The sequence below is a fragment of the Spirosoma terrae genome (genome assembly GCF_010435915.1).
Lineage (GTDB): Bacteria > Bacteroidota > Bacteroidia > Cytophagales > Spirosomataceae > Spirosoma > Spirosoma terrae.
In genome coordinates this window covers 57,672-228,595 of sequence record NZ_JAAFZH010000012.1, presented here as the reverse complement: position 1 = coordinate 228,595, position 170,924 = coordinate 57,672, and the positions used below count along the sequence as shown (strand labels likewise).

The 170,924-nt window shown below is 48.1% G+C and carries 121 protein-coding genes and 1 pseudogene (1 of these 122 only partly in view); 71 read left to right on the top strand and 51 right to left on the bottom strand.

Features of this window, described 5'->3' with window-relative positions; all coding sequences use genetic code 11:
• The first annotated feature begins 209 nt into the window (after positions 1-209).
• The 3 genes from GK108_RS22745 to GK108_RS22735 all read left to right on the top strand — a co-directional run bounded on the left by GK108_RS22745 (position 210) and on the right by GK108_RS22735 (position 6,718).
• On the top strand, positions 210-3,356 hold the full coding sequence (locus GK108_RS22745) for a SusC/RagA family TonB-linked outer membrane protein (RefSeq protein WP_163953455.1): 3,147 nt from the start codon (positions 210-212) through the stop codon (positions 3,354-3,356).
• A gap of 12 nt (positions 3,357-3,368) precedes the next feature.
• On the top strand, positions 3,369-4,976 hold the full coding sequence (locus tag GK108_RS22740; RefSeq protein WP_246225088.1) for a RagB/SusD family nutrient uptake outer membrane protein: 1,608 nt from the start codon (positions 3,369-3,371) through the stop codon (positions 4,974-4,976).
• Between the two features lie 122 nt (positions 4,977-5,098).
• Entirely contained in the window at positions 5,099-6,718 is a 1,620-nt protein-coding gene (locus GK108_RS22735) for a S8 family serine peptidase (RefSeq protein ID WP_246225087.1), read from the top strand.
• A gap of 108 nt (positions 6,719-6,826) precedes the next feature.
• Here GK108_RS22735 and GK108_RS22730 read toward each other — a convergent pair whose 3' ends face one another.
• Positions 6,827-7,540 (bottom strand): SDR family oxidoreductase, encoded by a 714-nt coding sequence (locus tag GK108_RS22730; RefSeq protein WP_163953451.1) that lies wholly within the window; start codon positions 7,538-7,540, stop codon positions 6,827-6,829.
• A 225-nt stretch (positions 7,541-7,765) separates the two neighbouring features.
• Between GK108_RS22730 and GK108_RS22725 the strand changes: the two genes are divergently transcribed.
• The gene (locus tag GK108_RS22725; protein ID WP_163953449.1) at positions 7,766-8,668 is read left to right on the top strand and encodes a porin family protein; all 903 of its coding nucleotides are present in this window, start codon (positions 7,766-7,768) and stop codon (positions 8,666-8,668) included.
• A gap of 70 nt (positions 8,669-8,738) precedes the next feature.
• Here the strand turns inward: GK108_RS22725 and GK108_RS22720 are convergent, their stop codons facing one another.
• The 10 genes from GK108_RS22720 to GK108_RS22675 all read right to left on the bottom strand — a co-directional run bounded on the left by GK108_RS22720 (position 8,739) and on the right by GK108_RS22675 (position 20,815).
• Positions 8,739-9,587, bottom strand: a complete 849-nt coding sequence (locus GK108_RS22720) for an SDR family NAD(P)-dependent oxidoreductase (RefSeq protein ID WP_163953447.1) — start codon at positions 9,585-9,587, stop codon at positions 8,739-8,741.
• A gap of 68 nt (positions 9,588-9,655) precedes the next feature.
• A complete protein-coding gene (locus tag GK108_RS22715; RefSeq protein ID WP_163953445.1) occupies positions 9,656-10,378 on the bottom strand; it encodes a head GIN domain-containing protein in 723 nt (240 codons plus the stop codon).
• A gap of 252 nt (positions 10,379-10,630) precedes the next feature.
• A complete protein-coding gene (locus GK108_RS22710) occupies positions 10,631-12,115 on the bottom strand; it encodes a RagB/SusD family nutrient uptake outer membrane protein (protein WP_163953443.1) in 1,485 nt (494 codons plus the stop codon).
• Between the two features lie 20 nt (positions 12,116-12,135).
• Positions 12,136-15,321, bottom strand: a complete 3,186-nt coding sequence (locus tag GK108_RS22705) for a SusC/RagA family TonB-linked outer membrane protein (protein WP_163953441.1) — start codon at positions 15,319-15,321, stop codon at positions 12,136-12,138.
• A gap of 469 nt (positions 15,322-15,790) precedes the next feature.
• Positions 15,791-16,594, bottom strand: coding sequence for a mycofactocin-coupled SDR family oxidoreductase (locus tag GK108_RS22700; RefSeq protein WP_163953439.1), 804 nt, complete (start codon positions 16,592-16,594; stop codon positions 15,791-15,793).
• A 3-nt stretch (positions 16,595-16,597) separates the two neighbouring features.
• On the bottom strand, positions 16,598-17,146 hold the full coding sequence (locus tag GK108_RS22695) for a carboxymuconolactone decarboxylase family protein (protein WP_163953437.1): 549 nt from the start codon (positions 17,144-17,146) through the stop codon (positions 16,598-16,600).
• A gap of 22 nt (positions 17,147-17,168) precedes the next feature.
• Positions 17,169-18,329 carry a methionine aminotransferase gene (locus tag GK108_RS22690; protein ID WP_163953435.1) on the bottom strand — a complete coding sequence of 387 codons (1,161 nt, stop codon included), beginning with the start codon at positions 18,327-18,329 and terminating at the stop codon, positions 17,169-17,171.
• A gap of 12 nt (positions 18,330-18,341) precedes the next feature.
• Positions 18,342-18,617 carry a hypothetical protein gene (locus GK108_RS22685; protein ID WP_163953433.1) on the bottom strand — a complete coding sequence of 92 codons (276 nt, stop codon included), beginning with the start codon at positions 18,615-18,617 and terminating at the stop codon, positions 18,342-18,344.
• A 17-nt stretch (positions 18,618-18,634) separates the two neighbouring features.
• Positions 18,635-19,558, bottom strand: coding sequence for a DUF1684 domain-containing protein (locus GK108_RS22680; RefSeq protein WP_163953431.1), 924 nt, complete (start codon positions 19,556-19,558; stop codon positions 18,635-18,637).
• Between the two features lie 42 nt (positions 19,559-19,600).
• Entirely contained in the window at positions 19,601-20,815 is a 1,215-nt protein-coding gene (locus GK108_RS22675) for a sterol desaturase family protein (protein ID WP_163953429.1), read from the bottom strand.
• A gap of 452 nt (positions 20,816-21,267) precedes the next feature.
• Here GK108_RS22675 and GK108_RS22670 point away from each other — a divergent pair, with 452 nt between their 5' ends.
• The 4 genes from GK108_RS22670 to GK108_RS22655 all read left to right on the top strand — a co-directional run bounded on the left by GK108_RS22670 (position 21,268) and on the right by GK108_RS22655 (position 25,398).
• Positions 21,268-21,951 (top strand): response regulator transcription factor, encoded by a 684-nt coding sequence (locus tag GK108_RS22670; RefSeq protein WP_163953427.1) that lies wholly within the window; start codon positions 21,268-21,270, stop codon positions 21,949-21,951.
• Between the two features lie 2 nt (positions 21,952-21,953).
• Complete coding sequence (locus GK108_RS22665) at positions 21,954-23,321, top strand: HAMP domain-containing sensor histidine kinase (protein WP_163953425.1); 1,368 nt, start codon at positions 21,954-21,956, stop codon at positions 23,319-23,321.
• 127 nt (positions 23,322-23,448) lie between these two features.
• Complete coding sequence (locus GK108_RS22660; protein WP_163953422.1) at positions 23,449-23,742, top strand: hypothetical protein; 294 nt, start codon at positions 23,449-23,451, stop codon at positions 23,740-23,742.
• A gap of 36 nt (positions 23,743-23,778) precedes the next feature.
• On the top strand, positions 23,779-25,398 hold the full coding sequence (locus GK108_RS22655) for a SulP family inorganic anion transporter (protein WP_163953420.1): 1,620 nt from the start codon (positions 23,779-23,781) through the stop codon (positions 25,396-25,398).
• A gap of 189 nt (positions 25,399-25,587) precedes the next feature.
• Here GK108_RS22655 and GK108_RS22650 read toward each other — a convergent pair whose 3' ends face one another.
• The 13 genes from GK108_RS22650 to GK108_RS22590 form a co-directional block, all read right to left on the bottom strand.
• Positions 25,588-28,008: a TonB-dependent receptor domain-containing protein gene (locus GK108_RS22650; RefSeq protein WP_163953417.1), complete on the bottom strand. Its 2,421-nt coding sequence runs from the start codon at positions 28,006-28,008 to the stop codon at positions 25,588-25,590.
• Entirely contained in the window at positions 27,986-29,335 is a 1,350-nt protein-coding gene (locus GK108_RS22645) for an HTTM domain-containing protein (RefSeq protein WP_163953415.1), read from the bottom strand. Before GK108_RS22645 ends, GK108_RS22650 begins: the two co-directional genes overlap by 23 nt.
• A 93-nt stretch (positions 29,336-29,428) precedes the next feature.
• The gene (locus tag GK108_RS22640; RefSeq protein WP_163953413.1) at positions 29,429-30,583 is read right to left on the bottom strand and encodes an imelysin family protein; all 1,155 of its coding nucleotides are present in this window, start codon (positions 30,581-30,583) and stop codon (positions 29,429-29,431) included.
• 72 nt (positions 30,584-30,655) lie between these two features.
• Positions 30,656-31,846 (bottom strand): DUF4856 domain-containing protein, encoded by a 1,191-nt coding sequence (locus GK108_RS22635; protein ID WP_246225084.1) that lies wholly within the window; start codon positions 31,844-31,846, stop codon positions 30,656-30,658.
• Positions 31,847-32,068: 222 nt separating this feature from the next.
• Positions 32,069-34,030, bottom strand: coding sequence for a KUP/HAK/KT family potassium transporter (locus GK108_RS22630; RefSeq protein ID WP_163953411.1), 1,962 nt, complete (start codon positions 34,028-34,030; stop codon positions 32,069-32,071).
• Between the two features lie 13 nt (positions 34,031-34,043).
• On the bottom strand, positions 34,044-35,813 hold the full coding sequence (locus GK108_RS22625) for a sensor histidine kinase (RefSeq protein WP_163953409.1): 1,770 nt from the start codon (positions 35,811-35,813) through the stop codon (positions 34,044-34,046).
• Positions 35,810-36,937: a sensor protein KdpD gene (locus tag GK108_RS22620; protein WP_163953408.1), complete on the bottom strand. Its 1,128-nt coding sequence runs from the start codon at positions 36,935-36,937 to the stop codon at positions 35,810-35,812. The genes GK108_RS22625 and GK108_RS22620 overlap by 4 nt, the downstream gene beginning before the upstream one ends.
• Before the next feature lie 112 nt (positions 36,938-37,049).
• Positions 37,050-38,186, bottom strand: coding sequence for a porin (locus GK108_RS22615; RefSeq protein ID WP_163953406.1), 1,137 nt, complete (start codon positions 38,184-38,186; stop codon positions 37,050-37,052).
• Between the two features lie 81 nt (positions 38,187-38,267).
• Complete coding sequence (locus GK108_RS22610; RefSeq protein WP_163953404.1) at positions 38,268-38,831, bottom strand: K(+)-transporting ATPase subunit C; 564 nt, start codon at positions 38,829-38,831, stop codon at positions 38,268-38,270.
• Between the two features lie 62 nt (positions 38,832-38,893).
• Positions 38,894-40,978: a potassium-transporting ATPase subunit KdpB gene (gene kdpB / locus GK108_RS22605; RefSeq protein ID WP_163953402.1), complete on the bottom strand. Its 2,085-nt coding sequence runs from the start codon at positions 40,976-40,978 to the stop codon at positions 38,894-38,896.
• A 141-nt stretch (positions 40,979-41,119) separates the two neighbouring features.
• Positions 41,120-42,823, bottom strand: coding sequence for a potassium-transporting ATPase subunit KdpA (kdpA, locus tag GK108_RS22600; RefSeq protein ID WP_163953400.1), 1,704 nt, complete (start codon positions 42,821-42,823; stop codon positions 41,120-41,122).
• 41 nt (positions 42,824-42,864) lie between these two features.
• Positions 42,865-42,945 carry a potassium-transporting ATPase subunit F gene (locus tag GK108_RS31420; protein WP_163953472.1) on the bottom strand — a complete coding sequence of 27 codons (81 nt, stop codon included), beginning with the start codon at positions 42,943-42,945 and terminating at the stop codon, positions 42,865-42,867.
• A gap of 407 nt (positions 42,946-43,352) precedes the next feature.
• Positions 43,353-44,696: a sigma-54-dependent transcriptional regulator gene (locus GK108_RS22590; protein ID WP_163953398.1), complete on the bottom strand. Its 1,344-nt coding sequence runs from the start codon at positions 44,694-44,696 to the stop codon at positions 43,353-43,355.
• 198 nt (positions 44,697-44,894) lie between these two features.
• On the opposite strand from GK108_RS22590, the gene GK108_RS22585 reads away from it, so the two are divergent.
• Both GK108_RS22585 and GK108_RS22580 read left to right on the top strand, forming a co-directional pair.
• Positions 44,895-45,383, top strand: a complete 489-nt coding sequence (locus GK108_RS22585) for a TlpA disulfide reductase family protein (RefSeq protein WP_163953396.1) — start codon at positions 44,895-44,897, stop codon at positions 45,381-45,383.
• Between the two features lie 5 nt (positions 45,384-45,388).
• Positions 45,389-46,009 (top strand): thioredoxin family protein, encoded by a 621-nt coding sequence (locus GK108_RS22580; RefSeq protein ID WP_170305415.1) that lies wholly within the window; start codon positions 45,389-45,391, stop codon positions 46,007-46,009.
• Here the strand turns inward: GK108_RS22580 and GK108_RS22575 are convergent.
• Together GK108_RS22575 and GK108_RS22570 are read right to left on the bottom strand one after the other, a co-directional pair.
• Positions 46,006-46,800, bottom strand: coding sequence for a hypothetical protein (locus tag GK108_RS22575; protein ID WP_163953394.1), 795 nt, complete (start codon positions 46,798-46,800; stop codon positions 46,006-46,008). The two genes, GK108_RS22580 and GK108_RS22575, sit on opposite strands and share 4 nt — an antisense overlap.
• A gap of 10 nt (positions 46,801-46,810) precedes the next feature.
• On the bottom strand, positions 46,811-48,478 hold the full coding sequence (locus tag GK108_RS22570) for a M28 family metallopeptidase (RefSeq protein ID WP_163953392.1): 1,668 nt from the start codon (positions 48,476-48,478) through the stop codon (positions 46,811-46,813).
• 207 nt (positions 48,479-48,685) lie between these two features.
• On the opposite strand from GK108_RS22570, the gene rihA reads away from it, so the two are divergent.
• Positions 48,686-49,624 (top strand): pyrimidine-specific ribonucleoside hydrolase RihA, encoded by a 939-nt coding sequence (gene rihA, locus GK108_RS22565; protein WP_163953390.1) that lies wholly within the window; start codon positions 48,686-48,688, stop codon positions 49,622-49,624.
• 58 nt (positions 49,625-49,682) lie between these two features.
• Here rihA and GK108_RS22560 read toward each other — a convergent pair whose 3' ends face one another.
• Complete coding sequence (locus GK108_RS22560; protein WP_163953388.1) at positions 49,683-50,264, bottom strand: hypothetical protein; 582 nt, start codon at positions 50,262-50,264, stop codon at positions 49,683-49,685.
• 255 nt (positions 50,265-50,519) lie between these two features.
• Between GK108_RS22560 and GK108_RS22555 the strand changes: the two genes are divergently transcribed.
• The 5 genes from GK108_RS22555 (at position 50,520) to GK108_RS22535 (ending at position 55,153) form a co-directional block, all read left to right on the top strand.
• Positions 50,520-51,788, top strand: a complete 1,269-nt coding sequence (locus tag GK108_RS22555) for an alpha/beta hydrolase family protein (protein WP_163953386.1) — start codon at positions 50,520-50,522, stop codon at positions 51,786-51,788.
• A 19-nt stretch (positions 51,789-51,807) separates the two neighbouring features.
• Complete coding sequence (locus tag GK108_RS22550; RefSeq protein WP_163953385.1) at positions 51,808-52,383, top strand: NUDIX hydrolase; 576 nt, start codon at positions 51,808-51,810, stop codon at positions 52,381-52,383.
• A gap of 186 nt (positions 52,384-52,569) precedes the next feature.
• Positions 52,570-53,754: a pyridoxal phosphate-dependent aminotransferase gene (locus GK108_RS22545; protein ID WP_163953383.1), complete on the top strand. Its 1,185-nt coding sequence runs from the start codon at positions 52,570-52,572 to the stop codon at positions 53,752-53,754.
• 62 nt (positions 53,755-53,816) lie between these two features.
• Positions 53,817-54,209: a GxxExxY protein gene (locus tag GK108_RS22540; RefSeq protein ID WP_163953381.1), complete on the top strand. Its 393-nt coding sequence runs from the start codon at positions 53,817-53,819 to the stop codon at positions 54,207-54,209.
• Positions 54,210-54,295: 86 nt separating this feature from the next.
• Positions 54,296-55,153, top strand: a complete 858-nt coding sequence (locus GK108_RS22535; RefSeq protein WP_163953379.1) for a prephenate dehydrogenase — start codon at positions 54,296-54,298, stop codon at positions 55,151-55,153.
• Here the strand turns inward: GK108_RS22535 and GK108_RS22530 are convergent.
• A complete protein-coding gene (locus GK108_RS22530; RefSeq protein ID WP_163953377.1) occupies positions 55,116-56,327 on the bottom strand; it encodes an FAD-dependent monooxygenase in 1,212 nt (403 codons plus the stop codon). The genes GK108_RS22535 and GK108_RS22530 overlap by 38 nt on opposite strands.
• A gap of 68 nt (positions 56,328-56,395) precedes the next feature.
• Here GK108_RS22530 and GK108_RS22525 point away from each other — a divergent pair, with 68 nt between their 5' ends.
• Both GK108_RS22525 and GK108_RS22520 read left to right on the top strand, forming a co-directional pair.
• Complete coding sequence (locus tag GK108_RS22525) at positions 56,396-57,022, top strand: TetR/AcrR family transcriptional regulator (RefSeq protein WP_163953375.1); 627 nt, start codon at positions 56,396-56,398, stop codon at positions 57,020-57,022.
• A 93-nt stretch (positions 57,023-57,115) separates the two neighbouring features.
• On the top strand, positions 57,116-57,976 hold the full coding sequence (locus GK108_RS22520; RefSeq protein ID WP_163953373.1) for an aldo/keto reductase: 861 nt from the start codon (positions 57,116-57,118) through the stop codon (positions 57,974-57,976).
• A 145-nt stretch (positions 57,977-58,121) separates the two neighbouring features.
• On the opposite strand, the gene GK108_RS22515 is transcribed toward GK108_RS22520, so the two are convergent.
• The 5 genes from GK108_RS22515 to GK108_RS22495 all read right to left on the bottom strand — a co-directional run bounded on the left by GK108_RS22515 (position 58,122) and on the right by GK108_RS22495 (position 62,175).
• A complete protein-coding gene (locus GK108_RS22515; RefSeq protein WP_163953370.1) occupies positions 58,122-58,577 on the bottom strand; it encodes a ferritin-like domain-containing protein in 456 nt (151 codons plus the stop codon).
• Positions 58,578-58,716: 139 nt separating this feature from the next.
• Positions 58,717-59,118 (bottom strand): hypothetical protein, encoded by a 402-nt coding sequence (locus GK108_RS22510; RefSeq protein ID WP_163953368.1) that lies wholly within the window; start codon positions 59,116-59,118, stop codon positions 58,717-58,719.
• A 4-nt stretch (positions 59,119-59,122) separates the two neighbouring features.
• Positions 59,123-59,944: an endonuclease/exonuclease/phosphatase family protein gene (locus GK108_RS22505; RefSeq protein WP_163953366.1), complete on the bottom strand. Its 822-nt coding sequence runs from the start codon at positions 59,942-59,944 to the stop codon at positions 59,123-59,125.
• Positions 59,945-59,995: 51 nt separating this feature from the next.
• Positions 59,996-61,303: a UDP-N-acetylglucosamine 1-carboxyvinyltransferase gene (gene murA, locus GK108_RS22500; RefSeq protein WP_163953364.1), complete on the bottom strand. Its 1,308-nt coding sequence runs from the start codon at positions 61,301-61,303 to the stop codon at positions 59,996-59,998.
• Positions 61,304-61,407: 104 nt separating this feature from the next.
• Positions 61,408-62,175: a DUF4290 domain-containing protein gene (locus GK108_RS22495; RefSeq protein ID WP_262887450.1), complete on the bottom strand. Its 768-nt coding sequence runs from the start codon at positions 62,173-62,175 to the stop codon at positions 61,408-61,410.
• Positions 62,176-62,295: 120 nt separating this feature from the next.
• Here GK108_RS22495 and GK108_RS22490 point away from each other — a divergent pair, with 120 nt between their 5' ends.
• From GK108_RS22490 to GK108_RS22475, 4 genes are all read left to right on the top strand, one after another.
• Positions 62,296-63,669 (top strand): MATE family efflux transporter, encoded by a 1,374-nt coding sequence (locus tag GK108_RS22490; RefSeq protein WP_163953362.1) that lies wholly within the window; start codon positions 62,296-62,298, stop codon positions 63,667-63,669.
• Positions 63,670-64,058: 389 nt separating this feature from the next.
• Complete coding sequence (locus tag GK108_RS22485; RefSeq protein WP_163953360.1) at positions 64,059-67,259, top strand: SusC/RagA family TonB-linked outer membrane protein; 3,201 nt, start codon at positions 64,059-64,061, stop codon at positions 67,257-67,259.
• Between the two features lie 8 nt (positions 67,260-67,267).
• Positions 67,268-68,650: a RagB/SusD family nutrient uptake outer membrane protein gene (locus GK108_RS22480; RefSeq protein WP_163953357.1), complete on the top strand. Its 1,383-nt coding sequence runs from the start codon at positions 67,268-67,270 to the stop codon at positions 68,648-68,650.
• Positions 68,651-68,926: 276 nt separating this feature from the next.
• Positions 68,927-69,229, top strand: coding sequence for a hypothetical protein (locus GK108_RS22475; RefSeq protein ID WP_163953355.1), 303 nt, complete (start codon positions 68,927-68,929; stop codon positions 69,227-69,229).
• Positions 69,230-69,250: 21 nt separating this feature from the next.
• Here GK108_RS22475 and GK108_RS22470 read toward each other — a convergent pair whose 3' ends face one another.
• Both GK108_RS22470 and GK108_RS22465 read right to left on the bottom strand, forming a co-directional pair.
• On the bottom strand, positions 69,251-70,648 hold the full coding sequence (locus GK108_RS22470) for a sensor histidine kinase (RefSeq protein ID WP_163953353.1): 1,398 nt from the start codon (positions 70,646-70,648) through the stop codon (positions 69,251-69,253).
• Positions 70,649-70,651: 3 nt separating this feature from the next.
• Positions 70,652-71,626, bottom strand: a complete 975-nt coding sequence (locus tag GK108_RS22465; protein WP_246225082.1) for an acyl-ACP desaturase — start codon at positions 71,624-71,626, stop codon at positions 70,652-70,654.
• 170 nt (positions 71,627-71,796) lie between these two features.
• Here GK108_RS22465 and GK108_RS22460 point away from each other — a divergent pair, with 170 nt between their 5' ends.
• Both GK108_RS22460 and GK108_RS22455 read left to right on the top strand, forming a co-directional pair.
• On the top strand, positions 71,797-72,552 hold the full coding sequence (locus tag GK108_RS22460) for a lysophospholipid acyltransferase family protein (RefSeq protein WP_163953351.1): 756 nt from the start codon (positions 71,797-71,799) through the stop codon (positions 72,550-72,552).
• A gap of 247 nt (positions 72,553-72,799) precedes the next feature.
• Positions 72,800-73,219: a hypothetical protein gene (locus tag GK108_RS22455; protein ID WP_163953349.1), complete on the top strand. Its 420-nt coding sequence runs from the start codon at positions 72,800-72,802 to the stop codon at positions 73,217-73,219.
• A gap of 19 nt (positions 73,220-73,238) precedes the next feature.
• Here GK108_RS22455 and GK108_RS22450 read toward each other — a convergent pair whose 3' ends face one another.
• On the bottom strand, positions 73,239-74,615 hold the full coding sequence (locus tag GK108_RS22450) for a sigma-54-dependent transcriptional regulator (RefSeq protein WP_163953347.1): 1,377 nt from the start codon (positions 74,613-74,615) through the stop codon (positions 73,239-73,241).
• 168 nt (positions 74,616-74,783) lie between these two features.
• Here GK108_RS22450 and GK108_RS22445 point away from each other — a divergent pair, with 168 nt between their 5' ends.
• The 4 genes from GK108_RS22445 to GK108_RS22430 all read left to right on the top strand — a co-directional run bounded on the left by GK108_RS22445 (position 74,784) and on the right by GK108_RS22430 (position 81,069).
• Complete coding sequence (locus GK108_RS22445) at positions 74,784-76,460, top strand: ArnT family glycosyltransferase (protein WP_163953343.1); 1,677 nt, start codon at positions 74,784-74,786, stop codon at positions 76,458-76,460.
• A 176-nt stretch (positions 76,461-76,636) separates the two neighbouring features.
• Positions 76,637-77,884 carry an efflux RND transporter periplasmic adaptor subunit gene (locus GK108_RS22440; protein ID WP_163953341.1) on the top strand — a complete coding sequence of 416 codons (1,248 nt, stop codon included), beginning with the start codon at positions 76,637-76,639 and terminating at the stop codon, positions 77,882-77,884.
• A gap of 87 nt (positions 77,885-77,971) precedes the next feature.
• On the top strand, positions 77,972-78,649 hold the full coding sequence (locus GK108_RS22435; protein WP_163953339.1) for an ABC transporter ATP-binding protein: 678 nt from the start codon (positions 77,972-77,974) through the stop codon (positions 78,647-78,649).
• Positions 78,650-78,702: 53 nt separating this feature from the next.
• On the top strand, positions 78,703-81,069 hold the full coding sequence (locus GK108_RS22430; RefSeq protein WP_163953336.1) for an ABC transporter permease: 2,367 nt from the start codon (positions 78,703-78,705) through the stop codon (positions 81,067-81,069).
• A gap of 36 nt (positions 81,070-81,105) precedes the next feature.
• On the opposite strand, the gene GK108_RS22425 is transcribed toward GK108_RS22430, so the two are convergent.
• A complete protein-coding gene (locus GK108_RS22425) occupies positions 81,106-81,555 on the bottom strand; it encodes a hypothetical protein (protein WP_163953334.1) in 450 nt (149 codons plus the stop codon).
• 41 nt (positions 81,556-81,596) lie between these two features.
• Between GK108_RS22425 and GK108_RS22420 the strand changes: the two genes are divergently transcribed.
• The 9 genes from GK108_RS22420 to GK108_RS22380 all read left to right on the top strand — a co-directional run bounded on the left by GK108_RS22420 (position 81,597) and on the right by GK108_RS22380 (position 102,144).
• Positions 81,597-84,014, top strand: a complete 2,418-nt coding sequence (locus GK108_RS22420; protein ID WP_163953332.1) for an ABC transporter permease — start codon at positions 81,597-81,599, stop codon at positions 84,012-84,014.
• A 48-nt stretch (positions 84,015-84,062) separates the two neighbouring features.
• The gene (locus tag GK108_RS22415; protein WP_163953330.1) at positions 84,063-86,483 is read left to right on the top strand and encodes an ABC transporter permease; all 2,421 of its coding nucleotides are present in this window, start codon (positions 84,063-84,065) and stop codon (positions 86,481-86,483) included.
• Between the two features lie 18 nt (positions 86,484-86,501).
• Complete coding sequence (locus tag GK108_RS22410) at positions 86,502-88,880, top strand: ABC transporter permease (RefSeq protein WP_163953327.1); 2,379 nt, start codon at positions 86,502-86,504, stop codon at positions 88,878-88,880.
• Between the two features lie 96 nt (positions 88,881-88,976).
• Positions 88,977-91,370: an ABC transporter permease gene (locus GK108_RS22405; RefSeq protein WP_163953325.1), complete on the top strand. Its 2,394-nt coding sequence runs from the start codon at positions 88,977-88,979 to the stop codon at positions 91,368-91,370.
• A 65-nt stretch (positions 91,371-91,435) separates the two neighbouring features.
• Positions 91,436-93,886, top strand: coding sequence for an ABC transporter permease (locus GK108_RS22400; protein ID WP_163953323.1), 2,451 nt, complete (start codon positions 91,436-91,438; stop codon positions 93,884-93,886).
• 194 nt (positions 93,887-94,080) lie between these two features.
• Entirely contained in the window at positions 94,081-94,677 is a 597-nt protein-coding gene (locus GK108_RS22395; protein WP_163953321.1) for a hypothetical protein, read from the top strand.
• 150 nt (positions 94,678-94,827) lie between these two features.
• Positions 94,828-97,227: an ABC transporter permease gene (locus tag GK108_RS22390; protein ID WP_163953319.1), complete on the top strand. Its 2,400-nt coding sequence runs from the start codon at positions 94,828-94,830 to the stop codon at positions 97,225-97,227.
• A 70-nt stretch (positions 97,228-97,297) separates the two neighbouring features.
• Positions 97,298-99,667 carry an ABC transporter permease gene (locus GK108_RS22385; RefSeq protein ID WP_163953317.1) on the top strand — a complete coding sequence of 790 codons (2,370 nt, stop codon included), beginning with the start codon at positions 97,298-97,300 and terminating at the stop codon, positions 99,665-99,667.
• A 59-nt stretch (positions 99,668-99,726) separates the two neighbouring features.
• Positions 99,727-102,144 carry an ABC transporter permease gene (locus GK108_RS22380; RefSeq protein ID WP_163953315.1) on the top strand — a complete coding sequence of 806 codons (2,418 nt, stop codon included), beginning with the start codon at positions 99,727-99,729 and terminating at the stop codon, positions 102,142-102,144.
• Between the two features lie 40 nt (positions 102,145-102,184).
• Here GK108_RS22380 and GK108_RS22375 read toward each other — a convergent pair whose 3' ends face one another.
• Together GK108_RS22375 and GK108_RS22370 are read right to left on the bottom strand one after the other, a co-directional pair.
• Complete coding sequence (locus GK108_RS22375; RefSeq protein WP_163953313.1) at positions 102,185-103,336, bottom strand: glycoside hydrolase family 43 protein; 1,152 nt, start codon at positions 103,334-103,336, stop codon at positions 102,185-102,187.
• Between the two features lie 128 nt (positions 103,337-103,464).
• A complete protein-coding gene (locus tag GK108_RS22370) occupies positions 103,465-105,309 on the bottom strand; it encodes a glycoside hydrolase family 2 protein (protein WP_163953311.1) in 1,845 nt (614 codons plus the stop codon).
• A gap of 174 nt (positions 105,310-105,483) precedes the next feature.
• On the opposite strand from GK108_RS22370, the gene GK108_RS22365 reads away from it, so the two are divergent.
• The 22 genes from GK108_RS22365 to GK108_RS22260 all read left to right on the top strand — a co-directional run bounded on the left by GK108_RS22365 (position 105,484) and on the right by GK108_RS22260 (position 144,833).
• Complete coding sequence (locus GK108_RS22365; protein WP_163953309.1) at positions 105,484-106,392, top strand: hypothetical protein; 909 nt, start codon at positions 105,484-105,486, stop codon at positions 106,390-106,392.
• A gap of 229 nt (positions 106,393-106,621) precedes the next feature.
• Positions 106,622-109,048: an ABC transporter permease gene (locus GK108_RS22360; RefSeq protein ID WP_163953308.1), complete on the top strand. Its 2,427-nt coding sequence runs from the start codon at positions 106,622-106,624 to the stop codon at positions 109,046-109,048.
• A gap of 74 nt (positions 109,049-109,122) precedes the next feature.
• Positions 109,123-111,522 carry an ABC transporter permease gene (locus tag GK108_RS22355; RefSeq protein ID WP_163953307.1) on the top strand — a complete coding sequence of 800 codons (2,400 nt, stop codon included), beginning with the start codon at positions 109,123-109,125 and terminating at the stop codon, positions 111,520-111,522.
• Between the two features lie 316 nt (positions 111,523-111,838).
• Positions 111,839-112,243 carry a hypothetical protein gene (locus tag GK108_RS22350; RefSeq protein WP_163953306.1) on the top strand — a complete coding sequence of 135 codons (405 nt, stop codon included), beginning with the start codon at positions 111,839-111,841 and terminating at the stop codon, positions 112,241-112,243.
• Positions 112,244-112,257: 14 nt separating this feature from the next.
• Complete coding sequence (locus GK108_RS22345; RefSeq protein WP_163953305.1) at positions 112,258-112,755, top strand: hypothetical protein; 498 nt, start codon at positions 112,258-112,260, stop codon at positions 112,753-112,755.
• 140 nt (positions 112,756-112,895) lie between these two features.
• On the top strand, positions 112,896-113,810 hold the full coding sequence (locus GK108_RS22340) for a winged helix-turn-helix domain-containing protein (protein ID WP_163953304.1): 915 nt from the start codon (positions 112,896-112,898) through the stop codon (positions 113,808-113,810).
• A 136-nt stretch (positions 113,811-113,946) separates the two neighbouring features.
• Complete coding sequence (locus tag GK108_RS22335; protein ID WP_163953303.1) at positions 113,947-114,285, top strand: PadR family transcriptional regulator; 339 nt, start codon at positions 113,947-113,949, stop codon at positions 114,283-114,285.
• A 77-nt stretch (positions 114,286-114,362) separates the two neighbouring features.
• A complete protein-coding gene (locus GK108_RS22330) occupies positions 114,363-117,005 on the top strand; it encodes an ABC transporter permease (protein WP_170305414.1) in 2,643 nt (880 codons plus the stop codon).
• Between the two features lie 72 nt (positions 117,006-117,077).
• The gene (locus GK108_RS22325; RefSeq protein WP_246225080.1) at positions 117,078-119,699 is read left to right on the top strand and encodes an FtsX-like permease family protein; all 2,622 of its coding nucleotides are present in this window, start codon (positions 117,078-117,080) and stop codon (positions 119,697-119,699) included.
• Between the two features lie 72 nt (positions 119,700-119,771).
• On the top strand, positions 119,772-122,369 hold the full coding sequence (locus tag GK108_RS22320; RefSeq protein WP_246225078.1) for an ABC transporter permease: 2,598 nt from the start codon (positions 119,772-119,774) through the stop codon (positions 122,367-122,369).
• Positions 122,370-122,400: 31 nt separating this feature from the next.
• Positions 122,401-122,703: a DUF1330 domain-containing protein gene (locus GK108_RS22315; protein WP_163953302.1), complete on the top strand. Its 303-nt coding sequence runs from the start codon at positions 122,401-122,403 to the stop codon at positions 122,701-122,703.
• 97 nt (positions 122,704-122,800) lie between these two features.
• The gene (locus tag GK108_RS22310) at positions 122,801-123,979 is read left to right on the top strand and encodes a helix-turn-helix domain-containing protein (RefSeq protein ID WP_163953301.1); all 1,179 of its coding nucleotides are present in this window, start codon (positions 122,801-122,803) and stop codon (positions 123,977-123,979) included.
• 70 nt (positions 123,980-124,049) lie between these two features.
• The gene (locus GK108_RS22305) at positions 124,050-124,859 is read left to right on the top strand and encodes a C10 family peptidase (protein WP_163953299.1); all 810 of its coding nucleotides are present in this window, start codon (positions 124,050-124,052) and stop codon (positions 124,857-124,859) included.
• Between the two features lie 176 nt (positions 124,860-125,035).
• Positions 125,036-125,377, top strand: coding sequence for a PadR family transcriptional regulator (locus tag GK108_RS22300; RefSeq protein WP_163953297.1), 342 nt, complete (start codon positions 125,036-125,038; stop codon positions 125,375-125,377).
• 78 nt (positions 125,378-125,455) lie between these two features.
• On the top strand, positions 125,456-128,068 hold the full coding sequence (locus GK108_RS22295; protein ID WP_163953295.1) for an ABC transporter permease: 2,613 nt from the start codon (positions 125,456-125,458) through the stop codon (positions 128,066-128,068).
• Between the two features lie 90 nt (positions 128,069-128,158).
• The gene (locus tag GK108_RS22290; RefSeq protein WP_163953293.1) at positions 128,159-130,807 is read left to right on the top strand and encodes an ABC transporter permease; all 2,649 of its coding nucleotides are present in this window, start codon (positions 128,159-128,161) and stop codon (positions 130,805-130,807) included.
• Positions 130,808-130,862: 55 nt separating this feature from the next.
• Positions 130,863-133,490, top strand: coding sequence for a permease prefix domain 2-containing transporter (locus GK108_RS22285; RefSeq protein ID WP_212592857.1), 2,628 nt, complete (start codon positions 130,863-130,865; stop codon positions 133,488-133,490).
• 228 nt (positions 133,491-133,718) lie between these two features.
• Positions 133,719-134,054: a PadR family transcriptional regulator gene (locus GK108_RS22280; RefSeq protein ID WP_163953291.1), complete on the top strand. Its 336-nt coding sequence runs from the start codon at positions 133,719-133,721 to the stop codon at positions 134,052-134,054.
• Positions 134,055-134,079: 25 nt separating this feature from the next.
• A complete protein-coding gene (locus GK108_RS22275; RefSeq protein ID WP_163953289.1) occupies positions 134,080-136,695 on the top strand; it encodes an ABC transporter permease in 2,616 nt (871 codons plus the stop codon).
• 83 nt (positions 136,696-136,778) lie between these two features.
• Entirely contained in the window at positions 136,779-139,382 is a 2,604-nt protein-coding gene (locus GK108_RS22270) for an ABC transporter permease (protein WP_246225076.1), read from the top strand.
• Positions 139,383-139,479: 97 nt separating this feature from the next.
• A complete protein-coding gene (locus tag GK108_RS22265; RefSeq protein WP_163953287.1) occupies positions 139,480-142,140 on the top strand; it encodes an ABC transporter permease in 2,661 nt (886 codons plus the stop codon).
• Positions 142,141-142,223: 83 nt separating this feature from the next.
• Entirely contained in the window at positions 142,224-144,833 is a 2,610-nt protein-coding gene (locus tag GK108_RS22260) for an ABC transporter permease (RefSeq protein WP_170305413.1), read from the top strand.
• Positions 144,834-144,915: 82 nt separating this feature from the next.
• Here the strand turns inward: GK108_RS22260 and GK108_RS22255 are convergent, their stop codons facing one another.
• On the bottom strand, positions 144,916-145,857 hold the full coding sequence (locus GK108_RS22255; RefSeq protein WP_163953285.1) for an NAD(P)-dependent alcohol dehydrogenase: 942 nt from the start codon (positions 145,855-145,857) through the stop codon (positions 144,916-144,918).
• A 268-nt stretch (positions 145,858-146,125) separates the two neighbouring features.
• On the opposite strand from GK108_RS22255, the gene GK108_RS22250 reads away from it, so the two are divergent.
• Positions 146,126-146,623, top strand: coding sequence for a cupin domain-containing protein (locus tag GK108_RS22250; RefSeq protein ID WP_163953282.1), 498 nt, complete (start codon positions 146,126-146,128; stop codon positions 146,621-146,623).
• Positions 146,624-146,629: 6 nt separating this feature from the next.
• On the opposite strand, the gene GK108_RS22245 is transcribed toward GK108_RS22250, so the two are convergent.
• A complete protein-coding gene (locus tag GK108_RS22245; RefSeq protein ID WP_163953280.1) occupies positions 146,630-147,610 on the bottom strand; it encodes a helix-turn-helix transcriptional regulator in 981 nt (326 codons plus the stop codon).
• Positions 147,611-147,746: 136 nt separating this feature from the next.
• Here GK108_RS22245 and GK108_RS22240 point away from each other — a divergent pair, with 136 nt between their 5' ends.
• On the top strand, positions 147,747-148,142 hold the full coding sequence (locus GK108_RS22240; protein WP_163953278.1) for a hypothetical protein: 396 nt from the start codon (positions 147,747-147,749) through the stop codon (positions 148,140-148,142).
• A 20-nt stretch (positions 148,143-148,162) separates the two neighbouring features.
• On the opposite strand, the gene GK108_RS22235 is transcribed toward GK108_RS22240, so the two are convergent.
• Positions 148,163-149,389 carry an ABC transporter permease gene (locus tag GK108_RS22235; protein ID WP_163953276.1) on the bottom strand — a complete coding sequence of 409 codons (1,227 nt, stop codon included), beginning with the start codon at positions 149,387-149,389 and terminating at the stop codon, positions 148,163-148,165.
• Positions 149,390-149,586: 197 nt separating this feature from the next.
• Between GK108_RS22235 and GK108_RS22230 the strand changes: the two genes are divergently transcribed.
• On the top strand, positions 149,587-151,941 hold the full coding sequence (locus tag GK108_RS22230; protein WP_163953274.1) for an ABC transporter permease: 2,355 nt from the start codon (positions 149,587-149,589) through the stop codon (positions 151,939-151,941).
• Between the two features lie 98 nt (positions 151,942-152,039).
• On the opposite strand, the gene GK108_RS22225 is transcribed toward GK108_RS22230, so the two are convergent.
• Positions 152,040-152,558, bottom strand: coding sequence for a dihydrofolate reductase family protein (locus tag GK108_RS22225; RefSeq protein WP_163953272.1), 519 nt, complete (start codon positions 152,556-152,558; stop codon positions 152,040-152,042).
• 92 nt (positions 152,559-152,650) lie between these two features.
• The gene (locus tag GK108_RS22220; protein ID WP_163953270.1) at positions 152,651-154,033 is read right to left on the bottom strand and encodes an MFS transporter; all 1,383 of its coding nucleotides are present in this window, start codon (positions 154,031-154,033) and stop codon (positions 152,651-152,653) included.
• Positions 154,034-154,167: 134 nt separating this feature from the next.
• Here GK108_RS22220 and GK108_RS22215 point away from each other — a divergent pair, with 134 nt between their 5' ends.
• Positions 154,168-154,659 carry an Lrp/AsnC family transcriptional regulator gene (locus GK108_RS22215; RefSeq protein WP_163953268.1) on the top strand — a complete coding sequence of 164 codons (492 nt, stop codon included), beginning with the start codon at positions 154,168-154,170 and terminating at the stop codon, positions 154,657-154,659.
• A gap of 114 nt (positions 154,660-154,773) precedes the next feature.
• Here GK108_RS22215 and GK108_RS22210 read toward each other — a convergent pair whose 3' ends face one another.
• Positions 154,774-154,998 carry a hypothetical protein gene (locus tag GK108_RS22210; protein ID WP_163953266.1) on the bottom strand — a complete coding sequence of 75 codons (225 nt, stop codon included), beginning with the start codon at positions 154,996-154,998 and terminating at the stop codon, positions 154,774-154,776.
• A gap of 230 nt (positions 154,999-155,228) precedes the next feature.
• Here GK108_RS22210 and GK108_RS22205 point away from each other — a divergent pair, with 230 nt between their 5' ends.
• On the top strand, positions 155,229-155,441 hold the full coding sequence (locus GK108_RS22205; protein WP_163953264.1) for a hypothetical protein: 213 nt from the start codon (positions 155,229-155,231) through the stop codon (positions 155,439-155,441).
• A 100-nt stretch (positions 155,442-155,541) separates the two neighbouring features.
• Here GK108_RS22205 and GK108_RS22200 read toward each other — a convergent pair whose 3' ends face one another.
• Together GK108_RS22200 and GK108_RS22195 are read right to left on the bottom strand one after the other, a co-directional pair.
• A complete protein-coding gene (locus tag GK108_RS22200; RefSeq protein WP_163953262.1) occupies positions 155,542-156,978 on the bottom strand; it encodes a SusD/RagB family nutrient-binding outer membrane lipoprotein in 1,437 nt (478 codons plus the stop codon).
• A 22-nt stretch (positions 156,979-157,000) separates the two neighbouring features.
• Positions 157,001-160,246, bottom strand: coding sequence for a SusC/RagA family TonB-linked outer membrane protein (locus GK108_RS22195; protein ID WP_163953260.1), 3,246 nt, complete (start codon positions 160,244-160,246; stop codon positions 157,001-157,003).
• 770 nt (positions 160,247-161,016) lie between these two features.
• Here GK108_RS22195 and GK108_RS22190 point away from each other — a divergent pair.
• The 3 genes from GK108_RS22190 to GK108_RS22180 all read left to right on the top strand — a co-directional run bounded on the left by GK108_RS22190 (position 161,017) and on the right by GK108_RS22180 (position 166,143).
• Positions 161,017-162,063, top strand: coding sequence for a DUF4097 family beta strand repeat-containing protein (locus GK108_RS22190; RefSeq protein WP_163953258.1), 1,047 nt, complete (start codon positions 161,017-161,019; stop codon positions 162,061-162,063).
• Positions 162,064-162,678: 615 nt separating this feature from the next.
• A complete protein-coding gene (locus GK108_RS22185; protein WP_163953256.1) occupies positions 162,679-163,158 on the top strand; it encodes a DUF1648 domain-containing protein in 480 nt (159 codons plus the stop codon).
• A gap of 24 nt (positions 163,159-163,182) precedes the next feature.
• Complete coding sequence (locus tag GK108_RS22180; protein ID WP_163953254.1) at positions 163,183-166,143, top strand: FAD-binding and (Fe-S)-binding domain-containing protein; 2,961 nt, start codon at positions 163,183-163,185, stop codon at positions 166,141-166,143.
• Positions 166,144-166,252: 109 nt separating this feature from the next.
• Here the strand turns inward: GK108_RS22180 and GK108_RS22175 are convergent, their stop codons facing one another.
• On the bottom strand, positions 166,253-166,420 hold the full coding sequence (locus tag GK108_RS22175) for a hypothetical protein (protein ID WP_163953251.1): 168 nt from the start codon (positions 166,418-166,420) through the stop codon (positions 166,253-166,255).
• 69 nt (positions 166,421-166,489) lie between these two features.
• Between GK108_RS22175 and GK108_RS22170 the strand changes: the two genes are divergently transcribed.
• Positions 166,490-166,864 (top strand): nuclear transport factor 2 family protein, encoded by a 375-nt coding sequence (locus GK108_RS22170; RefSeq protein ID WP_163953249.1) that lies wholly within the window; start codon positions 166,490-166,492, stop codon positions 166,862-166,864.
• A 47-nt stretch (positions 166,865-166,911) separates the two neighbouring features.
• Here the strand turns inward: GK108_RS22170 and GK108_RS22165 are convergent.
• The 3 genes and pseudogenes from GK108_RS22165 to GK108_RS22155 all read right to left on the bottom strand — a co-directional run bounded on the left by GK108_RS22165 (position 166,912) and on the right by GK108_RS22155 (position 168,558).
• A pseudogene (locus GK108_RS22165) lies at positions 166,912-167,775 on the bottom strand (manganese catalase family protein).
• 14 nt (positions 167,776-167,789) lie between these two features.
• Positions 167,790-168,110 (bottom strand): hypothetical protein, encoded by a 321-nt coding sequence (locus tag GK108_RS22160; RefSeq protein ID WP_163953238.1) that lies wholly within the window; start codon positions 168,108-168,110, stop codon positions 167,790-167,792.
• Between the two features lie 91 nt (positions 168,111-168,201).
• Positions 168,202-168,558, bottom strand: a complete 357-nt coding sequence (locus tag GK108_RS22155; RefSeq protein WP_163953237.1) for an SPW repeat protein — start codon at positions 168,556-168,558, stop codon at positions 168,202-168,204.
• A gap of 228 nt (positions 168,559-168,786) precedes the next feature.
• On the opposite strand from GK108_RS22155, the gene GK108_RS22150 reads away from it, so the two are divergent.
• The 3 genes from GK108_RS22150 to GK108_RS22140 form a co-directional block, all read left to right on the top strand.
• Positions 168,787-169,110, top strand: coding sequence for a hypothetical protein (locus GK108_RS22150; RefSeq protein ID WP_163953235.1), 324 nt, complete (start codon positions 168,787-168,789; stop codon positions 169,108-169,110).
• Between the two features lie 200 nt (positions 169,111-169,310).
• Positions 169,311-170,384, top strand: coding sequence for a hypothetical protein (locus tag GK108_RS22145; RefSeq protein ID WP_163953233.1), 1,074 nt, complete (start codon positions 169,311-169,313; stop codon positions 170,382-170,384).
• Positions 170,385-170,477: 93 nt separating this feature from the next.
• A protein-coding gene (locus GK108_RS22140; protein WP_163953231.1) for a 3-keto-disaccharide hydrolase crosses the window boundary here: on the top strand, positions 170,478-170,924 show its 5' portion. Its footprint extends 240 nt past the window's final position; 447 of the gene's 687 nt are visible here — the first part of the coding sequence; the start codon lies at positions 170,478-170,480; its stop codon lies off the right edge, out of view.

Sequence of the window (170,924 nt, the reverse complement as noted above, 5' to 3'; positions counted from 1 at the left end):
AAGATGAAATCGCCACTGGCAGTTCTGAATTTTTAAACATACAAAATCGCGCCAGACGCTCTACTGGAGGTCCTTTTTAGCAAAACTTTGTTCTTAAAAAAGACCATATAGGAAAAAATCCTTTATCTATAAGCTGAAATATCTTATCAATATAGTAGATTTGCGGTCCCATTTTTAAATTTTAATATTTTTTTAACAACTACTGATTTATGCACAAAATTTTATTGGGAAGCTGGCTACTTTCGTTGCTCTTCTGTTTGCCTGTATTGGCGCAGGATGTAACGATAAGTGGACGCGTCACTTCATCAGATGATGGTTCTCCTTTACCAGGAGTAACCGTGCAGGTAAAAGGTTCTCAACGTGGAACGACTACAGACGCTCAGGGTAATTACAACCTTAGCACTTCAGCCAACAATACGTTAGTTTTCAGCTACATCGGTTATACGTCGCAGGAAGTCGCTATCGGCAGACGTACTACTATTGATGTGGTCTTATCGGGCGATCAGCAACAGTTAAGCGAAGTTGTGGTTATTGGATACGGTACCCAGCAGCGTCAGCGCGTAACGTCATCCATCTCAACTATCAACGGAAATGCGCTGGCGAACCTGGCAACTCCGAGCTTTGACCAGCAATTGGCTGGCCGGGCTGCCGGTGTACAGGTTACGGTTCCGTCGGGTATTCTGGGCCAAGCCCCGGTAATACGTATTCGGGGTACAAACTCGATTTCTTCTGGTTCCAATCCGCTGATCGTTGTTGATGGTGTACCTGTTATTACGGGTAACCAAAGTGGTGTTACACCAACGAACCCACTGGGGGATATCAACCCACAGGATATTGAATCGTATGAAGTACTGAAAGATGGTGCTGCTACGGCGATCTATGGTTCTCGGGCTGCCAATGGTGTTATTCTGATTACCACCAAGAAGGGTAAGAAAAACTCGGGTGTTAAAGTAAACCTTGATATTCAGGGCGGTAGTTCAACCGTTGTGAAGCGGTTTGATCTGCTGGATGCACAGCAGTTCGTTGCTATTTCAAACGAGAAAAGCGCTAATGCTGGTGGACAGCCTATTGCTTTCATGGATGCCAACAACACGAACACCGATTGGCAGAATGAAATTCTTCGCAGAGGTTCATCACAAAACTACAACCTGAGCGTAACGGGTGGTGGCGAAAAAACATCGTACTACTATTCGTTAGGTTTCAACAAGCAGGTTGGCGCTATCAAGCCAAACGATCAGACTCGTTTCTCATTCCTGACCAATATTGATCATAACATCAATAAATTCATTACGGTAGGGATGAAAGTGCAGGTTGCCCGGACATCTAACAACGGTCTGAACACTGGATCGAGTGCCTTGTCTGGTAACTTAACCGCAGCCGCTCGTTTATTCCCGAACGTACCTGTTTTCGATGCTACGCACCCAACGGGTTACAACATCTCGCCTGATAACTCTATTTTAGGTCGGGGTGCCAATACACGGAACATTGATAACAACTATACAAACATCGCATTCGTTATTGCCAACAACACATTCAACGCAACAACAACGCGTGTTTTACCAACGGGTTATCTGTCAGTTAATCTTCTGGATGGGTTGAGTATCCGTACACAGCTTGGCGCTGACTATACCGGTGTTCGTAGTTTCCAGAAATGGGATCCTCGTCATGGCGATGGCCGTGGCAGCAATGGTTTGGTTAGCCAGGTATCTCGGGAAGTACTACGCTGGAACTGGCAGAACGTACTGAATTTTGATCGGGATTTTGGTGGACATAACATCAACCTGACATTGGGTACCGAATACCAGAAAACAACGACCTCGTCATTTACAGCAGGTGGTCAGGGCTTCTCAGATTTATTTTTCCAGCAGAATGGTCTGATTTCGGGATCGTACGCTACACAGACATCAAGTGGTACGTTCGTTCCGAATGGATTTGACTCCTACTTTGGTCGTATTCAGTACGGATTCCGTGATAAGTATCTGGCTTCGTTCAGTGCTCGTAACGATGGTCTGTCATCATTACCAGTAGCAAACCGTCGGGGTACCTTCCTGGGTGGATCGGTTGGTTACCGCTTATCACAGGAGGATTTTTACAAAAACTCAAGTGTAGGCCGGGTTATGAATGATATCAAAATTCGCGCCAGCTACGCCGAAGTAGGTAACACCGATATCGGTAGCTTCCCATACGTTGGTACGTTCGGATCGGCTCAGTATGCGTCGCAAAATGGTATTGGTTTCAGCCAGGCGGGCAACCCGACTCTACGTTGGGAACGTAGTAAGAAAGAAGACTATGGTGTTGATCTGGGCTTCCTGAATAACCGGATTACCGCTAGCTTCGACTACTTCCGTAACAACATCGATGGTCTGATTCTGGCGGCTCCAACCCCAAGCTCAGTAGGTATTCCAAATAACTCGATCAATCGGAACGTAGGGTCGATGATCAACCAGGGCTTCGAAGCCGCTGTTAGTTTTGAGGCTATCAACCGCAATAGTTTCCGTTGGAACATAAGTGCTAATTTCACGGCCCTGAACAACCGGATTACCTCGTTGAATAAAAACAACGAAGGTGTCGATCAGGACATTGTCTTCACGTATAACATCAACCGGGTTGGCGAATCAGTGGGTGCATTGTATGGCTATCGGTATGCCGGTGTAAACTCTGCCAATGGTAACCCGATGTACTATAAAGGTGATGGACGTATTGTTCAGCGTGACATTGCGTCAACCGGTTACTCGTTCTATGATCCAACCAACCCAACTAGCCTGACAAACACAAACGGTGCGGCCCTTAGTGCCACTGCCGACCGGGTAATTTTAGGGAATACCAACCCTAAATATTTCGGTGGCTTAACCAATTCGTTTAGCTACAAAGGACTGGATCTGGAAGTATTCGTTCGTTTCCAGGGCGGTAACAAAATCCTGAACGTAACTCGTCAGGAAACGTTGTTGAACCAGGACTTCAATAACAACAGCCGCGAAATCCTGAGCCGTTGGCAAAAAGAAGGTGACGTGACTGACGTTCCAAAGCTTGTTCTGTCGAAGAGTGGTATCACCAACCAAACAGGTAATGCTATCAGCCGTTTCGTTGAGAACGGAGACTTTATCCGTATTCAGAATATCATTCTGGGCTATACGATTCCTAAGTCGGTACTACCCAAAGGAGCTTTTGCCGTCAGTTCAGTGCGCCTTTTTGCGCAGGTTCAAAATGCCTTTACGTTCACCAAATACAAAGGACTTGATCCTGAGTTGAGCGCTAACGTAAACGGTGATTTTGATAACAATAGCCAAACCGGTATTGACTACAACACAAACGCCCAAATGCGCTTAATGACCTTTGGCGTCAACATTGGTTTTTAAACGAACGATCTCATGAATTTCAAAAAAACATATATCCTTACTGCACTTAGCGGGACGCTTTTGCTGACCTCCTGCGAAGTGAACAACCTGGACCCGCAGACGGCTCTCTCCGAGACTACGGCGTTCCAAACTCCCGAACGTATTGCGCTGGCGGTAGCTGGTGTATACGATGGTGGCCAGTCTGGTTTTTACGCCGGTAATGCTGTACGGGGTTATACGTTTGGTGCTGCTCATATTGAGCAGGGTGATATGCGGGGCGAAGACATGGCGCTGGCTGCTACGTTCTATGGTATTACGTACCAGAACAACTATGACCCAACGCAGCCTAACAACGTATATTACTGGCAGAATGCGTATGCCATGATCAACCGGGCCAATATTGTGATTGCCGGCTTGAAAACGGTTCAGCCTTCAACTGCGTTGACTCAGGCCCAGATTGATGTATACGAAGCGGAATGTCGCCTGCTACGTGCCATGGCTCATCACTATCTACTGGTGAACTTCTCGCGTCCTTACAGTGATAACCCAACGGCTGCTGCCGGTGGTGTTCCTTACCGGACAACAGCTGTTACGGGTGGTGCATCGGTTGATGAAGCGCTAAAGCAAGGACGTAATACCGTTGCTGAATGCTACGACAAGATCATTGAAGATCTCAACTACGCAGAGGAAAAACTTCCTGACACACGGACTGGTAACCTCAAAATTACTCGTGCGACGAAAGGAGCTGCTATTGCTCTGAAAACGCGGGTTCGGTTGCATCAGAACAACTGGGCTGAAGTGATTAAAGAAGCTAATAAACTAGTTTCAACGGCCGCTCCGTTTACCAGTCCAGTTGGTGCTTATGCACTGACTGCTTCGCCACTGGGCGCATTTGGCTCGGCGAATAAAAGCAACAGCGAATCTATTTTCTCAATGGAAAATAACGACGTTGATAATGCCGGAACCAACGGTGCTATGGCAGCTATGTATTCAGCGGTAAGTACAAATGGTCGGGGTATTGTATTGATTAGCCCTATTCTCTGGAATCAGCCATTTTTCCCGGCAGGTGATTTGCGTAAAGCAGCCTCGGCTATTGCGCAGGATACGCCTGGATCAGCCGGTAAAGGCGGAAACTTTACACGGAAGTACCCTGACGTAACGACTCGTTCGGAAAATGCACCGATTATTCGTTATGCCGAAGTCTTGTTGAACCTGGCTGAAGCAATTGCTCGTACCAGCACAGGTGTTGATACCCGTGCATTAGCGCTGTTGAGTGCTGTTCGGAACCGCGCAGTACAAACGCCTGCTGACCAGTATACGGCAGCCAGCTTTGCTACGAACAAGGATTTAGTACGGGCTATCATCAATGAGCGTCGCCCTGAATTCCTGGCCGAAGGTTTGCGTTGGCACGACATTCACCGTCTGGCTCAGGATGCTGATTTCAAGCAGGCTGATGGTATTCCATCGAAAGCGGCTATTGCCATCTCGAATTTTGCTCCGTTGTATACCAACAACTCAACAACAACATTTACAAGAGAGCCAGCTGTTCCATACAGCGATTTCCGCTTCTTGTGGCCGATTCCGGCGGAGGAGTTGATTAACAACCCAACGCTGGCAAAACAACAAAACCCAGGCTATTAATTCGTAGCTTGACCGATTAAGAAAGGCTTCCTGAATTTCAGGAAGCCTTTTTGTTTAGTATATACTAGATCATGACTAAATCCGTATTGTAGAGAAATACGTTACGTTTGATGAATAGATCGATGCTTATATATTATGCCTGCTGGTGCTTATTATTGTTCTTACCCACCGCTGGACAGACTCAAAATCGTCGTCAACCGCCCGCCAATTGGCAGTATCTTGACCCCGTTACCGACTCCGTAGCGGGTATTAATTTACAGCGGGCGTACGATCTTTTAAAAAATCGGAAGTCGGTTCCGGTAATTGTGGGGATACTTGATTCGGGCGTCGATGTTAATCATGAAGATTTGCGGGACGTAATCTGGGAAAACCCGAACGAAATATCGGATAATAATACCGACGATGATAAAAACGGCTATACCGACGATCGAAACGGCTGGAATTTTATGGGCGCTAAAGATGGTACTACGTATGAATACGATCAGCCAGAAATTACGCAGACATATGTTTTGCTGAAAGATAAATACGATAAAGCCGACCGGACGAAGCTATCTCCAGCCGAACAGAGGCAGTACGATACGTATCAGGCTGCCAAGCCTGTTTTTCTGCAACGCTATGAGTCCGTCCGGCAAAAACGTATTGCTTTGGCCGATACGGCTAAATTCTGGCAGGCAGCAACACAACTAGGAGCGTTATTGTCGGATACTCTACTGTCGCAGCAAAAAATACGTAGTGTGGATGTGAAGGGCGATTCATTACTTCTGGCTGTTCGAAACTTGCTGGCTAGTACGTATAACCCGGCTTATGGTTCTTTCCGCAAATATGTCCAGATAGTGCATCAGAATTGGGCATTGTTTCGGAAAATAACTGCCAGCGATGCTGATATTGCCTACAATCCTGATTACAATCCCCGGCAAGAAGTTGGTGATGATCCCGCTAATCTTTCGGAACGATACTATGGTAGCCCGACTCTGAAAATCGGCCAGTCGCAGCAGTTGGCGGTTCATGGGACGCATGTGGCCGGTATTGTTGCGGCTAAACGTGGTAATGGCCTGGGTGTTGATGGAATTGCCGATAATGCTCGCATCATGATGATTGCTGTAGTACCCGCTAATGGCGACGAACGCGATAAGGACGTAGCAAATGGCATTCGATACGCTGTCGAGAATGGAGCAAAAGTGATCAATATGAGTTTTGGGAAGCGTCTATCGCCCTTTAAAGAGCAGGTCGACGCGGCTATTCGTTTTGCCGAAGAACATGATGTGCTCATTGTTCACGCTGCCGGAAATAATGGCGAAAATATTGATTCAATTCCGGCCTTCCCATCGGCAAAATATGAAAACGGTCAACTGGCTAAGAACGTACTGGTTGTGGGCAATAATACCTGGCAGCTGAACACGGGGTTGGTGGCTCGCTCGTCGAGCTACGGTTTGGCAATGGTTGATATTTTTGCGCCGGGTACCGATATCGTATCGACCGTACCGAATAATCAGTACGCATCTTTTTCTGGAACCAGTATGGCGGCTCCGCACGTAGCCGGGGTTGCTGCTTTGCTACGTTCCTACTTCCCTAAGCTAACAGCTGTTCAGGTAAAAGACATTCTGCTTAAAAGTAGCTATAAGCCGAGCTTTTCGGTCCAAAAACCGGGCCGGTCAAGCCAGTCTGTTGCTTTCAACGCATTGAGTCGGTCGGGTGGCCTGCTTAATGCTTATGAAGCTGTTAAGATGGCACTCACTTTCTGAACCGGGATTACACGGATTTAGGGATTAAGCTGATTTTGCTTCTTCGAAGCGTCTGATTCAATCAATAAAATCAGCTTAATCCCTAAATCCGTGTAATCCCGGTTTGGGTTACCACACTAGTTCACGTTTGTCGTGCCAGAACTTACCGGTTTCTGTTATGTCGGCTTCGGTTGCCAGCCAAACAATGGTTTCGGCTCCTTTCTCGACGGAGCGAGAGGCATGAGGGCCACCCATGTCGGTTCGTAGCCAACCCGGATCAACGCAGTTTACCGCTATATGCTGGTTTCTTAGTGCACCAGCAAATTGCCGGGTTACGGCATTTAGCGCCGTTTTAGAAATACTGTATGCCGGTGCGTACGTTTCCATGTCGTTCAGAGCACCAGCTCCGCTTGATACGTTGATGATACGTCCACCATTCGGGCTTTTTTGAAGGAACTTCAGGAAATCCTGAGTGACCATAATGGGCCCTCTGACGTTCGATTTAAAGGTTCGGTCAAGTAATTCGGGATTCAGGTTTATAATGTCTTCGCCATGATCTTCCAGAATACCAGCATTGTTGATCAATACGTCCAGATGATCGGCTTTCTGGGAAAAAGTACCGCAGGCATTTTTGATGCTGACGGGGTCCGTTACATCAAGGTGGATGAAAGTTGCTTCATAACCTTCCTGACACAGCTCTTCAGCCGCTTCACGTCCCTTAGCCATGTCTCGGGCACCCATAAAAACAGCAAAGCCACGTTGAGCTAACTGCCAGGCAATTTCTTTACCAAGTCCTTTGTTGGCCCCCGTAATCAGGGCTGTATGCTGATGATCAGTTTTCATAGTTGGCTGGCAAATGGATGGAAAAATTTAGTCGTCTGGGTAGTGAAATGGATCATATTGATTCACCGGGCTTCCATTTGCTCTCTTTTCTTACAATGGTAAATGCGAAAATGTTTGCAGAAAAAGGAACCGTATGCTCAACCGGCCTACCGTTCCCTAATAGTTGTTTCCGGATTTAGTACCTTTCCGACTAATCTTGTGAATTATAAAATGATTGACCACCGAATGAAACCATTGTGCATCCTAGTAAGCCTTTGTTTGTTGGTGCCGGTCCTGACGCAGGCTCAAACAGGCTCATCAGCGACTGCTCCCAAATCGACGACAACCAGCCAACCTGCCGTTAGACCACCCGCTACTCGGCCAGCTGCTTCGGATGCATCAACATCGCCAAACCGTCGGCAGGAATTATACGATCAATATCACGGAATTACGAAGAAGCCAGCACCTGCTACGTCGCCAACACCAGCAACCACTACGTCCAGACCGGCTCGGGAAAGCGCTCCCAAGGAAGAAGCCGTTCCGGCTACGTCGTCGGCTCCTGCTCCGGTGGTTGCCAGGGAAGAGAAAAGTACGGAGTCATTCAATCAGAACTCGGGCGTTCGAATAGGAGTGCGCGGGGGCGTTACGTATCCTGTGTTTCTGGAGACAACAGCTGTTGATCCTTCTTTAGGTTTTGTTGGTGGGGTGGTGTTCCAGTTTGGACGCGGAAAGTTGTCATTCCAACCCGAAATTAATTATAGCCGTACCTCGCAAACTATACCTGCTACAACTTTTTCGCCGAAGCAGGACTATTCGACCGATCAGATCGTCGTACCACTGTTTCTTAAGATAGCATCTGGGACGTTCGACGGGCACCGCTTTTTTGTTAACATAGGGCCATATGGCTCTTATATCACTAGTGTGGGCATAAACGGTATCAAGCGTGACATAAGTGGGAGCACCGGACGATTCTTCTATGGCGGAGCTGCCGGAGTCGGAGCAATGATAAAGCTTGGGCCGGGCCATGCTACCATTGAAGCCCGAGGTTTGTATGAGTTGGGGAATGATGCTACAGGCTTCTACACGGATTCAAAGACAATTTTGGCGGAAGGGACTATTGGGTACGTGTTCCCGTTAGGTGGCCGTTAAGCAACGTTTTTTAATTTCTCATAGAGTGGGTTTTGGAATGGCGGTGGCTTTTAGTCACCGCCATTTTTGTTTATACATAGGGCAAGGTTTTTTCCCATAGCCACTCTGCATGTTCATCAGTCACGTCCCGATTGGAAGGGGATTTGGGCCGGCTGTCGGCGAAATAACCACCATTGTTACGTTCTCCGATCGACTTTAACGGAGCCGAAGCCAGAAAAACGGATGTTTGCGCACCTTGTTCTGAAGTACGCATAAACGGGCGGGCCAACTGAAGTATTTTTCCGGCAAAGCCCATCGTGTCGCTACCAAAATTAGTACGTACTGCTCCTGGATGAGCTGAGTAAACGGTAATGCCCGTTCCCGCTAACTCTTTAGCAGCTGCTTTGGCGAATAACAAATTGGCTAGTTTACCATCGCCATAGGCCGACCAGGTGCTTATATCGCTGATTTGTTTGAAGAAACGAGCTTTTTTGCCAAAGGCATGAGCCACCGATGAGAGACTGATGATCCGTACATCACCCGTTTCGGCGGCCGTCTGTTTCAGTAAGTCCAGCAGATAATACGTCAGTATAAAATGACCAATATGGTTGGCATAAAACGATTTTTCAATGCCATCTGCCGTGAACTCGATGGTGGCGGGTGTGTAGCCCGCATTATTAATCAAGACATCAAGCCGTTTATATGTAGATTTTACCTTGTCGGCTGCGATACGTATCGACTCTTTATTGGCCAAATCGACCATCAGTAAATCAACGCGGACAGCTGGATTGGCTTTCCGTACTTCAGCCTGCGCTTCAAGTCCCTTCTTTTCGTTACGGCAAAGCAGAATTAAGTCGAACGACCGTTGCGCTAAGGCCTTGGCGGTTGCCAGGCCAATTCCTGCGTTAGCGCCTGTAATCAGTGCTGTTTTTAGTCCCATAAAATCATTCCGGTTTCCATTGTGAGTTAAACCAGATAGAGATTTAAGCCGGAATGAATGGGTATTGTTTAACGCTGTTTGCGGATTTTCGACATCCCCGATGTTTCTTGTTGAGTAACCGTTGGATTACCCGAGTACGTTAGAGAACTAACGCCATCGGCAGAAGCCGCTAATGTTTTTGTTACGTGGATGGTAGCCTGGCTTGCTCCGTCTAGTTTAATGTCGGCAACATCGAGGGTTAATTTGTTGGCGTCTAGCTTTCCGGCTCCTGACAGACGAATAGTAGCATCGGTAGCTGTACCCTGCAAACTGGCTTTTGACCCTTCTTTAACGGTCAGCTTAAGTGTTTTTGCCGAGATCGGGGCTGTTAATGTGCTGCCGGTTTCTACACTAGCTATCAGATTCGTTGCCTTGATTGATACGTCGGATTGAACAGAGCAGCCAGTACTAACCATGACCTGATCCAGGTTTGGTACGTGAATCGTAACGGTTACACCTTTTGTGTTTTTAAAGCGCACATTATCATTCAGCATCACGGTCAGTTCGCCATTTTTTACCTGCGTTATGACGTGTTCCAGCACATTGCTTTCGCCTTCCAGCTCGGCTTCTGCTACGTTTCCTGGCGTGATCCGAACCCGCATGCCAATGCGTACCGCTAGTTTATGGAAGCTACTGATTCGTCGCTGTTGTTTTACAATGGTTCCGTTGCCAACAACACCGTCCTGAGCATGGGCTGTGCGACTGAGAAATGTTGTAACGGTCAGCGCAAAACAAATTAGTAATGTTTTCATAAGTCGTACTGTGTGTTTAAGGGATCACTAAAGATAAATCCTCAATCTCTAACTATTGTACGGGTTTCGTTGGAAATACATCACTTTCTTACACGGCTATTTGCGGCCTTTTGCAGAGGAAAGGTCAGATTGTGCAATCCTAAATTACCCTGAGCTCTTTCCCTGCCAGTTCGGTCTTCTCTGTATGGCCATGCATAAACAAACAGCCACCTTACGTAAGGTGGCTGTTTGTTTATGCAGAACCGAAGTTGACTAATTGTCCGTCATGAGCCTATTCAGCGCTAACTCCTGCGCTGCAATTGGCCAGATATACCCATTATCCGAAGGCGTTTTAGCCTGAGCTGTTCCTTTAGCCGGAATGGTTTGTAACAGGCGCATCAAGTCATTATTACGTAGCCCTTCGCCCATGAATTCAATGCGCCGTTCCAGCAGGATGGCGTTAATCAAATCCGTAGGCGTAGCGAAGTTAGCAGCCGTATAGGTTGTTGCTGCATCCGAACGATTCCGAACGGCATTCAACAGGGCTACAGACTGAGCGTCGACCGTATTACCACTGCGAACTTTAGCTTCTGCCAGGTTCAACAATACCTCAGAATAGCGAATAACAGGGACATAATCAGTATACGGGCTAATGGTTTTATACTTGTTAAGCCAGTTCTTTACCGTTGTTGTACCCGATTGCTTCAGGAATGAGCGACGCTTATCGGTTGCTGTCCAGCTTGGGTTCGAAACAATACCATTCGGATTCAGTGAATATTCACCATTGCCAACACCGCCATTGGCAGATGTTGGTGAATAGTAATAACCTAACTGATTCTGGGTGCCAGGAAAATCACCGGATGTGGTCGTCATTGGCATCGAGAAGATAGACTCCGACGTTGTATAGGTCGTAAACACAGTCGTGATATCGGGCTGGAGCGCATGAGCTACGCCCGAAGCTGATGTAAACGGAGCAGCAGCACTAACAATTTTATTTGCTTCTGTAACTACAGCGGCATAATTCTGCATGCTCAGATAAACGCGGGTTTTTAGCGCGATTGCCGTATTCTTATGAGCTCTTGTAACCCGATCAGCTGCTGCTGTATAGGTTGAGGGGAGTCCTGCTTCGGCTTCGTTCAGATCTTTAAGGACCTGCGCGTATACTTCTGCTACAGTGCTTCTGGCCAGATTCGATTGACCGGCTCCTTTTATACCCGTTAGACGTAGTGGAAGGCCGGGTTTGTTCCCGTTTCCATCTGGGTAGGGGCGGGCATAGTACTGAAGCAGGCTGTAGTAAAGTAAGCCACGAATCAATTTGGCTTCAGCAATGTACTGATTGCCCAAATCCGCGCCTACTACAGCTGTGCCACCAGCAGCCATACCATCCAGGAAGATGTTACACTTGTTGATTGCCAGATAAGCGGAATTCCATAGAGTAGAAACGGCTGTGGCACTGTTAGTAGGGTTAAGAGCCCACACGTCAGAACCAGTAACCAGGTTGCTCGTTTCATTAATGAAATCTTCGCCCCGGATATCGCCGTATATTACGTAACGACCGCCATATACGTTACCATCTTTCAGACCTCCAGTGCCGCCATACAAGGAAAGTAATTGGGTCTGTATGCGAGATACTGTGCTGAATGCCGAAACATCGGCTACTGAGTCCTGGGGAATCGGAGAAAGTAGATCCCGGTTACAGCCGCTGAATCCCCAGCTAATTAGGCATAATGCTGCCGAATATATAATTTTCTTTTTCATGAAATCTTTGCCGTAATGAATTAGAAACCAGCGCGTAAGCCAACCGTGATCGTGCGAGCATTACCAATCGTATTTCTGTCGACGCCCTGAGACGACGTACTATTGTTGCTATTCGCTCCGTTCGACGATACTTCTGGATCTGGACCTGGATATTTCGTCACGAGGCCAAGGTTCTGGCCGCTTACATAAACCCGCAAATTGCTGATTCTTGCTTTCGATGTTAGCGATGCAGGCAGTGTATAGCCTAACGAAACACTTCTCAGACGTAGGAAATCACCTCTAAACACATTGATGTCCAGCGGCATTGACGAACCATTTGATACGTTGTCGCCATAAACAGGCTTCGCATACTTCTTGCCGGTATCGCCTTCTTTCGCCCAGGCATCCGTTAACACATCTCTGTGGTTATTCCACCAACGCTGATCGTGCAGACCTGCATTCGTTCCATAGTATACATAGAAGCCTAGTTGGTAGGTCATCAGCACACTCAGATCGAAGTTTTTGTATTTGAATGTATTGTCCCAGCCACCATATTGCTTGGGAAGTACATTGGCATACATAACACCATCAGCCGCCTGCGTAATGCTGGTACCGCCGGTTGGGCTAACGTATCTCGTGGTGCCGTCTGGCGTTGTCGAATAGTTAAACTGTCCGGTAGGAGCGTAGTACTGATAGTATACGTTCTGGCCAGCCGAGTTCACGAAAATCCGTTTTCCCGTTGCTGGATCAACACCATTGGTGCGGACAACAAACAATTGACCTAACGAATACCCTGGAGCGGTTTGGTTAACGGTCTCAAGGCCGGTCGATCCACCAATGGTGGTTTGAAGAACGTTCAAACCAGGAGCCAGTGAGGTGACTTCGTTTTTATTGAAGGTGATGTTGAAGTTCGAATTCCACTGGAAGTTTCTGCCGTTGATTACGCGGGCATTCACCGAAAACTCTAACCCTTTGTTATACATCGTACCGATGTTTTGAGGTGGGTTTGTTGGAAGTCCAGCCGAAGGAGCCTGTGCTACGTATAGAATCAGATTGTTGATATCATTTTTGTAGTAGGCAACTTCTCCCGTAATCCGGTCATTAAATAAACCAAAGTTGAAACCAACATCTGTTTTCGTACTGGTTTCCCATGTCAGATTTGGATTACCGGCGTTCGAGAAATAAAGAGTAGAAGCACCACCGTATAAGCCAGAAGCATAGGTAGAGTAAGGCGTATAGTCGCCAATACCGCCAATATTACCCACTTTACCATAGCTACCCCGGATTTTGAAGCTGCTGAACACATTGTCCAGACGAGCCGCTTTCCAGAAGCCTTCCTGGGTAATTTCCCAACCTGCCGATGCGCCCCAGAATGTACCTTTTTTCTGCCCTAATGCGGAGTATTCATCCTGACGAATATTGGCGCTTAAGAAATATCTTTCTTTGAAGTTATAGTTTAAGCGGCCAAAACCTGATAGCAGGTAGTTCTCACCATAACTCATGCCAGTAGGGTTATTCGTCACCCAACCTGCCTGGATCTGGGTGTAAGCAGCATCCGACAATCCCTGACGGTTGATACCAAAAGCGCGCGATGTACGACGCTGTTGCTCCTGACCAACCAGCAAGCTTAGATTGTGGCTACCAGCAAAGGTCTTATCAAACTGGGCGGTGTTTGTCCATACCCATGTTTTGTAGTTACCATTAATAGCGCTGCCATACCCATTGTAGCTGAAGCCATCTCCCCCTTTGGGCGACCAGAAAATATCGTTGTTAACAAACAGATAATCGATACCGTAGCTACTTCTTAGGGTAATCCAGTCCAGTGGCTTGAACTGGAGGTATGCATTCGACTGGATGTGATTGCTTTCCGAGTTAGAGCGGTTATTCTCGAGGCTCACAACAGGGTTGTAGTACGATAGCGTACTGATGCCACTGATGTTGTTGGCCGAACCGATAGCTGGACCATTGGTATTGTATGAACCATCGTTGTTGTATGGAGCCAGAATTGGAGGCAGAACAACCGCCAGACGGCCTAATCCACCCGTATTGAATGCTTCGCCATACAAGGAGCCTGATGAGGTAGCTGCAAGGTTTTGCTCGTTCGAGTACGAAATTTTACCACCAATCGTAAATAGCTTGCTGAGTTTGCTATCTACGTTAAACAACGTATTGATACGTTGGAAGTCATTCTTTTTCAGAATACCTTCCTGGTTCGAATAGCCCAGTGAGAAATAGTAGTTGGTCTTTTCTGAGCCGCCAGACAGATTGATGTTATGGTTATGCGATACGCCCTGTCTGTAAACCTGATCGTACCACCGAGTGTCGATTGGTTTGCCGTTGGCATCATTCGTCTGCGTGTACTTGATCGCGCTGGCAGTAGGGTTATTAGCTACGGCCTGGGATTTAAAGCTTATATATTCCTGGGCATTTAACATTTCTGGCAAACGGTAGGCATTTGAAAAACCAACCCAGCCATCGTAATTCACTTTAAGAGCACCTGCTTTACCACGCTTCGTCGTGATGAATACAACGCCATTGGCAGCCCGAGAACCATAGATCGCCGTAGCAGCAGCATCTTTAGCTACGTCCATGCTCTCGATATCATTTGGGTTGATACTGGCCAGTGGGTTAGCTGGAGCACTTGTCGAAGAATAATCCCCCGTGAATGTAGGAACGCCATCAACAACGATTAAAGGCTGTGAGCTTAATGAGATCGAGTTTGTACCCCGGATCCGGAAAACAGGAGGGTTGTTCAATACACCGTTCGGAACCGTAATCTGAACCCCGGCTGTACGTCCGGCCAGACCGGCTTCAAAGCTCTGGATTGGCATGTTAGCGATAGCCGATCCTTTTACAGAACCAATACTACCTGTTGCATCCCGTTTGGTTTGGGTACCATAACCAATAACAACGATTTCATTTAGTTGTTGAGAGTCGCCAGCTAGTGCTACGTTCAGCGTAGAACGATTGTTGACTGCGACTTCCTGCGTTGTGTAGCCGATGAAGCTAAAGACTAACTGAGCATTGGACGGAGCTGAGATCCGATAATTACCCTGGGCATCCGTATTTGTACCCCGATTGCCTCCTTTTACCTGAATGGTCACTCCTGGAAGAGGAGAACCATCGTCTGATGAAGTTACGCGACCACTTACTGTTACATCCTGAGCCAGCGCAGGCAAACAGAATAGCAGTGAAAGCAGCCAGCTTCCTAATAAAATTTTGCGCATAAAACAGTAGTTGTTAGAAAAAAATAAAATTTCCGTAAACGGGTTACAAAGTTAGTACATGGAATTCTATATAATCAATTGTTGCCAAAGGATTTTTTGTGATATTCTTATGAGGGATAATAAATGAACATCCTGTCAGGGAAATTAAGTATATAATTTAGTGTTTATATACAATAACTACATTTTATGACTGCTCCGCTGCTGTTAGTAAATGATGGTCTGGTACTTCGCTGTTATACAGTCATATACAGTATATATAACTCTGAGTGACATATAAGTATCTAAATTTATAAATATGTGTACCTAAATAACAGGGTAGTTTTACTAATACCGCTACTAGTTTTAGATTAGACTGACGCTATCCATTCGTATCCTTAAAATTGTAATATTGTAAGATATTCTAGCTAGAGGGAGAGAAGAAAGTTGTGAGTTCAAATAGCTTTTAAAAAAATGCTATAGAATGGAGGATTTACCTTGTTAACAAACCGGCATCTACTACAAACTGCGATCCTGTTACGTAGCGTGCTTTGTCGGATGCCAGATAGAGAACCATATTTGATACGTCTTCAGGCTCAACCCACGGCACGGAAAGAAGATTGCCGGCCGATCGCTCGGCGATTTCCTGGGTAGTAGTTCCTTCCAGCGCTGCTAAACCGTCGTTCATGGGTGTGTTGACACCCGTAGGATGAATAGAATTAACCCGAATATTGTGTGGTGCCAGCTCAATCGCCCACGATTTTGTCAGCCCGACAAGCCCCCATTTTGAAGCCGCGTAGTGACTTAACCGGTTCATACCCCTTAGTCCGGCAATCGATGAGTTGTTGATAATAACCCCCGATTTCTGCTGGATCATAATCGGAATAATATGCTTAGCCACTAACCAGGCCCCCTTTAAATTAATATCGAGCATGGCATCCCATTCTTCTTCGGGAAGTTCGTGGGCGAGACCATAGGCACAAATTCCGGCGTTATTGAAGAGAATATCAATCCGGCCGAAAGTCGTAATGGCTAACTGAACCGCCTGTTTGATATCGTCGTTCACGCGTACGTCTCCCTGAACGGTAAGGCATCCCACGCCGAGTGATTCGATCTCCCGTTGAAGGGAAGTTAAATCGCTTTCTGAACCAAGGCTATATCCAGGGTACGACAAAGGCCTGGCTATATCGAAAGCAACTATAGCAGCACCTTCTTTGGCGAGTGCTACGGCTACAGCCCGACCCTGACCATGAGCCGCTCCGGTAATAAACGCTACGTTGTTCGTAAAATCAGGCATAAGTTACGGCTGGTTGGGCTGGGTTAATGGAAGATAGGGGTATAGGTAGTCGTCAATCGTTACGTTCAATACGTTATTGAATACATTGGTAGCGATCATCTGACCGGCAAAAGCCACTAAAATGACCACCTGCTGGTCGGTGTACTGCTCCGCAATCGGCTCATAGAGCGCATCAGGAATCTCTCCCTTGTTTTGGGCAATAGCGCTGCCGAAATTAATAACCGCCTGCTCATGATTCGTCAACTGGATATCCTCTGGTTTCTCACCATTGTCAATAATTATTCGCCGGAAGAACGTAGTGCAGAGCGGGCAATTGGAACCTTCTGAAATGGCGTGAGCAAACAGGTACGCCAGCCTGTCGCCAAGAATTTTTTTTACTTCTTCATACAATGGATACCATTGCATATAGACCTGAAACGCCAGCAGCGAACGTCCTAGCGTTGCTTTCATATTCGTAATACGACTGCCGGCATAATCAGCAACGTGTTCATCAAAAGCTGCCTGTACGTCAGGCGTTGTCTCATCGGCTGGTAGGGGAGTAATACGGGGCATGCGTCGAGATTTTAAAAGTTACTTACAGTTTACTCAATCGTTCGGCAGCATCCAATAAAATAGCGTCGTCTTTGGCAAAGCAAAAACGCAGCATTTGATAATCATTTTTCTGACGATAGAACACCGATACCGGAATAGAAGCTACGCCAATTTCTTTTGTTAACCGGACGGCCAGCTCATAATCAGGCTCATCGGTGATGGAAGCGTATGACACAGTCTGGAAGAAGCTGCCTTCCGCTGGTTTAATCGTAAAACGCGATTGCCGAAGCCCTTCCAGAAACAGATCCCGTTTGCGCTGGTAAAAGTTAGGCAATTGTTGGTAGTGTTCGGGATTTTTTAAATAGTCAGCCAGTGCGTGCTGGATAGGCGTTACGGTGCTGAAGGTCAGGTATTGATGTACTTTCCTGAACTCAGTGGTCAGTTCTTTTGGCGCAAAGCAGTACCCAACTTTCCAGCCCGTGATGTGAAACGTTTTCCCAAATGAACCGACAACAAATGTTCGCTCCTGAAGAACCGGGTGAGTCATAAGCGACAGATGAGTATGCTGGTCAAACACAATATGTTCGTAGACCTCATCGCTGACAATCCAGATGTCGCGATCGTGAACCAGATTGGCCAGTTGCTGAAGATCGTCGGCCGTCCAGACCCGTCCGGTTGGATTATGGGGCGTATTGACCAGGATAAGACGAGTCTTGTCGGTTATTTTCTGACGTACCGTTTCCCAGTCAACCGTATAATCGGGAGGAGTTAACGTAACGTATACCGGGATACCACCGTTTAATTCTATCGCTGGAACATAGCTGTCGTAAGCGGGTTCAAAAACAATGACTTCATCCCCTGGACGTACCACTGCCGTAATGGCAGCAAATAGCGCTTCGGTGGCGCCAGACGTAACAGTAATTTCCGTTTCCGGGTCGTACGTAACGCCGTAGAGGTCAGCGGTTTTTTGGGCAAGAATTTCACGTAGTGCCGGAACGCCGGTCATGGGTGCGTATTGATTGAATCCGTTTCGCAGATAGCGCTCTACCAGCGAAACGAGTTCGGGCGAACAGTCAAAACCAGGAAATCCCTGCGATAAATTAATGGCATTATGTTCGGCCGCCAGTTTTGACATGACGGTGAAAATAGTTGTCCCAACGTGCGGAAGCTTCGATTGAAGCCCGGCTTTTGTACTTGTGTTCATGAATACGATTTATCAGGGCAATAGCTCGTGTAATGACAGTTGAACGAAATACAAATAGGGGTCCAGATCGTTCGGTTGGTTCAGTACACGCAATAACGTAACAGTATAGGTACGCTGGCAAATCCAGATTTCTACAAAAAAGGTATTCACCGCGTAGAGATGGAGCCAGAAGCCAGGTATTTGTCGCGTTACCAGTAGGTGTCCCTGCTGCCAGACGGCATCCAACTGATCCTGATACGTTAGGTTATGAAAACGAGTTTCCGGATTGGGGTTCTGGTCGCTACGCATAGTTGTTAAATCGTGTATCAATGATCGCCGTATCGTTTTTCGCCCGCGTTGACAGTCAGTGTCAGCTTGTTTTGCTTGGGTGGCAGTGGGCACGTAGCGTAGGGTGTAAAGGCGCATGGAGGATTGATGGCCTGGTTAAAATCAAGAACCGTAGTGCCGTCGGGGCCTGGTTTGTCGGCATACAAAAATCGGCCTGACCCATAGGTTTCATGCGTATTGGTCGCGTCGCCAAACAGGATAAAGAGCTTCTGACCTTCGCCAACGGCGTCTAGCCGATACGTTTGACCGTTTCGTTCAAAAACGAGTGTACCAGCCAGAGGTTGTTGCGAGGTGAGGCCAAGCACATCGAGAATGGGGATAGTTTTGGGCGTTGCAGGCTTTTCAACGCGAGCTTTGACCTGCCAGCTTTGATCGACAGGGAAACGCTCTACGCCCTGAAACTCCTGTAAGTATGGACTGTTCAGGTCGCGCAACCGAATGCCGTATTTATCCCCGCGTTTAATAATAAACCAACGTAATGAGCCGTGAGCTAACGTTACCGGCTTTTCGTCTGGTTTGAAAATAACGGTTGATTCAGTTACTGGAGTGTTGTTGGCCGATACGGTTGCTCCTTTAGCAGGGACAAAGCGCACAATGCCTTTTTCGAGATAAAGCTTTCCCAAATCGGCCGGAGCATCGGCCACGGGAAAAGCAATGTCGAAGTCTGTGCCACGGCCAAGTGAGTTTTTTCCCTCCGACAGCCAGAACAAACCCGCCAGATTGAGCCAGCCGTTCTCGCTTTTCAGGGACGTAATACGCTCCTGATGCCACTCATTTATTTTTTGGCGATAGGCCGGATCATCGGCAACCCGAAAGCCGCTTAGAGCGATGGCCAGACCCAAGCCGATAGCTGAGCCCCAGCGCGCGTAAAGGAGGGTAGAGGAGAGTGATTTTCGTTTCATAGTTTTTCAAGTTGTAGTTTATGGTTGACGAATTGGTTCAGCTTAATGGGCAATGCCATATACCAGTCGGAAGTAGCGTTTCTGTATGAGCGAGAAGTAAGCCCAGACAGATAAACCGCCTATGTAGGCCAGAATAATCAGCATTGGATCGCCCAGAAGGATGTACAGACCAAGCCAGAGCACAGCTAGTCGGGCTATTTCTGGATACAATACCCACTGTCGTTGCTCGAGCAAAGCACCGCAGTTGATCAGAGTCAGCAGAATGAATAGGGCTATACTGATTTTCAGGGGCCAGGACACATAGTCTTCAAAAAGCAGATAGCTGAATAAAATTAGCAAAATACCCGTGAGTTGACCGACGACGTACCCTTTAAATCGTCGGCTAGAGGCACGCACCGAGGAACGTAGCAGCAACTTGGCCTCTAAACCGTTACGGATCGTTGGATCAACAGCGTCGGGTTTATCGAACAGGAGTTTGATTTTGGCCTGTATCCCTGGTGTTCGGTGAACCTGAGTTAGCAGCTCAAGCAGAAAGTGGAACTGTTGCCAGAGAAAACTATGGCTGTCGAGCTGTTTGGTTAAGCCATAAACAGGCTCCTCTTTTTCTTCGATAAACGTACCAAACAATTTATCCCAGAAGATAAATACGTCACCGTAGTTTTTGTCCAGATAGTCGGGATTACTGGCGTGGTGAACACGGTGATGGGAGGGCGTAACAAATACGTATTCAAGCCAGCCGAGTTTTCCAACGGTACGTGTATGAATGAAAAAGGGATACAGACCGTGTACCAGCAGCATAGTTGTAATCATTTCAGCGGGAAAGCCAATAATAGGTAGCACCGACCAGAAACCAGTACGGACGATGGCCTGAAAAACCGTGATCCGGGCCGAAACCGTATAATTGAAATCTTCACTCTGATGGTGTACGACGTGAACCGCCCAGAATACATTGATTTCATGAGCCAGCCTATGATACCAGTACCAGACAAAGTCGGTTGCCAGAAGAAGGCATATCCAGGTCCAGGCGTTCGATTTAATGTCAAAAATGGCGTAGTGTCGGTGCAGATAATCGTAAACGAAATAAAATACCCCGACCGTAAAACTGTCAATTAGCCGTTCGGCAATCCCGACGTTGAGATTCGCAACAGAGTTGTTAAATGAAAAATACGTTTTCTTCTGCCATCTTGAAACAATGTATTCCAGTCCAATAAAAAACAGGAAGAAAGGAACCGCAAAGGCAAGCCAATTAATGTGCATATAGATCAATTACTGGTTGATTTTAGTAAGGTAAAAACAGGAGAAAGGGCTATGGATCTCCTGACGTATTGGTATGGCTCAGTCGCCATTTTATATACTTTTAATGATTATTGTCTATAGGATAAGTATTCTTTTCGGTTAAATAAAAAGAGATTTTTCGCAAACTTATTGGTTTTTAGTCGTGAAGCAATTTACGATGCTTATTTTTTTAGAATTACGACTCGACTGATTACCGATAATGGCCAACTGAACCGCAATTGAGTTAGGGTGTATAGCTGCAAAAGAAAACCGGACAACTAAGGCGGATTGGGCAGCGGAAGCCGTTAATAACTTATTCTGGTGGTGGGGAACTAGGGCGGCTTATTCAGACTGTTATAGTAAACAACCAAGGTTAGCTGCTTTAATCGGACAGCTTGGCCTTATAGCGAGACTTCTATTCGATACTAGATACTATGCGGGTTTTAATCGTTGAGGATGAATGGGAGGTGGCGTCGCTTATAAAAACGGGGTTAGAGGATTACGGATTCGTTGCCAATACGGCTGGTGACGCTATGGAAGCTCAGCACAAGCTGGCCGAAAATGAGTATGATATCGTAGTTCTCGACGTAAATCTGCCTATCATTAACGGATTTGATTTATGTCGGATGATTCGTAACCGCTACGAGAATCTGCCAATCCTAATGCTGACCGCGTTAGGTAGTACGGATAATAAGCTAAGTGGCTTTGATGCCGGCGCCGACGACTATCTGGTGAAACCCTTTGAATTCAGGGAGTTAGTAGCGCGTTTGCGAGCCTTAACCCGACGTAACGCCAACCAGACAGCAGAGCCGCAGATTCTTAAAATTGCCGATCTGGAATTGAATCAACAGAGCAAAACAGTACGCCGGGGGAATCATAAGATATTGTTGACAGCCAGAGAGTTAGCGCTGCTGGAGTTTTTTCTTAAAAATCAGAATCGCGCCCTGACCCGTAATGAAATTACTGAACACGTCTGGGATCTGAATTTCGACACGGGCACCAACGTAGTGGACGTATATGTCAATTATCTGCGCAAAAAAATAGATAAGGATTTCCCGCTGAAACTGATTCATACCATTAGCGGCATAGGGTACATTATGCAAGCCACTGACGATTAGCCATGAAAATCCGTGCCCGCCTTTCATTGACCTTTGTTGGGGTTGTTGCAGGCATTCTGGTTCTATTTTCCTGTATTGTTTACGCTACTTCCGAATATTACCGGCAACGCGATTTTTATCTGCGATTGAGCGATAAGGCCCGAACAACAGCCCGCCTGCTGCTCGACGAAGACGAAATTACGACCCGTCAGTTGCGGATTATCGAACAAAACAACCTCACGGCTCTCCCCGAAGAGCAGATCAATGTGTATGATCAGGATAACCAAATGGTCTACGCAACACGGGATAGCGCGATCATAAAACCCGAGGCTCTCAATCAGATTCGTAAAAAGAAAGAGGTCTTCTTTCGACAGAAACGAAAAGAAATCGTCGGGTTTATTCATCGGCATAACAATCGGGAATATATTCTGGTAGCCTCAGCTTACGACCAGTACGGTCTGGAGGAGATGCAGCACCTCGGGACGATCATGGTTATTGGCCTGATCTGTAGTCTGGCCTTGATGGGTGCCGTTGGCTGGGCCTACGCTGGCCGATCGTTACGTCCTATTTCTGACGTGATCCGGCAGGTTGATCGTATAACCGCTTCCAACCTGAATCAGCGCGTTACGGCTGGGAACGACAGCGACGAAATTGCCAAACTGGCCCATACCTTCAACCTGATGCTCGACCGGGTCCAGGAAGGGTTCGAGATGCAGCGCAATTTTGTGTCGAATGCCTCGCATGAACTCCGTACTCCGCTCACCATTATTACCGGTCAAATAGAAATAACATTGCTGAAGCGACGTACGGTTGAGGAACACGAAGCGAAGTGGAAATCGGTACTCGAAGTGATCCAGCGGATGAACAAGCTGACCAATAATTTACTGGAGCTGACGTTGGTAAGTCTTGAGTCTACGCCGTTGAAATTCAGTGAAGTATCCATTGATGAAGTTATTTATCAGGCTTCGCAGATGCTCATGAACCGGCAGTCGGACTACTCGGTGGTTTTCTCCTTTGATGGAAAGGTGGAGCAAGTTCAGCCCTCACTGACTATTGAAGGGAATAAATCATTGCTCTATTCTGCGTTCTTCAACCTGATGGAGAATGGCTGTAAGTTTTCCGACAATAAACGAGTAGAGGTTACGCTCAGCGCTAACGAGCGCTGGGTAGCTGTTGAAATTAAAGACGAAGGCGTTGGTATTCTGGAATCAGATATCAAAAGCATTTACGAACCATTCTTCCGGGCCGAAAATGTCAAGCGCATACATGGGCACGGCGTTGGCCTGCCCTTAACGTATCGGATTATTCAGTTACACCACGGCCATATCAACGTAGCGTCGCAGATTAACAAAGGCACTACCTTCAGCGTACGGTTACCCAAGCGTTTCTAATCGATTTCTAATCGACTTCTAATTGGTTTCTCATTACCTTCTAACAGATCACTAATTCTTGTGGTTATTCTGGATTTTAACTTTGTTGGGTAAGAAACTCTATCCACTGATAGAATCAGTTTGAGTCATGTACAACAATGGTAGAAGAACCGGAAAATTAGTCAATTGGCTCACCGTATGGGGACTCATTGTTAGCTGTATTGCCTTTAACCGATATGTTGATTATCAACAGCAACGACAGCAGGGAAAATGGTACCGCGCTCAATACAAGGCCGAAAGCCGCCGTGTGGATTCATTACTGATTGAAAAAAGACGCTTAGAGGAGCGCCTGCGCAAGCTGGAAAACTCTGAAAATCCAGACGTATCAACCGTTCAAAACACTGATGTACGGCCAGAGACGATTGCTTCGAACGAATTGTAGAAGGAAACTTGAGCAGTTAAAACTCAACGACACGTAATGACAAATACACAAAAGAAGGTTTTTTTTGGCCTGGACCTGAGTAATATACAAGGCGACATTCGGGGCGGGGCTATCTCGTTTCTGGTTGCAGTGCCTTTGTGCTTAGGCATAGCACTGGCTTCGGGCGCTCCACTGTTTGCGGGCATTATTGCCGGAATCGTGGGCGGTCTGGTTGTGGGGGCCTTTAGCCGATCGTCCCTGAGTATTTCAGGGCCAGAGGCTGGGTTAATTATCGTAACCTTGGGCGCTATTCAGGCGCTTGGATCGTTTCCGGCCTTTTTGCTGGCTACCTGTATCGCTGGACTTCTCCAGATTGGGCTGGGTTTTGCCAAAGCGGGTATGGTCAGTAATTTCTTTCCGTCTTCGGTGATAAAGGGAATGCTGGCTGGTATTGGCATTATTTTAATCATCAAGCAGTTGCCGCATTTGGTTGGGTATGACGCTGATGCCGCCGAAGGATTGGCTCTTTTCCAGCCCGGCGGGTTTAACATCATCGAACAGCTGCACATGGCCATCAGCCAGTTTAGTGGAGTTGCCATTTTGATCTCGATCTTGTCCTTGGCCGTGTTTTATATCTGGGAGCGCCCAACGCTACGTCAGCACCCCATTATCAAGAACGTACCAGCTGCGTTGGTGGTAGTTGTGCTGGGGATTTGTATCAATGAACTCGTGCGTAGTAGCTTTCCAGCATGGGCGTTACGTGGCAACCATCTGGTGCAGTTGCCCGTTCCGGAAAGTGCGGCCGCCTTTCTCAACCTATTTACATTTCCCGATTTCTCGCAGTGGAACAACCCACTGGTCTATACATCCGCTGTAGCGATTGCCCTGGTGGCTAGTCTGGAAGCTCTTCTGGCTATCGAGGCTTCTGATGAGCTGGATCCGTTGAAACGGAAAACACCAACCAACCATGAGCTTAAAGCGCAGGGAATTGGCAATCTGGTTAGTGGTATGATAGGCGGTATTCCGCTGACATCAGTTATTGTGCGGAGTTCGGTCAGTATTAATGCTGGCGCACGGACCAAACTAGCGGCTCTGGTCCACGGTACGTTGCTATTGGTATGTGTTGTTACGTTGCCGACATTATTGAATAAAATGCCCTGGGCTAGCCTGGCTTCGATTCTGTTGGTAACGGGCTACAAGCTGTCGCGTATTGACATTATCAAAGGCGTTTTTGCGGAGGGAATCGAGAAATTCATTCCATTTTTGGTGACGGTTATAGCTATTTTGCTGACCGATCTGCTGACCGGAATTGCAATCGGCATGGTAGCAGGTATATTCTTCATCCTGCGTGCTCACTACCTGAATGCCCACCGCGTTCGTACGAACTGGGACAGTGACAGCGATAGAACGCACATCTACGTAAAGCTCGGCGACCACGTATCGTTCCTGAGCAAGGCTCGTCTGATGAAACTGTTGAAAAATGTGCCCGACAATTCGATTCTGGAGATCGACGCTACGTCGTCTTCGTTTATTGATTCAGACGTCATTCAGGCCATTCGGAATTTTGGGATGGCGGCCAACCAACGTAACATTCAGCTTGTGTTTTTAGAAAATCGGGATGAAGATTTCCAGATCAGGTACTCACGTTCTGAGGTCGAATTGGAAGTTTTCGACTAGCTGTAGAGAAGCAGGTAATTGGGTAAACTAGTGATAAGTAGACGATGCGTGCCGTTCTGTTATCATTAACTTTACCCAATTACCTGCTGACTCTCTTTGCTCCCGACATCATATTCTCTCTTGCCAAAAGCTCGATTCGCAACCTCCCGGAATGTCTTCTGGGAGGTTTGCTTTTGGGGTACTGAACAACTACAGTTTTACCTGGATCGTTACGTAGACGCTACGTCCATCGGAGGGTAAAATACCGGGGCCGGGGTAGCCGGTAGCCCGTCGGGTAAAATAGGCGCGGTTGGCCAGATTATTCAGGCTGGTCTCAATCCGAAACTTACTGAACTGATAGGATAAACTGGCATCCATGATCGCGTAAGCCGGAATAAGACCGATAACGGCCGAAACCCCGCCATTGCGGGCATTCGTTGCGTCGGAAAACTGGTCAGACAGATAGGTATATTGAAAAGAAGCTTTCAGATTTTTATAGCCTAATCGAAGCCCGCTTTTCAGGTTCACATCCGGCACAAACTCGACCTGGTTGCCCGCTACGCCTACAATTTCGCTGGCTCTGTATTCCGAATGAATCAATGCTACGTTCGCAAAAACAACCCCGCTCAGGTGCTGATTGGCAGGATTGGCCAGTCGGAGGAAATCGGCTTCGGCGTAGGATTCAATCCCCATGATAATTGCCTGACCAATATTGCCCCGACGACGAAGAACCCGATCCTGTTCATCGTAGAACTGAACTTCGCCAATACGGTTGTTATAGTTGAGATAAAAGGCGCTGACATCGAAATTATACAGCGTGGTTTGTGTGCTACGTATCCCCACATCAAGCGAGTAGCCTTTTTCGTCCTGCAAATTAGGATCGATGACCGACGAGGGATTCGCAATACGCATATCGCTAAAGGTGATTGAGCGATAGTTTTGGGACAGGTTTCCGTAGATATCCAGCGAGCGGGTTGGTTTATAACTGACGCCAATCCCTCCCAGTAAAAACTGTCGTCCGTTGGTTCGATATTCATTGGTGCGGGTCGAATTGATGATATTACCCGCCAGATCCCGCGTAACAGTCCCGTAAAAGCCGTCGGCAGTAGTATGAATGTATTCGAACCGGATACCCGGCGTGATCGATAGCTTATCGCCCAGGTAAAGAATATTTTCTGCAAAAAGGGCTACGTTTCGGTTGGGAAACTGGTAGTCTGATAAAATGGCCTGCTGGTTATCAACGAAGGTAAAATTGGCATCGCGTCCCGTACTGCCCAGCCCCTGAATATTATGATTATACCCATGATAATAGCGGCTACCAGCCAGGAGCACTCCCTGCTTTTTACCGACGTAATACCGTTTCAGATACCGCACTTCGGCACCCCAGTTCTGAAAATCGCCTTTAATCAGATCGCGCTCGCTGTTGTCGTCGACGCTCGCGACCCGGTTAGGCCGAAATCCTAATGAATAGCGATAGGCATATAGACCAAAAAGCCGGACATTTACTTCATTGTTGGCGTTCAGCTTATGATCAAGGTGAAGGGCGGGCATTGTCCAGTTGACCTTAAACCAGTTTCGTTCCCGATTACTCTGGCGAGGATTCGCCCGAAACATATCGTCTGTCAACCCACCCGGCTGTTGCGCCAGATAGCTCATCTGAGTCATATCGAACCCCAGCGTTGTTTTTTCCGAGAAACGGTAGTCTACATCGGCATAAGCCGTGTAGTTGGTAAAGTGAGAATTGGGCCGCCAGCCGTTGCCCTGCTTATACTGGAAGAATGAGTAATAACTTAATTTTCCAACGGTTCCACTGATGCTGGTGAACGTATTGTAGAAGCCAAAGGAACCGGCAGTCTGCCGAACGACCAGCTCAAAGGGCCGATTCTGCGCCGGCTTTTTCATGACGAAATTGAGCAGTCCGCCAAACTGAGTGCCATATTGGAGGGAAGCCGCCCCGCGCACAATCTGAATGCGGCCAACGGCTTCGGTAGGTGGGGTGTAATAGCTTTCGGGATAGCCCAGCGCATCGGCGCTGATGTCGTATCCATTCTGACGAACATTGAAATTAGAGCTACGATTTGGGTCAAGTCCGCGACCGCCCACGCTGAGCTGAAGCCCGGCCCCTTCGTTTTCCCAAATATTTAGTCCAGCCACGCGTGCATAAATCTGGCGGGCATTATTGGTCGATAAGTTGGCTACCAGTTGGTCGGGAATGATCACTTCAGATTTTTTGCCTTCATATATTCCCATGCTTTCAACCCCCCGCATCCGGGTGAAGCCAAAATCAGACTGTTTATCCGTAACAGTCACTTCGTTCAGCGTTTCGTCCCGATTGCTGATCCAGATGGTTAATTGCTGATTGTGATCGGAAACAGTTGTCGTTTGTCGGGCTGCTCTAAAGTCGGTACAACTGGTGTGGATCGTATAGTCGCCAGCCGACAAATTGGCAAACAGGAATCGGCCAGCCTGATCGGTTGTGGTGGTACGTTTGCCGTCATTTAAATAAACCGTACAGCCGCCGACTGCAGTGCTATCGTGTCGGCTTTTTATCGTTCCGGAAAGCTGATACTGAGCCAGAACGCTTGTGCTGATGCCCAGGAAGAAAAAACTAAAAACCGTAAATTTTATCATCGAGAGAAGTAATCCATGATTTGGGTGCGAACGTGTCCTGTTCGCGGGCCAGATCAATTGTAGAATCAACGAGCGGTTTTCCCAATCGACCGTTGAGCGCTACGTAGGAGTCGACGTAAACGTGTGGGTCATGAAAACCATGTTGAGCATAATAATCCCGAAGCATGTGGGCGTATTGCAGCAGCATATCGGGTTGTGTCGACATCATTTTCTCCTGCAGGGGAGTCAGAAATTCCGTGTTGTTGACAATCGTTCGATTGCCCCGGTCGTCGCTAACTGTAAATTGCGCGTAGCCCGCTTTTTCCATCAGCATGACCCGCCACGAAAACCGATACCCCTGCTCTGTCCAGAACAACTCGCCCGGATAAAGCAGATAGCGGAATGGAAACAGGAACTGAATCACAAAGAAAATGGCCAGCAGGCTACGTATCGTCTGACCCGCAATGGGCTGATACGTAAACGAACGGTGTGGGCGCAAAAAATGAGCAGGCATCTGTAGCCATGACCCGATCCGACGAAGCACGGTTATGTGAAAATCGTCTGAAAAGAAAATCAGTGCCGTTACGATCATAATATAAGGGAACATGCCAATGGGAAAGAGCAGGGCTGTTAACCCATGAAAGCCAACCACAGCGGCATAGGCCCAGGGGCGCGTTCGCCGGTTCCACAGCAGAAACGGAATGCTCAGATCATATAGGCAGCCAAACCAGCTAAATGCATAAGGTATCCAACTGTAGTTGAAGAGAAAACCGAGGATTGGTAGATCGTTATGAGCCGGAAGCCAGATACGTAACGGTTGTGCATGTAGCAGCCAGTCGCTGTTTAGTTTGGCCAAACCTGCATAGACGTACAGAATGGATACAAACAGCCTGAGTGAGTCGACACACCAGGCCGGAACCTGGTCAGAAAGCAACGTCCGATTTCGGTAGGCATCGACGGAGAAGTAAGCATGGGCTGGCAGCACAATGAGCAGTAGGCAAATCATACTGGTGAAGTAGTAATGATTTAGATACGTGCTCTTGTCAATCAGTTCGATATACGTAAAGCTGAGAAATAAACTGGTTATCGCGAGTCGATAGAATAAGCCAACGGCTACCAGTAGCGCCGATAGGCCACAAATGGCAAATACTACGTACGTATTGTGTCCAAGTGGTTTGACAAACTCAAAGCCATAGAACGGGAAGAAAAAACGCGGGTTGATATATAGCTCACTAATCCAGCCTTTGCTCCAGAAACGAACAATGCTTCCGAATAACATCAGGCCAAATGCTATTCGGAAGAGAGCCAAAGGTGCCGCTGAAGTGGTTCGGTGGAAGTAAGGCTTCATATAGCGTTTTCAGGTTTTCAGCTGGGAAGTTTTTAATAGTCAGGTTGCATAGCCAACTACGGAAAACTTGCCAACTGAAAACGCTAAAGGGATTTAATCACCATCGTTGTCGGTATACGTAATGGTAATACTCATGGCCGTGGTCATATCGACTTTAAGCATCCGAACCGCTTTCTGCATTTCGTTATATACCTGAACTACAGCCGTGTTATTGGTTTTGATGTCGTCGTAGAGAACGGGTTTCAGTGCATTAAGCTGATTGGCCGACGTAGTAAATTGCTGATTGATAATGTCGGACAGCGACGAACCTGTGCGGCTGTCTTTGGCGCCAAGACTATTCAGGTACGTTTTCAGACCGGGCCCTTCCTGACCAGTTTTAACACTTTTACCATTGAAGAAATCAACCACAGCCTGATGCGCCACCTTAGCCAAGGTCAGCGACAGGTCCTTTTTGTAAAGCGATTCGATGGTTTCGGGGTTAGCCGTTCCATTGGTCATAGCGCCCGATGGAATGCCAATTTTGCCCGAACGGATATAACGTTCATAATGCAATACGTAGCCATTTACCAGTTTGGAGGTCGAACAACCTGCGTCCAGACTCGTGCAATTGATGAATGTATCCCGATAGCCACCCGTCCATTCACCGTAAACTGCCGTGAAGATGGTGTTCATCTGCCCCGTGAGCCGTTTCAGATAGGCAATCCGTTTGGCAGCATCCGTTGCGGTCGTGTAGCGAGCCAGAATAGCATCGTCGGTTGTACCAAGGCCATTGAGCAGGTAATCGAGAGCCGGAAACCCCTGGCGTGAATACGATAAAGGCGTTTCAAAAGTACCTGAACCGGCAGCGATGTAATCTTCGATTCCCGTTACGTTGGTCGGGTAAATATTGAAAAAGTTACGGATGGTATGTTTTTCGCCCGGCCCCACATCGAACAGCTCCACTTTTTGCCACTCGGTGTAGGCGTCGATCCAGGCTTGCCGAAAGTCTGCCAGGGTCGTTTTATCGGGTTTAGCCGTAAATGCATCGGCTTTCGTCAGCATAGCATCCAGTTTACCCTTGAAATTGGCATAACTGGGAAGAATAATGTTATCGGCTATATTGGTTAGCATAGCCTTACGATCAGCACCAGCCTGATCGGTGGGTGGGGTTGGTGTGGGCGAATCAGTATCACCAGACGTCGAACAGGCCCAGATAGCCAACACGATAGCGCCGATAGTACCAATTTTTCGCCAGCTAAATTGTCTCATAGTCTAAAAACAGAAGTAGAGCGATACGTTACGTACCGCTCTGTAATACTTACTTTCGAAGCTGTTTGATAGCTAGCCAGCAATCTTAAATTGAGTTCTGATTGCGGTAGCGGCTGCGTCGATTTTGGCGTTGGTTAGCCCCCAGAAACCATTGGATGCTCCAATCAGATTAACGAGAACACCATCGGAGAAAGTAGCATCTCCGCCGTTGAGTTTAGCATAACGAAGGCTATAAATGAAGCCCAAACCTTCGCCCATAGCGTGGGCTGCGGCTGCTACGTTGGTTCCGGCTGTTTTCCATTTGCCCAGATAGCCCAGCGCGGCATTGGCAACTGCCTTTTCCATTGCCGACCGCAGGAAAGTGGCCTGCGCTTTTAACGTAGTGGCATCGTTGTTGACAATAGCGGCCCGACCCGTCAGAAGGGCTTTATGTATTTTTGGAAAATCGTCTTTGTTGTATTCCCACAAATAAGAACCGATAAAACTTTCGCCCGACGACGTAGCGGTTGCTTTAGAGCCATAAATCGTGTTGGCCGTCAGAATGCCGTAAATTTCGTCCCAGTTCTGTTCTAACTGCGTATATTTTTTGCCCGCAACCACTGTCTTATTATCCAAAGCCAGATTCTTGTCGCTTAGCAATATATTACCGATGTAATCAAGCTGGAAAGCTCCGATCAGCCCTTTCTGAATGATCTGAGCCTGCTCGATCCCTTTCTCGTCAACCAGATACGTACCCAGTTTACCGGCTTTCCCTTCCGATGCTGTGGCCGATACCGATTTGCTGGCATTGGCAATGGCGGTGAATCCAGCTTCAATGGTTTGCCTTTCTTTTTCTGCATCGGCGCTAGAGAGCGACGAAGCCGTAACGCTACGTAGTTGAACGCCCGAGGTGTTCAGAGAAGCAAGCGTACCCGAGAAAGGGCTACTGGTATTAGCAAACATGTTTTTCAGGACGTTGGCGTCCAGCGTAGCACCGGTTCCAACGGCGGTTCCGTTGTAGGTATTGATGGCCCGGAACATGAGCAGGCGATTGCTGCCGTTTGTTAAATCGACGGTTTTAGCTCCCGCATCATCAACAAAGAAGTTAGCGTAGGTAGTAGTGTCGGTTAGTTTCGCGTAATCGATGGATTTACGGAGCTGGGGAGCAACTGTGTCAGGATTATCTGCCGTGTCACAGGAGGTTAGTCCAAGCGCGAGTAATACAACCGGCGCGAAACGGAAAATAGACGTAGCGTTAAACATTTTTGGTAGCGAGCGTTTCAACTTTAGAGCGTGAAATTCTCGCCAAAGTTATGTGTTATTTAGACTAAGTATAATCAAATGCGGAGTGAATTTTTTCTGTTTTGTTTAACTGGTTGATAGTGAATGAGTTTTGTTTTTGGTGTCAAGCAATTATGGGTGTGTTTTGTCATTCCTCCTGGGCCGATGGTGTAGCAGGAGGGATGACAAAGCACGCTAGGAAAACAAAAGTTTAGACAGGCTCGGTTAGCCGTTTTCTCGAATTAGCCTGATGTTTTTTGGATGAGAGAATAGGAGTGGGACGTATTCAAGTGTTACGTTGTTGGCGTCCAGTCCGTAAGCAGCATCTTCGTGTAAGGCTGTTTTTCGGATGAGGAAATAGCTTTTCATGATGATCTGTTGCATGAGTGGCAACTCATTTTCGGCAGATATGAAATTCTGAAATACGACGAATTTGAAGTCGCCCATAATGTTTTTCTGGTTGAGCGATTGATAGCGGCTGGTAATTTCTACTTCGTTCCGTTTCACCATATCCTCGACAACCAGACGGAAGAACAGATTCAGCCGGGGTTCGATGCGGAAACCCAGGTAGAACGTAATGAAGTACACGTCCTGAGTGGCCAGCGTCTCGACTTTGTATCGCATTGTAAATGGTTCATCTTCAACATGAACGTGCAGAAGCCAGTATACATCGGCCCGTTTTGGGGAGCGGTATAGAATAGACTCAATTGTTTCGGCTTCGATTTTGGCTGACGTTTCGGAGCCCGTCAGGTAAACAAGGTGAGTGGCGTATTTGGGAACAGTTGGGTCGTTACTCAGTTCCTTGAGCGTTTCGATAAAAGGTGGAAGCGGTTCGAACTTTACAAAGCTTCGTTTAAGCTGCTTGCCTTTATGCCAGAGCGTCATGACGGTAATCAGAATCATACCCAACAGGATTGAAATCCAGCCACCCTCTTCGAATTTGACGAGATTCGCAATCAGAAACGACGTTTCGATAGACAGAAATAGGGTCATAATGGCGAGTCGCAGCAGGGAATTGACACGCTTTATCCGTAAGTAGGCGTTCATCAGTACGGTCGACATCAGCATCGTTAACGTAACGGCCAGCCCGAAAGCAGCTTCCATGTTTTTGGATTCGCGGAAGTGCAGGACAACGCCAATACAGCCAGCCATCAGCAGCCAGTTGATTTGTGGAATGTATAATTGGCCCCGAAAATCAGTGGGGTAAATAACCCGTTGGCGGGGCCAGAAATGCAGTCGGATGGCTTCGCCAATGAGCGTAAACGAGCCGCTGATGAGCGCCTGGCTGGCAATGATGGTGGCTAACGTAGCAATACCGATGGCGAAAACAAGCAGGGAAGGAGGTACGATCTCATAAAAAGAGCTGGTAGGCCCAAGCTGTTTGCCCAGGTGTTGCATGAGCCAGGCCGATTGACCAGCGTAAGAGAGCAGCAACATGGTTTTTACGAAAACCCAGCTGACACGAATATTGCCTCGTCCGCAGTGTCCCATATCGGAATATAAGGCTTCGGCCCCGGTTGTACACAGAAACACCCCACCCAGCAGCCAGAAACCACCCGGATAGTCACGTAACAACGTAACAACATGCCACGGATTGAGCGCCCGCAGAACGCCTGGATGCTGTACCAACGATAGTAATCCCATAATACCGATAAAGGAAAACCAGACGAGCATAATTGGGCCAAAAAGACGCCCAAGCCATTGAGTGCCAAACTGCTGGGTAATAAACAGTAACACAATAATGACTAGTACGATGGGTACGGTGTCGAGTTTGGGGTAATAAATGAGCAGGCCTTCAATGGCTGACGAAACCGAAATAGGTGGCGTAATAATGCCATCAGCCAGTAGAAAACTACCGCCGATAATGGCCGGATAAAGCATCCATTTGCCGGTGTATCGCCGGATCAGCGTGTAAAGTGAAAAAATACCTCCTTCGCCGTTGTTATCAGCATTGAGGGTGATGATGACGTATTTGAGCGTAGTCTGGAACGTGAGCGTCCAGAAGACGGCCGAGAAGGCCCCCAAAACCAGATTTTCGGTCAGAATGCGGTCACCAAAAATGGCTTTATAGGTGTAGAGTGGCGATGTGCCAATGTCGCCAAAAACAATACCGATGGAAATCAGTAAGCCCTGAATCGAGACTTTGTTAAGATGCGAATGCGTTGATGTGCTGGTAGATAAGTTCATGCCGCAAAGTAATTTACGTACGTGGCAATCGGAAATAGAAGGCCGTACCGTTCGTTAAATTGCTTTTGAGGCCAATGTCGCCCCCCATCGATTCAATGAATTCCTTCGAAATAGCTAATCCCAGCCCTGTACCGCTCGATTGGCCATTGTTGCCTGGTGCGCGGAAATAGCGTTCGAAAATACGGTCGCGGTGCTCCGGTCGAATGCCTGCTCCGTAGTCACGAACTTCAAACTCAACCAGATTCCCTAAGGGACGTACTACTACGTCGATTTTGTTGTCTTCGGGACTATGACGAACGGCATTCGACAGAAAGTTGACCAGGACCCACGAGGCTTTGTCGGGGTCAGCTTTTACCGTCGGCAGATCGAGGGGAGCCTCTACCTGAAACTGAATATGTTTTTGATTGGCTGGTACTTGAAGTGCCTGCGTGGCGTAGCGGACAATATCGGCGGGCGCTACGTTCTCAATTTTCAGCTGAATCTGTCCTGACTCCACCTGCGCCATATTGACCAGCTCACCCGTAATGCTGAGCAACCGCTCGGCATCGTCGCGAACGTGGCCAATCAGTTGTTTTTGCTCATCGTTCAGTTGCCCAATTCGATGATCGTCCAGCAATTTTAAACTCAGCTTAATACTACTGATTGGCGTTTTTAGCTCGTGCGAAACGGTGGCTATAAAGTTGGTTTTAGCCTGATCCAGTTCTTTGAACGACGTAATGTTCTCCAGCACAATTACCCAGCCAGCCGGGCGTGCTTCGCCATCGCCGGTGGGAGCTACCGTAACGGCATGAATCTGCTTGTTGAAAAAACTTTCTTTGCCTTTGCCGTCGTGCCCATAGCTGAGCGCTTCAGGATCGTAGATTTTCAGCAGACCATTCCCGTCGGAACGAGCGGGCGCTTCGTCGGTCATGAGGTCCTGAATTAACGTGCGCATCAAATCGTTAACCGACGCTACGTCGGGGGCGTACCGGCCAACGAGTTTGGCTTCCTCAATGCCCAGTAACCGGCAGACGACCGGGTTGGCAAACAGGATGCGTTTTTTTTCATCCAGCCCGAGAATACCGTCGTTCATAAGCTGGATTAACGTATCGATACGTTTCTTTTCAAACAGCAGTTTGGCCAGATTAGAGTGTTCATACTCATCTAATTTCTGGGCCATGGAGTTGAACGAACGGGCTAGTTCTCCAAATTCATCGCTGGATCGGAAGTGCAGTCGTTCCTCAAAATTTCGGCTGGTTATTTCGCGGATACCGCGCGTCAGTTCCCGAATCGGTCGGGCAATGTAGCTGGGGAAATTGACCATAAAGGAGAATGCCACCAGAAAACAAAACGTACCCACAACGGCCAGTAGCAGCAGGGCATCGGTGGCGGTTTGTTCGGCTGTTTCGTTCTTTCGGAATATAGCCTGCCGGTTGATGTCGTCCAGTTGCAGGAGCGCGGTCTGAATTCGTCTAACCGCCATTGTATCGCGGGGCGCGATCTTGATCCGATTCAAATCCCGACGTAGTGCTACGGTGGCTTCGCGTTCACCTTCTTCCGTTACGTTGGCTTCCTGCTTTTGTAGCGTTTCGTCAAAACGACGTAACGCATCGGAGTCCGTTGATCGGTCGAGCAATGCTTTTTGCATTTCGCTGACATACTGAAGCGAGATGTAATTATCTTTCAGGATAGCGTGTGAGTCGTTGGCCAGCTCATTCAGGTAATAGGCACCCAGGCCGCCTAAGCCAAGAATAATGACGAACATGAAGGCCAGACCAAGCGATATTTTTGCTTTAATCGTCATGAGAGAATAATCAGGTCGGTGTCGGAATCGGATAACTTATTCAGGAGCTGGTTAAAGGCATTTGTCTGTAAAATGACCTGAATTAAGGTAATATGAGGTTTGCCAATACAAACCGTCGTAATTTTTCGCTGCTCGACTGTTTCGGCAATGGCATTCACAATGTACTGACTCTTGACCTGAATCACCTCCGCGCCGAGTTCAGTAGCCAGTTTCAGGTTATTGATCAGGTGCCGCTGTACGTCCAGTTTGATCCGATTGGGGTCTTCAGCGGGCGTTTGTACGTATAATACAAACCAGCGCGATTGGTAATAGCTGGCCAGCCGGGCGGTTTTCCGGATAACACGACGGGCTACTTCGTGATTACTGCTGATGGCGGCCAGAAACCGCTCGGGTTTGAGTTGCGTAGTAGGGGCTACCTGCGTTTCGATCTTGCGTTCAACCGCGGTAGCTACTTCCTTGAGTGCCAGTTCGCGAAGTTGCAGAATCCTGTCGGCCTGAAAAAAGTTACTCAGAGCCGATTCCACTTTGGCCCGGTCGTAGATTTTGCCGTCTTTGAGCCGGGCAATCAGTTCGTCGGCGGTGAGGTCGATGTTGACTACTTCGTCGGCCATTTGGAGTACCCGATCTGGAACGCGCTCCGTTACGTCGATACCCGTTATCTGCCGAACGGGCTGATACAGGCTCTCTATGTGCTGAATATTAACGGCACTGATGACGTTGATACCCGCATCCAGAATTTCCAGTACGTCCTGCCAGCGTTTCTCATTCTTCGAGCTGGGTATATTTGTATGGGCTAGTTCATCGACCACCACTAGTTCGGGATGCAGATTGATGACGGTTTGCAGGTCCATCTCGTCCAGTTCACGACCTTTGTAGAAAAGCCGACGCCGGGGAATAATCGGTAGCCCGTCGACCAGCGCCTGGGTTTCGGCGCGGTTGTGCGTTTCCACAAAGCCGATTCGTACGTCGATACCGCCACGTAGCAGCGCGTGAGCTTCCTGCAACATGCGATACGTTTTCCCAACTCCGGCACTCATACCAATATAAATCTTGAATTTCCCCCGCCTTGACTGGCGAAGGAGATTCAGAAAATGCTCGGCGTTCTGGTCGCGGTTATCTAGCATAGAGAAGGGTATAGTTTTCAGTTTATAGTTTTTGAGTTTTCAGTGGCTGACGCGTCAGTAATCCTCTTGCGTCAGCCACTGAAAACTCAAAAACTATAAACTGAAAACTCATTTAAAATGAAACGGCCAAGCTCGTTGTCAGGGACGTATTTGTTTTACGGAACCCACTGGTTGATTCAAAAATAGCGTCCTTGCTATCATACACTTTGCCTTCGATGCGGAATACCGCCGTGGGTAAAATGAAGTAATCGACGTTGAGCGAATAACCCAAGGTTTGAAATCCATTCTGAGTACCAGTCGCAATAATGACTCCGTTTTTATCATCGTAATATTCAACCCGGCCAGCGAGCTTGAGGGCATCGCTGATCGAATAGCGTACAATCGCTACGGGGGCATACCAAACGTAACTGCCGCTGCCTACCCGACGTCCATCAACGCCTATCGGTTTGCGGTCTGAGCCAATATCGAAACTAAGAATAGCGCTGACTTTGCCGTTCGGATTCAAAATGGCGTAGAAGTTATTGTAGAAACGCGTTTGTTTTAACGAATCGGGCCGGTCGCTGCCCAGAAACGTACTCCAGTTGAGCGTTACGTTTGCACTTGGTTTAAACTGAATCTGCGTGCTGATGGCCGGACCGGTATAGCCCGGTAGCTTAGCGATACGTTGCCAGCCATTGACCACTGAGCCAAGCAGCGTCCACTTTCCATTAGGAGTATTATAGGTCAGTTTTGCCCCGGCCAGATAATAGGGTGAATTTTCGGCAACCAGACTTCGGGTCAGTGTCCAACAGTCTTTTGAGATAGCGCTTTCGGAGCCGATATGCGATCCAAAAATGCCCGCGTCGAGCCACAGATCGCGTTTTTTGCTGAGTTTTACGCCTGCGTTCGCTTCAAAAACGTTACGTAGTAACGGTTGCTCCGCTGCATAGTTGTATTGGGCGTAGGTACCAACCTGGAGAGCCAGGTTTGCCCGGACCCGTTCGCTGGCATAGGTGCCTTTCAGATAAGCCAGATTAACGTTGATTTCGCGGTTACGCTTGTGATTATACAAAAAGCCTGGGCGTTCCTGACTGGTTTTGGGAGCCGTGAAATCGTGGGTGTAGTAGGCTTCTACGTAACCGCTAAACGACAGACTTGGGCTTACCGAAGAGGCCTTGCTGGTGGTCGAATCGGTGGCGATTTGGGCCAACGAAGGCGTAATCGCTGCAAGCCAGACCGTTGCCAACAGGGCGTAAAAAGAATGTTTCATGGTGTTTTGTTGTACTCAGATACTAGTGGCTGACGGAGTTGATCTACAGGAACTTCGTCAGCCATATACTACTAATCAAATTTATTTCAGGGCGTCCAGCGCTACGTTCAGTTTCAGTACGTTCACGGTCGACGGACCAAACAGACCGACCAGCGGACCCTGGGTATGCTCATCGACCAGTTGATTCAGTCGGTCGGCGCTGATGCTACGAATTTTAGCAATCCGGGCCACCTGGATTTTGGCGGCTGCGGGCGACAAGTCGGGGTCCAGGCCAGACCCCGAAGCCGTGACCAGCTCTACGGGTATCTCTTCTTTTTTTACACCTGGATTATGCACCAGAAACGTATCGATCCGTGCCTGAACCGCTTTCAGGTAATCGGGGTTCGACGGGCCTTTGTTCGATCCGCCCGAACCCGCTGCATTGTATTCTACGGCTGATGGCCGGCTGTTGAAATAGCGATCTTCCGTAAATTTCTGGCCAACCAGTGCGTAGCCAACGAGTTTACCATTAATGCTAACAGTTTCGCCTTTGCCGCTACCCGGTGCGAGACGGCCAACACCAGCAATGACGAGTGGATAAATGACAGAGAGAACGACCAGCAGAACAAGGGTTAGCCGAATAGCTGGTCCAATATGATTTTTCATGATTTGTTCGATGTTTACTCCCCCTCTCCTTGTGAAGGAGAGGGGCTGGGGGTGAGGTTCTTTTACACAAATAGTCCGACAACCATGTCGATTAGCTTGATGCCAATGAAAGGGGCAACAATACCGCCCAGACCGTAGATGAACAGATTCCGACGGAGCAGGGCGGAGGCTCCAATTGGTTTGTATTCCACACCACGTAGCGCCAGCGGAATCAGCAACGGAATAATGATTGCGTTGAAAATAACGGCCGATAATATGGCCGATTCGGAGCTATGAAGCCCCATAACATTCAGCGATTGCAAAGCCGGAATCGATACCACGAACAGTGCCGGAACGATGGCGAAGTACTTTGCGACGTCGTTGGCTATGGAGAACGTTGTCAACGTACCGCGTGTGATCAGCAACTGCTTCCCGATTTCGACGACTTCAATCAGCTTGGTTGGGTCATTGTCGAGATCGACCATATTGCCCGCTTCTTTGGCCGCCTGCGTGCCAGAGTTCATGGCTACGCCAACGTCGGCCTGCGCCAGAGCGGGCGCATCGTTAGTACCGTCTCCCATCATGGCTACGAGTTTACCGCCGGTTTGCTCATGCCGGATGTAATTCATTTTGTCTTCCGGTTTGGCTTCGGCAATATAGTCGTCGACGCCCGCTTTTTCGGCGATGAATTTAGCCGTCAGCGGGTTGTCGCCCGTAACCATCACCGTTTTTACGCCCATCTTCCGAAGTCGGTCGAAACGTTCTGAGATGCCGGGTTTTATAATGTCCTGCAGTTCAATTACGCCTTTTACCTGCTCATTTTCTGACACCACAAGCGGAGTGCCGCCGTTAGCCGCAATTTTTTGAGCCTGTTCTGCCGTGGCGGTGGGGAAGGTGTTTCCGGCTCGCTTAACCATCGTGCGAATCGAGTCCGTAGCGCCTTTGCGAATACGCGTCACAGAGCCATTGTCACCACTCGGGATGTCGATCCCCGACGAACGGGTTTCTGCCGTAAACTTGATCAACGTAGCACCACTGGTCGATAAACGATTCGTTACGGTAGCGCCCCAGTTTCCGCTACGGGCCAATTCAACAATCGATTTGCCTTCCGGCGTTTCGTCGGCCAGCGAACTCAGCGCCGAGGCACGTACCATGTCTTCTTCCGATATGCCCGGTGCCGGATAAAAGTTGGTGGCTTTCCGGTTGCCGATCGTAATAGTTCCGGTTTTGTCGAGTAGTAACGTATCAATGTCACCGGCTGTTTCTACGGCTCGGCCTGACTTGGCGATTACATTGGCCCGTAAGGCACGGTCCATCCCGGCAATACCGATGGCCGACAGCAGGCCGCCAATCGTTGTTGGAATCAGACAAACGAACAGCGAAATCAGGGCGGCAATGGTAATGGGCGTATTGGCGTAATCGGCAAAGGGTTTTAGCGCTACGCAGACAATGACGAAAATCAGCGTAAAACCAGCCAGCAAAATCGTCAGCGCAATTTCGTTCGGTGTTTTCTGGCGGCTGGCTCCTTCTACGAGCGCGATCATTTTGTCGAGAAACGATTCGCCGGGCTGGGTCGTAACCTGTACTTTGATTCGGTCCGATAAGACTTTCGTGCCGCCCGTTACGGACGATTTATCCCCGCCTGCTTCCCGAATAACCGGAGCTGATTCGCCCGTGATAGCCGATTCATCAATGGTCGCTAAGCCTTCAATAATTTCGCCGTCGGCGGGAATTATATCACCCGGTTCGCAGATGAACACATCGCCTTTAACAAGCTGAGCAGAAGAGATGGTCTGTAGTTCGTCGGTATACATATTTCCAACGGGACGTATCACTTTGGCCGGGGTTTCCTGCCGCGTTTTCCGGAGCGATTCGGCCTGCGCCTTACCGCGTGCTTCGGCAATGGCCTCCGCGAAGTTGGCGAACAGGATCGTCAATAATAAAATCGCCGTGATCGCTACGTTGTAAGCCAGCGACCCCTGCGACGTATCGCCGGTGCTAGCGATATAAGCCGTAACCAACACCATAACGATGGTGCCGATTTCGACGGTAAACATGACCGGATTCTTAATCAGAATCGACGGACTTAGTTTGACAAACGACTCCCGGATGGCTGTTCTGACGAGCTCGCCCTGGAACAGTGACGGGGATGAATGTTGCTTTGCCATTTTTGTTATATTTGAAAAAAGTTTAGAACCGGGATTGATCTGATTTTGGGATGAAACAGATTTTGTGTGTTGATCAATTGCTTCTTTGAAGCGAGAAGCAAAATCAGATTAATCCTAAAATCAGATCAATCCCGGTTCTGATCATTTCAGACTAAAATACTCGGCCAGGGGACCCAGAGCCAAAGCCGGGAAGAACGATAAGGCCGTGATGATAAGAATGACGGCGAAGGTCATCAGACCGAACGTAGCGGTATCGACTGGTAACGTACCGGATGATTCAGGAACGTACTTCTTCTGACTCAATAGACCCGCAATAGCAACCGGCCCGATAATCGGAATAAATCGACCCAGAATCAGCACAATACCCGTCGCGTAGTTCCAGAAAAAGTTGTTGTCGCCCAATCCTTCAAAGCCGGAACCGTTGTTGGCATTGGCTGACGTGAATTCATACAGCATTTCTGAGAAACCGTGATTTTCGGGATTGTTTAACCAGGCTGATGGCTTCACTAACCAGTTGGCATCACCATAGTTGACGAATACCCAGGCTGCCAGTGCTACGCCCCCTTTTACGAGCAATGTACTCAGCAGCGCCACAATCGATGCAATCTTGATTTCCCGTGCCTCGACTTTCCGACCGAACAATTCCGGTGTACGACCAACCATAAGCCCCGAAATGAAAACGGCGATGATCAGGTAATAGTAATAGTTCAGAAAGCCGACGCCACACCCGCCGTAGAAGGCATTGGTCATCATCCCCAGCAGTTCCATCGTACCCGACAGGGCCATCGACGAATCGTGCATGGAGTTGACAGATCCCGTTGAAATGATGGTGGTCATGATACTCCAGTAGCCCGATGCCAATGGACCGAAACGGACTTCCTTGCCCTCCATCGCACCCGTTGACTGACTGACACCCAACTGTGCAATGGCTGGGTTGCCGTGTATTTCAGTGATCAGTGTTGGGATAAGCAAGCAGAGCATGCCCACCGTCATAACCCCGTAAATAACCCACGTAAACCGACGGCGATTGATGAGATAACCCAGCGCAAAGAGCATGGCGATCGGGATCAATACCTGAGCGATCATTTCAACCATATTGGTGAAATAGTTTGGATTTTCGAGCGGATGGGCCGAGTTGGCGCCGAACCAGCCACCGCCGTTTGTACCAACGTGTTTGATCGCAATCATGCCAGCGGCTGGTCCGCGCGAAACGCCAACCGTATCGCCCTGTACCGTAACAATACGATCCTTGCCATCGAAGCTGGCCGGGGTTCCGTTGAAGACCAGCAGAAGGGCAACCACGAAAGAGATCGGCAGCAGAATTCGGGTGATGGCTTTAACGAAGAATACGTAGAAGTTACCGACGGTGGTTACCACGTTTGGTAAAAACGACCGGACAATCAGCAGCAAAGATGCGATACCCGTTGCGGCCGAGACGAACATGAGAAAGTTCATGACGAACAGTTGCGTCAGGTACGTAACGCCCGACTCCCCCGAATAATGCTGCAAATCGCAGTTCACCATAAAGCTAATGGCCGTGTTGAATGCCAGAGCGGGCGTCATGGATGGGTTGCCATCGGGGTTGAGGGGCAGGATGCCCTGTAGCATCAGGAGCGTGAACGCAATGATTAACCAGACGGCATTGATGGTCAGGAGGGCAACCAGATTTTCTTTCCAGCTCATTTCGCGGGTTGGATCGATACTTCCTATTCGATAAATAAACCGTTCGAACGGTCCGTTCGCTGATTCTGGTTGGAAGACGTTGGCGATGTATTTGCCCAGCGGAATGGCCAGTAGAACGGTTAGCCCGTACATGGCCAGAACGCCTAATAATTCAGTTGACATGGTAAATATGTGTTACTCCCACGCTGGGAGAGACGTTGCGGTTAAAATTTTTCGGGTTTTATCAGTACGTACAGCATGTACGCGAAAACCATAAGCGAGACAATAAATAAGCCGGTTAGCATAGATGAAAGAGTGAGCAGACGAGTGAATGAGATGGATATGCAACGCATTTCACTCGTTCGATCCTTAAATGTGTTCAAACCACTCGATGGACTTGTAAAAGAAAAGGAAGCAGAGTAGGGCCGTTACGATTAGGAGGACGGTTTCCATAAGAGCATTTTCTGTTTGGTTCGAACAGACTATGCCAAAAAGCATTCCATACTGAATAATGGAATTTTGCTTTTGGGGTAATGTATTGATAGTGAATTGTTTGTAATTGTGTGAGAAGCTAGGGCGATAGGTGAGTTCTATCGAAACCTTCTCATTTTGACAAGGTCGATTCTCATTTTGGGAAGCTAAAAACTGACTGGTTGGAGAGAGTAAGAAGAAACCAGCCCTGGTTGGAGACTCTTAAGGGCTTAATCGCGTATTAGCCCAGTCGATATTCGTCTAGTTTCCGGTACAACGTACTGAGCCCAATTCCCAGCAGACGAGCGGCTTCGGTTTTGTTACCCTCCGTGTGCCGTAATACTTGTTCGATGTGGTTCTTTTCGATCGTTGCCAGGTCATAGGCGAACGTAGTAGGAGAAGTAGCGCCAGCCGGAGACTGGACGTCCAGAGGCAGATAGTCAGGCAGTAAGGTTTGGCCGTCGCTGAGGATCACAGCCCGCTCGATTACGTTTTTCAGTTCGCGGATGTTGCCTTTCCAGCTATAGCGGGTCAGTGCATCAACAAAAGCCGGACTCATCGTCATATTCCGTTTACCGACTTTAGCGGCTTCCTGCAAGGTCAGGGCCTGAGCCAGTGCCGGAATATCGTCGCGCCGGTCGCGGAGAGCAGGGAGTTCGATGGAAAAAACCGATAGTCGATAATACAGATCAGATCGGAACAAACCCGCTTCGGCATCGTGTTTCAGATCGCGATTGGTGGCCGCTACCACGCGAACATCTGTTTTAGTGGGGCGGGTGTCGCCTACGCGCATAAATTCGTGTGTTTCGAGAACACGTAGCAGCTTAGCCTGCAGATCGAGCGCCATTTCTCCAATTTCATCCAGAAAAATAGTGCCTTTGTTCGCTTCTTCAAACAAGCCTTTCTTGTCGCGCGTGGCCCCGGTGAATGCGCCCGCCCGATGTCCGAAAAGTTCACTTTCCAGAATTTCCTTGCCCAATGCGCTACAGTTTACGGCCACAAACGAACCTGTCCGGCGCGGACTCGCCTGATGAATGGCCTGCGCAAAAACTTCTTTACCCGTACCGGTTTCGCCGGTTAGCAGCACCGTAGTATCGGTTACGGCTACCCGACGCGCCAGATCGATGGCTTGCTGAATCGCTTTCGACTGACCAATTATTTTCTCGAAACCATATTTCTGCTGAACCTGCTCTTCGAGTCGCTTAATTCGAAATTGTAGTTCTGCTTTTTCAATAGCCCGACTGACCAACGGAATAATTTTGTCGTTGTCATCGCCTTTGGTAATGTAGTCGAATGCTCCGTTTTTGATCGCTTTTACGCCGTCGGCAATGGTCCCATACGCTGTCAGAACGATCACCTCCGTGGCTGGTTGAAGCTTTTTGACCTGAGCCGTCAGGTCGATACCGTTGCCATCCGGAAGCTTTACGTCGCTGATTACCAACTGCACTTCGGTACGCTCCAGCGTACGTAGGCCGCTGCGGGCATCGTCGGCTTCCAGAACCTGATAGTCTTCCAGAGTTAGAATACGAGCAAGAAGTTGGCGGAGTTTAGGCTCATCATCAATGAGCAGAATAGTGCCAGGCATAGTTATTGAGTGATATTCCGGCGTATGAGAAAGCTATGAATCGGTTCGATTCATGTGGCAAAGATGAGGACGCAATTGATTTATTGAGCCGGTCTAATCAACAAAATATTACAGAATTTTATGATAGAGCAACTCATCAATACTGTATGATCTTTCGTTACGTTCTGCTTTTGATTAGTTATTTTGCTGATTATGAGTATGAAATCAATTTGTGGGCTATTTTTGATAACGTTCTTTCTGAGTGTTACGTCTGCCAGAAGTCAGTCTGTTAAGGTGATTAAATTTGATCAACTGAACCAACTGATTCATAAACCCAACGATACGTTATACGTAGTGAATTTCTGGGCAACGTGGTGTGCGCCCTGCGTGAAGGAGTTGCCGGAGTTTGAACGGGCCCGACAAGCGTATGCCAGCCAGAAAGTAAGCGTATTGCTGGTCAGTATGGACGATAAGGCCGATCTGGCTAAGAAAGTGAATCCGTTTGTACGCAACCGAAAAATACAGTCGAGCGTTGTTTTGCTCGACGAACCCGATCTGAACGCGTGGGTCGATCAAGTAGCACCCGAATGGTCGGGAGCATTGCCCATGACCCTGATCCTCAATAAGCAACGTAACGTCCGGCAATACATCGGCCGACCCGTGAAAGAAGGAGAACTTGCCACGATAATCAATCAACATAAACCATAATCATCATGAAAAAGACTGCTTTTTTACCAATGGTCGCCCTGCTGCTGGCAGTAGCGCTGATGAGTTACCGAAACGCGTCGGATGGCTATAAAGTAGGGGATACGGTTCAGGATTTTAAGCTGAAAAACGTTGATGGGAAAACGGTTTCGCTGGCTGATAAAAAAGACGTCAAAGGCTATATCATTGCTTTCACCTGCAATACGTGCCCAGTGGCTAAAGCTTATGAAAGCCGAATTGTAGCCCTGAATGAGCAGTTTGCCCCCAAAGGATATCCTGTCCTGGCGATTCAATCGAACGATGCTCAGCTTTCGCCCGGCGATTCATATAGTGCGATGCAGGAGCGGGCCAAAAGTAAAAGCTATTCGTTCCCGTATCTATACGATGAAAGTCAGACTGTTGCAAAAAGTTTCGGCGCTACGAACACGCCCCATATGTTTGTGGTCAAAAAGGAGGGTAATCAATACCGGGTGGCTTACATCGGCGCTATCGACAACAACCAGCGCGATGCGGCCGCTGCCGATAAGAAATACGTAGCGGAGGCTGTTAATGAACTATTAGCGGGTAAAACCGTCACAACGCCGTCGGCACGGGCGATTGGCTGTGGCATTAAGTGGAGAGATGCTTAATGAGTTGAAGGCGACCGACCTAGTAGCGTCAATTTTAATGAGTCCAAAAGCGTTTCGTCCCGCGTGACGAGCAATCCTACTTCAGAGGACGGTAAGCCGAAATGGTTTTCGAGTGCTTTCTGTAAGGCGTATTGTTCCGAGAGTCGTAATGCGTTTGCGCCACTGCTCCGTAGCTGAACCAGAACGCTAAGTATGCCATCGGATTCGCTGAATTTATCGGTCAACTCCGCGAACAATTTTTTTATTCGATCATCGCCCACAGCTTCATAGTCTGCAAAGGTTATTCGACCAATACCTTGCAGCATATGAAGCTGTGGTGCATCAATCACACACGACCACACTTGCCGATACATATCGATAAGCACACGTAACGTAGCGGTCAGTGGGTCATTGATGTTGCTACGTTGCCTTTTCTCTTCGACCAGCAACACGCCATTTCTGCCCTGAGCGAGCGCTTGATAATGCAGTACGTTATCCATCTGCCCAAACGGCATCAGTATTGCGTAGGGGAGGTGGGCGTTACGTAGTACTGATGCCGTTTCGCTGATAACGTCCCATTCCGACTGTTGTTCGGGATTTGCGACAAGAAAAACGGGTGTTTCCGCTTTGAGAATAGGGTTGAGTAACGTAACAAAATCAGCGCTCATTACCGAGGGGAGCGTTAGTAACTGCACCGAGTCCGTTGGGCTGAAACTAGCCAAGACGGTTTGCCCCAGATCGCCAATACCAATAAGGACAACAGACGCTATTTCTGTTGTTGCAAAACGGAATGAATTATCGTGCTCGAACAAAGCTATTTTCTTATTTTACCACGTCCTGGTTGCCAAACTTCGTTCCGAAGAAATCGCCTTTGTTCCAGGTTGGTCGGCTATCGGCCTGAGCAGCCAGATAACCGATCAGGAATTGTAGCTGAACGTGTTTGGCGGCTGCTTTGAAATCGAAAGGCTGATTCATATCGTCCTGCGGAGTGTGGTAAATCGTCGCCCGCCAGTCGAGGTTCAACTTGGTGCCATCCAGATTGGGATTACCCGTTTCAGAGCCACTTTTTATGAACAGAGCCGGAATGCCCTGACGGACAAAACTAAAGTGGTCGCTACGCATAAAAACGGTTTGCTCTGGAATGGGGTCGGGGCTGATTTTTATGCCTAAGAATTCAGCGGCCTGCTCGGTTTCGCGGCCCAGACTCGAATGTTCGGCGCCGTAGGGAACAATGTCGAGCAGTGGGTGGAAGAAGAACGGCATATCGAGCGCAATGTTGGCTACAATTTTATTCTTGGCCACGGTCGGGTTACTGGCAAAATAATCGGAGCCGAGCAGGCCCATTTCTTCGCCCGTAACGCCAACAAAAATAATCGAACGTCGGGGCGCTTTGGGGAGCGACGCAAATAGGCGGGCCATCTCCAGATTGATCGCCACACCAGATGCATTGTCGTGGGCACCGTTGTAGATCGAATCACCCTTGACCGGACGACCAACGCCCAGGTGGTCGATATGCGCTGCGCAAACAATATATTCGTCTTTCAGAGCCGGATCAGAACCGGGCAAAACGCCCACTACGTTGTAACCCGCCACATCTTCCACTACGTCGGTCCGGGCTTTTATACGTGCCGATATATTCAGGGGAAAGGCTTGCGACCGATTCTTTTGCACATTAGTGATAACATCCCTAAACGGAACGGGTGATTTGGTAAAGAGCAGACGAGCTGTTGAATCGCTCAGTGAAGCCGCACCCTGAATGGCTGGAACCGTACGTTGTGGTTTTCCTGATTTATCGACCCAACGGTAAATGCCTTGCCGGGCGCGGGGTGCCGCCGTTTCAATACGATTCCGTAAATCACTGGGAAGACTAAAGGCCAGTGTGCCTATGGCTCCGTGAGCCGCTGCATTCTCGGCTTTCGACGATGAATAGAAAGCACGCTGATTGGACGGGAACGAGTTGGGGGCTCCGTTGACATAGGCTACAATTTTTCCTTTCACATCAATATTCGTGTAGTCATCGTAGCCAAGTTCTGGTGCTGTTACGCCATAACCGACAAAAACGACGGGGGCCGTTACGTTGCTGGTGGCATGGTCGGGAGTTGGACTAAGGATAAACTGTTTACCATACGTTAGCGGTTGCTCTTTCCCGTCGATCAGGAATGTCATGGTGCTAGCCTCTTCCCGAACCTGCCATCGACGTAGTGGTACGTCCTGACGATACGTACTGTTCTCGCCAGCGGGTTGATAACCAATAGCTTTTAACTGATTGGTTACGTAGTCAGCACCCATGTCGAAACCTTTCGTTCCGGGTTTACGGCCCCTCAGCGAATCGTTCGACAGGATTCGCATGTGATTACGGATCGCTTCTGGACGTACCGTTTTAAGAACGGTTTGGGCATCAGTCGGTATTTCTTTTGATTGGGCAACCGCCAGATTAGCGGACGCAATACCGGCTAATAAGGTAAAGGAAAGAGCTGTAGAGAAGTGCATTTGAGTAATAGGGAAACAGAACCAATTGACTAAGATAGCCGAAGGTTTTGGTAGTTCAAATTTTAGATAGCTGTAGAAATACGATGCCCTAATTCTATATTGGCGACTTGACGTAGCAAGATTCAGCGCACGTTGTATATTAGTCCCTTGAAATTGGTAGACTAATCTGTTGGTTTGCTGAATAGAACCGAACTAAATCGTCGGAGAATGAAGAAGTTACCCGTAATTATTGATTGCGATCCAGGGCATGACGATGCTGTGATGCTGATGCTTGCCGTGGGAAGCGGTCTGTTTGATATTAAAGCCATCACTACGTCGGCAGGTAATCAGACTCAGGAAAAAACGCTGAAAAATGCGCTTAAAATTCTGTCGTTACTGAAAGCCGATATCCCTGTTTATAAAGGCTGCGAAAAGCCACTCTTTCGTCAACTGATTATTGCCGATTACGTACATGGGGAAGAAGGTATGGATGGTCCCATCTTGCCCGAACCCGACAAACAGCCAGAACAGCTTCCGGCTATACAGGCAATCGCCAAAATTCTGACTGAAAGCGACGAAAAGGTGACGTTGGTACCAACAGGGCCACTAACCAATATTGCTACGTTTCTGCTGGCGTATCCGCATCTCAAACATAAAATTGAGCGTATCTCGCTCATGGGCGGTGGCGCTTTTCGGGGAAATATTACGCCAAATGCGGAATTTAATATCTACGTCGATCCAGAAGCGGCTTCGATTGTTTTCAACGCCGGGGTACCGATCACCATGTGTGGGCTGGATGTGACGCATAAAGCGTTGGTGTTTCAGGAGGATATTGAGCGGTTCCGGTCGGCTGGAAACCGGACGGGTACGGTCATTGCTGAGTTGATGGACTTCTTTTCTATTTTTTATCGAAAAGAACGTTCTGAGCTGGAAGGGGGAGCGGCACTGCACGATCCCTGTGCGATTGCCTGGCTGATTGATCCATCCATGTTTCAGTCGAAACCCTGTTACGTCGACGTAGAGACTTCGGGCAAGCTAACGACCGGAACAACTGTTGTGGACTTTTTCGATGTGCTGAAAAAAACACCGAATACGGAGTTTGTGTACGACATCGATCGGGAGAAGTACATAAACCTGATTTATGACTCCATTCGTGGGTTGCCTTAGGGTTTTATCAACTTTGTCAAAGTTTTGAACTTTGACAAAGTTGATAATCTCAGAATAATTAAAACCACGGTCGTTTGACCTTAAACGATTTCTTCAGACCGCTAATCATCAGGAAGGCTCCCACAATACCGAAAATAATGGCCAGAATCGTGATGTGCAGAATAGCAAACAGCACGGCTACCAACAGAATAATAATCGATGCTTTGAGCTTCCAGCTGATACGTTGCCACCAGTTCAGTTCTTCCCGTAGTGGCAAGCCTAAACCTTGACGAATGCGGTTGCCAAGCCGAAGCTGACTTTTGGGTTTTGGCTTCGGTCTGGGTTGTAATACGTCGGATTTCTCCAGTAATGATTGTATGCGATGCATACGCTGCTGAACGCGTGCATTGGCTGTCTGAACCGGTATGTTTTCGCGGCTGGCGACAGGTGTATGAATCGGCTCTGGGCTGGTGGCATCCGGCAATGTAGCGTCGTCGGTGATTGTATCGGCTGTTGCTACGTCAGGACGGGTAGTAGGTTGCTCAATAGGTAATCGGGAAGCTGCCTGACGAGGTGTTCGTTGGAAGTAAGCAACTGGTCGATGGCAGGCTGAAAAGAGAAGACATAACGCAGCTACAAAAACGACAGCGATATTTTTCATTCGGTTGTGTTGGACGTTCAGAAATAGCAAGTGCAAAACTTCCCCTTACAACGAACGAGAAAGGCTGGTTAATATGATTCTGGACAAAAAGCCTGGAAAATAACCATCAATTTGCTTGTAATTTCTTGATGGTGAGATTGTTGTTATTCGTCAGGGGAGAGCGGATTTTGGGCCGAAGGATGGCTAGGAGAACTGCTAGTCAGTAAGAGAAAGCATCGTTCTGACTTTGGATAAAGAACCTTTTGCTGCTAATCTATGAATCGGTTTTTGCTTTGGTTGTCGCTGAATGTTATTGCCGTTGCTACGGCTCACGGTCAAACCGCAGAGCCCGTTTTTAATTACGATGAATCCAAAGTAGGTACGTTCACGTTGCCTGATCTGCTGGTCAGTCGTAGCGGCAAGAAGGTAACCGACGTAGCAGGCTGGGAGCGCCGTCGGAAAGAGCTAATCCAGCTATTTGCTGAGAATGTGTATGGTCAGACGCCCCAAAAAGCGGTTAAGCTGCGTTACCAGACCGTAAAAACCGACGAATCGGCACTAAATGGTCTGGCTATTCGAAAGCAGATATCCATTTACTTTGTCGATTATCCGCAACTCCCACCTATTGACGTACTGTTATACGTACCAAAAGCATCGAAGAAGCCAGCGCCCGTATTTTTGGGATTAAACTTTTGCGGCAATCACTGCGTAACGGCCGAAACCGACATTGCGTTATCAACGCGTTGGATGAGCAATGGGCCGGATGGCACTACGGTGAATAACCGGGCAACGGAAAAAGCGCGGGCTATGCAGGAAAGACGCTGGCCGATCGAAACCATTTTGAAACGTGGCTATGCGTTGGCAACGGCTTACTACGGCGACATTGAACCCGACCATCCGCATGGTTGGCGTACGGGAATACGTTCGGTTTTGGGCGATACGCTACGTGCCGATAATTGGGGCGCGGTGGGAGCCTGGGCCTGGGGCATGAGCCGAATCGCTGATTTCCTGGCCACCGAACCCTCGGTCGATGCCAGTCGTATCATTGGCATCGGTCATTCGCGAATTGGTAAAGCGGCTCTGTGGGCTGGAGCGCAGGATAAACGATTTACGGCTGTAGTTGCTAACGAAGCTGGAGAAAGTGGTTCTGCTTTGTCCCGGCGGTGGTATGGCGAAACCGTAGAACGTATCAATACATCGTTCCCGCACTGGTTTTGTGGACGTTATAAAACATACAATAAGCGGGTTGCCGATTTACCGGTCGATCAGCACGAGCTGCTGGCGCTGATTGCGCCCCGGCCGCTATACGTAGCCAGTGCTGAAGAAGACCGCTGGTCAGATCCCAAAGGCGAGTTTTTGAGCGCTGTTGAGACGGAGCCGGTTTATCGGTTATACGGAAAAGTGGCCTTGGGTACGACTCAGTATCCTGCCGTTAATGAGTCAGTCGGTAAGACCGTTCGTTATCATGTTCGTACGGGCAAGCATGACGTAACTGACTTCGATTGGGAACAATACTTGCGCTTCGCCGATGAATTAGTTCGTTAGCCGGTCATACCTTTGTGGTATGCCTTTCGATAATGATCCCCGGCCGTGGACGGTCGATAATTCTGAATATATTCATCAGTTACCGTGGTTTACGGTACGTCGGGATGCCATCCGGATGCAGAATGGTGCTACTATCCCTAATTATTTCATTTTTGAATATCCCGACTGGGTTAATGTAGTAGCCGTCACAACCGATGGGCAACTGGTCCTGATTCGTCAGTATCGACATGGTATTGGTGGCGTTCATTATGAGTTATGCGCTGGCGTAGTCGACCCCGGTGAAGCCCCGATGGTGGCCGCTCAGCGTGAGTTGCTGGAAGAAACCGGTTTCGGAGGAGGACACTGGCAGCCGCTGATGAGCCTTTCGGCCAATCCGGGCACCCACGCAAACCTTACCCATTCCTTTCTGGCTACGGGCGTTGAACTGAAGCAGGCCCAGCACCTGGAATCCACGGAAGAAATTACGGTCCACATCGTCTCGCGGGAACGTGCCATCGAGATCGTCAACAACGGTGAAATGATGCAGTCGCTCCATTTGGCCCCTTTGTTGAAATATCTGTTCGAAATGTCCGGCGGCCCGGCGGGATTGATCTGATTCTGGGATGAAACAGAGTTTGTTCTCGCTTCTTCGAAGTGCATTATGAGTTAAGACTGATCTGTTTAATCCAAAAATCAGATCAATCCCGGTTCTGGATAGTATCTTTGCAGCCCAATTGGAAGGATTGACACGATTTGCTAACAAAATCGTATCAATCCTTCTATCAGTGTAATCCCGGTTCAGATGATTATCCCTCTTGCTCACCGCGCCGATCAAACGGAAGAGTACTATTTTTCGGTGAAGTTAGCCGAAGTTCGTCGCCTGCAGGCGGCTGGTCATGATGTTATTAATTTGGGAATTGGCAATCCTGATATGATGCCTTCTGCCAATACGATTGATGCGCTAATACGCTCTGCACAACAGTCCACGTCGCATGGTTATCAATCGTATAAAGGTACGCCTGCGCTTCGACAGGGCATTGCTGCCTTTTATGCCCACACGTATGGCGTTTCGCTGGATGCTGAAACCGAAATCTTGCCGCTGATTGGCTCGAAAGAAGGTATTACGCATATTTCGCTGACCTTCCTCAACGAAGGCGATGGCGTACTGGTACCGGAGCTGGGCTATCCTGCCTATCGGGCCGTTAGTCAGATGGTGGGGGCCAACGTTACGGAGTATCCACTGCTGGAACAGGGGGGGTGGCAACCGGACTGGGAAGCGATGGCCGATCTGGTGACTGATACCACAAAGATTATGTGGATGAACTATCCGCATATGCCAACGGGAGCACCGGCCACGCGCGATTTATTTGAACGCGCTGTTCGCTTTGCCCACGATCATCGGATTTTATTATGCCACGATAATCCATACAGTCTGATTCTCAACAAGAAGAAGCCGATCAGCCTGTTGTCGGTCGATGGGGCGAAGGACGTAGCAGTTGAGTTGAACTCGCTCAGCAAATCGCACAATATGGCGGGCTGGCGTATTGGCTGGATGGCGGGTGCCAAGGCTTATGTGGATGCCGTACTGACCATCAAGAGTAATGTCGACTCTGGTCAGTTTAAACCCTTGATGGACGCTGCTGCCGAAGCGCTCACTAACTCCGACGAATGGCATCGGGAACGTAACGCCGTCTATCAGGGCCGTCTGGACGCCGTGCATACGCTGTTGAATACGTTGGGCTGTACCTACAATACCGATCAGGAAGGACTGTTTATTTGGGCTAAACTGCCTGATTCTGTGGAGTCTGCTGAGAAGCTGGTCGACGATCTCTTGTACAATAGGCACGTGTTTATTGCACCAGGTTTCATCTTTGGCCCAAAAGGAAATCGCTACATCCGAATATCCCTCTGCATGCCGGAGGAGCGTATCAACCAGGCAACTCGTCGTCTGAACCAGGATTTATTTGATTCACCTGACCAACTTTGATTTAATAATGGTTTATTATTGATTGCAGCACTTTGGGGTAATTGGTAGACAAACGGCTGTATATGATTAAAAGTGAATACAAATACTCTGAACTAACTAGTAAAGTAATTGGCTGTGCTTTCGAAGTTCATAGAATATTGGGAAATGGATTCCAGGAAGTAATATATCAACGAGCGCTGGCAATAGAGCTTGAAGAATGCGGTATTGGGTTTGCTCGCGAATTTGAGATGCCAATTTTCTTTAAAGGTCGGCATATTGGATCTCGTAGGGTTGACTTCTTAATTGAAGAACTGGTCTCTGTTGAATTAAAAGCAATTGTTTCTCTTACTGATGAGCACTTGGCTCAGGGGATAAATTATTTGGAAGCTTATAACCTTGAAGTAGGTATGCTCATCAACTTTGGTAGCTCGAGTCTTCAGTTTAAACGACTAATGAATAAAAAATATAAGGCTTAACTTGGGGAGTACTTCGGGTAAAAGCACTTATTTGTTCCACTGGCTAATCAAAGTCAGTCAAATAAATCACAAAAATCCCGGTTCTGATGACCGTTTCAATCATAGGAATAGGCCTGTTAGGTGGATCATTCGCTCTGGCTATTCGTGAAAAATACGCCAAAATGTATTTTATCGGCGTGGATACGTCGACAGTAAATGGACAGCTGGCTCTGGCAAAAGGCATTGTTGATGAAGTGTTGCCCTTGGCCGAAGCCGTATCGCAAAGTACATTGGTTGTCATGGCCACGCCGGTCAATACTATCATCGATCTGCTGCCAACCGTACTCGACCTGTTACCAGCAGGGGCGACCGTAGTCGATTTAGGCTCAACAAAAGGGTTGATTTGTGGCATCGCCGACGCGCATGCCAAACGAGCGCAGTTTGTAGCCGCACACCCAATGGCCGGAACCGAAAACTCGGGTCCCGGCGCTGCGTTTAAAGAGTTGCTGCCCGGCAAAAACCTCATTATCTGCGATCGCGAAAAAAGCGACTCCGATAGTGTAGTCCTTGTCGAAAGTCTCTTTCGCGACATAGGCATGAAACTGTTCTACATGACGCCTAAAGAGCACGATCTGCATCTGGCATACGTATCGCATTTGAGTCATATCAGCGCCTTTGCTCTTGGTTTGACCGTGCTGGAAAAAGAAAAAGACGAACAGGCGATCTTCGATATGGCTAGTACGGGCTTTAGTTCAACGGTGCGTCTGGCTAAAAGCTCCCCGCAAATGTGGGCACCTATTTTTGATCAGAATCGGGTTAACGTATCCGATGCATTAGCGGCTTACATCGAATTTCTACAGCAGTTTAAGCAGATTATCGACGAACAGGACGTAGCCAGTTCACTGGATTTCATGCAGCGGGCCAACGTTATTCGGCGGGTGTTGGAAGGGATTGAGAAACGCTAGGAAATCGTTTCCGGACGTAATCCATGCTGTAAATACCATCAAATTGCCAGGCTGCAGCTGCCGGAGGCATTGCTCTCATAGCCGCAAAGGCAAGTGGCTTGAGCCATCCCGGCAAATTGACGGCTTGGCCAATTTGTCGGGAAAGCTTCACCACACGATCCGCTTTAGCTTTCCGAATGGATTCGTACTGCTTGAATGCTTCCTCGACAGATCTTTCATTAGCCAGGCAGTTAGCCACTACCCACGCATCCTCAATGGCCTGACATGCGCCCTGGCCAATGTTGGGCGTAGTGGCATGGGCAGCGTCGCCCAGCAACGTAGACCGACCACGGGTCCATGTGTGTAAAGTTGGTAGATCATAAAGATCGGCACGGTGTAGGCGAGATTTATCAGTCGCCTGAATTATATCCCTGGCTAATGGAGAAAAATGTTCGCCAATACGTAACAGCGCTGCCATCGTTTGATCGGGCGTATCGCGTTCGTTGGCTGAAGCTGCTACCGTAATGTACAAATAAAGCTGATCGAGTCCGCAGGGAACAACACCGATCCGCATGCCTGGATCGCTCCCCCAGTATTCGACTGCCGTTGTCTGGTCAGAAGCCGGTAGAACGTAGTTTACGATGGTACGCCAGCAGGTTTGCCCGGAATAACGTAACGTCTGATCGCCAATTAATTGTTGCCGTACTGTCGAACGAAGGCCGTCGGCTCCGATTAAAAACGAACCGTCTACGGACGTACCGTCCAAAAAATCGGCTCGTACTTGTTGACCATCATGGGTTACGTTCGCCAGTTGCTTCCCTGTTTTAAGTTGGCCAGGTTGAAGATTGTCCAGCAGTAATTTCTGGAGTTTTCCACGGTTTACCACCACAACTCCATACCCATATTTTCTGACCATAGCGTGCGTATTTAGCGTATCGACTTTCTGAAAAACCCGGCCGTTGGCTTCAGCCATAATGCCTCCAGAAAGGGGCCAGCTAATCGGTTCAAGCGCCTGCAGCAATCCTAGCTGGTCGAGTACAAAAAGTGCATTCGGCGACAGCACTAACCCAGCCCCAACTTCCTGAAGAACAGCAGCTCGTTCAAAAACAGTTGATTGAATTCCTCGTTGATTTAAGGCAATGGCTGTCAGTAAGCCACCAATGCCGCCACCGATAATGATTCCTGATTGTTTCATGATAATTCATTAGTTTTAGAACAAATGTACTAGTTAGATTTTAATTAGAACACTTGTTCTATTTTACGGTGGATACAAAAACTAAAATTGTGCAAACGGCGCTGGCCTTGTTCAACGAACAGGGAGTTGACGTTATTACGGTGCGCCATATAGCCAAGGAAATGGGTATTAGTCATGGCAATTTGTGTTATCATTTTCCTAATACCGATACCATCATTAGGCAGTTGTATGATCAGTTGGTCGAGCAGCTTACCAGTCAGATAGGCGGGGTAATAACTGGGCCGCTTTCGCTGAATCGGTTGGCTGAATTGGTCGGAGAAGTGATGCAGATGCTGTATGACTACCGGTTTCTGATGCTCGATTTTGCCGGAATCATGCGTCGTATCCCCGATTTACGCGATAAGCATAGAGCATTGGTGAGTAGCAGGAAACTGGCTTTTCAGCATATTCTTACCCAATTGCGCGCGTTGGGTAAGCTACGGGAGGAGTTATATGATGGACATGACGACGATTTGCTGGAGCAGTTTTTCATTGTGGGAGACTTTTGGTTATCGAGTGCTACCATTTTATACGAGGGTGCGGAAGAAAACAAGATTAAGCATTATCAGCAAGTCTTCCTTTCGTTGATTGTCCCTTGCCTGACTAATAAGGGCCTTACTGAATGGAAAGATATTGACAGGAAGAAAACTTTGTAGATCGATTATACAAAAAACGTTTCTGTTGGTTTATGAATAGAAAGCTGGGACTACATAAAGAGTCCTGTCTTATAGAAACAACCAGAAATGAATATGCAGGCAACAGAAACACCAGCCGCACAGGCTGGTACGATTACAATTGGCGATCTTACCGTCAACAGAATGGCTTACGGTGCTATGCGGATTACAGGCGATGGTATTTGGGGCCCTCCCAAAGATCATGACGAAGCTATCCGGGTTTTGAAACGCACGCTGGATCTTGGTATTAATTTCATTGATACGGCCGATAGCTATGGACCACACGTTTCGGAGGAGCTGATTGCTGAAGCTCTTTATCCGTATCCCGAAGGTCTAGTCATTGCTACGAAAGGTGGTTTACTACGTACTGGTCCCAACCAATGGCCGGTCGATGGTAGCCGCAAACACCTCGAAGAAGCGCTGAATGGCAGCCTGAAACGCCTTAAAGTAGAGCAGATCGACCTTTATCAGTTACACCGATTTGATGCTAAAGTCCCTTCCGAAGAGTTTCTCGGCTTTTTACAGGAAGCGCAGCAGCAGGGCAAAATCAAGCACATCGGTTTATCGGAAGTGAGTATCGAGCAGATAGAGGAGGCAAAAACGTATTTTGACGTAGTGTCGGTACAGAATATGTACAACTTCGGTATCCAGAAGTGGAACGACGTATTGGCATACTGTGAGCAGAACGGTATTGCCTTTATTCCCTGGTATCCGCTTAATGCAGGAGACGTATCGGCTCAACAGGCTATTCATAAAGTAGCCCAACGCCATGGGGTATCGGATTATCAGATTGCGCTGGCCTGGTTGTTAGCTGCTTCACCAGTTATGTTGCCAATTGCCGGTACGTCGTCCGTTAAACACCTGGAAGAAAACGTTCAGGCGGCTACGATCAAACTAACCGACGAAGACTTCGCCGATATGCCTTTGCCTGAATAAGGTTTATGGAAAATGGTTTATAGTTTATGGTGTCTACCAATAGAGCCAACCAAAAACTATAAACCATAAACCAAAAACAGCCTCGGCTGATTGTATAACCTTCTAGAAGGTTATACAATCAGCCGAGGCTGTTTTAAAGCGAATCTTAAGCTGCCTGATGCAGTCCTTTGATCTTATCATGAGCGCCTTTTAATTCGCTCAATTGTTTTTGCAGATCTTCTTTGATGTAAGCCGGAATGTGGTCTTTAGCAATCGCATCTTCATATGCTTCAACGGCTGCGTTTTCGCCAAATTCTACAGAACTTAAAATGGCTGCCCGATCTTTACCCGTGATGGCTGATTTAATATCGATCCAGGCACGGTGTAATTTACTCGACAGATCGGTTGAATCAATATCCGCTACGCCCGTACCATCAATACGAACAATGTGATCGGCTAGTTGACTACGGAATTGTTCGCTCTGAATGACCATGTGACGGAAAAGCTCGTTAAGCTGAGCATCTTCACTATCCTTGATGGCATCTTCATAACCGTGGATACGGTCGTTATTAATTTTAACAAGATCATTCAGATCGTCGACGATTTCCTGATTGGTGATCATAACAGTTGATTTTGATAGTTAATGAATTACAAGTCAATAACCTCCTGTTTAGGGAAATGTTTCTGATTTTAATGGGGATATAATAAAAAAAGAGACCTAACCTGGTCTCTTTTTCGTGATAATAGTTATGCTTCGTTTTCTATTCAGCAAGGCTTTGAGAAAGAAGCGATGAAATGATACGTATCGTTTCGCCATTATTGAAAACTTCTTTAAGAATCCTGATGAACTCTTCTTCATTTTGGGCAGTTTGCTCTATTTCTACTATTGGCCAATGAGATGTTGGGGATTCCCATTCCACGGCCACTGGGTAATAGATAACCCCGTGAGTCACGGTAAAAATTTGATAACGGTAATTGTCCATGGCCGGAGCAACGATATAGAAGCGGTGGATAATTTTTCCATCCGACTGGCTTGTTTCAATTTCCGCTGAAAGCACATTGTTTGTTTTTTCCATCAAATAGCCTGCCTGCTCTTTTAGGATGGCTTTTGGGCTCTTTGTTTTTTCAATGGCAAAGTCAGGCCAAAGGTTTTGCATTTCCATATGCTTAAAATGTCAGCGTAAAAAATAACGGCAAATGGTCGGAGTAAGTTGCTATGTTGGGCAAGCTGCGGGCTGTCACCAGTGAAGTTACACCATCTGTCTGGATAATCTCTAAACTGCCTTTAACAAAATTATCGATCATCACCGGACGTAGCAAAACCTGATCGAACACATTCCACTCGTAACAGACGTGTTCGGCGTGTTTGTAGTAGTACGTTCCCGAAACGTCTTTGTTCAAGTCGCCAAACAAACTCCACGTTGGATTATAAAAGTAAGGGTAGTCTTGCTTCTGAACCGTTCGCAATTTTCCTCCTGCAACTTCACTGGACATAGTACCGTGAAACCCGTTGGCTTTTATCATTCCCGTTTCAAAGGGATTCATATTGAAATCGCCCACTACTACGTGTCGATCAATGTTCAGGCGGGTTTCTACTCGCCGGAGCTGTTCGGCTACCAAAGTTGCGGCTTCATTTTGGCTTTCCGGGCTAAAACTACGTTTGTCAACAAGGTGGAGCGCTGTTAACAGAAAGTCTTCTCCAGTAGGTAAGCGCACGCGTCGAGTGGTCAGTCGATGATCTTCTTCAGTGGGTACAATGAAATCGTAGTGGAACTTTGTAATGATTGTAATCTTTCTGCACTGTGATAACGGATGATTTAGAAAATAGTATGGTCCATCCGTATTCAATGCTTGAATCAGCTGAACTGGACTGGCTGGATTTTCGGCTAATACCAGGATGTCAACATGTTTATGTTTAACAAGATTGGTAATTTGATGTGTCAGATTTTTTCGCTGAACGTTCCAGAACAATACATTAAGTGTGGACATAAATAAAAAAGCGCGGACATAACCCCGCGCCTTTAAACTGTTTTAATTTTATTACAACCGGATGATTTCTGCGCCGATGGCGTTCAAACGGGTATCGATGTGCTGATAGCCCCGGTCGATCTGTTCGATGTTATCGATGATACTCGTTCCTTTGGCTGATAAAGCGGCAATCAGTAGAGCCACACCTGCCCGAATGTCGGGCGACGACATCCGAATGCCTTTTAGCGGCAACTGACGGTTCAGACCAACGACCGTAGCACGGTGTGGGTCGCAAAGAATAATCTGAGCGCCCATGTCGATCAGTTTGTCAACGAAGAACAAACGGCTTTCAAACATCTTTTGATGAATCAACAGCGTGCCCTGCGCTTGTACGGCCGTAACGAGCACGATACTCAGCAAGTCAGGTGTGAAGCCAGGCCAGGGTGCATCCGAAACGGTCATCATCCCGCCATCCAGAAACGACTCAATCTGGTATCGGTCCTGAGCTGGGATAAAAATATCATCGCCTTTATATTCGATCTGAATACCCAACCGACGGAACTGATCAGGAATGATTCCCAGCTCTGGAATTCGGCAGTTTTTGATCGTGATTTCTGATTGCGTCATAGCGGCCAGACCGATGAACGATCCGATCTCGATCATGTCGGGTAGCATCGTATGGTCTGTGCCGTGTAATTCAGATACACCTTCGATCGTCAGCAGATTCGACCCAACGCCCGAAATTTTGGCGCCCATCGAATTGAGCATCTTACTCAATTGCTGCAAGTAAGGTTCGCAGGCGGCATTATAAATGGTGGTAATACCTTCGGCCATAACGGCAGCCATCAATACGTTCGCCGTACCGGTTACCGACGCTTCATCGAGCAGCATATAGGTACCGCGCAGATTGCTGGCATCGACCTGATAATAACCGCCATCGTTGGCGTCGTAATTGAACTGAGCGCCTAGCTTCTCAAAACCCAGGAAATGAGTATCGAGTCGGCGACGACCAATTTTATCGCCACCTGGACGAGGAATGCGGCCTTTTTTGAAGCGGGCCAGCATGGGGCCAAGCAGCATCACAGAGCCACGCAGGGCGGCTGCTTTCCGCTTATACGTATCGCTTTCGAGGTAATCCAGATTAACGTCGGATGCCACGAAGCGGTATGAGTTTTCACCGATTTTCGTTACCCAGACACCCAGATCGCCCAACAGATCGATCAGCTGATTCACATCGCGGATGTTAGGAATATTATGAATCGTGACGGGTTCTTTCGTCAGTAAAACGGCACAGAGAATTTGCAATGCTTCATTCTTTGCGCCCTGCGGAATTAATTCACCTTTGAGCTTGCGCCCACCTGTAATTTGAAAAGAAGCCATGAATGTGATATACAGTTTCCTTGTTTACAGCGTTCGGCGGCTAAGACAACCAATGTATTGAATGGTGATAAAGCGTCTTATCGCTGAAGCCGTAACGTAATGAGTTAGCGTCTACGGCGGTCGTTATTACGGTTGTTATTTGGCCGTCCGCCCTGATTATTGTCGTTACGGAAGTTCCGCTGGTTTCCGTCGTTCCGGTTATTGTTCTGACGGCCCTGTGGACCGTTGTTGCGGAAATTCCGTTGGTTGCCACCGTTCTGCCGCCCCTGTTGGTTATTTCGGTTACCGTAATTGTTACCACCGCCAATTCGCTGGGGTTGAGTTTGATCGCCGGTACGTTCGCGGGGGGTCGATTCAACCAGCCCTTGTTCACGAATTAGTTGAATATCGTCGGCCAGTTTGCCGTTCGATAGTTCCAGCAGGCTCTGGTAGATGGTTTCGTCTTCAACAGACTCTTTGTTCCAGGTCTGGTAGAACGTGCGCATCAGCCGGGTCAGATAGGAAACAAAAGCTCGTTTCTCGTCTGGATCTTCAATGGCAATGGCTTTTGCTACCAACAAATCCACGTTCCGACCGAAGTGTTTAAACTTAAGGTGGTGGGTGTTATAAGGCACATGTTGTGGCTTTTTGCCCAGAGCTTCCTCCGATGGTGGCGGATAAGGGCTATCCACGTCTAAGGTAAAGTCCGACATGATATAGAGGTCGTCCCACAGTTTATTGTAGTAGTCCTGACCATCTTTCATGTTGGGGTGTATTTGTCGCATCAATTCAACCAGGATATGAGCGTAACGAGTACGTTTTTCCCGGTCTTCGATGTTGACCATATTGTCAACCAACTTTTGGATACTGCTGCCGTATTCTTTCAAGGGCATTGCCGAATTCGTGATAAAGAGAACAAAAGTAACAACATTCGAACCAAAATCCGCAACTTGTTTGTCTGCGGGAACAGAAGGGCTTACTTCTTTGTCCTTTTAGCAGCAATTCTATTTTTTATGTTACAGTTTCTACGTACGTATCGCCCTGAGTTTATTGATACCTTTCGGTTGAGTGTACCTATTGTTATTGCTCAACTGGGCGTGGTCTTAATGGGGGTTACCGATAATCTGTTCGTTGGCAGACTGTTAGGGGCTGTACCGCTGGGGGCGGCTGGCCTGGCAAATTCCTTATCATTTTTGATGTCGAGCATTGGGGTTGGCGGGCTAACCGTAGTGGCTGCACTTGTTGCAAAATCAAATAGCCAGAGTGACGTAGCAGCTGTTAACCGGCTCTTTCGGGGTGGTCTGCGTGTGGCCGGACTATTTAGTCTGGTCTTTGGTGGGTTGTCGGTGCTGTTAGCCTTCAATTTTGGCTTATTTGGCCAAACGGCTGAAGTGACGGCACTGGCCCGCGACTTTATGCTGATTCTTAGTGCGTCGTTAGTACCCTTATTGGTGTTTGTGGCTGCCCGGCAATTAGCGGATGGGTTACGTTTTCCCCGAGTCGCGATGGCGATTACGCTGTCGGCGCTGATTTTGAACGCCCTATTTAACTATCTGCTCATCAAAGGTGTAGGGCCATTTCCTGAGTTGGGGTTGATGGGGTCCGCAACGGCTACGTTGCTTTCCCGATTGTTTATGGCTGTTGCCATGCTAGCCTACATTTATCGGTCATCCCGCTTCAAAATCTATTTCAATAGTGCGTTTGCCTCGCTCTCAGTGGCTGATGAAGTGAAAACGATTCTTAAACTGGCAGTTCCGGGCGGGTTGACGTTTTTCTTCGAAGTGGCTACGTTTTCGCTGGCGGTAGTAATTGTTGGCTGGCTGGGAGAAGACAGGCTGGCTGCCCATCAGATTGCTATCAATCTGGCATCTGTTACGTATATGATGGCTACTGGGATTTCGTCGGCGGCTGCCATTCGGGTTGGTGGTGCGGTTGGGCGGGCCAGCCGGGAAGGGGTATTTCGGGCTGGTGTTTCGGCCTTTTTATTAGCTATCAGCTTTATGAGTCTGGCTGCTATTCTATTTTTATCGGCCAACGAATGGCTTGTATCGTTGTACATACGCGACAATCCGGCGGTGATGCAAATAGCGGCTTCGTTGGTTATTGTAGGCGGTTTTTTTCAACTCTCTGATGGCGTACAGGTAGTGGCCTTAGGGAGTCTTCGTGGATTATCGGACGTGAATATTCCAACTATTATTACCCTGTTTGCCTACTGGGTTGTAGCCTTACCCTTAAGCTACGTATTGGCATTCACGTTCCGGTTAGATGCCATTGGTGTCTGGATAGGATTATTGTCTGGTTTGAGTCTGGCCGCTGTTTTTCTGACCATACGTTTCTTCCGGCGGGTAAATCGGATCGATTTGATCAATCGTAGCATCATTCAGTAGAATCCGGGCAGATAGCATGTATGCTCGGATGAGGTACGCTATGTAAGCTCATTACGTACAGCCATTCTGGTTGTAGATCTTACGTTAATCAAATGTGTTGAGTACAATTAACAACAGGCAATACTATATCGTATAAATAGGTTTTTGGGAGTATAAATAATTGACATTCAGTTCTCTGTGTTACAGTTTGTGCCGATTTTTTGAAATTATAGAAAGAATATATTGGATAATAAAATCATTTTATTGAGTGTATTTCGCAATCTATTTAGAAAAAAATTAGAAGTCGTATCATTGTGCCTCTCCTGAATTGATTGAGTTGTCTTTGGGATAGTAATGCCAGAGATATAGCCAATCACTAGTTTATCTATTTACCTTCAAACTTAGTTTGTATGCCTATTTATCTACTCAACCATGTCCGAAATAATCGTCGGCTTTGGCTGCTATTGAGTCTGTTTTGGCTGGCCATTTCGGTTAGTTATGCTCAGACAACCATTACCGGGACGGTGACGGACGCCGGTACCGGCGAAGCACTGGCCGGAACGACGATTCAGGTTAAAGGAACGAATGTGGGGGCCACCAGCGATGCCGCCGGGAAGTATCAGATTTCGTTACCAGCCACTGGCAAAGTGCTGGTTTTTTCATTCATTGGGTACCAGCCGATTGAAATTGAGGTCGGTAACCGAACCGTTGTCGATGCCAAATTGACAAACGCCGATAATGCGCTTGGTGAGGTTGTTGTGGTCGGGTATGGCGTACAAAATCGGCGCGACATTACTACGTCAATCGGCTCGGTAAAAGCTCGTGATCTGGCTAACCAGCCGGTGGCCAGTTTTGATCAGGCATTAGCGGCCAAAATTGCGGGGGTTCAGGTAACGCAAACGTCGGGAGCACCCGGAGCTGGCCTTTCGGTACGGGTGCGGGGAACGGGGTCGATTAGTGCGGGTAACGATCCTCTTTACGTAATTGATGGTATTCCGCTGTCGCGTGATACAAAATATGCTACGGGTAGCACAAATACGCAGTTTCCTGATAACCCGATCAACGTATTGAGTACTATCAATACCGATGATATTGAAAGTATTGAAGTACTGAAAGATGCTTCAGCTGCGGCTATTTACGGATCTAGGGGGTCGAATGGCGTGGTGCTGCTGACTACCAAGCGTGGAAAGGAAGGAAAAACGACGATCAGCTACGATACGTTCGTTGGCGCTCAGACTGTTTCCAAGAAGATTGATATGGTCAACGCGTATGAATATGCGCAACTGAGCTACGAAGCCAAAAACAACGCTTATCTCGATAGAAACCCCAATGGTAAGCCAACCGATTCAAACGACATTCGAAACCGGGGCGTTGGCGCGCCGAGTACATTGATTCAACCTGAAATAGTCCCGTATTTGTCGGGGCAGCCCGGCCTGACCGATACCGATTGGCAGGATGCTATTTTTCGGACGGCTCCTATTCAGAATCATACGTTGTCTATCTCGGGAGGAAAAGATAACGTGAGGTTTTACGTATCGGGTAACTATCTGGATCAGCGCGGTGTGGTCATCAATTCGGGTTTTAAACGCTACAGCGCCCGAGCTAATGTCGATGTTAAATCGGGACGGCTGACTGTTGGCATGAATCTTAATCCGACGTATTCCTATCACGATCTTATTAAAGCAGAAGGGCCGTATCTGGGCGAAGGCGTTGTGGGTTTAGCCCTTCAAATGCCGCCTATTTTTCCGGTTTACAATACCGACGGCTCGTATAACTGGCAGGGAAACGCCTGGGGATACGGCGCTACGTCGATTTTGAACCCAGTGGCGATTGCTGACCAGGTGAGTGATAAATTAAGCCAGTTACGCTTGTTAGGGAATGCATTTGCGCAATACGAAATCATCAAAGGATTATCGTACCGGTTGAGCGTTGGAACGGACATCAATACATTTCAGCGCGATTATTTTCGGCCGTCAACGCTCGAAATTCGGGATCGTAAGGGCGCATCTGTGCCAACTGGTTTCTCGCGGGCACAGAACTTCGTAAACTGGCTGGTCGAAAATACGTTGAACTACAATCGCTCCTTTGGTGTGCATAACGTATCGGCCCTGGCCGGATTTACGTCGCAGAAGGATCGTCGGGTAGCCAATGAACTCACCGCAACCAACTTCCCGAACGATCTGGTGTATACACTCAATGCCGGACAAGTATCGTCGGGTGGGTCGGACATTCAGGAATGGTCATTGTTGTCGTATTTGGGTCGGGCGCAGTACGATTACAACGGAAAATATCTGGTATCAGCCGCCATTCGGGCCGATGGATCTTCCCGATTTGGTCGCGATAATCGCTGGGGTTATTTCCCATCTGTATCGGCTGGCTGGAACGTATCGCAGGAGTCGTTTATGAAATCGGCTACGTGGTTGAGCGATCTGAAAATCCGGGCCAGCTATGGTCTAACCGGTAACTTCCAGATTCCGAACTATGGATCAGTCAGTTTGTTGAATTACCAGAATTATATTCTCGGTCCAGAAACCATTGTAACGGGCCTGGCACCGGGCAATTCAGCTAACGACAAACTGAAATGGGAGAAAACGGCCATGCTCGATGTGGGCTTTGACGCTAGTTTCCTCAGTAACAAACTGAGTCTTACATTCGATTATTACAATGCCAATACGTCTGATCTGCTGCTGAATGTACCGGTGCCGCGTACATCGGGTTTCAGTACGGAACTACAGAATATTGGTAAAGTGAATAACAAAGGGTTTGAGTTCACGCTGGGTACTCACCAGACTTTCGGGCGATTGCGGTGGGATGCCAGTGCCAACATTGCTACGAACCGTAATAAAGTGGTGGCACTCGGGCCATCCGGCGATCCGATCATTGTGGCCGGGGGCGTAGCAGGGGCGCAATTCATTACACAGATTGGTCGTCCGATTGGCGAATACTACACCATGATCAACGACGGCGTTTTCAAGAATCAGGCCGAGATTGACGCGTATCCACACGTATCGACAACCCGTCCCGGCGATTTCAAATTCCGGGATACGAACGGCGACGGCAAAATAGATTTTAGCAGTGACCGGACCGTTACGGGGAGTTATTTCCCGAAATATACATTCGGGTTCAATACGAATCTGGCGTATCGGGGCTTCGATCTGGGGGTCGCTTTGCAGGGAGTTCAGGGCCACAAAATCATGAATCTGATCCGGCGCTATATCTACAATATGGAAGGCAACGGCAACTTGTTTAAAGGAGCGCTGAATCGCTGGCAGTCGGCCGAAAATCCGGGCAACGGACTGGTTAACCGGGCTAACCGCCTGGCTTCCGGTTCCAACGGCGAAATATCGACCTGGCACATCGAAGAGGGGTCGTACGTGCGGATACGTACCATTACGCTGGGCTATACGCTGCCTACTACGGTACTGCAACGCCTGCGGCTTACTCGGGCCCGCATTTACGTAACGGCGCAGAATCCATTCACATTCACCAAATATCTTGGCTTCAATCCAGAGGTAAACAGCCGTCCTGACAGCGCCTTATCGTCGGGAGAGGATTACGGTACGTATCCGCTTCCTCGTACAACGTCGGTTGGTCTTAACCTTTCATTTTAAACACAGCCATGAAAAAGATAGCCTTATTTTTTGTCTTGCTAAGTGGCCTGTCGGCCTGCCAGAAAGGGTTTCTGGATCTTAAACCGTTATCGCAGCCAAACGTCGATAACTTCTATAAAACAGCCAATGACTTCGGAAATGCTGTCAATGGCGCTTATGACGCGCTGCAAAGCGCCAATCAGTATGGTGGTGATTATAACACATTGATCGAAGCCCGTGGCGACAACGTACTGGATAACGATCCTTCGTCGGGGTCGGGGCTACGTTACAACATCGACCGGTTTATTGAGCCAACAACAAATACGTTGCTGCGTGATACGTGGGGGAGCTTATATACGGGGATTAACCGTTGTAATCTGATTCTGGATAAGATCGACGCGGTTACGATGGATGCTACGTTAAAAGCGCGCTACAAGGGAGAGGCTCAGTTTATCCGGGCTTTATCGTACTTCAATCTGGTTCGGTTGTGGGGTAAAGTACCGCTTGTGCTTACGGCCGGTAGTACGTCCGAAGCCCGTTCCTACACACGTAACGAAATAACTGACATTTATGCGGCTATCGAAAAAGATCTGACAGCGGCAGCGGCTGGTTTGCCCGTAAGCTATACGGGTAACGATGTGGGCCGTGCTACATCGGGAGCTGCGAAGGGTTTGCTGGGTAAGGTTTACGTAACGGAGAAAAAGTATGATCTGGCCGTTGCCATTTTACGCGATCTGGCCAACGGTACTACGTATCAGCTATTGCCGAATATTGCCGACGTATTTGCCGTGACCAACAAGAATAACGCTGAGTTATTATTTGCGGTGAAGTTCAAGAAAGGCGGATCGCTGGGCGAAGGGCACGGATCCTGGTTTGGAACAAGCATCGGCGATAATATTGAACCGTCGTTACGGGCGGCTTATCCGGCTGGTGATAAACGACTGCCGCTAACGGTTCAGGTGCCGGTGCCGAGTAGTATCAACGTAGTGCCCCGAAAATATTACGATGAGTTATCTGCTACCAACGATGTAGGTAACGATTTTCCCGTATTGCGCTTTGCCGACGTAATACTGCTCTACGCGGAGGCATTGAACGAAGTGGGCTATCAGGCCGATGGCGAGGCATTCAAAGCGCTGAATCGAATTCGGACTCGGGCTGGCGTTGCTACGTATACGGCAACTCAACTCGCTACAAAAGAAGCATTTCGGACGGCTGTTATTGCTGAGCGCCGGCTTGAGTTGGCGCTTGAAAGCGATCGCTGGTTTGATCTGATTCGTACCGGTACAGCCGTTGATGCCATTAAAGTAACGGGTATCACAATGCCAGCCTATCGGACGGTTTATCCAATACCGCAGTCAGAAATTGACGTATATAACAACCGCACTTCGTTCCCCCAGAATGACGGGTATTAAGTGAAGCGTTAGTCCAGCGCCCAAAATCCCTATCAGATCGTTTATTGCGCTGGTAGGGATTTTATGTTTGATTCGTATAAAGAACTCTTCGGATCGCTTTCCTAAATCCCCTCACCAATGAAATACTGCATTTCCTTTCTTCAAATCACCTGTTTTTGCTTACTGATCATAACTAGTTTTGCTCAGGACACAATGAATGAAAACCTACTGCATCTTAATGAAATAAGTCACCTGCAGGTATTGGTTGATCAAAGGCCGTTAGCTGATTGATCAGGAGTGAAGAAGACTATTAAAATCAGAGACTTTGATCTCGCCTTTGATACTACATCGGCTACCATCAACAAGGAATATAAGTCAAATCTGATGATTAGTCACGCAAAAATTTCTCTGATCCATAACGATAAGATTGTCGGCTTTACCATATGGCGGGAGGGAAGTGCTGACCCTTTCAGCGTTTTCTATGGCATGGCTCAGCTTGGGGACCGGTATGAAGTAAGCTTTTCATGCATGGCTCAACGTAAGACAGGGGAGAAAGTCGCGCTGAGTAAAGCGCTTATCTATAACTTTCCAATTCTTTAACAGGCTATTTATTTGGCCCAGCTAGAAAACCAGATTAAACGTACTGCCTTCGCCGGGAGTAGACGTAGCGGTTAGCTGACCACCGTGAAGCTGCATAATCTGCCGGGACAGGCTCAGACCAATACCAGAACCTGTTTTCTTGGTTGTGTAGAACGGGATAAAAATCTGTTCCAGGGCTTCAGGTTCAATGCCTGGCCCGTTGTCAGATACGCTGATGATAACCCGTGGCCCATCGGTTATAGCCTCCAGATGAATAGTAGGATCTGGTGTATTGTCCAGACTTTCAACGGCATTTTTCAATAGGTTGATGAGTACCATTTCTATCTGGTCGGCATCAGCGCGAACCGCCAGATTAGGTGAGCCTGTTTTTGTGGTGATCTCAACAGCGTGTTTTTGATTGTTCGCCTGGGTAAGCTGAACCACATGACGGAGTAGCTGATCGATCGATACGTCCGCAAAAATAGGTTGCGGAATAGTGGTGAAATGGCGATAGGCATCCACAAATCGCATAACACCAGCGCCCCGCTGCTCAATAGTCATAAGCGCATCCCGCAGGTCGGTTACCGATGAGGCAAAGAAAGACGGCAGCGACGTAATCAATTTTTGTTCGTTGGTTTCGCCCGATTCTAAAGCCATACTTTCTTCTGCAATAGGAACCAGATCGGTTTCAACGATATCACGCATCGTGCCAGCCAGCGACACAATCGGCGTGATGGAGTTCATGATTTCATGACGTAGCACTTTGGTCAGATTCTGCCAGGCATCGAGTTCACGCTGTTGTAACTCAGTACGTATATTTTGCAGAGATGCTACCGTAACCAGCCGTCCACGTAACCGAACGGCGGTACACCGTACGGATAGTTCGCCATCCGTCCCGGTTTGGTACGAAACAGGCGTTGGTGAGTTGGCGGCCGATTTAAGCGCATCGACCAGGTCGGGGTGAGTGGCGTTTAAATCGTTTAACGTACGCAGTCGGTACGTACCCAGTAAACGTAGTGCCGACTGATTGACTAGTTCTACCTGACCGGCGGCATCAAACGTCAATAAACCAACACTAACGTGCTGAACGATGGTATTAACGTAGTGAAGATTGGCTTCTTTTTCCGCACGGGCCTGCCGGAAAGCATCCAGCACTTCGTTAAATTGATCATTTAGCTCATGGAACGAAGTGCCCAGATTACTATCGGCCCGGAACGCTACCGCAAAGTCGGAATAACGGACTGATTCCAGAAAGCGCGTCAGCTTCCGATTGAGGCTCGTGACAAATCGGTATAAATTGACTGAAATGAAAAGATGGGCAATAATCATCGGGAAGAGCAGTATGCCATTACTGCCCTCCAGATAAAAGTAAGTCAGGGCAATGGTTAACGCCACCAATGCCGCAATACGCCACCCAATACCTATGGCGAAACGATCCATACGTTATGCGATCCAGCTGAATGGATATTCGAGAGTTGGCACTTTGGTCCGCTCAGCAATTCGACGTAGCCGGGCGGGCAGGGCCATCAGATAATCACGGGCACGTTGGGCCGCATCGTCGAGGTCGCTGATTGAGGCAATGTTCCAGTCTGCCAGCAAATCATCGAGAATGTCGATATAATCGGTAGTTGTATAGACGCCAAGCCGTTGAGCCGCATCAGAAAAATGGCTGAACGTTTGGCCAATTTTAACACCCGTTTCGCGCAGGAAATGGGCGGGCATAACGATCTTCTTCCGCATCATATCCTCAAACGCCAGCATCATTTCGGAAGGGTCAACTTCAAAAATCTGCTTAACAAATGCTTTGTAGGCTTTGGCATGACGCATTTCATCGGAAGCGATCACTCCGCAGATCTTAGATAGCTGAGGACAACCAGCCTGTTTGGCTAACGTAGCCGTCCGGCGGTGCGATACGTTGGTAGCCAGTTCCTGAAACGAGGTATAAACAAAGTTTCGGTAAGGATCGCGACCCGTACCAATATCGAAGCCATCGGCAATCAGGTATTGGGTTGATACCTCCATAGCCCGCATATTAACGCGGCCAGATAGATAGAGGAATTTATTAAGAAGGTCACCATGTCGGTTTTCTTCGGCTGTCCAGCTACGTATCCAGCGCGTCCAGTTCTGGGGGTTGCTCTGGTCGACGCCTTCCATATCCATCAGCCATGATTCATAGGTTGGCAATGCTTCTTCCGTGATGGTATCGCCAACCAGTACAGCCACATAATCATAGGTCAGTTCACGAACACTTTCGCGAAGAAGTTTAACCTCCTCCAGAAAGTTGTCCTGCGCTGAGTCTGGCAAAAAGTCGGCTGGCTGCCAGTTCGTTTCAATGGGTTTCAGATAGTCCCCGAGTAAGGCGTCTATTTTTCCGCCAACAAAACGCATTACATCTACACGAGAGGCTGAGAGAATCATGGGTAATCAACAAAGAATTTGGATAATCAATTCAATAAGCTTGCAAGGTACAGCTAAAACAAACGACACATTTGATTTACTCTACCTTTTCTGCCAAAGAAAAAAGCAAATGGATTGCTATTTTTGGACTAAAATAAGGTTATAGGCTTTTTGTTGGCCAAAATGGCTCTATGAAAAAAATAGTTGATTATCTATTAAGCTGCGTTTATCTACTCTTTTTCGGCTTAACGCTGGTTGTTTTTCACGTTCTTCAAGTCGTTGCGTTTAATGGGTTTGGCAAGCAGGCGCATAAAGTGGTGGTCGACTGGATGAATGCCTTTATCTCGTATGGCTGGTACCTGACGGGGAGCAGCATTCGCTTTCGCCAGCAGACAAACCTGCCAACGGACCGCCCGATTATTTTCATAGCGAATCACCAGAGCATGTTCGACATCTCACCCATGATTTGGTTCCTTCGTAAACATACGCCCATTTTTGTGTCTAAAATTGAACTGGCGAAGGGTATTCCGGGCGTATCGTATAATCTCCGTAAAAGCGGAGCGGCTCTGATTGATCGGAAAGATCCCAAGCAGGCTATTGTTGAAATTGCTCGTTTAGGCAAGCTTATTCAGGAAACGAACCGGTCAGCGGTTATTTTTCCGGAAGGAACCCGATCGTCGTCAGGTACAATGCGCCCATTTGTAACGGGTGGTGTGGCTACGTTGCTGAAACGAGCGCCCAAAGCTCTGGTAGTGCCAGTTGCTATTCGTGGGACGGGCCCTTTTAATCCCAAAGGTATATTTCCACTAACTTCCTTTTCTCGAATGTCGTGGGACGTACTGCCCGCTATTGAGCCGGCAGGCCAAACGCCCGATGAGGTTGTACGGCAAGCGCAGGAAGCCATTGCTCAGGAACTTGGCCAGTCACAAGGTGTGGTAAGCAAATAAGCCTGTCAAACGGATCTGGATGTTTTTGTTTGTCGTTTGTTGGATGGAAATAGTATATTTATCGGTAAATGCCACCCTTGTATGACACCTGATAGACGGCCTTGATCAAATAGAACCTATTCTAGCCGATGTTGCTCAGAAAACGGATCGACTCATTGAATCCAATGGACAGATACTGGAAATAGCTCTTCGCGCCGATTCTAATGCAAAGCTTGCTGCAAAAGGTGTCGCTGATTTGACAATTGAAATGCGACAACGCTTTGAGCGGGTCGATCAACGGTTTGATGAACAGAAAGCAGACATAGATCAACGGTTCCAACAGGTTGATCAACGGTTCATTGAGCAAAAAGCTGACATCGACCAGCGATTTCAGCAAGTTAACCGGCGGTTTGATGAACAAAAAGCGGACATCAACCAACGCTTTGAGCGGGTTGACCAACGGTTTGCTGAGCAGAAAGCTGATATTGATCGACGGTTTGCTGAGCAAAAAGTAGATATTGATCAACGGTTTGCTCAGGTTGACCAACGGTTTGACCAACAACAAAATCAATTAGATGATCTGCGGCAGGAAATGCAAAAAGGATTTCAGGACGTAAATCAGAAATTCGGTCAGTTTGAACAGACACAGCAGACCATCCTGACGATTCTTTTAGAACGCTTGAAATAACTTTCTGCCTAACAGACTGTTATAGTCCGAATTTCTCTAGTCTGCGATAAAGTGCCTGTCTTGATACCCCCAGCTCGCGTGCTACGTCCGTAATACTACCCCTGTGTTTTTGCATCGCCTGTTGTATTAGGTGACGTTCCATATCTTCCAGTTGCATCGTTTCACTGACTGGCGATGACGTAGCAGAGGAGTCTTTACGGAAAACAAAATTGTCGGGTTCGAGCATGTTGCTTTGCGTTAACTCCGGACGTGCCAGAATCACTGCTCTTTCAACAGCATGTTGTAGTTCACGAACATTGCCCGGCCAGCGATATTGCTTCATTTCTGCCAGTAAGGCTGGACTTACGCCTAATACAGACCGATTGTATTGCTTGGCATATTTTTTTAGAAAATGTTCCGCTAAAGGACCAATATCGGCTGGGCGCTCGCGCAGCGGAGGAAGATTAAGTTCAATCGTGTTGATCCGGTATAGTAAGTCTTGCCGGAACTGCCGCTCTGCTACTCGCTGGTTAAGATCAGCGTTCGTGGCGCATACCAGGCGGACATCAATGGAGCGTGCTTTGTTTGAGCCGACGCGGGTTACCTGACGTTGCTGTAGCACCGTAAGAAGCCGCGCCTGCTGCGAAGCACTAAGGTTTCCAATCTCATCCAGAAAGATGGTACCACCATTGGCTTCTTCAAATCGTCCGGCACGATCGTCACGAGCATCCGTAAAGGCTCCCTTTACGTGTCCAAAAAGCTCGCTTTCGAACAAACTTTCTGTCAGTGCACCAACGTCGACGCTAACGAACGGCTTGTCGCGCCGGTCCGAATTTTCGTGGATGGCCCGTGCTATCAGATCCTTGCCAGTTCCGTTTTCGCCCAGAATCAGTACGTTGGCATCGGTTGGCGCAACTTGCTCAACGGTTTCCAGAATAGGGCGCATAGCCGAACCGATAATGCTCGTTTGCTTGCCGTTGGTTTTACCCGACTGTTTTTCTTTAGGCGTGGCTTCGTTTGACTCTTTCGCTTCTTTTTTCCCTTCAACTGCGCCCCGGATTGTTTCCAGAAATTTGTCGTTCTGCCACGGTTTCAGCACAAAATCGACGGCTCCGGCTTTCATTGCCCGGACGGCCATTTCTACGTCGCCATACGCGGTAAATAAAATGACGCGGGCCGTTGGGTCAATGTCCAGAATACGATCCAGCCAGGCAAAACCTTCGCGGCCACTGCTAACATCGCGCTGGAAATTCATGTCCAGCACGATAGCGTCGTACCGATTATTATTCAGAAGAAAAGGCAGCTTTTCAGGGTTTTTCTCAATGTCCACCGCACCAAAATGGCGTTTTAGTAAGAGCCGGGCAGCCAGCAATACGTCGGGGTCATCATCGACAAGGAGTAATTTTGCGTCTTGCATAGACCAAAGATAAAGAGTCGAGCGAATTGTTGCACGTAGATGCCAATTCAACCACGAATTAAGCTTTTCTTATGTACTTTCGCCGTTAAAAGTCGTTAAGCGGTCATTGCTCATGATTTATGGTTATTTATTGGCATGTGATCGTTGAGCGATGTTGACTGCCATCCAATGACTGATGTTTCTTCGCCAATTGATACTCGCTGGTTTTATGCGCTCGTTATAGCCGGAATCTGCTTAAATGCCACTGGTTTATTCACGCCTATTCTCGAACCTGACGGCGCTCTGTATGCCTGTATCGCGAAAACAATGGCGCAAACAGGCGATTTCGTTAATCTGTACGCCGTTGGACGCGACTGGCTCGATAAACCGCATTTTCCATTTTGGGTAACGGCGGTTAGTTATCTTATTTTTGGTGTCAATACGTTCGCCTATAAATTTCCGGCACTCCTGTTTTTTCTGGGTGGTGTTATCTATACGTATCATTTTGTTCGGTTATCGTATTCCTGGCTTACTGCGCAGGTTGCATCACTCATTTTATTGACGGCTTTTCACGGTGTTCTTTCCAATAGCGATGTACGGGCGGAGCCTTATCTGACGCTATTGGTCATTGGCCCCGTGTATCACTTCTATCGGGTGTTCCTGGGCGCGCGATTTTATCATATAGTACTCGGCGCTTTCCTGACGGGATGTGCGCTGATGACGAAGGGCTTGTTTGTGTTGGTGCCGATTGGCGCTGGATTGGTGCTGCACTGGATGTTGACAAACAACTGGCGAGAATTACTAAAGCTCCGTTGGTATGTAGCCGTAGTGCTATCGTTTGTCTTTACGATGCCCGAGATCTATTGTTTGTATAAACAGTTTGACCTTCATCCCGAAAAAGTGGTTTTTGACAATACCAACGTATCGGGCATTCGTTTTTTCTTTTGGGATAGTCAGTTCGGGCGCTTTTTTAACACAGGACCTATTAAAGGAGCTGGAGACAAGTTTTTCTTCGTTCATACGTTGCTTTGGGCTTTTTTACCCTGGTCCTTACCGCTCTACATTGGCGTGGGTAACGTAGTGCGTTCCATCGTAAAGCGAATAGAGGTTCCGGAATATATTTCGCTGGGATCAGGACTTGCTACGTTCCTGATGTTTTCATTGTCGGGCTTTCAACTTCCTCACTACCTCAATATCGTTTTTCCGTTTTACGCGGTAATTGCCGCTCAATTTTTAGTGCGTCTGAAGCCTACAGCTCTTCGCCGATGGACTATTGCCCAGACCGTAATTGGTGTGTTGCTGGTCGTGTTGATTGTTGGTGTTCTGGTTGTGGTTCAGCCCGCCCGACAGGGTATTGCCCTCAGTTTGAGTATGCTCATTGCGGTTGCTACGTTTGTGTTTTTTAGAAACACTACGTTGCTTTCGTTGGTGGGACGAATGGTAGGCGCCATGCTGCTGCTGGCGTGTATGTTGAACCTGTTTCTCTATCCAACCTTCATGAACTATGAAGCAGGTCTGGCGGCTGCCCGCTACGTGAATGAACAGCCCCAGCGAGCTAAACGTATAACGGCACTGTATGGTCCCAGCACATTCGGTGAAAGCTCGTGGTCTTATGAGTTTTACGTAGATGGTCCAACTCAGTACGTGCGTGACGATTCTGTATTGCAGCAGCTGGCTGGGCAACGTAGCGTGCAGGTATTTACGACGAATATCTACGCTGATTCGTTGCAAAGTCGGGGTTTCGATGTGAGTCCAGTGGCTGTTTTTCCCTATTTTCACATAAGCCAGTTAACGGGCGATTTTCTAAATTATAAGACTCGCACGAGTACATTAAAACCCTACGTATTGGTGGACGTACGTAAATGAAGAAAGTGATTTTGAAACCGGACAGCGATTTGTCCGAAACCGGACAGCAATAGTCTATATTCTTTTCGTAGGCGTCTGAAAATCAATTTGTTTCTTAGTTGGCACGACTATTGGCTCGATAAAAACGAAGCACGGGCTCAGTTTCTTTTTTCGTAGTGTGCTAACAAATTAATAAAATGGATCGCGTCTTACCTAAACGTTTCTGGACTACTCAACGCATGGCTCTCTTTGGCGGAGGTGCGTTACTGGTAGGTTTATTGGCTTACACATTTGTTTTTGCTGATCGTCGGTCAAAACTGAATGTTGAAAAAGATAAAATAACGGTCTCTAACGTAACTACGGGGCCATTTGAAGATTTCATTGTCGTTACGGGGGTCGTTCAACCCTTGAAGACCATTCGCCTGGATGCTATCGAAGGCGGTTATGTGACTCAGAAGCTCGTTGAGGGCGGTAATATGGTGAATAAAGGGGAAGTATTACTGAAACTTGAAAACCAGAGCTTAAAACTCAGCTTCCTGCAGTCGGAAACGGAAGCGAACCGACTCGTGAATGATCTGCAGAACACTCGGCAACGTATACAGATTGAACGGTTTACCTTGCGTAAAACCCTGACCGATGTAGATGCTCAGATTGCCCAGGCAAAAGATACCTACGAGCGTCAGGAGAAGCTGTACAAAGATAAAGTGGTGTCGGAAGAAGACTACCTGAAAGCGAAGCGTGCCTATGAGCGGTTGACCAGCCAGCGTGTTATTGAGGTCGAAACGCAGAAGTATCAGGAAGAAAATGCGAAGATGCAGATCAAACAATTAGAGCAAACGCTGCAACGTACGCAGAAAAACGTGGCTCTTTGGCAGCAGACACTCGACAATCTGGTTGTGAAAGCGCCGGTGTCAGGGCAGTTGTCAAGTATCGACGTAGAGGTAGGTTCTAATATTAACCGTGGTCAGAATATTGGTCAAATTGACGACCTGAACGGATTCAGAATGCGCGTCGGTATCGATGAACACTATATCAGTCGGGTATTTTCGGGGTTGAAAGGCAGTTTTGAGTTCAACGGAAAAAACTACGATCTCGAAATTAGCCGGGTTTATCCTGAAGTAAAGAGTGGCCGGTTTGAAGTGGATATGATTTTCCCAAAAGGAGCTCCTGAAGGTATTAAGCGGGGCCAGTCATCGCCAATTCAGTTAGAACTTGGTAAAGCGGCTAAAGCTACGTTGTTGCCTGTAGGAGGTTTCTTCTCCGATACGGGTGGTAACTGGGTGTATGTGCTTGATAAATCGGGTAAGCGTGCTGCTAAACGTCAGATAACGCTAGGTCGGAAAAACCCAGAATACTATGAGGTATTAAGTGGTCTAGAGCCCGGCGACCAAGTTATTACGAGTTCTTACGAAAATTTTGGCGATAACGAAGTACTTGAATTCTAATTTTTTCGACAGGGTTTACAGGATTAACATGATTTTTACTAGTCTGTTTCATCCTGTAAATCTTGTTAATCCTGTCAAGAAAAAAACATGATCCAAACAGTTAACCTTCAGAAACTCTTCTCGACCGAAGAAGTAGAAACCACCGCCCTCAATGGCATCAACATGGAAGTACGAGATGGTGAATTTGTCGCTATCATGGGTCCTTCCGGTTGCGGTAAATCAACCTTGTTAAATATTCTTGGCCTGCTGGATAATCCCAGCGAAGGCGAATACAATTTCTACGGCACCGCTGTTGCGAGAATGACCGAGCGGCAACGGGCTCAGCTTCGTAAAGGCTCAATTGGCTTCGTGTTCCAGAGTTTTAACCTGATCGACGAGCTGACAGTGTATGAAAACGTAGAGCTGCCATTGCTATACCTGAAAACACCAGCAGACGAGCGTAAAAAGCGCGTTGAAGAAACGCTGGAGCGAATGAGCATTATGCACCGCCGGAACCACTTTCCTCAGCAGTTATCGGGCGGTCAGCAACAACGTACTGCCATCGCACGGGCAGTTGTTGCGAAACCCAAACTGATCCTGGCCGATGAGCCGACCGGTAACCTCGATTCGAAAAACGGGGAAGAAGTGATGAAGCTATTAGGTGAGTTGAATGATGAAGGAACTACCATCATCATGGTAACTCACTCCCCTTACGATGCCGGTTTTGCGCATCGTATCGTCAACTTGTTTGACGGGAAGGTGGTAACCGAGAACTTCCACGTATAGTCTAAACCGCACCGGGCCACCGGTGCGGTTTGGCTTTTAACCTTAACCTCTATATGATCCGCAACTATCTCAAAATCGCCGTCAGGAGCTTGTTAAAACACAAGCTTTATTCGTCTATCAACGTTTTTGGACTGGCGTTGGGCATGGCCTGTAGCCTGCTGATCGGGCTTTGGGTACGCGATGAACTGAGCTATGATCGGTTTTGGCCTGATGCGGAACGTATTTGCTACGTACGGGTCAACTTTACAAACCCCAATGATCCTTCGGCCGATATTGGCACCAATTTCGTGACACCCGGCCCACTGCAGGAAGCTATTGCTAAAGATATTCCCGAAGTAGCAGCTACGCTTAAATTAGACTATGGCCCGGAGTACCTGATAAAAGTGGGTGATAAAACCGCCAAAGAACAAGGCCATTTTGCTACCGATGATTTCTTTGGCGTATTTAATTTACCCGTCATTGCAGGCAATCCGGCAGCTGCCCTGAAACAGCCGAACCAGATTGTTATTACCCGAAAGGTTGCTGAGAAGTTCTTTCCGAATGGGGAGGCTCTGGGGCAAAAACTTCAACTGAATAACGATAAGTACTACGTAGTGGGAGCTGTTGTTGAGGACGTTCCTCATAATTCCACGCTGCAATTTGGCTGGCTTGTTAACTGGAACGTGCAGGCTCAGGATTGGATGAAGACCTGGGGGAACAGCTCGTTCAGGACGTATGTTCGGTTGAAGCCGAATACGACGCTGGCGCAGGCTGAAGCCGCTATGAGTAGCATCTATCCGCGCCACGCGGGTAAAAATTTCGAGACAGGTCGGCCTACACTTCAATCAATCACCGATCTACATCTGTATTCGGAGTATAAGAATGGAAAGAGCGTGGGGGGACGTATTGAATACGTTCGCGTTTTCGGGCTGGTGGCGTTGTTTATCCTGCTGATCGCCTGTGTCAATTTTATGAATCTGGCAACAGCCCGGTCAGCAACCCGAGCTAAAGAAGTGGGGGTTCGAAAAGTAGTTGGCGCATTACGGTCGTCATTAGCCGGGCAGTTTCTGAGCGAATCCATGTTGACGAGTTTGCTGGCAATTACGTTGTCGCTGGGCCTGGTGTGGCTTGCCTTACCATCATTCAATGCGGTATCGGGCACAACATTAACGCTCGACCTGACCGATCCGATTCTCTGGCTTATTGTACTGGGGCTAGCGATCATTACGGGAGTACTGTCTGGAAGTTATCCGGCGTTCTTTCTGTCTTCTTTACAACCCATTAAAATCCTAAAAGGTCGCTTTCAGGTAGGGGCGGGGCCTGCGCTGTTTCGCCGGGTTCTGGTTGTTTTCCAGTTTTCGTTGTCTGTTTTTCTGATTGTCGGGATGCTGGCGGTTGGGAAACAAATGGATTACCTACGTAGCAAACATCTCGGTCTCGACCGCGAAAACGTACTCTACTGGCCCATAGAGGGGTTTTCTGATACGAAGCAATACGAAGCTTTCCAGCGTGAAGTTGTCCGTTTGCCGTCTGTTGGCTCGGCCACTACTGCTGGATCATTACCAATTGATGTTCGGGGTTCATCGGGCGATTTACGGTGGCCGGGAAAAGATCCGCGTCAGGACCATCAGGTGTTTGCCATGTTTGTGGGCAGTGATTTTGCCCGGACCATGAATATCAAGATGGTCGATGGCCGTGATTTTCAGACCAGCAGCCCCGCTGATTCGTCGAATTACGTCATTAATGAAGCAACGGCCCGGATGATGAATATGAATAATCCGGTCGGTAAAGAAGTCCAGTTCTGGATGGGAAAAGGCCGGATTGTTGGAGTTATGAAAGACTTCCATATGCAGTCGCTTCATGAAACCATCAAACCGCTTATCCTTTGTTTCAACTATTTGAATACAAGTTATTTGCTGGTGAAGACCCGGCCCGGACAAACGCAGCAGGCGATTGCCGATCTGGAAAAACTATCTAAAGCCTACAATCCAAACTATCCGTTCAACTTTCATTTCCTGGACGAAGAATACGAGAAGCTATACCGTGCTGAACAGCAGGTTGATACGTTGATAAACTACTTTGGGGTGCTGGCTATTCTGATTTCGTGTCTGGGACTGTTTGGCCTGGCTGCTTTTACCGCCGAACAACGTAACAAAGAGATCGGCGTTCGGAAAGTGCTGGGAGCTTCGGTGGGCAGCATTGTTACGTTGCTGTCAAAAGATTTTCTGAAACTAGTGTTAATCGCGTTGGTATTGGCCGCTCCCTTAGCGTGGTGGACCTTAACTAAGTGGCTTGATTCGTTTGCCTATAAAACGGACCTAAGCTGGTGGATCTTTGGAATGGCGGGTGGATTGGCCTTATTGATTGCGTTTTTGACCGTCAGCTATCAGAGTATTAAAGCTGCTTTGACGAATCCGGTAACGAGTTTGCGAAGCGAGTAACCGGGATTTGTCGGATTTTGGGATGATCCAGATACACTACAGTAGGAACTGATTCAAATCAAGATTGAGAATTTCGGAGAACGATGATTCGGTAGTCAGTCCGCCATCGCCAAAACGATAGCGGAGCCATTGCTGGGTTTTGTAGTTGTAAACAAAACCCTCGCGGATGCCGTAAACATCTTCGTCAATGAGCCGGATTACCTTGGCAAGATCATGTCTAAGGCCTTGGTTCTGACAAACTTCGATTATAAGCTTTGTTTCTTCGTTCGAATGGTCATAGAGAATAACATCGGGCACCGGGCTGGCATAGCCCTCGGCGATCATTGTTTCGGGTAAGGGTTCGTACGGAATTTGTCCTGAACGGAAAAAAGGGTATAAACCCGCTGTCAACCGAGCAATAACACTTTGATGAATTATAGGAGCATTCACCCCCATTTCATCCTCTAAAACGAGGCTTTTGAGTGAAACTGGATTAATGTAATGCATGCTCTATGTAACGAGTTTTACCAAAAATACTATAAACGAGGATGTTTCGCAATTACCTGAAAGTCGCTTTTCGCACACTCTGGAAAAATCGGACGCATACGTTAATCAACGTTATTGGCTTGTCGGTGGCGTTTGGTACGTGCATTTTGTTATTTCTGACGGCTTCCTTTGAGTTGTCGTACGATACGTTTCATACGGACGCTGATCGGATTTTTCGTTTGTATTTTCTGTCGTCTAATCGAGATGGATCGCCCGACAAAGGAGCAACCATGCCGTATCCTATTTCGCCAATCCTTAAGGCCGAGTTTCCTGAAATCGAAGGCGTAACGCGTTGGTTCGACCGGAGTGCGAGCATTCGACGGAATAATCAGACCTACACAAAAGATGTGCGAATGGCTGATGCCGATTTTTTGCAGATGTTCACATTTCCCATGACAAAAGGGAATGCGAAAACAGCCATGAAAAGCCTGAGCGATATTGTGATCAGCGAACGTACGGCCAAGGATATTTTTGGGGATGAGGATCCGGTTGGTAAACCGCTGGAGTTGCGGATGAATGGCAACTGGCAAACCTTTAACGTAACCGGAGTCGTAAGCGAATCCCCTAAAAACTCGTCGTTTACCTACGATGCGCTGGTACGTAGCGATAACGCGGGCGATTACCAGGAATTTAAAGATCGCTGGGATCATGGCAATCATGATGTCTATGTAAAACTGAAACCTGGTGTTGATCCGCAGGCATTACAGCGACGGACCCAGGCGATGATGGACAAGTATTTTGCCTCCGATATTCAGGAAAGACAAAAACAGGGCTATCCAAAAAATGAACTGGGCTTTCAGCGGAGTGTATTGTTTCAGCCTTTATTGACTGTTCATTTCGATACCGAAACAACGCATGGGATGGGGATTAGCCAGACCTACGTCTTTACGTTGTTACTCGTTGGTCTTTTTATTCTGGCCATTGCCTGTATCAATTTCATCAACCTGACTATTGCCCAGTCGCTGTCTCGGGCGCGTGAAGTTGGCGTTCGGAAGTCACTGGGGGCGCAACGTGGTCAACTATTTGGCCAGATCTGGGGCGAAACACTGCTTTTATGCTTCGGATCGCTGGCAATAGGGCTCGGTATCGCCTACGCTATACTGCCTATATTCAATAAGATGTTTAAAAGTCAGTTAACGCTGGATGACTTTCTGACGCCAACTGTGTTACTGGCTACGGGTTTGGGCTTTTTGCTAATCTCTCTGATTGCTGGGGGCTACCCGTCCTGGTTTGTGACCCGATTCAATGCCGTTGAGGTATTGAAAGGGAAGGTGAAAGTCAGTCGGCCCGGCTTGCTGCGTAATTCGCTGATTATAACTCAGTTTACGATTGCCTGTCTGCTGATTGTGTGTACACTCATTGTTCGCCAGCAAATTTCGTATCTGCAACAGAAACCAATGGGGCTCGATAAAGACCAGGTAGTGAGTATTCCGGTAGGAGGGGAATTGAATAGTACGGACGTGCTGAAAGCTATGCGGGATCGCTTGTCGAATCAACCCAATATCGTAGCCGTATCAGGAACAGGCGTGAACATTGGATATGGTCTGGATGGGGGTTCATCGCGGATGATGTACGGGTTTCAGTATGGCAAGCGTGATATTACCTGCGACTGGCTTCGGGTGGATACGGATTACCTGAAAACATTGGGCGTCAAGCTGCTGCAAGGACGTGATTTTAGCGCTACGTACAGCACTGATTCAAGCAATGCTATTCTCATTACGCAGAGTATGGCCAAGCAATTGGGCGAGACTAATCCTGTCGGTAAATTTATCAAACCCGACAATAAGCAGTTTCAGATCGTTGGTGTTGTTTCCGATTTCAATTTGTACTCGTTGCACCAGGAAGCTAAACCGATTGTGATGCACATGCAGGCGAATTCGCCGGTCCAATACATTTTGGTACGTGTCAATCCGCACAACTTAACGGGAGCCATGGAGACCATCAAAACGGTCTGGAAATCAATTGCGCCTAAACAGGAGTTTAGCGGCTCATTCCTTGACGAGAATACCGAACGTTGGTATAAGCGAGAGCAACGGCTGGCCACTATTTTCTCGTCGGCTGCCGGAATTGCCATCGTTTTGTCGTGTATGGGTTTGTTTGCGATTGCTCTGCTGACCATTCAGCAACGGACCAAAGAAATTGGGGTTCGCAAAGTACTGGGCGCTTCCGTTGTCAGTATTGTTGGATTGCTCTCCAAAGATTTCCTTAAACTGGTGATTGCGGCCATTGTTATTGCCAGTCCTATTGCCTGGTATGCAATGGACAAGTGGTTACAGGATTTTGCCTACAAAATTGATATTGAATGGTGGGTATTCGCTTTGGCGGGCGTAGTAGCCATCGTCATTGCCTTGCTAACGGTGAGTTTCCAAAGCGTGAAAGCGGCTCTGATGAATCCCGTCAAATCGTTACGTTCTGAATAAAACCATCCCGTAGAGACGCAATACGTTGCGTCTCTACATCATATAACCATGCTCAAAAACTATCTCAAAATCGCCTGGCGAAATCTGGCTAAATACCCAACCACAACGGGTATCAATCTGATTGGCTTAACACTTGGGCTGACTACGTGTCTGCTCATTTTGTTGTTTGTACGGTACGAGAGTGGGTTTGATCGTTTCCATCCACTGGGGGAACGGGTATATCGAATTAACGAAGTCGTTAAAACCGGGGATGATCTTGAGAAATCCGGTATTGTTCCCTATCCGCTGGGTGATGCCATACGTAGTGATTTTTCAGACTGGCCAGTAGTTGCCAGTATTCATGCCGAAGAAAATACGTCTGTAGTGATTTCGCCGGAGAAAATTCTGTCGGAATATCGGGTGCTTTTTGCTGAGCCGCAACTGTTTGATCTGTTTGCCCTGACTATGAAGGTCGGCGACCCTAAAACCATTCTCTCGCAGCCCAATCAGGTGATTTTGACGGAGAGTGCGGCCCGTACGTATTTCGGAAATGCGTCGCCCATTGGGAAGACCTTCCGGCTGGGCGAAACCGTTAGGCTACGTGTGGCGGGAGTCATGCAGGATATGTCAGCGCAGACGCATCTGAAATCGAGCATGATTGTCTCCTACAAAACGCTGAAATCGTATCTTTCCTGGGATATTACGCAGTGGGGACTACGTTCGTCGGGGAGTGTTTACGTGCTTTTGCCCGAAGGTCGGCAACCCGATCAGTATGCCAGCCGATTAACTAAAGCGTCGAAGAAGTATTTTGCCGATGAAAATCGATCCGGTAGCGAACGCCATCTGGCTTTACAATCTATTGAGGATATTCATCTGAATCCAGAATTTGAAGGGAGTCCGTTCGTTCCGGCTATTGAGCCTACCTATCTATGGGTTTTTGGAATTATTGGCCTGTTTGTCTTATTGATTGCCTGCATCAATTTTGTGAATATGGCTACGGCAAGAGCTACCACACGGGCCAAAGAAGTGGGTGTTCGAAAAGCGATTGGCGCTACCTTTAACCAGTTGATTGGGCAGTTTTTGGGCGAAGCAGTATGGCTGTCGCTTCTATCGGCAACTATGGCCGTAGCGATTGCCTATCTGGTGTTGCCGACGCTCAATGGCTTCCTGCAGAAACAAATTACGTTCGATGCGCCGATTGTTGTTGGCTTTATGCTGGTGCTAGCCTTGCTGACCGCTCTGTCGGCCGGTACGTATCCCGCCTTTTTTATGGCGAAGTTAAAGCCTGTCAAAGTGCTGAAATCAAGAGCTGATATTGGGCGGGGGAGTCAGGGCTGGATTCGTCAGGGATTGGTAATTTTTCAATTTTCTGTATCGATCATCCTGGCGGTTGCGGTGCTGGTGATTTACCAGCAAATGAAACTGTTTCGGGAAAAAGATCTTGGTTTTAGCCGCGATGCCGTTCTGACGGTAGCTATTCCTGATCCGGAGAAAATTAGCGACGCGCTTCGTCAGTCGCTGCACGAGATTCCGGGAATTGAGCATATTTCGTTTGGTATTGGTGCCCCTACGTCGCGAAACAACTTCAACACGGGTGTACATCCTGACCCAGCGAATCCAGCTAAGCGGATAAATGTCAATATTAAGACCGTTGATGCCAATTACCTCCAGACTTATGATTTGAAATTGGCAGCAGGCCGTTTCCTGACGGATGCTGATACGTTAGCAATCACGAAAAAAATACCGTTCGAACAACGGCGCTACGTATTCGTGGTCAATGAAGCATTAACCAAAGCGCTGGGGTATACGAAGCCAGAACAGGCGTTGGGTCGCAAAGTACGTATTGGACTCAACGACATCACGGCCGAAATTGTAGGGGTTGTTCGCGACTTTCACGCGAGTTCGCTTCGGGAGGCTATCAATCCCGTTATCATGCTCAACTTCGCCCACTATTATTATTCTGCCGGATTGAAATTACAGACCAAAAATTATCCGGCAACCATGGCCGCTGTGGAGCGTATCTGGAAGCAGTATTTCCCCAATTCGCTGTATGAGGCCGAATTTCTAGACCAGAGCCTTCAGAAGCAGTATGAAGAAGAAGCAAGGCAATTTATGCTGCTACGCATTTTTGCCGGTCTGGCACTGGTTATCTGCTGTTTGGGGCTTTGGGGACTAGCCACCTTTACCATCGAACGACGGACCAAAGAAATTGGGGTTCGCAAAGTGCTGGGCGCGTCGACGGCCAGTGTCGTTACGTTGTTGTCGAAGGATTTTCTAAAGCTAGTATTGATTGCTCTATGTATTGCCAGTCCCATTGCCTGGTATGCAATGGACCAATGGTTGGCCGATTTCGCCTATAAAATTGCCATCGAATGGTGGGTTTTTGCCGTAGCAGGCTTATCGGCTGTGACGATTGCTTTGGCAACGGTGAGCTTCCAAAGTGTGAAGGCAGCGCTGATGAATCCGGTCAAATCATTACGTAGCGAATAAACCAATTCCTCTCTTCCCATGCTTAAAAACTATTTCAAAACAGCCTGGCGCGGTTTGCTTAACAGCAAAGTGTATTCCATTATCAATATTGGTGGATTGTCTATTGCCTTAGGAATCGGTATTCTTTTGCTTTGGTGGGTAAAAGGAGAACTTAGCTACGATCAATTTCATGCAAAAGCCGATCAGATTTACCGGGTCAATGGTGGGTTAGGTGGTGAGGATGGCCAACAGTTTGGCTCCTATACGGTGGCACCTGTGGCAACGGTTGCCAAGCGCCAGATTCCGGGTGTTCTGGAAGGAGTTCGTGTGGCCCCCAGCAATGAAATGTCGCCCTTCAAGGTAAATGGCAAGTCGTTGGTTGAGGAAAAAGCTGCCTTTGTTGACCCGGCCTTCTTTACCCTGTTCGATTTTGACTGGGTAAAAGGAAATCCTAAACAGCCATTTAAGGATAATCAATCGGTTGTATTGACGGAGTCTGCCGCCTTGAAATACTTTGGTTCTGCTGATCCGATTGGGAAACAACTCTACTCGGTGCCGAACAAACAGAGCTTTGTTGTGAGCGGATTGATTCGTGATTTTCCCGACAACTCGAGCTTAAACTACAATCTTCTATTCCCCATTAACATACTAGCCAATCAATATAAAGGGAATCCCGGCGATTTCTGGAAATCGATGGATTCGGATTGGGGTAACTGGTATACGCAAACCTTCATACAGGTTCATCCTCAGGCAAATCTGGCTGCTATTGCTAAGAAACTGGGTGATGTTCATCATGCCAGCAATAAATACGATCAGGTGTCAATATATCGCTTACAGTCGCTGAACGATATTCATCTTTATCAGCCTGGCGGTGCGCCCGGAGCTATGCAGGAGGTAAGAATGATGGGTATTGTAGCCCTGATTTTACTGGCTATCGGTTGTATTAACTACGTGAATCTGGCTACGGCGCGGGCATCGCAGCGAGCTAAAGAGGTGAGTGTTCGGAAAGTAGTAGGAGCGGGGCGCCGACATCTGGTTGGACAGTTTTTAGCGGAATCGGCCTTGATCTTTGTGATTGCGCTGCTGGTGGCCATTGTGCTGATTAAAACGCTGGAATCGACGTATCAGGAGCTGACGGGTAAAACCCAGCCATTTTCGCTGGCCGATCCGCAGGTTTGGCTGGTTTTGATTGGGGCTCTGACCTTTACATTGGCCATAGCAGGGATTTATCCGGCTTTGGTTTTATCGTCCTTTGAGCCACTGAAAGTGCTACGTGGTAAAATGGCTACGGGTGGTAGAAAAATAACCTTCCGGCAAACGTTGGTTGTTACGCAGTTTGCGTTCTCAACGGCCTTAATTGTCGGTACGTTGGTTATTGGCAACCAGTTACGGTTTCTGCGGGAACGCAACTTAGGCTATGATCGGGAAAATACGATTGGCTTCTGGATGACAGAAGAAATGGCCAAACATTACGATGCGGTAAAAACTGAACTGATGCGTCAGCCAGGCGTAACAGCCGTTACGTCCTCCAATGGGAATCTATTGAATATTAATAATTCTACGGGAGATACGGACTGGGATGGCAAAAAGCCGAACAGTATGTTCATTGTTCGGCCCATGCGGGTTGAAAAGGATTTTATTAAAACCTTTAAGCTGAAAATGGCTAGTGGTGAATCGTTCACTGGCTCAAAAGCCGATTCGGCTCATTTTATCCTGAACGAAACTGCCGTCAAAAATGCAGGAATCAACGATCCGATTGGTAAACGGTTTAAGCTTTGGCAGACAGAAGGGACGATCATTGGCGTGCTGAAAGATTTTCATATGGCATCCATGCGCGCCAAAGTAGAACCCGCTGTTTTCTTCTATCGGGAGAATAATACATTCGGGCGGATCTATATCAAAACCGTGGGTCGGGATATTCCGCAGGTTATTACCGCTGCTGAGCAACTCTGGAAAAAATACAGCCCCGATTACCCGTTCGAGTACAAGTTTATGGACGACCAGTTCAACGATATGTATAAGTCGGAGCAGCGAACCGGGCGTTTATTTAACTTCTTTGCCAGTATTGCTATTCTGGTCTCCTGTCTGGGATTGTTTGGTCTGGCAACGTTTACGGCCCAGCAACGGACCAAAGAAATTGGCATTCGGAAAGCATTGGGCGCTTCCATTACGGGGATTATTGGCCTGCTATCCCGCGATTTCCTAAAGCTGGTAGTTATAGGCATAGTAATCGCGTCGCCCATTGCCTGGTGGACAATGGACAAATGGCTGGCTGAGTTTGCCTATAAAATAGATATTGCCTGGTGGGTGTTCGTTGCGGCTGGCCTGCTGGCCATACTCATTGCGCTACTGACGGTGAGCTTCCAAAGTGTGAAGGCAGCGCTGATGAATCCCGTCAAGTCGTTACGTTCTGAATAGTTTGACAGGTAGTGATTGCTGGTATATACTGGCTTTTCTGGGAGCGCCATTACCCCGGTAATCACTACGATTTGTGCCTTCTTTATCGTAAAAATCATGCTCAAAAACTATCTCAAAGTGGCCTTCCGTTCGTTGGTCAAGAATAAGGTATATACGTTGACCAATATTGTGGGACTATCCATTGGATTAGCCGCCTGTGGATTGATTGCGCTGTATATTGTTGAGGAGTGGCGAGTTGATCGGTTTCATGAGAAAGGCGATCGTATTTTTCGGGTAGTGACTAATGTAGTGGAAAAAGGACAGTCTGTTGTTGCTTCCACAACGGTTGGCCGTCCCGTTGACCAGGCTATTAAGCAGGACATCCCCGAAGTAGAAGCAGTTGTGTCAGTGCGGGGAACGAGCCTGCCCATAAAACACAAAAACCGCTATTTTTTCGACAAGGAGCTATTCGTTGGGGAAGAGTTTCTGACTACGTTTTCATTCCCTCTGCTGGAAGGCAATCCTAAAACAGCCCTCCGTGATCCCTATACACTGGTTCTGACAGAATCAACGGCTCGCAACTATTTCGGCACTACGTCTGTGCTGGGTAAAACGTTGATGTTGAGCGATACGCTATCGTTTACAGTGACGGGGGTTATGGCAGATCTGAAGCCATCGCACATGAAATTTCAGGTTCTTCTATCCATGCCTACGTTCTTTGCTATGGAAGGCAGGGAAAATGAGGCATGGTTTACCTGGGATGAATATTGTTACGTAGTACTACCCGAGAAGGCGAATCGCGCTCTGGTTGAATCGAAAATTGCTGCGCTGCCAATGCGATACAACGGGCAGGAATACCGAAATAATGGAATGCACGTAATTCACTCGCTGGAGGCACTACCCTCGATTTATCTGCATTCCAGTAGTCTGCCGGGCAGTTTGTCCGGTAGTGCTAAACAACTCTATTTGCTGGGGGCTATTGGGCTATTTCTGCTCGTATTAGCCTGTATCAATTTTATTAATTTAAGTACTGCTCACCAGGGAGAACGAGCCAAAGAAGTCGGTATTCGTAAAGCGATTGGAGCTGCCTATTCGTCGCTGGTTGGTCAATTCATTGGCGAGTCGTTGCTATTGGCTTATCTGGCTGGGTTTGGGGCATTATTGCTGATGGTTCTTGCCTTGCCATCACTTAATGAATTAACAGGAAAGACTATTTCATATTCTGTTTTGACGCAACCCCTGAGCCTGGGCATTGGATTTGCGTTCTTGTTGCTGACCGGACTATTGGCTGGTTGGTATCCTGCTCTGCTGCTGGCACGATTCCGCCCTGTTGACACCATGAAAGGGCAGGCTGTTACGACAAAAGGGGCCTGGCTACGTCGTGGGTTGGTTGTGTTTCAGTTTTGTATTTCGCTGGTGCTAATTAGTAGCACTATAGTTGTGGTGCGGCAGTTGCGTTTTATGCAGAGCCAGAAGCTGGGTTTTGACAAAGAACGCGTATTGACGGTCGAACTGAAGAAATTACCTCGTATGCAGTTCATCGAAAACTATGAGGCTATTAAGCGTCAGGTGGCCGCATTGCCTAATGTGCAGACCGTAACGGGTGTTAATGCGTTGCCGGGCCGAAATGGGTGGAGTGGACAGGTCGTTTATCCGGAAGGCCGTCCGCGTGAGCAAACGCTGTCGCTGGAGGTTATTCCGGTCGATCATGATTACGCCAAAACGTTAGGCTTAACCATACGGAACGGTCGTGATTTCTCCCGGCAATTTACTACCGATGCCGGTCATGCTGTGCTGATCAACGAAGCGGCCTGCAAAGCCATTGGCTGGACGCCCGACCAAGCCATTGGGAAAAGTATTGAAACCGCTGGCCTGGAAAAGGGCCAGATTGTAGGTGTTATTCAGGATTTTCACCAGCATGGTTTGCAGACGAAAATAAAACCAATTCTAGCTTTTATTACGCCTGCTTATACCTACAGTTACTTAGCGCTTCGCCTGGGGGCGGGCGATCTGCGAGCATCGGTTTCAGAGGTAGAACGTTTCTGGAATAGTCGTTTCCCTAGTTATGACTTTGAGTACTTTTTCCTTGATGACGATTTTAACCGCCAGTATCAGTCCGAGAAACGATTGTCTACGCTGGCGGCTGTGTTTTCGGGTTTAGCCATTTTTATTGCCTGCCTGGGTCTATTTGCGCTTACTACGTTTACGGCTGAACGACGTACGAAAGAAATCGGCGTCAGGAAAGTGTTAGGGGCGTCGATCATCAGTATCGTCGGATTGCTATCAAAAGACTTTCTGAAGCTGGTCCTGATAGCGATCATCATTGCATCGCCACTGGGGTGGTGGGCCATGAATCAGTGGCTGGCCGATTTTGCCTATAAAGTCGAGTTATCCTGGTGGGTATTTGCGTTGGCAGGCGCTTCAGCCATTCTGATCGCCTTACTGACGGTGAGTTTCCAAAGCATGAAGGCGGCTCTGATGAATCCCGTCAAATCGTTACGTTCTGAATAAAGCTATCACGTTGAAGTGCAATACGTTGCGTCTCATCTGGTTTACGTCTCTACTCAATAAAACGTATGCTCAAAAACTATCTTAAAATCGCCTGGCGAAGCCTGCTCAGACAGAAAACCTTCGCGTTTATCAACATCATTGGTCTAACGGTTGGGTTAACGTGTTGCTTTCTTATTCTGCTGTTTGTCCGACACGAGCTAAGTTATGATACCGGCCAGTTGAAAGCCGACCGGATTTACCGATTGACGTATCTGCCTAAATTTGCAGGTCTCAAAACGCCATTGGCGCTGACGCCACCACCGGCATCGCCTTTGCTACCTTCGGCTTTTTCAGAAATCGAGAAGTCGGCAAGAATATACCAGAGCAATGCAACGGTAGAAGTAAAAAAAGAAGGCCAGTCGCAACCCGTTAAATATGATGAGGAGCGTTTCTTTTTTGCGGATTCAACCCTGCTCGATATTTTCTCGTTTCGCTTTAAAGAAGGGAATCCGCGTACTGCACTGAAGGATAAGTTTACGGTTATTATTACCGACGAAACAGCAGCTAAATATTTTGGCAATCAGTCGCCAATCGGCAAAACGATGCTGTATGAGGGGAAACATCCATTGACCGTTACGGGCGTGGTTGAAAAATTTCCCGACAACTCACATATTCATATCGACCTGCTGGCAAACTACGAGACCATGTTTGCAACAGAAAGTGAATATGCCCGTCAAAACCTGCCTCAAAACTGGATTATTACGCATTCCTCTACCTACGTACTGCTACGTCCGGGTCGTTCGCCCGAAACGGTCAATGCCCGGTTTCCGCAGTTCTTGTTGACCCATGCCAACAAGCAGTTTGCCAAAGATATTGAGTACAAGTTGCAGCCGCTACGTGATATTCACCTCAATCCGACTGTTGATAGTAATCTGGAGCCACCGGGCAGTATGACGTATATCTACGTCTTTATCGGCATTGCTGTGATGACGTTGCTGATTGCCTGTATCAATTTCGTAAACTTATCAACGGCCCGGTCGCTGAAGCGGGCCAAGGAAGTGGGTATTCGGAAAGTGCTGGGTAGCGAGAAGGGCCAACTGGTTGCTCAGTTTCTGGGTGAGTCCTTGTTGCTGACTGTCATTTCGCTCGTGTTTTCGATTGTTCTGATTTGGGTGTTGCTGCCTGTTCTCAATAATCTGACAGGTAAACAGCTGACCATGACGTATTTCCTGTCTGACGGTTGGTTGCTGCTGCTGTTTGTCGGGTTAACGATAGCAACAGGATTACTGTCAGGTAGTTATCCTGCTTTTTTTGTATCTCGGTTTCAGCCGATTGCTACGTTGAAGGGAAGTTTTATGAGCGGTAAGGCAAAAGGAGGAGCTGTGCGGCAATTGCTGCTGGGGATTCAGTTTGTGGTTTCTATCGCGTTGATTATTGGTGCGTTGGTTGCTTTTCGACAGCTACAGTTTCTGATGAACCAGCCAATGGGTTTTCAGAAAGATTTGATTATAACGGCAGGTACACGTAACGACAAGATCTCCAACGTATTCACCATACCGACCGATAGTACGTATCAGCGCCTGAAAACATTCCGGGATGTTATTCTTCAGAAACCAAACGTAAAGGACGTAACGCTGTCGAATCGACGGTTAGGGTTTGGGGCTGTGCAACGTAACGTAATACCGGAAGGGCACACGCAGGAGGAAACGCTATTTATTGGCGCCATCGGTGTCGATTTCAATTTTATCAAGACCTATGGATTGGCGTTTGTGGCCGGTCGTGATTTTTCAGAAACGTACCAGACCGATAAAACGGCGGCTTTTATCATTAATGAAACGGGCGTTAAACAATTGGGCTGGAAGTCGCCTGACCAGGCTCTTGGGAAAACGGTTAACCTTGAAGGGAAGCAAGGGAAGATCATCGGTGTGCTGAAAGATTTTCATAATCGCTCGCTTCAGGCGCCCATTGAAGGTTTGTTGATGACTATCGATCAGCCGATGCTGAATCTGTTTTCGATCAAAATTGCGAATGAGAATAAGTCCGAAACGATTAAAGCGATTCAGCAGGAGTGGGATAACTACTTCCCGGAAAAAGGATTTGCGTTCGAGTTTCTGGATCAGAGTATTGCCCAATTGTATGAACGCGAACAACGCTTGAGTAGTCTCATTGGTTATTTTGCGGGGCTGGCCGTATTGATTTCCTGCCTGGGACTGTATGGGCTGGTTTCACTCGTTACGCAGCAGAAAACGAAAGAAATTGGCATTCGGAAGGTGCTGGGCGCTTCGGTTTCCAGTATCGTACAGCTTCTGTCTAAAGACTTTGTAATACTAGTCGGTATAGCGCTCATCATTGCGTCGCCGTTGGCCTGGTATGCGATGGATACATGGCTGACCGAATTTGCCTATCGCGTGTCGATAGCCTGGTGGGTATTTGCCCTGGCTGGCGTGTTGGTTGTTGCCGTAACCTTACTGACCGTCAGTTTTCAAAGTATTAAAGCCGCCCTGGCGAATCCGGTAAAAAGTTTACGTAGTGAGTAACCTGAACCGCCAGGCCGCCCGGCGGTTCGGACTGTCCACTGCCGTACGGAATCTGTCCGAAATCGGACAGATTGTAATCTTGTTTCCGTATAATCGTCTGTAAGTCAGTGGGAGATGAGCTTGGCATGATACTGGTAGTGAACACTTTAGATTAGTATGCCCTGTTCTGATTAAGACACAACCACTGCCGCTATATGAAAACGCTACTTTCTCTTTTGTTCATCGCAATCGGCTTCAGCGCAGTGGCGCAACGGTCGTCGTTTAGTAAAGAAGTAACAACTGATGGTCAGCAGCTTCGGATTCGTGTGGATGCCGAGCGCAATGGTCAGTCGGTTCATTACAACCGTACCTTCGACGTATCGGAGCTGGACTCCAGGGCTGTAAAAGCGCTTGAAAGCCAGGTTCTTGATTCGCTGGATCAGGCTTTTGATGGACGATATGCCGGTGTATTCAATGACCGGAAAACCGACAGCCGTTCCAGACGGAAACAATCATCAACCGAATCGTCAATGGTGGCCAGTGTTCAGGTAGACGGTAATAGCATGCGCTATGAATCGACTGAATCAAAAAGCGCCAGAGAGTTGTCAATGAGCGATGTAGCACCATCGTCCGTTATTCATCGGGAAGACAAAGAAAATGGCCGTCTTTGGATGCAGTATACATTCCAGAAAGACGGAGATGAACTCGTGTTCGAACGTACGGCCAACGTTCTGGGCAAAAGTGAAAGCGAGAAAAAAGCCATTATCCGAGAAACGGAACGTAGCCTGGGTATCAAATCGGTTGCCCAATAATCGTTGGTATGGTTCAAAAGAGCACAGGGAAGCCAGCAACCTTAATTGTGTTCTTCTACATAAATAACCCGAATGGCAGGAAATGGCAGCGTGTTTGTGCCACTTCCTGCCATTCAGATTTTCAGGACAACCTCTATGATCGAATAGCCCATGCTCAAAAACTATCTCAAAATCGCCTGGCGCGGACTTCTCAAAAACCGCCTTTTTACCTTTCTGAATTTAGTTGGATTGGCCACCGGGCTGGCTGTAGCGTTGTTGCTCACGCTCTACGTCCAAGACGAGTTTCAGTTTGATCGCTACCATAGCAAAGCCGACCGGATTTATCGGGTTATAGTGCATGCTACGTTCGATGGAAAAACTATGGTCTGGGGAAATGCGCCCAACGCGGTAGGGCCTGCTATGAAATCGGAGGTGCCCAGTGTTGAGCAGCAAGTTCGTTTGCTACGTCATAATTTTGGCGAGACGGCCTTTGTTAATTCGACAGATAAAAAGTTTGCCGAAAAAAACGTTTACTGGGCCGATGGCAGCCTGTTCGATCTGTTCGATATTCCACTGATACACGGAAATCCTAAAACGGCACTCGATGGTCCGCATAAAGTAGTGTTAAGTCAGGCAACGGCTAATCGGTATTTTGGCGACGAAAATCCAGTTGGGAAAGTGCTGTATGTAGATAGTAAAGATACACTGCACGTAACGGGTGTTTACCAGACTTTTCCGGGTACGTCAACGCTGGACGCGGATTTGATCGGGTCGTTTAGTAGTGTACGCTGGGCGCAGCACGCCAGTTGGGGCAATGCCAGCTTTGAAACATTTCTGTTGCTGAATCCTAAAGCCACTATGACTCAGGTAGAACAGCAGATGGGTGTTGTGCTGACTAAACACGTACCGAAGCAGGATCAGTGGTTTACGCTATCCTTACAGCCGCTTACGGATATTCACCTTCATTCGGCAGAAATTATGAAATCGGATACGCGGGTTGGCGATATCCGACAGGTGAAAATCCTGTTGATTCTGGCCATTGTGGTGCTGCTGATTGCCTGCATTAATTACATGAACCTGGCTACCGCAAAAGCCCAGATTCGTTTTCGTGAGGTAGGCGTGATAAAAACGGTTGGCGCTTCCATGAAACACCTGGTTACCCGATTCTATCTGGAAACAGGGTTGATGGTATGTATTGCACTGCTGTTGGGAGTTGGTATTGTTGTGCTGGCGCTACCCTTTTTTAATCAGTTGACGGGCAAGCAGCTTCCGTTTACATCGCTCCTGATGCCCGAGATAGTAGGAAGTTTATTGCTGATCGGTTTGCTGATTACGCTTATTGCTGGCTCTTACCCGGCCTTTTATCTGTCGTCTTTTTCGCCGAAATACCTGCTCAGCACTACGTTCCGCAACCAGTCGGGCGCAGGTTTATTCCGGCGGTCGCTGGTGGTGGTTCAGTTTACGGCTTCCGTCATCTTGATGGTCTGTACGTTTATTTTTTATCAGCAACTCCGTTATATCCAGAACCAGAAACTGGGGTACGAGCCAACGCAGGTCGTGGCCATTACAACGGCGGCAGCGAAAGATAAATCCCAGCTCGACGCGTTGATGAACGATTTCCGAAGCCTAAGTACTGTCGTCGATGTTTGCCGGGCTCAAACCTTCCCGGGGGCGGCTGGCAGTGGTCGCAGCCTGACCAAACCCAATGCATCGGGCAACGCTACCGATCAGGGAATGGCTGTTCAGACCAATCGGGTTGGCAATGAGTTTATGAATGTGCTCGGATTAAAACTGCTGGCCGGACGTACATTACCCGCCGTAAAAGACCCGAAGGACACGACCATACAGGTTGTATTGAACAAAACGGCCGTTACGTATCTGGGCTTCACTCCCGAAAAAGCTATTGGGCAAAAAGTTCGTAATCTGTTCGATGGTGACCGGACCGAGATCGTTGGTGTTGTTGATGACTTTCATTTTGAGTCCTTGCATACACCCATTGGGGCCTATGCCTTTCATAACGCCGACACAGAAGGGCGTCCTTATCTGTTAGTTAAAACGAGAACCGGCCAATTAGCTGAAACCATGCGTCAGCTGGAACAGGTTTTCCGCAAAGACCTGCCTGATTCGGCTTTTGAATTTACCTTTCTGGACGATTTTCTGAATTCACTCTATCGTACCGAGCAACGTACGGCACAGGTTGTGATGATCTTCTCGGCCCTGGCTATTCTGATTGCGTGCCTGGGTCTATTCGGTTTGGCAGCTTTCACGGCCGAGCAACGGACGAAAGAAATTGGCGTTCGCAAAGTGCTGGGCGCTTCGGTGGGTAGTATCGTTACGTTGCTTTCCACAGATTTTATGAAACTGGTTGTTGTAGCCATACTGATTGCATCGCCCATTGCCTGGTACGCTATGAATCAATGGCTGAGTGACTTTGCCTATAAAATTACGATCGACTGGTGGGTATTCCTCCTGGCGGGTTTGCTGGCAGTGGGGGTAGCCTTACTGACTGTCAGCTTCCAGAGTATCAAAGCCGCGCTAACCAATCCCGTGAAGTCATTACGTTCTGAGTAAATGGTGAAGGGTTTAGGGCAGGCTACAGCCTTCATAGCCCTAGGCTCTTCGCCCTAGACCCTTACCGTTTATGTTCAAGAACTATCTGAAAGTTGCCTGGCGGAATCTGATTCGCAACAAAACCTTTTCGACGATTAATGTCCTGGGTCTGGCGCTAGGAATGGCATCGAGCCTGCTTATTGTGTTGTGGGTACAGGACGAATTAAGTATTGGGAAGCAGTATGCCAATGCGGATTTGCTGTATCGGGTCATGGAAAATGAAATTGCCGATGGACGAACCGTAACCGACGAAGATACGCCGGGTATTCTGGCTGACGAACTCAAACGACAATTTCCCGAAATACGCTATGCCGCCGGTTTTTCGTCTGAGGAAGACCACGTATTGAGCGTAGAAGAGAAGGTATCGCGGCAAACCGGATGCTTTGTTGGGGCCGACTGGTTTAAGATGTACAGTATTCCCCTGTTATCGGGAACGGCCGAAACGGCGCTCAACGCACCGAATCACGTAGCGATTTCGCGTAAAGTTGCCCAAACATTTTTCGACAGCCCGCAGGCTGCATTGGGAAAATCTATTCGGTTTAATAACAGGACGGATTATCAGGTTGCCGCCGTTTTTGAGGATTTGCCTTATAACTCAACCGACCAGTATGACTTTCTGCTAAACTGGAATACGTATTTGAAACGGGAGCCCTGGCTCAATGTATGGGAAAACGGTGGGCCGGGAACTCGTCTGCAACTGCGGCCGGAAGCTGATCCTGAGAAGGTCAATGCAAAGCTCAGAACATTTCTGAAAGGGCGGAATAAAGACATCAATGCTACGTTCAATATTGAGCTGTTTTTGCAGCCAGAGAAGGATGCTTATTTGTACTCGAACTTTAAAAATGGTTATCGCGATGGTGGTCGTATCGAGTATGTGCGGCTCTTTATTATCGTAGCCGTTTTTCTGTTGCTGATAGCGGGCATAAACTTCATGAACTTAGCCACCGCCCGTTCTATCAAACGGGCGCAGGAAGTAGGCGTTCGAAAAGCAGTTGGGGCCAAGCGTCTTTCGTTAATCTGGCAGTTTATGGGCGAAGCCTTTTTGATGGCATTGCTGGCACTGATTATTGCCGTAATACTGGTTGATTTAGCCTTGCCTGTATTTAACCAATTGACAGATAAACAGCTTAGGCTTCCTACGAACCAACCTGTTTTTTGGGGCTTTCTGTTGGGCCTATTGGTCATAACGGGATGTGTGTCGGGAAGTTATCCGGCGCTATTTATGTCGTCGCTTAGTCCGGTTCGGGTGCTGAAAGGTTCGTTACGTATCAGTGCCGGAACACAGCTATTCCGACGCGGTCTGGTGGTTTTCCAGTTTGTATTATCGATTCTGATGATTGTGGGTACCGTTGTTGTGTACCGGCAATTGCAGTATATCCAGACAAAAAACCTTGGTTTTGATCGCGAGAACCTCATCGATGTTCCTGGTGAAGGAGACATTGGTCGGAAGTATTTGTCATTCAAGCAAGAGTTGTTGCAGCAACCTGGCGTTGAGTCGGTGACGCATATACAAACGAATCCACTACGTAATGGCAATACGAGTGATGGAGTAGAATGGCCAGGCAAAAACCCTACTCTGTCTATTCAATTTAATAACACCGCTGTTGGCTACGATTTCGTGAAAACCATGAAACTTACGTTGGTTGGCGGACGCGATTTCTCTCCAGACTTTAGGACTGATTCGACAAACTATCTCATTAACGAGGCAACCGCCCAACGACTTGGCTATAAAGATCCGGTTGGTCAGCCACTTACTTTCTGGAAACGACCAGGTAAGATAGTGGGCGTACTAAAAGATTTTCATTTCAATTCGCTTCATGTGCCTATTCGGCCACTTATTGTTCGTCTGAGCGAAGAACAGGCGTATGGGCATATCCTGATTAAGACACAGCCCGGCCAGACGAAACAGGCGCTTGCTAGTATTGAAGCCGTTTGCCGAAGAATGAATCCAACGTTCCCATTTAGGTACTCCTTCGTAGATGCCAATTTTCAGAAAGCGTACAAAAGCGAAACGGTTGTCAGTACGTTAACTACGCTTTTTGCTGGTATGGCGATTTTTATTGCTTGCCTGGGCCTGTTTGGTTTAGCTGCTTTTACGGCCGAGCAACGGACGAAAGAAATTGGCGTTCGCAAAGTGCTGGGCGCGTCGGTGGGTAGCATTGTTACGTTGCTTTCCAAAGATTTTATGAAATTAGTGGGGGTGGCTATTGTCATTGCTTCGCCATTAGCCTGGTACGCCATGAGTAAATGGCTGGACGGTTTCGCCTATAAAATCGAGCTATCGTGGTGGATGTTCGGGCTAGCCGGATTGATGGCGGTGGGTATTGCGCTACTAACCATTAGTTTCCAGAGTGTCAAAGCCGCGCTGATGAACCCGGTAAAATCATTACGTTCTGAGTAAATCAGGTATACAGAGCCGGAATGGCTGGGAGTGCTGTTGCGGCTTTATCAATAACCTTTATGCTTAAAAACTACGTCAAAATCGCTATTCGGAACTTGTGGAAACACAAGACATTTGCTGGTATCAATATTCTGGGATTAGCTCTTGGACTTGCTATGTGTTGGTTGCTGGTTCAATACGTTCGGTTCGAACAGAGCTACGATCAGTTTATGGGCGACAAACCGATTTATCGGGTTGAGACTATGTTTTCGAAGGGAGGGAAGCAAAAAGAGCATTGGGCGACGACTTCCAATGGGTATGCGCCTGCTATGAAGGCTAATTTTCCCGAAATAGAAAATTATACACGTATTTTCTGGCGAGGTTCGGAGCGGGTTGTTCGCTACGAAAATCAGAAATTTCGGGAACCGCACGTTTGCCTGGTCGATTCCAATTTCTTTACCTTTTTTGATTACCCTGTTTTGCTTGGCGACCGTCGGACGTTTCTGAATGAACCCAATACGGTTGTTCTGTCCGAATCGGCGGCACGTAAATATTTCGGGTCGCAAAATCCGGTCGGGAAAACGCTTGAGATCAGTACGCTCGCTAAAACATTGAATTGCCAGGTGACGGGTGTTTTTGCTGACTTGCCCGCTAATTCAACCATGCAGTTTTCGATGCTGATTTCGGGTAAAACGGCTACGTCGAAGTTCTGGAATTTCTGGTATCAGCACGCCAATTATACGTTCGTACAGCTCAAGCCGAATGCTGACCCTGGTCGCGTTGAAGCCAAATTCCCGGCACTTGCTGAGCAGTATAAAACGGAGGAGGCTATGAAAGATGATACGTGGGGTATAAAGTTAGTTTTGCTTCGGGATATTCATCTTAACCCGGCCACGCCCAATGAAATCGAAATCAAAGGCAACCGCAAAGCCGTTCAGTTTTTGTCCATCATTGCGTTTGTTATCCTGTTGATCAGTTGGGTGAATTACAGCAATCTGACAACTGCACGGGCCATGTATCGAGCTAAAGAAGCGGGTGTTCGGCGGATGGTGGGTTCGTCGAAGCGCCTGCTGTTGCTTCAGTTTGTTGTCGAATCAACGCTGGTACATGCGCTTGCTCTACTGGTTGCGTCAGGATTTGTCTTAGTTGCTACGTTGCTCTTGCCCGATTCCCTTCACTTAAACTCTGTAAGTCTCATCTGGATAGAGCCGTTGACTTTTGTGGGATTCCTGGCTTTATGGCTTTTAGGGATTGTTCTGACAGGTGTTTATCCGGCTACGGTGCTCTTGCGGGCGTCACCAGCATCGGTGCTAAAAGGAAAGTTTCAGCTTTCAGTAACTGAACGTCCGTTACGTCAGTCGCTGGTGGTGGTTCAGTTTACTATCTCGGTTATTCTGCTGATTAGTACGCTAGTTGTTTATAGGCAGACGGCTTATATGACCAGCCAGAAGGCGGGGGTTCTGACTGATCAGGTTGTTGTGTTAAAAGCGCCGGTAAACACCGCTGATTACGGCCCTAAAACGGAACAGTTAAAACGCCAGTTGGCCTCCCTGGCGGGTGTGCTGGCTGTAACGAGTTCTGGAGCCGTTCCGGGTAAAGAGGTTGGTCAATTTTTAGCCAATCGGCGTTTTGAAGCGCGTGCTGCCGATAATCGGCTCTATGAAATGCTACAGGTCGATCACGAATTCATTCAGACGTACGGCTTGCAACTGGTGGCCGGACGCGGTTTTGATCGGAATCGACCAGCCGACTCAACGGCCTTGGTAATTAATGAGTCGGCAGTAAAACAATTGGGTTTTACGTCCAGCGAACAGGCGTTAGGGCAACGTATCGCTCTGGAGGTTACGCCCGGCCATCCTAACGAAATTATTGGCGTTATTCGTGATTATCACCAGCGCTCGCTCCATCATCCGTTTACACCGGTTATGCTCTTTATGGACCCGGCTTACAAGTGGATTCCAACCGACTTTTTTTCGGTCAAAATACATACGGCCGATCCACAGCCGTTGCTTAAAAATGTGGAAACGATCTGGAATCAGCTTTTTCCGGAATCGTCGCTGGACTACTTCTTTCTGGATGAATTCTATAACCAACAGTACCAGCAGGATCGCCAGTACGGTATTCTGTTTAGTATTTTTTCGTCGCTGGCTATTTTCATTGCGTGTCTGGGGTTATTCGGGCTGGCTACGTTCAGTGCCCAGCAACGGACGAAAGAAATTGGCGTGCGGAAAGTGGTCGGGGCATCGGTTTTCAGTATTGTTGCCCTGTTATCGAAAGACTTTTTAAAATTGGTGTTCATTGCCATTGTGGTGGCATCGCCCCTGGCCTGGTACGTAATGACTCAATGGCTCAATGATTTCGCCTATAAGATCGACCTGTCGTGGTGGATTTTCGCGCTGGCGGGTTTGCTGGCGATTGCGATTGCGCTGATAACCGTCAGTTTCCAGAGTGTGAAAGCCGCCCTGATGAATCCGGTCAAATCGCTACGTTCAGACTAGCTAAACCGTTGGGCTTCGCTGCAATCTCGATTAAAATAAATTAGCGTCTTACGCCTGATGGAGTCTGTTGGGGTAACGTGGTAGGGCCATGCACCTTAATGACACCGTTGTCAACCTGCATCCGATCCAGAAAAACCACGCGTTGATCGCCGGTTTTAGCCGTTCTGGCATGGTAGACGCAGAACATCTCTTTGCCATCCGGCGAGTAAGCAATGCTATTGTGGCCCGTGCCCGTGACAATGCCGCCCGAACCTGTGTTCTTCTGAACAATCGGGTTGTTTGACGCTTTTTGATACGGTCCCAAAGGCGAGCGGGAGGTGGCGTACCCGATAGCATAATGCTGACCCCCAAAATAATTGGCCGAATACATCATGTAGTACGTGTCTCCTTTCCTGAACGTGACAGAGCCTTCGGTCCAGCGTCGGTTGACTTCTTTAGCCGTAACGGATCGACTTTCCCATTCCGATTGCTTATCGCCCAGCTTTACCGGGGGACGTAGTAAAAGAACCGGCTCCCCAACGACGCCCGAAAAATCAGCTTTAAGCTCGACACCGTATACCCAGCTTTCTTCGATCTCGTTGAACCACCCTTGCCGACGCGCTAAGTCAGCCACTTCACTGTCGACAGGATGTTTATAGCAGCAGCGGGAATAATATAAATATGCTTTGCCATCGGAATCAAACAATACGTTAGCATCAATGACGGGATAGCCCGGATCAAATAGGGGTTGGTTGCCCAGGTCCACAAAGGGTCCAGTTGGCTTATCCGCTACCGCCACCCCAATGCGGAAATTTTCCTCCTCGTGCTGGGGGTTAACTTGCCATTGGGCACTATAAAACAAGTAGAACTTACCTTTCACTTCATAGACTTCCGGCGCCCAGTAAGCCCCGCCCCACTTTGCTTTAGGATCACTCCAGCCATTGGGATTGTTATGAAAATAGACCTGTCCTTCCCGCTTCCAATTCACCATATCGGGGGATGAGTAAGCCACAAAACCCTTATCGGCCCCTGCGCCAGTCCCATACATATAGTACGTACCGTGGGTATACAATACATACGGATCTCCAAATTCGACAGGTAAAGGATTGGCGAACGTGAGGTTAGCTTTAGGTGAAGCTGGCGTTGTTTGTGCTGGCGAAATACGGATTATCAATAGGGATAAAAAGAGAAAAAGAAGCCGTTTTTGAGTCATGATAAAATCGATTCTGTCTTGCGTCTGTAAGCCAATTGTCAGGAGGGGCTGGACAAAAAAAGACACTTTTGAGCGTAGACTACTATAATAGACGATAAATGATGAGGCTGCTGACCTCGCGGACTCGCTCACTCCTTAGTGGAAGTTCCTTTCGGTCGGGCTACATCTTGTCCCGCCTGTAAAACTGCCTGATTAACCGCGCGAACTCGATCTGTGTCCATCTTTTCAACTTCCCGGTCGTACGTTAGCAGGCCGTTCACTTCGTGCTCGACATCGGTGGTTTGGGTGTATATTGCTACGCTTAGCCCTCTATACCGCATTAATTGCTCAACCTGATCCAGCAGGAAGACGTAGCGGTCAGTTAGGGCCGCTTTTGTCGGCTCGTAAGCGTAAGCATTATTTTCGACTGGCCACATATGCCCCCGCACAAACAAACCCACGCCCCCGAACTCACCCAATGAAGCCGCTCGCTTTTCGTCGGGTTCCGAGGCTTTGTTGGGTCCTACGTAAATATGCGTATCAACAAAATCACCGTTTTTAGGGTCGCCGTACGCTTTTTGATAGGGCGGATTATTGTTAAAACCCGAATTGCCATTGACCAGTCGGGACGGATCATATTGCTTGACCCAGTCCGTTATAGCCACTACGTCGAAGGCGCCCCAGTTTTCATTGAAAGGCACCCAGGCAATAATAGATGGTGAATTGTAATACGTATCCATGATGGCTTTCAACTCTTGGCGAAACTGGGTCCGGGTGGTTAGTGTATCTTCGTTGGGATACCAGATGGCAGGCATATCCTGCCACACCAGCAGTCCTAGCTTATCGGCCCAGTAATAGAAGCGCTGAGGCTCGGTTTTCATGTGTTTCCGAATGAGGTTATACCCGGCTTTTTTGGTATACTCCATATCAAATTTGAGGGCCTCTTCGGTTGGGGCGGTCAAAATACCATCTGGCCAGTATCCCTGGTCGAGCAGACCTAGCTGCATAACGAACTGCCCGTTCAGTAAAGGGCGGACTACACCATTGACCTTTCCGAGACTAACATCGCGCAGGCCAGCGTAGCTCATTACCTCATCCGATCCATGCCCCTTAGCTCCCTTTAGACTAACCTTTACGTCATACAGAAATGGGGAATCCGGTGACCACGGTTTGGGGTTGGCAATGGGTAGGTAGAGAGCCGTTCCGGCCATTCCCTCGGCCCGAGCTACTTCCGTTTTTCCATCCAATACAACTGCCGTAATAGGAGCCGACACAGTAGCTTTAACTTCCAGCTTCAGGCGTTTACCCGCCAGGTCGGGAAGCAGACGCAGGCTTTGGATATAGTCGGTATTGACTGGTTCGAGCCAGACGGTTTGCCAGATACCGGAGCTAAAGGTATAATCACCCCGGGGACCATTTTTTCCGGAAGGTGTGCGCCCATCATTGGCATCGTAAGCGGCCACGACTAAACTATTGGCCCCTTTTGTTAGAAAGGCGGTGATGTCGAATGAAAAAGGATCATAGCCGCCAGCATGGCTACCCACTTTCTGACCATTGACAAAAACAGTAGCCTGATGATCGACAGCCTCAAAGTGGAGCAGGATCTGCTTGCCAGTCCAGTCAGCGGGCAGCGTAAAGCTACGCTGGTACCACATGTTGATCTCCTGCTTTCTCTTGATACCCGACAGCACTGATTCTGGACAATAGGGTACTCGTATTTTTTCAGTAGTTGTAGGGAAATCGATCGCGCGGGTGGGGTTGCTGGCCGAAGCAACCGATTGGCCGCCCTGATAGTTCCAGATGCCGTTCAGGCAAAGCCACTGACTACGCTGTAACTGCGGACGGGGGTATTCACTGAGTGGCATTGAGGCCGCCAACGCAGCTTTTGTCCAACGGGTTGGTAGGTCGGCTACCTGTGCCTGGATAGTCTGGGTAGTAAATAAGAAACTGATTAGGAGAAGAAACCGGTAAAGGGAATGGCTATCTTTACACATAGAGGGGTTGATACAAGGGTACATCTAAATTGGTGTTATTCTAATCTACGTACAGTTTCGAATATCGGCTAATTTTTACAAAACGAGCGGTGTAGGCTTACATTTCCAAATGTAAAAATTAGCCGATATTCGAAATTGCACATAATTTAAATATAGAAATCTAATGCAAATCCTATGTCACAAATTGACATCAATCTAGTAGAAGATTATGAGACTGCCACTGACACCATGCAATCGCTCCTTGTTGGCAGATACTACCCTATTACTCTAAATGGATTTAAACTACCCCAGGAGCTAATTCAGAGCTTATCCGGTTCAGCAAAAGGTCTATTTGAAAGAATCGGCAACCATCAACTAGTTGCAAGGCGATGCCTAACAGAGATCAAATTCCCTTCAAAAATCAACCCCAAAATACAATGGATGCTTCACTGGGAATTAGACTCCTATTCAGTTTTAGTACGATCAGCATTCGAATGTCTATTAACACTGGAGCACATTTATCTAAACAGTCCATCAGTTGACGAACTATTGCTAAGATATAATCTATGGATATTTAGCCAAACAAGAGCTTATTGCAAAGCAATAGCGAAAGTCGATCCAAGCTTAGTTACAAGTGCAGAAAACGAAGTCAGTAAAATGCTAAAGGCAACCCAAAGTTTACCGATTTACTTAACATTAGATACGAAAAGCCAAGCAATTATTGATGGCATGAAGGATTACAAAAAGAAAGCTTTTTGGATGTATTACATTGACAATAACTCTCTCGAACTTGTGGATGGATCATGGAAAGGGATTTCAAAGAGATTATCTCCTTCCTTAGAAAACGTATATGGCCTTTTGTCTGAAATGGCCCATCCAACTTTGATGAGCACCTATATTATAAATGGAGATAAACGCCCAAAGCTACACTTCCAACCAAACATTCATATTGCACTTGGCCTTTTGGTTTGTAGCTTATCTATCAGGGCCGCTTGCTTATGCTACACAGACGTAGCTGCCAAATTCAAAGAATTACCAGCCCAAAACCAAGAGTTAATCAATAAGCAGTTAAAGCATTGGCTTGGAGACGGCTCGGAATTATAACTCATCCGAACCTTATCAAAACAAAAAAGTGCTTTTGACCCCTTTTATTTAATTAAAGGGAATTTTTAACTAAAGAAAGCCTGGTCTTATTGTCCGCAACGTTGTCCAGTTTCGGACAGTGAAATTATAGTTGTTGTTGTAATTGGTTGGCTGTTAGTGGTTTGTATTTGCGGTACGAGATTTGGTGTATGCATTACATACTGTAATACTCAGAAACAGAACCTGGCCTATGCTAACCAATTATCTTAAAATCGCCTGGCGTACGCTTCTGAAGCAACGAGGCTTCACCTTTATCAATATTTTCGGGCTGGCAGTTGGGTTGGCCTGCTGTATGCTCATTATGCTTTACGTACTGGATGAGCTCAGCTACGACCGCTATAACGAGAAAGCAGATCGAATCTATCGCGTAAACTCAGAAATCCTGTTTGGGGGCAATAACATGCACTTCGCCGTTTCTCCCGATCCGATGGGGCCTACGCTCAAAAAAGACTATCCGCAGGTGGAGCAATTTGTGCGGTTGCATCAGCGTGGTACGTGGCTGGTACGGAAAGCAGGCGAATCGACAAACTTACGGGAGAGTGACATTACGTTCGCTGATTCTACGTTATTCGATGTCTTTACGTTACCCCTGATTTCGGGCGATCCGAAAACGGCACTACGTGAGCCTAATACGGTGGTGATTAGTGAGTCGGCCGCAAAACGGCACTTTGGCGATCAGAACCCGATGGGTCAGTCGTTACTATTCGATAATAACCGAACGTTTAAAGTGTCGGGTGTGATGCGCGATATGCCGAAGAATGCTCATTTTCAGAGTAACTTCTTCCTAACAATGCTCAATGATGATTACCCCTGGGGACAGTGGCTAAGCAATAACCATCATACCTATATTCTGCTGAAGCCAGGTACCAATCCAGAAACGTTTGCTAAAAACCTTGATGCTGTTGTCAGGAAATACGTTGGTCCGCAGGCCATGCAGATGCTGAATTTGAGCATGGATGATTTTCGCAAAGCTGGAAATCACATCTATTACTGGTTAATTCCCCTCACTAAAATCCATCTGCATTCGCGTCAGCAGATTGAACTGGCTCCCAACGGTGATATTCAATACGTCTATATTTTTTCGGCGGTGGCTTTGTTCATTTTGCTGATCGCCTGTATCAACTTCATGAACCTGGCTACGGCTCGCTCGGCCAACCGGGCCAAAGAAGTGGGCGTTCGGAAAGTGATGGGCTCAGAGCGGCAGCAACTCATTGGTCAATTCATGACCGAGTCGATTCTGACCACTACGCTGGCGATGCTGCTGGCTGTATTTATGGTTGGACTGACATTGCCTGCGTTCAATGCTATTGCGGCCAAAGGGTTAGCTATCAATCAGTTATTCTCACCTTACTACCTGCCTGTTCTTATCGTGTTGCCGGTTATCGTAGGCTTACTGGCAGGGAGTTATCCAGCGCTGTTTTTGTCGTCTTTTCAGCCCATTAAAGTGCTGAAAGGTAAAATCAATGTCAGTTTTCGGAGCGCCGGATTACGTAGTGGATTGGTGGTGTTTCAGTTTATGATGTCGGTTATTCTGATTGTGGGGACTATTATCGTTTATCGGCAAATCACCTTTATTCAGACGAAGAATGTTGGTTTCAATCGGGATCATGTGCTGACGGTAAACGATGTGTATGCGATCGGAAAACAGGCGGAAACGTTTCGTCAGGAGGTGCTCCGTTTGCCGGGTGTGGTAACGGGCAGTGTGTCGGGCTATCTGCCGACACCGTCGAGCCGTGGCGATAATACGTTTTTCGCGGAAGGACAGATAGATATGAACAAAGGGGTGAGCATGCAGAACTGGCCGGTAGATTATAACTACATCAAAACCATGGGCATGCAACTGGTTCAGGGACGCGATTTTTCGAAAGAGTTTGGCGCTGACTCGTCAGGGATTATTATCAACGAATCGGCCCTGAAAATTCTGGGACTGAAAGACCCGATCGGAAAACGAATCTGGACCTTCGATGATCCGCAGCTCAAAAACCGAAAAATGTATACTATTATTGGGATCGTCAAAAACTTCCATTTTGAGTCGCTACGGCAAAATATCGGCGGTTTATCAATGGTTCTTAGCCCCAATTCTGGAGCCGCTTCGTTTCGGATTAGTAGCAATGACCTCCCGGCTTTGATTAAACAGATCGAAGCAAAATGGAAGCAGGTAGCACCGGGCCAACCTTTCAGCTATCAGTTTATGGATCAAAGCTTCGACGAAATGTACCGGGCCGAACAACGCGTCGGAACCATTGCGTTGACGTTTGCCGTACTGGCCGTACTCATTGCCTGTTTGGGGCTGTTCGGGCTGGCGGCCTTCATGGCTGAGCAGCGGACCAAGGAAATTGGGGTCCGGAAGGTGCTGGGCGCGTCGGTGGGTAGTATCGTTACGTTGCTTTCCAAAGATTTTCTGAAGCTGGTAGCGATTTCTATTTTGATTGCGTCGCCCATTGCCTGGTATGCCATGAATCAATGGTTAAATGACTTTGCCTACAAGATCGATATTGAATGGTGGATGTTTGCGGTGGCCGGGCTGGTCGCCGTTGGCATTGCCCTGCTGACGGTGAGTTTCCAGAGTGTGAAAGCCGCCCTGACGAATCCGGTCAAATCACTACGTAGTGAATAAGAAGCTTAACGTTTTTTAACGGACTGAATACCAGCTTTGCGCGTACATTGCACTCGTTGTCATGTACGCGCTTTATGTTTCAGAATTACGTCAAAATTGCATTTCGGAATCTTCGTTCGCAACGTAGCTATACACTTCTTAATGTTGTTGGGCTTACGGTAGGTATGGCCGGTGGACTGCTGATTTTTCTATTCGTTCGTTATCATCTGAGTACCGACCGCCACCACGCTAAATTTGACCGAATTGCCCGTATTGTACTGGATTTACATCTGGACGATGGGTCGATAGAATACTACCCGGAAGCGCCATTGCCGATGGCGAAAACGCTACGTATGGCGTATCCGCAGGTAGAGCAGGCGGCTTTTCTAAAAATGAACCGCGATCTGACCGTGCAGGTGAACCGTCCCGGTCAGGCCGAGCCCCGCCGTTTTCTGGAACATAAGAGTACGGCTATAGTCGAACCGGAACTGTTCGATATTCTGGATTATCGTTGGCTTCAGGGTGACCCAAAAACGGCTCTTCGCCTACCAAACAGTGTTGTTCTGACCGAATCGTGGGCGAAAAAATACTTTGGCAATCGTAAGGCCATTGGCCAAACGCTGACGCTTAATCATCTGACAACGGTGAACGTTACCGGCGTTTTGGCCGATCCGCCCAAAACGACCGATGTCGATATCAATCTGTTTATTTCTCTGTCGACGCTTAAGCAGTTTGATCCGACTTATGATCAAACGAGCTGGTATTGGATCAATAGCACCGACCGGATTTACGTAACGCTCAGGAAGGCGCAGGCCGCTCAAAGTCTGGATGCAGCGATGCCCGCTTTGCAAAAGAAACAGTTTGGGACTATGGCAAACGTGTATCAGTTTCATGTTCAGCAACTTGCTGACGTTCATTTCGATACAAAACGGATGCCTGCTGGTGCCATTCGACCCGCTTTGCTTTGGTCGCTGGGATTGGTCGGGCTGTTTCTGGTACTAATGGCCTGCATCAATTTTGTCAATCTGGCTACGGCGCAGGTGCTACGTCGGAGTAAAGAAGTGGGAATCCGCAAAACGCTGGGCAGTACGCGTTTCCAACTGATCGGGCAGTTTTTACTGGAAACGTTCCTGATCGTATATATGGCTGTTGTATTGGCTGTTTTGCTGACCCTGTTGCTGCTGCCTTTGTTTAACAAGTGGCTTGGTACGTATCTGTCCTTATCGCTCGATGCGCAGACAATTGGGTTTATTGCTCTACTGGTCAGTAGTGTGATTTTGCTGGCGGGCGGGTATCCGTCGGTCGTTCTGTCGGGGTTCAGTCCCTGGGCTGCGTTAAAAGGGAAGCTGGCGGCTGGAGCGGGTGGACGCTATTCACTACGTCAGGGATTGATTGTGTTGCAGTTTGTTGTGTGTCAGGTGCTCATTGTGGGCGCTTTGGTAGTAGCCAGGCAGATGCAGTATATCCAACAGGCCGGTTTAGGATTCAGAACTGATAACGTGGTAATCGTTAATTTGCCGGATAACCAGAAGTCATTGCGGGAAACGTTAAAGAATGAGCTGAAACAATATGCGGATATAAAAGCGGTTAGCGCTAGTTATCGGCCACCATCGGCTCAAATTCTAAACGGAGGTTCGTTTAAAATAGAAGGACAGGCCGATTGGGAAAAGTATCCGATTCGGGAACGTATTGCCGACAGCGACTACCTGGAAACGTACGGATTGACGCTCCTGGCAGGACGTAACATAGTGCCGAGCGATACGATTCGGGAGTATTTGATTAATGAAGCCTTTCTGAAAAAACTCAACATTCGCGATCCGCAACGAGCCATAGGTGTTAAAATCCAGTATCATCTTTCGCCGGTTCCGCTGCCCATTGTTGGCGTGGTGAAGGACTTTCATATGCGATCGTTCCACGATAAAATAGAACCCGGTTTTATTGCCAGCCATTCTCCTTTCTTCAAGCAGGTCGGCATTCGGGTGTCGAGCCAGAACCCGGCAGAGACCATACAGCATATTCGGGCCGTATGGGGAAAATTGTATCCGAATGACGTGTTCGAATACAGCTATCTGGATGATCAGCTGGCGACGTTTTACGAGACAGAAACCCTGGTTTTTCGATTGGTTAATGTCTTTACGGGCATCGCCATCCTTATTTGTTGTCTGGGGTTGTATGGTTTGGTGTCATTTATTGTAACGCAACGAACTAAGGAGATTGGGGTGCGGAAAGTGTTAGGTGCTTCCGTTGCCAGCATCGTTACGTTGCTTTCCAAAGATTTTATGAAACTGGTTCTGATTGCTATTCTGCTGGCGAGCCCTCTTGCCTGGTGGACCATGAATCAGTGGCTGAACGACTTCGCCTATAAAATTCAAATCGACTGGTGGGTGTTTGTTCTGGCCGGTGTTCTGGCCGTTTGCGTTGCTTTACTGACGGTAAGTTTTCAGAGTATTAAAGCCGCGTTGGTGAATCCTGTGAAATCGCTACGTAGTGAATAAATGTATTGAGTGATTAGGTTGTCGCAGACAGCATCCTGCTGTCTAAGCCGTAGGCTAAGTTGTAACTACCTAATTAACCACTGACGTGGCTTCGACAGCAGGATCACTCTGGTCAAATAAACATTAAGACCCACAGAGGCACGGAGGAATTAAAACAGCTAGCTATTGTATGCGCTCTGTGCCTTTGTAGATGTAAAACCCTCATTTACCCTCTTTTTACATTTCCTTTACATTGTTTTACAGGCCGTTTTCAATTGCCGGAAAACGGCCTGATACATTTGGTTCGGTTATTCACTTAACGAACAGAACACGAACCATGAAAAAACAACTGTTACTCGCTGCTGTCGGCCTGCTATTTTCGGGCATTTGCTTTGGACAGCATTCATTTAACAACTGCTCGGCGGCTTTTCTGAACAACAAAATGGTGGTTGATACGTATGCCAACACAGGTAAGTGCAGACTGACCAGCGCGGCTTCTGGTGAGCTGACGGTCCAGACGGTTAACCTGTCGAAAACCGAAAGTAAGGGCGTTTGTAAATTGCCATTCAGTGTGGCGATTCGCGATAGGGAGACGAAAACACTGCTGCTGGTAACGAAACAGAAAGTAAAGCAGATCGACGTTCAGAAGGTGCTGAAAAAATGTAAGAAAGGTGATCGTATCGTTGTCATGACACACGATGCTCAGTATGCGCTGCCACATAATGAAATTGAGGTTCTATAAACCATTCGCTCTCCATGAAAACGAAACAGATTTCGAGTTTTGGCGTGGTGCTGATGGCCGTGATAATGGCCACGATTGGAGCGCTCTCGCAAACCAGCTTTGCTAGTCACCAACTGGACAATTTTTCGCCCATTGACCATCCTGCGTTTTCCAGTAATCCATTGCTGCTAAATAACCGTCCGCTGGATTATAGCTTGTTCTCTATTACCAGCAAAGGCGTATTGTCTGTTGTGGCCGGACAGCCGGGGAGTGCCGAAGCGGTTAAAATCCCGTTTCGGGCTTATTTAAAACGAAATGGGATGATTCTGATGAACGGTGCTATCGATAGCGGCAAATCCGTTCACGAACTCGATATAAGCCGAATACTAGCGAATGCGGAAGTTGGTGATTTTTTGGTTATTGAGCCCGTCCGCCAGGAGGATTGGGTGGCCCGACGGAGTATTCGATTGATGAATTCGGCTTTCTACTTCAACCTGTTTTCGTTTCTGAAAAAGGATAAAGAAGGTTGTTAATGGCGCTACGTTTCCGAACGTAGTACGTTGATTTCTCTTTGCTTTCGTATATCTTCCTGAAAGGTTTCGGACTTTCAGGAAGGTTTCGATTTGTTCAGAGCCTAACTTAATGCTAAGACAGTCACCCGTCTGTAATGATCATGCGCAAAATAGCCGTTTTACTCGCTCTACTGTCTGTTGGGTTGTTGTTCTGGCAGTTTGTTAGCCTGACGTCTGCCGAAAAACCGACTGACGAGCTGCGTTTTGCCCAGAAGGTAAATCTGGCGTTACGTCGGACAGCACATTATCTGCTGGCAGAACAGGGCGATACTACGTCCCGGATTTTGCCAGTACGTCAACTGAATGCCACTACGTTTCTGGTTCGTCTGGAAAAACCATTTGACTATGGTGCTTTACCGGCCGTGTTACACCAATCGATGGCGGTTCATGACATCGGGCAAAATTACGACGTAGCTGTACTCAACTGCGCCGATGGGGAGTTGATACTAGGCTATAATTTCCGCGATTTTCTTGATAACAAAGAAGCCCCGTGCGCTGGACGACAGCAGGGTAAGGGTTGTTACAATCTGCAGGTATCGTTCAATAGTCCTGCTCAGGCTGGTTTACCCGTCAGGAATTGGCTGGGCTGGTTGGTCGGGTTTTTACTGTTAGGCGGCTCTTACGTTGTCTGGAACAAAGGCAGTATGCCGGAAATAACTCAATCGGGGCTGGAGCCAGAATCTAGTAAACAAAGCGATCAAATTGATCTCGGGCAATTGTCGTTCAGTATGGCAAACCAGTCCGTTCGGGTGGCGGGCGTAACGCACTCGCTAACGTATCGGGAGGCTAAGCTGCTCAATCTCTTTGTTCGCCATCCCAATCAACTCCTCGAACGCGACTTTATCCTGAAATCGGTCTGGGAGGATGAAGGAATCATTGTAGGACGTAGCGTCGACGTGTTCGTGTCGCGGTTACGGAAATTGCTGCAACCCGATGCTGGTATTCGGCTAGTTGCCGTTCATGGGGTTGGCTATCGCCTGGAAATACGACAGAAAGACGATTCTGCTACGTCCTGAACCGGACGCGCGGCTGTCCGATAATGGACAGGATAGGATTGTTAATCCAATAGAAAAAGGGCATTACGTATACGTAACGCCCTTTTTCTATTCTGGCAAAGCATTTGATCAGCAAAAGTAGAACTAACACAAACCCATGAAGCGAACCTATCTTGGCGAGTTCGAAGAAATTGTTCTGCTCACCGTAGCAGTGATGGAAGGGAGCGCTTATGGCGTGGCCATTACGCACGAAATCATCGAGCAGACAGGGCGGTCGGTACGTCTCAATCAGATTCACTCGGCCCTGGAGCGTCTGGAAGATAAAGGGATGGTCAAATCGGAAATGGGCGAACCTACGGCCGAGCGTGGTGGTCGTCGAAAACGCTTGTTTACCGTAACGGCCTATGGTCGGAGAACATTGCAGGAGATCCAGGAGGTACGGGTCAGTTTCTGGAGCCGTCTGCTGAATCCACTAAAATTAACTACCAGCTTATAGGGCGTTTAGGAGTAAGGGGGCAGGGTTCATTCGTGAACTCATAGTTCTCAATCCTCCAGGCCACCATCATCCCTGCTATGCAACATCTGGAACCGCCCAAACTGGCTGATAAACTGCTCCGTTTTTTCCTGTCGGCAAACCGGCTGGAAGAAGTTCAGGGTGACCTGCACGAAGAGTATCGCTGGCAGATTCGTCGGGTGGGCGAACAACAGGCCCGCTGGCGCTACTGGCGGGATGTACTAGGCTTTCTGAAACCCCGATTTACCCCAAAAAACGATCCTAAACAGTATCCCAAACCATCACCTACAGCCATGTTACGTAACTATCTCAAAGTCGCTTTCCGGAATCTGGTCAGACATAAAGGGTACTCCTCCATAAATATTGGCGGACTGGCGGTTGGTATGGCCGTTGCGATGCTGATTGGCTTGTGGATTTACGATGAGTTGTCGTATAATACGTATCACCAGCATTACGACCGTATTGCTCAGGTCATGCAGCACCAAACCTCGAATGGCCATGTGGGCACGCAACAGGCCATTCCGGCTCCGTTGGAAACCGAATTGCGGAAAAAGTACGGCACTAACTTCAAACGACTGGCGATGGCTACCTGGCAGAGCGACCGTATTCTGTCGTTCGGCGATAAGAAGGTAATGCGGTCAGGTAACTACATGGGAGCCGATATGCCCGAAATCCTGTCGCTAACTATGCTGAAAGGCAGTCGCGATGGACTGAAAGAAACCAATACTGTTTTATTGTCGGCCTCAACGGCAAAGTCGCTTTTCGGTACGGCTGATCCTATGGGAAAAACCATCAATATCGACGGTAAGGCGGATGTCCGCGTAACAGGCGTTTACGAAGACCTGCCGTTCAACACGGAGTTTCGCGATCTTACCTTTATTGCCCCCTGGGAGTTGTTTGTGTCCACGCAGCCCTGGGTGAAACGATCACGCGACGAGAATCAGTGGGGGAATAATTCGTTCCAGCTATTTGTCCAGATTGCCGACAACGTAGACATGGAAACGGTGAGCTCCCGAATCAAAGATTCTAAGTGGAACAACGTAGATGCGGAGGATAAGAAATATAAAGCGGAGATGTTTCTGCAACCGATGAGCGACTGGCGGTTGTATTCCAGTTGGGAAGAAGGCGCCAAAACGGGCGGTTATATTCAGTACGTTCGGCTATTTGCCATTGTGGGTGTGTTTGTGTTGCTGCTGGCCTGTATCAATTTCATGAATTTAAGCACGGCCCGCTCCGAAAAACGCGCCAAAGAGGTAGGTATTCGAAAGGCAGTTGGGTCAATACGTTCTCAGATCGTTAACCAGTTTTTTAGTGAATCGTTTCTGGTCGTATTCTTCGCGTTTGTTGGCGCTATCCTGCTGATTCTGGTGCTTTTGCCCTGGTTTAATGACGTGGCTGATAAACGTATTACGTTCCCCTGGACCAAAGCGCCATTCTGGCTGACCAGCCTTTGTTTTATTCTGATCACGGGCTTGCTGGCAGGGAGTTATCCGGCTCTTTACCTCTCTTCCTTCCAGCCGGTTAAGGTCTTGAAAGGTACGTTTAAGGTGGGTAGTTGGGCGGCAGTACCGCGTAAGGTGCTGGTGGTTGTTCAGTTTACGGTTTCCATTACGCTAATTATTGGTACGGTTATCGTTTACCGACAAATTCAGCATACTAAAAACAGACCGTTGGGCTATGATGGCAATGGGGTCGTGATGATGCAAATGTTATCGCCTGCTTTCTACGGTAAGTATGAGGTATTGAAAACGGAGCTTACCAATGCGGGGGTTATTCAGGAAATGGCCGAGTCGTCGAGTCCAATGACGGGTGTCTGGTCCAACAACAGCGGGTTTAGCTGGCAAGGTAAAGATCCATCGCTCGATGCTGATTTCTCGACGATCTGGGTGACCCACGATTTCGGTAAAACGGTTGGCTGGCAGTTCAAAGAAGGCCGCGATTTTTCGAGGAAGTTTTCAACGGATTCGTCGGGATTGATCATTAACGAAGCTGCTGTTAAGTTTATGGGTATTAAAAATCCACTGGGTACGGTTATTCAGTGGGGAGCTAAAGAAGATCCAAGAACCGAATATTTTACGATTATTGGCGTCATCAAAGACGTATTGGCCGAATCGCCCTACGAGCCAGTGAAGCAGGCTTTCTACTTCCTGGATTATGAGAATGTCAACTGGATTATGCTCAAGCTTAATCCGAATCGAAGTGTCAGTGAGTCAATGGCTGTTGTCGAAGCTACCTTCAAAAAGCACATTCCGTCGGCTCCGTTCGATTACAAATTTGCGGATGAAGAGTTCGGTAAAAAATTCGCGTCGGAAGAACGTATCGGCAAACTGGCGGGTGGCTTTGCTGTACTGGCCATCCTGATTTCGTGCCTGGGTCTGTTTGGGCTGGCTTCGTTCACGGCTGAGCAACGTACCAAAGAAATTGGCGTCCGGAAGGTGCTGGGCGCGTCGGTCCTGAATCTGTGGGGATTACTGTCGAAAGATTTTGTGGTGCTGGTTATTATTTCCTGCCTGATTGCGTCGCCGATTGCCTACTACTATCTGAGTGACTGGCTGGCCGATTACGAGTATCGCACTGACCTGTCGTGGTGGATTTTTGTGGCCTCCGGCCTGGGCGCTATGCTGATTACACTGCTCACGGTGAGTTACCAAAGTGTCAAAGCCGCGTTGATGAACCCAATAAAATCGCTACGTAGTGAATGATGAATTATGAGTTCTCTTTCGATCTATCATTCCTCCCTCATCATTCTTCATTCATAATTCATCATTCCTCCCATGTCTCCACCTCGCCTGGCTGATCGATTGCTGTGCTTCTTCTTGTCGGATGACCGGCTGGAAGAAGTACAGGGCGACTTGCACGAAGAATTTCGCTGGCAGGTACGCCGGGTGGGGGAGCGACGGGCCCGCTGGCGGTACTGGTGGGACGTACTGGGTTTTTCGACATCATGTATAGGCAAGCGAAGAGCGAGTAACCACTCAACTAATCTTTTATTCAGTTCGACTATGTTGCAAAATTATGCCAAAATCGCCTGGCGAAATCTGGTAAAGAACCAGACATACGCTCTGATCAATATAACGGGGCTGGGGCTGGGTATCGGCGCTGCGCTCCTCATTTTTGCGTTGGTTCGGTATCATTACGCCATTGATAAACACCATCAGAAGTATGGCCACATTTATCGCGTACTGACCCAGTTTATTACTCCCGAAGGTACGTTCGACATTGCTGGCGTTCCTTATGATATGGGCAAAGCCCTCCGAAACGATTATCCGGCAATTGAAAATGTGGCCATGATTGAGCATTACTGGGACCCCCTGGTATCCGTTCCTGTGGCGAATGGTCCTGATCGGAAATTCAAGGAAGCTCACAAGATTGGCGCTTTCGTGCAGCCCGCTTATTTCCGGATCTTCGATTACAACTGGATTGCAGGTGGCCCGACCGACCTGGCCCAGCCGAATACGGTGGTGATCAGCGCCGAAAATGCCATAAAATACTTCGGAACAACGCAGGTGATCGGTAAGCTAATCAAGCTCAATGCCGTTATGAATACCCGGATTGTCGGGGTTTTTGAAAACTACCGCGACAATACTGATTTCGCCTACCCGATCATGGCTTCCTGGGCCAGTCTGCGGGAGTTTTACGGCGGCCCGCTGACGGAAGGCTTTGATAATATTAATGGAGGAACACAATGTTTCGTAAGTCTGAATGATCGCTTCACCCAGGCGGACTGGGACCGGCAGTTGGTGGCATTCGTTAAAAAGTACAAGCCAAAAGGCGTTAAAGATACCCGGTTCCCGATGCAACCGTTGCGCGATATTCACTTCTCGATAAATACGGGCGGAGTCAGTCAGGGACTGATCTGGTCGTTGTTTGCGATTGGGGTTTTTCTGATCATCACGGCTAGTATCAACTTCGTTAACCTGGCCACGGCGCAGGCCCTCAACCGATCTCGGGAGGTAGGCGTTCGAAAAGTGATGGGCAGCACACGGGCGCAATTGTTCTGGCAGTTCATGGGCGAAACGGCGTTGCTGACGCTGGCGGCCACAGGGCTGGCAATCGTCTTTTTTCAGATCGGTCAACAACTGGCGCAGGAATATCTACACGGTGTTTTCCGATTTACCTTCTACTACGATCCGTCTGTACTGGGCTGGTTATTGATACTTATCATTGTTGTAATTGGCTTGTCTGGGCTTTATCCGGCCCTGGTACTGGCTGGGTTCAAGCCGGTGCTGGCGCTGGCGGGACGGATCACTACTCGGCAGGTTGGTGGTTTTTCGGTACGGCGTAGTCTGGTTATTACTCAGTTTGCCATTTCCCAGATGCTGATTGTGGGCCTGGTTGTCATTGCCAGTCAGTTGGAATATATCCAGACTAAAGATCTTGGGTTTCGTCAGGATGCTATTCTGACCATCAATTTGCCTAATTCTCCGCAGCAGGATATTGTCAGAATGAACACGTTCCGCAACCTCGCCATGGCAATTCCAGAAGTGAAAAAGTTGAGTTACTCTGTGGGTGGCCCGCCCCAGTCGGGTTGGATTAGCCAAACGATGATCAAATTTGATACCCGGCCTGAGCCCGAAAAATTCACGACTCAGCAACGGTTTATCGATGCCGAGTATATAAACCTCTACGGACTAAAACTGGTGGCCGGACGAAATCTTCATCCCGCCGATACCTCCCGCGAAGTACTAGTCAACGAAGCGTTTGTTAAGGCGTTGGGAATTCGGAATCCGAAGGAGGTGCTGGGTAAATTCGTGCATAACGGGCGTGGACTCGAAATTGTTGGGGTTCTGAAAAATTTCAATCAGACCAACCTGAGAAATAAGATAGAGCCTCTCTATCTGACAACCCGGGCTACCAGATATCATGTCGCTAACCTGCAACTACATAACGGCAATTTCAAGCGGGTTATCGACCGACTGGAAAAGGAGTACAACCAACTTTATCCGGACAGTTATTTCAGCGCTCAGTTTGTTGATGAGCAGTTGCAGGAAAATTACGTTCAGGAGCAGACGATGGGCAGACTGGTTAATTTTTTCGCGGGCATTGCGGTAGCGATTGGCGGGCTAGGTCTGTACGGATTAGTACTGTTTATGGCGGCCCAGAAAACGAAAGAAATCGGTGTTCGGAAAGTGCTGGGGGCTAGTGTCGGCAACATTTTGTGGCTGTTTGGACGGGAGTTTTTCCAACTGATCGTTATTGCGTTTCTGGTTGCAACACCAGTGGCATGGTGGGTCATGAATCATTGGTTGAAGGATTTTGTGTACCGCATCGACATTGGTCCCGGCATTTTTGGAATGGCTCTGTTGGTAACAGTCCTGATAGCCTCAGTAACAGTGAGCTTTCAAAGTATCAAAGCGGCTCTAACAAATCCCGTCAAATCGCTACGTAGCGAATGATAAAGTAGGAATGATGAATTCTCTTTCGATCTATCATTCCTACTTTATCATTCATAATTCATCATTCCTCCCATGTCTCCACCTCGCCTGGCTGATCGATTGCTGTGCTTCTTCCTGTCGGATGACCGGCTGGAAGAAGTACAGGGCGACTTGCACGAAGAATTTCGCTGGCAGGTACGCCGGGTGGGGGAGCGACGGGCCCGCTGGCGATACTGGTGGGACGTACTGGGCTTTCTGACATCCCGATTTGCTCACAAACGACAACCTGATACGTATCAAACTTACTTAATGAGTCCAACTATGTTACGGAACTATTTTAGAACCGCCTGGCGAAATCTGGTGAAAAACCGATTCTATTCGCTGATCAATATTACGGGCCTTACCGCCGGATTAGCCGTTGGTATGCTGATTCTGCTCTGGGTACAGGACGAACTTAGCTTCGACCAGTTCCATCGTCAATCGGCTGCTATCAATCGGCTCGAAAACTGGGCTGGTACGGGTGGAAGCCGTCAAATCTGGACATCGACCGTAGCGCCCATTGCCGAAATGGGTAAAAAAGAGTTGCCCGAAATTAAAGAGGCTACTCGTTTGTCGTATAACTACAGGTTTACGCTATTCAAATACAAGGATAAAACGTTCAACGAAGAGAATACGATTTTTGCCGACCCGACGCTGTTTACCATGTTCGACTTCCCGCTGATTCAGGGAAATCCTACCAATCCGTTCCCCGACAATCAGTCGGTCGTGCTGACCGAAACCACCGCGAAACGGTATTTTGGCGACGAAAATCCAATCGGGAAAACACTGATGGGCACTGATAATACCTTGTTTAAGGTTAGCGGGGTGATACGGGATTTTCCGAAGAATTCGAGCATCAGACGCGATATGATTCTACCCATGTCGCTGCTATTTGATCAGATGTATAAGGGCCAAACCGACGGACTTAACCAACACAACGATTTTCATACCTTCGACTACGATACCTATGTTGTGCTGCAACCCGGCGCATCAATCGCTACGTTGTCCGATAAATTACGTACCATCCACCTACGTAACAAACCCGAAGATACCGACGTAGCGTATTTGCTGCAGCCACTGCCCCAGATGCACCTTTACAAGGCCGATGGCTCGGAAGGTGGTATCGAAACGGTACGTATGTTTTCCATTATTGCGCTGCTGATTCTGGTCATCGCCTGTATCAACTACGTCAATCTGTCTACGGCCCGCGCCATGCTACGTTCCAAGGAAGTCAGTATGCGTAAAATTGTAGGCGCTGCCAAGAGTCAGTTATTTATGCAGTTTCTGATTGAGACCGCTTTGCTGTTTTCGCTGGCTGCTCTGCTGGCGTTTGGTCTGATGTATGCGTTACTACCGGCCTATAATCAGTTATCGGGCAAAGAGCTGGTTCTGGATTTTTCGGACTATCGGCTTTGGCGGCTCATTGGCCTGACTATTGCCGGTACGCTGGCTGCGTCGAGTATTTATCCGGCTTTATTTCTCTCGTCGTTCGAACCCTTGAAAGCGCTGAAAGGCAAGGTGTCGGCCCGGTTGAGTGAAGCCCTGTTTCGTAAAGTACTCGTCGTTGCGCAGTTTGCCGTATCGGTTATTCTGATCGCCAGTACGTTCATTATCAGCAACCAACTGCATTATATTCAATCGAAAGAATTAGGGTACGACAAAACGCACGTCTTTGGGTTCTTTATGCGCGACAACATGAGTCAGCACTATGAGGCCGTAAAGGCTAGTTTATTGAATCAGCCCGGTGTGGCGGACGTTACGCGGGCCAGTAGCAATATCGTTCAGATTGGGGCGCAGACCGGCGATAACGAATGGGACGGGAAGCAAAAGGGAGAAACCATGTTTGTTAGGCCGGTTGCGATCGACAAAGATTTTATCCCGTTCTTCAAAATGCAACTGGTGGAGGGAGCCAATTTTGCCGGAACCCCATCCGATTCATTGCATTTTATTCTCAACGAAACCGCCATTAAACGGGCACGTATCAAGGACCCAATTGGTAAGCCGTTCCGCTTGTGGAAAGATAAAGGTACCATCGTGGGTGTTGTGAAAGACTTCCATTTTGAATCGATGCGTAAGAAAATCGAGCCGGCCGTTTTCTACTACCGACCATCGCAAATGATGGCTATGTACGTAAAAACAACGGGTCAGAACGCACCACAGGCAGTGGCTAAAACCGAACGTTTCTACAAGCAGTACAATCCGGATTATACGTTCGATTATGCCTTTCTGGACGATTCGTTTAATCGGCTCTATCGATCGGAGCAACAAACTGGACTCCTGTTCAACGTATTTGCGGGGATTGCTATTTTGATTTCGTGTCTGGGCCTGTTTGGTCTGGCTACGTATACGGCGCAGGTCCGGACGCGTGAGATTGGCGTTCGGAAAGTATTAGGCGCCAGCGTAACGGGAATTATTGAGCTGTTAGCGAAGGATTTCATTAAACTGGTCATTATCGCTATCGTTATTGCTACACCCATTGCCTGGTATGCCATGAGCCGGTGGTTACAGGATTTCGCGTATCGTATCGACGTGCAGTGGTGGGTGTTTGTGCTGGCGGGTCTACTGGCTTTAGTTATTGCTTTGCTGACGGTGAGTTTCCAGAGTATCAAGGCTGCGTTGATGAATCCGGTCAAATCGCTACGTAGTGAATAGTTATCGTTGATGGCTCCTACTCCCAAAAATTATGCTCTACTACACACAAATCCTGTTTGTCAAAGAAGGTCAGGAAACTACATTTCACGACTTTGAAGATCATGTACTGCCATTGCTCCAGCGGCATAATGGTGAACTGATTTACCGCGTCCGACCAACCACGAACTCGGTACTGGTTACGACGGTCGGGCAGCCCTACGAAATTCATATTGTTACGTTCCCGGAGCGGAAGGATTTTGAGCATTATCGCGATGATCCGCAACGGATGCAGTACATGCATTTGAAAGATTCGTCGGTGGAGCGGGTCATCCTGATCGAAGGCAAAGCTCTTTAGTTAAGCCTTTCGCAAAAAAGCTAGTAATGGTAAGCTTGCTGGCGGCATCGCTACGTTCGAAAACCCACTAGTTTACGTAACTTGGTAAAAAAACGGTTTGGACGCCAGTTTTCATCTTTTCGATAGTATTGTCATTCTGGGTATTATGCAGGGCCTGCTCTACACGGCCCTGCTGCTCATAAAGTATGGACAATACCCCAGTAAGCGATTGTTGGCGCTGACGCTGTTTGTTTTTTGCATTCTGAGTGCTAAAATTCTGCTGCATACGCTGGGATTGTGGCAGAAGCCCGCTATTCGGTATTTTCCGCTGGCGTTTGACCTGACGCTACAGCCGTTGTTGTATTTGTACGCGGTGTCGCTGACGCAAAAGCAATTTCAGTTTAAACGCATCTACTTCCTTCATTTTGTACCGACGCTGGTGTTTCTGGTCCATGCCATCGTTGTGTATATACAAACACAGTCGACCGATAATCTGGCTCTGAAAGATCAGATTGCTGAGGGGCTGGCTTTTAATACAGTGAAGCAGGTAGAAGATTTCCTGTCGGTGGTGATGGGTGGCGTATATGGGTTTATGAGCTTACACCGGCTCAACATCTATCGGAAGTGGCTATTTGCTACGATTTCGAGCACCAGTTATCCAACCTATACCTGGCTACGTAACGTATTGATTGTGACAGGAGGTGTGTGGGTTCTACTAACCTTGAATATTCTGCTGGACGTTAGTTTTTCATATTCATTTCCCTACTTTCTGCACTGGCAGTTTTTCTATCTCTATCTGGTCGTGAGCGTCTACTATCTGGCGATTATGGGCTATCAGCAACCGCCATTTGAGGTTGCCTTTGATGTGTCTACAGTCGATACGGCGTTGAAGCAGAAACCAGTTGGACTGACGCAGGAGCAGATGGAGGATGTCAGGAACAAGCTGGACATCGCGCTGGAGCAGGAACGTGTTTTTTTAGATCCCGATTTACATCTCAATGCCCTTGCCGAACGATTACAACTATCTCCCGGATTGGTGTCGGCAGTGATCAACAGTGAATATAGTATGAGCTTTCGGAGTTTGATCAACGAACGACGAGTGGAAGAAGTGAAGCTGCGTTTAGTCAATCCAGATTATAGTCATCTGTCGATTCTGGGGATTGCACTGGAATCGGGGTTCAATTCGGAGGCTAGCTTTTACCGGGTCTTTAAATCGAGTACGGGCGTGTCGCCGAAGCAGTATAGCGCTCAAAAAGCGCTCAAAACCGTTAATGAAAGCTCTCAAAAGCCAATTTGAGAGGATTGAGAGCGAGGATAGCCTCAGTTTTGCGTCGATAAGTTGATTCGTTAACGCAAAACAACAGACCATGAAACGGCTCCTGATCTCGCAGCTATTTATTAGTTTACTCTGGACGAGCACCTACGCTCAGCTTCAGCAACCTACCTCAAACGAGTCTCCCTTTCTGCTCAAAACCAGCTGGGGGCAAGGGGGTAGTTACGCCAGATACGCGCCCGATAAGCATGTGCTGGGTTGCTGGAGTACTGCCCTGGCTCAGATATTCTATTATCATCAGCTTCAGCCTACGGGTATTGTCGATTATACGTGTTCAACAGGATACGTTATTCGGGATACGTTGTCAAAGCACCCGGTCAAATGGAATGAGTTTGCTTTACGTATTGATCCCAGTTCAACGGCTGCGGCTAACGATAACGTAGCCCGCTTTTCGTATATGACGGCGGAAGCAATTCGGAAAGATTTTGGGACGGGACATTACCTGGAGATGGTGAACCCGGTTCCTCAGATTGAAACCCATTTCCCGTGCGACGCTGAATTTTACGTATCGTTTACCGAGCCAATTCCAATTCCTAAACCGCAGTTGGATGCTATCGCCAGAAAAGAAAACATTCAGAACGTAGTGAAACCAGCCGAAATAATGGCGTTGATACGTCGCGAAATCGATGCGAAACGACCAGTCTATTTTCACTTCGGTAATTTCACTACGTATGGTCATTCGACGGTCATTGATGGGTATCGGAAAGAAAATGATACGTTCTGGGTACATCTTAATTACGGATCGGGTGGGGAGCGTACGGGCTGGTTTGATCTATTCAAGCCGATCGATGTAGAGGACGATATAAAACTTCGGGCATTCATCACGATTAAGCCCAACCTATAGCTGATTTGCCAGGCATAGCCGCTGCTTTTTCCTGTCCACAAGCGTACGTAAAACTGTCCGTTTGTGGACATACGTATAATCGAACAATTGCCAATAATGCCGTTCTGGGAGCGTGTGTGCCTGTTTCAAACTCTGGCAGGACATTTGTTATACATTTACATAACTAATCGATAGCCATGAAAGGAACCTATTTAGGTGAATTTGAAGAAGTGGTGCTACTGGCTGTAGCGATCCGGGCCGGTGATGCGTATGGCGCTGCCGTTGTGAATGAAATTGAGCAGCAAATGGGCCGATCCGTTAATCTTGGGGCTGTGCATTCGGCACTGAACCGGCTTCAGGAGAAGGGACTGGTGAGTTCAGAAATGGGCGGGATGACTGCCGAGCGTGGAGGCCGCCGAAAACGGCTTTATTCGGTTACCGCGTATGGTCGACGGGCGCTGGAAGAGATTCGGCAGCTACGGAATCAGATGTGGGATGCTATTCCCGGAACAGCGTGGGGTCAATTGAATATGCAGTGAGCTGGTAACGAATTGATTACCTATAGACATGAGTAGCATTACTTCCCGTTTTTCATTCGCCATTATCCAGTATCGCCGATGAATCCTCGACCCATCGAACCGCCCCGCTGGGCTACGCATCTGCTTCATCTGTTTCTGCCCGATCATCGGGCCGAAGAACTGGAAGGTGATTTGAATGAACTGTTTCAACAGCGCATCCACGAAGTGGGGGTAGCCCAGGCCCGCTGGCGCTACGTTCGCGATGTAGCCAGCCTGCTACGTCCTTCTCTCATCAAGCGCGAACAATACGATTATCATAGACCAACAAATACGACCATGCTACGTAATTATTTTAAAGTCGCGTTTCGGAATCTGACTAAATACAAAGGCTACTCGGCCATCAACATTGCCGGTTTGGCCACTGGTATGGCTGTGGCGTTACTCATTGGCCTGTGGGTCTGGAATGAGTTTGCCTATAATAAAGGGTACGCTAATTACGACCGTATCGCGCTGGTGATGCAGAACCAAACCTTCGACGATGGCGTGAAAACCTGGACGGGGCAGGCTATGCAGTTAGGCCCTGAACTGAAGAGCAGCTACGGAAGTCATTTCAAATACGTCGCTACGGCCGAATATCCTGGAAATCACTTATTAATGCTAGGTACCAAAAAGATTACCAGCATTGGCAACTTCATGGAGCCCGACATTACCGAGATGCTGGCGCTAAAAATGCTCAAAGGGACGCGGTCGGGTCTTACCGATCCATCGTCCATTCTACTCTCCGAAACGACGGCGAAATCGCTGTTTGGTGATACTGATCCGCTAAACAAAACTATTACCCTTGATAAGAAATGGGCGGTTAAAGTGACCGGCGTTTACGCGGATTTACCCGCCAACTCCACATTTCAGGAGTTGACGTTTATTGCTCCGTTTGCCCTGAAAAAGAAAGACTTACCCGAATGGCTCGGCTGGGGGAATAGCTGGTTTCAGACATTTGTGCAGATTGCCGACAACACCACTATGGAAACCGTATCGGTAGCCATTAAAGATGCCAAACTAAACAAGGTAAAAAACAGTGACGATGCCCGGTTTAAACCCGTCGTGTTTTTGCTGCCGATGAGTCGATGGCATTTGTATTCGGAATTTAAAGAGGGCATAAACGTAGGTGGACAAATCCAATACGTTCGGTTGTTCAGCCTTATTGGCTTTTTCGTACTGCTGCTGGCCTGCATCAACTTTATGAATCTGAGTACCGCCCGCAGTGAAAAACGAGCCAGAGAAGTGGGCGTTCGTAAAGCAATCGGCTCGGTTCGTCAGCAGATTATGCTGCAATTTTTCAGCGAATCGCTGCTGATTGTCTGCATTTCGTTTGTGCTCGCCCTGCTGTTCGTTGTGCTTTGTCTGCCCGCTTTCAATGCTGTTGCCAACCGCCACATTGCTATGCCCTGGAGCAACCCGCTATTCTGGATTGTTGCGATTGGTTTCAGCCTGTTTACCAGTTTTATAGCTGGCAGTTACCCCGCCATTTATCTCTCTTCGTTTCAACCGGTTAAGGTATTGAAAGGTACCTTCCGGGTTGGTCGGTTTGCCGCGTTGCCCCGAAAAGTGCTGGTGGTTATTCAGTTTACGGTTTCCATTACGTTGATCATCGGTACGTTGATTGTTTTTCAACAGATTGAGTTTGCCAAAAATCGTCCCGTTGGCTACAGCCGGGCGAATCTGGTTTCGATTCCGATACGATCTGACGCGTTAATCACCCGATTTGCTACGTTTCGGGATGAGCTGCTGAATACGGGAGTCATTGAGGAGGTAGCCGCTACTGATTCGCCCGTTACCAATACCGGCGTAACGAACAGCGGTTTTGACTGGCGGGGGAAAATACCAAATTCGGCCGATGAGTTTGTGACGCTACGGGTCACGCATGAATTCGGGAAAATGGTTAACTGGCAGATCAAGGAAGGGCGTGATTTTTCGAAAGAATTCACTACTGATTCTACTGGATTTGTACTGAACGAAGCGGCTGTTGCCTACATGGGGCTCAAAAAGCCAATTGGTGAAATCGTTAAATGGGGTGACCAATCCTTTAAAGTCATTGGCGTGGTCAAAAACCTGATTACGCAATCGCCTTACGACCCTGTCAGACAAACCATCTTTGTCATCAATTACAAAAGGCTCAACTTAATTACGTTTAAAATCAACCCGACAAAGAGTGCTTCGGAAGCCCTGGCTAAGGTTGAAACGATTTACAAACGATACGATCCCGACAATTCGTTCGACTACAAATTTGTTGATCAGGAATACGCGAAAAAATTCGGTGAAGAAGAACGTATCGGGAAGCTAGCCAGTTTCTTCGCCATCCTCGCCATTTTCATTTCCTGTCTGGGTTTGTTCGGGCTGGCGTCGTTCGTGATGGAGCAACGGACCAAAGAAATCGGTATTCGGAAAGTGATGGGCGCGTCGGTTTCCAATTTGTGGCAACTGCTCTCCAAAGATTTCGTGTTACTGGTCATCATTTCGCTGTTCATCGCGATTCCGGCAACCTGGTACTACATGCAGAATTGGGTTCAGCAATACACCTATCATACCGAAATCTCCTGGTGGATTTTTGCCTTATCTGGCTTTGGTGCTCTGCTTATTACGTTACTAACGGTCAGTTTCCAGAGCGTGAAGGCCGCGTTGATGAACCCGATCAAATCACTACGTAGCGAATGATCAATGATGAATCAGGAATGATCAATGAGCCAGTCATTCCTGATTTATTCGCCTTTATTCAGCACTCATCATTCCTAATTCATTATTCCTATGTCTCCTCCTCGCTGGCCTGGTTATCTGTTACGTTGGTTCTGTGCCCCGCATCGGGTAGAAGAAATGGAGGGTGACCTCGATGAGTTGTTTCAGCAACGCATCCGCGAGGTGGGCTTACGGAAGGCTCGCCGACGCTACGTGCGCGATGTAGCGAGTTTGCTACGTCCCTCCCTGATGAAGCGTGAACAATACGATTATCATAGACCAACAAATACGACCATGCTACGTAACTATCTCAAAATTGCATTTCGAAACCTCATCACGAATCGAGTGTATTCTTTTATTAACATCGGCGGACTTGCTGTTGGGATGGCCGTTGCGATGCTCACTGGCCTCTGGCTTTACGATGAACTGTCGTACAACCGGTATTTTCAGCGCTATGACCGTATTGCGCAGGTCATGCAGAATCAGATCCAGAATGGAGAAATCAAGTCGTCGCGGTCGCTGCCATTTCCACTCATTCATGAGCTAAAAACGAGTTATAAGAGCCACTTTAAGCACATCGTAACATCAACGTATCCAGAAGACTACATTCTGACTTCAGGCGAAAAAAAGCTCTCAAAGACAGGGCAGTTTATTGATGCCGAAGCCCCCGAAATGTTCACGTTGCAGATGATCAAAGGCTCCTGGGCTAGTTTGCAGGATCATCAGTCGATTCTTTTGTCGGCCACGACAGCCAATGCTTTATTCGGTGATGCTGATCCAATCGGCAGACGGGTGAAGCTCAACACGAATATGGATGTAAAAGTCACCGGTGTTTATAACGATTTTCCGCTAAACACGGAGTTTCACAATACGCAGTTTTTGGCCTCCTGGGATTATTTCGTAGCCACAAACGCCTACATGCGTGAAAAAAAATGGGATAACCATGCGGTGTCAATCTATGCTGAACGTCAACCCAATATCTCCTTCGAACAGGCTACTGCCAGCATCCAGAATGCCGAATTAAATGTGATTAGACACCTGGAAAGTATGAAGGGCGAAGCCGCCACCAATCCGCAAATCTGGCTAAATCCCATGCACAACTGGCATCTGTATTCCGATTTCAAGAATGGTGTTGCGAGTAACGATTCTGTTCAATACGTCTGGCTGGTGGGGCTGATCGGATTTTTTGTGCTCTTGCTTGCCTGCATCAATTTCATGAATTTGAGTACGGCGTGTAGTGAGAAACGCGCCAAAGAAGTTGGTATTCGAAAAGCAATCGGCTCGTTACGTAGTCAGTTGATCGGCCAGTTTTTGAGCGAATCCTTGCTAGTTGTAGTGATAGCATTCTCATTGGCCGTTTTGATCGTGACGGTTTCATTATCATGGTTCAATGAATTGGCTGCCAAACAGATGAGTATGCTGTGGACGAACTGGTTTTTCTGGCTGTTCAGTCTGGGGTTTATCATGCTAACAAGCTTATTATCAGGAAGTTACCCCGCCTTCTACTTAACATCCTTCCAGCCAGTCAAGGTATTAAAAGGGGCTGGTCTGGCCCGTATTCAACTCGGGCGACTGGCTTCTCTGCCCCGAAAAGTACTGGTTGTTACGCAGTTTACGGTGTCAATTACGCTGATTATCTGCACCATCGTTGTTTATAGGCAGATACAGTTCGCGAAAAACCGGCCGGTAGGTTACTCGCGGGAAGGCTTATTGATGGTGCCTATGCAATCCAGTGATTTTTACGGAAAAACGGATTTGCTTCGGCGCGAACTAACAAACACGGGAGCCGTAACCGACGTAGCAGAATCTCAAAGCCCTATTACGGGTGTCTGGTCGTCTAATGATGGGTTTCGCTGGAAAGGCATGGCGATGGCATCAACCGACAAATTTGCTACGTTGGATATTTCGCCCGAGTACGCCAAAACTATTGGTTGGCAGTTTGTTGCTGGTCGTAATTTTTCGAAGGAATTTGCGTCCGACTCCAGCGGATTTGTCATCAATGAAACGGCGGCTAAGCTAATGGGACTAGCTCATCCCGTAGGCGAAACCATCCACTGGAAGAGTCAATGGATGACAAATAATGTGGAGAAGCCGTACAGGATTCTGGGCGTAGTAAAGGATATGGTAATGGAGTCGCCATTTAAGTCTGTAAAACCGACCGTCTTTTTGCTGGCAGGAAACCCCAACTGGATCAACATCCGACTCAACCCGGCCGTCAATACGCGCGCGGCTTTACCTCAGATTGAGGCCGTCTTTAAAAAACTCATTCCAACTGCGCCATTCGAATACAAATTTGCGGATGATGAGTATGCGACCAAGTTCCGTTCTGAGGAACGTATTGGCAAGCTGGCGTCATTTTTTGCCGTGCTCGCTGTTTTTATCAGTTGTCTGGGACTGTTTGGTTTAGCGTCATTCGTGGCTGAGCAACGTACTAAAGAAATTGGCATTCGGAAAGTACTGGGGGCATCCGTAGCGAAACTGTGGGCTATGCTTTCAACAGATTTTATTGTTCTGGTTCTGATTGCTTTTGGTATTGCTATGCCCACTACGTATTATTTTCTGGATGGTTGGCTCAAAAATTACCAGTATCGAACAGAGTTGTCTTGGTGGATTTTTGCCGCTTCGGGTTTGGGTGCCTTGATCGTAACCCTACTAACGGTCAGCTACCAAAGCATCAAAGCTGCCTTAGTGAATCCGATAAAATCACTACGTAGTGAATGATGAATTAAGAACTAGACGGGAATTCAGCACTTATCATTCTTAATTCATCATTCGTATGTCTCCTCCTCGCTGGGCCACGCGCCTGTTACACTGGTTTTGCGCTCCTCATCTGGTGGAGGAAATGGAGGGCGACCTCGATGAATTGTTTCAGCAACGCATCCGCGAGGTAGGCTTACGACAGGCTCGCCGACGCTACGTGCGCGATGTGCTGAGTCTGGCTAGGCCATTTGTTCTGAAACGACAACCGAAACCTCAGTACACGGCGGCCCGGCGTTTTAGTGATCAGTCAACGAACCTTCTTCTAAACCCAACGATGCTACGTAATTATGCCTCTATTGCCTTCCGCCAGCTTTGGAAGAATCAGTTATTTAGTGCCCTGAATATCGTTGGGCTTACCGTTGGCCTGGCCGTCAGTACGTTCATTGCGCTCTACGTATGGCATGAGTTTCATTATGATCGGTTCGAACCCTTTGCCGACCGAACGTATCGCATCATGTCGGTGGCGAAATACGGAGAGCAGGAAATAATGCTTTTTGGTTTACATGAATCGTTCGGGGAAGCTGTAAAAAAACAGATTCCAGACGTAGAAGCTGTAGCCCGAATTTCGGATGGCAGCGCTATTCTGGAATCGGATCAGAACCATCGCTTCAACGAGGAGCACATCGGTTTTGCCGATGCGTCGGCTTTGCCGCTATTGGGGTTACGAGTGCTCCAGGGCGATCCGAAAACGGCGCTCAGCGAGCCAGGGCGTATCGTGCTAACCCGTCAGCTGGCTGAGAAATATTTTGGAACGCAGCAGGCGGTTGGCAAAACACTGGTGTATGAAAAACATTTCCCGCTGACGGTTTCGGCCGTTCTCGACGATCTGCCAACCAATTCGATTATTCAGTTCAACGGGCTTGTATCGCTCCGTTCGATGCCTACGCTTGGGACTCAGCAGCAGTTTACTTATAAGGCTGCTGGTTTTCTGAGTACGTTTCTCGTGCTACGTCCGGGAGCCAACGTAGCGTTGGTCGAAAAGAAGCTGGAACAGGTGAAAGCAGGTATTCAGTTTGTCGATATGTCGGCAAAATACTTTCTGGAAGCGCTCCCAAGCCTGCATCTCGATAGCCGAAGCGTATCGAAAGATGGATGGCAATCCTTGTATATTCTGTTAACGGTTGCGCTGGTCATTCTGGTGCTGGCCGTTATCAACTACGTTAGTTTAACCACGGCGCGAGCCACCAAGCGGGCGCGGGAGGTAGGCATTCGGAAGGCAATCGGTGGGCAACGTAGCGAACTGATCGGGCAGTTTTTTATGGAGTCATTTTTAAGCACGACGCTGGCCTTTTTGCTGTCGCTTTTGCTGCTACAACTATTTTTTCCCTGGGCCAATCAGGCACTCGACCTGAACATCGATAACCGGGTGCTAGGGCAGGGGCCGTACTGGGGCCTGATGATTGCGCTATGGCTAGGATGTTCGTTGCTCTCTGGTATTTATCCGGCACTGATGTTATCCGGCTTCCGACCGGCAACGGTGCTGAAAGGTGCCACTGGCTGGCGTAAAAGCGGTGTAAACGTGCGGAGCGTGTTTACAACGGTTCAGTTTACGGCTTCAATCGGACTACTGATCTGTAGTGTGGTGCTTTACACGCAAATGCAGTTTCTGCGAACAAAGAATCTGGGTATTAACCAGTCGCAGGTGCTCGGTCTGTTTGTAGATTCCGAAATGGCTCCGCACTACGCCGGACTACGTAACGACATCCGGCAATGGGCTGGGCCTGCCAACGTAGCATTTTCGAACGTAGCTATCTTCACTGACCGCGTACCAATGATGTTTGTACAGGCTGAGAAGAATAAGAAGCAGCTGATGGTCAATACCCTGAGCGTGGATAAATCGTTTTTCGATATGATGGGGGTTCGGTGGCGACATCTACCTCAGACCTGGGATATGGGACCGTTGCAAAAAGAGTTAATAGTTTATAATCAGACGCTTATCAGCGAAGCGGGTATAAAAGGGAATCCGTTACAACAACCGGCCCCCTTGAAAGATCAACCGACCGACGGCGTAGTAGCCGACTTTCATATACGGAGTCTGCACGGAACTGTGTCGCCAATGAAGTTAACGGTGGTGAGCGATACAAATCGTTCGGTGTTGAAGCAGGGCGGCTATTTGCTGATTCGGCTAACTCCGCAAACGGACGTATCGATAGCGCTCGAAAAACTCAAGGAAATCTACAATCGGAACCAGCCGACCGCGCCCTTCAATTACTATTTTCTGGACGATGCCTATAACCAGCTCTACGCCAAAGAAACCCGCCTGATGCGCTTGTTCAACGGGTTTACGGCGCTCACCCTGCTGGTGGCCTGTCTGGGCTTGCTGGGGTTGGTGACTTTTTCTATCGAGACCAGAACCAAGGAAATTGGCGTTCGGAAAGTGCTGGGCGCGTCGGTATCGGGTATCGTGATGCTATTGTCCAAAGACTTTTTGAAACTGATCGGAATTTCTTTACTCCTGGCCTCGCCTATTGCCTGGTGGGCTATGAACCAATGGTTACAGGATTTTGCCTACAAAATTGACATCGCCTGGTGGATGTTTGCGCTGGCGGGTCTACTGGTAGCGGGTATCGCCCTGCTCACGGTGAGTTTGCAGAGCATTAAAGCGGCCCTGACCAATCCAGTAAAATCACTACGTAATGAATAAATTGGCGTAGGACGTAATACGAAAATGGCCGGACGAGAGGCCAATGCAACGTAGCCGTCTTCTCGTCCGACAGCGTACAGAATTTGTCCATTTCTGGACAGATTGGTCGTGTACGAAAAAACAAAAAGAGCTTTTTCTGCGCAGAAAAAGCTCTTTTTGTTTTTGGCCGGGTATTTGACATACAGAAATAGATATAATAGAAATTGGTTCAAATTCAGCGTTCAGTCTATGCGACGTAGTGATTTAGGGGAATTTGAAGAAGTTGTTTTGCTGGCGGTGGCGGCTTTATCGCCGAAGGCGTACTCGGTGATGATTGCCGAAGAACTCGAACGCGAAACGGGAAACTCAGTCAGTACGGGGGCGGTGCATGCAGCCTTGCAACGGCTCGAACAAAAAGGCTATCTGACGTCGCAGCTTGGCGAAGCCACCGCTGAGCGGGGAGGACGCCGAAAGCGGCTCTTTACGGTGACGGCATTGGGTGGCCGTGTACTGAGTGATGTGCGTGCGGTTCGAAACCGACTCTGGGACCGAATCATCCCCAATATCCGTCTGGAATGGAGTTAAGAAATGGCATGGATTGCACAATACCATGAAAACACCCCCACGACTTGCCGACCGGCTGCTCCGGCTGTTCTGCGCCCCTCATCTGCGGGAGGAGGTGCTGGGCGATTTGCACGAACGATACGTGCTGCGAGTGGAGCGGCTGGGTAAGACCCGCGCCCGACGACGCTACTGGCGCGACGTGCTGGCTTATGTACGCCCTGAGTTTATCAAACGAAAGCCCGATCAATTTCCGACTCCAACCAACACGACTATGATCCGTAATTATGTTAAAGTTGCCTTCCGTAATCTGGTCAAAAACAAAGCGTATTCAGCTATCAACATTGGCGGGCTGTCGGTGGGGATGGCCGTTGCGATGCTCATTGGCCTCTGGATCAACGATGAATTGTCGGCCAATAAGCACCACAAACACTACGAAACTCTCTACCAGGTAAAGATGAGTCAAACTTTCGACGGCCACCGGGGTACGCAGGATGCGATACCGTTTCCGCTGGGTGAGGAGTTGAAAACCAAATACCAGGATTTTAAGGCGGTGGCCATGTATGATCGGGGAGAAGGCCAGCATTCGTTGGTTGTCAGCAATCAGAAATTCCTTAAACACGGGGTTTTTATTGGTGAAGACGCCGTTGATATGTTTTCGCTGACTGTCTTAGATGGCGACAAAGCTCCCCTGAAGGAACCCTACTCAATTGTTCTTTCCGACGAAACCGCTCATACTCTGTTTGGTAGCCAGAATCCCATTGGCAAGGTCGTAAAACTGGACAATTCGGTCGACTTGAAGGTAACGGCTGTCGTTGCTAAACAACCCACAAATGCTACGTTGCAGTTTGATTATCTGCTTCCCTGGCAGTTGCAGGAAAAGATCTATAACTGGATTGGGAAATACCACAAAACAAATTGGGGAAATAACTCCTGGGGCGTTTTTGTACAGCTCAAAGACGGCATCGATCCGGCACAAACCAACGCAAAAATAAAAGATGTGGTATTGGCCCATTTGTCGAATGACCCCAACGTAAGAAAGCTTGTAAAACCGGCGTTGTTCCTGCACCCAATGGCTAAATGGCGGCTGTATTCGGAGTTCGCTGAAGGAGAAAACACAGGCGGTTTTATTAGATACGTCCGATTGTTTGGTGTTTTCGGCTTGTTCATTCTGATCATTGCCTGCATCAATTTTATGAATCTGAGCACCGCTCGTTCAGAAAAACGCGCCAAAGAAGTGGGTGTGCGGAAAGCGGTTGGTTCGGGCCGTAAGCAGCTGATTGGCCAATTTTTGAGTGAATCGACCCTAATTGCCATTCTGGCGCTGGTGCTGGCTTTGGGTATTGTCCTGATTTCACTGCCAGCATTCAATACGCTTACGGAGAAAACGATGGCGATCGAATTTGGCAATCCCATCTTTTGGGCGGTTGTTGTTGTTTTTACCTTGTTCACCGGCTTACTGGCAGGCAGCTACCCTGCTCTTTATTTGTCGTCGTTCAATCCCGTCAAGATTTTGAAAGGGGGCATTCATATCGGCAAAAGCGCGTCATTACCTCGAAAAACCCTGGTGGTTGTTCAGTTTACGTTTTCCGTTGCGCTAATGATTGGCACGGTCATCATTTATGAACAGATACAGTACGGTAAAAACCGACCGGCTGGCTTTACCAACAAAGGTCTTCTTTCGGTACCCGCTTCCAGCAATTTAATGACTCATTTTGAAGCGCTTCGGGCCGAATTGCTGGCTACGGGTGCGGTCTCGTCTATTTGTCAAACCAATTCGCCACCGACCGAAATCTGGAGCAGTAATACTGGCTGGGAGTGGAAAGGATCAACCCCCGAAGACAAGTCGGCTATTTTTACAACCATTACCACCAATTATGATTACATCAAAACAATGGGTATTACGCTTAAAGAAGGGCGTGATTTCTCACGGGAGTTTGCGACCGATTCATCGGGTGTGATTCTCAATGAATCAGCCGTAAAACGCATGGGCCTTAAGCATCCTTTGGGCGAGAGACTGCGATGGGCTGAAAAAGACCGAACCGTTGTTGGGGTAGTTCCCGATCTCGTTATGGAATCGCCTTATCAGGCTATCCGGCCCTTAACAATTGTCTTTGAAAACTGGACAAGCTACCTGGATGTACGGATCAACCCCGCGATTGCACCCGCCGTAGCTATTCAGAAAATGACGCCTATTTTCGATAAATACAATCCTGGTTTCCCATTCGACTACAAGTTTGCCGACACTGAATACGAGAAGAAATTCAACTACGAAGAATTCATTGGCAATCTATCGGCTATTGTCTGCGTACTCGCCATTTTCATCTCCTGCCTGGGTCTGTTTGGACTAGCTTCGTTCATGGCAGAGCAACGTACCAAGGAAATTGGTATCCGTAAAGTGCTGGGAGCCAGTATTGCCAACGTATGGGGGTTACTTTCCCGAGACTTTATTCAACTAGTCATCATTGCGGCCGTTGTTGCGTCGCCAATTGCCTGGTATGCCATGCAAAAGTGGCTCGACGAGTATACGTACCGAATAAACATTGGCATCAGTGTCTTTCTTATCGTACTGGTGGCTGCTTTGCTGATCACGCTGGTGACGATCAGCTACCAGGCCATTAAAGCTGCTCTGATGAACCCGGTAAAATCGCTACGTAGTGAATGATGAATTAGGAATGATGAGTGATGAATTCCCGTCTAGTTTATCATTTATCATTCCTACTTCCTCATTCTTAATTCCTCCTTCGTATGTCTCCTCCTCGCCTGGCTGACCGCTTCCTGACCTGGTTCTGCGCCCCTCATCTGCGGGAGGAGGTGCTGGGCGATTTACACGAACGCTACGTATTACGCGTACAGCAGTTGGGAGAAACCCGTGCCCGACGGCGCTACTGGCGAGATGTGCTGGCCTACATGCGACCTGAATTTATCCAACGAAAACCGCAGCCATATCCTACTCCAACAAATACGACCATGATACGTAATCACCTTAAAATTGCTTTCCGAAATCTGATTGCCGGAAAAAGCTTTTCGGTCATCAACATGGCTGGACTGTCTGTCGGCATGGCTGGAGCCGCCCTGATTCTGTTGTGGCTTCAGAATGAATTGAGCTTCGACCGATTTCATACGCACAAAGACCGAATTTATCAGGTGTATGGTCTTGCCAGCGCGGTCGATGGTCAATCAGTGGCTATTTCAGCAACCTCACAGCCACTTGGGCCAGCCCTGAAAAAAGACTATCCCGAGGTCGAACAAGCAACGCGGGTAAAGGAGGTCGACAACTTCTTAATCCGTGTTGGCGACAACCGTTTTACTGGTCTTCAGGGGGCGTTTGTTGATCCGGCTTTTCTTGACATATTCAGTTTTCCTCTGCTGGAAGGTACTAAAAACGAGCAACTGAGCAGTGTTTCGTCGATAGTCATTACCGAGAAACTGGCCCGGAAATTATTCGGGAGCGAGCAGGCACTTCACAAAACCATTCAGCTGGATTCGGCCGACAATTTCGTTGTTACGGGTGTTTTAAAAGACCTGCCGTCGAACACCCAGTTTACGTTTGAGTATTTGCTGCCCTGGGATTACCTGAAAAAACCAGGATCGGGTTGGCAAAATGAAAGCTGGCTTAGCAACAACACCGCAACCTACATTCTCCTGAAACCGAACGCCAACGTAGCGGCCTTTAATGACAAGATCAGGGATATGACCCAGCGGTACGCGGGCCGACAGGATGTGTGGACACACTTTATTTATCCCATGAGCCAGTGGCATTTGTATAGCCGCTTCGAGAATGGTCAACCTGTTGGAGGACGTATTGAAACCGTCCAAATTTTCGGCCTCATTGCGGCTTTTATTCTGCTGATTGCCTGTATCAATTTTATGAATCTGAGTACGGCACGTAGTGAGAAACGGGCCAAAGAAATTGGGATTCGGAAAGTGGCCGGAGCGGGTAAAGGGTTACTGATTGGGCAGTTTATCACCGAAGCCTTTTTAATGACCTGTTTCGCTGGTGCTCTGGCCTTACTGATCGTGCAGCTTGTTCTTCCGGCCTTCAATACGTTGATTGATACCCAACTTGCCATTCCTTATCAGCGCTATACGTTCTGGCTTTACGCGCTGGCCTTCATGGCGTTCACCAGCTTGTTAGCCGGGAGTTATCCTGCCTTTTATCTGGCTTCCTTCCAGCCCATCGGCATATTCAGCAAGCGTTTCAAACGAACGCAACTCGGTATATCGCCCCGAAAAATACTGGTGGTATTACAATTCACGTTTGCCATCATTCTGGGCACGGCAACCATCATTGTTCGCGACCAGATCATCTACGCGCAGGAACGCGATAAAGGCTATGCCGACAATAATCTGATTCAGGTAAATTTCAGTGGCGATATCGAGAAAAATTATGGGTCAATAAAACAGGAACTGCTCAACGCGGGCATTGCAACATCCATAACCAAAACCCTGACCGGGCTGACCAACGGCGGATGGCATACGTGGGGACTACGGTGGCCTAACGAAGCTCCAAAAGACACCAATACGACCATTACACTCTTTAGCTCTGATGCCGATTTAGTAAAAACGGCGGGTATGAAACTCCTCGCCGGACGCGATATCGATATCTACAACTATCCAGCGGATAGCTTCTCGGTTGTGTTGAACGAAACGGCCGTGAAATTGATGGGCTTCCAAAATCCCATCGGGCAAACCATTACAAATCGGAGCAAGAATCAGCATTGGCGGGTGGTGGGCGTCGTGAAAGATTATATTGCCGGATCACCGTATGAGCAAATTCCGCCCATTGTGATTCAGGGGCCAGGTTCGAGTTTCAATACGATGCATATCAAATTTAACCCAAACCGCTCCACAGCCGATAATCTGGCTCAAGCCGAACAGATTTTTCAGAAATACAATCCAACGTACCCGTTCGACTTCCGGTTCCTGGACGAAGAGTTCGCGCAAAAGTTCGATAATGAACAACGTACCAAAACACTGGCCGGTCTGTTTGCCGCTCTAGCCATCTTCATTTCCTGCCTGGGGCTATTCGGTCTGACCTCGTTCACGGTGGAGCAGGCTCGTAAAGAAATTGGCATTCGGAAAGTACTGGGTGCATCGGCCGCCAACGTAGTAGCCTTGCTGTCGAAAGATTTCCTGAAGCTGGTGCTGTTCGCGTTTCTTATTGCCATTCCCATTACGTGGTATAGCATGCATCAGTGGCTTGAGGCTTTTACGTATCGCATCGGGATTTCGTGGTGGATTTTTGCCACGGCGGGCTTACTGGCCATGCTGATTGCCTTTCTGACGGTGAGTTTACAAACCGTTAAGGCCGCTTTAGTCAATCCGGTCAAATCACTACGTAGTGAATGATGAAGTAGGAATGATCAATGATGAATTCCTGTCTAGCTCATCATTGATCATTCATAATTCATCATTCCTACTTCCTCATTCTTAATTCCTCCTTCGTATGTCTCCTCCTCGCCTGGCTGACCGCTTCCTGAACTGGTTCTGCGCCCCTCATCTGCGGGAGGAGGTGTTGGGCGATTTGCACGAACGCTACGCCCTGCGAGTGGAGCAGTTGGGAGAAGCCCGCGCCCGACGACGCTACTGGTGGGATGTAGTGGCCTACGTACGACCTGAGTTTATTAAGCGACAACCTGATCTGTTTCCTTCTCCAACCAACACGACGATGCTTTTCAATTACCTCAAAGTCGCCTATCGAAACCTGATAAACAACAAAGTATTTTCAGCTATAAACGTTACAGGCCTTGCGCTGGGAATCGCCTGTTCGATCATGCTATTTCTGTTCGTTTTAGACGAATTGAATTACGACACGTTTACAACAAAGGCTAATCAAACGTATCGCCTATATGTGCATAGTCTTATAAATGGTAAAGAGTCAAACAGTTCGAAAACGGCTGCCCAGGCGGGGAACGTATTGGTTCGCCATTTTCCTGAAGTGCTGACCAGTACACGTATTGGTTATTTTGGCGATCACGATTTACGCTATGGCGATAAAGTATTCAGAGAAACTAAAATTTACACGGCCGACTCGACTTATTTCGACGTATTCTCGCTTCCGTTCCTCTATGGCAATCCGGCTACTGCACTTAAAAATCCGAACACTATCGTTTTGACCGAAACGATGGCCAGAAAGTACTTCGACGATCAAAATCCGGTGGGCCAATCATTTATTGTCGATGGCAAGCAATCCTATAAGATTACGGGCGTTATGAAAGACTTTCCGGATAAATCGCACTTTCGATGCGATTTTCTGCTGTCGATGTCGACCTACCCAGAAGTCAATCAACAAAATTGGCTGGAGGCCAATTACTCGACCTATGTTGTCCTGAAAGATGGTATCGCTCCCGACCGTATTGAGCAAAAAATGAAACGGTTGATTCTCGAATACATTGGTCCACAAGTACAGAAAGCGTTGGGCGTTCCTATTGAGTCGTTTCTGGCAAAAGGTAATGCTTATGAATACCGCTTGCAGCCCTTATCGTCAATATATTTGCACTCGAAGCGGCAGTATGCTATCGACCCGAATTCCGAATGGTCGGGTGTTCGTATAGGCGATAGCGCTTACCTCTATATTTTTCTGGCAGTAGCTTTCTTTATGCTACTTATAGCGGTCATTAATTTTATCAATTTATCAACTGCCCGCTCCGAAAGTCGAGCTAAAGAAGTAGGTATTCGCAAAACCATTGGTTCGAACCGTGCCAAACTGATTGGGCAATTTATAACCGAATCCGTTTTGCTAACTGGCCTGGCGGTTTTGATTGCCCTATTGATTGTTACGTTACTATTGCCAGGTTTCAACGAAATAGCCGGGCGACATCTGCAACTGGCTCTCTTCTCAAACGCGTACCGTATTCCAGCCTTATTTGCTTTTATCCTTTTGGTTGGCATGCTTGCCGGGAGCTACCCTGCTTTTTTTCTATCATCTTTTCAGCCAATTGACGTACTAAAATCGGGGGTAAAAAAGCGAAAATCGTCGTTACGTAGCTTTCTGGTTGTTACTCAGTTTTCGATCGCTATTGTGCTTATACTGGGTATGATCATTATCCGAAGCCAGTTACAGTATATACAGCAAAAAAATCTTGGTTTTACTAAAGAGCATATTCTGTCAATTGACAATGCCGCTGTTCTGGGGAATAAATTAGGAGCCTTTAAAGCCGAACTACTCCAAAATTCGGCGGTACTGGCTGCCAGTAATACATCACAACTGTTTACGACCGGTATTCCTGGAAGTGCTTATTTGTTTGGCAACCACTCGGGGACTGACCCTATTTCATTTCAGTTTCTGGATGTAGATCAGGATTTTGTTGAAACATTTGGCGTTCAACTGACATCAGGGCGTTTTTTCGAAAAAGGCCGTATTGCCGACAGCACAGCCGTTGTTATCAACGAAGCCGCACTTAAAGAATGCAAAACGAAAAATGTCTTAAATCTGGAGCTCACCAAAGTTGATGTAGAAGACATTCCTAAGACCTACAAAATCGTTGGCGTTGTTAAAGACTTCAATTATGAGTCGCTCCATCGGGGCGTCCGGCCTCTCTTATTTCACCTTAGACCCGTTCAGCAGGCCAGTAGCATTCTACACATTCGCATACGGCCCAATGCTACCCAAAAGGCAATTGACCATATTGAGAGTACCTGGCGTAAGTTTGAAAAAGCCGAGCAATGTCAGTATTCATTTCTGGACGAATCGTTGGGTCGTTTGTATGACGAAGAGCAGAAAACAAGCCTTATCGCTACGATCTTTTCCTTTCTGTCCATTTTGATTGCTTGTATGGGGCTATTCGGGCTGGCTATTTTCGTAACAGAACAGCGAACCAAAGAAATTGGCATCCGCAAAGTATTAGGAGCCAGCATTTCGGAAATCTTGTTTCTGCTATCAAAACAATTTATTACCTGGGTCATGATTGCTATGCTGATTGCATCGCCCATTGCCTGGTATGCCATGAATCAATGGTTGCAGAATTTTGCGTATCGCACCGACATATCGTGGTGGATGTTTGTCGGAGCGGGTACGTTGGCTATTGGTGTAGCGCTATGTACAGTAAGTTTCCATAGTATCAAAGCCGCCCTGATGAATCCGGTCAAATCGCTACGTAGTGAATGATGAATTAAGAATGATGAGTGATGAATTTCATTCTGATTTATCCCTTATCATTCCTACTTCCTCATTCTTAATTCCTCCTTCGTATGTCTCCTCCTCGCCTGGCCGACCGCTTCCTGACTTGGTTCTGTGCCCCTCATCTGCGGGAGGAAGTGCTGGGCGATTTGCACGAACGCTATGTATTACGCGTACAGCAGTTGGGCGAGGCTCGCGCCCGACGGCGCTACTGGCGCGACGTGCTGGCCTATGTACATCCTGAATTTATTCGACGAAAACCGTCACAGTTTCCTTCTCCAACCACGACGACTATGCTACGTAATTATCTTAAAATCGCTTTTCGAACCCTTGCCAAGCATAAAGGGTATTCAGCAATCAATATAGTTGGGCTTTCAGTGGGAATGGCGGTGGCTCTGTTGATTGGCCTTTGGTTATGGGATGAACTGTCTTTTGACCAGTATCACACCCATTATAACCGCATTGCTCAGGTCAAACAACACCTGGTAAACAATGGAGAAGTGCAGACCTGGAATACCACTCCCTATCCCTTAGCCGAAGAGCTTCGTCAGCATTATGGAAGCGATTTTAAGCATGTCGTGCTGGGCCGGGAGGAGGGCGACCATATTTTGAGTGTTGGCAACGAAAAATTCACGCAGCGAGGGATGTATTTCGAGCCGCAGATAACCGACATGCTATCGTTAAAAATGGTGAAAGGGAGTCGAAACGGGCTGAAGGAGCCAGGGTCGATTCTGCTGGCGGAGTCAGTGGCAAAGGCTTTTTTCGGGGATGCCGATCCGATTAACAAACTCATGAAGATCGATAATCGGATGGCCGTTAAGGTAACGGGAGTTTATGAAGACTTGCCTCGCAATACTACGTTCCACGAAATTACGTTCATGGCTCCCTGGAGTCTGTATTACAACAACACCGAATGGGTCAGAAATACGCCTGATCCCTGGCGTCCTAACGCGTTTGTGATTTTTGCACAGCTCAATGAATCGGCTGATTTCGAAACCGTTTCGGCTAAGATCAAAGACGCCAAACTCAACCGGATCAGCAGCGAGTTAGCCAGAAAAAAGCCCGCTATTTTTCTGCATCCGATGAGCCAGTGGCACTTGTATTCTGAATTTAAGAACGGGGTCAATGTGGGTGGTAAAATTCAATACGTCTGGCTGTTTGGCATTATCGGCGGTTTTGTCTTACTCCTGGCCTGCATTAATTTCATGAATTTAAGTACGGCCCGTTCAGAAAAACGCGCCAAAGAAGTAGGTATTCGCAAAGCCGTTGGTTCGGTGCGGACGCAGTTGATATACCAGTTCTTTTTAGAGTCATTGCTGGTGGTATTTTTCTCGCTTATACTTGCCTTGTTCTGGGTGCAGTTGCTACTTCCGGCCTTCAATCATGTCGCCGACAAAGAGGTACGCGTTCTTTGGTCGAACCCGATATTCTGGTCTGCCTGCTTAGGATTCAGCTTGTTGACGGGGTTAGTCGCAGGGAGTTATCCGGCCTTTTATTTGTCGTCTTTTCAACCGGTCAAGATTCTGAAAGGCGCTCGACTTCAGGCTGGGCGTTGGGCAACGGTTCCCCGGAAAATGCTGGTTGTGGTGCAGTTTACCGTTTCGGTCACCTTAATTGTCGGGACAATTATTGTTTTCCGGCAGATTCAGTTTGCCCAAAATCGGCCAATAGGTTATGATACCAATGGGCTGGTTGTTGTACCAACGATTTCGGCCGATGTTCACAACCATGTTGATGCGGTGAAGCGCGAATTGCTACAAACCGGTACTGTTTTGAATGTAGCTGAAGCCGCTACGCCACCTACTGAAGTGTGGAACAGCAGCAGTGCATTTGACTGGAAAGATAAAGACCCGACTCTGTCGGTCGATTTTCCTGTTGTCGGTGCATCGTATGATTATGGGAAAACCATTGGCTGGAAACTGGCAGAGGGCCGTGATTTTTCGAGGGATTTTCTGACGGATTCGAGTGCGGTCATTCTCAACGAAGCCGCCGTAAAATTCATGGGATTGCGTAACCCGGTAGGCGAAACTATTCGCTGGTATGACCAGCCTTATAAAGTAATTGGTGTGGTCAATGACGTAGTGATCAATTCACCGTATGAGCAGGTGAAACCTACTATTTTTCATCTGTCAACGGAGCCTGGCTCAACCATTCTTCTGAAGCTTAATCCGCATTCCAGTGCCGGTGATGCCCTGGAACGTATCGAAACGGTTTTCAAGAAATTTAACCCGTCGCAACCGTTTGACTATACATTTGTCGACGAGGAGTTTGCCCGGAAATTCGGTAACGAGCAACGCATTGGTACGTTGGCCAGCTTCTTTGCCGTTCTGGCTATTTTTATCAGCTGCCTGGGATTATTCGGTTTGGCATCCTTCATTGCTGAACAGCGCACGAAAGAAATTGGCGTCCGGAAAGTGCTCGGTGCATCCGTTACTAGTTTATGGCGTTTGCTATCAGTCGACTTCATTGTACTGGTCATTATCTCGTGCGTCATCGCCACTCCCGTTGCCTACTATTTCCTCGAGGAATGGTTGCAGAAATTCACGTATCACACCTCCATTTCGTGGTGGGTTTTTGCCGCATCGAGCCTCGGAGCTTTGGCTATTACGTTGCTGACGGTCAGTTTTCAGGCGATCAAGGCCGCCCTGATGAATCCCGTCAAATCGCTACGTAGTGAATAGTATAGGCTAGAAGACGCGGGTGTGCAGAGGAAAGTAAATCCCTGCAAACCCGCGTTTTGTTACGTAGTCTCAAGTGTTGGATTCAATCAACGACAATTACCGATTTGCCAATTATTTTCCCCTGGCTGGCTTCTTGGTAGGCATCTCTGACGTTGGTGAGCGGGTACGTTTTATCCAGTACGATTTGTAAGCCATCGTCGGCAAGGCGAGTTAAAGTAGCCAGTCCGTCAGTCGTCGGTTTTAGAATCAGTATTTTATGTTTCTTGCCGGAAAACAGATTGTTAATAAATGAGGAAACGAGGGCCAGAGGGGAAGGAAGCGTACTGACAAAGACAGCTCTGGGTTTCATCAGTTTCCTGGCATCGGTGAATGAAAGCTTCGTCGATAGATCAATCACGGCGTCGAAACGTTGAGCGATACGCCTGATATCCTGTTTCGTGTAATCGATAACGGTATCGGCCCCCCATTTGGCGGCCTCGGCAACGCCTTTGGGGCCAACAACGGCTGTTACGCTGGCTCCCCGTTTTTGGGCTATATGTACGGCAAATACGCCAACACCTCCGGTAGCGCCATTGATCAATACGTCCTGGTTAGGGCCGACGGTGGCCAACTGATCAATAATCTGCAGGGCCGACAGGCCAGTTACAGGTAAGGCGGCTGCCTGCTCAAACGAACAATTGACAGGCTTTAGAGCAACATCAGTTTCTTTGACGGCAATATAATCGGCTAGTGCTCCGCCTTTGAATACGTCCAGTAAGCCAATGACGGCATCGCCTGGCTTAAAGCGGGTAACGGCGCTACCGGTTTGTTCGACAATCCCCGAGAAATCAATGCCGACTGATTTGGGGAATGTAGAGCCTGACATCAATTTCATTTCTCCACCATATACTTTCCAGTCCAGGGGATTTATGGAAACCGCTTTTACCCGGATCAGTAGTTGATTTTTATCAAAACTGGGAGTTGCCTGCTCGGTTAATTCCAGCACGTTTGCATCGCCAAACTGCTTATAAATGACCTTTCTCATGTTGGTTTCTTTTCTGTGTGTTTACGAATGACAGAACAAAGGTCAGGCTTCTGAATTAGGAGAAATAGCGCAAAAAGCCGGAAAAATAGTCGTATCCGACAGGCTGGATTGCATCAGAAAGCCATTGGCCAGCTTTTTTTGTTTGTCTGATACGTAGCACCGTAAACGGTATGATTTGGGTTGTCTGATTGGACTGATTTATAGCCGAATCGGACTGTTTTCTGGCCGGGAGTCTTGCGAGATTTGTGTCGTCATTTAATCAAGCATCATGGAAAATCACAAACAACCGTTAACTATTGGCCCAGAGGAAGGAAAAAGCGTTTCTGTGGGTGGTGGCACTTACCGAATCCTAATTGGTGGCAAAGAAACCGGCGGAGCTTACGCTACAATCGATATGTTGATCCCCCCCGGTAGTGGGCCGGGTCCACACGCTCATGCAGCTATTGAGGAATCCTTCTACGTAATTGATGGCGAAATTGAGGTTAGATCCGAGTTTGGCCATTACGTAGCAACCAAAGGGTCATTCATTTCCATTCCTAAGGGGGGCGTCGTGCACGCCTTTAGAAATAATACCCAACAGATGGCTCATGTACTATGTACCGTAGTACCGGCCGGTCTGGAAACATTGTTCGAGGAAATAGGCCAACCCGTGGCAGCAGGTGAGTTTCTGCCTCCACCACAGCTCGATGAGGCCACCATAAAAAAGCTACAGGCCATCGCCGAAAAGCACGGTCAGCAAGTATTCCCTCCCAATTATCTGGATTAACCAGCGCTACGAATACGAGTATCGCTTCGGATTCAGGCCATAATGTTTTTCAAATAATCGGCTGAAGTGGCTCAGGTTGGAAAAGCCCAGCTCATAACCTACCTCGCCAACAGAATGCTTGCCTTGTTTCAGTAGGAAAGCGGCTTCCTCCATTCGGGCTTGCTGGTAATAGGTGTAGATGGTAGAGCCAAACGTTTGCTTGAAAAGCTGTTTCAGTTTGGTTTCGCTCATGGCTGCAATCTGGGCGAGGTCGCGGATTACCGGCGGCACACTCAGGTCACTAATAATCAAACTACGTATTTGCAAGAGTTTTTCGGCGTCGGCGCTGTTAATCGTTTGGTGAGCAGTGCTTTCCCGTAACGATAATTTGTGGAAAACCAGATAAAGCAACTCCTGCACCTTGATCTGCACGTAGAAGTTGCTCAGGCGATCCGTCATGTCTACGGCGGCTATGTTTTTGAGCAGCAGCTTGGCCTCGGCGGTCATTTGTTCGAAGAAAAGAAAGGAGTTACCGCTACCGGTTATTGTTTGTAGTATCGAATTAGGTTCGTCGACGGCTAATAATTCCTGCAGACGGAGCGGTTTTATAGCCACCACTACGTAGTGAATCGTCTGATGGGCCGGAAAACGGATGGTTGAGCTGAGATCATTGGACGTAACCTGGATCGCTGATTCATCGCGCTGAGAAAACAATACCTGAGGCTTATCGTTGTAGGCGATTTCAAGAGCCTGCTCATTGCTGTAAAAAAAAATGGTGATCAGGTCATTTCCCTGGCCGGACGTATTACGTTTAATGATAAGATCTTCTTTGAGTAGGTAGCGGTGTATGGTGATCTTGAAGTCTGGCCCGAATGCTAACCGGCGAATAGAGCCTTGGCCTAGATAATCCGGTATCACCAGCAGGCCATTCTGAACGGTTGCCTGTATGTGACGGGCAAAGTAAGTCATGAAGTCAAAATCGGGCGTAGCAGAAAAACTAAATATCATGCCGATAAGCTTGTGTACGGTACTGAAGGCTTGCTGATTAGTGCGGTTCTATTGCTGGATACTCAAAACAGAACGTTGACGGGTCAGGCAATAGAACCAGGTAAATTTGCCAATAAAATCACAAAATCATGCCTTTATGGCGCTATTTTTGGCGCTCTATAATGTTGAGGATGATTTCACAATACGTATGACCAATTACAAACCCGTTTACCGGGAAAGCGATCATGAATTGGTAGGGTTTGTGGGTAAGCTGCCGACAGATCAATGGCAGACATTTACGGTATTTAACTATCCATTACAGGAATACGCGACTGAGCAGCAGGCCATATCGGCATTGCGCGCTACTGGCCTACAAATTCTGGCCGAGAAATGGAGCTTTTTTGACCCGGAGCTGACGGATTGGTATAGTTGCGTGATTGTTGAGGCTAGTCCCGAAAAAATTCGGTATAAAATTGTGGATTGGGGACATCCAAATCTGGAACAGGAAGGTGTTATCCAAAAGCCGGTTCCAGAGAATTTTAGATTGCAGTAAGGTCTTCGTTCACTACGTTATTATTCACGTCGGATGGCTTCAACGGGGTCGAGTCGGGCGGCACGCATAGCGGGATACGTACCGAAAACAACGCCGATGATCATGGCAATCACCATGATGATAATAAAGGTATTCCAGGTGTAGGCCGCCTGAAACGGTACGTCGGCAACGGCTTTAATAATCGGGATAAAGATCAGCGTTAGTAACAATCCCAGGCCGAGCCCAAGTAAGCTGCCGAATGTTGAAATGGTGATGGATTCCGACAGAAACTGCCACAGTATGTCGCGCTTTTTGGCACCTAGCGCCTTGCGGACGCCAATTTCGACGGTACGTTCGGTTACGGAAATAAGCAGTACGTTCATAACGCCAATGCCGCCAACCAATACCGAAATGCCCACAATAGCGCCCATCACCAGGCGGAAAAGCAAAAATCCTTTGGCGACCTGACTGACCCGCTGCTCGTTGGTGAAAACGATAAAGTCGTCGAGTTTATGGGGCATGTTCGCTTTCATCCAGTTTTCGATCTGCGTTTTCAGCCCCTGAACGGCTTCTACGTTCGTGGCTTCTACCATTGCCAAAGGGGGAGCGGCTTTGAGCGTACTATCCGAAAAGAGCGTAATGGGAACAAACGCCTGACCCGTTTTGGCATCGCCATCGGCCATAATACCTACCACCGTCAATACCTTCTCTTTATACAAAATCTGCTGACCAAGAGCCGATTTTTCGGGCTTCCTGCCGACCAATTGTTTGGCAAGCCGCTGATTGATCAACGTTACGTATCGTTTGTTAGCAAGGTCGTTATCAGTAAATGCCGAACCCGAAACAACCCTCATATCACGCTGAAGCGGTAAGCCTATGCCTTTTATAATTGTCCCCATTTTTTGATGGGTCGACTGGACAGTTATTTCGTCGGGTTGTCGCCATTCAATGGAAGTCTGTGCCGGTTTGGTGAGCGACGATCGCATTTTCTGAAAGGACTGATAATCAAAATAGTTGTAGTCTTTCTTCATGATGCGCACTTCGTTCACCAGTTTGTACGGGTTCGACTGAATCAGAATCGCATTCAGGGAGGTTGTCTTAGCTATTTGCTCATTTGCATACTGTTCCATACCGTCAATCAGCGACAGAATGGCCACCAAAGCTGCTACGCCAATAACGATGCCAAGGATAGACAGAACCGTATGAAAAAAACGAGTCCTGATATTTTGCAGGGCCGTGCTAAACGAAAACAGGATGTTTTTGAGCATGCGCGTAAGGAAGGGTTTGAAGGCTGGTACAAAGTAGCCGTTTGAATGGAACGAATACAAAATCTATTTGACGAACGGAGCACTAATTGACGTAATGCCATCAGCTTCATGCAACGTTGATAGGTGTTTCTGCATCTTTAGGTTGTTGCGTACTTCTCCGGACCCGTTCAGTATCCTGTGTTCACTACCATACAGCTATGTTCAGAAACTACATTAAGATAGCCTGGCGTAATATTGCCAAGAGCAAAACCTTTTCGTTTATCAATGTGCTGGGGCTCGCTCTGGGCATGACCAGTAGTCTGCTTATTCTGCTTTGGGTGCAGGACGAACGTAGCATCAATCAGTTTCATGAGAAAGGTTCGCGGATTTATCAGGTGCTGGAAAATCAGCAGTGGACAGGCAACGACATCAGCACAACAACAGCCACGCCGGGACCATTGGCAACGGCGTTGAAAGCCGAAATTCCCGAGATTGAGCGAACCGTAAAAATGACCTGGGAGGAAGAGAAACTGCTGGCCGTTGGCGATAAGTCCTATAAAGAAAAAGGTCGTTACGCTTCGGTCGATTTGTTCCAGATTTTTTCGTTCCCGCTGGTGCATGGTAAACCCGAAACGGCACTTGCCAGCCCGAACGCTATTGTTTTATCCGAAAAGGCAGCGAAGAAATTTTTTGGCAAGACGGACGTTGTCGGTCGTTCGATTCGGGTTGATAATCAGGAAGATCACCAGATAACTGCCGTTGTGAAAGACGTGCCGGAAACATCATCGCTGCAATTCGACTACGTATTGCCCGAAGAACCCTTCGAAAAAAAGAACGACTGGCTAGCCAAGTGGGATAATAATGGCATCAGAACGTTTGTACTGCTGGCTGAAAATGCGGATGTAAACGCCGTTAACGCGAAGATTCTACACTTCATTCGGAAGCACAACAAAGATGTGACTACCACCACTACGTTCTTGTTTCCGTACCAAGACTACTACCTGCATTCAAAATTTACCAATGGTAAGCCCGACGGTGGACGTATTGAATACGTACGGCTGTTTACGATTGTCGCTATTTTTCTGATGGTGATTGCGTGCATCAATTTTATGAATCTGGCCACCGCCCGTTCGGCCAAACGAGCCAAGGAAGTCGGTATCCGGAAAGTAGTGGGCGCCGAGCGTTCGTATCTGGTTGGGCAGTTTGTGGGCGAAGCTATATTGATGGCGCTGATGTCGATTGTTATTGCCGTTGTGCTGACACAGCTATTGTTACCGGCCTTCAATACGTTGACCGAAAAACATATCGCGATTCAATACGGAAATCCAGTCTACTGGCTCACGCTGCTGGGGCTGGCGCTGCTGACTGGCGTAGTGGCGGGTAGTTATCCGGCCTTGTTCCTGTCGTCGCTGCAACCCGTTAAGGTGCTGAAAGGGTCGTTACGTTTCAAAGCCGGTGCGGTTTTCCTGCGGCAAGGGCTCGTTGTGTTTCAGTTTGCGCTGTCGTTGCTGTTGATTATCGGTACGTTGATTGCGGGCCGTCAGGTCGATTTCATACGTACCAAAAATTTGGGTCTTGACCGGGAAAATGTCGTGTATATGTCGCTGGAAGGCGATTTGCCTAAACGGTTCGAATCGTTCCGCGAGGAGTTATTACGGTCGCCGGGTATTCAGAGTGTATCGTCGTCGGGCAACGACCCGATGGCTATTGGTAATTCAACCATTGGCGTTGAATGGAAAGGAAAAGCGGAGAACGACAAAACGTTGTTTACACAGATGCCCGTGAGCTACGACTTTCTGAAGACCATGAAAATCAAGCTGCTCAATGGTCGTGAGTTCTCAAAAAGCATCGTAACCGATAGCACCAATTATATTGTCAATGAAGAAGCCGCCCGCCGGATGGGTATGAAACAGCCCGTCGGGCAGGATCTGAAGTTCTGGGGTAAACCGGGAAAAATTGTAGGCTTAATTAAAAATTTCCATCTTAACTCACTACGTGTTGCTATCGAACCACTGATTCTGCGGCTGGATTCAACGAATTATACCCTGTTGGTACGTACCTATCCGGGGCAGACCGAGCGGGCGCTGAAAAGCATGGAGCGACTATCCAGGCAATTCAATCCGGCTTACCCGTTTGCGTACCGATTTGCCGACGAGAGTTTCCGTGAGCAGTATAAGAGCGAAACGCTGGTGGGTAAACTGGCCAATTATTTTGCCGTGATCGCCATTTTTATTGCCTGCCTGGGCTTATTTGGGCTGGCTATGTTTACGGCTGAGCAACGCACGAAAGAAATTGGCGTTCGGAAGGTGCTGGGCGCTTCGGTACCGAGTATCGTTGCGTTGTTATCCAAAGACTTTTTAAAACTCGTTTTGATTGCCATCGGTATTGCGTCGCCATTGGCCTGGTGGGCTATGTACAACTGGCTGTCTGATTTCGCCTACCGGGTCGATATTGAGTGGTGGGTGTTTGTGCTGGCAGGGTTGGTGGCTGTTGCTATTGCCCAGCTAACAGTAAGTTTTCAGAGTATCAAAGCGGCTTTGATGGACCCCGTCAAAAGCTTGCGTAGTGAATAGTGTGAGGTTGTCTTCGACAGCATCTTGCCGTCGGGGACAACCGGTTACCTAACAACTATAAGACGAAGCCCGGCCAACTCATTGGCCGGGCTTTTAGATTACAGTCGATACGTAAGCGAAATTAAGCCAGTCGAGTAGGTCGTCGAGTCAATGAGTGTTAAGTTGACGCGGTCTTTTAAGTGATGGAACAGCGGTTTTCCAGCGCCCAGAATTACCGGATGAACGGCCAGAAACAGCTCATCGACCAACCCTTCGTTAATGAACAACGTAGTGAGTTCGGCTCCACCGTATAACCAGAAATCGCTACCGGATTGGTTTTTCAGTTCCATAACGCTTGCTTTCCAGTTGTCGCTGATCAGTTCTGCATTGTCGCCAACATGGGTGAGCGTCGTTGAGAATACGTATTTTTTGAATTGAGGAAACGAGTAGTCGCTGGCTGCTTCGTTCTGATTGTTGAGCAGGTCGTAGCTTTTTCGGCCGATAAAAATGGCGTCGATACGTTCCAGGAAGGCATTCATCCCATAATCCTGATCGGTAAAACACCAGTCGTACTCACCATTTGGCCCTTCAATGTAGCCATCCAGACTAACGGCCAAACATAAGATTACCTTTCGCATACGTTTTGTTGTTCGTGGTTGTTCGGCAAAATTGCGTTGTTTTTATCCGGCTGGATTGTACAAATCGGACATGACGTAAGGAATTCGGTCAATTAAGCGGCTGATCCAGAAAGGCTACTCTTTCGGCTGCTGGAAATCATATGAATTAGCAGCCCCGCAACCCCTATTCCTGCATATACGGTTAACAGAAGGAGTGGCCACGAACCAACCGATAAGCCCTTCTCGTTTTCAGTACCCAGGAACAACGACAGCCCGGACAGCCCTAATCCGCCACCGAAAAAATAAGCGGTGGTTGCCACACCCGAGGCCAGCCCATGATTAGCTTCGGGGATTTGCTGAAACGATAGAACCGTTAGACCTGAGTAGGCCAGTGCGATCCCAAGTCCATTGGCACAGGCCATGGCCAGCAGTAAAGGCAGAAAGTTATCGGGTGCCAGTTGGGTGTGGTAAAGCAACAAAAGGCCACTAATGGTTAGGCAGGCCATCCCCATAAGTGCGATCTGCGAAACGGTGAAGCGTTTAATGAGTGCCGGGATAAATAGCTTGCCGGTAATGGCTGATAAAATACTGAACGGAAACAGGAGCAGACCTGCCTGCGAGGCACTCAGCTGCCGGTCTGTTTGCAGGATCAACGAAATCAGAAAGAGAAAGCCGGTAAACGAAGCGCCCAGACAGACAAAAACACGGATGGCAGGTAGCGCTGGCTTCAGCACTTCGATATTGATGAGCGGGTCGGACTCTCTGGCGTTACGTTGCAAAAACAGGAAAATGCCGCCCAGTTCGGCCAGGCTGAGCAAACTCAACAGCGGCCATTCTGTACGCCAGTTGCCTAGCTCATGGACCAGATACGACAGCGTAATAATCAGAGCCGTGAGCAATAGACCCAGACTGATATTGGGTAGGGGCTCCATGCGAGGCTTATCGTCTGGTATATACCGATACGCTACCACCAGGGTTAGCAGAATAACGGGCACATTGATGAAAAATACCCACTGCCACCCGAACTGGCTGGCGATCAGGCCGCCAACTGAAAGGCCGCTTCCTGAGCCGATAGCCGCAAAAGAGCTGACAATTCCAATGGCCCGGCTACGGGCAGCCGTCTCCGTAAACGTATTTGTCACGATAGACAAGGCCGATGGCATCAATAAGGCTGCGGCAATCCCCTGCATGCCACGGAAAATAAGTAGCGAACTAAACGAAGGAGCCAGACCAGCACCTAACGAACAGAATAGGAATAGGATGGAGGCTACCAGAAAGACCCGTTTGCGCCCCACTATATCGGTGAGTCGGCCACCTAAGATCAAAAGGCCTCCGTATAACAGGACGTACAGTGTTTGTAGCCATTGTACCTGATTCGTTGTCAGATCAAATGCCTGTTGAATCAAGGGCATTGTCAGATTGATAATGGCTATATCGAGCGCTTCAAAAAAAACACTGACGGAAGCAATAATCAGAATGAGCTGTTGACGAGACACGCGTAGAAATGATGTTTTGTTTGTGCAAAGCACTTATTTTTAGAACGTAATAACAAGAAAATGCACTAGTTTGGAACAGAGTTGAGAATACAGTTTTATTTGTAGAACAAGTATCCGTAAAGGGTTATAATTCGATGGCAGAAATAGAACAACGTATTGGGGGAGTGCCTACGCTGGACGAAAAAGATTATGACATTCTACGTCTGTTGCAACGTAATGCTAAATTGACTGTGCGCGACATCGCTCAGCGAGTTCATTTAAGTCCGACCCCGACTCACGAACGGATCAAACGACTGGAGCAGACGGGGGTTATTAAACAGTATGCGGCCCTGCTCGACAATCGTAAGCTAAACCGCAAGCTGATGGTCCTTTGTCTGGTATCGCTTAAAGAACACGACAAACAAACGGCACATGAATTTGTCCGTGGTATTGTTGCGTTTAAAGAAGTCGTGGAGTGCTTTAATATTGCCGGTGAGTACGATTTCATGCTCAAGATTATTACCGAGAACATGGAGACGTATCACGACTTTTTTATCAATTACTTGGGCGAAGTTAAGGGAATCGGGAAGGCGCAGAGCGTTTTCGTCATGGACATTATCAAAGATACCCACGAGCTAATCCCTTAATGGACCTATTAGTAAGGTCGTCCAGACAATAAATTCAGGCCATATGGCTCTTTAACGGCATAATTCTTGAGAATGGCGGCCAGTATTAAAAAGTGGCCGCCATTTGAAAAATATTCAGGGACGTTGACCGGTCGTTTTCAACAGGCCAGCGTGTTGATCACGCTGGCGCATCGGCTTTTCAATAACCCCTACCAGTGTACCGTCCAGGTTGCCAGCTACATCGTATTCAACTTCGTAGATGTGACGTTTTGAGCAAAATCGGTTTCCTCCCATTGGCATAACCTGTACAAGTTGGCCATTAACAACGATTGAAATAGGATATTTTCTAGGACGGGGCATACATTAATCAATACGCTATACACTATATATAGAGTATCTGTTAAGCGCTGCTTCGTACTCTCCTTTTTCGGAAATTCGCCAAAAAATACTATAGATTCCTTGGTGAACTATACTTTACAAGCACAAATTGTAAGGGTTAGGCGCAGCAGCAGACTGGCTTAAAAGGATAGCTACGGCATGTATTTTGCTTCTTTGTTAACTAATTAGTCAGTTTATTGACCTTCTGCGCCATGGAATCAACCAATTACAAAGCCCTTCAAAAGAAAGGAGAATCTGTCTATGAGTATCGACATCGTTTACTGCAGTTTGCCATTGAATATCGCATCAATAAGAGTAGTAACTTCAGACTGGTTGCTGACCAGATAGTAGCACAAAACATGGTTAGACAGTTTACGCTCTTTATTCCTCCGCCAATACCTTGGGATGAACGGGTAAACTGGTAATCGGAGAAACAGAGTCTCTGTTTGTCTCTTGACGGAATGCGCAAATAAAAATCCCCTGACAGAAAATCTGTCAGGGGAAAAGAACCAGAGGAAGGGAGTTCTATTTGTAAATAGGCAGTGCTTCGAACGTAGCAGGAACTGGTTTGGGTGTGCTGGGATTCGAGTTTATTTCATTCTGTGGATAAATAAATCGCCAGGGAAGTTGGGTTCCGTTGTTGGGCGATAGTTTGATGCCAACAGCTTCGCTACGTGTCCGGCGTTCGTCGTTCCAGCCCAGATGCTGCCCATAAAAAGAGACGTAACGTTCCTGAAGAATTTCCCGCAAAAGTGCATTGCTGGCCGTAATACCATCTGGGTTTTCAATGCCGCCAGCCGCAAAATCGGCTTCTACGTAGGGCTCATATTTGTAGTTGCCAGCGGTCAGGTAAGCGGCATTGATTGTACCGCCTGTGTTCAGAAAACTCCGATACGTATTGAGGTGGCCGAGAGCCGTTGAAAATCCTTTTCCTGAACGGATCGCCATTTCGGCCAGCGTCAGAATATTCTCCTGATACGTAATGAGCGGAAAGCTGGCAGTCTGTGCAAAAAAGCCCGTAGTGCCGGTTGTGTTTGGCTCTACTTTACCCGGACTATTAACGCCGTTTTCCAGGTAATAGAATCGGAAGCGAGCCGTTTCAACCGTTTTTGAATTGCCTCTGTATCGCGCACTCGTAGGATTCAATAGGCCGACATTATACGCATTAACGGCATTGATGTCGCCACTGCGCGTAACCGCCAGGAAGGAATAGTACGAGTTCTGGTTTACGCTGGCGATGTTGCCGTGTGGCGCATACAGCGAATTGGCAAACGTACTAATGCCACTCTGCGCAGCGGTATAGGCCGCATCATACTGTTTGGTGTCGGTCAAAAGCCTGGCTTTCAGGGTGTAGGCAACCTGCGTCCATTTCGTCGCATCACCACCAAAATGAATATCTTCCGTCGTAACGGTACCAACGCCCGACTGAAGATCGGCAATCGCTTCGTCGAGCGAAGCCAATAATTTGGTATATACAGTAGGTTGCGATTCAAACGCTGGGTTCGGGTATTGTGCAATGTTACCGGCCTGATCGAATGGAATGTCGCCCCACAGCTGGGTTCCGGTGGCGAGCGCATTGGCCCGCAGAATCTTGGCAATGGCAGCCATCTTCCGGTTTCCGAGCGCCGACGCCTGATTGATGGTTAACAGGGCGTTAGCATTGGTTGCTGTAAACACCAGATTCCAGTCGCCGTCGTAAATACCAGCCGATACGTTGTAATTGGCATAATCCAGCCACTGGCGGTCGGCACCGGATGCATATCCGCTCCAGATGGTGGTTAATCGGCTGGCCATGCCTTCCTGCGTGGCCATATTGGCCAGTTCAGTGCCCGTAAGTAATAAACTGGCCGTCGAGTTGGTTGGGTTATTGGGATCGACGTTCAGGTTCTCGACGATGGAGGAGCAAGCGAAAAACTGGAGTCCGAACACAGCCGCAAAAATCGATGTATATACGCGTTTCATGATGGATGCTTCGTCGTAAGAATTAATAATTGATTTTGACACTGAACAGCAGCGATTTGGTGTTCGGGCTGTTGAAGTAATCCTGGCCCCGTGAGTTGCTGGCTCCATTCAGGGCTGTTTCCGGATCAACACCGACCATTTTCGTCCATAGGATTGGGTTACGGCCCGTAACCGTCAGATCAATTGACTGTAGTTTGGTTTTCTGGCGGAATTTGGGTGAGCTGATCGAATAGCCAACCGATACCTCGCGCAGACGAGTCCAGCTGGCATCCGTGATGAACTGCTCCACCAGCGTACTGAATCCCCCACCAATTGACGTGTAATAGCGCTCATCGAGTAGCACCGGACCGGCGCCAAAGTCATGAATATTACCACGAACTGTACTCCCGGCAGGGACAATCGTACCGCCGTATCGTTTTAAATCCTGGGTCAGCGTTACTTCATTACCTACGTCAGCGTGGGTTCCGAAATTGTAGAGTACCCCTCTTGTGCCGTTATAGAAATCGCCCCCCTGGAAGGTTTCAAACAAGATGTTCAGCGATAGTTTTTTGTAGGATAAGTTCGTACCGAAACCACCCCGATAGTCAGGATTGGGGTCGCCGATTACGCCAAACTGCGATGCCACCTGTGGAAACCCATTTGCATCCAGTTGGAGGGCGCCTGATTCGGTGCGCAAATAGGTGCCACCATACAGAGAAGACATGGCATAGCCTACTTTTGCAACGGTGCTGGCTGTTGTGCTGAAGCCGCCCAACGTAATGATATCGGTTCCGGCCAGATTCGTTACGCGGTTGATGTTACGGCTCAGGTTGCCAAATACGTTCCAGTTGAAGGCGCTTTTGCTCAGGATGTTATAGTTCAGGTCGAGTTCCCAGCCTTTGTTAGTCATCGAACCGGCATTGGTATATTTCGACGTGAAACCCGTTGACCCGGCTGCTGCCACATCGAGCAACAGATCCTTGATTTCATTCTGATAATAGGTGAATCCCGCGGTCAGGCGATTATTGAAAAAGCGAAGGTCGGTTCCCAGTTCCCATTCCGTTTTTCGTTCGGGGCGTAGAAACGGATCGCCCTGGCGACTGCTACGTACATAAGCGCCATTGCCATAGCCCGAACCACTTAATGGATTGGCCCAACTGCTGAACGAAGCTGTTACGTAGGTTGTCGCGTTACGATACGCGTCTGGCTGTACGCCTACAACGCCGTAGGAAGCCCGCAGTTTACCGAAAGAAAGAATACTGTTATCACGTAACGCGCCTAGCTGGGTAAACTGCCAGGCAATATCGGCTGAAGGGTAATAAAAGGTCGATTTGGTCTGGCTACCGAACGTTGACCCCGATTCGCCCGCTACGGATGCATTCACAAAAAGCTGATTGTAAAAGCCAACGTTCAGGGTTGAGTACATACGCGCCATCCGGCGGTGCGTTGTCGTGCGGTATGGGGCATCGTTCGATGTCAGCGAGTTGCCAAAGTTGGCCGGAGCGTCCGGGATAATGAACGTATTCATCGTTCCGCCCAGATTGAGATATTTGCGATCGTTGATGTTAAAACCCGCAATCAGCGTAGTGGTGATATTCTTCCCGAAATCTTTGAATACGCGGCCAATAATATCGCCGTTCATTTCCGATTCTTTGTAGATATTCTCCTCAAAAGACCCCAAACCACTGTTAACGGCTGAGTTGACCGGGTAATTCGTGATTCGGTGGTCGGTGTTCGCGTCGATACCTGCCCGCGCCGTTATATCGAACCATTTAGAGGGTGTAATCAGCACTTCGGAGCTAAGAATAAAGCGATCCACTTCCGAAAAGTTGGTCAATTCGCGAATAGCCCACAGCGGATCGTTATAGATCGGGTTAGACAGGGCACCTAGGTAGTTCCGGTACGAACGCTGGCGGTTCGGAATGGCGCTGGCCGTTGGCGAAGCAAAATAGTTTCCTTTATAATCGCGGCTGTCGAAGTCGGGCGATGTACGTAAGTAGCCGATATACAGACCGTTTACGCTGTTACTACGCTGAATTCGATTCGACGTAGTGCGGGCATACGTAGCGTTTGTGCTGGCTTTGATGATGTCGTTGAACCGACGTTCGGAGTTGAAGCGGATAGTGGTTCGGTTGTAATCACTCTGGCCGTTGATAATACCTTTCTGACGAAGGTCGCCCACGCTCAGATAGAAATTTCCTTTTTCGTTACCACCGCTGATGGCCAGGTTGTTATCGATGTACGTACCGGTGCGAAATACGATGTCTTCCCGAATCTTGTTATAGGTCTCCTGTGAGTTTTTGGTAATGATCGGATAGTATATTTTGCCCGTATAGGACTCAAAACGGGCACCATTCATATTGAGAACATCCTCGCCACCGGCCCGGTTGGCAATTTTGTCGCCCCAGGAGTTTTGGCTGGTTGGACTATACACACCGCCTGCCCCCTGGCCGTAGTTACTCTGTAGCGGGTGGAGCAAATTGGGCCGGTCGAACGATACTGTAGAGCTATATGAAATGTTGACTTTATCACTATTGGCTCCTTTTTTGGTCGTAATGACAATGACACCGTTGGCCGCCCGCGATCCCCACAGAGCGGCTGCTGAAGCTCCTTTGAGAATCTGCATCGAAGCAATATCGTCGGGATTGATATCGTTCAGGCGCGACTGCTGCGTTACGCCCGCAGCCCCATCGCCCAGGGTTGAGTTACTGATTGGAATACCATCCACAATAACCAGTGGTTGGGTCGAGCCTGTGATCGTATTCTGGCCCCGAATCTGAATGTAGGAGCCCGAACCTGGGTCGCCAGCCGATTTGCTGATCTGTACGCCAGCGGCTTTTCCCGACATACCATTAATGACACCCGTTTCGCCCGAGCGAACAATGTCTTTGGCTTCAATCTTGGAAGCTGTTGAGCCGAGTTTATCGGCGTTTTCTTTGAATCCTAACGCGCTGACAATGACCTCGTCCAGCGACGTAGCGTCATGTTGCAGTTTAACGGATATAGAGGTTTGATTGCCAATAGGAACCTCCGTGCTTTTCATGCCGATGAAGGAAAAAATCAACGTGCCGTTTTTGGCCTGATTTTCAGGTACTGAAATAGAATAGGCTCCTTCCACATTCGTGGCTACGCCGATAATTGTCCCTTTAACAACAACGTTGACGCCAGGGGTTGGCGAATTATCATCTCCCGAGGTAACAATCCCTTTGATGACCCGATTTTGAGCCATCAACTGGACTGGTACATACAGGGAGAAAAACAGCATTACTAGTAAACTTCTGTTTCGCATCTCACTACGTATTAGGTTGGTTTTAAAAAGGATAATTGATTACAGGCTGATAAGCATGAACGAAATCAGCGGCTTGCAAGCACAAATACCTGCCAGCAGGGAGTATGAAAATTGATTGAGTATTAGTACTTAATAACTATAGCTTGATACAGGAAATTTAACTGAATCTGTTTGAGCGTACGGAATAGCTTGTATAGATGTGAATGATATTAATCCAAATATAATGCTGAAAAATATCTAAAGTCAATATATAATGCTACAAAAATATTAAAATTAGAATATTATTATATTAAAAGTTATAATATTTAAAATATAATTCTAGTGGTAGTCTTAGCCGAGATTGCTGATTCTTCGTTTAAAATAGTTGATTTTTAGTGCTTTATCAGCACGGGGGTTTATGCTGGTTGTTAGCTATTGTTCTATGCATTAGTGTCATATCTGATAGTCATGGTTGCTTGGAAGAACAAAAAGCGATTGAAAAGGTAAGTGATAAGTACTTATTATTGGGGACTGGCGAACTTAGCATACACGCAGGCGAAATACGCTACGTTGGCAGAAAAGCCATCTGTCCAGGATCGAACAAAATTTGTCCATCATCGGACAGATTGATTCGTTGTATTTATTGTTAAAGACTTGTTTATGAGTTAGTTATTTTGAATGGCACAAGGCTTGCATCACTGAGCGTAGTGTATGGCCGACAAAAATGGTTAGGCGTATGCAACCTTCTTGAACAGGACAACATCTTTAGGCTATAAACAAAACGAAACCACATGAAACGGAATCAGTTTCTACTAACTCTTTTAAGTGCCAGTACGTTAGCATTCACCTCACTGGCCGACAATCGGAACGATGATCGCGATACGCCTTATCAAACCAAAACCTTCTCCGGGAAAATTAATGCCGTGCGGGCCGAAACGTCGGGCGGTAGCCTTACCATTGAAGGCGGTACGGATATGAATGCCAAAGTAGAGATGTATGTTCGGGCCAATAACTGGAACGACAAACTCGACAAGGATGAGATTGAAGATCGTCTGAAGGATTATGATATCAGCATCACCCAGGAGGGCGGTACGATTGTGGCGACTGCCAAGCGTAAAAGTAACAACGACTGGAAACGTGGGCTGAGTATCGCTTTCAAATTCTATACGCCACGTAACGTATCGACCGATTTGCGGACTTCGGGTGGTAGCATCCGAATGGCTTCTCTTTCCGGTACGCAGAAATTCCGTACCAGCGGTGGCAGCCTGCATCTGAGCGATATCGATGGTAACATCAACGGCCAAACCTCGGGCGGCTCCATTCATATGGATCGTTGCCATAAAGATATTGATCTGCAAACCTCTGGTGGCTCCATCGAAGCCAAAGAGTCGAGTGGTACCATGCGGCTGCATACATCGGGTGGTAGCATTCGGTTGACCGATCTGAAAGGGAGTGTTGATGCCCAAACCAGTGGCGGCAGCGTAAATGGATCGAATATCGAAGCTGATATTAAGGCGGGAACATCGGGTGGTTCGGTACGGCTGGCTAACGTAGCTGGTAGCGTGGATGCCAGCACCAGCGCCGGAAGCGTTGAGGTTGAGATCGTTAAGCTGGGGCAGTACGTTCGTTTGAATACCAGCGCGGGCGGAATCCGGGTAAGAATGCCTCTCGACAAAGGCATGGATCTGAACGTTAGCGGCAATCGGGTGAATCTGCCCGACGGATTAGCCAAATTTGATGGTAGCATTGAAAAAGATCGCGTTCGTGGCAAACTGAATGGCGGTGGTGTCGATGTTCGTATCTCCGCCAACAGCGGCAGCGTCTCGATCAGCCGGTAGTTTATAGTATCATAGCCTCTGTAAACAGAAAGCCCCTGGCACATGTCGGGGGCTTTCTGTTTACGTTTTGTCGATCTAAAGATCCACCAAATAAGGAAGGTTTCCGGCAGTTCTTAACTCATTTAGTACACCAACGAATGACCCCACGGTTGACTTGGATTTTGGACGTATAACAATGGCTAATTTCCCCGGCGTCATCGCGTCTCGACGGTATCGGTATAAGGCTTTCCTTAACGTGCTAGAATGTCGATGAGCTGTTACAAAATTGGCCCGGCAACTGGAGCCGGTGGGGAAATGGCAAAGCTGAAGGGAGTCTTTGTTTATCAGTACTATTGCCAGTACATAGTCGGAATGATCTGGCTCAATACCTTTTCGACAGACGGATGTTAAAACTCCGCCGAAAACAACAGGCTTTCTGGCCAGTTCATGCCACACAAAAAATACGATCAGTAGTAACGCTAGATTAACAAACGGAGTAAAATCCGGGCGTACAGCAACGTAGCGTCGTCTTTTCATTGGCCTATCTTCTTTAACCTATTGATAGCCCAGACAATCTATTTCCACAAACGCCCGTAGGTTTTTGTATCTTTACTCTTTCTTCTGGTAGCTGCCATTATGAGTACCTACGAACGTAACGCGAACTGGATAACTGGCTTCCTGCTGTTGTTGGAAGTTGGGTTGGCTGTTATGGGTGTCATGCGTTTGTCGGGGCCAATTCCCATTCATTTTAACGGAAGTGGTGAAGCCAATCGATGGGGTAGTCCCTCAACGCTGCTGGTACTTGCTTTTGTGGATCTTGCCTTGGTTGGATTACTTTGGATTATAAAGAGCGTGCCTACCGAACTGATGAATTTTCCGGGGCCGCGTACGCCCGACAACGTAGCAAAACAGCGTCGGAATATCGACCAGCTGCTGGCAACCATTCGCGTGATTGTTGCTGCCTTGTTCCTGTGTATTATCGGGCAGATCATCTGGATCAGTCTTTATCACAAACAACAGATTTTTCCCTGGCCATCCTTTCTGTTTATAGCCCTAATCTTTATCAGTACGTTCATCGGTTTAGTTCGAGCCTACCGGTTGTCGGTAAGTCGCTAAATCGTTTCGTTACCTTGTTGACTTATGTTTCGTTTATCCCAAAAACTACCCTTCGCTAATCTGCTTCCTTCCTTTAAAGGTGATTTGTATTTCGATGAGTCGCCCGAACATACGGCCCAGCGAGTGCTGTATGCTACCGATGCGTCTGTATATCAGGAAATGCCCATTGCCGTAGCATTACCCCGATCCGTCGCCGATATTAAGCTATTACTTCGGTTCGCGCAGCAGCATGGAGTCGGGTTGATTCCACGCGCGGCCGGTACATCACTGGCGGGGCAGGTTGTGGGGAGCGGCATCGTCGTTGATATATCGAAATATTTTGGGCAGATACTGGATGTAAATACCGATGAACACTGGGTACGCGTTCAACCGGGCGTAATCCGCGACGATCTGAACGCGCATCTAAGACCATACGGATTTCTGTTTGGCCCAGAAACCTCCACCGCCAGTCGGGCCATGATTGGTGGTATGATCGGGAACAATTCCTGCGGGCTGCATTCCATTGTCTGGGGAACAACCCGCGATCATCTGCTGGAAGTACGGGCTCTATTGAGCGACGGGGCCGAAGTAACATTCGGGTCACTGACGCCGGAACAGTTCGACGCCAAATGCCGGGGCGAGAACGTAGTGAGTCCATTGGAACAAAAGCTCTACGTACAATTTCGTGACTGGCTGTCGACGCCTTCTATCCAGAAAAACATCCACGATGGCTTTCCTAAACCAACCGTAAAGCGACGGAACACCGGCTATGCGCTGGATGCGTTAGTTGACTTTTTTTCTTTCCCCGTGGGCGGGGAGAAGGGCTTCAATTTCTCTCGTCTCATTGCGGGTTCAGAGGGGACGCTCTGCTTTATTACCGAAGCCAAACTGAACGTATTGCCGTTGCCGCCCAGGGAAACAGCCCTGGTATGCGCTCATTTCGTAACCATTCGACAGTCGCTGCAGGCCAATCTGGTGGCGCTGGCGCATAATTGTTTTGCATCGGAATTAGTCGATGATTATATCTTACAGCTTACGAAAACCAACATCGAACAAGCCAAAAACCGGACATTCGTGGAGGGCGACCCCAAAGCGATTCTGATGGTTGAATTTTTTGACGATACGGTGGCGGGCGTTACCGAAAAAGCCGAACGATTTGTAGCCGATCTGAAAAAGCAGGAGTTGGGGTATGCCTATCCGATTCTGTTCGATGCCGAAACGCAAAAACCCTGGGCGCTACGTAAGGCCGGACTGAGCATCATGTATAATATCCCCGGCGACGAGAAGCCTGCTAATGTGATCGAGGATACGGCGGTTGATGTGGAGGATTTGCCCGATTATATCGATGAACTGGACCGCATGGCCTGGGAAAAGTATGGTCTGAAACTGGAATATTCGGCTCATGCCGGTGCCGGTGAAATACACGTACTGCCGCTTATTAATCTGAAATCGTCGGAGGGGCGTACCAAATTCCGGTCGTTGCTGATGGATACGGCGCAGCTGGTAAAACGTTACGGTGGTTCGCTATCGGGCGAGCACGGCGATGGCCGACTGCGGGGTGAGTGTATTGCCTTTATGCTTGGGCCGGAAAACTACCAGCTTTGCAAAGAGGTTAAGGCACTTTGGGACCCGCACAATACATTCAATCCGGGCAAAGTGGTCGATACGCCACCCATGAACGAGTCGTTACGGTCGGAAGCCGACGTAGTGATTCCACAACCTAAAACGGTGTTTGATTTTTCGAAAGATGGTGGTTTGCTGGAATTAGCCGAAAAATGCTCGGGTTCGGGCGATTGCCGGAAAACGGCTATTTCGGGCGGTACGATGTGCCCCAGTTATATGGCCACGCGTCGGGAAAGAGATACCACGCGCGCACGGGCCAATATACTCCGTCATTTTTACAGCAGTACGGAGAAAGCCAGCGACCATGATTACGAGACGGTGAAAGAAGTTCTGGACCTGTGCTTATCGTGTAAAGCCTGCAAAGCCGAGTGCCCATCGAGTGTCGATATGACCCGGATGAAAGCAGAGTTTATGAATACCTATAATAATGATCCTGGAGCCTCATTCCGGACATTACTGGTTGGTAATTTCACGAAACTCATGTCGTTGGCCAGCATTGCTCCCTGGGTCTATAATGCCATATACAATACCGAAGCGCTACGTCGTGTGGCCAACAAAGCCGTCGGTTTTCACCCCGACCGGACTATGCCCGGACTAGCCGGTACAACCCTGCGGAAATGGGCAGAAGAACGGACTGCCGCTACGTCCCGTCAGGTTCAGCGTCCGATGCTGTTTTGCGATGAGTTCACGAATTATAACGACGTAGAAGTTGGTCAGAAAGCGATTCAGCTCCTTGAGCGTCTGGGCTATGCCGTTACGATTCCCGATCACGTAGAAAGTGGTCGTACGTATCTGTCGAAAGGATTAGTGGACAATGCCCGGACGATTGCCATTCGGAACGTAACACTGCTAAAAGATCGTATTTCGGACGATACGCCACTGATTGGTCTGGAACCATCCGCCATTCTGACCTTCCGCGACGAATACCCCGATCTGGTTCCAGCCGACCTGAAAGCTGATGCGCAGCGAATTGCAAAAAATGTCTTTTTGTTTGAAGAGTGGATTGCCCGCGAAATCGATCATAAGCGTATTACGGCCAGCTCATTTACTGCTGAGTCACGCCAGATAAAAATTCATGGACATTGCCATCAAAAAGCCTTATCGTCGATGGTGCCGGTAAAAAAAGCGCTGAGCCTGCCGACTAATTATCAGGTTCAATTGATTCCGTCGGGCTGTTGTGGGATGGCGGGTTCGTTTGGTTATGAAAAAGAGCACTACGACCTGTCGATGCAGATAGGCGAACTGGTACTTTTTCCCGCCGTTCGACAAGCCGAAAGCGCCATTATTTCAGCCGCCGGAACCAGCTGCCGACACCAGATCAAGGACGGGACAGGCCGCAAGGCGCAACACCCGGCCGAAATATTGTTCGATGCGCTAGCCTAGCCCTTAGCTGTACTAAATGATTAACATGTCTACGACAGCATCCCTGCTGTCGTAGACATGTTAGTGGCTAATTGGGGATACTCGTCCCGGTAGTACTTACTACGCTGGTTCATCGATCAACCCGGCTTAATTGCCGGATGGTTTGCATTGGAAACAGGTTGATGAGCTGCTTATCCGGGCGGGTAAAGGCTCGGCCCCGGCAGGCAGAGGAACGTAGCCGCATATTACGCACATTCCCAAAGAACGATTTGCGCTGGAATAGGGAGGCTATGCACAAAGGGAAGCCTATAGTTTGTTTTTGCCCAATTCCTCTAGTAGGTTTATTACACAGACCGAAAAAAGAAAAATGAACGATAAGCTAGTGCCCTTATTAGAAGATAGCCTGCTACAAGTATGGAGTGAACGCGATCCTAGCAAGCGTCTTAAAGAGATGAAACGCATTTATGCAGATGACATCATTTTCTATGAAAGCGACAGCGGCCCAGCTTTTGAAGGCCATCAGGCAATTGATTCACTCATTGGCAAACTACAGGAGCAATGGGCACCCGAGTTTGTCTTTACGCTCACAAAACCCGTAGTAATTAATCATGGCGTAAGCCATGCCGCCTGGACGTTGGGAAATCCCAGTGCAAATCCAGTTGCCAGCGGCATGGACATCGCCATTATTGAGAATGGCCTCATCAAAGCGTTGTATCTTTATCTGGATGAGCCTGCTCATTAACTAGAAGCCGGTTGACCCCAAGTGTCAACCGGCTTTCTGAGAAGGATTTAGTCTCTCTGCCCTGCCAGATTAATCTGTTCTGCCTGAGCATGACCTTCCGGCATGGGTGGTCCCAGCATGGGCTCATCGCCAACCGGTTGCGCTTTCATTTCTCTGAACTGACTACGTCCATCCAACGATGGGCCCTGTGTCCAGCGACGATTCTGGCCAACCGATGGTGAATCTGGATCGATGTTGGTATCGACAAATACGTAGCTGAATTCCTGATGCTCCTGGCTTTGTGGGAAGCTATTCGGAGTGGGATGAACAGCTCGAATATTGCCATGCCCTAATTCTTCCAACACGGCTAGCCACTGCTGCTGGTGCATCGTATCGCGGGCAATCAGGAAAGCCAGCATATCTTTCATTCCTGCATCGTCAGTCATTTAATATAAGCGCGTGGCCAGTGTCCTGCCGGTCGATTCAGCTATGACATTGGCATACATATCGGCCGCAATGTTGCCCGAGCTAACCACCTACGATCCATTGAAAGGTACACCATTCGCATCCGCAGCCAGCGCACCCATGCCGCCAGAAAGAAAATGCCGGGGATCGCCACCGCCCATAATCTTCTCCATAACGGGGTCATTGCCAACAATGGTGTCGACAACACTGCTGGGAGCACCTTCCAGATTCAGACAAACGGCCGTAGCCAGCATCTCAATATGGGCTATTTCTTCCGTTCCGGTATTAAGAAGCATATCCCGGTAGCGAACAGGGCCACGGGAGTTCCAGGCCTGGAACAGGTACTGAAGACATACCCTGATTTCGCCCTCAATACCACCAATGGCTTGCTGCAGGGCGCGGGCAAACTGCGGATTAGGTTTATCTACTTTTACGGTATACTGAAGTTTCTTGTCGTGATAAAACATAACTGTATAGGGATTTATTGGTTGCGATTTGGCCGGCTTGTATCTGTAGTACCAACAGGTGGAACGCCCGCAGCTGCCTGATTAACGACTTTGGGTTTACTCCGTTTCCCGGACGTAGCACTGCCCGATAGGTTGCCCACGTTCCCGGTTCCCGACTGCGGACGAGCTGGTTTGGTCCGTTTGTCGGCGGCATCCATATGATCTGATGTGCCTGCTTTCGAATTGGGAACTCCTTCGGCAGTAGGCGTTGGACGTCGATCCGGTTTCTTCTCTTGTGCCCAGGTGTTTCCAACGGTTAGCGCTAGCAGCAGAGCGATTATCCCTATTTTTTTCATACGTTGACTGATTTTGTTATGCCTGATAAACGAGGTTATCAGAAGCATTTTCCTGGATAAAAAGCGGGAAGTGAGGAAACGGAGTAAGCGCTTATGCGTTACGTTTAGGCCTGCAACCTGTTAAGGTGCCAGCCCCAAATTCGAGTAGTCCGAACGTAACATGTGGCCAGCTGATACGTTTGGAAAACCCAAAAAGCCACGGTGATGCTGTTACCAACAGGCCATTTATTGTGTCGATTCGTAGGTGCGTAGTCATTGGAATTCGTTGGGATAACCCCGCTTCATAATCAGTAAAGGCCGATAAGACTAACACGGCTATACCGGTGCCAACAGCTACCCGCCGGGCGGCATCGTTACTGGAAAAGCCAAGTAGCCAGGGCGAAGCAATAAATAAGGCTCCTGTCGTATAATCGAGCAGGCCGTGAACGTTCGTTGGGATGGGTTTCATAACGCGAAGAGATCATTAATGGGATGATTAGCGCTAAATCAGTTCAATAGCATCTCTAACGCTCGCGCGTTTGATAGGGACCAGTTTTTCTGGGCTAATGAGGAAGTGGGGTTGTGCGTAATCGTTTTGCAGGGGCCGTTGGCTTACTTCTCAATGGCTACTGGTTACGTATGCGGTTTAATAGAAATAAAGTGCCGCTTCTCATCATTAATCTAAACAGCGATTACTATGCCTTTTTCAAGTATCCAGCGATTTCCAGATGGCGACTCATCTGATATTTCGCCTAAATATGATCCCGAAAACAGTGAAAGTCTGAAAGAGACACGGTCTGATAAAGATCCCGTGACCAGTAGCCCTGGCGAGACGCCCTACACCGGTAGTCATGCCGATAATTATCAGCCTGATCAGGAGCCTGACCGCAACCTGGCTGAAGATGGCCCAAGCGGGGAGAATACTAAAAATGGTAGTGAAAATGGTGGGGGCTTGTGGACCAGTGGAGGAGTTGTCACCAATGGCACGCCTTATCATGAAGAAGATGAGCCTGATCAATAAGTGATTGAGTCCAGAAATTTGTTGTGGTAGAGTAGTGTTGGTAAAAGTGAGTGCAGTATGAAGCCTGATTGTGCTTACTCAACGCGTTGGGTAAGCACAACGTTTACGCCCCATAATTCGGCCGTTACCTGGGCCATAAGGCAAAACCTTTTCCCGTTCCAGTGGTTCTTCATAGACCGAAAACATTCACAAGAAAATTTATGGAGAACTCAAATTCATCTGCCCTTAGCGACGGTTCACAACAGGCAAACCTCGTATCGAATGAAAATGCGGAAACGATGTTTGGCGCCGATCAGGGCGAAACTAATATGGTTAAACTTGTGGACGGTAAGTTGACGCCCATTGGTGATACTGAAGACGATGTTATGGACGAGCAGCTCCGTAATCGATACAGCAGCGACGAAGAGCGGAGTTTACAGGGTGATCAGCAACGTAGCAAAACCTACGAAAATTCGGCGGCTGCGTTACGGGTCGGCGATGGAATCGACGAGAGCGAAATTCCGAATGATCCTATTGCCGAGGCCGAACTAACCGGAAATCCTGATGCGGGCGATACCGTCAATACGGGCCTGCCATCGGAAGATGAACCCCGCGACAGAACCGAAAAAGGCGACGCTACGCCCACGGGTGCATTTGCTGGCTGGAACTCCCCGATAGCATCCGGCGAAGTAAGCACCTGGAACTCGGTGCCAACAACGCCACAGGTGCCCAGCACACCGCCTTCGCCCGATCCAACGCAGCCGGTGCCGGGTATTCCCGAAACACCACCGACGCCCCCCGTTCCAGGACCTGAAATTCCTGACTTACCAGGTACACCTAAACCAGCTGTGCCCGAAATTCAGGAGCCCAGTGAGCCAGATCGGTCGCACGAAATCAATGCCGACCGGACAACCGCTTATCATCATTCCGCCACCGACAGCTTTCTGACCTATACGTCCGAAGCGTCAGGTCTGATTGATGAAGGTGACGTTACGTTAGATCAGGCCTTGGAAGAGCCCGGCAATCCTGATGAGGAAGGCATGGAAGAAAAGCCCGATACGGGCGATTCGGCTCATCCGTATGATGTCAATGCGAAAGATGCCGATGTGTATCAGCCAGGCGAACGTCCGGAAGAAAAGAAAGAAACTCAGCAAATGCCGCGCGAAATGCTCGACGAAAGCAGCGTTACGGCGCAGGATATGATTTCGGGTGCCGATCGTTCCGATCAGAAATCGACGGACGGACTGGACCGGAAATACAACGATCCGGAAGCGGCCCGGGAAATGGCTAGCTAATTAGACGGAAATACGTAACGTAAAGCGGATGGTAAGGGCTTACCGTCCGCTTTACTTTTTTTATACCTTTAGTGGCTAAATCTTTTTAAGGTCATGAAAAAATTACTTATTCCCTGTTTGTTATTGAGTGCAGTGGTGATGGCGGCACCGCCAAAGCCGAAATGGACATCACTTTTTAATGGAAAAGAAATCAAAGGCTGGCACAGCTATCATAAAGACGGCGTTGTTGGCTGGCATGTTGACAATGGTGCCATAACGCCAGATGGCACAGGGGGCGATTTAGTAACCGATAAAGAATACGAAAACTTCGAACTGGAGTTCGAATTCAAGATACCGAAAGGGAGCAATAGTGGCGTCGTTTATAAGATCATCGACAGTCCGGATATTAAATCAACCTATATGTCGGGGCCTGAATACCAGGTTATTGACGATAAAGGTTATCTGGACGGCGAAGGGAAACCCTATAAATTAAAGGAAACCCAGATGACCGGCGCTAACTACGATATGATTCCGCCGTCTGATTTCAACGTAGTGAAGGCT

Coding starts and splice junctions, on each gene's coding strand:
- GK108_RS22745 (WP_163953455.1), top strand. CDS start 210: ATGCACAAAATTTTATTGGGAAGCTGGCTACTTTCGTTGCTCTTCTGT.
- GK108_RS22740 (WP_246225088.1), top strand. CDS start 3,369: ATGAATTTCAAAAAAACATATATCCTTACTGCACTTAGCGGGACGCTT.
- GK108_RS22735 (WP_246225087.1), top strand. CDS start 5,099: ATGCTTATATATTATGCCTGCTGGTGCTTATTATTGTTCTTACCCACC.
- GK108_RS22730 (WP_163953451.1), bottom strand. CDS start 7,540: ATGAAAACTGATCATCAGCATACAGCCCTGATTACGGGGGCCAACAAA.
- GK108_RS22725 (WP_163953449.1), top strand. CDS start 7,766: ATGAAACCATTGTGCATCCTAGTAAGCCTTTGTTTGTTGGTGCCGGTC.
- GK108_RS22720 (WP_163953447.1), bottom strand. CDS start 9,587: ATGGGACTAAAAACAGCACTGATTACAGGCGCTAACGCAGGAATTGGC.
- GK108_RS22715 (WP_163953445.1), bottom strand. CDS start 10,378: ATGAAAACATTACTAATTTGTTTTGCGCTGACCGTTACAACATTTCTC.
- GK108_RS22710 (WP_163953443.1), bottom strand. CDS start 12,115: ATGAAAAAGAAAATTATATATTCGGCAGCATTATGCCTAATTAGCTGG.
- GK108_RS22705 (WP_163953441.1), bottom strand. CDS start 15,321: ATGCGCAAAATTTTATTAGGAAGCTGGCTGCTTTCACTGCTATTCTGT.
- GK108_RS22700 (WP_163953439.1), bottom strand. CDS start 16,594: ATGCCTGATTTTACGAACAACGTAGCGTTTATTACCGGAGCGGCTCAT.
- GK108_RS22695 (WP_163953437.1), bottom strand. CDS start 17,146: ATGCCCCGTATTACTCCCCTACCAGCCGATGAGACAACGCCTGACGTA.
- GK108_RS22690 (WP_163953435.1), bottom strand. CDS start 18,329: ATGAACACAAGTACAAAAGCCGGGCTTCAATCGAAGCTTCCGCACGTT.
- GK108_RS22685 (WP_163953433.1), bottom strand. CDS start 18,617: ATGCGTAGCGACCAGAACCCCAATCCGGAAACTCGTTTTCATAACCTA.
- GK108_RS22680 (WP_163953431.1), bottom strand. CDS start 19,558: ATGAAACGAAAATCACTCTCCTCTACCCTCCTTTACGCGCGCTGGGGC.
- GK108_RS22675 (WP_163953429.1), bottom strand. CDS start 20,815: ATGCACATTAATTGGCTTGCCTTTGCGGTTCCTTTCTTCCTGTTTTTT.
- GK108_RS22670 (WP_163953427.1), top strand. CDS start 21,268: ATGCGGGTTTTAATCGTTGAGGATGAATGGGAGGTGGCGTCGCTTATA.
- GK108_RS22665 (WP_163953425.1), top strand. CDS start 21,954: ATGAAAATCCGTGCCCGCCTTTCATTGACCTTTGTTGGGGTTGTTGCA.
- GK108_RS22660 (WP_163953422.1), top strand. CDS start 23,449: ATGTACAACAATGGTAGAAGAACCGGAAAATTAGTCAATTGGCTCACC.
- GK108_RS22655 (WP_163953420.1), top strand. CDS start 23,779: ATGACAAATACACAAAAGAAGGTTTTTTTTGGCCTGGACCTGAGTAAT.
- GK108_RS22650 (WP_163953417.1), bottom strand. CDS start 28,008: ATGATAAAATTTACGGTTTTTAGTTTTTTCTTCCTGGGCATCAGCACA.
- GK108_RS22645 (WP_163953415.1), bottom strand. CDS start 29,335: ATGAAGCCTTACTTCCACCGAACCACTTCAGCGGCACCTTTGGCTCTC.
- GK108_RS22640 (WP_163953413.1), bottom strand. CDS start 30,583: ATGAGACAATTTAGCTGGCGAAAAATTGGTACTATCGGCGCTATCGTG.
- GK108_RS22630 (WP_163953411.1), bottom strand. CDS start 34,030: ATGAACTTATCTACCAGCACATCAACGCATTCGCATCTTAACAAAGTC.
- GK108_RS22625 (WP_163953409.1), bottom strand. CDS start 35,813: ATGACGATTAAAGCAAAAATATCGCTTGGTCTGGCCTTCATGTTCGTC.
- GK108_RS22620 (WP_163953408.1), bottom strand. CDS start 36,937: ATGCTAGATAACCGCGACCAGAACGCCGAGCATTTTCTGAATCTCCTT.
- GK108_RS22615 (WP_163953406.1), bottom strand. CDS start 38,186: ATGAAACATTCTTTTTACGCCCTGTTGGCAACGGTCTGGCTTGCAGCG.
- GK108_RS22610 (WP_163953404.1), bottom strand. CDS start 38,831: ATGAAAAATCATATTGGACCAGCTATTCGGCTAACCCTTGTTCTGCTG.
- kdpB (WP_163953402.1), bottom strand. CDS start 40,978: ATGGCAAAGCAACATTCATCCCCGTCACTGTTCCAGGGCGAGCTCGTC.
- kdpA (WP_163953400.1), bottom strand. CDS start 42,823: ATGTCAACTGAATTATTAGGCGTTCTGGCCATGTACGGGCTAACCGTT.
- GK108_RS31420 (WP_163953472.1), bottom strand. CDS start 42,945: ATGCTAACCGGCTTATTTATTGTCTCGCTTATGGTTTTCGCGTACATG.
- GK108_RS22590 (WP_163953398.1), bottom strand. CDS start 44,696: ATGCCTGGCACTATTCTGCTCATTGATGATGAGCCTAAACTCCGCCAA.
- GK108_RS22585 (WP_163953396.1), top strand. CDS start 44,895: ATGAAATCAATTTGTGGGCTATTTTTGATAACGTTCTTTCTGAGTGTT.
- GK108_RS22580 (WP_170305415.1), top strand. CDS start 45,389: ATGAAAAAGACTGCTTTTTTACCAATGGTCGCCCTGCTGCTGGCAGTA.
- GK108_RS22570 (WP_163953392.1), bottom strand. CDS start 48,478: ATGCACTTCTCTACAGCTCTTTCCTTTACCTTATTAGCCGGTATTGCG.
- rihA (WP_163953390.1), top strand. CDS start 48,686: ATGAAGAAGTTACCCGTAATTATTGATTGCGATCCAGGGCATGACGAT.
- GK108_RS22560 (WP_163953388.1), bottom strand. CDS start 50,264: ATGAAAAATATCGCTGTCGTTTTTGTAGCTGCGTTATGTCTTCTCTTT.
- GK108_RS22555 (WP_163953386.1), top strand. CDS start 50,520: ATGAATCGGTTTTTGCTTTGGTTGTCGCTGAATGTTATTGCCGTTGCT.
- GK108_RS22550 (WP_163953385.1), top strand. CDS start 51,808: ATGCCTTTCGATAATGATCCCCGGCCGTGGACGGTCGATAATTCTGAA.
- GK108_RS22545 (WP_163953383.1), top strand. CDS start 52,570: ATGATTATCCCTCTTGCTCACCGCGCCGATCAAACGGAAGAGTACTAT.
- GK108_RS22540 (WP_163953381.1), top strand. CDS start 53,817: ATGATTAAAAGTGAATACAAATACTCTGAACTAACTAGTAAAGTAATT.
- GK108_RS22535 (WP_163953379.1), top strand. CDS start 54,296: ATGACCGTTTCAATCATAGGAATAGGCCTGTTAGGTGGATCATTCGCT.
- GK108_RS22530 (WP_163953377.1), bottom strand. CDS start 56,327: ATGAAACAATCAGGAATCATTATCGGTGGCGGCATTGGTGGCTTACTG.
- GK108_RS22520 (WP_163953373.1), top strand. CDS start 57,116: ATGCAGGCAACAGAAACACCAGCCGCACAGGCTGGTACGATTACAATT.
- GK108_RS22515 (WP_163953370.1), bottom strand. CDS start 58,577: ATGATCACCAATCAGGAAATCGTCGACGATCTGAATGATCTTGTTAAA.
- GK108_RS22510 (WP_163953368.1), bottom strand. CDS start 59,118: ATGGAAATGCAAAACCTTTGGCCTGACTTTGCCATTGAAAAAACAAAG.
- GK108_RS22505 (WP_163953366.1), bottom strand. CDS start 59,944: ATGTCCACACTTAATGTATTGTTCTGGAACGTTCAGCGAAAAAATCTG.
- murA (WP_163953364.1), bottom strand. CDS start 61,303: ATGGCTTCTTTTCAAATTACAGGTGGGCGCAAGCTCAAAGGTGAATTA.
- GK108_RS22495 (WP_262887450.1), bottom strand. CDS start 62,175: ATGCCCTTGAAAGAATACGGCAGCAGTATCCAAAAGTTGGTTGACAAT.
- GK108_RS22490 (WP_163953362.1), top strand. CDS start 62,296: ATGTTACAGTTTCTACGTACGTATCGCCCTGAGTTTATTGATACCTTT.
- GK108_RS22485 (WP_163953360.1), top strand. CDS start 64,059: ATGCCTATTTATCTACTCAACCATGTCCGAAATAATCGTCGGCTTTGG.
- GK108_RS22480 (WP_163953357.1), top strand. CDS start 67,268: ATGAAAAAGATAGCCTTATTTTTTGTCTTGCTAAGTGGCCTGTCGGCC.
- GK108_RS22470 (WP_163953353.1), bottom strand. CDS start 70,648: ATGGATCGTTTCGCCATAGGTATTGGGTGGCGTATTGCGGCATTGGTG.
- GK108_RS22465 (WP_246225082.1), bottom strand. CDS start 71,626: ATGATTCTCTCAGCCTCTCGTGTAGATGTAATGCGTTTTGTTGGCGGA.
- GK108_RS22460 (WP_163953351.1), top strand. CDS start 71,797: ATGAAAAAAATAGTTGATTATCTATTAAGCTGCGTTTATCTACTCTTT.
- GK108_RS22455 (WP_163953349.1), top strand. CDS start 72,800: ATGCGACAACGCTTTGAGCGGGTCGATCAACGGTTTGATGAACAGAAA.
- GK108_RS22450 (WP_163953347.1), bottom strand. CDS start 74,615: ATGCAAGACGCAAAATTACTCCTTGTCGATGATGACCCCGACGTATTG.
- GK108_RS22445 (WP_163953343.1), top strand. CDS start 74,784: ATGACTGATGTTTCTTCGCCAATTGATACTCGCTGGTTTTATGCGCTC.
- GK108_RS22440 (WP_163953341.1), top strand. CDS start 76,637: ATGGATCGCGTCTTACCTAAACGTTTCTGGACTACTCAACGCATGGCT.
- GK108_RS22435 (WP_163953339.1), top strand. CDS start 77,972: ATGATCCAAACAGTTAACCTTCAGAAACTCTTCTCGACCGAAGAAGTA.
- GK108_RS22430 (WP_163953336.1), top strand. CDS start 78,703: ATGATCCGCAACTATCTCAAAATCGCCGTCAGGAGCTTGTTAAAACAC.
- GK108_RS22425 (WP_163953334.1), bottom strand. CDS start 81,555: ATGCATTACATTAATCCAGTTTCACTCAAAAGCCTCGTTTTAGAGGAT.
- GK108_RS22420 (WP_163953332.1), top strand. CDS start 81,597: ATGTTTCGCAATTACCTGAAAGTCGCTTTTCGCACACTCTGGAAAAAT.
- GK108_RS22415 (WP_163953330.1), top strand. CDS start 84,063: ATGCTCAAAAACTATCTCAAAATCGCCTGGCGAAATCTGGCTAAATAC.
- GK108_RS22410 (WP_163953327.1), top strand. CDS start 86,502: ATGCTTAAAAACTATTTCAAAACAGCCTGGCGCGGTTTGCTTAACAGC.
- GK108_RS22405 (WP_163953325.1), top strand. CDS start 88,977: ATGCTCAAAAACTATCTCAAAGTGGCCTTCCGTTCGTTGGTCAAGAAT.
- GK108_RS22400 (WP_163953323.1), top strand. CDS start 91,436: ATGCTCAAAAACTATCTTAAAATCGCCTGGCGAAGCCTGCTCAGACAG.
- GK108_RS22395 (WP_163953321.1), top strand. CDS start 94,081: ATGAAAACGCTACTTTCTCTTTTGTTCATCGCAATCGGCTTCAGCGCA.
- GK108_RS22390 (WP_163953319.1), top strand. CDS start 94,828: ATGCTCAAAAACTATCTCAAAATCGCCTGGCGCGGACTTCTCAAAAAC.
- GK108_RS22385 (WP_163953317.1), top strand. CDS start 97,298: ATGTTCAAGAACTATCTGAAAGTTGCCTGGCGGAATCTGATTCGCAAC.
- GK108_RS22380 (WP_163953315.1), top strand. CDS start 99,727: ATGCTTAAAAACTACGTCAAAATCGCTATTCGGAACTTGTGGAAACAC.
- GK108_RS22375 (WP_163953313.1), bottom strand. CDS start 103,336: ATGACTCAAAAACGGCTTCTTTTTCTCTTTTTATCCCTATTGATAATC.
- GK108_RS22370 (WP_163953311.1), bottom strand. CDS start 105,309: ATGTGTAAAGATAGCCATTCCCTTTACCGGTTTCTTCTCCTAATCAGT.
- GK108_RS22365 (WP_163953309.1), top strand. CDS start 105,484: ATGTCACAAATTGACATCAATCTAGTAGAAGATTATGAGACTGCCACT.
- GK108_RS22360 (WP_163953308.1), top strand. CDS start 106,622: ATGCTAACCAATTATCTTAAAATCGCCTGGCGTACGCTTCTGAAGCAA.
- GK108_RS22355 (WP_163953307.1), top strand. CDS start 109,123: ATGTTTCAGAATTACGTCAAAATTGCATTTCGGAATCTTCGTTCGCAA.
- GK108_RS22350 (WP_163953306.1), top strand. CDS start 111,839: ATGAAAAAACAACTGTTACTCGCTGCTGTCGGCCTGCTATTTTCGGGC.
- GK108_RS22345 (WP_163953305.1), top strand. CDS start 112,258: ATGAAAACGAAACAGATTTCGAGTTTTGGCGTGGTGCTGATGGCCGTG.
- GK108_RS22340 (WP_163953304.1), top strand. CDS start 112,896: ATGCGCAAAATAGCCGTTTTACTCGCTCTACTGTCTGTTGGGTTGTTG.
- GK108_RS22335 (WP_163953303.1), top strand. CDS start 113,947: ATGAAGCGAACCTATCTTGGCGAGTTCGAAGAAATTGTTCTGCTCACC.
- GK108_RS22330 (WP_170305414.1), top strand. CDS start 114,363: ATGCAACATCTGGAACCGCCCAAACTGGCTGATAAACTGCTCCGTTTT.
- GK108_RS22325 (WP_246225080.1), top strand. CDS start 117,078: ATGTCTCCACCTCGCCTGGCTGATCGATTGCTGTGCTTCTTCTTGTCG.
- GK108_RS22320 (WP_246225078.1), top strand. CDS start 119,772: ATGTCTCCACCTCGCCTGGCTGATCGATTGCTGTGCTTCTTCCTGTCG.
- GK108_RS22315 (WP_163953302.1), top strand. CDS start 122,401: ATGCTCTACTACACACAAATCCTGTTTGTCAAAGAAGGTCAGGAAACT.
- GK108_RS22305 (WP_163953299.1), top strand. CDS start 124,050: ATGAAACGGCTCCTGATCTCGCAGCTATTTATTAGTTTACTCTGGACG.
- GK108_RS22300 (WP_163953297.1), top strand. CDS start 125,036: ATGAAAGGAACCTATTTAGGTGAATTTGAAGAAGTGGTGCTACTGGCT.
- GK108_RS22295 (WP_163953295.1), top strand. CDS start 125,456: ATGAATCCTCGACCCATCGAACCGCCCCGCTGGGCTACGCATCTGCTT.
- GK108_RS22290 (WP_163953293.1), top strand. CDS start 128,159: ATGTCTCCTCCTCGCTGGCCTGGTTATCTGTTACGTTGGTTCTGTGCC.
- GK108_RS22285 (WP_212592857.1), top strand. CDS start 130,863: ATGTCTCCTCCTCGCTGGGCCACGCGCCTGTTACACTGGTTTTGCGCT.
- GK108_RS22280 (WP_163953291.1), top strand. CDS start 133,719: ATGCGACGTAGTGATTTAGGGGAATTTGAAGAAGTTGTTTTGCTGGCG.
- GK108_RS22275 (WP_163953289.1), top strand. CDS start 134,080: ATGAAAACACCCCCACGACTTGCCGACCGGCTGCTCCGGCTGTTCTGC.
- GK108_RS22270 (WP_246225076.1), top strand. CDS start 136,779: ATGTCTCCTCCTCGCCTGGCTGACCGCTTCCTGACCTGGTTCTGCGCC.
- GK108_RS22265 (WP_163953287.1), top strand. CDS start 139,480: ATGTCTCCTCCTCGCCTGGCTGACCGCTTCCTGAACTGGTTCTGCGCC.
- GK108_RS22260 (WP_170305413.1), top strand. CDS start 142,224: ATGTCTCCTCCTCGCCTGGCCGACCGCTTCCTGACTTGGTTCTGTGCC.
- GK108_RS22255 (WP_163953285.1), bottom strand. CDS start 145,857: ATGAGAAAGGTCATTTATAAGCAGTTTGGCGATGCAAACGTGCTGGAA.
- GK108_RS22250 (WP_163953282.1), top strand. CDS start 146,126: ATGGAAAATCACAAACAACCGTTAACTATTGGCCCAGAGGAAGGAAAA.
- GK108_RS22245 (WP_163953280.1), bottom strand. CDS start 147,610: ATGATATTTAGTTTTTCTGCTACGCCCGATTTTGACTTCATGACTTAC.
- GK108_RS22240 (WP_163953278.1), top strand. CDS start 147,747: ATGGCGCTATTTTTGGCGCTCTATAATGTTGAGGATGATTTCACAATA.
- GK108_RS22235 (WP_163953276.1), bottom strand. CDS start 149,389: ATGCTCAAAAACATCCTGTTTTCGTTTAGCACGGCCCTGCAAAATATC.
- GK108_RS22230 (WP_163953274.1), top strand. CDS start 149,587: ATGTTCAGAAACTACATTAAGATAGCCTGGCGTAATATTGCCAAGAGC.
- GK108_RS22225 (WP_163953272.1), bottom strand. CDS start 152,558: ATGCGAAAGGTAATCTTATGTTTGGCCGTTAGTCTGGATGGCTACATT.
- GK108_RS22215 (WP_163953268.1), top strand. CDS start 154,168: ATGGCAGAAATAGAACAACGTATTGGGGGAGTGCCTACGCTGGACGAA.
- GK108_RS22210 (WP_163953266.1), bottom strand. CDS start 154,998: ATGCCCCGTCCTAGAAAATATCCTATTTCAATCGTTGTTAATGGCCAA.
- GK108_RS22205 (WP_163953264.1), top strand. CDS start 155,229: ATGGAATCAACCAATTACAAAGCCCTTCAAAAGAAAGGAGAATCTGTC.
- GK108_RS22200 (WP_163953262.1), bottom strand. CDS start 156,978: ATGAAACGCGTATATACATCGATTTTTGCGGCTGTGTTCGGACTCCAG.
- GK108_RS22195 (WP_163953260.1), bottom strand. CDS start 160,246: ATGCGAAACAGAAGTTTACTAGTAATGCTGTTTTTCTCCCTGTATGTA.
- GK108_RS22190 (WP_163953258.1), top strand. CDS start 161,017: ATGAAACGGAATCAGTTTCTACTAACTCTTTTAAGTGCCAGTACGTTA.
- GK108_RS22185 (WP_163953256.1), top strand. CDS start 162,679: ATGAGTACCTACGAACGTAACGCGAACTGGATAACTGGCTTCCTGCTG.
- GK108_RS22180 (WP_163953254.1), top strand. CDS start 163,183: ATGTTTCGTTTATCCCAAAAACTACCCTTCGCTAATCTGCTTCCTTCC.
- GK108_RS22170 (WP_163953249.1), top strand. CDS start 166,490: ATGAACGATAAGCTAGTGCCCTTATTAGAAGATAGCCTGCTACAAGTA.
- GK108_RS22160 (WP_163953238.1), bottom strand. CDS start 168,110: ATGAAAAAAATAGGGATAATCGCTCTGCTGCTAGCGCTAACCGTTGGA.
- GK108_RS22155 (WP_163953237.1), bottom strand. CDS start 168,558: ATGAAACCCATCCCAACGAACGTTCACGGCCTGCTCGATTATACGACA.
- GK108_RS22150 (WP_163953235.1), top strand. CDS start 168,787: ATGCCTTTTTCAAGTATCCAGCGATTTCCAGATGGCGACTCATCTGAT.
- GK108_RS22145 (WP_163953233.1), top strand. CDS start 169,311: ATGGAGAACTCAAATTCATCTGCCCTTAGCGACGGTTCACAACAGGCA.